Below are 230686 nucleotides of genomic sequence, written 5' to 3'. Positions count from 1 at the left end.
CGATGTGTATACACTGGCATATCTGAGTGAATATTTTTATCAGCAGCATACAGTTAATCAGGAAACTTATGATGCAATATGGGATGTAGAACAGCAGTTAAAAGATGCGGCAGAAGAACGGGAAGTGCAAGGTGTTATAAAAGCAATCGGCGGAATTGTACTGGTTGTAGTTGGTGTAGCATGTATTGCAGCATCGCTTGGAGCAGCAACTCCGGCAGTGGTAGCCGCAGGTACAATGATTGGAAGCGGAACAACCGTTTTTGGAATTACAGATACAGCCGAAGGGGCACAGGATGTTTATTATGGAAGTATTAGTGATCTTGACAGTACGGCTGTGAATCGACTAAAAGAAGTAGTCTTTCAGGGAAATGAAGAGACGTATTATTTTACGGAGGGTGTATTTTCTTTCGCAGCATCAGCCTTTATTCCAATTGGAAAAGCTTCGACAGTAGGAAAACTTACTTTTCGAAGCGGTTCAACGATAATTGCCAAAGAAGGACTTTCAACATTGGCGGGCGAGGGTGTCTCGAAGTTGACAACAGATTTATCGGGAAACCAGACTGTGGGAATGATGGCAGGAATGCTGGCCAGTGGACTTACTTCACATGGGCTTGATAAGCTGGATGTGAAATTTAAGCAGAAATCGTTTACTGATTTGATGAAGCAGGGAATGGTTGTAAGTAGTAATTTCTCTGTAGACGATATAATAAAAGGGGTAGAGAATGGAGAAATTCCATTAAGCAATAATATTCAAAAAGGTAATTATGGAGAAATGAAAATGGATGCATATTTTGAAAGTCAGGGATATGAGAGGATAAGCCTTGATAGAGTGACTGATTTAAATGCACCAAATCATCAGGGAATTGATGGTGTATACTACAATCCAGATGGTCATCCGCCTTATGTAATTGGAGAAGCAAAGTATGGAAACTCAAGATTAGGAAATACATTAGATGGACCACAAATGAGCGATGATTGGATATATGGAAGTAATAGACTTTTAAAAGCAGTAGGGAAGGAAATGTATGATGATATTTTAGTTGAGGGATATGGAAAACAACTAATCCATATTGATAAAAATGGTGTGTTAGATGTGACAGCAATAGATTAAAGGAGACCAAGAGAATGAGAGATAGTATTAAAAGTGAAAAATATTTTGATGAATTCATAGCAGAAGATACAGCTAGAATTTTAAAATTAACAAAAAAAGTAAATGGCGGAGAAGTTAGACCAGAAAGATTAGTGCCAGTAAAACAGGGAATTTTTCGTATTAAACTTGGAATTATAATAGCAAGGTATTCTAAGGGAGATAACATAGCTTGTTTAAGAAGTGATTTTATGGAAATATATGAAGAGTGGATAATGTCCTTCTTTTCACAGGTTGCATATAATGAGAATTTAAAGATGCTATCACTTGCAGTCCTATTTGAAATAGAGCAAAAACTGATTACATTAACAAAAAGAAAACTGAAAGAAAAAGAGGTAAAGGACTGGTTGTTGCTTTTTCTGATGGGGGAAAAACAACCAAATTTACCACTTTTATTTCCAGACAGATTTCAAATAATGAAAGAGTTAGTTAAAGAAAGAGATAAATCAGATTTATTGGAGAAATATTTGAAAGAGGACTGGTATAATAAAGAATACGAGTGTTATGAGGCTCATAAAAGTGACCAGAATATATATTATGGTTACTGGAGTTTTGAAGCAGGAGCTATTGCAAAAATATTAAATTTAGATGATAGTAATTTAAAGAATGTGCCATATTATCCATACGATTTGGTTCATTACAAAAAATAAAATTAGTAAATGATTCGAGGCAATATATTATGAAACCAATATATGCAGAAAATATTATAGTAGCAATAAAATCGTGCGGCTGTATAGAGTGGTATATTTTAGACAAAGATTATTGCTTTTTAGATTATCCTAAGTTAGAAGAAGCATATCGTAAGAAAGGCTATAATGATACTTTTGATGATGATTCCAGATTTGGCATAAAAGTAGTAAATGAATTGTCGAAAACACAATTTTTGGATAATATAAAAGAATATAAAATTACAGCCGAAGAATTAAAGAAAATGTTAATGAAGGAATCTGATTATAATGATAAATTAGCATATAATCCATCTATTTTAATAGATTTTGAAAATCGGGTATTTATATCGTATTATGCTGAACCGGAATCTTTTGAAGCGTTTGTTCCAGATGGCTGGATAGGAAAGTATCAGGATTTTACAGAAGAAATACCAGAAAAACAGAGATATTGGATGGATGAAAACGGTAAAAATTTGATAGGAGAATAGGAATGGATAATAATACAGTTACAATTTTAAATGAAGAATTTGAGAATGATAAAACAGGTGAGAAAGTACAGGGAATAACAATTATTGTAGATGGAAAACTTAAAGAAGTGCTTGATTTGCTTATGAAAAATAATCCTGATTACAAAAATTATACAGAAATTGTTCGGGATGCTTTTTTTGATGGCATTAATTCAATGATAAGAGAGCATAAATAATAAGCACAATGGAAGAAGCTGATTTTGATGTCTTTTTTAAAGAATTAGAAAGGGAACTGAAGTTAAGAATTCCGGATAAATTCTTAAAAGCGCATCGTTGGCGATGATATGAAAGAAGCACTACTAAGGAGAAACAGACATTGCGTGATACAGTAATGAATGAAAAATATTTTAGGGAATATATTTTGGAAGAGACAGGAAGAATAAAAAATTTTCAAAATAAGTTAGAAAATAATGAGGTAAGAGAAGATAGAATTTATTCGGTAAAAAGAAAGATTGATGCGATACAATTTGAATTACTTATTGCAAGATATTCTAGTGGTGAAGATATAGAAAAATTAGAAAATGATTTTATACAGTTATTAAATGATATGCCATTGTATTGGAATGGTAATTCTGGCTATATTGATATGCTGTGGATGATGGCACTTGCAATTTTATTCGATGTAAGTAGAGAAAAGTTTGGTATATTGTCGGATTTGGTAACTCAATATAATCGGAAAGATGCTTTATTGGAATTTTTTGTTAATTACAAAATGCATGGAAGCATAGAACAACTGGAAGGAGACTATTCCTTTGGCTTCCCATATGATAAGTTGACGGATATTGTTGCAAATAGAGAAAAAGCAGTTGAAAAATTAAAAGAATATTAGGAAAAATATTGGTATGTGGGACATAAAAATATGGGATGGTACGATATTCATAAAGCAAAAGAAAAATTGTATTACGGTTACTGGAGTTTTGAAGCAGGAGCTATTGCAAAAATATTAAATTTAGATGACAGCAATTTGAAAGATGTACCGTATTATCCATATGATTTGGTTCACTATAAAAGCAATAGTATGTAATCGGGATTAGAGGATATAAAAGGCGTTTTATATGTTGTGGGATAAATTAACGGAAGAGAATTATATAATATATGTAAACAGAGACATTGATTTAAAGATAAAAGTTTTTGAATTGATGGAGAATGATGAAATATATATCAACTATAAGGGATTTAATTTGACAATACCTATGTTGGTATGGGAGTTTGGAGAAGATTTAAAGTTAGCATCAATAGAAGATGTTCGTATGGAAGGCAACGACCGATTTGATAAACATTTTGTTATTAAAAAAGAGGATAAAGAAAAGTTTTTAGATGAAATATATTTCTTTTTGGTTGATAATCATATGGATTCTGTTTTAAATGAAAAGTATCGAGCAAATTGGTGATAAAGCAAAAAAATATTTTATAGGATGAATATGAAAATAAAAGTAAGAAGAGAAGCTGCTAAATGCACAAATTGTGGGAAAATTAATGAATTTTATTATTTATCAGATTTTTCATATGGTGAGAGATTAGTGCTATTTCATAACGGTATGAGTTATGCATATATTAATTTGTTGAAAGATGATGTTTATAATGATTTTATTGATAAAGTGAAATCTATTTTAAATTTGCATCAAAAAGAATTTTCAGAAGAAAAATTGCAAAATATAATTAATCATATATTTGGCATGACTTGTGACAGGATACAGGAAAGTGAGATTGACTTTGCAATGAACCATAAAAAATGCATCTATTGCGCCGCGGATGATTTTGAAGATTTAATGGCTGAGCCGGAAAAAATTATTTGTGTGGAGATGCCCAATGTGACACATCATGCGTGGAAAACTCTGGATGATGTGAAAAAGGTGCAGCGAATAGAAAAAGCATTAATGGAAAATAAAGTTATCTAATGATACAGTAGTGTATACCAAATGGAGAAAATCAGGGAATGAGAGATTATATTAAAAGTGAACAATATTTCGACGAATTCATAGCAGAAGATACAGCTAGAATTTTAAAATTAACCCAAAAAGTAAATGGCGGAGAAGTAAGACCAGACATATTTCAAATAATGAAAGAGTTAGTTAAAGAAAGAGATAAATCAGATTTATTGGAGAAATATTTGAAAGAGGACTGGTATAATAAAGAATACGAGTGTTATGAGGCTCATAAAAGTGACCAGAATATATATTATGGTTACTGGAGTTTTGAAGCAGGAGCTATTGCAAAAATATTAAATTTAGATGACAGTAATTTAAAGAATATGCCATATTATCCATATGATTTGGTTCGACAGAATGTTATATGAAGAATTTAAATATTAAATAATAGCTGTCCCATTTAAAAGAAACCCACATATGTTCAAGGTTTTCTTGGATTGAACATATGTGGGCTATTCTGTATTGATAATCCTACACCAGCTTCTTTCTTGCAGTCTTTTTCTTTGGTGCCGGCTGGGCAGCGGCTGCTGCGGCAGCCTGATTCTGGCGCTTGCGGAACCGGTCGGCTACATCTTTGATATATTTGTCTGAGGTAAAATGCTTTAAAGTATTTTCATCAATGGCAATCCGGTTATCCATGGTCTTCATAATATCCTGAATCTGGATAATGTCATAGATGTGCGGGTCACGCAAATCAAAGATTTCATTATTAGTAAACTGTAAGATAAGAGGTTTGGAATAATCCTCCGGGTTATCTTCAAGAATCATCGCCTTTTCGCCATTGGATAAATCTACACAGGCACCTCTTGGAAGAATGTGGATGCAAAGAGAAAGTGCACGGACAATCTTTGTATCATATTTTTCCGGAAACTCCTGCAAATATTTCATGGCAACGATTTCGGAAATCGGCTCATTGGTTAGGCTCATGGCGGTCATCCGGTCAAAGGCATCTGCAACCTGTAAAAGCTTTGTGCCGCTGCTGCGGAAAATCTTGGATGGGTCAGCAGCCTCTTCCGGAGCGGAGAGTGTAATAAACTGGGTAATGATTCTTAAAGCATCCGGTGATAACTTTATACTGTGAGTCTGCGGATTCAGATAATCTAAGCTCTTGATACGGCAGGCAAGGATTTTCTTTTCGTCTTCTTCTGTTAAAGGATCCGTTTTTTCAGCAAGCTCGGTCGGAACTAAAAGCCAGCCAAAATCATAGAGCAGAGCAGCCGTTACACAGGTCTGCTGAAAATCATCCGGCATATTTAACTGGTGAGTCAGCATGGCGACCAGAATAGCAACGCTGATGGAATGCTTGTATACATAATCCGCAGAGCTTCTTAAATTCTGCGCAAAGTTCAGCTTGTGGTCAAGACGGCCATACTGGGACAGAATCGAAGAGACCAGCGTTGGAAGCTTGTCCGGCTGTCTGCCTTTACGAATCATATCCATGCAGTCGCGAAGCTGGAACATGGAAATGGTCTGGAACTGTTCGAAAGCAATATCCTCGTCGGATAATGGCGGAACCGGTTCGGCAGGCTCCAGAATATAAATACCAATCAGCTCGAAATTCCGGATACTTTCGATACCCTGCCGGGTCAGTCTGGTGTCGCGGTCATAAAGCATGACGCCCAATTTATTATAGATAGGTTTAGCAAGACGCATGCCGGGTTTTAAGTCATCTGTCCGTATAAATAGCATAGCGGTTACCTCCTTACAAAATATGTTTTTCTCCGTTAAAATTCCTAGTTCAAATATAGCACAAGCAGAGAGGAAAAACAATCTTGGGATTGAAAAAGAAGTGTAGTTTTTCGTTGCATTTTCATAAGAAAGCCGTCTATAATAAAGGAAGAAAACAAGAGGCGTGATAAATCCATAAAAGAGGATAAAGATATGAAGAAAAACAGTAAACAACGTATGTTTTCCGCATTGCTGATACTGTTTCTGCTGATACAGATGACGGTGCAGGCAGATACCGGCACCAGGGAAAGAGTGGATCTGGCATCTAAGGACACCGGAAGCAGCGTGGAAGAACTGGAACGTCAGAGAGAGGAACAGCAGTCGCAGCTTGATTCCTTGAAAGAATATCAGATAAATCTTTCCGATGAACTGACGGAATTAAATAATGGATTGCAGGAAATCAGCAACGAACTGGCGGATACCCAGGATGAAATTGCGGCGAAAAATGTGGAGATTGAAGCAGCAGAAAGCCGGATTGCAGAGCTGACAACACGTTCTGAGAGCCAGTACGAAGCCATGAAGAAAAGAGTACAATATATGTACGAAAATGGTAATCAGTCTTACCTGGAGCTGCTGCTTGGATCAAGCTCCTTTTCGGATTTTTTAAACCGGATGGAATATGCCAAATCTATTTATGATTATGACAGGCAGGAGCTTTCTGATTATCAGGATACACTGGCTGAATTAAAACAGCAGAAGGAAGATTTAGAGACGGCAAAAGAAGAACTGCTTGCGGCAGAACAGACGAAGCAGGAGCAGAAGAGCAAGGCAGACAGTCTGGTGGCAGCCCAGCAGGAAAAATTAAGTGCAGCAAAGTCGGATGTTGCAGATGCAGAGACGGAAATAGCAGACACAGATGCGGAAATCGCAAGACAGAAAGCCTATGAGGAAGAATTAGAGGCACAGAAGGCGAAAGAAGATGCTGCCCGTCAGGAGGAGATTAGGCGTCAGGAAGAGGAACTTATTAACAGTCAGCAGCCAGATGCTTCAGATAATAATGTAAATCCGGATGGGACATCCACCGGGGATAATACCACAGGAAGCGATGCTTCCGGTGGCGGAACAGTGAATACCAGTGATGTTGCCATGCTGGCAGCACTGATCCAGTGCGAAGCAGGCGGCGAAAGCTATGAAGGGAAGCTTGCCGTTGGAAGCGTGGTCATGAACCGTGTGGACAGCAGTTATTTCCCGGATACCGTGGTAGGTGTCATCTATCAGAGCGGGCAGTTCTCACCGGTAGCCAGCGGTCGTTTCGCAGTAGTGCTTTCATCCGGGGCAGATGCGTCCTGTGTGCAGGCTGCAACAGAAGTGTTAGCAGGCACAAGAACCTTAAACTGCTTATATTTCCGCAGAAACAACGGACTGATTAATGGAACTGTAATCGGAAACCATGTATTTTATTAAGGAAAGCTGAAAATCCGGCTCAATAAAGCAAGTTTCACTTGCAAAAATCCCCTTTCTATGATAACATCAGATTGTCGGGAAAGAGCCGGAAAGGCTTTCTTTTATTTTTTTTACAAAAGATTGTTAAAAAAATAACAATAGTAAAAGGCAAATTTAATTCAGAAGGAGACGAGAAAATGGCACAGAAAGTAGTTTTAGCAGGCGCATGTCGTACCGCAATCGGTAAAATGGGAGGAGCTTTAAGCAATACTCCAGCCGCAGATTTAGGCGCAATCGTAATCAAAGAAGCATTAAACAGAGCTGGTGTTAAACCAGAACAGGTTGATGAAGTAATGATGGGATGTGTAATCCAGGCAGCACAGGGACAGAACGTTGCACGTCAGGCTTCTATCAAAGCAGGTTTACCAATCGAGGTTCCTGCATTTACATTAAACGTAGTTTGTGGTTCTGGTTTGAAATGTGTAAACGAAGCTGCAAACATGATTATGGCTGGTCAGGCAGACATCGTTGTTGCAGGTGGTATGGAGAACATGTCTATGGCACCTTACGCTATGACAAAAGCTCGTTTTGGATATCGTATGAACAATGCAACAATTATCGATACCATGGTAAATGATGCATTAACAGACGCATTTAATCATTATCATATGATGATTACAGCAGAGAACGTATGTGACAAATACGGAATTACCCGTGAAGAGTTAGACGAGTTCTCAGCAAACAGCCAGCAGAAATGTGAAAAAGCAATTGCTGAAGGCAGATTCAAAGACGAAATCGTTCCTGTACCTGTTAAGGTTAAGAAAGAAACTGTTATGTTTGACACAGATGAGGGACCACGTCCAGGCACAACTGCTGAGTCATTAAGCAAATTAAGATGCTGCTCTGGTAAAGAGGGCGGACTTGTTACTGCAGGTAACGCTTCCGGTATCAACGATGGCGCAGCAGCAATCGTTGTTATGAGCGAAGAAAAAGCAAAAGAGCTTGGTGTTAAACCAATGGCTACATGGGTTGCAGGAGCACTTGGCGGAGTTGAGCCGGAAATCATGGGTGTTGGACCTGTTGCTTCTACAAAGAAAGTTCTTGCAAGAACCGGAATGTCTATCGATGATTTCGACTTAATCGAGGCAAACGAAGCATTCGCTGCTCAGTCAATTGCAGTTGCAAGAGATCTTGGATTTGATATGTCTAAGGTAAACGTAAACGGTGGTGCAATCGCACTTGGACATCCTGTTGGAGCATCTGGATGCCGTATCTTAGTTACATTGCTTCATGAGATGCAGAAGAGAGACGCTAAGAAAGGTCTTGCTACTCTGTGTATCGGTGGTGGAATGGGCTGCTCAACAATCGTTGAGAGAGACTAATTCACTCTTTCTGAATAAGTAAATATACCCGGGAAGTGCAAAACGCTTCTCGGGTCTTGCGTTGCAAGTTATAACCCAGAAGGCTTTCGTTTTCGGGTAAATATAATACATGAATTTTTAAGGAGGACTAACATGAAAGTTGGCGTTATTGGTGCAGGTACCATGGGACAGGGCATTGCAAAAGCATTTGCTCAGGTAGAAGGATATGAAGTAGCTCTTTGCGACATCAAGCAGGAATGGGCTGATGGCGGAAAAGAGAAAATCGCAAAAGGATATGCAAGACTGGTAGAAAAAGGAAAAATGACACAGGAAACTGTTGACGGAATCCTTGCTAAAATCACACCAGGTTTAAAAGAGAATCTTTGCGCAGACTGCGATTTAATCGTAGAAGCAGCATTTGAAGATATGGGCGTTAAGAAGACAACATTCCAGGAGCTTGATAAGATTGCTAAACCAGAATGTATCTTTGCTTCTAATACATCCAGTCTTTCTATTACAGAAATCGGAAATGGTCTTACCCGTCCAATGGTAGGTATGCATTTCTTCAACCCGGCAGACAGAATGAAATTAATCGAAGTTATCGCTGGTGTAAATACTCCTGCTGAAACAGTAGAAGCTATTAAGAAAATCTCTGTAGAAATCGGAAAAACTCCGGTACAGGTAAATGAAGCTGCAGGTTTCGTAGTAAACCGTATCTTAATCCCAATGATTAACGAAGCTGCATTTATCAAAATGGAAGGTGTATCTGATATCGCAGGTATCGACGCAGCTATGAAGCTTGGCGCAAATCATCCAATGGGACCTCTTGAGTTAGGTGACTTCATTGGTCTTGACATCTGCCTTGCAATCATGGATGTACTTTACAACGAGACAGGCGACAGCAAATATCGTGCATGTCCATTAATCCGTAAAATGGTTCGTGGTGGTAACCTCGGCGCTAAGAGCGGAAAAGGATTCTATGTATACAACGCTGACCGTACAAAGACCCCGGTTGACGCTCAGTAAAATAAAATTTATGGAGGATTTCAGAACATGGATTTCAGTTTAGATAAGAAACATGAAATGGCGAGAACTCTGTTCAGAGATTTCGCAGAAAACGAAGTAAAACCTCTGGCTCAGGAAGTTGATGAGACAGAAGTATTCCCACAGGGAACAGTTGATAAAATGGCAAAATTTGGTTTCATGGGAATTCCGGTACCAAAGGAGTACGGCGGACAGGGATGTGACCCATTAACCTATGTTATGTGTGTAGAAGAGTTATCTAAAGTTTGTGGTACAACAGGTGTTATCGTATCTGCACATACTTCTCTTTGTATCGACCCAATTATGACTTACGGTACAGAAGAGCAGAAACAGAAATATGTAAAACCACTTGCAACAGGTGAGAAGCTTGGCGCATTCGCATTAACAGAGCCTGGTGCTGGTACAGATGCCCAGGGAGCACAGACCAAGGCTGTATTAGATGGTGATGAGTGGGTATTAAACGGATCTAAATGCTTTATTACAAACGGTAAAGTTGCAGACGTTTATATCGTAATCGCAATCACAAGTGTTACCGAAGATAAGAGAGGAAGAAAGAAGAAGAACTTCTCTGCATTCATCGTGGACAAGGGAGCTCCTGGATTCTCCTTCGGAACAAAAGAAAAGAAAATGGGTATCCGTGGATCATCTACATACGAGTTAATCTTCGAAGACTGCAGAATTCCAAAGGAAAATCTGTTAGGACCAGAAGGAAAAGGATTCCCAATCGCTATGCATACTCTGGATGGCGGACGTATCGGTATCGCAGCTCAGGCACTTGGTATTGCAGAAGGTGCATTAGACAGAGCAGTTGCATACACCAAAGAAAGAAAACAGTTTGGTCGTTCTATCGCTCAGCAGCAGAATACCCAGTTCAAGCTTGCTGATATGGCAACCAGAATTGAAGCAGCTCAGATGCTGGTTTACAAAGCTGCTATGGCTAAAGCAACACAGAAGGTATATTCTGTAGAAGCAGCAAAAGCAAAATTATTCGCAGCAGAAACCGCAATGGCAGTTACTACAGAAGTAGTTCAGTTATTCGGTGGATACGGATACATCAGAGAATACGATGTAGAGCGTATGATGCGTGATGCTAAGATTACAGAGATCTACGAAGGAACAAGCGAAGTTCAGAGAATGGTTATTTCTGGCGCATTATTAAAATAGTTTCTGACAGATCGGCGCAAAAGGATTTTAAACGAAAAATCATGGCGCACACAAATTAAAAATATAAGGAGTGAATATACCGTGAAAATAGTTGTATGTGTAAAACAGGTACCAGATACAAAAGGCGGAGTAAAATTTAATCCGGATGGTACTTTGGATAGAGCTGCAATGCTCACTATCATGAACCCAGATGACAAAGCAGGTCTGGAAGCAGCATTAAGATTAAAAGATCAGTACGGTGCAGAAGTTACTGTACTTACCATGGGACTTCCAAAGGCTGATGAAGTTCTTCGTGAAGCAATGGCAATGGGCGCTGACAAGGGAATCCTTGTAACAGACCGTGTATTAGGTGGTGCAGATACCTGGGCTACTTCTACTACAATCGCTGGTGCATTAAGAAACCTTGACTATGATTTAATTATCACAGGTCGTCAGGCTATCGATGGAGATACCGCACAGGTTGGTCCTCAGATCGCAGAGCATCTTGGACTTCCGGTTATTTCCTATGCACAGGATATCAAAGTAGAAGGTGACAGCGTAATCGTTGAGCGTCAGTTTGAAGATGGATATCATGTATTAAAAGCAAAAATGCCTTGCTTAGTGACAGCATTATCTGAATTAAACGAGCCGCGTTACATGACTCCAGGCGGAATCTTCGATGCATTTGACAAAGAAGTAACTGTATGGGGCAGAGCTGACCTTAAAGACGTAGATGATTCTAACCTTGGTCTGAAAGGTTCACCGACCAAAATCGCAAAAGCATCTGACAAAGTTCGTAAAGGTGCAGGCGAGAAGGTTGCTCTCGATACCGACGAAGCAGTATCTTACTTAATTGGCAAATTCAAAGAGAAACATATCATCTAATAAAAATAAGGAAAAGTGGTGAATAAAATGGGTTTAGAAGAGTATAAAGGAGTATTTGTCTTTGCACAGCAGGTAGACAACACATTAAATGGTGTTGCTTTTGAGTTACTTGGAAAGGGCAAAGAACTTGCAAAAGATTTAAATACAGAAGTAACTGCAGTATTAATTGGTTCTGATGTGAAAGGTCTTGCAGATCAGCTTGCTGAGTACGGCGCTGATAAAGTTATCGTAGTAGATGATCCGGAACTGAAGAACTACAGAACAGAGCCATATGCACATGCATTAGCATCTGTAATCAACGAATTCAAACCAGAAGTTATGTTAGTTGGTGCAACAGCAATCGGTCGTGACCTTGGTCCTACTGTATCTGCAAGAGTTGCAACAGGTCTGACAGCTGACTGTACTGTTCTTGAGATTGGTGATTTTCCAATCAATCCGGTTGGAAACCAGGAGCAGAAACACAATCAGTTACTGATGACCCGTCCTGCATTCGGTGGAAATACCATCGCAACAATTGCTTGTCCGGATAACCGTCCTCAGATGGCTACTGTACGTCCGGGCGTTATGCAGAAAATTGCTCCAATCAAAGGTACAAAAGCAGAAGTTATCGAGTTCAATCCAGGATTTACACCAAACAACAGATATGTTGAAATCATGGATATCGTAAAAGAAGTTAAGAATACAGCAAACATCATGGACGCTAAGATCTTAGTATCCGGAGGTCGTGGAGTTGGTTCTAAAGAAAACTTCAAACTGTTAGAGGACTTAGCAGAAGTTCTTGGTGGAACAGTAAGCTGCTCCCGTGCAGTTGTAGAGAATGGATGGCTTCCAGTTGACTTACAGGTAGGTCAGACAGGAAAGACAGTTCGTCCTCAGATTTACTTTGCAATCGGTATTTCCGGAGCAATCCAGCACGTAGCTGGTATGGAAGATTCTGATCTCATCATCGCAATCAACAAAGACGAAGATGCTCCAATCTTCGACGTTGCAGATTACGGTTTAGTAGGAGACTTAAACAAGATCGTTCCAGCTCTTACAAAAGCTTTAAAAGAGGAAATGGCTGCAAAATAATCCGTTTACGGATGTAATATTTCATCTTGGATGAGTCTCATTTGAGATGTGTGATAAAAGGGTGTCATGCAAACCGGAAGATTTGTGTGATGCCCTTTTTATGTGCTTAGAGGGAAATTTGCAAAGTATGTTGCCTGTAGTTAAACCGCAGGTATTTTTTTGGGTACATACATTGTATACAGTGGAAAAAAGTGGTATTCTAAACAAGGTTTGCAGGAAACTGTTTTGGCAGTGTGGCAGACAAATAATATTGTGGCATCGGCAGACAGATGCAGAAAAGAGGAAGAGACTATGAATAGAAGTAGCAGAACAGTGAAACTCGTTGAGATGGCTCTGTTGGTTGCAATCATTCTGATTCTGGCTTTTACCCCACTTGGTTATATTAAGACACTTGGTCTGGAAATTACATTGATTGTAGTTCCAGTTACAATTGGTGCCATTATTTTAGGACCATTGGGTGGAGCAGTATTAGGAGCAGTATTTGGAATCACAAGCTTTATCCAGTGCTTTGGAATGAGTCCTTTTGGAGCAGTACTTCTTGGCATCAATCCATTCGGAACCTTCGTGGTATGTGTAGTATCAAGAATTCTGATGGGCTGGTTGACCGGACTTATCTATAAGGGATTATCCAAATTTCCGAAAATGAAGAACTGGAAGATTTTAATTGCCAACCTGGCAGGTCCAATCTTAAATACCTTTTTCTTCATGTCAACACTGGTAATCTTTTTCTTCAGCTCCGATTACATACAGTCACTGGCAGGCGGCTTAAATCCATTCCGTTTTGTCATTGCCTTTGTAGGTGTAAACGGACTGATTGAAGCAGCAGCCTGTTTCGTGGTAGGAAGTGCAATTACCAAGGCATTACAGGTTGCAATGAAAAATAAATAAAGAATATCTGCTTCAGATAAAAAGAGGAATGCTCTGTTTTCGTAATTAGAAAACAGAGCATTTTGTATGCTGGAAATTTGCTGAATATAAGAATGAAGTTATGAATTGTCATAACAAAAACGGTATTTACTGCCACAGATATATTCATATCCAACATGGATGAGCTCATTGTGAATATCATACATTTCTGTATGAAAAAGAAACAATGGGTCACCGGGTGAAATATGAAGAAGATTGGCTTGTTCCGTTGAGGCTTTTACTGCATCAATATAAGAATTCTGTGAACAACCAATGCAGATATCATATTTTTCACGAAATAGCTGATACAGAGAACTATCTAAAGGTTCTGTCAGCAAAAATGAAAATTTGTGACATGGATAATAATTGTTCTCAATCATAATAGGTGTTGCATCTGCATATCGAATACGTTGGATATAAACAATAGAATCGCCCTCAAAGAGTTCAGCATTATCAAGATGATACTGTTCATATGGTATGACTTCACGTTTGGTTACAATAGTAGATGCCTCCATTTGATTGGCTTTGCATGCATCGGAAAAACTGAGAGTATGTTCCAGTTTACGAAAAATTTTCCGCTCTTTTACAAAGGTTCCTTTTCCCTGTTTCTTAATTAAGACCCCTTCATTACATAATTCAGTAATTGCACGCCTTATGGTAATACGGCTCACATGATATAGTTCAGACAATTCAGTTTCTGTCGGGATTTGCTGACCGGAAATATAAATTCCTTTTTTTATTTGTTCGAGTAAATCATTTTTTAACTGTTCAAACAGTGGTATATCACTGGTTGTGTTCAATTTCATAATAATATCACCTCACAAACATTATAATAACATATAATGTTTTGCATAACAATATGAATTTAAAAAACATCATATTGAAAAGATTATGTGAAAAATTGTATAAAAAGTAATAAAAAGTAAAGGGAAAGTATAAAAAATAGATAATAAAATGTTGAGAATGCTGAAAGTGATTTGAGAAAAAGAAACAATATTGCAATATAACGTTATATGATGATATAATCAATTTAACAAAAGGAGGTGGAAAAATGCAAAAAGAAGCAGACAAGATATTTCAATCAACCTGTATTTTTGATTCTGTTTCAGAAGAGGCATATCCAGGATATGTGGCAATAAAAGGAAAACAGATTCTTGAAGTCGGATGTGGAGATATCCCAAATGAACTGGTGGGTGAATCTACTGAAGTTGTGGACTATGGAGAGGGAACCATTTGCCCGGGATTTGGTGATACCCATACATTTTTCACAGGATATGTAGTGGATTATCTTGGTGTGGATTTATCAGAAGCAGTTAATCTGAAACAAATAGTTGAACGGTTATCAGAAAATCTGGAAATGAATCCGGAGACGGTCGTTTTATTTGGAAATCATTTACAACCGGAGCTGGCAGAAAAAATAAATAAGGGAGGTGAATTGGAACAGGTTAAAAGACCGGTTATTTTATTTACTGCTGGACATGGGTATTGTGCTATGAACAAAGTTGCAGAAGAAGTGTTTGGGTTTACACCAGATACATGCGGAAGTTCAGAGGCAATTTATAAAATTATGAAAATTTATCTGAATGATAGAGATTTTATTATTCCACAGTTTAAGGCATATATGTCTATGTTAAACAGCCATGGGATAACATCTGTAAAAGAAATGGGATTTGATAATTTTTATGGATTTACAGATATATTGGCTGAATTGGAACAGAAAGCAGAATTGAGCCTTCGGATTTCCTTTATGTCACAACCAGTAGGAAAGAAAATGGATTTAGCATATGGAAAAGAAATGAAGAAGAAATATCATTCTGATTTTTTAAGGTTTTCCGGTTATAATCAGATGACAGATGGATTGATTGTCTCAGAAGAGGCAGATCTGATGGAGCCATATGAGGGAAAAGATTATTGTTGCCAAAAGAATATTGATTATGCATTATTAGAAGAAGATGTACTTACAGCAGACCGTGAAGGATTCAGATTTACATTGCATTCTGAAGGGGATGGTTCCTTCCATAAAATTCTTCAGATTTATGATAAATGTGAAAAGGAAAATGGAAGATTAAAGAATCGACATGGAATTACTGATTTGGAATTGACGGGTGCAGTGGACGAAGAAAAAATGGCACAGCTTGGAGTATTTGGTGAGATTTATACACAGGTTTATAAGTTGGATTCCTGTGAAAATTGGAAACAAGACTATGATGAAAAACTTGGTAGCAGGCGGAGCCGTTATATGAATTATCGTTCAATGGCAGATCATGGTGTGATTTTAAGTGGTGCAACGGATCTTCCGATGTTAATACCGGATATACCTGAGGCAATTTATTATGGATGCGGAACCTATGCCGCAGATGGAAAAGAACCGGTTCAGCCGGAAAATGGTCTGACAATACCGGAAATGTTAAAAACCTGGACAATTGGAAGCCAGTATGCCATGGAACAGGAACATATATTAGGAACGCTGGAAAGCGGTAAGCAGGCTGATATAGTAGTTTTTGACAGGAATCTTTTCAAAACAGATATTGAAGAAATTCGAAAGGCACATGTTTTAAGAACCATATGTGCTGGACAGGATGTTTATAAAGAAATGGAGAATAGGTAAAGGAGGTTTTGCGATGAGTGACAAAACAAAAGCACATTTGAGTGCAAAAACGTTATGGGTACTTTTTATTCTGGGACTTGTAAATGCAGTTATGTATTGTTTCCCTTATATCAGATATGTGTTTTATGATCAGCAGATTGCAGCTATGGGAATTACAAATACCCAGTCAGGAATTTTAATGACAATTTATGCGGCAGCAAATACGATTACATTGATTCCCGGTGGAATATTAGCTGATAAGTGGTCTGTGAAAAAATGTCTAGTAGGCTCTATTCTGGGTTCTGTAGTTATCGGAATTATTTATGCACTTACCATGAATTTTGCAGTAGCCTGCGTATTATGGGCTGGACTTGGTGTGTCTACAATTTTTGTATTCTGGGCAGCAATAACCAAAGCAGTAGGTCAGGTTGGCACAGCAGAAGAGCAGGGAATGTGTTATGGAATTTATTATGCTGCATCAGGTATTATTTCTGCAATTTTAAATGCAGTATGTTTACAGGTAAGCCGTTTATCAGATGACCCATCTACTTCCTTTAGTATTGCAGTATGGGCAATGGTAGCATTTACAGCAGTTGCTTTAATTCTGACAATGATATTTTTTAAAGAAAAAAGTATTACACAGACAAAATCTTCTGATGAAGAATTTAAAATTAAATATGTCGGTGAAGCGTTAAAGAATCCGATGACCTGGCTCTTTTCACTGATGGTATTATGTGCATATGGTCTGTATACAAGTGTATCCTATTTTTCACCATATCTGACGGATGTACTTGGTATACCGTTGGTACATTCATCTTTTATCAGTATTGTGAGAAGTAATCTTATGAACCTTTTATGTCCGATTGGTGGAATTATCGTAGATAAGATTTTTAAATCTTCTACAAAATGGTATATTACTGCATTTGGAATTACAATTGTGATTTATGGTGGAGTATTGATAATGCCATCCAACATCAGTCCGGTACTGGCAACAATTGTTTCTTTGTTACCAAGTGCAATTGGTATGATGCTTTACGGAGTAATCTGGTCGGGATTACAGGAATGTAAATTTAAACCGATATATGCAGGAACTGTAATTGGAATTGCATCTATTATCGGATATTTGCCAGATTCTTTTTACTATATAATTTTTGGAAAGTGGATGGATAAATTTGGAAATAATGCTTATCCAATGATTTTTGGCTTCCTGATGGGAACTGCTGTACTTGGTATGGCTATAACAATTTTAATGAGAAAACTGATTAAGAAAAATAACTAAGAAAGAAGGTATTTAAAAATGCATGCATCAGAATTTAACGTAGAAAAATTTGTTGATATAATTGAAAAGGAAAATGGAACAATCAGTGAAGTATATTTTGTGGCCTGTGGAGGCTCTCTGGTTGACCTTTATTCTTCATGTTACTTTATTAACCGAGAATCATCCACCATGACAGCAGAGTGGATTACCAGTAAAGAATTTGTTTTAACCCCTCCAAAGAAACTTGGAAAACACTCTGTTGTCATTATCTGTTCACATGGTGGAAATACAAAAGAAACGGTAGAAGCAGCAGAACTTGGTGTAAAGGAAGGTGCATTTGTAATTACATATACACATACACCGGGCAGTGCCTGCGACAGTGAAAAATTCCATGCAATTGTCTATGATTGGGAGCCGGAAACATTACAGAAGGATAGACCATTAGGATTAAATTACAGTATTATAAATGAGTTGATTCACAGACAGGAGCCGGAGTATAAACTTTATGAAGGAATGAAGGATGGAATCACTAAATGCGATGCAATTATCCGTAATGCAACAAAGAAGTTTCAGAATAAGGCATGGAATTTTGCAGAACATTATTATAATGCACCATTTTTATATATTATGGCATCCGGTTCTGCATATGCACAGGCATACGGATTTGCAATCTGTTCTCTTCAGGAGATGCAGTGGATGGACTGCTGTTATCTTGATTCCGCAGAATATTTCCATGGACCATTTGAGGTAACAGATAAAGACCATATTTATATCCTCTTAAAATCGGTAGGAAAAACAAGAATGATTGATGAAAGAGCAGAAGTATTTTTAAATAAATATGCGGAAAAATATGAGATTATTGATGCAGCAGATTGTGGAATGGATGCAATAGATGATTCCTGCGTAGATTATTTTAATGCTCCATTGTTCTATGAAATGAGCGTGTTATACCGTACTGCAATTCAGAATAAGAGCGGACACCCATTGGATATGCGCCGGTATATGGGAGTTGTAGAGTACTAGACGAAAGGAGAAACAGTATGAAATATGACGTAAGTGTGGTAGGCTTTGGGGATAACGTGGTAGATATTTATACTCACGAGAATGTACAGTATCCAGGTGGAAATTGTGTAAATCTTGCTGTGTATGCCAAAATGTTTGGTGCAAAAAGGTGTGCCTATATGGGCTATTTTGGTACTGATAAAAATGCAGATCATGTTATTTCTGCGTTGAGGGAAGAACAGATTGAACTGGTAAAGTGTAAGAAAATTGAGGGAGAAAATGGTTATTCCAGATGTACCTTAGAAGATGGTGACCGTGTATTCTTAGATTATAATGAAGGTGGAGTCCGGAGCAGACATATTTATGATCTGGATGAATTTGACTTGGAATATCTTGCAGAATTTGATCTGGTACACAGTGGAAATTACTGTTATATGGAGTCACAGCTTCCAAAGATTAAAGCAGCCGAACTTCCATTATCTTTTGATTTCTCGGATGATTCTGAACCGGAATATTATGAAAAAATAGCACCATTAGTAACATATGCATTTTGCTCCTTTGATGGAACGGATGATGAAGTAAAAAAACACCTTAAGAAAGTAGCCTCTTATGGACCGAAAATTGTGTGTGCATCCAGAGGCGCAAAAGGTTGTATGCTTTATGCAAATAATGAGTTTTTTGAGCAACCGGCATATCCGATTGAAAAAGCAATAGATACTATGGGTGCAGGAGACTCACTTATTACAACTTTTATGGTAGGTTATCTTGACCGTAAGAAAAAAGGTATAGATGATAATGTTTCAATCAAAGAGAGTATAAAAGAGGCTGCAAAGTTTGCAGCAAAAGTATGCCAAATGGAGGGTGCTTTTGGACATGGAAAGGAAGTTCAGATAGATGCTTTAAAAACAAAATAAAAGAATAAAAAACGAATCGTAACACATACTATTCCGGAAAATGCAGTAAGCAAGGAGGAATGGCATGAAATATAAAACGTATCGTATCTGCCTCCTTTCACTGGTGATTCTTGCAGTGATAGGAGGCATTCTTTATTATGCGAATGAGAATGGTGATAAAAGTGCAAAAGGAGAAGGAACATTTGTAACCAGATTTATAGAAAGGATGCCATTTTCATGAGCAGTCAGCAGACAAGTCTTTATATTAAAATCGAAAAGAATTCCGTGGTCAGAAACCGCAATGTCAGATTGTCGGATGTTGCAAAGATGACCGGAACAGATACCGCAATGATACGCCAGCTAAAGCAGATGAAGATTTATTCCTTTCCACAGAAGGCGAAAAAGACAGAATATGTTCAGGTGATGACTTCATTAAAAATAATTGAAATGATACAGGCACAGTATCCGAATGTAAATATTACCAATGAAGGAGAAGCGGATTTCGTCATAGAATATGAGCCCAAACTACAGCCGGGCAAAGCATCAGAGGTTATCAAAACCAGCATTTTATGTATCCTGATTTTCTTCGGGGCAGCATTTACGATTATGGCATTTAATAATGATATTTCAGTGACAGAGCTTTTCCAGAAACTCTATTATCAGGTGATGGGGAAGGAGTCATCGGGGATTACAGAACTGGAAATCTGCTACAGTATTGGTCTGCCGATTGGTGTTATCATTTTCTTTAATCACTTTGGCAACAGTAAAATAACCAATGACCCGACACCGATTCAGGTGGAAATGCGTAAGTATGAGAAAGATGTAGATGATACTTATATTGCCAACTGTGGACGTGGAGGTAAGACCATTGATGTGGATTAGACATATTTTCTTAGGCCTGGTTGGACTGACTGCCGGTGCAGCAGTGGCAGGTGGAACCTTTGCATTCCTGATCATGCTTAATATCATCCCGCGGATGATTGGTAAATCCAAGACGGCAGGAAGGATTTATCTATATGAAAATATGATCGTGCTGGGTGGAATCGGAGGCAATCTTTTGTCGGTCTTTCTTACAATGAGAATTCCATTGGGACATATTTTCTTAGGAGTATACGGTATCTGTGCCGGTTTCTTTGTGGGCTGTGTAGCAGTTGCACTGGCTGAAATATTAAAGACTTTTCCGGTTATATTCCGGCGGCTTAAAGTAAAGACCGGATTGCAGGTGATTCTTTTATTTATGGCATTTGGAAAAATGGCTGGGGCACTTTTCTATTTCATAAGACAGCTGTCGGATTCCTGAATCACAGGGCAGGCAATTCCTTAAACGATAGGGGAATCTACAGGAGAAGTCTGTAGGACAATATGCGGCTAGGGTTGATGTTTTTCGTGGAATGTTATAAAATGAAAATATAAAAATCCGTAAGGAAGAAGTGAAAAAATGATACAGTCAATTGCACGTCAGAGTGTTGTAATCAAATGTAATCTGCAGGCATCTATCATGATGGGAAACTATGAATTCTATTATGCGGCAGGTCTTGCATACAAACTGACCGGAAATATGGCAACAGAGATTTTACAACCACAGCAGTTAATTGAAGAGGTCAACCGGATGCTGGCAGACTATTTGACAGATGATGTGCGGGAGCAGCATCTGATTCGGATGTTAAAAGATTACGAACCGGATGATAAACTAGATGAACAAATGCGTGAATTATTTCAGGAGGGACAGACAGAACAGCGTTTGTGGCAGGAATAGGAAGCGATGTTATGGGGAAGAAATTTACAATTGGGGTATTGATTGGAAATGTGCATACAGCACATCCGAAGGACCTGATGAGGGGGATTCGGGCAGCAGCAAGCGGGATGGATGTTAATATGATTTATTTTCTGGGAACGCAGAGTGTGCGTTTCAACCAGAAATTTGCACTGGAGGATTTTGATTATCAGTATAATACCGTCTATGATTATGCAAAATTAGCAAAAGTAGATGTATTGATTATTGCATATGGCTCTCTTTGCATTTTTCAGGAAAATGAAGATAAACAGGCATTTTTGGATAAATTTGCGGGAATACCATATGTACTGTTAGAAGATGCGACGGATGATCCACGGGGTATCTATGTCATGGTGGATAACTATGGTGGTATGCAAAAATGTGTGGAGCATCTTATTATAGAACATCATTTAAAGCATCTGGTTTATCTTGGGGGACCGGAAGACAATCAGGATGCCATAGAGCGGAAAGCAGCATTTTTAAATGTTATGGCAGAACATCATCTGCCCGTGACGCCGGAAATGATGGCGGTGGGAGATTATTCGGAATTCGTGGATAATCTTGTAGAACAGCTGCTAAGGGACAATCCGGATGCCGAAGCAATTATATCAGCTAATGATGAAATGACAGTGGCGTGTTATCGTGTATGCAAAGCCCATGGACTCCGGATAGGAAAAGACATTTTGATTACCGGTTTTGATGATGTGGAGAGGGCGCGTTATAGTAATCCACCATTGACGACTGTCTCCCAGGATGCTTATAAAATGGGGCAGATAGCGGTAGAAAAGGCAGTAGATATCTGTGCAGGCAGACCGGTGGAATCTGTCCGGTTGGATGCAGAACTTATAATCCGGGAATCCTGTGGCTGCAAAGTAACACGAAGAGCGAAAGAAAAGGCAGATGAGAAAACAGAGCTGCTTCATATTATTGATGAATTAAGGCTTTTTCAGCATAAATCGTGGCTTGGACCATTTCTGATCCGGGACCTGATGCAGGAAGCAGAGAATGAGAAATCTTTCTACCGGAAAAGTGGAGAAGTATTTTATCATCTGGGTATACGCAGTTCCCTGCTTTATCTGTTGGAGCAGCCGGTTACCTACGAAAAGGGACAGAAATGGAAGATGCCCCAAAGGATGTATTTAACTATGCACCAATACAGGGAAAATATTCAGGTATTTGAGAAAAAGGAACGTCCATATATAGATGGAAGCTTTGGTGTATCGGATTGTTGCAGCTCCGGTGAAGATCATTTTTCTTATATCAGCTTTCTATTAATTGATGGAAAGCGGCAGTACGGACTATTGATGCTTGAGATTGAACCGGAAGAGATTTCTTTTTATTATATACTGGCATTGCAGCTTGGAACATCTCTCCGTTTTCTGGAAGCAAATATTAAACAGAAAAAATATCGTGACCGGCTGCGGGAAAAGAATGAAGTATTAAATTTTATTGCAATTTATGATGAACTGACAGGAATCTATAACCGCAGGGGACTGATGGAGAGTCTGGTCCGGTTTAATCAGGACAATTTAGGGAAAAAAGCCTGTCTTATGATAGCTGACCTTGACCATTTAAAGGAAATCAATGATAATTTTGGCCATGCGGAAGGAGACTGCGCGATTCGGACAGCAGCAGGAATTGTAAAAGAAGTCTTTGGACAGTATGGAGATGTGGGAAGATTCGGAGGGGACGAATTTGCAGGCATTGTAAGATATAGCGAGATGGAAGAGAAGGAACAGCTCATTTACAATATTCACCAGAAATGTGAACAGTACAATGAACATTCCATGAAACCGTATTATGTTGGAATTTCAGTTGGAGTAGTAGAATTTGTCTGTGAAAAGAAGATTGATTTTATTGAGATGTTTAAGCATGCTGATGAATATCTGTATGAGGAAAAAAAGAAACGGCGCAAGACAGTCTGCCGTAATGTAAATTTCGAGAATTCGTAATAAGCCGGTGTTGAAAAACAAACGAAAATATGCTAGAATAAAGCAAATCATATGGTAACGTTTCCATGCAAATGAAGACGTAAAGAGCGGACAGAAACAGCGGGGAGAAAGATATGCTTACAATTGGAAAAACGGGGTAATACGGATGAAGACAAGAAAGCAGTTGGAAGTAAAGAAAGAGAAGCTTAAGAAAGTAAAGCCAAAAAAGGAAAAGTTAAAGAAAGAAAAGGTAAGAAAACCGAAGAAAGAACGGATTAAGAAGGAAAGACCGGCAAAACAGACGGAAAGAAAGCCACAGCCGAAGAAAACAGGCAACAGTAGAAAGGCTGCGAAGGATAAGGGAATGGGGCTTCGTGGCATTCAGGTGAAATTAATCGGGGCATTTATGATTCCGGTTATCCTGTTTGTTATCATTGGTTTTATGATTTATTCAAAGTGCAGTACTACCTTGAATAGTACATACGAGGCTTCTGCAAATACCAGTGTTGGTACATTGGAAGAGTATCTCGGACTTGGTTTTGAGAATATTGAACTGATGGCAACACGTCTTTCTATTAATTCTGCAATTACAAGTTATTATACAGGTTCAGAGGTAAAGTCAGAGTCTATGCTGATGGATGCAAAAGTTGCATTGAGCAATGAATCTACTGCAGACAAATTCATCGATCACATTATAGTTTGTGCGAAGAGTGGAACAGCATGCAGTGAAAAGGGTGCAATCCGTGGAGATGTATATAATGCGTTTGTTGAGTCGGAAGAAGGAAAGAATGTAGAGTCTGAGATTGGCATGGGAAGTATGTGGATCAGCAGCCACCCAGCCATTGATGAAGTCACCGGATATGACAGTGATGAGTATGCATTATCTCTTGTTACCGTTCTTAAGAATAATAGCAATAAATCTGTTGGATATATCATCATTGATGTTAAGACAAGCTTTATCCAGGATATATTAGACAATGCACAGATTAGTGATAACAGCATCAAGGGCTTTGTATTAGAGGATGGAAGCCAGGTGTTAAGTGGAGATAGTGATATAAAATTTACAGATACGGACTTTTATCAGGAAGCATTAACAGGAGAAAATCTGCAGGGTTCTAAAGAAGTGTCTTATGAGGGCGCAGATTATCTGTTTACATACAGCAGGATTGAAGGTACGAATATGCTGGTATGTGCCATGGTTCCGCAGAAAGAGATTATGGCAGGGGCACAGGCGATTCTCAGATATACGTTAATTGCCGTAGCAATATGTGCAGTTATTGCAATCGTGGTAGGTTCCGTTCTTGCAAGCGGAATTTCCAAAGCAATCCGTAAGGTTAACCGTGTCTTAAAGAAGACCTCCGATGGAGATTTGACCGGACAGATCAGCATGAAGCGTAAGGATGAGTTTAATGTGTTGTCATCCAGCATTACCAATATGATTGGCAGTATGAAGGATCTGATTCTCAAGATGACCAATGTCAGTGGTCATGTTTCTGATTCGGCAGTCCAGGTAGGAACCAACTCCGAAGTTTTATTGGAAGTAACAAAGGATATCACGGAAGCAGTGGATTATATCAACAGTGGTATTTCCCAGCAGGCACAGGATACGGAAAGCTGTCTGGAGCAGATGAATGGTCTGGCAGAAAGAATCAATGTTGTACATGAGAATACTGATGAAATCAGCGAAATTGCCCAGGAAGCCCAGGAAGCAATTGAAAATGGTATGGTTATCGTAGCAAACCTTGGTGAAAAAGTTCAGGGTACAACGGAAGTAACAGAGACTATCATCCGGGAAATCAGAGAACTGAACAAAGAATCTATTGCAATTAACAGCATCATCGGAACTATCAATGAGATTGCAGAACAGACCAATCTTTTGTCATTAAATGCATCAATTGAGGCAGCGAGAGCCGGTGAAGCAGGAAGAGGATTTGCGGTAGTTTCCGAAGAAATCCGTAAACTGGCAGAACAGTCCGGAAATGCGGGTAATCAGATTGGTGAGATTATCAACCATATTCAGGAACGTCTGGCAGCTACCATCGAGACAGCTGGACTTGCAGGCGAGAGCGTTGCATTCCAGACAGAAGCATTGAATAATACCGTTGATGTATTTAAGAATATCAGTCAGCAGGTAAGCAAGCTGGCAGAGGATGTTGAGAAGATTACCCAGAGTGTGGGTGGCATCGAACAGGCAAAAGAAGATACCATGAATGCCATCGAAAGTATTTCAACGACCTCTAACCAGACAGAATCTGCATCTGAAGAACTTGCCCGTAGTACAGAGAAACAGTTACAGGCAGTAGAAGTATTAAATGATGCGGTAAAACGGCTTCAGATGGATGCAGAGGATCTGGATACATCAGTAAGTATCTTCAAGGTACAGTAAGGAATATAATTCGGCAGTCAGGTTTCTGGCTGCCGTTTTTTTCGCAAAGAATCCGTAAGAAGCTGCCAGTGACAGGTTCTGCAGGACGAGCTTGATATTATGGCATAGAATACATATAATAAGAGTCAGAGTATTTCAAAAGTTTGAGAAATCTAAGAAGTTGAGATAGAAAAGAGGAGAAATAAATATGCAGACAGGAAAAGCAATTTCAGTTCCGGCAATTCTGAAAGTCGGAAATGGCACGTTAAATCAACTGGGAAGTTATTTAAAGGGAGAAGGCTTAAAGCAGGTAGTCATTTTTCTTGGAAATGGTTTGATTGATATGTTTGGTGAGACTGTAATGGAATCACTGAAAAAAGAAGAAATTACAGTGTTGGAGTATAGCGAACTGGATACCGTTGATATCGATGATATTATAACGCTTGCATTTTCCATGCCGAATAAAACGCAGGCAGTTATTTCAATTGGTGGCGGAAAAGTAATCGATGCTGGAAAATATGCCGCATTTTTAAGAAACATTCCGTTTATCAGCGTTCCGACCTCCAGTTCCAGTGATGGATTTTCCAGTGCCAGTGCATCCCTTTTGGTGCACGGTAAGAGAACTTCGGTTCCGGCAAAACTGGCTTATGGCATTGTGGTGGATACGCAGATTATCCGCACGGCACCAGAGAAATTTATTTATTCCGGTATCGGAGATATGATTTCAAAAATCACAGCATTATATGACTGGATTTATGAGGAAAAATGTGGTTACTCCACGGTAAATGATTTTGCGGTTATGATAGCGAAGAAAGCGGTGAACAGTTTTGTCCGGACTCCATATCAGAGCATAAAGGATGAATTGTTTTTAAAAGAACTGGTGGATTCTCTAGCCATGAGCGGAATTGCCAATGAAATTGCCGGAAGCAGCGCACCGACCAGTGGAAGCGAGCACCTGATTTCGCATGCACTGGACAAATTATTGGAAGTGCCACAGTTACACGGTATTCAGGTCGGTATTGCAACCTATATCATGAGCAAGGTGCACAATCACAGATATGTGCGGGTACAGACCGTATTGGAAGAGACCGGATTTTTTGATTTTGCAGCAACACTTCAGATGAAAAAGAGCGATTTCCTTGCGGCAATTGATTTGGCACCGTCTATTAAACCATTCCGTCATACTTACCTTCACGAAGAAAAATACCGGGAAGAAGCAAAGCGTCTGGTGAGAGAAGATGAAATCTTAAATCGTATATTGGTTGACTGACATTCATAAGGAACTGCCGGGCATCCGTAAGAAGCTACCGGTGTATGTATAAAAGAAACAATTTTTGCCATACTAAGAGAAAAATATTATATTATTTAGGAAGGTTTTAGCATGGCAAAAAGTGAATCAGAAAAAGATATGCGGCAAAAAAATGAAAATCTGAATAAAACAGTACAGGAGCAGGATGTTGCGGAAAGAAACCAGGCATATAACGAATATGTAAAGCAGGTAACACCAACGCATAATCTTGCCCTGAAAATGTTAAAAGCATTTGTGACCGGCGGAATTATTTGTTGTATTGGCCAGGTGATTTTAAATATTGCACAGAACGCAGGACTGGATAAAGATACTTCCGGCGGCTGGTGCAGTATGATCCTTGTCCTCATGAGCGTAATTCTTACCGGTCTTAATATTTATCCATCAATTGCAAAATTTGGCGGGGCAGGAGCCCTCGTTCCAATTACCGGATTTGCCAATTCAGTGGCGGCTCCTGCCATCGAATTCAAAAAGGAAGGTCAGGTCTTTGGGATTGGTTGCAAAATTTTTACCATTGCAGGGCCGGTAATCCTTTATGGAATCTTTACAAGCTGGCTACTTGGGGTCATATACTGGATATATCAGCTGATAGCGAAGTAGATGGGAAGGGTGTGAGCCACAGTTGAAAATCAGATACAGCAGTGAAACAAAGTTGTGTCAGCGACCCCAGCCGTGCCCGGAGGCAGATTGGGCAAAATCATTGTGAAACAAGAGAATTTTGCCCAAAAGAAGTAGAAAAGAGAGACTTCACCAAGGAAGAGGAGCCGTGTTCGGTGGTAGATTGGGCAAAATCATTGTGAAATAAGAGTGTTTTGCCCAAAAGAAGTAGAAAAGCAAGACTTTATCAAGGAAGAGGAGCCGTGTCCCGCGGTAAATTGGGCAAAATCGTTGAGAAACAAGAGAGTTTTGCCCAAAAGGAGAAGAAAAACAAATTCACAAAGTCAGCTTCCCGCTAATCCCCAAAATAGTAATGAATTAATTGCTCGGCATAAGCAGAATCAAAGGGATGCTCACTTGTTTCATAAGTAGTAATTAATTGAATGGATGGGATAATGTTATGTGCGGTGTAAAGCTGAAGCTTGGAAAAGACATTCTTTCGATAAGAAGGAAAATCCATCAGACCAAAATGCTCCCAGTAATAAAATGCTCCTGTTTTAGGATGACGAAGCGTGAAATCAGGGTGCAGGGTAGTTTCGCCTAAACACAGTGCACATTCATAACGAAAAGGAATACGGTTATGTGAGAGCAGTGTTGCAATCAGTGCTTCTGATTTGGAACGGACCATCAGACCGGAAGCAGATTTGTGAATCCGTTGTTCCGGGTATTTGATATTGTATTCAAAATCAGCATTCATCCATTGATTTAATTCTGTGGAAATGGGTTGGAGGACAGTGTGAAATAATTCACAATAGGGAGAAGATTCTTGAAAAAGAGTTTCAATTTTAGAAGGATGTGAGGCAAGGGTGTCAATACAGGTGCGGATTGTCTGTCGCTCAAAAGAGAGGGACTGCAGTTTTAGTTCTAAATATTTTTTCCGGGCCATGACTTGAGCAAAATTTTTCTCTTTCTTGGGAATATAAAACTGTTGGGATAGAAGTTGATGATACCACTTGGTATAGTTGCCATTGTGGGTACAATAAAGAGTGCCGGGTGGCAGAGTGGAAAGTTCATCCTGAATGGCAGAGATTTGCTCCGTAAGATTCTTATAATGAGATAATAGTTTATTATAGATGTCAGTTTCTCCTTTCTCAAAAAGTTCAATGGAAATATTGAAAAATGTTGAAATTAATTGCTGCCATGGATTTATTACAGCATAACCGTAGATAGAAGTAAAGAAAAGAAACATGAAAAATTTCTGAAAAATACATAAAATGCCAGAACCTGGACATGCTAATCACAAAAAGGAGTGATGACATGTCTGAGGTAAAGGGAAAACAGAGTCTTCGCTTTGCGAAGACTCCTTTTATTTTAAATTCGGCATCAGTGGTCGGAAAGAAAGAAGGAGAAGGACCACTGGGAGAGTATTTTGATGTGATTGGAAATGATGACAAATTTGGATGTGAGTCATGGGAGGAAGCAGAAAGTACCTTGCAGAAGGAAGCAGCAACCCTGGCATTGGGAAAAGCAGGGCTTGTGCCGAAAGAAATCCGTTATATTTTTGCAGGAGACCTGTTGGGTCAGACTATAGCAACATCCTTTGGACTTCTCGACTTTGAAATTCCGCTGTTTGGTGTGTATGGAGCCTGCTCTACGGCAGGGGAATCCATGTCACTTGGAGCAATGTGCGTGGCGGCAGGATTTGCAGAAAATGTCCTGACGATTACATCCAGTCATTTTGCCAGCGCGGAGAAACAGTTCCGATTTCCGTTGGAATATGGGAATCAGCGTCCCATGTCGGCTACCTGGACGGTTACCGGAAGTGGTGCCTATGTATTGTCCACCCAACGGACTCATGTAAAAATCAGTGGAATCACCACCGGAAAAATTGTGGACTATGGAATTCATGATTCCTTAAATATGGGAGCAGCGATGGCTCCGGCAGCAGCAGATACCATAGCAGCACATTTTATGGATTTTGGAAGCAAGCCGGAAGAATATGACCGTATTATAACAGGGGATTTAGGAACTGTCGGACAGGAAATCCTATTTGATTTGCTAAAGAAAAAGGGCTATGACATCGAGAACAATCATTCAGATTGCGGAATCGAAATTTTTGATGCAAAAGAACAGGATACGGATGCTGGCGGAAGTGGCTGTGGCTGCAGTGCTTCTGTTTTATCTGCCTATTATCTTCCGAAGATTATTTCAGGGGAATGGAAAAAGGTGTTATTTGTGCCAACCGGAGCATTGCTTTCCACAGTAAGTTATAACGAAGGGAAAAATGTACCGGGAATTGCCCATGGAGTAATGCTTGAGTATGTGCCGTAACAAAAGCCTGGTAGATAATAAAAAGTAATAATAGTTTTGATAAGAATGATGGAAGAAAGGAAAAGAACACATGGATTATGTGAATGCATTCTGGGTAGGAGGCCTGATATGTGCCCTCTGCCAGATTTTAATGGAAAAGACGAAAATGCAGCCGGGACGGATTATGGTGCTATTGGTATGTTCCGGAGCTGTTTTGGGAGCAATCGGTGTATATCCGCCTTTCGTGGAATTTGCAGGAGCGGGAGCATCGGTGCCATTGTTAGGCTTTGGCAATACGCTGTTTAAGGGAATTAAGGAAGCAGTTGATACCAATGGATTTATCGGAACCTTCATGGGTGGATTTACGGCAACGGCGGTAGGAATCTCTGCTGCATTGGTATTTGCCTATCTGGCATCCCTGATATTTGAACCAAAGATGAGAAAGTAGAAAATCCGCACAGAAGATGCATAGAAAAGGATAGGTTGGAAACAATAAACTTGAAATCAATAAAAAGGAGATATTGAACATGAAGAAATTAAGAAAACTGGTGTTGACCATGATGGTAGTGTGCCTCTTTGGCAGCATGGCAGCCTGTGGTAATAGGAATGGAAATGAAGAAAATACCACGGAAAACGGAGCAGGAAGTAACAATACTACCAATAAGAATGACACAGACAATAAGAATAACACAAATGACAAGAATAATCGTGACAATACCACAAACAATGGAGATAATGGCGACGGTGTGGTAAATGATGTGACAGATGGAGTAGTAGATGGCGCAGAAGATATTGTAGATGGTGTAGATGATGCAGTAGATGATGCCGGAACCGGAATTAAAGATGCTGTGGATGATGCGACAACCGGAACCGATGGAAATGGTAATAATGCAAAAACAGTAAGATAGTTTTGAATAAAGATTTTTAAATGCCAAAAACAGGATTGAAAACTCAATGAAAAGTTTTCAATCCTGTTTTGTATAATATGAGTACCACGATGGCTCATATAAAATTGTTTCTCTTGGTGAAAAATTTATTTGTCATCAATACTGTAGTTTGGTGCTTCTTTTGTAATGTGGATGTCATGTGGATGACTTTCTTTTAAGGAAGCAGCAGTAATCTTAACGAAACGGCCTCTTTCCTGTAATTCAGGAATAGTAGGACATCCGCAGTAACCCATACCGGAACGGATACCACCGATTAACTGGAATACGGTATCTTCAAGACTTCCCTTGTAAGCCACACGTCCTTCAACACCTTCCGGAACAAGCTTCTTAGCACCTTCCTGGAAGTAACGGTCTTTGCTTCCGTTTTCCATAGCTGCAAGAGAACCCATACCACGGTAAACTTTGTATTTTCTTCCCTGATATAATTCGAAGGTTCCAGGAGCTTCGTCACAACCTGCGAACATACTTCCCATCATACATACATTACCACCGGCAGCTAAAGCCTTGGTCATGTCTCCGGAGTACTTGATACCACCATCAGCAATGATTGGAATACCATATTCTTTTGCAACTGCAAAGGCATCCATGACAGCGGTAATCTGTGGAACACCAATACCTGCAACCACACGGGTAGTACAGATAGAACCAGGTCCGATACCAACTTTAACAGCATCAGCACCAGCTTCGATTAAGGCTTTGGTTGCTTCGCCGGTTGCTACATTACCAGCGATAACCTGAAGGTCAGGATAAGCAGCTTTGATTTTCTTAACTGCATTTAAGATATTTAAGGAATGTCCATGTGCGGAATCTACAACGATTACATCGACATGGGATTTTACCAGTGCATCGATACGGTCCATCATGTTAGCAGTAATACCAACAGCAGCGCCACAAAGCAGTCTGCCCTGGTCATCCTTTGCGGATAATGGATATTTAATCTGTTTTTCAATATCTTTGATAGTGATAAGACCTTTTAAGTGAAAATCTTTATCAACAATTGGAAGCTTTTCTTTTCTTGCCTTAGCGAGAATTTTTTTCGCTTCATCTAATGTGATTCCTTCCGGAGCAGTAATAAGACCTTCGGAAGTCATGCTTTCTTTAATTTTCTTTGTATAATCTGTTTCGAATTTTAAATCGCGATTGGTGATGATGCCGACTAATTTTCCGTTTTCTGTAATAGGAACTCCGGAAATGCGGAAGTTGTGCATTAAATCTTCTGCGTCAGCTAATGTATGATCTGGGGATAAGAAAAATGGGTCTGTGATAACTCCATTTTCGGAACGTTTTACCTTGTCCACTTCCTCCGCCTGAGCCTCGATAGACATGTTTTTGTGGATGATTCCGATACCACCCTGTCTTGCCATAGCTATTGCCATGCGATGTTCAGTTACTGTGTCCATTCCAGCACTCATCATTGGAATGTTCAATTTGATTTTCTTAGTCAGGTAAGTGGTAAGATCAATCATATTAGGAGTAACTTCCGAATATGCAGGAACCAGCAAAACATCATCAAATGTAATTCCTTCACCGATAATTTTACCCATTTTCTCGTTTCCTCTCTTTCTTATTAAAAAGTGTGTAATATAATAAAGCCTTTAATTTCTCAATTCTAGCAAAAAAATAATATACTGTCAATTGTTAAAACAACTATTCCATTTTATACAAAAATATGTTATTCTTTTAGACGGACAACGGGGTCAACCAAGGGTGAACGTTGTCCTTTTTTCAAACAGAGGGGGAAAAAGGATGGAATTTCGACCGTGCATAGACATCCATAATGGCAAGGTCAAGCAGATTGTGGGCGGAAGTCTTAAGGATGAAGGAAATCAGGCAAAAGAGAATTTTGTGGCGGAACAGGATGCCGCTTATTTTGCAGAATTTTATAAAAAAGATAAGATTTGTGGCGGACATATCATTCTGCTGAATCCGGCAGACAGTTCTTATTATAAAGAAACGAAACGTCAGGCACTGCTTGCACTTCACACCTATCCGGGCGGTATGCAGGTTGGCGGCGGCATTCATGCAGAGAATGCGAAAGAATTTATTGAGGCAGGAGCCAGTCATGTAATTGTGACATCCTATGTATTTAAGGATGGAAAAGTAAATTATAATAATCTGGAAAAAATTCTTGCAGCAGTAGGAAAAGAGCATCTGGTTCTGGATTTGAGCTGCCGGAAAAAAGATGGCGACTACTATATAGTGACAGACCGCTGGCAGAAATTTACCGAAGAGAAAATCACGCCGGAGTTATTAGATAAATTAAAGGAATATGCGGATGAATTTTTAGTACATGCAGTAGATGTAGAGGGAAAAGCATCCGGCATTGAAGTCCCACTGGTAGAAATATTGGGAGACTGGGGCAGAATTCCAATTACATATGCCGGAGGAGTCGGCAGTTTTGAAGATTTAAAGCAGTTAAAAGAACATGGAAAAGGCAGGCTTAATGTGACGATAGGCAGTGCATTAGACCTGTTTGGCGGCAGAATGGCATATAAAGAGGTTCTGCAGTATATAAATCAAGTATAAGGAAAAGGAGAGCGGCAGTATGAAGTATACAAAACAGGATATTATCCGTATGGCAGATGAAGAAGATGTGGAATTTATCCGGCTTCAGTTTACGGATATGTTTGGAACCTTAAAAAATGTGGCAATCACACGAAGTCAGTTAGAGAAGGCACTGAATAATCAGTGTATGTTTGACGGTTCATCCATAGAAGGCTTTGTCCGGATTGAGGAGTCCGATATGTATCTCTACCCGGATTTAGACACATTTACTATTTTCCCATGGAGACCACAGCAGGGAAAAGTTGCAAGAATTATCTGTGACGTTTATTGTGCAGACGGAACACCTTTCGAAGGCGACCCAAGATACGTATTGCGGAAAGAGATTACGCGTGCAGCAAAGATGGGCTATACCTTTGATGTAGGACCAGAGTGTGAATTTTTCTTATTCCATACCGATGACAATGGTCAGCCCACAACCATTTCCCATGAGAAAGCAGGATACTTTGACTTAGGACCGGTAGACTTAGGTGAAAATGCAAGACGTGATATGGTGCTGACCTTAGAGGATATGGGATTTGAAATCGAGGCATCCCATCATGAAGTAGCACCGGCACAGCATGAAATTGATTTCCGTTATGATGAAGCATTGGCAACAGCCGATAAGATTATGACTTTTAAACTGGCAGTTAAGACCATTGCAAAGCGTCATGGCTTATTTGCAAGCTTTATGCCAAAGCCAAAATATGGAATCAACGGTTCCGGCATGCATATTAATATGTCACTTTCCCGGAATGGAAAAAATATATTTGATGACCCATCCGGTGAACTTGGTTTGAGCAAAGAAGCATATTATTTCATTGGCGGAATAATGAAACATATGAAAGGTATGTCCGCTATCACCAACCCACTGATAAATTCTTATAAGAGACTGGTTCCGGGCTATGAAGCACCGATTTACATTGCATGGTCTGCAACGAACCGTAGTCCGCTGATTCGTATTCCGGCATCCAGAGGAGCAGGAACCAGGGTGGAATTAAGATGTCCGGATCCGGCAGCCAATCCATATCTGGCATTGGCAGTATGCCTTGCAGCAGGCTTAGATGGAATTGAAAATAAGATTATGCCGCCGGAAGAGGTAAGAGAAAATGTATTTGAAATGAGACTTTCCAGGAAAGTGGAAAAGGGTATTGAATCACTTCCGGGAGATTTAATGGAAGCAATCGAAGAGTTCGAACACGATGATTATATCAAAGGGGTTTTAGGACCACATATTACAGAGAAATATGCAGAAGCCAAGAAGGCTGAGTGGGCGGACTACAGAGCCCAGGTGACACAGTGGGAGATTGATGAGTATCTGTATAAGATTTAGTTGATGTAAGAAAATGCTACAGGAGATAAGAACTTGATTAATGTTATTGTTGCATTCCCTAAGATAGAAAACGCCAAAAGTATAAAAAATATACTTGTGCGCAGTGGATTTCATGTAGATGCAGCAGTCACAACAGGGGCTCAGGCATTGCAGTATGCGAATTCGTTAGATGGAGGTATATTGGTCTGCAGTCCAAGATTTGTGGACATGATGTATACTGAACTGCATGAATATATTCCTGCTACATTTCAGATGCTTCTCGTTGCTTCGCCGGATATCTGCAATGAGCACGAAGTTGCTGATATTATGTGCCTTTCCATGCCGCTTAAGGTGCACGAACTGATACAGACGGTAGAGACCATGTCTTATACTATTACCAGAATGCGTAAGAAACGGCGTATGGAACCGAAGGTACGGAGCGAAGAGGAAAAACGCATGTTACAGGATGCCAAAGAACTTCTGATGGTACGGAATAACATGAGTGAAGAAGAAGCACATCGGTATATCCAGAAACGGAGTATGGATAATGGAACCGGACTCATCGAGACGGCACAGATGATTTTGAGCCTTATGCATGCATAAGTATGAAAAATAGGTTAAATATAGTAGATTATTTAGAGAGAAGAAAAGGAGATATTATGTATCAGATTAATGAAAACTACCAGAAATTACCAGGAAGCTATTTATTCAGTACCATTGCCAAAAAGGTAAATGCATTTACCCAGGCAAATCCGGATAAGAACATCATCCGTCTTGGAATCGGGGATGTTACCCAGCCAATCGCTCCGGCAATTATTGAGGCTTTACATAAGGCAGTTGATGAGATGGCAGATCCTGCAACCTTCCATGGATATGCACCGGATTTGGGATATGATTTCCTGCGTAATGCTATTGTAAAAAATGATTATCAGGCAAGAGGATGTGCAATCGAAGCAGATGAAATTTTCGTATCCGATGGAGCAAAGAGTGATTCTGGAAATATTCAGGAATTATTCGGACCGGATGTAAGAATTGCTGTATGTGACCCGGTATACCCGGTATATGTGGATTCCAATGTTATGGCTGGAAGAACCGGTACATATAACCCGGATACCCAGATGTGGAGCAATGTAATTTATATGCCATGTACCAGAGAAAATAATTTCGTGCCGGAATTCCCGAAGGAGACACCGGATGTAATTTATCTGTGCCTGCCAAATAACCCGACAGGAACAACCATCACCAAAGCACAGTTACAGGAATGGGTAGATTATGCCAATAAAGAAGGCGCACTGATTATCTATGATGGTGCTTATGAAGCATACATTTCAGAAGTAGATGTGGCTCATACCATTTACGAATGTGAAGGAGCACAGACCTGTGCCATCGAGATTAAGAGCTTTTCAAAGAATGCAGGATTTACCGGAGTACGTCTTGGATATACTGTAGTACCAAAGGATTTGAAATGCAATGGCGTATCTTTACATGATATGTGGGCAAGACGTCACGGCACCAAATTCAACGGCGCACCTTATATCGTACAGCGTGCCGGTGAAGCAGTATATTCCGAAGCTGGAAAAGCACAGTTAAAAGAACAGGTTGCATATTACATGAAAAATGCAAGCGTAATTAAGAGCGGTCTGAAAGAAGCAGGCTTCGAAGTATTCGGTGGTGTAAATGCACCATATATCTGGTTAAAGACACCGGAGCAGATGACATCCTGGGATTTCTTTGATTACCTCTTAGAAAATGCCAATGTAGTAGGAACACCGGGATCCGGATTCGGACCAAGCGGAGAAGGATACTTCAGACTGACAGCATTCGGAACATATGAGAATTCAGTTGCAGCATTAGAGAGAATTAAGGCATTATAAGTCAGTGTCATAAGGATATACGAAAATATAGAAGGGACAGCGATTTTAATTGCTGTCCCTTTTTGACATCCGATATAACAGGCAATTGGGAAGAAAAATATATTTATTTAAAAAAGTTTGGATATCGAAGGGCATCTGGATGATATGCACTGGAATGCCAGCAGTTCTTAAATATCGGTTTTGCCTGATGGTAAACTGTCTTTCCGTTGCTTTGACGGGGGCACTGCACTGTCCGTCAACTACGGATGCAACATAAAATCTGCAAGGGGCACTAAGAATTTCGTTATAAATAGTATCCATTCCGGCAACCGGCGCAAATTCACATCCATGTTCAAATGCGCCTCGCTGGCACTTCCCTGTGCCAGCGTTGCCGGATAACAGACGAAATTCTAAGTGCCCCTAACAGACCTTATCATGCATCCGTAGTTGACGAACAATACAGTGCCTTTGTCAAACATTGGAAAGACTGTTTTAATAGTCAAAAGCAAAACCGATATTTTAGAATTACGGTATTTCAGTGCAAAATCCAGATGTTCTTCGATATCCAGACATGAAAAAAATTTTCTTATTTCTTTCCCAATTGCCTGTTAATACGACAGCACCACAATATTATGCAAATTATGCCACAACCGGCAATAACGGCGGTGCTTCGTCTTCGGATGATGCAGCAGCCCAGCCACATGAAAGTGCATCCAGCAGTTTTATTGTAAAGAATGCACTAAAATACATAGAATCCAATTATAATCAGAAGCTGACCTTGTGTGAAGTAGCAGAGAAAACCTATGTCAGCCAGTGGCATTTGAGTAAATTATTAAACCGTCATACCGGTCAGAGTTTTTCTGATATTTTAAATCATTGTCGAATTGAACATGCCAAGAAGCTGTTAGAGGATCCGTCCCTTCGCATCGGGGATATTTCTGATGCAGTAGGATTCCTGGATCTGGCACATTTTTCCCGTGTATTTAAGAAGCAGGAAGGAATGTCTGCCAATGAATGGCGGAACCAGAAGCTTGGCAGTTAGAATATGAAAAGCTTTGCGAAGAGAGTTGAAGAATCGAAAGAAGAGGATGAAACAGCAGGAAGGCTCACATGATTGAGAGCCTTCCTGTTGGAAAGTACACGCTCAGAGAGAAATCTGCACTATATGGATATAAGGCAGCAAGTGATGTAACCTTTGAAGTAAAGGAGACAGCAGAAATCCAGAAGGTATCCATCACTTGGAAATACGCTCACATCTTTTTTCTAGATATTTTGATTTATACCTTACAACAACTGCCATTCCGCCACAGGCAGCTGCCAGCAATACTATCCAAACCAATGGATTGCTGTCATCCCCTGTCTTTGGTGCGTTTGTAGCAGTCGTACTTTCCGTTGTAGCTGTAGCCGTGGCCGTGACCGTGACCGTGGCTGCTTCTGAGCTACTCTTTCCGCTTTCAGTAGTTGCCTCTGTGGTCGTACCGCCTGTTGCCCGTTTAATCTCAAAATCCGCACTGCATTCGCCGTCTGTATAAATGACTGTTATCTTATGGGTACCGACAGATAAGTCTTTTAAGTAACTGCTCTTTAATGTAATGATTGTGGAACCGGACTGTGCTGTGTAATTATCAGCCGAAACCAGAGTACCGTCAACCTTTACTCCTGTAAACTTGCTGATTTCTCCGTTTACACGGAATCTTAATGTACCGTTGCCGCCCTGCGACCATGAAACATTTTCTCCCTCCAGGAACTTATAGGTACTTTGTGCTACTGTCGGCTGCATGGTCTTAAGTTCCATAGCATATAAGGAATCACATCCCTCATCGACTGTTATTTTGGATGCATCAACTGTTTCCCCATTTAAGGTCATAGTCAGTCCCGTATCTACATCTGCAAAGAAGTTTCCATCGACCGCCTCCAGATTAATGCAGTACGTATAGTTTTTGCCTTCTTCAAAGGTGGTTATCTTTTGGTCGTCTGCCAGTTTTGCATTTTTTGTTGCATCCGAATACCAGAATTTTACCGGTACCACAGTGCCGTCGCTCTGTTTTTCCATTTCCGCCCAGTATTCATATACAATCTTGTACTTGGTGGCATTTTCACCACTTAAGGCTGCGGTTGCTTTTGGTGCATCTCCTGCATGGTAGGTAAGTGTCGCATTCGTAACGTCAATCGTCTTAATGTCCTCCGGCACTTGTCTGCTCGGTAACGTCATGCTCTTAATATTTGTAGCATAAACAGTCCAATAATCGCCTGATATTGGTTGGGTATTGGTGACCGGAAAGGATTCTCCGTTAATAATTACTGGCATCTTTTCTGTAAAGCTGTCAACTGTCATCATAGAAAGTATAATTCTTACAGAATAATAATAGGTCTTTCCTGCTTCAAAGGTTTTTAACAACTGACTTTCATCCTGCGGATTATCATATTTATTTGAAGAACACCACTTCACCTTATTCCCGTTTTCATCCAACTCACTCCATTGCTCAGAGTCGATAAGATATTTGCCTTCTTCTCCGGCAGCAACCTGTGCCGTAAATACCGGAGCATCTCCGTCATTAAACTGTAACGTTGCTCCGGTAATCTCCGCACGGTCAAACACCCGCGAGCCAACCTTATATTCCATATACATCACCTGACTCGTATCTCCAAGATTAAAGTCGCTGTTTTCATCAGGAAAATATTCTGTCGCATTACCGCCGAGCATATTGGGACTGGTAAGAATAGATGCTGTTGAACCGTTATAAAAAAATTTTCCTTTTCCTTGCTTCAGAGTTTTCGTACTACTTCGCAAGATCACAGAAAAATCCGTATGCTCACAACCCGGATTAAACCAAATTAATCCTGACGAATACAAGGCACATGCCTCCGGAAAATAAGTCCCTATGGAAGCACGATTGTTGTCCCCTGTAATGGTAAGCTTAGCTGCTGTATCAAACGGTGTAATACGAATCTGGTTTACATATACTCCATATCTGGCACCGGTAATGCTGCAGTCTCCGTTAATCCGTAGCTCCAAGAAGGTATTTGGACAGTAAATACCTGAATTAAAACAATCTTCCGATTCACCTCCACTATTGCTGTAAATCTTTACATTTCGCAGGTTCACAACGATTGCCGATGCAGGGTCATGTTTCGTCTCTGCATTTATCACCACGTTTGCCTCTGCCTCGGAACATGCCTTAATTTCGCCGGTCCCCTCATTATACTTCCAATACGATGCTTCATTTGTCTTAACCGTTAATTCATTTCCCCCGATATATATAGTCTGGGTCGTATCATCTGCAAATACGGTAGCCGGTACCATTGCAAATATCATACTAAATGCAAGCACAAAGCTTACAAGTCGTCCGATACTATGTTTTCTATGTATCGTTTTCATTTGAAACACCTCCTGTTTTTTGTCCTCATTTACATGAGACGAAATATAGTCATTATTTATTATAACATATAGTTTCCTGTATTTGCTATAATAAATAATGAAAGCACCTGGATCCTGTGTTAGGATTAATCTGGATTTTTGATTCAGTGGGGACCTCCAGGATGCGGAAGCGTTTTTTACTTTACAGGAAAGCAATTTCCTGTAAAGTAAAAAGAAAGGACATCCAATCGGATGTCCTTTCTTAAAAGTAGAGCGATAGACGGGGCTCGAACCCGCGGTCTCGACCTTGGCAAGGTCGCGCGTTACCAACTACGCCACTATCGCATTTGTGTTGAACACAAAATTTACTATACTATAAGAAAAAGGGTTTGTCAAGTGTAATATTAGAAAAGTTTTCACATAAAATACAATAAGCAAGAAAGCAGGAGGACTCCCTTGAGTGCAAAGACAAAGATTGTAGTGCTTCATATGAAGGAACTGATTTACACAGGAATTTTTGCGGTACTTGGAATATTACTGGTATTATTGTTGGTCTATATGTTTTCTCCGGATAAAGATGAGGAGAGCCGGGAGACCATGAAATATGTGGCAGGGGTATATACGTCTTCCATCATATTTAATGATAAAACCGTGGATGTGGAGGTTGTGGTGGATGAGAATAAAATCAATTCCATTTCGCTGGTAAATCTCGATGAAACTGTAACCGCAATGTATCCGTTGATGCAGCCGGCGCTGGATAATTTGAAAGAACAGATATATGAAAATCAGTCAACGGATAATCTCAGCTATTCCGATGATAACCAGTATACGTCCATGGTGCTGATTCACGCCATTGATGATGCCCTGGAAAAAGCAGCGGCTGCCCCGGAGACAGAGGCGGAGTAACAGTATAAAATGATACGACAGAAATAGCAAAAGGAAAACAAGAAAAAGGCTTGTCAGTGCCGGGACCAAAAAGCTATAATAATGGAATGGAGAATACAATACAATATGAACTGACACCAAAAAAAGTAAAGAATATTATCATCCGGGTAAAAGCCAATGGCGTAGTAGCAGTAACGATGCCCTATCGCATGAGCAAAAAGAAAGTGGATGCATTTGTGCAGAGCAAGGCGGAGTGGATCCGCATGATGCAAAAGAAGCTTGCAAATCAGCAGAGGATAGATGTGGATGCACTGGAGTGGAACCGGCAGAAAGAGCAGTATTTAAGAGATATACTGCTGCAGGAGTATGAACTGTTTCGGGCTTATCATATTTCTATGCCAACGGTCAGATTCCGCAGCATGACCAGCCGCTATGGGAGCTGCTGCAAGGCAAAGGCATCCATTACTTTGAATAAAGTACTGGCAGACCTTCCGTTAGAATGCGCAGAATATGTTGCTGCTCATGAACTGGCACACCTGGTAGAAGCAAATCACAGCAGACGATTTTATCAGGTGCTGGATACTGTGATGTCAGATCATAGAATACGAGAAAAGAGGTTGAGAGAATATGCGTTATTCCATGGAAAACGCGAGCATGAAGGTGGAAGTTGAGTCCCTTGGGGCAGAACTGAAATCTGTGCTTGGAAAGAAAAGTAACATTGAGTATATGTGGTGCAGCAATCCGGAGTATTACAAACGGAGTGCACCAAACCTGTTTCCGATTGTTGGAAGCTTAAAAGACGGAGTCTATCATTATCAGGGAAAGACTTATGAGATGGAATTAATCTATCATATGAGTGGCAACAGACTGGAAATCATATGGAACATTAAGAATACCGGCAAGGAAAAATGTGTATTTCCCGGAAGCTCCGTTATTTGGACTCTGGTCAGCAGAGAAGAAGAATGCACCATATGCAGCCATTGAACCTTGGTTTGGAAGATGCGATAAAGAGGATTTTAACGGAAGTTTGGAAGAAAGGGAATGGGGACATGCGTTAGCACAGGGTGCATGCTTTCAGGCAGCATACACCATAGAAATTGCAGGAGAAGATTAATTTTCATGCATTTTCTTATCTTCCGCTAAGAGTTCTTCATGAAGTGCAATGGAATCCCAGTTGATATTGTGCTCCGTGAGAACGGCTTTCAGACCGATTCTGGTAAGATGAAGCTTTTTAAATTCCATCAGGAAACGGTCTAAAAGAGCATTATCAAAGCCTTTGAATACCAGCATTTCGTCGGTGAAACCATCGCCGGTATAGACATCTTCTTTCAAAGGGAAGCCATCAATCCCTGCGAGGGCACCTAAAGTCTGGTTATATTGTTCTTTGGTGATAATACGGATTTTTATTTTTAACCGGAGGCAGAGCATTTTTAATGTTCTGCCTTTGCTGTTTTCTAAATTGTAAAATAATAAAACTGGATGCATAAGGGAAAACTCCTTTCTTAAAGAGGTAGAAAAAATCTGCCATTCAGCCATAAAGTATAAGGTTTCCGGGGGAAAATGGCAAGTATAAAAGATTGCATTTTTATATATTTTTTATTATAATGAAAAATCATAGTTAAAAGTGGGATAAAACGCAAAAAAGTTGGTGTGAATTATGGCAGATATTACAACAGAAGAATTAGAAGAATTAGAAAATGAAGTGGTGTCTAAGGATGACAACATAAAGACTATGCAGGAATTCGTCAGTCCGGAGAGCCTGTATCAGGAGCTGATTGCCAGCGTGAAGAAATATCACCCGTCGACGGATATTTCTTTGATTGAAAAGGCATATAAGACAGCGGATACGGCACATAAGGGACAGGTACGAAAATCCGGTGAAGCATATATCATTCATCCGTTGTGTGTGGCAATTATTTTAGCGGAACTGGAGCTGGATAAAGAGACTATCGTAGCCGGACTGCTTCATGATGTCGTAGAGGATACCGTCATGACAGTAGAGGAAATTGCTTCCGAGTTCTCAGAAGAGATTGCCCTTTTGGTGGATGGCGTTACGAAGCTGGGTCAGTTATCTTATGATGCGGATAAAGTCGAGGTTCAGGCAGAAAACTTAAGAAAAATGTTCCTTGCCATGGCAAAGGATATCCGTGTTATCTTAATCAAGCTGGCAGACCGGCTGCACAATATGCGTACGTTAAAATATATGACGCCGGAGAAGCAGAAGGAAAAAGCAAGAGAGACCATGGACATCTATGCGCCGATTGCACAGCGTCTTGGTATTTCTAAAATTAAAATCGAATTAGATGACCTTTCCTTAAAGTATCTGGAGCCGGAAGCATATTATGATCTGGTAGAAAAGGTTGCACTTCGTAAGAGTGTCCGTGATGATTATGTGCAGAGCCTTGTAAAAGAAGTGAGTAAACATATTGAAAATGCAGGAATCAAGGCACAGATTGACGGAAGAGCAAAGCATTTCTTTTCCATTTATAAGAAAATGGTCAATCAGCATAAGACCTTAGACCAGATTTATGATTTATTTGCCATAAGAATTATCGTGGATAATGTCAAGGACTGCTATGCAGCACTGGGTGTCATCCATGAGATGTATAAACCAATCCCGGGACGTTTTAAAGATTATATCGCTATGCCAAAGCCGAATATGTATCAGTCCCTCCACACCACACTGATTGGACCGACCGGACAGCCGTTTGAGATTCAGATTCGTACCTTTGAGATGCACCGTACCGCAGAATATGGTATCGCTGCCCACTGGAAATATAAGGAAGCTGCCAATAACGGCGGCACAGTGGCTACCACCAAATCAGAGGAAGAGAAGTTAAGCTGGCTGCGCCAGATTTTGGAATGGCAGAAAGACATGTCAGATAATAAAGAGTTCATGAGCCTGTTAAAGAGTGATTTGAACCTCTTTTCCGATACCGTATTCTGCTTTACTCCGTCCGGAGATGTAAAGAATCTGCCAACGGGTTCCACACCGGTAGACTTTGCGTACAGTATCCACTCGGCAGTTGGAAATAAGATGATTGGAGCCAAGGTAAATGGTAAATTAGTTCCAATTGATTACGAGATTCAGAACGGTGACCGTATTGAGATTATCACGTCCCAGAATTCCAAGGGACCGAGCCGTGACTGGTTAAATATTGTTAAGAGTACACAGGCAAAAAATAAGATTAACCAGTGGTTCCGGAGTGAGTTAAAAGAAGAAAATATCGTAAAGGGCAAGGAACTGATTGCCCAGTATTGTAAGGCAAAATCCATTAATCTTACGGATATTAACAAACCGGAATATCAGAGTAAGGTTATGCGGAAATATGGATTCCATGACTGGGATTCCGCATTGGCAACCTTAGGACACGGCGGACTGAAAGAAGGTCAGGTCGTGAATAAGATGCTGGAGGAGTACCGGAAAGACCACCCAATCCAGCTTACCGATGAGGATGTATTGAACAATGTGTCTTCCGAGAATAAGGATAAGGCAGTTCCACAGAAATCCAAGAGTGGTATCATTGTAAAAGGACTTTATGATGTGGCAGTGCATTTTTCCAAATGCTGCAGCCCGGTGCCGGGAGATGAAATTGTAGGATTTGTCACAAGAGGCCGTGGTGTATCTATTCATCGTACCGATTGCATTAATATCATGAACCTTTCCGAGCTGGAAAAAGTGCGTCTGATTGATGCAGAGTGGCAGCAGGGTGCAGAGCATGGTGACAATGGACTTTATCTTGCTGAGATTAAAATATTTGGTAATAACCGTACCGGACTTTTAGTAGATATTACCAGAATTTTCACCGAACGGGAAATTGATATCAGTTCCATTAATTCCAAGACCAGCAAACAGGGTGTTGCGACCATTTCTATTTCCTTTAATACCAAAGGAAAAGAGGAATTGAGCAGTTTAATAGAAAAAATCCGTCAGGTAGAGAGCGTGATTGATATTGAACGTACTACCGGCTGATAAAATATTAGCAGAATAAATTGCTGATTTATGAAGCATTCAAAGACAGTTATTATAGAAGAGGAAATTATGACAGAACAGACAGAAGTATTACGATATATTGTGGGACCAGTCTGCACCAACTGCTATCTTCTGGTAAATCATAAGACAGGAGAACTTCTTGTGGTAGACCCGGGAGACCAGGCACAGTTGATTGAAAAGCAGATTGAGAAAACCGGAGCAAAACCGGTGGCAATCCTTCTGACCCATGGACATTTTGACCATGCAGGAGCAGCAGAAGAGCTTGCAGATAAATACCAGATTTCCATTTATGCCCATGAGGCAGAGAGGGAGACCTTGGAAGACCCGGGACTTAACCTTTGCGGGATGATAGGAGAGCATAAGGTCTATCGTGCAGATGTTTTCGTAAAAGACGAAGAAGTATTAAATCTTGCAGGATTTTCCATCCGTGTATTTTTTACACCGGGGCATACCATTGGCGGATGCTGCTATTATATTGCAGATGAGAAGATCCTTTTCAGCGGAGATACGCTGTTTCAGGAATCTGTGGGAAGAACCGATTTCCCAAGAGGAAGTGCATCGGATTTAATCCGGGCAATCAGAGAAAAACTGATGCCGCTGCCGGATGATGTGACCGTGTATACCGGACATGACGAAAGCACTTTAATAGGCTATGAGCGGATGCATAATCCGTATTTATAAGGACGAACCATGATAACAGTATTATTAGATAAAGCAGAATTTGAATATGATATCCATTCGCTGGTAAAGGCATTTTATCCGAAGGAAGAGGTATATGTTTCCACGAAGGATAAGGAGAAAAAAGAAGAGCCGGTACATTATCACATGGATGTACAGTTTGCACCGGAAGAAATCATTTTTTCCTGGAAAAAGGTAGAGCCTTCAGAAGAAAATGAAAATCAGACCGGAATTACAAAATGTGTAGCAGTAGATTATACAAACCGCAAGGAGACCAAGAACAGCCTGAAACGGACGTTGTATCAGCTGCTGTCAGAATATACCGGAGTGGAACTTCCGTGGGGAAATCTTACCGGTATCCGCCCGACCAAGATTCCGATGGCACTTTTAGAAGAGGGTAAGAGCGAGGAAGAAATTGCCCGCTATATGAAGGAAACATATTTTGCCTCTGATGAAAAGATAAAACTCAGTATTGAAATTGCAGAGCGTGAGCTGGCACTTTTAAAGAAGCTAGATTATGAAGAGGGATACAGCCTTTATATCGGTATTCCATTCTGCCCGACGACCTGCCTTTACTGTTCCTTTACTTCTTATTCCATGTCAGCCTGGAAAAACCGCATGGATGACTACTTAAGTGCACTGGAAAAGGAACTGGATTATACAGCGGTCAAATTTGCACATAAGAAATTAAACAGCATTTATATCGGTGGTGGAACACCGACCACATTAAATCCGAAACAGTTAGACAGATTGATTCGAAAAATTAAATGTAGTTTTGATTTATCTGATTTAGTGGAATTTACAGTGGAAGCCGGAAGACCGGACAGTATTACAAAAGAGAAGCTTATGGTGCTTCGCAATCATGATATCAGCAGAATTTCCATTAATCCACAGACCATGAAACAGGAGACACTGGATCTGATTGGACGGCATCATACCGTGCAGCAGACAATAGACAGCTTTAATCTGGCAAGAGAACTTGGATTTGATAATATCAATATGGATTTAATCGTAGGACTTCCGGGAGAGAGTCTTTCAGATGTGGCAGATACCATGGAAGTAATCCGGAAGTTAGCACCGGATAATCTGACGGTTCACTCACTTGCCATCAAGCGTGCAGCAAGGCTGAATATACAAAGAGAGCGTTATCAGGATTTTGAAATTGTCAATACCGCAGACCATATCGCACTGACTTCGAAAGTGGCAGAAGAAATGGGCCTTTTCCCATATTATTTATACCGCCAGAAGAATATGGCAGGCAATTTTGAAAACGTAGGCTATGCAGCACCGGGAAAAGCCGGTGTATACAATGTTCTTATTATGGAAGAGAAACAGAGTATTGTAGCCTGTGGTGCTGGTGCATCCACGAAGCGTGTCTGGGTACAGCCAAATCCCGATGGCACACACCGGATTGAACGTGCCGAGAATGTCAAGGATGTGGCACAGTATATCACAAGAATTGATGAGATGATAGAGCGCAAGAGCAGGCTCTTTACGAAGGAATAAAAGCGGTTGACATATCAGAACACGAAAAATATAATAGTTCTGTATGAATACAAATATATAATAAGAAAAATAGATAAAATGCTTATCTCGGAAAATGGAGGAAATTTCATGGCATTGAGTAAGAAGCCGGTTACAGGCATGAAGGATATTTTACCGGAGGAGATGCAGATTCGTGATTATGTGCAGAATGTAATCAAAGAGACCTACCGGAGTTTTGGATTTACACCAATTGAAACTCCTTGTATGGAGAATATTGCAAACCTCACCAGCAAACAGGGTGGAGAAAATGAAAAACTCATTTTCAAAGTATTAAAACGTGGTGAAAAGCTGAACTTAGAGACAGCAGAAAAAGAAGAAGATGTAGTGGATTTTGGTATGCGTTACGACCTTACCGTTCCGCTGGTAAGATTCTATTCCAATAACAGTAACCAGCTCCCATCCCCGTTTAAGGCATTACAGATGGGAAATGTGTGGCGTGCTGACCGTCCTCAGAGAGGGCGTTATCGTCAGTTCATGCAGTGCGATATTGACATTTTAGGAGAGCCGTCCAATCTGGCAGAGATTGAGCTGATTCTTGCAACAACTACAACCCTCGGCAGGATTGGATTTAAGAATTTTGAAATCCGAATCAATGAACGCCGTATTTTAAAAGCAATGGCAGCTTACAGCGGATTTCCGGAAGAAAGCTACGACCTTGTATTTATCATCTTAGACAAGATGGACAAGATTGGGTTGGACGGAGTCGCAGAAGAACTGAAAAAGGAAGGCTTTGCAGAAGAAGCGGTCGATAAGTACTTATCCTTATTTGAAAAAGCAGAAGGTACCGAAAACGGACTGGTTACCTTATGTGATACATTAATTGAAGCAGGATTCTTAGAGGAAGAAGTAAAGCAGAACCTGACAGAGATTATCGACAGCATAGAAGCAACCAAAGCAGCAGACTTTAAAATGGTATTTGACCCGACTTTAGTGCGTGGCATGGGTTATTATACAGGAACTATTTTTGAAATAGCTATGCCGGAGTTCGGCGGAAGCTGTGGCGGAGGTGGTCGTTATGATAAGATGGTTGGAAGATTTACCGGCAACGATGTACCTGCTTGTGGATTTTCCATCGGTTTTGAAAGAATCATTCTTCTGCTCTTAGAGAGCGGATTTAAGATTCCGGGACAGGCAGCGAAGAAGGCATATCTCATCGAAAAGGGATATCCGGCTGATAAGCTGCAGGAGGTAATTGCACAGGCTCAGAAGGAACGTTCCGAAGGAACCCAGGTATTAGTGGTTCGTATGAATAAGAACAAGAAGTTCCAGAAGGAGAAGCTTACGGCAGAGGGTTATGAAGAATTTGTGGAGTTTTTTAACAGATAGTCTGTTTTTCTGCAAGAAGCAGAAAATGGAATGATTTTGATAAGATTTTTAGGAGGATAAGAAAATGTCAGAATCCATGCAGGGATTACACAGAACCCATAGATGTACAGAAGTATCCAATGCCAATATTGGAGAAAAAGTTACCGTCATGGGCTGGGTACAGAAAAGAAGAAATTTAGGAAGTCTTATATTCATAGATTTAAGAGACCGTTCCGGAATTCTGCAGCTTGTATTCGACGAGCCAAAGGTAGGAAGCGAAGGCTTTGCCAAAGCGGGAACACTGCGTAGCGAGTTTGTTATTGCAGTCGAAGGAACCGTGCAGAAGCGTTCTGCAGCAGTTAATGAGAATTTAAAGACCGGTGATATTGAGGTAATTGCTGAGAGTATCCGTATTCTTTCAGAATCACAGACACCGCCATTTCAGATTGAAGAGAACAGCCAGACGAAAGATGAGATTCGTTTAAAATATCGTTATCTTGATTTACGTAGACCGGATATCCAGCGTAACCTGATGCTGCGTAGCAAAGTGGCATATCTGATGCGTGATTTTATGGCAAAGGAGGGTTTCTTAGAAATCGAGACACCGGTTCTTTGTAAATCAACACCAGAAGGTGCAAGAGATTATCTGGTACCAAGCCGTGTGCACCCAGGCAGTTTTTATGCGCTGCCACAGTCACCGCAGCTTTTTAAACAGCTTCTGATGGCGTCCGGATATGACCGTTATTTCCAGATTGCAAAATGTTTCCGTGATGAGGATTTACGTGCAGACCGTCAGCCGGAATTTACCCAGGCAGATATGGAACTTTCATTTGTAGATATTGATGATGTATTAGATGTCAATGAGCGTCTGTTAAAATACATTTTCAAAGAAGCCATCGGTGTAGATGTAGAACTTCCACTTAAGAGAATGCCTTGGCAGGAAGCAATGGATCGTTTTGGTTCTGATAAGCCGGATACCCGTTTTGGAATGGAATTAAAGGATGTATCTGATATTGTAAAAGATTGCGGTTTTGGTGTATTTACCAGTGCGTTAGAGCAGGGTGGTTCTGTCCGTGGTATCAATGCAGAGGGACAGGGCACAATGCCAAGAAAGAAGATTGACAAGCTGGTAGAGTTTGCAAAAGGCTATGGAGCAAAAGGACTTGCTTATCTTTCTGTACAGGAAGATGGCAGCTATAAATCATCCTTTGCAAAATTCATGACAGAAGAGGAATTGAAGAATCTGGTAGCAGCAATGGACGGAAAGCCGGGAGACCTGCTTTTATTTGCAGCAGACAAGAATAAAATTGTATGGAATGTATTAGGTGCACTTCGTCTTGAAATTGCCAAAGAATTAGACCTCTTAGACCCGAACCAGTATAATTTCCTCTGGATTACAGAGTTCCCATTGTTGGAGTGGTCAGACGAAGAGAATCGTTATATGGCAATGCATCATCCGTTTACCATGCCAATGGAAGAGGACTGGGATAAGATTGATACAGATCCGGGTGCAGTACGTGCCAAAGCATATGACATCGTATTAAATGGTACCGAGTTAGGCGGTGGTTCTGTCCGTATCCACCAGAGTGATATTCAGGAGAAAATGTTTGAGGTTCTTGGCTTTACAAAAGAGAGAGCACATGAGCAGTTTGGATTCCTTCTGGATGCATTCTCCTATGGTGTACCACCACACGCAGGACTGGCTTATGGTCTTGACCGTCTGGTTATGCATATGGTACATGCAGATTCCATCCGTGATGTCATCGCATTCCCGAAAGTAAAGGATGCATCCGACCTTATGTCCAATGCCCCGGATATCGTAGATGAGAAGCAGTTAGAGGAACTGTGTATCAAAGTGGATGAGAAAGAAGTAGAAGAAAAAGAGGCAGAAGAAGCTGCAGAAAAATAAGGAAACAGATAAAGCATGTTTCTCACATAAATAAAAGAGTTATTTATCACAGAATTTTAAACCGTGGTACAATAACTCTTTTTTGATTTACGCGAGTAGCGAGAAAAAATCTGAGAGAAAAGAAAGAGCCAGGCTTGCCTGAGCGAATTTCTTTTCTCAGCAGATTTTGGCGAGCACCGCGATAACTCGAGAAACTCGCAAAGCGTGTTTCTCGTAGTTGTCAGATATTTTGCCAGACATCCGTAAGAAGCTGACTTTGACCGGTTTGTATCTGCCGGTGTTTTATCGATATTCACCCATATAGAACAATGCAATCGTTCCAGGACCGGAATGTGCACCGATGGTTGAACCGACATAATTGATTAAGAAGCTGTCGATGCCAAAACGTTCTTTTACAAGATTTGCAACAAACTGTGCATCTTCTAAAGCATCACCATGGCTGATAAATACGATATCATTCTGGTCACGGTAGGAGCCCATCTGCTTTTCCATATTGTCAACCAGGGTAATCAGGGATTTTTTACGTCCACGAACCTTGGAAACCATAATAAGATGACCTTCATCATCTACATGAAGCACCGGCTTTAAGTTAATCATGGTACCAAGAACCGCAGCGGTTTTAGAAACACGTCCGCCTCTGTGAAGGTGGAACAAATCATCTACCGTAAAGTTATGTACCAGATGTAGTTTATTTTCCTCCAGCCATTTTACGGTTTCTTCTAAAGTGGCACCATTTTCTTTCATCTGGACAGCTTTGTGAACCAGAAGTCCCTCGCCCATGGAAGCACAGAGAGAGTCTACGACAACGACTTTATGTGGGAAATTATCTTCTTCCATTTCACTTGCAGCAATTTTCGTACTGGAGTAGCTGCCGCTGAGTCCGCTGGAAAAGGCAATGTGAAGAATATCACAGTCATTTTCCGTGGCAATTTTTGTAAAGATTTCGCGGGCAGTTTCCGGGTTGACCTGAGAGGTGGTAGGCAGAGAGCCGGCACGCATCTTTGCATAGAATTCTTTGACATCCATTGGATGTTCCCAGTCATAGGTTTTGCCGTCTATAGTATAAGTGAGTGACAGCATGCCAAGATTATGTTCTGCTACATAATCTGCCGGCAAATCTGCGGTAGTGTCGGTGGTAATAATAAATTTATTCATGTGTCCTCCTGTAGTTCTTATATAAAATTGTGGCATAAAATCATACCTTTTTTATTATAGCATAATGAAAAATGAAAATGTAAAATTTTTATAAAAATGAAAAAATATATTTACAAAAAAAGAAAAAGCAGGTATGATTAGAGCCATCTTATTTATCTTTTTTTATCCGGGAGTTTCCTCCCAAATATTCCAAACAGTGAAACGAAATTCAGTATGGAAAGGGGTTTTCTTATTTGAAAGAAATTTTTGAACAGTATGGTGGGGTAATTATAACAGTAGTTGCGATTGCAGCATTAGCAGCACTTGTGACAGCAATTATGGGAAATGGAACCAGTGGCCCCGTTTATGATGCATTTAAGAACTTAATTGATAACTTTGGAAATAACATCGGAACACCATAGGAGGGGATGACTTGGACAGACAGGAACTGGGTATCCGGATGGAGCCGGATTATTTTGGCCCCCTTTGGCGTTATGTTCGGAATGATAAGATTACAGATATTGACTATAACGGAAACCAGTTGTGGATTACAGATGTAGAAAATGAACGCTATCTGATTCGAAGTCATGGCATTACAGAGAAGTTTGTAGAGCAGTTTTCCCATCGGATTGCCAATGAAGTGAGCAAGCCTTTTAACAAGAAAAATAATTTGTTGGAGGCGGAGACCAACACGCTGCGTATCAGTATTGTGCATGAATCTGTTGCCATATCCGGCAGGAGTATCTGTATCCGTAAGTCAATGCCAATGTTGCGTATGCAGGTAAAAAGGATGGTGGAGGATGAGTATGTAGCTGTTCCGGTACTGGAATTGCTGACCAATTGTGTGGCTGCAAAAATGAATTTTGTCTTTTGCGGAGAACCGGGGGCGGGAAAGACAGAATGTGCAAAATTTTTTTCGCAGTTTATTCCGGCAGGAGAGCGTGTCATTACGATAGAGGATAATCCAGAATGGCATTACAGTCAGATTAATCCCGGAAAAGATTGTGTGGAACTGCGAATTAATCCGGATTTTGATTATACCAAAGCCATTAAGACATGTCTCAGACAGAACCCATCCTGGATTATGTTATCGGAGGCACGTTCTACGGAAGTAAAGTCTTTACTGGAATGCTGGTCTACCGGAATCCGTGGATTTACCACGCTTCATACGGATGATGTGCGTAAAATTCCGGACCGTATTTTGAATATGATGGAGAGCCGTATGGATGCAGACCGCATGGAAAATGATGTATACAGCTATGTTGATGTTGGAATTCTGCTGCGGAAGAAAATGAGTGCAGAAGGAAAATTGTACCGTTATATAGATCAGGTCTGCTTCTTTGTAAGAGAAGAAGGAAGAAATGAAATACATATGCAGGTGGTGGATGGCAATCTTATGGTGAGAGAACTTCCAAAAGGGCTGATTGCGCGTATGAAGCGGCATGGAATTTCCGAGCCATTTGATAATCCGATGATACAACATCGTCTGGAAGGAGAAGAATATGAAAAAGAATGAGTGTTTCGTTGCCTATGGAGGCTGTTATGGATTATTGCTGCTGGCAGCATTTTTATTACAGCTTAAGTGGCAGGGATATATCTGCTGCAGTATTGTATTTGTTCTTGTTATGTGGCGTATGGATAAAGTGTTGAAGGAAGAAAAGAAGCAACAGACCCGTCTGCAGGAAGCAGAATTGTATATGGAGCAGATGCTGTATGCATTTTTGCAGAATCCGAAAATCTTATCTGCACTGGAGACAGTTTGTGCATTGTTTGAACCGGGAGCCATGCGAAAACAGATAGAAACTGCAATCTTTCATTTACGAAAAGAATATGACAGCAATATGAAAGAAGAGTTAGATGCGATTGAGCAGCAGTATGAAAATCGCATAATGAAAGAGATTCATGCGTATTTTCTGATGGTAGAACAGTATGGCGGAGCATACGAGACAACGGTGGAATTGCTTTTGGAGGATTTGCAGAAGTGGATGGAACGGGTCAGACTGCATCAGCAGGACTGTAAGAAATATCGAAGAAATGTATTCTTAGCGGTGGGTTTATCCATTCTGGTATGTGCAATAACGAATCATTTGCTGCCAAAAGATATTGAATTATCGCAACTTTTGGTTTGCCAGATTGCATCAATTCTTTTTCTGTCCCTGGATATGCTGATTTGCTTCCGGGCAATGAAGCGTACCTGTCGCAACTGGTTGAAGGAAAGGGAATCTTATGGAGAAGGGGATGAAAAGAAATATCGTTATGTGCAGTCCCATAAAGGAGTGCGCAGTAATTTCTACCGGAAGTATCTGAGAAAGAAAATGGAAACGGAATTTCCGCAGTGGTTAATGGACATTTCTTTATTGCTTCAGACTGAAAATGTGCAGGTGGCATTTTATCGTATCCGGCCGCAGACACCGGAGGTTCTAAGACCGGCAGTGGATGATATGCTGGAAGAACTTTCACAGAATCCGGAGAGTCTGGAACCATATCTTAATTTTTTAAAAGATTATGATTTACCGGATGTGCATTCTGCTATGCGGATGTTGTATGCATTATCCAACGGCGGATATGGAAACAGTGAAAAGCAGTTAAGTCAGATTTTAAAACGGAATCAGGAACTTTTAGATAAGGCAGAAAGAGAACAAAATCAGGATTCACTGGCTGGATTATATGCATTGTTTTTAGCCCCGGCATTGACTGGAGCAGGAAAAATGATGATTGATATGACGGCATTTCTGGTGGTATTTTTAGCAAGCGTACATAGATAGGGGATTAGATGGAACAGGTAATAAAAACATATCTTGGAATATTTCTGATGATGCTGCTGTCAACAGTTGGAATAGGTATTGTTGCAGCAGAAGCGCAGATTTGTCAGGCAAGAAATTTTAAATCGGATGTGGTAGTGGAACTGGAAAACAGCAATTATAACCGGGAAGTAATAAATGCCTGTATAAAGCAGGCTGATGAATTGGGCTATCAGCTGCAGGTTAATTTATATGAGGATTCCGGAGCTATAACTGTATGTGAAAATGGAAACGTGCCGCCCGTGGAAAAGGAGGTAACCATGGCGGAAGTGATATTGCATTACGCATACCGGATGGGACCATTTCACAGTAAAACGGAGCATAGTATCCGGGGATTTGGAAGGTAGATTTATGAGAAAAATTATGGAGGATTATGGACAGGCAATCATCTATGCAGTACTTGGAAGTGGTTGTATCGGAGTGTTGTGGTATTTGCTTGGTTATGTCCGGTAAGGGGATAAAAATGCATTTTTTTATGGAAGAATATGGTGGACTTGTGATAGCGGTTCTGGCAGTCATTGTTATGACAGGAATTTTATTTGGACTGTTTTCACAGGGAGGTTATCTTTATGAAATGATAAGCAGGGCACAGGGGGCATTGGGGTAAAACAAATGAAAACATTATGGAAAGAATATGGACAGACAGTAATTACTGTATTAGTGGCGGCAATGTTACTGATATTATGCTTATGGGGATTTCGCATAATTGGAAGTGGGATGGAACGTCCGGCAGCCGGTGCAGATGTTGGAAATAATATGGACGGAAAAATGTTAAAAGATATTCGTAGCCGTCAGGTTCCGGTGATTATTTATGAAGATCATCGCATCTTAACGATTGCAGATAAGATAGCGTTATCAGAACTGTTTCACGCAGTGGATGCAGATGGAAAGGAACTTAAGATTGAGATAACTGATATCAGAAATCAGGCAGGAAAAACAGTAGAAGATATTTATGAAAAGGCAGGAATCTATGAAATAGAGGTGCGGGCAGAAGATGCATATGAAAAGCGGACGGTTTCCCGTTTCCGGATTCCGGTAAATGGAGGCGGTATATGAAACATATGGTATTTGGGGTATTGTCCGGTGGCATTGTCATACTTTTTGTAGTGATGCTGCTGACCATGCAGCATAAGAATGTGCGAAAAGAAGAATTAGAACAGAGTCTTACCGAAGCAATGGAAACAACATTGCAGATGGTACAGGCGGATGCAGACAGAGATTATACTTCCGAAGATATGAGGACATTACTGATTCGAAATCTGGTTCCGCAGATGAATTCCGATTCAGAATTAACTGTTCGGATGATTGCAGCAGATGCAGAAAAAGGATTACTTTCTGTGGAAGTGGAAGAGTATTTTTCGTATCCGGGTGGGAAAATGGGCAGTATAAAGTGCTGCCGTACAATTCTTACAGATGACGATGGGAATGGAGAAGAAACGGAGAAAGGGGAAAAAGAAGTGGCAATGCAGACGGTAATCTTTTATCGCTCCAGGGAAGAAATGGAACAGGGAAAATCTTATTATAAGAAGCTGGAAATACAAAAGGGGGATTACTGTACCTCTCCGGCAGAACCGGTTTGTGATGATTTGAAAAAGAAGTTTTTAGAGTGGCGGGACAGCAAGGATTATCTCGCGGATTTTACACAGTGTGTAGAAGAAAATCAGACATATTATGCAGTATTTGAATAGGGGGGTAAGCATGAAAAAGAAGGTGCGAAAGGGAGTATGCCGTTTCCTTTGCGGATGCATGATTCTTTTTATGAGTCCGTGCAGTATTCAGATGATAAGTGCGGAAACGGTAGAAGAAACTGAGGTGGCAGAATCTGAAAAAGCAGAAGTATTAGAAGCAGAAGTATTAGAAACAGAAGAAACCAAGCAGTTGGAAGAAATGCCGGATGAATTGACTTCATCTGTTTACGGAAGTGCGCAGACCTGGTATCCGGAAACTTCCGGGTATTTCATATTGATAGTTCGTGACAATGCAGGTGGAAGAACAGCTCGTTACCGGATTGACTGTAATATAGGGGAACGTCATTCCAATGGGATTAATTATCGAATCTATTATGAAATGTATCTGATTGGGGGAGACGAGCTTGGCATTACATTAGAAGATAGGGAATATTATACCAGACATGATAATGCAACTTCTGAAATAGGAGCAAGGGAATATCATCTTCCGGTTACGTTTCGTCTGCCGGAGCTGGGGCATCATTTTGAAGGAGTGTCTACCAGCAACTGCTATCAGACATACTTTGAGAGTATGGAAGAGGAAACCTGTAGTTTTGTGGTGGACACCAACGGATGTGGAATGACACCCTGGGGAGATGATGGCGCATGGCATAATGATAATATCGAAGTAAATTATCTCGAAAATCGTTATACCATTCATTATGATGGAAATGGGGCTACCAGCGGAACTGTTGCTTCTCAACCGGATGTGCTGTATGGAAAACCGATTCAATTACAGCAGAATCAGTATAAGAAAGAGTATACAGTAACCTTGGATGGAAATGGTGGAACATCTGAGGCAGAGAAACTTACCGCGGAAAGCACCTTTGCCGGGTGGGAAGATCATAACAGTTTTTATTATAACGGAATAGAATTTCCGTGGTATGCATTTGATGCCCCCTGTTATGCAAAAGCAAATCAGGATTTACTGGAAAGTTTCGGGTTTAATAAGGCAGCATTAGTAAAACATTTCTATCAGTATGTGATACAGGGCAGGGAACGAAGAATATCCAGTCCATATTTTCGATTGACGGATTATATGAAATATGGAGGGGAAGATTTAAAACAGGCATTTGGCAGCCGGCGTGAGTCATATTTATTACATTGGATAAATCATGGATATAATGAGCATAGAGAGGGAATAGGCACAATCGGTGTGCCGGAAGCGTTATCGGAACTTTCTGTATACGAAGATAAGGCACAGGTATTAAATTTATCTTCAAAGCATAAGGGAGAGGTTCTATTAAAGGCACAATGGAAGGATGCAGAAGTAATACTTCCATCTGCAAAGCGCAGTGGGTATGCGTTTGCCGGCTGGGCAGACAGGAAAGATGCTAAAGAGCCGGTATATAATTCAGGAGATAAGGTAGTGGTAACGGAGAATCAGACCTTTTATGCCATCTGGAAGAAATCAAAGCCACCGGTTATAGAGCGGACGATATCGATTCAGAATGGAACGGATGGATTCTATACATATGTCTTTGTGCGGGATGGCGGAGATGGAATTAAAAAGACTGCTTTTGCGGTGTGGAGTGAAAACCAGGGTCAGGATGATTTGACGGCAGAATGGCAGATGTCAGAATTAGGAGAAAAAGGGGACTATTTTATAGAGGGGCAAAACTATAATTACCGTTATTATACCTCTGCTGTAAAACATAAGAATGAATATGGAAGGCATCTGATTTCAATTTATGCATATGATGGTCTGGATGGCTATGCAACAGCAGATACGGATTTTTGTTATTGCTTTCCAATCATTTTTGATGGAAATGGAGGCCTGATCGATGGAGAAGAGACAAAGCAGGAGAGCCGATATTATGGGACACCCTATGGAGAAATGCCAGACGCCGTGCGGGAGAACTTCCTTTTCTTAGGATGGAGCACAGAGCCGGATACAGAACAGGACAAAGAGGAAGATAAAAAGCCGGATGTAATATGGCAGGAAAAAGAACTTATCGGGGAAGAAGATGTTTTTTGCCATGCAGGGGAACAGAGATTATATGCACAGTGGGATGAGAGTCCTGTTATTGAGGCAAAAGATCAGTATTATAGTTTGACGGATGCAAGAAGCGGCAGGATTACAGAGGAAATACTTTTGCAGCAGGCATGTGCAAAGGACAGAGAAAACAGCTCAGAAGATAATCCGGAAGGTATCTTAGAGAGCGGAGTAGATGAAGAGAAGAATACTGTTTTTTGCGTGGAAGATTATACGGAAGAAGAGTGGAAGAACTTTGCGCATGAAGGAACCACCACGATTACTTATTATGCAAAAGATGCAGTTGGCAATGTCGGCAGAAAACAGGTTACCGTTTATCTGGTGGATACTACCTCGCAACAGGTGGAGGACAAAGAAAAAACGTTTCGATTTATCAGTGAAAAATATCTTGATACCATAACACAGGATTCTATTTGGAGGAGAGAAGAAAATTACAGACAGTTAGAAGAGGCATTGCAAAGGAATACGGCTTTAGAAGTCTGGAATTTATCACATCAACAGATGAATGAGATGAAAGAATATGAATTGCAGCATAATACTGGGAAAATGACGGAAATAGAGCGTTTTCGGAACAAATTTATCCATTGTATCGGTGAATATGCCGAAATTTAGAAAGAAAGAAAGAAAGAAAGAAAGAAAGAAAGAAAGAAGAAATTGGTTGCACAATAAAAATGACTTATGGTATAGTTGGAGAAAAGTGAAAGGAGTTATGAAAAATTGAATCCAAAGAAAAAAATATTGATTTTATCAGGCTGTCTGCTTACAGTGGCAGCTGTAGTTGGTGGTACATTTTTCGTACAGAAGAGCAGTAATCATGTTTTAAACAAAACATCCATAGGAAAATTCCACGAAGCAGAGGAGCATACTGCAACAGGAGTTGTGGTATGTAAGACGGAAGCATTGCAGGAGGTATTTCAGCAGAAGAAAGAAGAGGTTCTGTTGGCAAAGCAGGAAGTGCCGGATGAATCCGAGGGAAAGAATGAGAAAACCGATAAAAAGGGAACACAGGAAGTGACACCGGGAAAGGAACCAACAGAGCCGGCATCAACTGCAGGAGGGCCGGCCCCTTCAGCTCAGAAAAACGCAACGACATCCGGGGGACAGGAACCTGTCGGTGGAATTCCAGCAGCACCATCAGATGCACCATCGGAAACTCCGGCAGCACCATCAGAGACACCGTCGGAAACTCCGGCAGCACCATCAGAGACACCGCCAGAAATTCCGGCAACGACACCGACAGAACCGCCGGCAGAGGAAACAAAGCCAGCAAATCCATGCCCGTATCCACTTTGGACTGTGATGAGTTTTGATGATGGAACAATGGGATATTACTGGCCGATGGATTATGATATTGCAGATGCAGTAAGAGTGGACAAGGAATTGTATGAATTACATTATACCAGACTGGTAAGTACAACTTTTGTGGGAAATTATGATGGCGCATATCATGTAAGATTAAGTAAATTCAGTTATCATATTCCGTATGCAGATGACTGATGATAGAAAAAGAAAGGTATATCGAAAACTCCCTAAGGAGTTTTCAGATATACCTTTTCGATTCTGTTCTTATCCATTTTTTCAACCCGGAGCAGGATTCCATTTTCTGTGGTAATGGATTCTCCCTCGTCCGGAAGATGGTCTAAATGTTCTAAGATATAGCCGCCAATGGAATCATAATCTTCTGACTCTAAATGAATCCCCAGTTTTTCGCACATATCATAAAGGTTCATGGAACCATTGACCAGGTATTCTTTTTCACTTAAAGCAGTAATATCAGCTTCTTCATTGGCATCATATTCGTCATGAATTTCGCCTACAATTTCCTCTAATAAATCCTCTAAAGTAACAAGACCGGCAGTTGCACCATATTCATCTAATACGATAGCAATGTTGAGGGAAGAAGCCTGCATTTCTTTTAATAATTCAGCAGTATTCTTATGCTCATATGTAAAGAACGGTTCCCTCATAATAGAACGGATGGAAAAATTCGTCCGGTCATCATAGAGCAATAAATCCTTTACATTTAAAATACCAATGACATTGTCCGTGGTATCTTCATATACCGGTAATCTTGTATATTTGGCTTCCCGGAAAATCTCTAATAATTTTTCGTAGCTGGCATTGACATCTACGAAAGTCATATCTATGCGGGGAACCATAATTTCTTTTGCTTCAGAATCAGTTAAATCGAACACATTATTAATCATATTGCGTTCTTCATTCTCAATAACACCGGATTCGTGACTGACATTTACGATAGTACGAAGCTCGGCTTCTGTCATGGTCTGCTTCTTGGCATCAGGATTAATATGCAGGAGCTTTAAGAAGCCATGGGAAAGCATATTAATAATAAAGATGACAGGAGTAAGAACCTTCATAAGAAAGCTGACAACTCCGGAGTACGCCAATGCCAGTTTTTCGGAATGTATGGTAGCAATTGTTTTTGGAGTGATTTCACCGAAAATCAGAATCAAAACAGTTAAAATTCCAGTTGATATTCCGGCAGCAACACTTCCGAAAATGCGGATGGCAAGTGCTGTAGAAATAGCAGAGGCGGATAAGTTTACAATATTATTCCCGATTAAAATAGCGCTTAACATCTTAGATGAATGATCCGTGATAGCAAGCACGCGCTTTGCCCTTACATTTCCTTCATCTGCCAAGGTCCGCATCTTAATCCGGTTAACGGTTACAAGAGCGGTTTCAGCAGAAGAAAAGAATGCTGATAAAAGAATCAGTATGACAAGACTTACTAATTGGATGATATCTGTTCCACTCAAATTAGTCCACCTGCAGATTGGAATAGTAATCCGTAAGAGCACTTAAATCTACCTCTGTATAGGATACCGGTTTATTTGCTTCATGATTTTTATAAATGGAGAAGCCTGCCCAGCCTATGATAAGTGCAATGACAACAACGGTAGCGGTATAACCCAGATAACGCTTGCATTTCTCCTGTTTCATTATTTTTTTACGATTTTTCTTTTGTTCTTTATAACGGTCAACTTTTTCCTGACTCATAAGAAATCTCCTTGCAATTTTTTTAATAATAATGGTATTATACACCATGTAGGAATAAAATTGAACAAAAAATTCAAAAACTAATAGAAAACTAATAGAAAACAGAAAAATAGAAGAAGGAAAGAAAAATGAAGCAGGGAATAATTTTTGATATGGATGGAACTCTGTGGGATTCTACAGTCGGTGTGGCAGAATCCTGGAATGAAATATTAAAACAGGAAAAAGTGAACCGTACACCTCTGACTGTAGAGGATTTTCGTGGAATCATGGGAAAAACAATGGATGTTATTGCAGCAAAATTTTTCCCGGATATGCCGGAAAAAGAGCGGATGGAACTTTTAGATAAATGTGGCGAATATGAAAATGAATATCTGTCCGGGCATGGTGCGGTGTTATATCCGGGTGTGGAAGAAACCTTTGCAAAGCTGAAGGAAAAATATGAACTTTATATCGTAAGCAATTGTCAGAGCGGATATATCGAGGCTTTTCTTTCTTATTATAACTTAGGAAAATATATTTCGGATATAGAATGCTATGGAAATAATGAAAAACAGAAAGAAGATAATATAGCCCTGGTAGTATCCAGGAATGCACTTACCGATGCAGTGTATGTGGGAGATATCCAGAGCGATTACGAATCCAGCAAAAAGGCAGGAGTCGCTTTTATCCATGCAGCATATGGATTTGGCACAATTGATGATGAAGTACCGGAAATTGAAAATTTGTCACAGCTTCCGGAAGTGGTAGAGAAAGTATTTGCCGGAAAATAATTAAAATAGAAAACAGGAAACGAATGTAGAAATAAGAGAAAAAGAGTCTTGGTTGTTTGAAAAGAACGAAGCAAGGCTCTTTTTTAGTTGCCCGCATTCGTAAAAGGCTGCCAGTGACAGGTTTTATAGGTTGACAAATAATATTATATGATATATAGTATTGAATATAAAATAGTAATGCATTAAAAATAATATTATATTTATGAAATCTGGAGGGAGTGATTGCATGGTATTTAATACAGGCGCGGCACTTCTGGATGCAATTGTTTTAGCTGTAGTATCAAAGGATGAGGAAGGTACTTATGGTTATAAGATTACGCAGGATGTGCGGAAAGCCATTGAAGTGTCAGAATCAACGCTGTATCCGGTGTTGCGAAGATTGCAGAAGGACGGTTGTCTGGAAGTATACGACAGAGAATGTGGGGGCAGAAATCGAAGGTATTATAAGATAACTGGGAATGGAAATGAAAGATTAACATATTATCGGAAGGAATGGGAAAATTATTCTTCGAAAATAACAGAATTATTTTCCGGAGAGGAGAAGATATGAACAGACAGGAGTTTATGAGAAGGCTGGAGCAGTTATTAGAAGGAATTCCGGAAGAGGAAAAACGGGAAGCAATTGCATACTATACCAGCTACTTTGAGGATGCAGGAGAAGAAAATGAAGAGAAGATAATCCGGGAATTAGAATCTCCGGAAAAAGTGGCAGCAACCATCCGGGCAGATTTCCCGGGATGCAATAGCAGTGAGACAGCATCTTCCGGTAATCAGCAGAATTATAACGGTGCAAGCCAGAGTATGGGACAGCAGAATTATAACGGAACGATCCAGAGGGAAGACAATACCACAAGAAATATTCTGCTTATAATCCTGCTGGTGCTTACTTCACCAATCTGGGGCGGTATTTTAGTAGCAATTGGTGGAACGTTAGCAGGAATTATCGGAGGACTATTTGGAATTGCAGTCGGCTGTGTGATCGGCGGAATAGCGGTAGTAGGTGTAGCAATTACAATTTTGGTAACAGGCGCAATTTCTTTAGGTTTTATTTCTATGGCAGCCGGACTTCTGATGCTTGCAATTGGATTATGTGCGGCCGGACTTCTGGTTCTGGTATGTGGAAAGTTTCTTCCATGGTTTGCAAAAGGAATTGCAAAATTATGGCAGTCACTGTTTAAGAAGAAAGGGGGCGCTTGCGCATGAAAAAAGCATTAAAAATTATTTTTGGTATCGCATTAGGCTGCTTTCTTTTAGGCTGCGTGGTATTAGGAATTGGAATTGCAACCGGTGGAACCATGCGGGAATTTGTAGAAGCAGTGCAAAATAATAAATTTGCATTTCATTGGGATATAACTGACTGGGAAGGACAGGATAAAGGAACAGCCAGTACAGAAGAGACTGCATTTGCACCGGAAGATGTGAAATCACTTGATATCGATATGGATGCAGGAATGTTGAAAGTAGTCAAAGGAAAAGGCAAAGAGATTAAGGTAATAACAACTTCTAAAAATGCTGAGGTAGAGACTGCATTGGAAGATGGAACTTTAATAATCAGCGAAAACTTCCATGCAGCATATTGGGGCGATGGAGTGCATCGTTTACAGGTGGTTATTGAAGTGCCGGAACAGCTTGAGTTAGAGGAACTTTCAGTTGAAGTCGGAGCAGGAAATATTGATATAAAAGAAGGACTGTTGACGACAGCATATGCAAGCTTGGATGTGGATGCCGGAAATCTTGATTTTGCCGGTGAAGTAAAAGGTGATTTAGACGCCAATTGTAATGTGGGAAATATGGAATTGAAATTAACCGGAGAGCAGCAGGATTACAATTATAGTTTAAGCTGTGATGTTGGTTCTATAAAAGTAGGAGATATTTCCGTTTCCGGACTTGGCAGAGATGACGAAATCGACAATGGTGCAGATTATGATATGGATATAAACTGTGACGTGGGAAATGTTGATGTAATTTTTGAAAAACGATGAGAAACACGCTTTGCGGGCTGCCAGCATAAAAATGATAGCAGATAATGTGAAAAGACATTGCCTGCTATCATTTTTTATAAAATTATTTACTTGGAAACCCACTCATTTACATCATTGATTTTACTTAAAACCGGGAGCAGAATCAGGCAGAGAATAATGCCGACAACACCCTGGACGATATTGAATGGAATACCTGCAGCAGAAGAAGCAATTCCGGTAGCAAGAGCAGCGGAGGAGAAAGAACCGCTGGCAAATGCAGCAAGACCTGCTTCAAACAGGAAGTAGCCAAGTACCATAAGAGCCTCACCTACGATACCGCCGATAACAACGTGGACACTGCGGTTAGCTTTGGAAGAAATGTTAAGCCGCAGTTTGTGGAACAGAAGTCCGGCGATGCATGCGGTCAGAGCCTTGATGATTAAAGTGGCAGGAGCCCAGGTCATATAGCCGGAGAAAATATCAGCAAACATAGAGCCGATACCAGCGGCAAGTGCACCAATTCCAGGTCCTAAGATAATACCACATAGGAGTACCAGTCCGTCTCCTAAATGAATATATCCAAAAGTTGGTGTAGGAATCTTAATAATCATAGTTGCAATGCAGGTAAATGCAGCAAGCAAGGCCGCAGTAACCATTTTCTTTGTATTTTTCATAATAAAGTAAATCCTTTCTTTGGTATGTGATCTGCAAATCGTTTTCCCTATCATATGTAAAATGTGGTTTGATTAAAATAGCCAGATATAACAAATATGACCATACCAGTTTAAAGGCAAAAGGAGTATACAAATTTTAACGATTGCCGAAATGCTCATTCATTGGTAAAATAGTCACGGAAACATGACTACAAAAAAGGAGATAAAATAATGAAGAAAGAAGTTCGGATTGCATTATATATAGTTTCTATAGTGTGTGTGATTCTGCTGGGTGCAGCAATGATATATGCAGCCCATCACGGTGGAAGCATCCGCCAGAAGGACAGCCGGCAGACTGCCACAACAGCAGGGACAGAAGCTGCAGAAGACAGCAAGGATAAAAATGGAGAATCCGATTTAAAGACTAGTGATAAAACTGACGGTAAAAATGATGCGGAAGCCGGAAAGGATGCTGCTTCTGAAGATGCAGATAAGAAGATTGGGAAAAACACGGAAACAACAGATGTAACAGAAGATACAACACTGATGTTTACCGGAGACGTACTTTTTGCCAATTCTTTTAAAACAAACTATGATGCCGGAGGCATAGACGCTGTCATAGATAATGGCATGAAAGAGCTGCTTGTAAATGCAGATATTACCATGGTAAATGAAGAATTTCCGTTTAGTAACCGGGGCACCCAGATGGAGGATAAGCAGTATACCTTCCGCACAGACCCATCCTATGCAGCCGCATTAAAGGAAATGGGCGTGGACGTGGTCACTCTGGCAAATAATCATATCCTCGATTATGGAAGGGAAGCATTGAGTGATACTTTTACAACATTAGATGGACAGGGCATTTTATATGCCGGAGCAGGGGACAGCGTAGAGCGGGCGCAGGAAGTGCAGGTAATAGAAGTAAATGGGAAAAAGTATGGATTTCTTGCAGCATCCCGTGTACTTCCGGTTGCCGGCTGGAATGTAGAAAGCGCAGTACCGGGAGTCCTTTCTACTTATGATGAAACGCGGTTTGTCAATGCCATTGCCGAAGCACGCAGTCAGTGTGATGTGCTGGTGGTTTATGTCCACTGGGGCTTAGAACATCAGGAAAAACCTGAGGCATATCAGAGAACGCTGGCACAGAAATATATCGAAGCCGGTGCAGATGTAGTGTTTGGTGCACATTCCCATTGTCTGCAGGGCATTGAATATATCGACGGAAAGCCGGTGTTTTACAGCCTTGGCAATTTTGTTTTTGGCAGCAGCATTGAGCGCACCATGGCAGTGGAAATGGTAGTGGATAAGGATGGTGCAATTTCTTATAAGCTGGTGGGAGCAAAGGCAGAAAATGGAAAGACCAGACAGATGAATGAATTAGAACAGCAGCAGTTGAATGACTATATCAACAGCATTTCCTTTGGCGTAACGGTGCAGGATGACGGAACCGTAACACCACAATAAGAGACAGCAGAGTATGAAAAAGTATTGGTACAATAAGCTGAAAAGAAGTGCATAAAAATACAGGATTGCGATAGAGTAGTAATAAAAGAAATTGCCGGGAGATGGAATGAACAGTTCGAAACGGGAAAACTTACTGAATCTGGCACTGGATGCAACGGAAGAGGAAAGACAGCAGTCCTTAAACTTAAATGTAGGATATCAGGAAGAAACGGACACATGGGAAGTCATTGTAAAATATACCGGAAGTCTCAGAAAATTAGAGGAGATATTTCCGAATATTGAAGTTACAGAACTGAGCAATGAATATGCAGTTATCCGGCTGCCGGAGGCTTTGATGGATGCGGTAACAGACCGGACAGAAATTGAATATATGGAAAAACCAAAGAGGCTCTTTTTCTCTGTACAGCAGGGAATCAGAGCCTCCTGCATTACGTCCCTTTATACAAGAAAAATGGGGTTAGGGGGAACGGGATTGAGTGGGAAAGGTGTGATAACGGCATTTTTAGATAGTGGCATCGATTACAGACACCCGGATTTTAGAAAGGAAGATGGAAGCAGCCGGATTCTGGCAATCTGGGATCAGACCATTGCAGGAAATCCACCGGCCGGATTCCGGCTCGGGACAGAATATGACCGGAATATAATTAATGATGCATTGCAGCAGGAGGATATACAGGAGGGGTACCGTATCTGCCCCAGCCGGGATTTATCCGGGCACGGAACCCATGTGGCAGGAATCGCAGCGGGAAATGGAAGATCATCCAATGAAAGAAACCGGGGCGTGGCATATGAAAGTGATTTGCTGGTGGTAAAGCTTGGCACACCGGGAAAAAATTCCTTTCCAAGGACAACAGAGCTGATGCTTGGAATGGATTATATTCTCCGGAAAGCACTGGAACTTAAGCAGCCGGTGGCAGTAAATATAAGCTTTGGCAATACCTATGGTTCCCATGATGGAACCTCTCTTCTTGAAACCTATTTATCTGATATGGCAAATTACTGGAAATCGGTTCTGGTGATTGGCACCGGAAATGAAGGCAGTGCCAGAGGGCATACCTCCGGGCAGCTTGTAATGGGAAGAGAACAGGAAGTGGAATTTGCAGTAGGAGAATATGAGCCTGCGTTAAGCTTACAAATCTGGAAATCCTATGCGGATATTTTTTCCATCCGGATGACACATCCCAGTGGGAAAACGGTGGGGATTATCCGGCAGCAGCAGGGCCCCCAGAGATTTACTATCGAAGGAACGCAGGTTTTATTATATTTTGGAGAACCAAGCCCTTTCAGTCCTTTTCAGGAAATCTATTTTGATTTTCTTCCGGTGGAAAATTATATCGACAGCGGAATCTATAAAATAACGCTGATACCGGAAAAGATTGTAACCGGGGCCTATAATATGTGGCTGCCTTCCCTTGCGGTCATCGGAGAAGCAACCGGATTTTTATATCCCACAGAAGAGACAACGCTTACAATTCCATCCACTGCCTATAAGGTAATTTCGGTGGGGGCCTATGATGCAAGATATAATCAGGTGGCAGCCTTTTCCGGGAGAGGGTTCACCAGAGAGACCAATCAGGTGAAACCGGACATCTGTGCGCCAGGGGTGGACATTGAATCCTGTGCACCGGGCGGCGGTTATACCGTACGAAGCGGAACTTCAATGGCAACGCCATTTGTAACCGGGACGGCAGCACTTTTTATGCAATGGGGAATTGTAGAGAAACATGATGCTTTTTTATATGGGGAAAAAATAAAAGCATATCTCATCCGGGGAGCAAGACCACTGCCGGGATATTCTTTTTTCCCAAATCCAAGGCTGGGCTGGGGTGTATTGTGTGCAGCGGACAGCCTGCCATCGGATGCCGGATGAATACGGTTGTGCTTTTATGACACTTTTCTGAATAAATATTGTAAAAAACGATAATTTGATGTACAATTAAATAATGCAGGAAGGAATGTATAGACAGAAAAATATATATTTTTTGGAGGGGCTATGCAGGAGAAGAATACGCTGGATGAATTGTTTAAAGGGAAAAAAGGATTTGCGGAATGTTACCAGACTCTGCAGTTATTAAGTGAAAGTACCGATGATTATTTATTTCTGGCAGATTTAAAAGAGGGTAAATTTTATTTCGCCAGCAATGATATATCAAAGAGATATGCATTGCGCATGGATGAAAACAACAGCTGCGGCATAGATGACTGGAAAGATATTGTATATGAAAGAGACTTAAACCAGTGGGTTAATGATATGGAATCTATCTGCTCTGGAAAAAGCCTGATACATGATTTGGAATACCGGCTGGTAGACAGAAACAGCAATCTGGTCTGGATCAGCTGTCGTGGGAAAGCTGAACTGGATGAGACCGGGATTCCTTATGTAATGGTGGGAAGAACATCAGATACTGTCCTTTTGGGAAAGACAGATTCACTTACCGGACTTTTTAATAGTACTAAATTAATGGAACATCTGGATGAAATGCTGAACAGCAGAAAAGAAGGTGTTTTACTTGTTCTTGGTGTGGATAATTTTAAAAATATCAATACGAAATATGGAAGAGGCCATGGTAATTTTATTTTAAAGAGGATTGCGGCTCTTCTGGAAAATAGTATTGATGAAAACATAAAAATTTATCGTCTGGATGGTGACCGGTTTGCAGTTAATTTTGTGGGATATGATATGGAGGCTGTGCGTGAGGTATACCAGAATATACAGATGAAGATGATGGAGAACTGTACCTTTTCAGCAGGTGCAGTCTGCTATCCGATGTCCGGAATCAAGGATGCCAATACACTGTTTAACTATGCGGAAAGTTCTCTGGACCGTGCCAAGAAGAGCGGTAAGAACCGGTTGATTCTTTTCTCAGCAGAAGATTATGAGAAACAGTTGTCGGTTATTGACTTAACAGAAGAAATCAGAAAGAGTATCCGCAACCAGTGTGATGGATTTTATCTTCTCTTCCAGCCACAGATTGGGATGAGTAATTATGAAGTAGTGGGAGCAGAGGCACTGCTCCGTTTCCGCTCAAAATATCATGGGGTAGTGTCACCAAATCTTTTTATTGGAATATTAGAGCAGAGCGGAATGATTGTGCAGGTGGGAAAATGGGTATTAAAGGAAGCCATTGCCCAGTGTGCAAAGTGGCGGCGTTATAATCCGGAATTCCGTATGAGTATTAATCTTTCTTATATACAGTTACAGCAGCCGGATTTAAGCCAGTACATTTATGATTTATTAGAACAGGAAGGAATTCCCGGAGAAGCTATTATTCTGGAACTGACAGAAAGCATGCAGTTACAGGATTATACCAAATACAATCAGTTATTTTATCAGTGGGGCAAGCGTGGTATACAGATTTCCATGGATGATTTTGGAACCGGATATTCCAGCTTAAGTTATCTTAAGAGTCTGGCAATTGATGAGATTAAAATTGACCGCTGCTTTGTCAGCCGGATTAATATGAGTGCATACAATTACCGGCTTCTTCGTAATATTTTGGAACTGGCAAGAAGTGCACAGATCCGGGTAGTATGTGAAGGGGTAGAAACACCGGAGGAATTACAGACACTTGCAGAGCTTGCACCTGAAGTTTTACAGGGGTTCTATTTCAGTAAACCGATTGAAGAAGAGCTGTTTGAAAAACAGTATATTTTTGGACATGTAGAGGAAGAACGGTGGCAGGAAGATTGTGGGAATAGCACAGTGATTCTGCCGGAAGCAGGAGATGGTACCGATTATAAAGCAATATTAGACCAGTTAGAAGAGATGGTCTATGTCATAGATGCGGAAAGCTATGAGTTATATTATATGAACTCTGCCGGACAACGAATCAGCGGCGTCAGTGATTATGCCGGCAAGAAATGTTATCAGGTATTAGAGGGCAGGGAAGAACCGTGCCCAGATTGTAATATGGCAAAATTAAAGCATAAGAAGTTTTTGACCAGATATGCAAATAATGAATTCTTAGGAACCCAGATGTTGATGAAGGATAAATTAGTAAACTGGGGCAATAAGGCAGCACGCCTTCAGATAGGTATTGACATGAATACCATCAATATTTCCATGAGCAGGCTGGAAGAACAGTTAGAAGTGGAAAAGGGCATTGTGAAAGCCTTGGAAGAGGCGAAAGAAAAAGAAAATGAAGCTGATATCATCAGTGAACTTCTTCATCATACCGGGGAATTTTATCAGGCAGACCGCTGCTATATCTTTTTATATTCCAAAGAGGCAGATAGCTGGAGCAATGTCTGTGAGTGGTGTGAAAATGAGATTCAGAGCCAGCAGCTTTACCTCGCATCAGTACCGGGTGACCGGGTAAAACTGGTGATTGGCAGTCTGAAGGAAGACAGACCGGTTATTATCAAAGATGTGGATATGTATCGGGAGTCAGCACCGGATTTGTGGAAAATATTAGTGCATCAGGAAATACGCAGGCTGATGCTTCTTCCATTGTTAAATGAAGGTCATTTATTTGGATTTATTGGTGTGGATAATCCGAAATACCGCCCAAATGATAAGACTTTTCTTGCCAGAATACGTCCTTTTATTTCAAATATACTGATTCGTGACGGAATGATGGATGTAAAGAGTGAAATGATAGCCCGTATGACGGGTATGCTGAAGGAAGAAAATATATTACAGTCTGTAAAACTGGGACTGTGGACGCTGGAACTGGATACGGTCAATGGAAAGAACCGTCTGTATGTGGATAAGAGCATGCGCAGCATTCTGGGCATAGACGACATTATGAACAGCGAGGAATATTTCAGGTTCTGGTATGATAACATCAGTGATGGTTATTACGATTATGTACAGAATGCATTACATGATATTATTACAACCGGAAAGATTATTGAGATGGAATATACCTGGAATCATCCGGAACGTGGAAAAGTGACAGTACGCTGTGTTGGAGTGCTTGGTCATCAGGAAAATGGTGTCTATACATTAAAAGGATATCATCGTATCAATAATGATATGATTCGGAAAAAATTTTTAAAGAGTCAGGAATATGAACGTATGGAGTATAATGAGAAGAAACATACCATTTATTTCCATACAAATCGTTCTATGTTAAAGGGAAATCAGCTAAAAGAGGTTGGATTTCCGGAAAGCTGGGAGGATGGAATGGTACATCCCCATTTCCGGGATGTATTTCATGCAGCGTTTACCGGTGTAGAATATAGAAAAGAGGATCAGGTATTAGAAATTCTTTTAAAAAACAAGCAGGATGAGTTTGAATGGTTCCGTCTGGATATCTGTAAAATCGGAGACCAGAAACAGGATGAAAATTTGAGGATAGTTACTATTTATCAGATTGAAGATCATCAGAATATCCAGTTAAAATATTTACAGAGAGAGGACTTTTATCAGGCAATGCTGTCGGAGACCGTGGCATATGCTGAGGTAGACCTGAGTAATGGTAAGATTCAAAGCAGTGGTGGACTCTGGAAAGATTACGTAGCAGAGGGCGAGCGGGAAGCATTAAATTATATGAAGGTTTTCAACCGTCATATTGATGAACTGGTATTAGAGGAAGACCAGTTTGGATGCTATGATGTATTAGAGCAGGAAAAGATGGTTTATAATTATAACAGTGGAACGGCTACTGTGAATTATCAGCTTCGCAGAAGGATGGCAAGAGGAAGTTACCACTGGATGGAGCTTACCGTACATGTATTTCAGGAGCAGGTAACAGAAAATATGTATGCACTGCTGTATCTTAAGGATATAGATGGACAGAAACGCCGTCAGCAGGAACAGGAGCGTGCAGCCAATACCGATCCGTTGACGAACGTACTGAACCGGCGGATATTTGAACAATATACCAGCCATTATGTATTAGAAGAAGCAAAGAAAGGGGAAGTGTGTGCACTTCTTATATTGGATATTGATAATTTTAAACAGATTAACGATACCAAGGGACATCCATATGGAGATAAAGTATTGCGTACTTTTGTGGATACCATTCATGAAAGCTTCCGCTGTACCGATTATATAGGAAGACTTGGTGGGGATGAATTTGTAGTATTGTTTAAAGGATTTGGCTCAAAGAAAACCTTGGATAAGAGACTGGTTCGGATGCAGGAACAGCTGCGGGAGAAGCTTCCGACTCCGGTATCCTGTAGTGTTGGAATCACCCTGATTAGAAAAGACAGCTATAACTATGAAGACAGTATCAGGCAGGCAGATAAAGCTTTGTATACAGCGAAGCATAAAGGAAAGGATACCTGTTGTTACTGGGAAGAGTCAGAAAAATAGGCATTGACGGAGACAAAAGGTATATGTTATGATGATGGCGTATCAGGGAGTAGTTCGCACCGGATAGCCGGTGTTGTATTTTTCGTCATCACGTTATCTGAAGAGGGATAACCGGAATATACACTGCAGAGGAACGAGACTTTTACCGTATTATTTTGATGCGGTAAAAGTGCTCGTTCCTTTTTTGCTTTACAGGAAATTGCTTTCCTGTAAAGTAAAAAACGCTCCGCGAGGATGCACACTGCGGCGTATAAGGTAGATGCCGCAAGCGACCGCCGCAGGCGCGGGAATGTGCCAAGGCACATTCTTTGTTGTGCATAGTTGATACCCGGTAACATAAAAAGCAGGAGGTTAAGCGTATATGAAAGCATATTGGAATTGTACGAAAGAGCAGTTGGAAGAAATGTTTGGCTTTCGGGAAAAAGGATTAACAGAAGAAGAAGTAGAAAGAATACGAAAAGAGACAGGCGAGAACCGGCTGAGCGAGGGCAGACATAAGAGTCTGCTGCAGGTGTTTTTAAGTCAGTTTTGTGACTTGATGGTCATAATCCTGATTATTGCAGCAATTATTTCCATGTTTTCCGGAAATGTTGAGAGCACTATCGTAATTTTTCTGGTATTACTTATGAATGCTGTTCTTGGTACGATACAGTATAGGAAGGCAGAAAAATCACTGGATAGTTTGAAGGATTTGGCGGCACCAGCGGCCCGGGTTATCCGGGATGGAAAACGTCAGGAGATTGCATCCAAAGAGATTGTGCCCGGGGATTATGTAATCTTAGAAGCAGGGGACATGATTGTGGCAGACGGAAGAATTCTTCGCAATTATTCCCTGCAGGTCAATGAAGGCTCACTGACAGGAGAGTCTGTCAATGTAGAAAAGAATGAAGAAGTATTGCCGGAAGAAGTACCGTTGGCAGACCGGAAAAATATGGTATTTTCCGGAAGCTTTGTAACATATGGAAGAGCGGAGGTACTTGTAACAGCAACAGGAATGGATACGGAATTAGGAAAGATTGCCGGGTTGATGAATCAGACGAAGGAGCGGAAGACTCCGCTTCAGATAAGTCTTGATTCTTTCAGCAAAAAGCTGGCAATACTGATTATGGTAATCTGTGCACTGGTCTTTTGCCTTGGCATTTACCGGAAGATGCCGGTCATTGATGCCATGATGTTTGCTGTTGCACTGGCAGTAGCGGCAATACCGGAAGCATTAGGCTCCATTGTTACAATTGTGCAGGCAATGGGAAGCAGGAGAATGGCAAAGGAGCACGCCATTGTCAAAGAATTAAAAGCTGTGGAAAGCTTAGGCTGTGTATCGGTAATCTGCTCCGATAAGACGGGAACACTGACACAGAATAAGATGCATGTGGAAGAGGTTTATCTGAATGGTATGACTTGTAAACCGGATGAGATGACCTTGGAGTCCAGCCTGCAAAGGCTTTTTTTATACAATGCTATTTTAAATAATGATGCCAGCATAACGGATGGAAAAGTACTGGGAGATCCGACAGAATCTGCCCTGTTGGAAATGTTCCACGAAGTCCGCCTGAATCAGGACAGAACGGAAAATGTAGGGCAGCTTACCATACAGGAAGAAACGATTCGAAATATGATTCCGAGATTAGAAGAAATTCCATTTGATTCTGAACGGAAATGCATGAGCAGTAAATACCGGCTGCATGGCGAAGAAGAAATTATTTTTACAAAAGGAGCAGTAGATGTCCTTTTAAACCGTTGCATAAATGTGGCATATGAAGAAGAGATAAGACCGATGGATAATGTAGAAATCGCAAAAATCCAGAAGCAGAATCAGCATTTTTCTGAAAAGGGACTCAGGGTACTGGCATTTGCATGTAAGAAGTCCGGGGGAGAACTGACGGTGGAAAATGAAAATGGACTTACCTTTTTAGGATTAGCTGCCATGGCAGACCCGCCAAGGGAAGAATCCATACAGGCAGTAGCAGATGCGAAGCGGGCGGGAATCCGCACCGTAATGATTACCGGAGATCACAAAATCACAGCCGTTGCGATTGCAAAGCGTATTGGAATCTATGAAGAGGGGGACCTGGCATTAACCGGAACAGAGCTGGATGCCTGCCCGGAAAAAGAACTGGAAGAAAAGATTGATAAAATATCTGTTTATGCGAGAGTGTCACCGGAGCATAAGATACGGATTGTAAAAGCCTGGCAGAAGAGGGGCAATATCGTTTCCATGACCGGAGATGGTGTAAATGATGCACCGGCATTAAAGCAGGCAGACATCGGAGTAGCCATGGGAATAACCGGAACGGAAGTGGCAAAGGATGCGGCAGCCATGATATTAACAGATGATAACTTTGCTACGATTATTAAAGCAGTAACGAACGGAAGAAACATTTACCGTAATATAAAAAATGCTATTTTATTTTTACTTTCCGGCAACATGGCAGGAATTTTATCTGTATTGTATACATCCCTTTTGGGGCTTCCGGTTCCATTTGCTCCGGTGCATTTACTGTTTATTAACCTGCTGACAGATTCCCTTCCGGCAATTGCCATTGGCGTGGAACCGCAGGATGAAAGTTTATTGGAAGAAAAACCAAGGCAGGCATCGGAAGGAATTTTATCTGGAGAGACATTCCGGCGAATTATGTTGCAGGGCTTATGCATTGCGGCATCCACCATGGCAGCATTTTATATTGGCAATGGAAAAGGTGCAGCAATGGCATCCACTATGGCATTTGCAACACTGACATTGGCGCGTCTTTTCCATGGATTTAACTGTCGTGGAAACAAGACCATTTTTGCATTGGGCTTTACCGGAAATCCATACAGTATCCTTGCATTTGTGTCTGGAAGCGTGCTGCTGGGACTGGTGCTTTTTGTACCGCCGCTGCGGGGGTTATTTTCGGTGGAATCATTGTCCTGTCCTGCTGTGATTGAGATTATTCTGCTGGCAGCACTTCCGACCGTTGTCATCCAGATGGTCAGAGGAGTGAGAGAGTTAAAAAAATAAGCCAAATTTGCGCCGGTGTCCGGGAAGAAGTTTTTGATGAAATGCGTTATCGTTCTTGAAAGTGTTTTTTCTGATAATAAATTGTCTTTCCGCTGCTTTGACTGCTCACCCCGTCTGTCCGTCGGAAGCGGATGCGAACTGGAATCTGCAAGGGCACATAAGAATTTCGATATTGTGTTTGATTTCGGCTGGCAACCGGCGCAAATTCACATCCGTGTTCAATTGCGCCTCACTGGCACATCCCTGTGCCAGTGTTGCCGGTTACAGACGAAATTCTAAGAGCCCTTGTGCAGATTCCGATAATGCATCCGTACTCCGACGGACAGACGGGGCGAGATGTCAAACATTGGAAAGACTATTTTAATATAGAAAGAAAAAATACTTTCTTAGAACGGTCGCATTTTAGCAGCTTGCTTCTTCCCGGACACCGGCTGCAAATTTGTGCTTGTATTTTTCTCTCTGTCCTTAGCCTATCTGGCTGCATCAACTCTTGACGGAAGCTGTCCTGCGACATATACTAAGCTTAATCACAGGGTAAGGAATGAGACAGATGTATCGGAAAAAGATAAGCAGGCATTTGGCACTGCTGTGGAGCATCCTGTTTCTGGTAGCCATTGCAGGCGCATCCACCAGAACAGAACAGGTTTCCCCGGCAGAGAAAGAAGCCTTTGCAGTAAATTACATAGAATTAAAGAATGTCCGTCTTTTAGATACTCCGGATAAGATGTTATCCAGAGAGGAGCAGATGCAGAATACAGGCATTGCGGCATTGACACTAGGCTGCAGCGGTAGACTGGCGAACCATAGGAGAAATATTGGAATGCTGTTCTGGCTGCTGTTGGTGGTACTGCCACAGCTTTTTATGGGACGCATTCAGAGAAACCGGAAGAAGCATGGCGATAATGTACTAAGGAGCCTGATGTTAGCAAGGTTTGAGCGGAAGGCGGACGGAAAGAAGGAAGCATTGGCACCCGCATATTAAATACATAAAATAATAATATGCGAGGTGTAAGAAATGAATATTTTTATCTGGATTATGATAATCTTAGGTGGTGGAGTAGGAATTCTTTCCTGTGCTTATCTGGTACTGGCAATGCCGGTACTTCTGGTATGGAAGATTTGCCGGAAGGTAAAATATCACATTGGATTATTTGATTAGAAGATAAAGAAAAGAGGATTCTGGAATCTGGCAGCAGGTCAGAAAACAGAGTCCTCTTTTTACTTTACAGGAAATTGCTTTCCTGTAAAGTAAAAAACACTCCGCGAGGATGCGCACTGCGGCGTATAAGGTAGATGTCGCAAGCGACCGCCGCAGGCGCTAGAATGTGCCAAGGCACATTCTTTGTTATGCACTTACGGGTATTTCTAAAATTTTTATGAAAACCATGATATTTTTCGAAAGTGAGATGTAAAAATGTTCGGAATAAGGTAATATAAAAAACAGAGTGAGAAAGAAAAAGTAAAATAGAAAAATAAAAAATGGAAAACGAGAGAATATCATATGCTTCAGATTCAACACATTTATAAGGAATATAAGACCGGAAGTCTGGTGCAGAAGGCACTGGATGATGTCAGCTTAAATTTAAGGGATAATGAGTTCGTGGCAATCCTCGGGCCGAGTGGTTCGGGAAAGACCACGTTGCTTAATATAATCGGAGGACTCGACCGTTATGATAGCGGAGATTTGATTATCAATGGAATATCCACGAAGAAATACAAGGACAGGGATTGGGATTCTTACCGGAACCATACCATTGGTTTTGTGTTTCAAAGTTATAATCTGATTCCCCATCAGACGGTGCTTGCAAATGTGGAACTGGCATTGACCATTTCCGGTATCGGTAAGGCAGAGCGGAAGAAACGAGCCGTTGCGGCATTAGAGCAGGTGGGACTGGGAAACCAGTTACACAAGAAGCCAAGCCAGATGTCCGGTGGACAGATGCAGCGTGTAGCCATTGCAAGAGCTTTGGTCAATGACCCGGATATTCTGCTGGCGGATGAACCGACGGGAGCATTAGACAGTGACACCAGTGTGCAGGTCATGGATTTGCTGAAGGAAGTGGCAAAAGACCGGCTGGTAGTTATGGTAACCCATAACCCGGAATTAGCAGAGCAGTATGCTACCAGAATTGTTAGATTAAGTGATGGAAAAATTCGTGCTGACTCCAATCCTTATGAAGTGGATGAGGCAATGTTGAAGGAACCGGAGCATAAAAACATGGGAAAATCCTCCATGTCATTTCTTACGGCATTGTCCTTAAGCTTTAATAATTTAAAAACGAAAAAGGCAAGAACCCTGCTGACTTCCTTTGCAGGCTCTATTGGAATTATCGGCATTGCACTGATATTATCTCTTTCTACCGGTGTAAATAAATACATCAAAAATGTAGAGGAAGAGACCTTATCCGAGTATCCGCTACAGATTCAGAGTACGGGATTCAGTCTGGCATCCATGAGTCTTGGAATGGCAGATTCCGAAAGTGATACGGAAAGTGATGACGAAAATGCCGAAACAGATAAAGAAAATTCCGGGGATAAAGTAAAAGTCATTAAGATGGTAACCAATATGTTTTCCACGATGGCATCTAATGACCTGGAGGCTTTGAAAAAGTATCTTGATGAAGGAGACAGTGGAATTGAGCAGTATACTACAGCGGTGGAGTATACTTATAATATCAGTCCGCAGATTTTTAAGGAAAATGAAGACGGGATACGTCAGGTAAATCCGGACAAATCTTTTGATGCAGTAGGTCTTGGATCTTCATCTGGTTCCAATAGTCTGATGTCATCCATGATGAGCACGGATGTTTTTTATGAGATGCCGGAAAACAGTAAGTTATATGAAAAGCAGTATGATATTAAGGAAGGACGCTGGCCGGAAAATTATAATGAGTGTGTGGTGGTGCTTACTTCCAATGGCGGAATTAGTGACTTTTTACTGTATACATTAGGTCTTCGTGACCCGCTGGAATTAGACGAGATGATACAGCAGTTTGCCAGTGAGGAAAATATTGAGACACCATCTGATTTTGGAACTTATACTTATAAGGATCTGGTAGGAATCCAGTTTAAACTGGTGAACAGTGCGGATTATTATACTTATGATGAAGAGTATCAGGTCTGGAAGGATAAGTCGGATAATGAAGACTTTATGAAACAACTGGTGGCAGATGGAGAAGAGCTTACGATTGTAGGTGTGGTGCAGCCGGCAGAAGGAAGTAATGCCGCATCCTTAAATACAGGAATTGCATATCCAAAATCTCTGACAAAGCATGTGGCAGAGGAATCGGCAAAGAGTGAGATAGTAAAACAGCAGCTTGCAAATCCATCCGTAAATGTCTTTACCAATGAAGCGTTTGGTGAGGTAGATAAGGAAAACGGATTTGATATGCAGTCATTGTTTACCGTAGACAGTGAAGCATTGGAAAAAGCATTTTCCTTTGATGAAAGTGCCTTAAGCGGGTTGGAAAATTCTATGGGGGATATGGGAAGTGCCGATTTGTCCGAAGAATTTTCCATGGATGCTTCTTCCATGGGTCAGTCAATTTCTGCGGAAGAAATGCAGGCAATTGCAGGCAGTCTCTTAGAGGGCTACCAGCAGTATGCAAAGGATAATCCGCAGGCAGATTATTCGAATCTGTCCCAGTATTTTATGAACTATTTAAATACGGAAGAAGCCCGGAAAATTTTATCCGATAATATCAAAGAGATTATTACGGCAAATGGCATGGTAACTATTACACCGGAGCAGATACAGAGCCTCATCCAGCAGATTATGGGTGGATATCAGCAATATGTCATAGACCATGGTTATACCGACCCGGAGAAATTTGATGAGTACTTAGCAGAATATTTGCAGACAGAGGAAGCCCAGGGGATCATAACAGCGTGGGCATCTGAGATATTTACAGGTAGTGGAAATATTGAGATTACGCAGGAGCAGATGCAGAAATTGTCTTCTGAATTATTTGCAGGTTATCAGACTTATGCACAGAATAATGGATTACCTGACCCGGCAAAATTGGGAGATTCTTTTGCGGCATATCTGAATACAGCAGATGGTCAGCAGAGAATTGCAGCCGGACTTTCGAATGTTATGAATGTGGACGCAGTACAGCAGCAGATGATGACGGCAATACAGCAGTATATGCAGCAGGCAGTGACACAGATGGGAAACAAGCTGCAAAGTGCCATGGCATCCGGCATGCAGGTGGATGAAGAAGCATTTTTAAATGCATTTCAGATTAATATGAATGAGGATGAGCTGACAGAGCTTTTGATGTCTATGGGTTCTGCAACCGGAACAACCTATGAGAATAACTTAAAGAAATTAGGCTATGTGGATTTTGCAGTGCCAAGCGGAATTAATATTTATCCGAAGGATTTTGAAAGCAAGGAGCATGTGGTAGAAATTTTAGATGCATACAATAACCGCATGGAAAAGGAAGGCAGGGACGAGCAGGTGATAACCTATACCGATATGGTAGGAACGCTGATGTCTTCCGTAACCGATATTGTGGATATTATCACATATGTACTGATTGCATTTGTGGCAATTTCGCTGGTGGTATCTTCAATTATGATTGGTGTCATTACTTATATCAGTGTGTTAGAGCGAAGAAAAGAAATCGGAATCCTAAGAGCCATCGGAGCATCGAAGCGGAATGTTTCCCAGGTATTTAATGCAGAGACCTTTATTATCGGACTGTGTGCCGGACTGATTGGAATCGGATTTACGCTGCTTCTGATTATTCCGGTCAATGCGATTATCCATAATCTTGCAAATACAACCGATGTAAGTGCGGTGCTTCCGGTAGTTCCGGCACTGGTGCTGATTTTACTCAGTATTCTTTTGACACTTCTGGGTGGTCTGATTCCATCAAAGAAAGCATCGAAGAGTGATCCGGTAACAGCACTCCGGACGGAATAATGACAGCATTTCCGGTTGGAACCGTATTATTAGAAGCAGAAAGTGGAAATCCTGTATGAGAATTCCTCTTGTAAAATCCAAACATATGTGCTAATATAAAACAAGAACAAATGTTCTTGAAAGGCATTGATATGAATGGAAATAAAATCTATTTATGTATTGATTTAAAATCTTTTTATGCATCGGTGGAGTGCGTGGAACGGGGATGGGATCCGCTGACTGCCAGGCTGGTGGTCGCAGACCCGGAACGCTCAGAGAAAACCATCTGTCTTGCCGTATCACCGGCGTTAAAGCAGATGGGAGTTCCCAACCGGTGTCGTGTCTTTCAGATTCCCAAAGAAATTCCATATAAGATGGCACCACCCCGTATGCAGCTATATATTGATTATGCAGCGGAAATCTATGGCGTATATCTAAAATATATTGCAAAAGAAGATATTCAGGTCTATTCCATTGATGAAGCATTTTTGGATGTGACGGATTATCTGCATCTCTACCAGATGACAGCAGTGGAACTGGGCAGAAAAATTATGCAGGATATCTTAGACACCACGAAGATTCCGGCTGCCTGTGGTGTAGGAACCAATCTCTATTTAGCGAAGGTTGCTTTAGATATTATGGCAAAGCATGAGACAGACCGGATTGCCTATCTGGATGAAGCGCGCTACCGGGAGAAGCTCTGGAAACATAAACCGCTGACTGATTTCTGGCGGGTAGGGCGTGGAACGGTAGAGCGTCTATCGAATATGGGCATCTGCACAATGGAAGAGATTGCCCATGCCAGAGAGTCTTTACTATATAAGGCTTTTGGCATAGATGCAGAGCTGTTAATTGATCACGCATGGGGAAGAGAACCGGTAACAATCGCGGACATCAAGGCATATCGGCCGAAGAATACATCCTTTTCCAGCGGTCAGGTGCTGCCGCGGGATTATGAGTATGAGGAAGGTGTGCTGGTGGTAAAAGAGATGGCAGATTTATTGTGCCTTGACCTGGTAGACCAGTGCCTTGTAACATCCCATATCAGTCTGGTAATCGGTTACAGCAATCAGAAATGCTTTGAACCGGCGAAGGGAAGCACAACGCTGCGCAGTGCAACCAGCTCCAACCGCCGGCTGCTGTCTTATGTAGAGCAGCTTTATCGGAGAATTGTAAGACCGGGAGCATATATCCGGCGGATTACATTGACTTATACCGGCGTAATGACAGAAGATTATCAGCAATTTGATTTGTTTTCAAATCCGGAAGAGACAGAGAAGGATGTGAAGGCACAGCGTGCAGCAATCTCCATCAAGCAGCGCTACGGCAGGAATGCTATTTTAAAGGGAATGAATTTGGAAGAGAGTGCAACGACAATAGAACGAAACGGTCAGATTGGAGGGCATAAGAGTGGCGTATAGAAGAGACACCATGGGAGCCGGACAGCAGGAAAACGCATCCGGCTGGAATGAGAGAGAGAATCTGAGAAGAGAGAAAATGGACATCGAAGACCGTGCCAAGCAGTTTATGCCCTTCGATGCCCTGAAGGGCTTTAAGGAAGCACTGCGGAAGAAGGAAAAAGAGAAAGGGTATTGATTTTTTTGACAAAATGATATAAATATATATCTGTAGCATTGTATAGATACAGGGAGTAGATTCCACAAAACAGCTAGGAAGCTGAATCGGAATGCTGAGGGAGGAAAAGAAAGAATGATTCGAATCATGCTTGTAGAAAGTGATAAACTTTTGTGCAAGGAATATGCATTAGAAATAGCCCGGGATGAAGAATTTGCATTGGTAGCGGTAACGGGGCGGCAGAGTGATGCAATCAATATTCTGACAGAACAGGAAGTAGATGCAGTAATTGTAAATTTGGAGTTAGAAGAAGGTGACGGAATCCATCTCATTATAGAGATGAAACGGAAGTTAAAGAAACATCCGGAAATTATCGTAACAACAAATTATGGTTCGGAGCATTTTCTGCATAGCATCAATAAGTTAGATATAGATTTGGTTTATAAGAAAAATAACGAATTATTTTCACCAAAGAAAATTATTGAAATAATTAAGCTGACCGCACCAACGACTGCAGATGGAGAAAGCGAATATCATAATGGAAGAAAGGTAATCTATACGGAACAGGAAGAAACCGAAATTCAGTATGTACTGGCATGGGGTGAACTGATAAAAAGCGGTTTTGAGCCGGACCGAAAAGGAACCAAATATCTTGCAAGAGCAATTGGGATTCTGTTGGCTGTTCCCAATGGTACGTCAATCCAGATAACGAATGATGTTTATCCGCAGGTTGCACAAGTATATCAGACATCAGTAAGTGGTGTGGAAAAATCAATTCGAAACGTAATAGAACGGGTATGGTCAAGGCCAGATAAGGGGATATCATACCTCAAGAATCCAGAATGGAGAGGCTCAATACAGAACAAACCATCGAATACAGAGTATATTCAGTGTGTGGTCAGACGATTGAGGAATGTTTTACATTAAATAAATACTTACAAGATAGAAGAAATTTGAATTTCTAAGGAGATTCAGATTTCTTTTTTTACTTTACAGGAAATTGCTTTCCTGTAAAGTAAAAAACGCTCCGCGAGGATGCGCACTGCGGCGTATAAGGTAGATGTCGCAAGCGACCGCCGCAGGCGCGAGAATGTGTCAAGGCACATTCTTTGTTCTTTATGCGAGAAACTCGCAAAGTGTGCTTTTCGTAGTTGCCTTGCATTGTAAGAAATTGTGGTTATAGTTATTGGTAAAAATGCACAACCAATTCGTACTTCGTGCATGAGTGTAACCGGTTTTTATATATAATTCGACTTAAAAAATTTTTGGCTCGACCTTGAATCTGCTGGAAAGCGGTAAAGGAAATTTTGAAAAAACAGCATAAAACAAGGAATTTGGAAGAAAAAATATAATAAAAATAAGGGTGGCACAAAAGTCGAATATAGGGTGCTGAAAAGTCGAATTTCAGACAAAAATAAGTCGAATATTTTTCCTTGAAAGTCGAATGGAAAAGGGGAAAAATAGATAACAGACAGGATAAAAACAGAATAATAAAAGTGGAGAAAGTTATGGGATTTCAGGTAAAGTATGAAGAAATTACCAGCATTCGGGAACTGATTCTGGCACAGCTTGACCGGTGGATAGAGCAGATAGATGCGGTAAGATGCAGTATTGTAGAGATTGCTACCATGCCGGAGATGCACGGAGAGGCAGCAGAGCATGTAAGAAGCTATATGTGGGATTATCATATGAATCTTGCAAATATGATAAAAGATACGATAGAAACCTACCGGAGCAGCTTTATACTCTATACAGACTGGTATTATAACATTGATTCTGACCAGATGGCAGAGATGTCTCAGGATTCCATGGAGGGACTGGAGGAGAACATTCAGGGAGCAAGATCAGACTTTGATGCGGTAGCAGAGGAAGTAGCGGATATTGAGAGAGAACTGTCTGCTTATCTTGATGTGGGCAGATTTTCTACAACCTGTATGGAAAGCTGTTTTGACAATGCGCTTGCCGGAGTGCAGAATGTCCGCACACAGATAGGGGAATATGAAGAGGCACACAGCCATGCAGATATGTATCCCATCGATATGATGGTAGGTTATCTTCGCAGTATTATTGGTGGACAGTTAGGTGGCAGTAGTGCTACAATCAGTGCATATGATGCATCGGTTGTGAATGCAACAGAGTCCTTCCAACTGGCACAGATGATGGATGGAATGTTAAGTACATATCTCGAGCAGGTGAAGGACAGGGTAAACTCCTGTGAGGAGTTCTATGAACTGCAGCAACAGCAGTGGCAGGAATCTATCCGACTGAGAACAGAAGAAGGCATTGTGAAAACACTTGTCGGAGTCGGAACCATGATTCTGGGAGGAATGCTTGTCGTAGCAACCTGTGGTATGGCACTTCCTTTAGTGGCTACAGTAGGAGTAATGGCAATTGGCGCAGGAACAGCAGCATATGGCTTTTCAAATACAGTAGAAGGTGGTCAGGATGTTTATGCAGGAGTAACAGGAGACCCAAGAATGGTATCGGTTAATCCAATCCGTGATACAGTATTTGCCAGTAATCCGGAACTCTATTATTTAATAGGAAATGTTTTGACAATTGCTGCTTCATTGATACTGACAGGAGGAATGGCAGCAAATGCAGCAGTAAGTGCAGGGACATCCATAGGAAGGGCCGTAGTAACAGAGTATGCAAAGCAGGGACTGACGGTGGCAGCGAGCAGCTATATGGACAAGAGAATGACAGAAGCAACCAACAGTCCACTGGCAGGCTTTGTAGTTGGCTCACTAACCGGAATGGCAACATATGGAACGCTCAGTGAGCTAGATTCCATGGCAAATGTAAGTGGATTACACAGTTCTTTTGCAGAAGGAATGTCAAAGGAAGATGCCCAGAAATATCTTGATTTTCTTGAGAATGGAAGTAAGGAAGGGCTCACAGAGGCAGAAATAAGAGGAATCGGAAAGGTAGACGAAGCACTTGCATTAAAGAAAGTAAACCCGGAGGAACTGTTGGAACTTAGAAAACAGCAGCTGGGGAATGTTGGAGAGACCAGCTATGGGAAGTCAACACTTAATTCATTAAAAAATACAGAAAATTTTACAGACTCAGCTATTGAACATATATTTGAAGGGCAGGTAAATGCAAGAGGTAAAGCAGTTGGATATCATTATGAAGGAATAGAAGGCACCTCTGGTAATGTAATACCAGGGACGGAATCATCTACTAATAACTTTGGAATATATAAAGCAAAAGTTGAAGTGAATGGCATACCGAAGACTGCAAATGGAGGATTTTCGACATTTTATTCAAAGAATCTGAGCCCACAACAAGTGGTTGATGCAATTAATGAGGCATATAGTAATTGTGAATTAAAGCTTGGTACAAGAAATACATATCAGGGAGTAGCTAATAATGGTATGAAAATAGATATGTTTTTGGATCAAAGTGGTAAAATTATTTCAGCATTTCCGGAGGAATAGAAATGAAATACAGAATAGAAGAATATAAATTAAAAAATGGTATTGAGGATATAAGTATCATATTTGATGAGAAATATCAGTTGTTGACAACTTTTATGTCATGCGATGTATTGCCCTTTGAAAAATGGATTAAATCAGGTTTTGATAGAGTACTGTCAGGGAAAAGTGAATATGAAGAAGTAAATGGAAATGTATGTTGTGCGGAAATAAGTCCTAAAACGACTAAAGTATATGATAATCTGGCAGAGGATGCTATGGGGAATTGGTGTGAAGTTGATACAAAAGAACTTCGTCAATTAATTGATGAGTGGTGTGATAAAGTTCAAAAATTTAAAATGAGCATCACAACTAAGCCACCCACCGGCAGGCTTAATTCGTAGTCTCACTACCATATATTAACAGAATTTCTTAGGTTCATAAGGCTTACCATCCCGAAATACGGCGTAGATTATGGTGGTAAGCTTTCTTGCCACTGCACCGGTGGCAGTAAGATGGTGTTTGCCCTGTTCACGCTTCTTTTTGTAATAGGCATTTAAAGGACTGTTGTGAAAAGAACAGGTGGTTGCAGCAAGGAAGATTGCATGTCTCAGGTAAGGTGACCCCCGTTTGGACATGTGATTATGAGTGCTGCTAAATTCACCGGATTGTCGTACAGTTGGATCAATACCTGCAAAGGCAACTAAGGCAGATGAACTCTTAAATCTGTTTATATCACCGATTTCAGCAAGAATGGTTGCAGCAGCAATCATGCCTATCCCGGGAATGGTATGAAGATAACAATCAAACTTCTCGTAGTACTCAAGAATCTGGCAGTCAAGAGCTTCAATCTGCTTATCAAGAAAATTCATCCGATCAATGAGCTGTTTTAACTGGAAAGAGAAAGCATCCTGTGCTATCTTAATACCAAAGGTATCAGATGCAGCTTCTCGGATAGAAATCGCTTTTTTCATGGTAAGCTTATTGTGGCTCTTATCTTTTATGATTTCAAAGAGCTCATCTATTGGTGCATTCTCAATGTTCTCAGGGGTGAGGTATTTTTCAAGAATGCCCATGGATGTGCTCAGCCAAAGAGAAGAAAACTGTTTTTCATACTCTGGGAAGATCTGCTCCATAATCGTGCTGATGCGGAGTTTTATTTCGGTTCTGGAAGAAATCACAGAATCACGGTAACGGCATAACTGCCGCATAGCAAGAATGCTTTCGTCTGCCATAGAAGTGGTGGTAAACTGACCGAATCGTATCACTTCTGCAATCAGAAAAGAATCTATGGAATCGTTTTTTGTCTGCCGGATATACATCTTTCTGAGGGAATCAGACTGGATGGGATTGATTACATAGATGGTATATCCTCTGGCTTTGAGGAATGAATAAATCGGATACCAGTAATGCCCAGTGGCTTCCATGCCGAAGATACAAGAGGAATTGCCGATATTATTGAAGATAAAACTCATAAGAGAATCAGCACCTTTGTGTGTAGTTGCAAAACGAAGCGAATGTCCGATTTGTTTCCCTTCAGGAGAAACAATGGAAGCTTCGTGATGATTTTTGCCAATATCAATTCCGATAATGTACATAAGAAAACTCCTTTTGTGTAAATGGTATGTAACAGGTAGAATCCTCACTTCAATGCGGGTTACAATCTGGTTAGATATACGAAGTACAGCACATATGCTGCCAACATCCAGCTAATACGCAAAATCCTGCAAAGCAGAGGGAGCAGTCTCAATGAACGAAGTCACAAGTGCTTCAAGAGTGGTGACGCACACCTCTATCTATTACAGGATAATTGTGGTATAGGAATGAAATAAAAGCAATAGATAGAAAAAGACTGCTTTGATTCCTATGTGTTTAGCATACCAGAGTGGTAGTAAGGCTGATGTATTAGTTCAGAATAGGACAAATGGAAGAGCTTTTGAACAACAAGAATTTGCAAAATTTAGTTCTCAAAATAATAATGCAGTTGAACAGATTACTGTAAAAACATCTTCTGGTGTTAAAACAAGAGTTGACGCAATTGGATTAGATGCAAATGGAAATGTTGTAATAAATGAATATAAATCATCATTGACAGCACCGCTAACAAGTAATCAAAAAATTGCATTTCCTGAGATTTTTGAAAGTGGAGCAACTGTTGTTGGAAAAGGAAAAGGTATATTCTCTGGAGGATACCAGATTCCGCCAGGTACAAAAGTAACAATAATTCGACCAGAGTAGGAGGTATTATGTCGATAGTTGATAATAAAACGGTAGATGGCATAGCGTTAACGGATGATAATAAAGGAATAATTTTACTGATAGCTGACCATATGGACTGGAGAGATGAATATCAGCATTTAGTAATGTTGCAAGAAAAGATTAATGTATATATCACCTTTCTTGAACAGAAGCAGTATGAAGATATCTACAAAGGAGAAAATATAACATATGGAATTATAGAAATTCATTTCTTATATAGTTTAACCGCTAATGCAGAAAAGTTTTTACAGTCAGTTCAAAATCAAGTTGCCGAACTTGGTGTAAAGATACAATATTGTGTTTCACAGGAGGGAGCAGATGAAGCTAGATAAAAACCAACAAAAGCAATTAATTAAAGCAATATATATATCTTCAGATAGAAGAGGATATAAAACAAAAACAAATACCATTTATAGTGTAAAGGATGATACATTTATTCATTGTGATTTTCTTGTTGTAAATTCGCAGAAATTAGTTTATAGAATCTATATTAAAAATTATAACTATGATGACATTTTTTGGAAGGTTATGCAAATGCCAACTAATAGCAAAAAGAGTAATTCATTAAGGGCAAGTGGTGCTTTTAAGGCTCCTTCGATTTTATTAAAAAAAGGGGAAGTAGACCTTACAGATAAATATGATGAGCAAGCGGAATACCTTTTGGGATTAGTAGATGAGTGTAGTCATAATTTTATGGAAAAGTATGATATTGATGAGTATATTATTGATTATGAAGATGGTATGGATAAGGAAGTACTAAAGTGTTTAGCCTACATTAATATGAATAACATTGAGGAGGCTAAAAAAATAGCACAAGAATCAATTAATAATGGTAATAGAGGGAATTATGAGAATGGAGGGAAAGCTTTTTTTGATTGGATATTGATGCTTTAATAAGTATATCTAATTACATCTCTACACCACGAAAATCAAATTAATAACCACAATTGAATTAATGAGAACTGAAAAAAAGGACTACTTATTGAATCAGAATCAAGAAGAAGCTAAAGAATGGTTGAAATTTTTATGTGAGCATACTGATAAAGAGGAATTAAAAACGCTGGAGGATGAAATTGCTAATCGGTTTGTTTTTAAATTTGATGTTGAGATTGATACTGGAGAATTGGATGGTAGAAGAGTTTCTTTAATGAAGGAGTATTTGATAAAATCAAATGAATTCCTAAAATAAAATTTATTATGTCTTCACATAAGGACATCCGAAAATCAAAATCTAATATTTAGTTCCAAAACGCTGATATAAACGTGTTATTTTCAAAACATATTTTTGTTGCAAAAGGGAGGTATTTTTTATGATAACAAGAAATGCGTATAAGAAACAGGAATAGATGCTGATATTTTGCATGGATGACATGGTACCCAAGATTCTCATGCTCCGATTAATGATAAAGCCATGAGCTAGGAGCATGGCCGGAATATTGGGAGCCAGGAGGGTATACAAGTGGTGGAGTAAAAGAAGCAGTTGTCAATCCGGCAGTAGAAGGAACATCCATAGGAAGGGCAGTAGTAACAGAGTATGCAAAGCAGGGACTGACGATGGCAGCCAGCAGCTATGTGGACAAGAGAATGACAGAAGCAACCAACAGTCCACTGGCAGGTTTTGTAGTTGGCTCACTAACCGGAATAGCAACATATGGAACGCTCAGTGAGGCAGAGCTGGAAGTAGTAAATAACGTAAAAAGACCGCAGCAGTTGGGAAATGTAGGGGAGAGTGGGTTTGCTTCTAAAATTGGAAGTGTTAAAGAAATAAAGCAAAGTTTTACTAGAGAAGATATAATTAATTTCTTGGATGGAGTTACAGAAAAGTCAACAGAAATAGCTAATGCAATACAAAATAAAGATATAGGAATAAATGTGTTGGGTGATGAATTATTTGAAAATTATTTAGGATGTTCTTCAGATACGATTGCGATGCAAATTGGTGAACAAATTTATGTAAGAAGCAGTTCAGATTCGTTGCTTAGTGACATTGTACATGAAGGAACACATGCTATGGATTATTATAACGGAATTGATGAGAATATAATAGCATCATGGACGGGTGAAATAACAGCATATAATGCTGAAAGACTATTTCAGATAGAAGCTGGCATGCCAGTTCAGTTTGAGAGCGAAGAAGATATGATGGTTCATATATGGAGTAATTATAATAAGTGATAGGAGAAAATGATGAGTACAATTGACGAATTGCTGAAATATATGAAAAAAAGGGATAAAAGTATATTAATAACAAATAATCAACTAAGTGATTATGAGTTGAATGTAGTGGTTGTTAAGATATTATCGTGGTTAAAATTAGAGCATAAAAGAAGTATTTGGATAGCTCAAGGGAAGAAAACTAGATTTAAATCTTTAGAAGTTGATATAAGATATCCGTGGTGTGCAAATTTATATCAACTTGTTGAAAATGAAAAATTATTTCATGATTATTTTTCAATAAAAGAAGGTGAGTTTGATTTTTCGGATGAGGTATCAGAGGAAGAAAAGGTAATGGCGAGAGAAAAGGCTTATCAAAATTACAATCCTCAAAAGCATATATAATAAAAATAATACAGCTTTTAAAGTAGGAATGAATACAGAATTAATTAAGCATTGCTCTTATGTCAAAATTTTAAAGAAATTAAAATGAGAGGTTCCACCAGTTAAGCTGCTGGTAGAATATTCACCCTTTTATACAGGTTTTCAAATTCGTCAGGCGACATATAGTTGCAGTGATTGTGAATTCTGATAGTGTTATAGAAGATTTCGATATATTCAAGAACAAGTCTGTAGGCATGACTATAGTTTAAGCTGTTGAACCTGTTAAGCCATTCTCTTTTCAACTGGCACAGATGATGGATGGAATGTTAAGTACATATCTCGAACAGGTGAAGGACAGGGTAAACTCCTGTGAGGAGTTCTATGAACTGCAGCAACAGCAGTGGCAGGAATCCATCCGGCTGAGAACAGAAGAAGGCATTGTGAAGACGATTGCCGGAGTCGGAACCATGATTTTAGGCGGCATACTTATTGTGGCAACCTGTGGTATGGCTCTTCCTTTAGTGACTACAGTGGGAGTTGCAGCAATTGGATTAGGCACAGCTGCATATGGATGTGCAAATGCAGTAGAAGGTGGTCAGGATGTTTATGCAGGAGTAACAGGAGACCCAAGAAGAGTATCGGTTAATCCAATCCGTGATACATTATTTGCCAGCAACCCAGACCTTTATTACTTAATAGGAAATACATTGACAATCTCAGCATCCCTGTTATTAACTGGAGAAATGGCGGCAAATGCAGCGATAAGTGCAGGAACATCCATCGGCAGGGCTGTAGTAACAGGGTATGCAAAGCAGGGACTGACAATGGCAGCCAGCAGCTATGTGGAAAAGAGCATGACAGAAGCCACCAACAGTCCACTGGCAGGCTTTTTAACAGGTTCGCTGATTGGAATAGCAACATATGGAATGCTCAGTGAGCTAGATTCCATGGCAAATGTAAGTGGATTACACAGTTCTTTTGCAGAAGGAATGTCAAAGGAAGATGCCCAGAAATATCTTGATTTTCTTGAGAATGGAAGTAAGGAAGGGCTCACAGAGGCAGAAATAAGAGGAATCGGAAAGGTAGACGAAGCACTTGCATTAAAGAAAGTAAACCCGGAGGAGCTGTTGGAACTTAGAAAACAGCAACTGGGGAATGTGGGAGAGAGTGGTAGTTCAACCAAACTATATAGTCCTGTAGAATATAAGGGTAGTGTAAAAGTAAATGGGGAGGTTCGTGATGTGAGTAGAAGGGTTTACCAAAGAAACGATATTGATATAAATTATTATGATGAGGTAACTGGTTTGACAAATTTAGAGAGAATGCAAGCAGGAAACCCCCCAATCGGCTCAGATGGTAAACAAATTCAATTACATCATATTTTGCAGAGAGAAGCAGGACCAATGGTTGAAATTAGAGAGACTACACATCAAGGGTATTATTCACAATTACATGGATTGATAGAAGATGGTGTAAGTTTTAGAAATGATTCGATTTTGAATAAACAGTACAATAATTTTAGACGCTCGTATTGGAAATGGAGAGCAGAACAAATTATAGGAGGACAATAAAGTGTATTCGAATATTGTAGAGACGATTAAAGAATATGAATGTAAGGGTGACTTTACATATACAGATGTTGAAGATAATGCGTTTGCTTTAGCAGAGGAAGAATTGGGTATCAGCATTCCGTCGCAATATTTGTGGTTTTTGAAGACATATGGACATGGCGGACTTAACGGAATTGAAACATTGGGGGTTGGAAAAAATAAAAAATTGATTTTTAAAGACGAAACATTGAAGTATAGGACATATGGTTTGCCACACAATTTGATTGTAATCGAAAATTGTGACGAATGGGTTTATTGCATCGATTCGTTAAATGGGAAAGTCAAGATGTGGTCACGAGATAAAGAAGAAGAAGCTTATGATACATTTGTTGATTATCTAGAGGACAGAATAAAGGATGCGATAGAAAATCTATAATTATTTAATTATGTCTCTATATAAAGACAACTACTACAAAAATCTTCGGTCTTTAAATTAATCGGAATGGCTCTCACCGAAGGTGATGTAATACATAGAGATTAATTTGAAGATCCTATGGTGTAATTTGCCCTCTGGGTGCACATAAGTACATCTGAAATCAAAATTGAATAATAATTTTAAGATTTAAACACATTGATTTATACCTACGACCGTGCCGGAAACCGGACGGGTGTGTAGACGGATGACCGCAGGGAAATCTACAGCTATGACAGAGGAAGGCTGAGAAACCGGATGGTAGAACGTCAGCAGGACCCGGCTGGCAGCCAGACCTAAACATATCGGTATGATGCGGAGGGACTCCGCAGCCAGATGGAAGAGAACGGAAAGCTGGTAAGTTTTATCTATGCGGACCGGGAGGTTATCGCAGAAGAAGATGAAGCTGGTGAGCATATCCGCTATATCCGCAGACACGAACTGCTTGCATCCGACAGTGAGCGGGCAAGGACGTATTATCACTATGCATGTGATGAGATGGGAAGTATCACGGATATCACAGACTGCCATGGAACGGTATTAAACCATTATGCCTATGATGCGTTTGGAAACCGTACAGTGGAAGAAGAGACGGTAGAGAACCGTTTTGGATTCGCCGGGGAGTTGCTGGATGCCGTAACAGGACAGTATTATCTGCGGGCACGGTTTTATAATCCGGTAATTGCACGGTTCCTCAGTGAAGATACCTATTATGGGGACGGACTGAATCTGTATGCATACGGTCATAATAATCCGGTAAGGTACGTGGATCCGAGCGGACACGAGGGACTGATCTGTTCAATGAAATATGGAGAGCTTAAGAAGAAAGAGGCCGAGGGAGGTACACTTTCAGAGAAAGAAAAACGGCAGATCTATGAATATGAGCAGAATCAGAAGAAGTCGAATGGGGCTGGAAGTGATAGTAAGACTATTAAGAATGTAGAAGCTCCTATTTTACCTGAAGGGTCTTCATGGGAAAGGAGAATGATATGATTAGAGATTTCTTGTTGTTTTTTAATGAGAACATCGTGATTGAGTACTCAGAAGATTTGTATAATGATTTTATCATGCAATTAGGTGGAAAAAGATTTGGACAAGGGCTGTTTAATTCATTTTCAAAGGATAATGTAAAGAAATGGACAGAAATTGTCAGTGAAGCATATCCAGAATTCCAGAATTTGTTTAAAATTTTTGGTTATGATTGGCTTGGACGTTGTTTTGGAATTGATTTAAGGAAAAGTACATATGGAAATATTTTGATGTTTGAAATAGGAACTAATGATGTATTAGAAATTCCTTGTACATTTGACAAATTTCTTAATGAGGAAATTCCATTATATGCTGATGCATGTTTAGCGAAATCATTTTTTGATGAATGGATGAATAACTTTGGTAAGTCGATTGTTTATGGAAGATGTGCTGGTTATAAAGTTCCGTTGTTTCTAGGAGGAGAAGATAGCGTAAATAATCTTGAGGATAGTGATATGGAAGTGTATTGGAGCGTACTAACGCAAGTAAAAAGTAGATTATAATTTTTAGTTATGTATCTACTTAAGGACATCTGAAATCAAAACTGAACATTGTATTTTTAGACTTAAAATGCCTTGTTTTCATAGCACTGGTGCTGTGGAGATGATGTGTTTTTGCATTGAATAGCGGTATTTATATTATAAAAATCGGTCAAAAAAGCGGTAATTTAATTGGACATTTTCATCTTTTTTGCGGTAATTGAAAGGGTTGTAGTTCTGTGTATCCTAATCATTTTATCCAGACCAAAATGTCGGACAAAGTTTTCGTACAATGTAGGAAAGCCTTACAGTATCATTATTTCCGTTGATAAAGAAAAATATGCTTTCCGCAGAACTGATGTTTTGATAAAGCTGGGAAATCTCATATTCGATAGATTTGAGAAAAATGTATTAAAAATTGCCCTTCAATTTCGTTACGAGGTTTCCAGCAAAAAAATCCATTTATCTGTATCCATATCATGAACTATAGGCTTCATTGAGTTTGTTTTCCGTAACTGTCAGATGCTCAATGAAATCCGTAAGAATACCAGTATTTTCAAGATTTAATTCGTAATTAAGTTTCACTTTCAGATGATTTATGAGCATTAGAGAAATAAAAACGCATAGGTCTCATAAACACAGACAATTACAAATAATACTGACAGTAGTTTCTATTACTGATAATAAAAACCAAATACTTTTAAGTATAATAAGTATTCCTGCATTCATACTGGTAGTAAGAAGGAAATCTTCCAGATACTTTCCCATAAGTGAAGTACCGTAGCCATAATCGGATAATCACTGCTTTTCACTGGTACGATATAATGGTTATAAGTTTGTTGATGAAGGGGGAATTTGGCATGCGGTTAGATAGTAGTTTTTATAATAAATATGTTGAGCTGTTTGACTCATATATGTGTAAAATATTTGGTACAGATATCGAAAAAACAGAAGCAATATGCAGTTTTGAAAACAGAGGTTTTTTTAGATTAGAATACAAGTATTATCCTCATAATTATAGAATTGTGATAGAAAATGATATAACACTATTTGATATATCAATTTTTGATGATGAACAAGCATCTAATTCTTTGCAGCGAATTTGTAAATTTAAAAATCATCTGAGTACAGAATGTATTGAAGAAGCAATTAATTTGCTAAAGGCTGTTTTGTTAAAAAATGAATTTAATTTTTATTTTTATAAAGATGGTAAGTTATACAGGAAGAATGCTGAGGGTATAAAAAGAGTCAAAGACATAAGGGAGTTATTAAATGGAGGAGAAAAGAGTTGTAAGTAAATATTTGGAATATAGAGAAAATGTACTGAAGTAAATTTGGAGGAGTTGATAAAATGCCATTAGAAGAGCAGTTCATTAAAAGAAATGGTGAGTTGCAACAGAAAGTAAAGGAAGAAATAGAAAAAGTAAAAGAGGGACAAAGTGAGAGAAATATAGTTCAGTTGCAAACTATATTGAGTGAACTTCAAACTAGTAGCAGACAGAAAAATATTATTTTGAGTTATCCTCGAATTATAATTGACTCATGGGATTATTCAGATTATTTAGGTATGGAGTTGGTGGAGTTGGCAGAATTATATAAAAAAATATAATCCTTGATATAGAAATATATTATTTGTATAAAAGGATCCGGATATGGGGAAATATCCCTGCGGAAGTTTCTTTGCACAAGCATATGATAGTCAAGATAGAGAAAATTTATTGAGTGGAGAAGGGGCGGATATATATATCAAAAATTGTCTGCGTATAGTAGCCAAAGGATTAGTTAGTAAATTTAGACGGTAAACAGGTACATGTAGATGTATTAAGAATTGATTTTATTATCGCGCCTCCATTTCATTGGAACGCTAAAAATCAAAAGATATGTTAAGTAGGATAATTTTTAAACGCATTGTTTCTATAGCACTTGGTGCTATGGAGACAATGCGTTTCTTTTATTTACGCGAGTAGCGAGAAAAATCGCATGCTTGCATGCAGATTTGGCGAGCACCGCGATAACTCGAGAAACTCGCAAAGCGTGTTTCTCGTAGTTTATGCGAGTAGCAAGATGGCAGATTACACAAAAAAGGAAAAACTGCTTTGACGTTCAGAGAAAACTGTTTCGACTTTTATTCGACCAGATTAAATTAAGTTTAAAATGATATAGAAATTAATCAACTGCTAATTTTAGAAAAAGTATGCTGAAACGCCCGGAAAATAAGGAAAAATGAAAAATCAGGAGAGAAAAAAAGAGGAGCAGATAGAGGGAAAATGAGGTCGAATATTTTTGGTTGACATTTACGAAAAAAAGAGAAAGAATCTATACGACAAAGACAAAAGAAAAGGGAGAGAGGATATGAAACGGAAGAAAGTAATAACTGTTCTTTTGTGCATTATGCTGCTGGGAACAAGCGGTTTTACCGGATATCGAATCGGTAAGAACAATGGAAAAAGTACATTACAGACAGGTAATACAGCAGTAGAAAGAACGGTGGAGTCACAGGGAGTGGCAGTTGTGAATCTGGATACCGGCATATCGGATGGTAATACACAAGTCTATTATGGGGAGCAGATCATAAATTTTCCAAATGATAATTTCATATATACCTCATTAGAAGATGCCAGAAATGGAATAGAAGAAGGGCGATACGGTGCTTATATTATAATTCCATCAGATTTTTCGGAAAATGTTGAAAGCTTAAATACAGTTCCGGCGGCATCGCAGTTACAGTATGCAGTCAGTGAAGATGTATCAGCGGATGCAAGAGAAGATCTTTTAGGTGATGTCCTTCAGTTTGGGGAACAACTGAACAGTCAGATGTCATATATGTATCTATGTAACATAATGGATGAATTTCATGCGGCGCAGGATGAAGCTGCAATGGTTATGAATAATGACATTACAGATAAAGAAGCAATACAGGGAATACAGGCATCTGATCTGGTAAGCATGGTTCCGGTTCCGGAATTAAAACAGCAGGAAGATACTACAATACCGTTAGATATTTCGGATTATACAGAGGAAAATGCACAGTTGATTCAGGCAGTAGACAGTGCATATCGGGAAAATCTGTCAGAAGCTTCTGCACAGTTAAGTGATTTGCGGACAGCAGGAAATGAACTGGTCAGTTCCTTAAAAGAAATATCAGAAGGCGTAGGAAAAATCAATTTACTTTCGGATGCAGACGGGCAACTTTTATATCGGGATGGGATTCGAAATCTGCAGGATACATTGCTTGCATATAACGGAGAAAAGACTGCTGAACAAAACAGCCGTCTTGCCCAGATTGCACAGATTCAAAATGTGACAGAACAACTGGATACGAATTTGCAGCAATGCATTGAAAACTATAATCAGAGAATTGAAGCAGCAGGAATACAGAACCTGAATTCCTATGGCAGAGAAATGAAGGCTCAGCTGCCGAAACTGCAATGGAAGGAAGCAGAGGCAGAAGATGGAACAGTAGCATATGAACTGACCTGCAGTCAGGTAGAAGGAATGGAAGAACCGCCAGTTATTACCATTGCACTGGAACAGAATGCAATTGAAGAAAATGTAAAGAACAAGAATTATATCGACAAAATATTAAAGGCATTTCTGCTGCCGGAAGATTCAGATGGCGGGGACGGAGAAGAGGATAAAACCGGAGAAGGAGAGAAAACAGAAGAAGACAAAAACGGAGAAGAGAAAACCGGAGAAGACAAAACAGAAGAAGGCAAAACAGAAGAAGGAGAGAAAAACGAACCGGAATCAGGCGAAGGCGAAGATACTGGAGAAGAACCGGAAGCAGCGGTTACGGTAGAAAAAATATTTGAGCAGTGTGATGCAGATACAGAAATCATGGAATTTCTGACAGAACAGGGGTATGCCTCTACAAAGGAATTTTTAAAGGCATATCTGGATGGAGAAGTGCCGGTTGCACAGACAGAGACGCAGCTAAAGGTAACGGGAGATGTGGATGCATTGGGAGAATATCTTAAGGCATCACTGGAACAGATTGCGACAGAAGATTATACATTACCGGTATTTGAGGGAAGCTGGCAGACCGGGGATGGCAGCAGGATGGGATTTCGTGATTTGCTGAGAGACACCGGGCTTTTATGTGATGCGATGCAGACAGATGTGGCGGCACAGAAGAATGTTGATGTGGATGGCATTACGGGTCTGGTTCAGAGTGGTTGTATACAGCCATTGGCAGACCGCACAGATTTCGTGAAAAAGGAGATAGAAAATAGCCAGAAAGAAGAACAGGATGCAGTTAATTCTTATCAAAGAAGCGTAAATGGATTTCATCCAAGACAGGATACCACAGTGATGAATGACAGCGTGAGCAGCATGAGAGAAAATGCTGCACTTATGCAGCAGGAAATCAACACCAGCAATCAGTCTTATGTGGATTATGCAGATAAATTGTATCAGACTACTTCAGAAAATATATTGACATTGCAGCAGCACATTGAAGAAGCGAAAGAAACTTCCAATCAGGCAGTTACAGATGCATTGGCTTCGGCAAAGGAAGTGAAGAATACTACAAGCAGTCAGAATCAGACGGCATTGGCAGATTTTGCAGCAAAGCTTCCATATACAAGAGTAGGAAGCATGGAATATACACAGGTATATGAATTTGTGGCACAACCAACGCAGATGCTGCAGGTCAGCGATTACCAGCGGTTAAAGGATGAGGTGGATCATACCGTATCACAGAAAAGTGTTACCGGCAGCAGGGAACAACAGAAGAGTTCACGTTGGGTGGAATATCTTTTATATGGAATATTAGGAATTCTGGCGGTGGGAATATTAGGAAGCTATGCCAGAAGTTATCACAGAAGAATCAAGGAACAGAGCAACCCGTCGAAAGACGTTGCAATATAAAGTAAAGGAGACAAAAGAAATGGCAGATGTAAACAACATCCGGATTAGTCCGGAGCAGATGGAGACAAAGGCAAATGAATTTGATGCAAGATGTGAGGAATTCCAGCAGGTAGTAAGTACCATGCGTAATATGGTTTCTACACTTTGCGATGAATGGGCAGGACAGAGCAGTCAGGCATTTTATGATCAGTTCAGTTCCTTAGAGCCTAGCTTTTCTGCAACTGCAGAATTAATTACATCCATTGCACAGCAGTTACGTGATGTATCTACATCTATGCAGAACATTGACCGTGAAATTGCCGGAAAGATTGGAGTAATGTAATAGAGAATCGGAAAGCCACATCCTGTGACTTTCCGATTCTTCTATCCCTTAAGACCATACTTTTGTCAGAAACAGGAGAAGTAAAGTGACAGATAATTCTAAGATAGAGATTAATCCTTCGGTACTGCAGAACCGGTCGCAGACCTATCAGTCGCTGACGGATGTAAACGGAGCAGATGTATTTACGGATGATTATGAAGAAAAAGTAAAAGATTACCAGCAGAAGGAACAACGCAGCTATGAGGATACAAAGGAACAGGTATTTATAAAGAAAATGGATGAAAATGCCGGAAAAGAAGAGGCTGTAAAAGAACAATTATTTTTAACAACAGGAAGTCAGCAGCTGCAGCAGCAGGCAGAAGTAACCGCATCATTGGATGTGTATTGGATTCCGGCATGCGGAATTCTGCTGGCAGTGGGAATTCTGCTGTTGCTGCAATATCGGAAGAGAAGACAGGGAAGGTGGAAGAAAAATGTTGCTCACACTTACAATTATGAATCGTGAAGGAAGCTGGCAGGAAGATATACAGGTTAATCCACAGCAGAAAATAATAGATACCATGCTTATTTTAAAGGAAGCGGGAAAACTGCCACAGGAAGAGGTACATGAAATGAAATCTGAACGCAGGGGAAGATTTCTGGACATGAATAAGAACTATGAACAGCAGAGTATTTATGATGGAGATATTCTCTGCATACAGTAGAGGCAGACAGAGGACAGAAGAAAATAAGATACGGGAGAGAAAAGATGGAAGAAAGAATAAAGAAATCAGCATTACAGGCGGAAGGCATATTTGATTATCAGAAATTAATGTATCCGGATACAGGTCTTATTGCAGTGAAAATAGAGGAAGAAGGGGAGGAACTGCTTTTAACCTATAATCTGGAAGCACTGACACCGATGACAGAGATACGAAAAGAAGATATTACCACAAGACTGGCGGTATTGGAAAATATAGAATTACTGGCAGCATGCCGGAAATCATATTACTTTACATTAGAGCCGGAAAATCTTTATTACGACAGGAATCATCTGGTCTATGTAAAACAGAGAGATATCTGCGGGGAAGAAAGAGAATATGATGAACAGAAATGGATGGAAGAATATAAAGCACTCATTGGCTATGCATTACAGAAGCAGTACAGTTATGCGGATTATGTACAGGGAGGAATGCAGCTTTTAAAGGGTGGCATACTGCAAAAGGTACGGCAGGTGGAATTCGTAGAAGAGCTGGTCAGACTGTTGGAACAGCGTAAGCAGGAGATAGAGACAGAACGGTCTGTGAAAATGATTTTTCTGAACCGAAGACGGTATCGTACATTGCAGGCATCGTTTGTTGTGGTATTGCTGTTGGCAATAGTACTGGCGGTCTATGCATTGGTTGATTTCATCCGTACTGAGCCATATAAGGATGCGGTAATTGCGGCGGAAAATGCCTATATTTCAGCTGATTATGTATCCTGTGTGGATGCCATGCAGGAAATATCGGTAAAAGATATGGATATATATCAGAAATATATTCTTGCCAATTCCTATGTGAGAAGTGAGAATCTGACACAGCAGCAGAAAGAGAATATTATAAGCAATCTTTCTTTAAAGGAGACGCCAGCCAGATTGGAGTACTGGATATATCTTGGAAGAAATGACATTTCAGAGGCAATTGATATTGCCATGCAGCAGTCCGATGATGAAATGCTGCTTTATGCTTATATGAAACAGAAATCCATGATAGAGACAGACAGCAGTCTCAGTGGAGAAGAGAAAACACAGGAGCTGGAGAAAATTGCACAGAAGATGCAGCCATTGATGGAAAAATATGATACCGAGGAAGAATAGCATGAAGAGAAGCTTTCAGAGAACAGAGAATTTTACAATAGACGGAAAAAATGGAAATCTTGGAATTGAAGGATTTCCGGCAAGGCTTTGGGTCAGGAATGATGAGGTAACAATAGAAGGTTATGAGAACATATACTGGAACGGAAGGGAAGCCGCCTGTAAAGGAAAAATAAACAATGGAGATGAATTAAGCTTTTCCCGGGGAAAAATTATCTTCCTGGGAAAAAGTATACAGGTGGAATGCGAAGATGCGGTGAATATCAATACCGATGGATTATTGGAACTGGAAGAAAAAGAAATTCCATTTGAAGGATATCCGCAGTATAAACGTTCTCCGCGAATCATTAAAAGAATACCGGATTTGGAAATTAGTCTGACCAGCCCAAAAGAACAGCAGAATGGAAAGAAAGAGAGTCTGGTACAGCTTATTGTGCCGCCTCTTGTGATGCTGTGTGTGACAGTAGGAATCAGTATTTTAATGAAGCGTGGTTTATATGTGCTGATGTCAGCAGCAGGCACAGTGATGACAACAATATTTACGGTGGTTAAATATATAACAGACCGTAAGGAATGGCAGGAGAATAAAAGGCTCCGGGAGAAAACATATCGGGAATATCTGTTAAAGAAAAGAAAGGAAATATATGCAGCATATCAGAATGAAGAAGAGGCAAATCACTATAATTATCCGGAGGTAAAGGAGCTTGCCCGGATGGTTGGGCAGTACAGTCCAAGAATCTATGAGAGAAGCTCTAATGATGATGATTTCCTGAATGTATCTTTGGGACAGGTAATGGCAGATTGCCATTTCCGTATCCGCCTTTCTGCGGATGAATTAAAGGATAAACCGGATGAGCTGGAACTGGAAGCACAGGAATTGAAGCGGGAATTTTCAAAGATGAAACAGCCTGTTGTAGTAGATTTAAAGAAAGCACATCTGGGACTGGTGGGAGAGAAAAGCGTTATTCATGAGCAATTGAAATTACTTGTGGCGCAGCTTACTTTTTTTCAGAGTTATCATGACCTTGAAATCGTAACAATTTATAATAACAGATTTGATGCTGATTTCCAGTGGATGCGTTGGTATCCACATTTACGGATACATGCGGTAAATGTAGTGGGAACTGTAAATTCAGAGCGGAAGAGAGACCAGATTCTTGGAAGCCTGCATCAGATGATTAAGAACCGGAAAAACAAATTAGAAGAAAGTAAGAAGGAAAGCCGTTTTCTGCCGCATCTTATATTTATTATAGATGAGCCAAAGTTAATTATGGACCATTCTATTATGGAATATCTGGATAAAGAAGGGGATAACCTTGGATTTTCTATTATTTACACCACAAATATGAGAGCAAATCTGCCTGAGAATATCGGTACAATAGTTATGCTTCATAATTCCGGTCAGGCAACACTTCTGATGGAAGAGAAGGAAGAGAAAAATCTTTCCTTTGAATTGTCAGATACCAGCGGTATAAATTTGGAATGGATGGCAAGAAATTTAAGTACACTGGAGCATATGCAGGGAATCAGTGCACAGATACCGGAGAGTATTACATTTTTTGAAATGTATCAGGTGGAGCATCCGGAGGAACTGGATATTGCAAAACGATGGAAGAAAAATCATGCAGCAAAGTCCCTGGCTGTTCCGCTTGGGGTAAGAGCCAAGGAAGATTATGTCAATCTTAATCTGCATGAAAAAGCCCATGGTCCCCATGGACTTGTAGCAGGAACGACAGGTTCCGGTAAATCGGAAATTATCCAGTCTTATATACTGTCTCTGGCAGTCAATTATCATCCGTATGAGGTGGCATTTTTACTGATTGATTATAAAGGTGGTGGAATGGCAGGATTATTCCGGAATCTGCCGCATCTGCTGGGAACAATCACCAATCTGGATGGAGCACAGAGTATGCGTGCCATGGCATCAATTAAGAGTGAACTGGCAAGAAGACAGAAAATATTCAGCAGCTATGATGTGAATCATATCAATGCATATCATAAGCTGTTCCAGAATGGAGAGGCAAAGGAACCACTGCCGCATTTATTCATTATCAGTGATGAGTTTGCAGAGCTGAAAAAGGAACAGCCGGATTTTATGACGGAACTGGTATCGGCGGCGCGAATCGGACGAAGCCTTGGTGTGCATCTGATACTGGCAACACAGAAACCAACCGGAGTTGTAGATGACCAGATCTGGACAAACTCCAAGTTTAAACTGGCACTTATGGTACAGAATGAGGCAGACAGTAAAGAAATATTAAAGACACCGGATGCCGCCAATATTACAATCCCCGGAAGAGCTTATCTTCAGGTTGGAAATAATGAAATCTATGAATTATTCCAGTCGGCATGGAGTGGAGCTTCTTATGTAAGTGAAAAGGAAGAGGAAAAAGTAGATGACAGAGTTTATCTGGTGAATGACCTTGGACAGGGTGAACTGATAAATGAAGATTTAAGTGATGAACATGCTTCCGGCGGCAATATGATGACGCAGCTGGATGCTACGGTAGATTATATCCACAGAGTATATGAGGCAATGGATACCGTGGAAGTAAAACGGCCGTGGATGCCACCGTTGCCGGAACAGATTGTATCGGACCAGCAGGCAGAGAAAGGAAATGCATTAAATCTGATTGCACGGATTGGAAAGATAGATATTCCGGAAGAACAGCAGCAGGTGGAGTACCAGCTTGATTTTGCCACAGACGGAAATCTCTTATATATTGCTTCCGCAGGTTATGGAAAAACAGCATTTCTTACAACCGTGTTGTTGTCACTGGCAATGCATAACCGGGTAGAGAATCTGAACTTCTATATATTGGATTTTGGAAACAGTGGATTGATTCCATTGAACCGCCTGCATCATACGGCAGACTATATCAGTTTTGATGATACAGAACGATTCCGTAAATTCTGCAATCTTATACAGGCAGAGATAAAACGGCGTAAAAAATTACTGGCAGAACGGATGGTACAGAATTTTGAAGTATACAATCAGGTGGCAGAAAAGACATTAAAAGCAATAGTAATTGCTATTGACAATTATGATGTAGTCAAAGAACTGGGATATGAAGCGGAAGAATTTTTCCAGAAATTATCCAGAGATGGTACCGGACTTGGCATATATATGGCAGCAACAGCAACACGAAGTAATGCCATGAAGTATTCTACATATAACAATTTTAAGAATAAAGTGGCAGGTTATCTTTTCGATGAATCAGACTTGCATGTAATTGTGGGACGAAGTTCTTATTCACAGTCAGAGATAAAGGGACGGACACTTATAAAATACAATGGACTGGTAAGTGTCATGCAGGTCTATGTCATGACTGCATTTACAGATGAACTGGAGTATAACCAGGGTATAGAAGCTTGTATTGAGCAGATAAATGCATGCTATCCGGATACTGTAGCACCGAGAATCCCGGTATTGCCGGATGAGTTAAATATCAGAACATTTATGGAAATGAGAAAGAAACAGCATACAGCAGAAGAAAACGCTGCAGAGAAGGCAATCTGGCTGGGACTGAATAAAGAGAGTGTATTGCCGGAATGTATTCCGGCAGGTCTTACAACGCCATTTGTAATTCTGGGTGAGACTGCAAGAGGAAAGACGAATGCATTAAAGGTTATTTTAGAACAGATAACAGGAAGAGGAAAAGTATATTTATTAGACTCGAAAGATATGGAACTATATCATTACAGGTCCGGCGATGAGATTCATTATATCGGAGCAGATGGAATAGATGCGTTTCTTATGGAACTGGGAGGACTGGTGACTGTACGAAATCAGCAGCTGCAGCAGAAGATGAAGGAACATCCGGAACAGTTACCACGCCGTCTGGTTCAGGAACTGGATGCATGTTATGTTGTGGTAGATGAGTGGGATGACTTTGTAGAGGCAACGAAATTAAAAGCTGTATTGCTGGCACCGATATTGAGTGGGGCATTGTCCAGTGGAATCCGATTTATTCTTACAGCCAATTCCGGTAAATTAAAAGGATTTGATGAGATTACCAAATTTGCAAAAGCAACTACGGATGGTCTGCTGGTGGGTAACCCTGGTTCTTCAGGAATTTTTGGAACAGTTGCAGCAAAGGAATTGCCGCAGTTAAGTGATGGCCTGCTCTTCCATAATGGAGCATATGTGCGTATCCGCATACCGAAATGTGAAGACAGAGAAGAATAAAGAAAAATAAGCAGGAGGATAAAAAGATGGAACAGGAAAATATGGAGTTTTTGCCGTTAGGAAGTATTGTGCAGCTTAAAGGTGGCGTAAAGAAAATTATGATTATAGCAAGAGGTGCATTTGCAGTAGTCAAAGGTGAAAAAAGATATTTTGATTATGGGGCGTGTACCTATCCGGAAGGGGTTATAGGAGATGCACTGTTATATTTTCAGCATAAGGATATTCAGAAAGTAGTATATTGCGGTTATGAGGATGAAGACGAGAAGCTGATGCAGGAAAATATTAAAAACAATCTGAGTGTGCTGCAGGAGCAGCTGCTGAAGAAAGAACAGGAAGCATAAGAAGGCGTCGGAGAGACGAGGAGGAAAGGATAAATGTCGAAGACGAAGAAAAGCTCTTCCGGCAGTAAAGGAAGTTCAACAACAAAGAAGAGTACAACCAGTACAGCGGAGATTAATCAGGTAAAACAGCAGTTAAACACAGTAAAGAGCAGTTTGCAGTTAGAAAGCAGCAGTCTGGCTCCCATGGAGGGAACACTTAATACATTAAAGGAACTGAAAACGAGACTTGAGACAGCCATAGATACGCTGAGAAACCAGAAGGATGGTATTGAGGATAAATATACATTAGACAGTGGCTGGCGTGGAGATTTATATAATGCATCAATTTCTGCCTCCAGTGCATTGAAAACAGAATACGGAAATGTCTGTACCAATCTGGGATATGATCTGGATGCACTTTGTGATGAGATTACAAGAAGAGAGAATGAAATCTACAATAAGAATGAGTATATCGGCAAGCTGCAGAGCAGTTGGAACAGTCTTTGCAACTGGCTGGAAAAACATACTAATTAGGAGGGCATCATTATGCTGATAAAATTAGATACCAATGTTTATACATCAAAGGTACATTCTTTTTCAACGGTATCCGGTGAGGTAGAAGGAAAACAGCTTACAGTTCCGGATTTAAATGTATCAATGGACGCCATGACAGCGTACCGGGCGGGCTTTTCACAGTTAATTGGTCTGATGAGTTATTATCAGAACCTCCTGACGCAGGATGCCGGGAAGCTTCTCACACTGCGTGATGAACTGGTTGATGCAGAAGCTTCTTTGATGAAAATGATAAAGACAAAATAGGGGGAGTGGAGAAAGTTATGGGATTTCAGGTAAAGTATGAAGAAATTACCAGCATTCGGGAACTGATTCTGGCACAGCTTGACCGGTGGATAGAGCAGATAGATGCGGTAAGAAGCAGTATTGTAGAGATTGCTGCCATGTCGGAGATGCACGGAGAGGCAGCAGAGCATGTAAGAAGCTATATGTGGGATTATCATATGAATCTTGCAAATATGATAAAAGATACGATAGAAACCTACCGGAGCAGCTTTATACTCTATACAGACTGGTATTATAACATTGATTCTGACCAGATGGCAGAGATGTCTCAGGATTCCATGGAGGGACTGGAGGAGAACATTCAGGGAGCAAGATCAGACTTTGATGCGGTAGCAGAGGAAGTAGCGGATATTGAGAGAGAACTGTCTGCTTATCTTGATGTTGGCAGATTTTCTACAACCTGTATGGAAAGCTGTTTTGACAATGCGCTTGCCGGAGTGCAGAATGTCCGCACACAGATAGGGGAATATGAAGAGGCGCACAGCCATGCAGATATGTATCCCATCGATATGATGGCAGGCTATCTTCGCAGTATTATTGGTGGACAGTTAGGTGGCAGTAGTGCTACAATCAGTGCATATGATGCATCGGTTGTGAATGCAACAGAGTCCTTCCAACTGGCACAGATGATGGATGGAATGTTAAGTACATATCTCGAACAGGTGAAGGACAGGGTAAACTCCTGTGAGGAGTTCTATGAACTGCAGCAACAGCAGTGGCAGGAATCCATCCGGCTGAGAACAGAAGAAGGCATTGTGAAGACGATTGCCGGAGTCGGAACCATGATTCTGGGAGGAATGCTTGTCGTAGCAACCTGTGGTATGGCACTTCCACTGGTGACTACCGTTGGAGTTGTAGCAATTGGATTAGGCACAACTGCATATGGTTGTGCGAATGCTATAGAAGGTAGTCAGGATGTTTATGCAGGAGTAACAGGAGACCCAAGAATGGTATCGGTTAATCCAATCCGCGATACACTATTTGCCAGCAACCCAGACCTTTATTACTTAATAGGAAATACATTGACAATCTCAGCATCCCTGTTATTAACCGGAGGAATGGCAGCAAATGCAGCAGTAAGTGCAGGAACATCCATAGGAAGGGCCGTAGTAACAGAGTATGCAAAGCAGGGACTGACGGTGGCAGCCAGCAGCTATGTGGACAAGAGAATGACAGAAGCAACCAACAGTCCACTGGCAGGTTTTGTAGTTGGTTCACTAACCGGAATGGCAACATATGGAACGCTCAGTGAGGCAGAGCTGGAAGTAGTAAATAACGTAAAAAGACCGCAGCAGTTGGGAAATGTAGGAGAGGGTGGAAGTAAGACAGTAAAGTATTCACCAATCAAACCTTGTAATGAAATTAGTCAAGAAGTAGCAGAATCTTTTAATGGTGCAACATTTACAAAAACAACGTTGACAGAAGATACAGTTATGTATAGAGTAAGTGGTGGTAAAGCAGGAGAGGTTGGTTCATATGTATCAAGAACGCCTCAAGGAGGAGGATTGCAATCACAATTGGATTTAGCATTAAATCCTTCGTGGGGAAATACAACAGAAAATATTACCAAGGTTGTTGTTCCAAAAGGAACCACAATTTATGAAGGTATAGCGGCACCACAAAATATATATGATAGTCTTGGAAATGTGATAGGAACATTGCCAGGAGGTGGAAATCAAGTATATATCCCAAAAGTGGAAGCGGGGTGGTTTAAATGATAAAATGTGAATGTAGTGAACGAATAGGAAGTGTTATTAATTCATATAAATTATATGAAGATATTAAATTGTTTTTTGAAGAACAGGTAAAAGAAGATATATTTTCAGAAGTACCAGTAGGAAAGCCATATTGTGATGGATTTGAGTGGAAAGCAGATAAATGGTACAAGTGTAAGTGTTGTGGATGTCTATGGGAAATTAAATATCCTGATTTTCCAGCAAAAGGTTTTGTTCGTAAGTTTGCTGATGGAATATATCACCAGAAGGAGATAGGGAAAAATGAATATTAAAGAACCAATTAGTAATCTTAAATTAGTCGAGGCAATTGAAGGATTAAGTAACAATAATGCAACACAACAGAAATTTTTTACAGAATTTGCACAAGCTAAATTACTATGCCCTGCAGATATTCATTTACAAAACAGTTCGAAAGATGGTAATGAAATAGTTGTAGGTGAAGGGTCTTCAATATCTATAAAGCATTTAGAAGATACAAAAGGTAATAAGTTTTTAATTGCATTTACTGATTGGGAAGAATTATATAAATGGAATTCCTCAAAAGAACAGCAAACAGTTATTTTTGGTTATAAGGATTTTCAAAACATTATGAAAGAATCGAGAGATGTATATACAGGAATGGTAATAAATCCTTTCGGTGCCAATATTGTGATTACGCTTCCAATGCTTGATGGAATGGAAAATGATTGTATAATTAAAAAAGAAGAACAGGTGTTTATAGGCATTCCAGCTGAATACCCAACTGAATTGATAAATGAGCTATGTGTATATTTTGATAAAGAAAAGAGTGTTGATAAGGCGTTTTTATTATGGATGGTAAGGGGTGAAGAAGGAAGCTATTTACTAATATTGGATTCAAAAGAAGAACCTAATAGTCTATACCCAAGAGTTGGAAAATTTTGCATTAGATTTTTAAGAGATAAGATGCTTGATATGGTTTCAGCGGATTCGGATTTTGGAAAGAATGCAATTAGAGAATACAAACCATTTTATGAAAGAGATTAATTTAATTATGGTTATACTTTAGGACTTCAAAAATCCCTAACTCAAAAAGCTACTTTAATCTCTGTCTGTTCACGAAGTGAATGACATACAGAGATTAATAATAGCTTTTTGTCATTTACCTAAAGGGGAAAGGACTCCTTATGGCGAAATTTGCCCTCAGGTATACAAAAGGATTTGTCCGACAATTTATATTGAAGATATTGTGAGGTATTGATTTTACTAACCTGTTGCAAGCTGGGAATTTTCACCCTTCCACAGAACTATTGTTTGCTAAAATGCTTATAGACGCTGTGAGATAGCCAATTTCTGTGAATGATAAAAAATTACAAGAAGAGATTTCGTTACGAGTTTAACAAATATTCATAACATCATATTTTCTTAAAGTGGCATACCAAAATCAAGACAAGCCAACTAATTGTTAAGAAAATGCCTTATTCTGATATCTTGAATAATTTTAAGACCTAGGATAAGAAATTTAATCAGTACACCTATACGAACGATAGAACTACATGAGCAGTTGGATCAGGAATTATTAAATCTTATCACAGAAGTTCAGAACCATGAGAGCAGTACCGTGACAGCACTGGAGAATTCCGTGGAATTGTTACTATCGAGTCTGAATACCTGTATTGCAAAAATCGGATTGAACACAGCTGCAATTGCAAGTTATGAAAGCAACAGCTTTTATACAGATAAGGACGTGTATGCACTTGCCAATATCAGTGAATTGTTTTATCAGCAGCATGAAGACAATAAAGATGTATATGATGCAATCTGTGAAGCGGAACAGAACCTAAAGGATGCAGCGGAAGAACGTGAGACGCAGGGAGTGTGGAAGACCGTTGCCGGAGTGGGTTTGCTTGTAGTAGGCGGAGTATGTATAGTCGCATCATGGGGAACAGCAACACCAATTGTTGCAGCCGCAGAGGGTATTGTTGGAACCGGAACGACTATTTTTGGAGTCGCAGATTCTGCGGAAGGTGCCCAGGATATTTATTATGGAAGCATCGGAGATATTGACAGTACCGCAGTAAATGACTTAAAATATGCGGTATTCCAAGGAAATGAGGAAGCATATTATCTGACAGAAAGTGTCTTTGCATTTGCAGCATCCGCAATGATTCCGATCGGTCAGGCGGCCTCAGCAGGAAACCTGACATTTCGAAGTGGAGCAACAATCGTTGCAAAAGAAGGAATTGCAACAGCAGCAGGTGCAGGAGCCCAGAAGTATACGACGGATTTAACTGGAAACCAGACCGCAGGAATGTTAGCAGGTATGGCAGCAAGTATGGCAACTGCGAAAGGACTGAATGGAATTGAAGCAGGAGCGAAGAAACTGGCGAAACCGAAGCTTGGAGATGTTGGAGACGGCGGAGGTTCAGCGTTTGCAAGAAATAATTTAAAATCTGTGTTAGCTAATGAAAGTTTGACATTAGATGAGTTTAATACACTTCGTTTAGCAGATGTAAATGAATTGTCAGCAGAACAAATTGGAAAATTAAAAAATATAAGAGAAGCAGTGCCTAAGATTGATAGTAATACAGTGATTCAAAAAACTATTCCCTTTGAGGATATAGGAAAATACATAGGAGATGACGGATATAGTACTATCAGAGGCTATATAGCAAGATATGATGATGTTTCACATATTCATGGTTATGATAATGTTGTAGAATCATCAAGATTAGACTATACAATAAATAGTGATATTAGACCATATCCAGAAGGTGGAAATGCATATGGTTATATTAAATTTATGACGGATGATGTGGATAGGATTGGAATACCGTATGGAACAGAATTTGGTGGGGGAAATACAGACCCTGCCCCATGTACACGTAATGGATTTACAGGTGCAAGGAATGGAGAAGTTATTCCAGAATGGACAGTTGATGGTAACCTGGAACCAATAGAAGGTGCTGAATTGCATAGGGTAATTGATTCAGAAGATTCTATCGTAGCTATTTTTGATGGCGAACATTTCAGAGAGGTGAAAAAATGATAAAAAATGGAAAATATGCTTATTATAAAGGAAATGAATATAAATTTTCAAGAGATGCTGATGGTAATTATATTATTATAACATCAGATCTAAAGAAAACTGATTGTACATTTAAAGATAAATATAATACAGGAGTATACAGTAAATTAGTGAATATATCAGATGTAGATGAAATTTACAAAATTGCAACTTATGGAAAGGTGAATGAAGAGAGGGTTTCAATTATAAAGGAAAAAAACGGAGAATATTTGGTTAGTACAAATGACTGTAAGATAGGGGAAAAGCTGAAGTTGGATCGAGTTGACAAATATGCATATGAGGGATGGTTAAATTCAAATATAGTAAAGCTTGATGAGGAAAAACAAGTTATAAAATAATTGGTTTACATGAGCAGTTGGATCAGGAGCTATTGAATTTTATTACAACAATCCAAAATCAGGAAAGTAGTACCGTAACAGCGCTGGAGAATTCTGTAGACTTATTAATTTCGAGCCTGAACAGCTGTATTGCAAAAGTAGGGTTGAACCAGGGAACAATTGCAAATTATGAAAGCAACAGCTTTTATACAGATAAGGACGTGTATGCACTTGCCAATATCAGTGAATTGTTTTATCAGCAGCATGAAGACAATAAAGATGTATATGATGCAATCTGTGAAGCGGAACAGAACCTAAAGGATGCAGCGGAAGAACGTGAGACGCAGGGAGTGTGGAAGACCGTTGCCGGAGTCGTATTGGTTGGTGTTGGGGTGGCATGTATTATTGCAACTGCAGGTGCAGGAGCCCAGAAGTATACGACGGATTTAACCGGAAACCAGACCGCAGGAATGATAGCAGGTATGGCAGCAAGTATGGCAACTGCGAAAGGACTGAATGGAATTGAAGCAGGAGCGAAGAAACTGGCGAAACCGAAGCTTGGAGATGTGGGAACTGACGGTGGCGCAGTATTAAATGATGCGGATGTGGGTTCGGCTGTAAATGGTGGAACATCAAGTAAAATAGGATATGAATATTTAGATGACCAATTAGGTAACTTAAAAGATAAAGTTAAAATAAATCAGTATCAATCAGCAGAAAGTGTTAATGCTTGGTGGGAAGCAAGAGGTTATAAATCACCTTACAAAGAGAAAACTGTTGTACAAGATATAACACTGACAGAAGATACAAAATTTGTTCGAGTATATGACGGTGTGAATTCAAATTTAGAGGGTGGATGGGTTATGAGAGCCGAGGATATCAAAGGACTTACACCTAAAGAAATTCAAGCTAAATTTGCATTAGAGTATGAACCTAAATTTATTGGAGAAGTAGAGCTGAAAGCAGGAGATACAGTACGTTTAGGTGAGGTTGGACCTAATTTTGGATTTGATGGTGGTGGAATACAAATAGATTTACAACAGCAATGGATTGGTGATTTTACTGAACTTGGAAAGATTGAAGACTGGAGGTAAATATGAGAGAAGTATCTATTGATGGTAATATTTTAAATATTGGTGGTACTAAAATCACTGTAAAATATCCAATTAAACAAGTTGAAAGCATCAGTGGAAAGTATGTTGTATTGTTAAAGATTCCACGAGTAGAACTAGGAGCAGAGGAACTTAATAATATTTTGTGTTATAATGAAAATGGCGAAATGTGTTGGCGAATAAGTGACAAATTACCGTCTAATATTGTCAGCAAAGAGCAAATTCCATATGTTGCAATTCAAATTATGAATGGGAAATTATATGCTACTGATTTCTGGGGGAGAAAGTTTAATGTTGATGTAGAAAATGGAAATTTAATGGATGTAAAAATAGTACGTTGACAGAATAAAGCAGAGAATGTCATAGATATAACAAGGTTGTAACATTTTCTTTGACGATTCTCAAACACCCATGTTACAATGGCACGCAACAGGGGGTATAAGGGGGATGAAACGCCCTCATAATACCTAAACAAAAACACAGAATCGGAGATGTTCTATTGGTGATAACCGTCGTTTTATCAGCAGCATGAAGACAATAAAGATGTATATGATGCAATCTGTGAAGCGGAACAGAACCTAAAGGATGCAGCGGAAGAACGTGAGACGCAGGGAGTGTGGAAGACCGTTGCCGGAGTCGTATTGGTTGGTGTTGGGGTGGCATGTATTATTGCAACTGCAGGTGCAGCGTCGCCCATTGTTGCAGCGGTTGGAGTAGCTATGGAAACCGGAATGACTATTTATGGAGTCGCAGATTCTGCGGAAGGTGCCCAGGATATTTATTATGGAAGCATCGGAGATATTGACAGTACCGCAGTAAATGACTTAAAATATGCGGTATTCCAAGGAAATGAGGAAGCATATTATCTGACAGAAAGTGTCTTTGCATTTGCAGCATCCGCAATGATTCCGATCGGTCAGGCGGCCTCAGCAGGAAACCTGACATTTCGAAGTGGAGCAACAATCGTTGCAAAAGAAGGAATTGCAACAGCAGCAGGTGCAGGAGCCCAGAAGTATACGACGGATTTAACTGGAAACCAGACCGCAGGAATGTTAGCAGGTATGGCAGCAAGTATGGCAACTGCGAAAGGACTGAATGGAATTGAAGCAGGAGCGAAGAAACTGGCGAAACCGAAGCTTGGAGATGTGGGAACTGACGGTGGCGCAGTATTAAATGATGCGGATGTGGGTTCGGCTGTAAAGGGTGGTAGATATTCGAACTTAGGTAATATGTCATTTGAGGATGGAAAGCAATATTCATCGTGGAGTAAACTTAGAGAAGAGGGATTGTCACTTGAACAAGTAGAAAAAATAAAAGGCACACCAAAGGGACAGAAACCATTACCAGAAACTTATTTGAGTGAGGAATATATTAATAATCATCTAAATTCATTCAAGAAAAGTGGTGCGGTAAAAATAATGCCAAGTGAGCCATCAGGAACAATTGGTGGTAAAGGTGGTACATTTGTAATGTCTGGGGATGAACTAAGTGAAATAATTCGAAACGCAGATGGGGATGTGGCTAAAATAGAAAGTGTTTTGGGATTAGACAAAGGATATTTAGGAAGTAATCCTGTTATAGTGACAATTCAGGACACATCTAGTTTAAGACTTCCATCTGGCAATGAATTAGGTGCATGGCCGGAATACTGGGAACCAGGCGGCTATACAAGTGGTGGAATAAAAGAAGCAGTTATTAATCCGGCGAAAGAAGGAACATATACATATAAACATTTATTTGAATAGAGGTGCTTTAAAATGAAGTTAATTATAGAAGATGAGGGTATTAGTCTACTGGAAAACAAAGGGCAATATTATCTTCAGTATGATGCAGGAGCGCATATGATAAAGAAAAAAAGAATTGAAATTACAAATGAAGAGGCGGAGTTATGCCAATTAGATGTTGAAGAAATGTATAATCTTATTTTGCAATATCAAAATGATGGTGTATATGGTGAAGATGTAGTTGAATAAAATATATAAATTTAATTATGGTTATACTTTAGGACTCCAAAACCCTTAACTCAAAAAGCTATTTTACTCTCTGTCTGTTCACGAAGTGAATGACATACAGAGATTAATAATAGCTTTTTGTCATTTACCTAAAGGGGAAAGGACTCCTTATGGCGAAATTTGCCCTCAGGTATACAAAAGGATTTGTCTGACATTTTATTTCTAAGGTACTGTAAAACATTGATTTTACTGACTTGTTTCAAGTTGGTGTTTTCATTCTTACACAGAACTATTGTTTGATGAAATCAAAATGACACACAGAATATGGACTCTATGCTGGAGTTTATAAGGTCTATTTTGATAGCAAGAACAGGAAGTCCTGCTATATCAGTAACTAATTATCAGGCTGATAAAATTAGATACCAATGTTTATGCATCCAAGGTACATTCTTTTTCAACGGTATCCGGTGAGGTAGAAGGAAAACAGCTTACAGTTCCGGATTTAAATGTATCAATGGATGCTATGACAGCGTACCGGGCAGGCTTTTCACAGTTAATTGGTCTGATGAGTTATTATCAGAGCCTCCTGACGCAGGATGCCGGGAAGCTTCTCACACTGCGTGATGAACTGGTTGATGCAGAAGCTTCTTTGATGAAAATGATAAAGACAAAATAGGGGGAGTGGAGAAAGTTATGGGATTTCAGGTAAAGTATGAAGAAATTACCAGCATTCGGGAACTGATTCTGGCACAGCTTGACCGGTGGATAGAACAGATAGATGTGGTAAGAAGCAGTATTGTAGAGATTGCTGCCATGTCGGAGATGCATGGAGAGGCAGCAGAGCATGTAAGAAGCTATATGTGGGATTATCATATGAATCTTGCAAATATGATAAAAGATACGATAGAAACCTACCGGAGCAGCTTTATACTCTACACAGACTGGTATTATAATATTGATTCTGACCAGATGGCAGAGATGTCCCAGGATTCCATGGAGGGACTGGAGGAGAACATCCAGGGAGCCAGGTCAGACTTTGATGCGGTAGCAGAGGAAGTGGCGGATATTGAGAGAGAACTGTCTGCTTATCTTGATGTGGGCAGATTTTCTACAACCTGTATGGAAAGTTGCTTTGATAATGCACTTGCCGGAGTGCAGAATGTCCGCACACAGATAGGGGAATATGAAGAGGCACACAGTCATGCAGATATGTATCCCATCGATATGATGGTAGGCTATCTTCGTAGTATTATTGGTGGACAGTTAGGTGGCAGTAGTGCTACAATCAGTGCATATGATGCATCGGTTGTGAATGCAACAGAGTCCTTCCAACTGGCACAGATGATGGATGGAATGTTAAGTACATATCTCGAGCAGGTGAAGGACAGGGTAAACTCCTGTGAGGAGTTCTATGAACTGCAGCAACAGCAGTGGCAGGAATCTATCCGACTGAGAACAGAAGAAGGCATTGTGAAAACACTTGTCGGAGTCGGAACCATGATTCTGGGAGGAATGCTTGTCGTAGCAACCTGTGGTATGGCACTTCCTTTAGTGGCTACCGTAGGAGTAATGGCAATTGGCGCAGGAACAGCAGCATATGGCTTTTCAAATACAGTAGAAGGTGGTCAGGATGTTTATGCAGGAGTAACAGGAGACCCAAGAATGGTATCGGTTAATCCAATCCGTGATACATTATTTGCCAGCAATCCGGAACTCTATTATTTAATAGGAAATGCGTTGACAATCTCAGCTTCTATGATACTGACCGGAGGAATGGCAGCAAATGCAGCAGTAAGTGCAGGAACATCCATAGGAAGGGCTGTAGTAACAGAGTATGCAAAGCAGGGACTGACGGTGGCAGCCAGCAGCTATGTGGAAAAGAGCATGACAGAAGCAACCAACAGTCCACTGGCAGGCTTTGTAGTTGGTTCACTAACTGGAATAGCAACATATGGAACGCTCAGTGAGGCAGAGCTGGAAGTAGTAAATAATCTAAAAAGACCGCAGCAGTTGGGAAATGTAGGGGAGAGTGGTAGTACAACTGTTATATATGGGTCAGATGATATAGCTAATTATCAATATAATATGATTGAAAATCCAGGACCATTAGCGGAAATCCAAGGAAATCCTGCTAAGAATTTTTATGGTGGAAGATATAATGTAGAGGTTCTTACAGAAGATAGGATATATTATAGGGGTGGAAATTCAGATAAAGCATTAGGACAATGGTTTACAACAGAACCACCAGAATCCGTTGCAAAAGTGAGAATTGATACGGCAGTTAAGCCACAGTGGATTGATACAATTACTGGTGAATTAACAGGAGAATCAGTTGTAGATACTGTTTATGCAATTAAAATACCCAAAGGAACAACTGTTTATACTGGCCCAGTTGGTTCACAGGGAGGAGCCTATTGTGGGGGATATAATATAATGCAGACATTTATAAAAGAACCATGGAAATTGGATTATCAAGTTATTAGTAAGAGTTCATTAAAATAGTAGAGGAGGAAAAAATGACAGAGAAAGAATTATATGAACTAAGAGATATTTTTTTACAACTAGGAAAATTGGTGCAAAAATATGGCGAAAATTATTATACCATTCAAATAAAAGCTATTTCTGATATTATAAAATGTATAGATTCGGAGGAAAATGAGAAAGAAAAGACAGAATATATATTGGATAGATACAAAATATTGTATCCTTCAAAAGGTGGATTAAGCGATTTTTATATTTATGACGATGATTTTCAGACACGTTTAAAATTGAATGAGCCATTAGATGAGTTAAAAGATAAGTTATGGATGATTATGAAACAATATATTTAATTATGGTTATACTTTCGGACTCCAACAACCTATAACTCATGCATGTCTATTAATTAATCATCATGGCTGTTGTGAAGCAATTAAGAATCCATGATGTTAATTAATAGACACTAGCGAAAATTTGTCGAGTCGGGTATACGAAAGGACATTGCAAAATCAAAATAGAATATTTAGTTCCAATACGCTGATATAAACGTGCTCTTAGCAACAATGTAAAGTACGAGAAGATTACCAGCATCCGTGAATTAATCCAGGCACAGCTTGACCGATGGATAGAAGAGATTGATGCGGTGAGGAGTAGTATCGTAGAAATTGCTACTATGCCGGAGATATCCCAGGATTCCATGGAGTGACAGGAGACTCAAGGCTGGTATCGGTTAATCCAATCCGTGATACATTATTTGCCAGTAATCCGGACCTCTATTATTTAATAGGAAATGTTTTGACAATTGCTGCTTCTCTGATACTGACAGGAGGAATGGCGGCTAATGCAGCAGTAAGTGCAGGAACATCCATAGGAAGGGCCGTAGTAACAGAGTATGCAAAGCAGGGACTGACGGTGGCAGCGAGCAGCTATATGGACAAGAGAATGACAGAAGCAACCAACAGTCCACTGGCAGGCTTTGTAGTTGGCTCACTAACCGGAATGGCAACATATGGAACGCTCAGTGAGCTAGATTCCATGGCAAATGTAAGTGGATTACACAGTTCTTTTGCAGAAGGAATGTCAAAGGAAGATGCCCAGAAATATCTTGATTTTCTTGAGAATGGAAGCAAGGAAGGGCTCACAGAGGCAGAAATAAGAGGAATCGGAAAGGTAGACGAAGCACTTGCATTAAAGAAAGTAAACCCGGAGGAGCTGTTGGAACTTAGAAAACAGCAACTGGGGAATGTTGGAGAGAGTGGTAGTAATACTGGTACTGTATGGGATAATATTACTGGTACAGCTGACAATATGCCTGCTACTGAAATACCTGCCACCTTTAAAATTGATTTGGATGGAAAAATTAATTATGTGAATACTGAAACAGGAACGAACACATTATGGACAAATTCAAATGCAACCAAACATATGGGTGAGTATGTAAGTAGATTTGGAGATGAGAGTTGGAGCATTGGGACTAGAAGTCAAGCAATGTTAGAAAGTTATTCTGCATCACTTAATAAAGCGATGGAAACGATAGGTACAGAGGCATCTGGAAGATATTTTGGTACATATGGTAATTGGGAACTTGGTATTAATACTGAGACTGGTGTAGTATATCATGCAAGGATGCTTAATTAGAAAGGTGAAAAAAGTGAAGTTTGAAAAAGTATTTAATAACAAAAAATATATTCGAAAAATAGAAGGTATGGGAGAGGGGCTTGTTTTATTTGAAATATCAGCTGCTGATAAAAGAATAGGACAAAATTACCATTTGTTTTATGAGGATAAGCGCAAGCCTCCGTTGGACATAGCAATTAATCCAGAAGATGGAATGATAGAGTATATTAGCTATTTTGTTCAAGATGAAATGATTAATAATATTAGTGATATTCCCGCAATTATAAATGAGGGTATTGGAATTAGTATAAGTAATGAGAATTTCAATGAGAATAGTATGAATGTTACCGTAGATGGGAGATTTAAATTTTGGAAGTTAGAAAATGCAATTTTAATATTAAAAGATGATATTAAAGAGCGTGTTTTAAATGCATATAGGATTAATGATTTAAATAATTTATTGTTTCTAGGAGATGATTTCGTTGGAATAGAATTAAAAAATTTGAATCAAGAGGAAATGATAGAAATTATGAATTCAAAATGTTTACTATAAGAATATTGTTTTTAAATTAGGTTTATACTTTCGGACATCCAATAACCTACAACTCATGCACGCCTATTAATTAATCATCAGGGTCGTCCATATAGCAATTAAGAATGATAGGGGAATATGAAGAGGTGCACAGCCATGCAGATATGTATCCCATCGATATGATGGTAGGTTATCTTCGCAGTACCATGATTCTGGGAGGAATGCTTGTCGTAGCAACCTGTGGTATGGCACTTCCTTTAGTGGCTACAGTAGGAGTAATGGCAATTGGCGCAGGAACAGCAGCATATGGCTTTTCAAATACAGTAGAAGGTGGTCAGGATGTTTATGCAGGAGTAACAGGAGACCCAAGAATGGTATCGGTTAATTAGTGAGGCAGAGCTGGAAGTAGTAAATAACGTAAAAAGACCGCAGCAGTTGGGGAATGTTGGAGAGAGTGGTAGTAAGACGGGTACTGTATGGGATAATATTACCCCAACTCAAGAAAAGTATCCGTATACTAATATTCCAAAATCATTTGAGATAGAGGTTTATGGAGAAAAGATTACGGAAGGTAATTGGGAATTTATATTTGCTCAGTCAAGACAAGCAGGACAGTTGCCAGTAATAAAACATGCACAGTTTAATGGATGGCATTAGGAGGTACAAGAATATGCAAGATATAATAGATATGGAATTGGAAGAATATATTCCTTTGAAGATTATATTTAATAAGGATAAGGAAGCGGTTGAATATATTTCGTATTCAAAAGATAAAACTTCTTCATTGGAATTTACAGTGGGTATAAAGAGTAAGTTATTAAAAAGAATAACGCTACTGCTTTGCAAGGAGTATTCAGAAACTACGGATAAGCTAGTGGTGGAAAATTTTGAAGATGGAAAGATAATTTTTCATAGTGATGATATAGAATGCCCTGTTTTTAAAACTATTTTGTATTCTAATGGTAGCAGAATAATATTATCAGACAAAAAAAGTTCACATTATATAAAAATGGACAAAGTGTATTTTGGATTGTCAGAAACAGATGATATTATTGAAATATGTGTATGTGATATGAGAGATTCTGAATTGGAACACTTAAAAAAAGAATTAGAGTTGCAGTGAGTGATGCCATGGCAGCCAGCAGCTACATGGAAAAGAGCATGACAGAAGAAATTTACCAGTCCACTGGCAGGCTTTGTAGTTGGTTCACTAACCGGAATGGCAACATATGGAACGCTCAACGAGATAGATTCCATGGCAAATGTAAGTGGATTACACGGTTCTTTTGCAGAAGGAATGTCAAAGGAAGATGTCCAGAAATATCTTGATTTTCTTGAGAATGGAAGCAAGGAAGGGCTCACAGAGGCAGAAATAAGAGGAATCGGAAAGGTAGACGAAGCACTTGCATTAAAGAAAGTAAACCCGGAGGAGCTGTTGGAACTTAGAAAACAGCAACTGGGGAATGTTGGGGAGAGTGGTAGAAACACAGCACAAAAAGTCTTTACAGATAATCCTTTTGATGAAGCTGGAAATTTAAAACCCAATATTAGCTATCAGACAGGTGAATTTAAGTATAATTACGAAACAGATGCTAATGGAAGAATATCCAATTGGAATACTGATAATCTACAATTAACGAAACGAAATGGTCGGCTAAAACATAACCCAAACACTCCAGGAAAAATTGCAGGAGATTATGCGGGACACTTAGCAGGAGATAGGTTTGGCGGTTCACCAAATTTGGATAATATAGTATCTCCATCAAAAGATGTTAATTTGAGTCAATATAAGAAAATAGAAAATCAATGGGCAAAAGCTATAAGCGAGGGAAAAAAGTAAAGGTAGATGTTAATGTTAAAACGCATTGTTTTCAGGAAAGATTGATGTTATGAGAATGATGCGTTTTGCTTATCTGGAATTATATTGTAATTTTTGTCTCCTTGATAGTGAGTGGTGTGATAAAGTTCGAGAATTAAAAAATGAACATTACAATAGATTGGAAAATAGAAGAATGATAGGAAATGAAGAGTTTTTGCAGTTGCGAGAGGCGTATATAGAGATTGGCAAAATGGTACAAAAATATGGATATGGACAATATAACGGGATATTAAGAATTCTTATGGGACAAGTTAATTGTATTGACTCGGATGAGAGCGATGGTGAAAAAATGAAATACTTGATAGAAAGCTATAGTAAACTGTTTGCTTCGAGAGGCGGGTTAAGCGATTTCATTATTTATGATGCGGATGTTCAATTAAGAAATCAGTTGAATGAGAAATATAATGACGAAGTAAAAAGGGTTTGGAACATTATGAAAGACTATATTTAATAATGACTTCGTATAAGAACATCTGAAATCGCAACGCAACATAGTTTCTTTAAAGATGCAAACGTATTGTTTTCATAGAACTAGATGCTGTGGAGATGATTGAAAAATTATTTTCGAGAGGTAGAAAAACATGAAAATAACAGGTAGTATGAATTATGTAAAATTTGATTTGGAGAATGGATATGTTGTAAGAGCAGAAGGAGAAATGCTTGTAGGCAAAAAGTTTGTGGCATATAGAGATACAATGAAATTTTGGGAGCCACCACATGAGCATGAAGAACTTCTAGAAGAGCAAATTGAGAGTATAATACAGAAAGTTCAGAGAAACATGAATGAAAATACGGTTCAAATTGTTTTTGAATAATAGGTATTATGTCTCCACATGAGGTATTTCAGATATAAAAATCGGTTTCAAAAGCGGAAGGTGAGACTGGCTAGTAGTGGGAGGTACTGGGAAAAAGTAGTAGAAATAATGGAAAATATGTAGTCAACTTTTAAACAGATAAAAGGGGAAGGGTACCATTACAATATTTGATTAACATGAAATATACAGATGAGGAACTAGATCCTTTATATCAGATTTGGTTTGCACAGAAAAATATTTTAGTTAATCATAAGAATGTATGGGGAAAATCACCATTGGAACTGGCAGCACTATTGCCATATAGAGCAAGTTTATTAGGGAGGATGAAAAAGTATGAGTAAAGTAGTGACTTTTATTGCTGATGCAGGTGGATGTATTGTTTCAAAAAATATCTTAGATCATAAAGGAAAATTAAAATGGTGTGTTAGAGAAGAATCGCTAAATAATATTGATAATGGTTGGAGATTTTTTTCGGATATTGATACCGATGAGTATTTGAGTAAAGCAGATAATATGTGCATATGTGATTTTAATACAGTTGCCAATATCGAACCGGCAATTATCGCAATATACAATTGCGAAGTGGGGACAGACATAGAATTGGTAGAAGAGAATGGAAAGAAATTCTTTTTAGATAATAATACCGGGAAAATATTTAAAATATAGTATTTTTTATATAAGGTTAAAACGCATTGTTTTCAGGAAAGATTGATATTATGAGAACGATGCGTTTTGCTTATCCGGAATTATATTGTAATTTTGGTCAAATATAGAAAAACCAATCCTCGAAGAAAATGATATTATTATTCAGGAGGTAATTATAGATGCAAAATAGTAAAGCTTATGATTGTTTAATAAAACAATTGAATGCAAACGGCTCAGAAAAAATGGATGGATATTATCCAGAAGTGATGGAAGAAATATATGATTGGGAGCGAGAAGAAGTAGAAGATATTATTTGGGATGCTTTTTTTAATAAAAATGAAATAGAATTAGCACAATTTTTTCCTAAGTTAAAAAAATATGATGGTATCAAGGCTTTAAAAGAAAGTCCTTATTTATTACAAATACCAAGTGAAGCAAGTGTTGAAATTGGTAAAATATTGTATGAGGCTACGGGAGATGAGGGATATTTAGATATAATTAAAAAAAATATTGATGCATCTCCGGAAACGATATCATTTGTTTCAATTTTGTCATATTGTAAGCCTTGTCAGCGATTATATAACATTCTTGTAGACATTTATATTAATAATAGTAATAAGGTTAACAGGAGTACTGCTGTTATGGGAATTTTATATAATAAAGGGATAATTAAAGACAGAAGCAGCATTAAAGAATCAAATGATGTAATAAGTTTGCGGAAGAAATTCAAATCTGAAGATAGTATAGAGCGTCAAAAAATTATTGAAAAATTTGAAAACGGAGAATTAAACAATGGTTACATTTGATGACAATATATCAAACAGTATTGAATAGAAAGCAGGTTTGTTTATGAATCATGACATTAATGAATTTTTTCCTGTTCAACAAGGAGAGTGCAAAAAAACGCATGGGAAGAAATAGAGAAAAAAATAGGAATTATTTTTCCAGAGGACTATAAGCGGTTTATCGATTTTCATGGAGAAGGAGGGATTAATGAGTTTTTGTGGATAGTATCCTCATTTTCCGAAAATGAAAATTTAAATTCTATAGAGAAGTTTAACGTTATGAAAGATGCGTATATAAGTATGCAAAGTGAATTTCCAGAACAGTTTTCTTTTGATTTTTATAACGGCAAAACAGGTTTGTTTCCCTGGGGTATTACAGATAATGGGGATGAATTATTTTGGAATTATAGAGGAGATAGTATGTCCTGTTTTTCCCGATGATTTCATTTTAGAGAAAAATTATTATGAAACAATATAATTTTAATTATGTGAGAGTAATAATTTTATGATATTTTTCTTAAAGCTTCAAACCCCCCCATGTTACAATGGCATAAAGAGGAAGTGTTTATGAAATGGTATGATGAAATAGCACACCGGAATTAAAAAATATTTTGATAGAGAGTATTTGTTAAACCAAAATGGTGAATACAGATACTCTTTTTTGTGCTGGAAATAAGGAGTCTATCCATTTATTTAATTATATTTTCTCTAATTGACAATTGCTCAAATCATGTTATACTAAATATATGATACGGAAATTACTAAAACATAAAAAACGTATCAATATGAGTTACGAAAGAGAGGTTGCTATATGGCAGAAGAAAAGTTAGGGCATTTGACCAAACTTCCAATTGAAGCAATATCGGAAGAAGTATTAGCTGAGCCTAAAGTCAAATGCCCAAGTTCAGAAGTCCTTTCGGTGTTAAAGGATTTGAGAGTGGCGGTTGAAAACAGAGATTATCAGCCACAAACACCAACTGAGGAGAATCCATCGTTATCAGATGATTATATATTTGATACAGATGATCAAAATTATATTTTGATGGATTTGACAGAAATTAATTTTGTTGGGAAGATCAAGGATGTTGGAAAAGGGGCAAAAAAGAGATTAGAAAAAGGATTACCACAAGAGTATTTGTATGTATTTAAATATCCGTGTAAGTTGAAAAGAAGAGATGCTGATTACAGTGGCATTACGAATGATAATGTGCTAATTTATATCAAGATTAATGACAGAAAGATTCCGTATAAGAAAGTTTTTATAATATCATTTCATAAGAATAGAATTAAAGTAGACTAGGAATATTAACAGCATATGGTTGGTTCCATATGCTGTATATCACAATACATAGTAAGAGAATAGGGAAAGAAACAAGAAGAGAACAGAGACAAAGAGAAGAAAGTAGGTGGAATTATGGATAAGATGAATTTGGCTTACTGTAACGAATGTGAGGATTTGGTAGAATTTACAGAGCAAGAGGAGATAGTTGAGGAATATTATAGGGGAGAATTGGTTCGGTTTAGATTTAAAGTTGGGCGTTGCAAAGAGTGCGGGCATGAAGTCGCAACAGATATAGACTATAATACAAGAAGGTCTGAAGAAAAAATAGAAGCATATAAGAGACTAAAGGGAATCATTTTACAGGATGATATAGTTGAAATATTAGAGAAATATGATGTGGGAAAAGAGGCGTTAGCAGATATAGCCGGATTTGGAAAAGCAACCATAAAGAGATATTTTGAGGGATATATTCCTACAAAAAAATATTCCGATATTTTAAGCAAATTTTTAAATGATGAAAGATTTTTCTATAGTAAAGTTGAGGAAAACAGGCATAAATTAAAAAACAGTGCATACAAGAGACTTATTGCCAGATATTCGAAATTAAAAGACATTTCAGAATCGAAAATTGAACAGGTTGCCAATTATATTATTACAAATTTGGGGGAGGTTACCCCTCTTGCATTAGAAAAATTATTAGCATTTTCGAATGGCGTTAATTATGCGTTAAATGGAAAGAGATTATTATTAGAGGAGTGTCAGGCATGGCAACATGGCTATGTGTATCCGGAGATATATAATAAGTACAAAAAATATAAATTTAATCCGATTGATAATGGAATAAATAGTACGCATGGATGCATGTTATCGAAGCTTACTGCTGATGAAATAAAAGCAATAGATTTAGTAATTAAAACATTTGGAGTTTATTCACCAAAAACACTTGAATTAATCAGTCATTCGCAAACCCCCTGGATTGAAAAAAGAATTGCATATAAAGATGATGAGCCGGGGAATGAAGTAATAGATGAAACATCTTTAAAAAAATATTTTGTAGATAAGCAACTGAATACAGAAGAAAAAATAGTTTCGTATATTATGGCTACGTTAAAGATATAGTTTGACCCTCCCCCTTGACATCCATAGTATAATAAGAAGAAAACCAAGGATGAGAGGATGATAATTATGAGGCGTTCCAGACAGATGTCGGAATCAATAGAACTTGGAATCGTGCTGGCGTTGGCTGGAGGATTTATGGATGCATATTCCTATATGTGCAGGGATGGAGTATTTGCTAATGCGCAGACGGGAAATATGTTATTGCTCGGAATCAATTTATCGGAGAGAAATTGGGGAATGGCATTGCATTATCTGTTCCCGGTGCTGGCTTTTGCAATCGGAATAGCATTGGCAGATGTAGTACGGGTACATGCAAAAGATAAGAGCCTGTTTCATTGGCGGCAGCTTTCTGTATTGTGTGAAGCACTGGTGCTATTTGTGGTATGCTTTTTTCCACAGAGCATGAATCTGGCAGCCAACAGTCTGACTTCACTGGCATGTGGCATACAGGTGGAGAGCTTCCGGAAGATTCATGGAAACGGAATTGCAACCACGATGTGCATCGGAAATTTAAGAAGTGGGACACAGAACTGGTGTGATTTCCATTATACGAAGAATAAAGAATCCGCGTTTAAGGGAATGCTGTATTATGGCATTATCCTGATGTTTATAATAGGGGCGATTATTGGAAATGCTTTTGTGAAATTATTGGCAGAGAAAGCAATTTTGATATGTGCAGCCGTGTTGTTCATGGCATTCATTATGATGTTTGTAGACAAAGAAAAAGCTTTGGAGCAGTAGTATTACTGCTTCAAAGCTTTTTTGATTGCGGTAAAGCTTTCTTTACTGATAACATGTTCCATTTTGCATGCATCTTCTGTTGCGATTTCCTTTGGTACACCAAGACTTTCTAACCAGGTAGAAAGAAATTCATGACGTTCATAAATCATTTCTGCAATTTCACGACCGGAGTCGGTAAGATAGATGAAGCCGGAATCGGTTACCGTAATATGATTCTTTTCTCTTAAATTCTTCATTGCAATGCTGACACTGGATTTCTTAAAGCCAAGTTCATTGGCAATATCTACAGAACGAACCACAGGAAGCTTTTTGCTCAGCATAAGAATAGTCTCAAGATAATTTTCTGCTGATTCATTTGTTGCCATATAACAACACCCCCATTAACGTTTTTTTCTATAATAATACATGAATTTAGGTAAGTATAACATATTAAGCCGAACATATCAAATCATAAAGTGAATCTAAAAAATGCTTCTTAATGAGAAAAAATTCTCAAAAACGTTCTTGACAACTAATGATGGTTAGAATATACTAACCAATGAAATGAGAAAAAATTAACAATAGCACAATAGAAAAGAGGAGAGTATGATGCCTTTATCTATGGTAAAAGAAGGAGAGCCGAACGTAATTAAGAAGGTCGGCGGTAAAGAAGAAACAAGAAGATTTCTTGAGAACCTTGGCTTTGTTGCCGGTGGTACAGTAACAGTAGTATCTGAGGTAAATGGAAATATGATTGTAAATGTCAAAGAATCCAGAGTAGCAATTGGAAAAGACATGGCAAATAAGATTATGGTGTAACAGCCAGAAGGAGGAAATTATGAAGACATTAAAAGAAGTAGCCTGCGGTCAGACCGTAAAGGTGAAAAAGCTGTCCGGAGAGGGACCGGTAAAGAGACGTATCATGGACATGGGTATTACCAAGGGCGTGGACGTTTATGTAAGAAAGGTTGCTCCACTCGGTGATCCGGTAGAGGTGACAGTTCGTGGCTATGAGCTTTCTCTTCGTAAAGCAGATGCAGAAATGATTGAAGTAGAATAAATTTTTTTGCATATAGGTTAGTAAATGCTAACATAAGGAATGCTAAGCTAACATTGAAACAGCCCGACTAACAAAAGAAATATCGGACTAACAGCATAGAAAGGCTCTATGCAGGAAATTTAAAAATGATAAAAGAAAGAAGAAAAGAGGAGTAAAAAAGATGGCGATTAAAATTGCATTAGCAGGAAATCCCAACAGTGGAAAAACCACATTATTTAATGCTCTGACAGGTTCTAACCAGTTCGTAGGTAACTGGCCGGGCGTAACTGTAGAGAAAAAAGAAGGAAAGTTAAAAGGTCATAAGGATGTAACAATCATGGACTTACCAGGTATCTATTCCTTATCACCATATACACTGGAAGAAGTTGTTGCAAGAAACTACCTGATTAACGAACGTCCGGATGCAATCTTAAATATTGTAGATGGAACAAATATTGAAAGAAACCTTTATCTTTCTACACAGTTAATGGAACTGGGAATTCCGGTTATCATGGCTGTAAACATGATGGACTTGGTAAAGAAATCCGGAGACCAGATACATATCGACAAGCTTTCTAAAAAATTAGGATGCGAAGTAGTTGAGATTTCTGCATTAAAAGGAACCGGAATCATGGCTGCAGCAGAGAAGGCAATCGAAGCTGCAAAACAGAAAGCCGGAGCTCCGGTACATGAGTTCTCGAAAGAAGCGGAGGACATCATCCGCAAAGCAGAAGAAAAATTAGGAAGTGACATTCCGGAAGAACAGAAACGTTTCTTCGCAATCAAACTTCTTGAGAAAGATGATAAGATTGCAGAGCAGATGAAACAGAAAGCAGATGTATCTGCAGAAATCAAAGAAATGGAAGATGCATTTGATGATGATACCGAAAGTATTATCACAAATGAAAGATATGTATATATTTCAAGCATTATTGGTGAGTGTATTACCAAGAATGGCAAGAAAAAACTTTCTACTTCCGATAAGATTGACCGTATCGTAACAAACCGCTGGCTGGCACTGCCAATCTTCGCAGTAGTTATGTGGATTGTATATTATGTATCTGTAACAACAGTAGGTTCCATTTTAACAGACTGGACCAATGATACTCTCTTTGGTGAGTGGATTATCCCGGCAGCACAGAACTTCTTTGAAAATATCGGATGTGCAGACTGGCTGACAGGTCTTATCGTAGATGGTATTATCTCCGGTGTTGGTGCGGTTCTCGGATTCGTACCGCAGATGCTGGTATTATTCATCTTCTTAGCATTCTTAGAGTCCTGCGGTTATATGGCTCGTGTCGCATTTATCATGGACCGTATCTTCCGTAAATTCGGTCTTTCCGGAAAATCATTTATCCCGATGTTAATCGGTAGTGGTTGTGGTGTTCCTGGAGTTATGGCATCAAGAACCATTGAAAATGACAGAGACCGTAAGATGACAATTATGACAACAACATTTATCCCATGTGGAGCAAAACTTCCAATCATCGCATTAATCGCTGGTGCATTGTTTGACGGAGCTTCATGGGTTGCACCAAGTGCATATTTCGTTGGTATCGCAGCAATCATCTGCTCCGGTATTATCTTAAAGAAAACAAAGATGTTTGCTGGAGATCCGGCACCATTCGTTATGGAGTTACCGGCATATCACTGGCCAACAGTTGGAAACGTATTAAGAAGCATGTGGGAGAGAGGCTGGTCCTTTATTAAGAAGGCTGGTACCATCATCCTCTTATCAACTATCGTAGTCTGGTTCTTAATGAACTTTGGATGGACAGACGGAAGCTTCGGAATGTTAAGCTTTGACGGACTGGAAGGAACCGCGCTGGAAGCTGCTCAGGCAGAATGTATCTTAGCTAAGATTGGTAATGCAGTTGCCTGGATTTTCGCACCTCTTGGATGGGGTAACTGGAAGATGACAGTTGCAGCTATTACCGGATTAATCGCAAAAGAGAACGTAGTAGGAACAATCGGACAGTTATTCGGATTTGCAGAAGTTGCAGAAGACGGCGCAGAAATCTGGGGTAACCTTGCAAGCAGCATGACTGCACTTGCAGCATATTCTTACTTAGTATTCAACTTACTGTGTGCACCATGTTTCGCAGCTATGGGTGCAATCAAACGTGAGATGAACAATACAAAATGGTTCTGGTTCGCAATCGGATATCAGTGTATCCTTGCATATGTTGTATCCTTATGTATCTTCCAGATTGGTTCCTTAATTACAGCAGGAACATTTGGAATTGGAACAGTAGTCGCATTCCTTTTAATCATCGGATTCATTTATCTTTTGTTCCGTCCTTATAAGGAAAGCCAGACATTAAATGTAACAGTAAAAGCAAAATAATCCGCCATAACAGAAAGGAGTGATTACGATGGGTACAGTTATTGTTGGAACTGTAGTTGTAGCAGTCGTTGCACTTATAATTCGAAGCATGGTAAAAGACAAAAAGGCAGGAAAATCACTGCAGTGTGGTGTGAACTGCAAGCACTGTGATGGACATTGCCATTGATCTAGATTGGAGGCAGGCATGACGCAGACGACACAGACCAGAGACAAGATAATCAAGATGCTGAAAGACCGGGGATGCCGGATGACAAAGCAGCGTCGTATTCTTTTGGATATTATCTTAGAGGATAACTGCTCCAGTTGTAAGGAAATTTATTACAGAGCGTCCAAGAAGGACAAAAGCATTGGAACAGCAACCGTATACCGTATGCTCAATGCACTGGAGGAAATTGGCGCAGTTACAAGAAAAAATATAATCGTAGTAAATCTGGATGACAAGGCAGAAGAAGCATAGCCCTCATATCCGAAAAAAATTTAAACAATGTAGACAATGTAGAAGAAAAGCCCGGAGCAATCCGGGCTTTTCATGTTGAACTTTTACATAAACTGCGCCATCATATCACTGGAATAGACCACACTGAGAAGAACCACAGCAATGGCAGAAAGGATAATTCCTATGATGGAAGTAATCATTCCGGCAGTAGCCATAGAGTTATTATATGGCTTGGCTTTCTTGGAAAGAATTGCTGCAAAAATGCCCACAATACCAAGCCCAATCAGATAGCCGATGCAGGAAAGTACCAGACTGATAATGCCAAGAACAAGAGATACAATGGAAAGCATCTTAGCTTCGTGTTCATCATCATAAATCGGAACGTTGTTGTAGAGCATCTCTAAGCGGATGCGTCTGGATTTACGCAGCATGACAAACATCGGAATCGCCAGCATGATAAATGACAGGGAATTAATTGCGGAGAAAGTATTGATCTGGGACACAATATTTCCAGCATCGAAAATTCCGGTGGAAAGCAGGCTGGCAAAATCAACAAGGGCATGGAAAATGACAAGCATCCAGAAATTGCGGGTAGATGCATATATCGTACAGAATAAAATACCCATCAGAGCAGCAGAGATAACCTGAATCAGTGCACTTGTAAATTTCACTCCGGAAAGGATATTTACAAAATGCATCAGACCAAAGAGGACGCCGCCTAAAACAATGGCACCGGTAATGCCTTTTCTTGTTTTTGGAAAACTGTTCAGTAACAGATTAAAAATGACACCTCGAAAAACCAGTTCTTCTACCAGTCCAACCAGAAAAATAGCAACTATATAGAATATAATTTCCAAAGCAGGTCTTACATTTCCCGCTTTTGATATACTGCAAAGATAAATCTGTGCAATAAGGCTGAACAGACAGTAAACCACAAAGAAGCCGCCGGTATATAAACTTCTGAGCCAGCCGGCAACATTTTCCGTAAAGATACGGGTATAACCAATCACAAAGGTTATAATCAGGAAAACAATCAGAATGATAAATTCCGCGATTGCCTGAAGCAGGTAGTCGTTTTGTTCATTTAATCCCGGAATTTTTCCTAAAACAAAGCCAAGCCCCAACAATAACCCGGTAAAAAGAATAACCGCTACAATAGACAGCACAATTCCAACGGGTGCTGACAGATTTTTAAATTTTTCTTTCATTGTAAAATACCTCTCCTTAGTAAATGAATCAAATATGCGTCCATTATAGCATATATTTCCGGAAGTACATAATGAAATGTAAAAGTTATATAATTCGCTTTTGTGAAAATTATACAAATATGATGAGATGTTTTATACAAAATGCTTATTGACAGAAAAAGTTAAAATGATTAAGCTATTAAGTGGTTGTTGAAGAAACAGCGGGAGTATGAGCTATGAAAATAATATTTATCTTATTTTAGAGTAAGAAAGTTCATATATGTCGGAATTCTCCGGCAGATATCCCAAACAATTTATAAAACAATTTAATATAGGACAATGAGAGAAAGTATTTATTTGTCTGTTTCTGGAAGGACTGAAGGATGAATACATATATTACAGCTTACGGAACTGATATTGGAACGAAGAAAAAGGTCAATCAGGACAGTTTATGCGTGAAGATAGCAGTGGTAAAGGATAAGACAGTCTGCATGGCAGTGCTGTGTGATGGCATGGGAGGCTTAAGCAAGGGAGAACTTGCCAGTGCAACTGTAGTGCAGGGGTTTTCTGACTGGTTCATGAAAACATTGCCATATACAGATGGGAAGGTATCTTTGATAAAAGAACAGTGGGAAAATCTGATTGTAAATTTGAATGGAAAAATATGGAATTACGGGAAAAAACATGAGGTAGAATTGGGGACAACCCTGACCGTAATTCTGTTAATTGATTATAAACAGTATATAATTGCGCAGGTGGGAGATTCCCGGACATACAGAATAGATTCGGCACTTGTGCAGCTGACAGAGGATCAGTCCTTTGTGGCAAGAGAGATAAAACGAGGAAACATGACAGAAGAGGAAGCATTAACAGACCCACGGAGAAATGTGCTGTTACAGTGTATCGGAGCATCGCAAAATGTGAAACCGGAGTTTGTGGAAGGCAAAGTGGAAAATGAAAGCAGCTTCTTATTATGCTCAGATGGTTTTTGGCATAAGATAACGGAACTAGAAATATATCAGGCGCTGAGTAATTCGAAATGGAATTCTAAAGGTCAGATAGAAGAAAAACTTCATCAGTTAATTCAATTAAATATGAAGCGTGGAGAAACGGATAATATCACGGTTATTTATATAGGTAAAAGTACAGAAGATTAAAGAGGAAAAATTATTGTGGCAATAATAGGTACATTGATTGAGGGGAAGTATGAAATATTAAAGCTGATTGGAAAAGGCGGTATGTCAGAGGTTTATCTTGCAATGGATAAGAATCTGAATAAGCAATGGGCGGTAAAAGAAATTAAAAAACGAGCACGGGATAAGAATAATGAAGTAGTCGTACAGTCAGCCATTGCGGAAGCTAATATGATGAAAAAACTGGATCATCCCTGCCTGCCTAGAATTGTAGATATCATAGATAAAGAGGATGTTATCTATGTTGTAATGGACTATATAGAAGGCGAACCACTGAATAAGGTGCTGGAGAGAGATGGTGCTCAGCCACAGGAAACTGTAATTGAGTGGGCAGAAGAATTGTGCGGAGTATTGGATTACTTACATATGCAGAATCCGCCAATTATATATAGAGACATGAAACCGGCAAATATCATGCTGCAGCCAAACGGAAATATAAAGCTGATTGATTTTGGGATTGCAAGAGAATATAAGGAACACAATCTGGAGGATACCGTCAGCCTTGGAACAAAAGGATATGCAGCTCCGGAGCAGTTCGGAGGAAAGGGACAGACAGACCAGAGAACCGACATTTATTGTCTGGGAGTGACATTGTATCATCTGGTGACCGGAAAGAATCCCTGTGAGCCGCCTTATGAGATTTATCCGATTCGTTATTGGAATCCGAATCTGTCATCAGGACTGGAAAGTATTATTTTAAAATGTACCAGAATTAACCCGGAAGAAAGATATCAGTCATGTGCAGAACTTCTATATGCAATTTTGCATTATGAGGAAGCGGATGAGACATATCAGAAGAAGCAGAAGAAAAAGTTATATACATTCTATGGAATGCTGCTGGCTGCAGTAGTGAGTCTGGGAATTGGTATTACCGGGCAGCTTCTACAAAGACATGTAAAAAATAATGATTACGATAATTTGCTGTTACAGGCAGAAAAATCAGCAACAGATGAAGAAAAAATAGAAATATATTTAGAAGCGGTTGATATCAAACCGACAGATACAAAGGCCTATTTAGGTCTTATTGCTGCGTTTAAAGATGATGCGGTTTTTACGGTAGAAGAAGAGAATGAATTTAAAAAGAAAATCAATAATAATTTGAGCGGACTTCGGGAACAGGATGATTATGCAGATTTAGCCTATGAAATAGGAAGATTGTACTGGTATTACTATGATTATGGGAAAACAGATACCAGTGATAACCAGATAACAAGAATAAAGAGTTCTGTTCAGTGGTTTTCAGATGCGTATGATTATGGAAGCGAAGAATCGGATTATCATCTGATTACACAGGTATATAAAGAAATTGGTCAGTTTACAAGAGATGTGACATTGAATGTTGAGGAAGCATCGGATAAGGGAACCTATGCACCGTACTTTCAGAATTTGGAAGATTTACTGGAGATTGTAGATGGTGAAGACAGCGAGATTGTAAATCTTGAAGTATACAAACTGTGTTTGAATTCAATCGAAAATTATGCCAGAAAGTTTAAATCAGATGGAATCGAAGAGAGCCGGATACAAGCGTTTTATCAGGATGTCCTTGACAGAACCGATGCCGTGGATACAACAACGGATAAGACCGATGAAATAAAGCAGCAGATATTAGAACGTAAAGATGCGGCGCAGGATGCAATAAAAAATGCATATAGTGAACAATAGGAGCATGAATACAATGATATACCAGATTATTTCATGGATAGGATTTGGACTGGCAGCGATTTTTTTGCTGATTGCAATTATTTTGTTTTTCAGTTTTGACATTATTTCTCTGCATGGTGAAGTAAGTGGAAAAACAGCAGCAAAGCAGATGAAAGAAATTCGTGAGCAGAATCGGAAGGAAGCAAACAGAAGAAGAGTGCCGATAAAAAATGAATATCCGGTAAAAGAGGAAGCGGTATCTAGAACAATTCCGGCAGCAGAGGATGAGAAAACAACAGTACTGGAAGATGAGACAACTCTGTTGGAAGAAGGTACAGTATTGCTGAGTAACGAAGAACAGAATATATCGGAGGATGATGGACTGATTTTGTTAGAGGATGTTATGGAAATTCATACGAATGAGACAATATAAGTAAATGAAAAACTTATAGGAAAGAGAACGAAAGAGGGAAGACTTATGAAGAAATGGAAGCAGATATTAGCATTGACACTTGCGGTTGTAGTCACATTGAGTGTAGTACCGGTGGGAGATGCAAGAGCAGCAGTGGAAGAACCGACAGAGTATGCAATTGTAGGTGAGATTGTAAATGCAGATGGAGCTGAAATTACAGTAAGGGAAGTATCTAAGGATGGCACAGAGAATGTTGAACTGCCATGGGAAGAGTTAGAGGAAGATACACAGAACAGTGATACAGAGAAGGATACAAAGATTTTTTATACCGATGAACTGGAAGCTGGAAAGGATTATTTGATTGAGGTACAGCCGAAGGAAGATTATAAAATTGTTTTAGATGAAGAAAATGATTTTGAAGAAAAAGGGGAAGGATATCAGTATGCTTTTTCCTGCACGGAAGATAATAATTTTTTCAGATTTAAAGCAGAAGCACAGAAAACAACAGGGGAAATGACTTTGAATATAGTTACGGATGGAAAGAGTGATTTTTCCGGTGGAAGCGTAACCGTATATAAAATCAAAGAGGATGGGGAAGAAGAATGTACACCATCTGAGTCGGCACAGGGTGTAAAAAAATATAATGTAAATGCAGAAAATGATTACCGCATAGAGGTTAAACCGGACAGAGATGCCGGATATGAATTTCAAAATAACCAGAAACCGGATGATTATACCTATGATGAAGAAAATGATATTTATTATAAAACATTTTCCTGCACCACGGAAAAATTATCTTATTCCGAGCAGATTTCTTTTGTGCTTAAGAAAGTGAAAATAAAGTTGGAACTTTCAGAAGGCGGCGGGATTCAGATTGGTGATACAGCTTATAACAAATCAGAAGAAATAGACTGCAAATATGGAGATACCTTTGAAAATGTAAAAATTATTCCAAAACCAGGATATATTATAAAATCAGCAACATGGAATGACGGTGAACTGACAATTTTACAGGATGAAGATACAGTAGGAAAAGTATCACTTCCGGCATTAAAAGAGGATGCAGCACTGACAGTAAGTTTTGAACAGGCAGAAGTGGAACAGGAAGCGCAATTTCCGGATGATATAGAGATTGTCTTTTCTAATGCGCAGGATGAAAATACCAGAGAAGTATCAGAGGATGGGATAACCTACAGCATCTCAAAAGGACAGACAGTTACGATAAAAAGCAAAAGCGGAAAATCAATTTCTTTTAATAACGAGAAGAAGTCAGTATTGGGAGCTTTCTGGGTAAGAGATTATGAGCAGAATAAGATACTGGATTCAGAAAAGACTATAAACAATATCTGGGAATTGGAGAGTCCGTGGAATATTTTTGCCAACCAGATAGGCTATGAACTAAAGAAACCGGTTACATTTATTTTTGATACAGTTCCGCCGACAGTAACTGTTACAGAGAATGGAAAAGCAGTAGAGAACGGATATAAAACATGGATTACAGGCAAGGAAGATAATATTGTTATTACCGGAAATGTAACAGATGCAGGAACGGAAGGCTCCAATTATCTTTCGGGAGCAGACCGGGTGGTATGGTCAACAGAACCACTGACAGAAGATAAAATACTGGCAGAGGAAGAACATGTGGCAGCCGTAACAGAGGATGGAACATTTTCCATTCAGATAGATGTGGTGCCGCAGGAAGATACGGAGGTTTATCTCTATGGTGTAGATAAGGCATCCAATGTAAATGTGGACGAGCCGGTAATTAGAGGATATCAGGTGGACAAAAGTGCACCTGTTATTACAGACATTCAGGCACCGTCATTGATTGAAAAGAGAAATGTATATTATACGAGAGATGCAAAAGTCACATTTACAGTAAAGACAGCGGATGAACAATCCGGCGTAAAGTCGATTACCATATATCAGGATGGCGTAGCAAAAGCAACTAAGAATGTGGACAGCAGTAACAGTGCCACATTTACAATAACACTTTCCGATACGGCAGAAAATAAGATAACAGCATCTGCAACGGATAAGGTTGGAAATACAATGGCACCGGAAAATTATGGCAGCTTCGCAAATGGTGCGAAGATTGTGCATGATATTACAGTGCCGGAAATAAAGGCAGACCTTGCACATTTTTATGTGGATACCAATATGGAAGGAGTTACTATATATTACGAGAAGCAGGACGAAACCATAAATTTTTCGATAGAACAGAAAAAATCAGGATTGAATTCAGTAAATATTACCATCAATGGAACGCCGTTGACCGAAGATAAGAATGGAAAAAGCTTAACAGATGCCAATAGAATCTATAAAGATGTTCAGCAGGAAATGACAACAAAGGATACATTTGCAATTTCCACGTCTCAGGCTTCTGCCATTGGAGATGGTGATTATGAAATTAAAATTGCAGTAACCGCAAATGTAGATGAGAAAGATGTCTATACGAAAACAATTCATGTGCATAAAGAAAATCAGGCACCGGTTGTTACGGATTTTCAGGTGATTGGTGCATCAAAGGAAACAGTAAGTGATACCGGAAATTATGGATATTATGCCAATACAGATGTTACTGCGGAAATAACAGTAAGTGATGGAAATACCGGTGCAGGAATCCAAAGTATTTCATATCATCTGACAGATGCGGATGGAACGGAAGAGAAAGAAGTAACGGTAGAATGCAGAAAAAGACCCGGAGAAGATGCTGCTATCAGAATTCCAATTCAGGCTGAATTTAAGGGATACATTTATTTAAAGGCAACGGACAATGTGGGAAATGTGTCTTTGGATTATTATAAATCAGTGGGTATTTTACTGGAACGGTCGGAAGCACATGAAAGCAATCGTAATGTAGTAATAGAGTCGGAAAAGACAGATACAACAGATGGAAAAGGGAATCCATTGTATGCATCTGATACATCAGTTGCAGTAAGTATAGAAGATCCTTATGCTGGAATTCGATCCATAGAATGGTCAGTAAATGCATCATATGATACAGGAAACAACAGAAATGGCATAGTGACAGTTGATAATAACGGAGCAATATCGGATGAAGCATGGAAGATTACATCAGCAGACAGAAATCTAATTACAGGTGTGAGCGGACAGATTCCGGTATTTCATAACAGCAATGATATTGTTGTAAATGTAAAGGTGACAGACTGTGCGGGAAATGTGACGGAAAAAGCAGTAACTATAAGTATTGATAAAACAGCTCCGGAGATAAGTATATCCTACAATGATATTGCACCGGACAGCATATATACATCGGTATATAAGGATGTAAGAGTTGCAACAGTTACCGTGAGAGAAAGAAATTTTGATGAGAATGATATTGCATGGAATCTTATAAGCACCCATGGCGCAGAGGCACAGATTTCAGGGTGGACAGAATATACAGAGGAAGGAAATCCGGATAACAGTGTGCATATGGCAACGGTAACATTTGCAGCAGATGATGATTACAGATTTTCGATGAGTGGCAGGGACCGGGCAGGAAATAATGCAACAACTTTCCCGGAGCAGACATTTACCATTGACCGGACGAATCCTGTAATTGAAGTGACAATGGATGGGCAAGCAGCCAATGGAAATTATTATGCACAGGATAGAACGGCTACGATTAAAGTAACGGAGCATAATTTTGATGCAGGACGAATTGAAGTGCATGGAACAGCTGCCGATAATGGACAGACAACAGTTTTCCCGGCATTGTCCGGTTGGACAACGGATGGTGATGTGCATATGGCAACCATATCCTTTGCAGTAGATGGAAATTACGCATTTACAGTTGATGCAATGGATGAAGCCGGAAATGCAGCGGTTCAAAGCAGTACATCAGAGTTTGTCATTGATAAGACAGAGCCTGTAATTGAAATCTCCGGTATCGAAAATGATTCTGCGAATAATGACGTAGTCATGCCGGTCGTTCAATTTTCAGATACAAATTATAATGAAGGCGCTGCAACCATAGAATTATCAGGTGCAAATCATGGAATTGTTCATTATGATGGCGCCTTTGCTCAGACAGAAAATGGACAGACCTTTACTTTCTCTGATTTTGCACATGAACAGGATGTAGACGATATTTATACGTTGACCGCAAGAGAAATTGATTTTGCAGGAAATGAGACAGAACAGAGTATTACATTTTCGGTAAACAGATTTGGCTCGGTTTATGTATTGGATGATTCTTTGAAAGAAATAGAAGGTACTTATATTAAGGAACCAATCGATATTGTGCTGACAGAGACAAATGTGGACAGTCTTTCCATGGATACCATTAAAATTACGGTTTCTGCAAATGGAGAGCCGAAAAATCTGGAAGAAGGAACGGATTATACCATTACTTCAGTGGGTGGAAACGGAAGCTGGAGCCAGTATACCTATAAAATAGACAAATCAGTTTTTCAGGGAGACGGTTCCTACCTGGTTACGGTTTACTCAGAGGATAATGCCGGTAATATCAACGAGAATATTAATGAATCCAAGCAGGCAGAGATTGGATTTGGCGTGGATGGAACAGCACCGGTGATTGTGCCAATTAATATAGAAGAGGGACAGAGTTACAATACGCAGAATTATGAAGCAACAGTATCGGTTATCGATAATCTGGTATTGCAGGATATTAAGGTTACATTAAACGGACAGACATTTTCCTATACACAGGATGGGGATGATATTAGTTTTTCGATTCCGGAATCCGATAAGCGGCAGACAGTAGCCATAAGTGCAAAGGATGCAGCAGGCAATGAGGTGGACTGTGAGATAGCCGATTTGCTGGTATCAACCAATTCCCTGATAAGGTTATTGAATAATACACCGGCGGTTATCGCTATTGTATGCGGAGTTGCCGTTGTTGGTGTTGGAACCGGAGTATTTGCAGGACTTCGCAGAAAGCGGACAGTTCATATTAAACGTAAAAACTGAAACAGAATAGAGGGATAGATAGTGGCAAAGTATAGCATTTCAGCACACAAGAATTTGATAAAAATAACACAAAAGAGCATGAAAAAGCTTCCGGTAAATGAAAGAGAACTGGCGGTTTTTCAGGAGAATTTATTACCGGGGCTATTCCGTCCCGCAATGGAGGGAAAGCATCGAATTATATATACTGCGCCACAGTCTGTTTCATTGAGCCGCTATATCAGAAAAGGATTAAATGTTCATCGTTTTTACAGTATTGTTGCCCAGGTTGTAGAAATGATAAGGAAGGTAGAATTATATAAATTTTATCTGCCTAATCTTGTCCTGGATACAGAAATTATTTTTGTAAAAGAAACAACAGGAGAACTGTTTTTCCTATATGAGCCATTATTAAGCAGAGAGAGCAACATTAATGTATATAATTTTCTGGAAAAAATGGTGAAAGAAATAAAATCAGATGACCTGGAACTGGGAAAGGAATCCCGGGCATTTTTAGACTTTATTGCTGATACTGCAAATTATCGGATAGAAGATATTGAGCAGTATATATTAAGAAGATATCCGCAGATATATCAGGAGATAAAGCGGACAGAGAGTGGGAAAAGCGGATTTATTGCAAGTTCACAGCTTGCAAATCGGCAGCATTATGCGCCTTCCGCACAAATAGAACCTGCTTATGAACCGGAAACTACAGTTTTAACAGAAGAAGATGGAACCACACTTTTAGATGAGGAGGATGGAACGGTTCTCTTAAATGAAGGAAGTATAGCGGCAGGAATTATCCGGCTGAAAACGGGAGAATATTTTTCGATTCCCGGAACGATATTTTCCATTGGAAAGTCAGCAGAGAATGACTTGGCATTGAGTGACAATAAAGCAATCAGCCGGAAACATGCAGTTATCTATAAACAAAATGGAAACTTTGTAATAGTAGATCAGAGGTCTACAAATCACAGCTTCTTAAAAGGAGAAATGTTAGAACCGGATTGCAAAGTGGAACTGTGTGACGGAGATATCATACGGCTTGCAGATGAAGAATTTGAATTTAAGTTAGAAGATTAGGAAAGGCAAGAAAGAATAAAGTGAAAGAATTTTTAGGAAAACAGGTAACAGAAGAAGAACATGGAATGGGAATTGCGTACCTGTTGGAGAATAATGAATTATTCTACGATATCGGCTATAAAGTAATGCAGAATCTGGAAGAGACATATCTGTTAAAATGCCATCGGTTGAAATATAACGGAAAAATAAAACTGGTATATTTTACGAAAGAATATGTGACAGCAGAAACGGTACTTGCAAATGCAATGCCGGAAGTGAAGGAACGTATGATAGCACGGATTCTGGATGCGTTTACACAGATTATTAATTTAGGTTTTTTGGATATTGCTTATGTAGATAACCGGCTGGATAACATTTACGTGGATCCGGCTACAGAAGAAGTAAAGATTATTTATTTGCCGATTCAGATTCCGGGAGTGACCAAAAATAAAAATACTTTTGAGAATGAACTGAAAGCACAATTTGAAATGCCAAATTTGACTATAACAAAAGCAGCAATACAGAATCCGGTGGTAATAGAAAATACCGAAACACCAAAGCAGCTCACCATTCAGTCCTTAGATGGTAGATTTGTTTTTCATATAACAGATAAGGATTTTGTACTGGGTAAAAGCAGGGATAAAGTGGATGGTGAAATAACCGGAAATCCTGCAGTCAGCCGGGTACACTGCAAGATTCTGGTTCGAAATAGAAGTTATTATATTCAGGATTTGGGAAGCTCAAATGGAACATTTTTGAATGGAAAGAAAGTTACGATGACAGAGCCTCTTGAAATTCAGGATGGAAGCAGAATTCGAATAGCAAATCTGGAATTTGTGGCGCGAGGATAAAAAGATGAGTAAACCATTGATTGTAATTGCAGATATGGATACAGCATATCTGGCAGAATTAGAAAATAAGTTTCTGGTGGAACTGGGAGACAGAGCAGAGCTTGAGATAATTTCTGACCCGGAATATTTTGAACAGTTTTTTTCAAACCCTGTCACAGCAGAAATTGTAGCGGTAAATGAAAATTTATATACCAATGCGCTGCAAAGACAGGATATTCAGAATCTGTTTATTTTATCAGAACATCAGGAACAGGGCAGAACCGAAGAATTATCGGTATCAAGAGTTTATAAGTATTATGGCATCAAAGAGTTATACAATGAACTGACTTATAAGAGTCAGGAGCGGTTAGAAGGAAAAGAGTCCGGAAAAAGAGAGACTACAATTATCGCGCTGTATTCGGCAATCGGAGGAACGGGAAAGACAAGTCTTTCCGTCGGATTAGCGGAGTGCCTGGCAAAGAAGCATAAAAGAATTTTATATGTAAATACAGAAGCAATACAGGCATTTTTCTTTTACCTGAGTGATAAGAGCGGAATGCCGAATGAAGGATATCGTGCAATAAAAGAAGATGCGGGACACATATACCAGAATATCCGTTCCTTTATCAGAAAAGAAGGATTTTCTTATATACCGCCATTTTTATCAACATTGGATGCCAGAAATTTATCATACGATATATATCTGAATTTAATTCGTGGAGCCAGGGAAAGTAAAGAATACGATTTTATTATTGTGGATATTGAGGCAGGATATGAAGCAAACAGAGTGCAATTGCTTCAGGAAGCAGATAAAGTATTGCTGATTACCATGCAGGATGCAATTTCAACCTGCAAAATGGAATATATTATGCAAAATCTCGATTTCCGGGATCATGAAAAGTATCTGGTTATCATGAACCGCTATCGTGGAGATGAGATGAATTGTTATATGCAGTCAGAACTGCAGGCACAGTTTCCGGTTAAGGAAAAGATATATGAGGCAGAAACACCGCTTGGTACAGCGGAACAATTGGCAGCATTGGAAGGAATAAAAAAACTTTCCTATATGTTTATTTAGGGGTAGTGAAATATGGACGAGAAGGCAGTTGTTGAATTTATTAGTCAGGATAAAAAGATACATGTTGATTTGGAAATTCCACTGGGAATCACAGCAAATGATCTGGTGCTTGCATTAAATGAAGCATATGATCTGGGAATTGATACAGATGATATTTTTAACTGTTATCTGGCAGCAGAGAATCCAATTGTATTCTTACGTGGAAATAAAACACTGAAAGAATTTGGAATTCGAAACGGTTCACATATTATTTATCGGAGAGACTAAAGATGGAATATCAATACAAAGTAATTATCAGCAACAGAACAGTGTATAAGGAATTTGAGATTCAGCCGGATATGGACCGGGTTAAATTGGGAACAGGTTCATCCTGTGAATTTCGATTGAATCCGGAAGCGTTTTTTACCGGAATCGAAATGGAGTTTAGAAAAAATGGAAAAAGCTGGAACTTAGAGTGCTCAGATGATGTTTATTTTAGCAGGGGTGATATGCGAAAGCTTCTGTCAACAGAGGTAAGGCATGGGGATGTGCTTTCTGTCTGTTATGCATCAACGGGAAATGAAGCATTTGAATTACGCTTTTTAATTGATTTTGAAGCCAGAGTGCCGGACTATAACTATTATCTGGAAATTACCGGAACGATAGATATTGCGACTGATGCGACAGCGGATATTATTTTAAATAGCAAATTCAGCAACGACAGCAAGATAAGACTTACCTTAAATGGTACACAGTGTCAATTGGAAGAGATTGTTTCAGAATATGGTGTATATCTGAATGGCAGAAAGCTGATGAACAAGACAGAATTGAAAGACAGTGATTTCTTTTCCGTTGCAGAATTTCATTTTTATTATAAGGACAGAAAGATATTTTTTGACCGGGAAAATCTGAAGGTCGCAAATGGTGAGATGAAGGAAGTCAGTACACACACGAATAATTTCCATTATCCGCTGTTTAATCGGAATACCAGAATAAAAAAGCAGTTATCCGATGAAAAGATTGAAATCCTAGATGCACCGGCAATTCCGAAAAAACCTGAGAATAATATTGTTTTGACATTAATGCCAACAGTGGCAATGCTGGCGCTGATGATTGTTGTTCGCGGAGTTATGAATACTTCCGGAGGTTCTTATATTATTTTCAGTATATGTTCTATGGGACTTGGTATTGTAACTTCAATTCTGGGATTTGTTTCAGGAAGAAAACAATATAAACGGGAATGCGCAGAACGTATTCGTAAATATACCAATTATATTGAAAAGAAAAAGTTAGAAGTAGCAACAGAAAGACAGGAAGAACTGGATAGCTTAAATGAAATGTATTGTAATGTGCAGCAGGATATAGATACGGCAATGCATTTTGACAGAAGGCTGTTTGAAAAGACCAGGGAGGATGAAGACTTTTTACATATATATCTGGGACAGGGAACCATTGCATCCAGCCGTCCGATTGACTATAAGAAACAGGAGCGGTTGGAGGTTGGAGATGAGCTGACGGAAATGCCTGAAAAAATCTATCAGCTTTTTGAACATATTGACGGAGCACCGATTTGCTCAGATATGAAAGATTCTAATGCAATTGGTATTGTTGGCACGAAAGAAGCTTTGTATGGAATGTTTAAGAATATCGTAATAGATATTGCGGTTCGTCATTACTATGGAGATGTCCGGCTCTATATGCTGGTGGATGATGAAAAAAGGTATCAGTGGGCACGCTTCCTGCCACATCTTATGAATGCCGGTGGAATAAGAAATATTGTTTTCGATAATGAAAGTAAAAATAATATTTTTGAGAGTCTGTTCCGGGAACTGACTTATCGGGAGCAGACAGAAGAAATCCCATACTATGGAATTGTACTTGTGGAAAATGAATTCGGCATAAAGAATCATCCAATATCCCGCTACATCGAGCAGGCATCAGAGCTTGGAATGACTTTTGTATTTTTTGAAAACAGTGCAGAGGAACTGCCGCTGCATTGTGATGAAATTATAGAATTACATTCAGAAAGTGAAGGAGTCATCTGCAAGGCAGAGGATGGAAATCAGATAAAACAATTTGAATATCATACCATAACCGATAAGCAGGCAGCAGATGTGGTAGAAAAGCTTGCCCCGGTTTATTGCGAAGAAATAAGCCTTGAGAATTCACTTAGAAAAAATATTACATTATATGAATTGCTGCATATATTTACGGTTGAAGATTTAAATCTGGCACAGCGCTGGCAGGAGTCACAGATATTTAAATCTATGGCAGCCCCATTAGGTGTAAATGCCAAGGATGAAATCGTTACACTTAATTTGCATGAGAAAGCTCATGGACCGCATGGTCTGGTGGCAGGAACAACAGGTTCCGGAAAGAGTGAGATTTTACAAAGTTATATTTTGTCGGCAGCAACAATTTTTCATCCCTATGAAATTGGCTTCGTCATAATTGATTTTAAAGGTGGTGGAATGGTAAATCAGTTCCGAGACCTGCCTCATTTAATTGGCGCAATTACCAATATTGATGGAAATGAGGTACAGCGTTCCTTAAAATCCATCAAGGCAGAATTGATGAAAAGACAGAACCTCTTTGCAGAAGCAGGCGTAAATCATATTGATAAATACATAGAACTGTATAAAGAAAAGAGAGTTACCGTTGCTTTACCACATCTTGTAATAATCGTGGATGAGTTTGCAGAATTAAAGGCTGAAGAGCCGGATTTTATGAAGGAATTAATCAGTGCGGCACGAATCGGACGAAGTCTTGGTGTCCATTTGATTCTTGCAACACAGAAACCGAGTGGAGTAGTGGACGGACAGATTTGGTCAAACTCTAAATTCAAGCTGTGCCTGAAAGTGCAGTCGAAAGAAGATAGTAATGAGGTTTTAAAGACACCGCTGGCAGCAGAGATTAAGGAGCCAGGACGGGCATATCTTCAGGTTGGAAACAATGAAATTTTTGAATTGTTTCAATCTGCCTATAGTGGGGCACCGGCTACGATGGAAGATACAGAGGGAAGCAAAGAGTTTCAAATCAGTCAGCTTAATTTTGCCGGAATGCGTAAAGTGGTATATCAGAAGAAAAAAGAGAAACGGAAGGATGCACATAATAAGAATCAGTTAGAAGCAATTGTAGAATATATTGCCGCTTATTGTGAAAAAGAACATATTACAAAGCTGCCGGATATCTGTATGCCGCCATTGCCGGAAATTCTGTATTATACAGATTCTGCAAGAAGAGATACCGGGGAAATTTATGCGACAGTCGGTCTGCTGGATGACCCGGACAGACAGTTGCAGGAGGCATTGAATCTGAATGTTACATCACAGAATTATATGATTATCGGTTCAGCACAATGTGGAAAGACCAATGTATTGCAGACTATTATTCGAAGTATAGCAGATAATTACGCACCATCAGAAGTAAATATGTACATGATTGATTTTGGCTCTATGATTCTTAAAAATTTTGCAGAATTAAATCATTGCGGTGGTGTGGTATGTGTTTCCGATGATGAGAAGTTAAAAAATCTTTTTAAGTTGTTAAATACAGAAGTAAAGAGCAGAAAAGAGAGATTTGCAGAGGCAGGAGTCAGCTCCTTTGTTGCATATAAGGAAACTGGAAAAACAGATTTACCGCAGATTATTGTTTTCATAGATAATCTGACCGCTTTAAAGGAAATGTATCTTCAGGATCAGGATTATCTGCTTCCATTGTGCAGAGATGGTATTGCAGTAGGAATTTCATTTGTTGTTGCGAACGCACAGACTTCGGGCATAGGATATCGCTATTTAAATAACTTTGAAGGAAGAATTACGCTGTTCTGTAATGAGACATCCGAATATGGAATGATGTTTGAGGGCTGCAGAATGAAACTTCCGGATATACCGGGACGCAGTCTGGTTCAGATAAATAAAAATATATTTGAATGTCAGATGTACTTATCCTTTGAAGGAGAGAAAGAATTTGAACGAGTACAGGAAATCCGGAAATTTGTAGAAATGCAGAATGGAAAATATGCCGGTCAGAAGGCACGGGTGATTCCGGAGATACCAAAGGAACTGAATGCCGAATATATACAGAAGGTATATCCATCCTATCAGAAGCAGGGCAGTGTGGTATTGGGATTGGATTATAACACGGTATTACCGGATGCAATCGATTTTACCTCCGGTGGAATGTTAACCCTTTCCGGTAAAAAAGAAAAGGGCAAGGACATTTTTGCAAAATATTTTATAGAGTCTGTATTACAAAATGGCTTTGGCGAGGCAGAATTATATATCTTAGATGATATGACCCGTAAATGGGGTGAGTATGAGTTTCATCCTAAGACGGCACTGTATGTGAATACATCAGAAACATTGCAGACAGTAATTGATGAGATTGATCAGAGAGTACAGATGCGCTATGAGCAGTTCTCGGAAGGACAACTTGATGTACTGGAGGATGAGCCATGGATTGTACTTATCATTGAGAGTGCAGATGCCATTGCAGATATAAGCGGAAATAAGCAGGAAATTGCCGCTATCAGAAGCTGGTTAGGAAAATACCGCACCATGAAAATATTTATTTTGATGACAAATGTAGAAAATGCCAATATTGCATTTAATGCACCGGAGCTGTTAAAAGTAGTGAAAGATAATCGAAGATATCTTATATTTGAAGATGCAGCGAATATTAAAATGTGTGATATTTCAATCAGTGTGGCAAAGAAATACGCAAAACCAATTGAACCATGTGATGCATTCTATATTTGTGAGAATGAACTGACAAAATTAAAAACCGTAAAACTAAGTTGATGGATACTGCAAAGCAGTTAACCATAAAAAATTTAAGGAGGAAAAGAAAAATGGCAGTAAACAAAGTGGATTATGAGGTACTTACATCAGGAGTTAGTGTTTATGCGAATCAGGCAGAAGCACTGGATGAGGTAATTCAGGCTTTGGTAAAGATGAATGGGGAATTACAGGGTGGCTGGACAAACCAGACAGCAGATGCATTTATCGAAAGATTCGAAGATGAGTACAAACCGGCACTTGAAAATGCAAGAGATGCTATCCAGAGCATTTCTGATTTCATCCAGAGTTACATGCAGAACAGACAGGATGATGATGCACAGGGTGCAGCAGCAGTTAGAGGATAATTGCAAAAATAAGTTGGGAGGATTGCCTGTAAAAAACAGGCAGTTCTTCTGATAAAAGAGGAGCTTAACATGAAGAAAAGGAATGTGGCAGGGGTAATTATTATAGCATTATTTGTAATCGGAATAGCTGCAGCACTGATGCAGTATAAAAGAGAGCAGACAGCATTGGAACAGCCAGAGGTCGGGGAAGAACCGGAGACAGTAGTATTAAGTACGGATGAGAATCCGTTCGGAGTAGAAATAAAAAAGATAAATGAAAATTATGACCTGACAAGGGATTATTATAAAAATTACGATGATACAGGATTGGAAGAATTTAAAATAACAGGGATTTTTACAAATGAAAGAGAATATATCGTAGAATTGCGGAAATCAGGATATTGCAAGTATGCCTGGCTAGATGAAGAAGAGCAAGTAGTATATATTGAGATGACTCAAAAGCAAAAAGAAGAATGGATTGACAGAGCCATAGATGAAATTGATAAAGAGTTGAATTCACTGGAAAGCGAAGAGTTATATAAATTTACAGTTGAAGATGATTATACAGTTATCAAGTTGGATATTGACCAAAGTGCATTGATTGATGAAATGGGAGAAACACTTATAGTATTAATTTATGATTCTGAACTATATCAAATTTTTAATGGTAATGAGAATTGGTCTATACAGATTATTGTGAATGACATGAAAACACAGAAAGAGATGATGAATATTCAATTTCCAAAAGAAAAATTTCAGCTATCACCAGATATGTGGGAAAAAGTAAAAACAAGTGAATAAATAAGAAATAAACATTATGAAAATTTAGAAGGAAAAGAAGAATGAAAAAGAAAAATATAGTGGGAACAATAGTAATAGTATTGTTTGCAATCGGGATAGCGGCAGCAATGATGCAGTATACAAAAGAACAGATGGTAGTAGAAAAGCCAGAGGTGGGGGAAGAACCGGAGACAGTAGTATTAAGTGCAGATGAGAACCCGTTTGGAGTAGAAATAAAAAAGATAAATGAAGATTATGACCTGACAAAAAATTATTATAAAAATTATGATAATAAGGGATTGGAGAAATTTGTTATACCTAATATTACCACAGATGAAAGGCCATACATTATAGCATTAAGGGAATCGGGATATTGTAAATATGGTTATATAGATGAGGAAGATAATATAATAGCAGAAATGACGGAACAGCAGAAAGAAGATTGGATTGGCAATACAGAGGCGGTTATTCATAAAACAGTATTATCAGCTGATGGAGAAGATTTGTATAAATTTGCTGTATCAGAGAATTATACGATGATTGAAGCTGATGTATCAATTAATGCACATGCTACGAAAGTTATGGATAATATAATGCGTTTGCTGGAGGAGATTGAAATATATCAGATACTTAATGGAAACGATAGTTGGTCAGTTAATATAGTGACAAAAGATTTTGAAACGGGGCGAGAACTTTCTAATATCAATTTTCCGAAGGAAGAATGGAATTTGTCAGCAGAAATGTGGGATGAATAAAATGCAGTAACAGAATAATCTTAGTTCATTAAAGATAGGCGAAAGAATTGAAATATAACAATTATATACTTTAGAAGGAAAAGAAGAATGAAAAAGAAAAATATAGTAGGGATAATTATTATAGCATTATTTGTAATCGGAATAGCTGCAGCACTGATGCAGTATAAAAGAGAGCAGACAGCATTGGAACAGCCAGAGGTCGGGGAAGAACCGGAGACAGTAGTATTAAGTGCGGATGAGAATCCGTTCGGAGTAGAAATAAAAAAGATAAATGAAGACTATGATTTGACAAGAAATTATTATAAAGATTATGACAATACAGGACTACAAAGGTATATCATTCCAGTTATTTTTACGGATAAAAGGTCGTATATTGCTGAGATGAGAGAATCCGGATATTGCCAATATGGATATGAAAGTAAAGAAAAGGGACTGGTTGCAGAGGTAACAGAACAGCAGCGAAAAAATTGGTTGGAATTGACGGAAAAAGATATGAAAAGGGTAATAGAGCAAAGTCAGGACGAAGAGTTATATCGTTTTAATATTAGTGATGATTGTAAAACGCTATATATGGAAGTGTCAAAAGAAATATTAAACCATCAAAATATCGCCACGATACATTCGGGTTTACTTATGACATTAACATATGATTCAGAAATATATCAGGTGCTGAATGGAAACAAAGACTGGTCATTACAGATTATCGTAACTGATATGGAAACAGGAAAGGAATTGGAAAATATAAAATTCCCAGATGAGGATTATAACTTATCAATTGAAACATGGGACAACTTGTAAAAAATGAAATTGAACGGGAGAGAAAAATATGATGAGAGATTTTTCGCCGGGAGCAAAAGAACTCTTAATGCAATATGTTGATGACGTTATTGCTTCTGGCGTATGGGAAACAATTGGAAATGGAAAAGGAGAGTTTAATCAGTCGGGACAGGACTGGTTGAACAAACTTGGTATTTCGGGTTATCTGGATAATATGGAAGGATATTATCAGAATATTATAAGCAAGCATTCTACAACGAAAGAAGAGATTGGGCAAATTTTTTCAGATGTGCAGCAAGTCGATACCAGATATATCGGAACAGTTGCCGGACTGGTAACGGCAGGAAATGCAATAATTACATATTTTACAGACTTAGCAGATAATATTAATCCGAATGGTGGAAATCTTGATATAGAAAAATTAAGAACAACACTGGAGGCTGACAGGGAACGATTAGACCAAATGCAGCAGAGTGTTGTAAGAAATTTAATTAAAGATGGAAAGGCAGAAGAAGCAGCAGAGTATATTATTTCCGTTTCAAAATTAAATCTGACGTATGATGAATTTGAAGCACTTTCAGAAAAGGAACAATTGGAGTATATAAATCGAGTTGCTGCATGGGTATTATCAATCATTCCGGATGTAGAATTAGAGGCAGGACTATATGAGGTTACAGTTCCATTAGGGGTAGATATGACTGCAACCTATTGTGTTAATGTGAAGGGAATAACAAATTTTGGAAACCAATCAACGATTGGGCTAACAATTGAACAGCAGAAAATAGTATTACAATCTTTTAAGGTGTCAAGTGATGCACTATTTGAAAATGATAAGTATTCTGTTTCGGGAAATATGTCAGTACAGCTAGATGGAAAAATAGGATTAGGTGAGACAGTAACAATGGGAGATACGGAAGTATCTTTAGAGCATGGTATATCATTAGAAAAAACAAGTGTAAAGTATGAAGTGGAAACGGCACTTAATGATAGCTTAAAAGTGGCATCATCCATTGAAATTGAAAAATCCAATAACACAGATATGCCGGAATGGGAAGCGGTAGATATACCGGTAGAAGAAGTGACTTATTCTTATGAATCATCATATAATGAGTCGTGGATGCCTGATTGGGAAATGGTTAACGAATTTATGGAGGGTGTGACTGTGGTACTTAAGGCTGTGGGAGAAGCACTTATATGCGTAGTTTTGGTAATGATGATGTTTGCGCTTATATAGAGAAGTGGAGAAAATAAAATGAAAAAGAAAAGTATAACAGGAATTATAGTAGTGGCATTATTTATCATAGGAATTATAGCTGCACTGATAGTATATAAAAAGATGCAGATGGTGCCGGAAAAATCACAGGTCGGGGAAGAACCTGAGACAGTAGTATTAAGTGCAGATGAGAATCCGTTCGGAATAGAGATAAAAAAGATAAATGAAGACTATGATTTGACAAGAAATTATTATAAAGATTATGACAATACAGGACTACAAAAGTATATCATTCCAGTTATTTTTACGGATAAAAGGTCGTATATTGCCGAGATGAGAGAATCCGGATATTGCCAATATGGATATGAAAGTAAAGAAGAGGGACTGGTTGCAGAGATAACAGAGCAGCAGCGAAAAAATTGGCTGGAGTTAACAGAAAAGGATATAAAAAGAGTAATAGAACAAAATAAGGATGAAGAATTATATCATTTTAGAATTAGTGATGATTACAAAATACTTTATCTGGATGTATCAAAAGAAATATTAAACAGTCAAAGTACCTTTACGGCAAAGATGAGCTCACTTATGACTTTGACATATGATTCAGAAATATATCATGTATTGAATGGAACCAAAAACTGGTCATTACAGATTATCGTAACTGATATGGAAACAGGGAAGGAACTGGAAAATATAAAGTTCCCAGAGGAAGATTATAACTTATCTATTGAAACCTGGGACAACCTGTAGATACAGAAGGGAGCATAGAAGATGAAGATATGGGAAGAAAAAGCAGAGATTCAATTACCGGAGGGCTTTGAAGAAGCTACTGTAGGGGAAAAGAGAAAAACATATGGAATGGGAAAAAAGCTGCCGGATAAGATGTACATAGTAAGAGACAAGCATGTTATCATCAGCGCATTTTCACAGGAGTTAACGGAGCAGAAAGAAAGCAATATAGAACTGGTAAAAACTTTAAATTACCTCTATACCAGAACCGTTCCGGGATATAAGAATATTGGGACTTACAGAAAGAATATAGATGGACAGGAAATATATGTAATTCAGTATACATCATATGCACAGGAAGATGATATTTATACGATTGTAGCAATTTGGAGAACAGAAGAGGAGATTCATTTATTAAGTGGTGTTTGCAGATATGAAGAGATACCACAGTGGCATCCTGTTTTTAGAAGTGTAATAGAAGGCATAAAAATTGGATAGAGTGGGAAAGGAAGATGCAAATGACGAAATCACAGTGTAGTAATGAAATTGTACGGAATCAGACATTAATCGCACAATATGAGAGTGAGATACGTGGATATCAGCAACAAATAAGTGAATTGCAGGAAACAAAAACAAAGCTGGGAGTGTTGCAGGCAAGGTTGTCTGACAGCAAGACAGCGAGCAATACAAAATTGGCGGAAACAGAGTCGCTGAACAAAATTAACAGTAAGATAGTAGCCGGTTTTTATGCTGGAATGTCAGATATATTCACCGGGCAGCAATATCAGAATGTATATGGTGGTCTGGATAATGCAAAAGTGCGGGTTGATGTGGAAATATCAAATATAGCAAATAAAATAGTGGAATGCCAGAATAAGATTGCAACTTGCAGTAATAACATTCAGGAGATGAACAATAATATAGCAAGACTGGATGCAGAAGAGGCAGCGAGGGCAGAAGCAGCAAGAGCTGCCAGCACAAACACAGCAAAAGGAACGACAACGAAAAAAGTGAAAAAGTGATATAGAGGATACAGAGGAGAAGCAGAATGGCAGGAATAGAATTAAAAATTGATGATGAGTATATAAATGGAATGGCAAGTCTTTTTGAAACCCGCAGTCAGGATTTACAGGAAGGCGTAGACAGCTATTTGACGATATTATCAACAATCAGAGAAGAGGCAATACAGGAAGGTGATACAGCGGACGCATTAGATGCCTTTATAGAATATGCTTCCAGTTTAAAAGGGATTATAAGTGAACTTGGAAAAACAGCGAAAGATACCTGCAATAATTTTCTTGCAGAAATAGATGAGAAGGATCAGTACTTATTTTAAGGGGGATTTATCATGGCAACAACAGTAACGAATACAGAAGCACTAGAAAATAAAATCAGTGAATTACAGACTTTGCATGATACATGGGCAGATAAGACATATACAGCGGTGGATATAGGAGAGTGTGGGGGCAGCACGATTATACAGATAGAAGAAATGGGAAATATGTTTCAGCGGATGCAGGATGCATATGTGACATTACTGGCACAGACAATTTCTTATATGACGAATCGAAAAGAATCATTAGATACCAAAGAAAGCAATGCAACAGCAACAGTAAGTGAATAAGCGTGCATGGGGGAAAAGAAGAAATGTTAAGAGATTTTTCAGATGAAGCGAAGCAGAAGCTACTACAATATGTAAAAGATGTAACATCAACAACGACCTGGGATACGATAACCGATTTTTTTGGAGATATTGGATTAACGGTACAGGGATGGTTTGGAAAACTTGACATTCAAAATTATGTGAATGATGTAGATGCATATCATAAGAAAATATTAGATAAAAATGATACGACAACACAGCAGATAGAGACTATTTTCACGGATGTACAGGCAGTTGATACAAAATATATCAGCGTAGTAAGTCAGCAGATTTCCTGTGGCAACAATATCATAAAATTGATAAATGATCTTGCGGATACGATAAATCCGAATGGCGGAAATATGGATATGAGCAGGATGAAAGGTGTCTTAGAGGCAGACGTAGAGGATATTCGAAATTCCAAAGCAACGGTAGAGAAGACCATAGAGGAAAAGATGCTTGGAACGGATGCAGAAGGCTGTATGAACAGCGAAGATCCGGTTAATTTAAGCACAGGAAATTTCATTTATGAACATGAAGATTTAAAGATAGGCGGAGAGATACCGCTTTCTTTTCATCGCTATTATAATTCAAAAGACAGCCGTAGGGGAGTTCTGGGAAATTGCTTTTTACATAATTACCAGATTTCATTGGAAAAAGAAAAAAATGGAACCGTCGGAGTGCGTCTTGCGGATGGACAGATAAATTACTATGATAAAAATGAGCAGGGAGAGTATGTTGGAAGAAATACTGCATTGGAATTCCTGAAAGAAACAGAAGAGGGATATATCCTTATACATCCGGGGCAGGAGAGAATATCTTTTGACCGGGAGGGAAAGATGTTTCGAAAAGAAAATATGAACGGAAGGGGCATTTCTTTTTCCTACCTTGAGGATGGAAAGCTGGAAAAAGCAGAAGCAGACAATGGCAGCAGTCTGACATATAATTATAATAAAGAGGAACAGCTTGAAAAAGTAACTGACCACACCGGAAGAACAGTTTTGCTGCAGTATCAGGGGAAAGAACTGAAAAAAGTGATAACGGCATCAGGGGCAGAGTATGCATATCGCTATGGAGAGAACGGAAGAATTACTGAGGTGGAAAATGCCCGTCAGGTTACATCTGTTAAGAATCTCTATGACAGAAGATTCCGAATCATTCAACAGGAATTCCCGGATGGTGGAACAATGACTTTTGCCTATGATGATAAAAATCGTCGTGTGACATTGACAGAACGAAATGGAAGCAAAATTATCCATGTGCATGATGATCGTTACCGGAACATAGAGACAATTTATGAAGATGGTACAAAAGAGAAATATCTTTATAATGATAAAAACCAGTGTATCAGTAAAACTGACCGGTTAGGAAGAACCACCAGGATGGCATATGATAACCGTGGCAATCTTACCCAGACAGTAGATGCCATGAAGCGCAGAGTGAATTATACTTATGATGCAGATTGTCATTTGCTTAGTGTAAGTATCAATGGAAAAGAACGTCTGAAAAATCATTATGATGCAAAAGGAAATCTGACAGGGATGGAAAACCTGTATGGAAACAGAGTTGCAGTCAAAAATGATGAAGCAGGAAGACCACAGGCAGTTACTTATGCGGATGGCAGTTTTTTAGAAATCAGTTACGATGAAAGAGGAAACATTGTAAAGTTAAAGGATGTCAGCGGAAGTGTAACGACTTATGGCTATGATGCATTAAACCGGGTGACAGAAACAGTAGATGCCAACAGCAACGTGACACGTTATGCTTATGATGCGGCAAATCGTATCACAGCAGTAACAGATGCTCTGGGAAATCAGAGGGCATATACCTATAATCCGGGTGGAAAGATTATGGCAATCCGGGATTTTGATGGAAATGAAGCAGGATTTACTTATAATCCACTTGGAAAAGTAGAGACATATACAGACAAAGAAGGACAGACAGTACATTTTACCTATGATAAGATGTGGAATATCAGTAGTGTTACAGCTCCGGATCAGGGCAGACAGGAATATATCTATGACAGCAATAACCGGCTTGTAAAACAGACACTTCCGATGGGCGGAGTGGTGACGTATGCTTATGATGCAGCAGGAAACCGGACAGAAATGACAGATCCTGCGGGAAATACAACCCGTTATTGTTATGATGACGTAAACCGCCTGACAGAGGTTTTAGAGGCAGACGGCGCAAGGACTGCATATGAATATGACAGAGAGGGAAATCTTATCAAAGAAACCAATGCAGCCGGTCAGGTAACAAGCTACACTTATGACGATTTGGGAAGGCGAACCAGCGTCACTAATCCAGCCGGGGCAACTACAAGTGTGTTCTATAACGAACTTGGAAAAGCAGAACGCATCTGTTATCCAAATGGAAGCAGTACTGTTTATGAATATGAAAAGGGTGGCAGATTAAAAAGTGTACGTTACCCGGATGGTGCCGGAGAGCATTATGGCTATGATGCAAAGGGAAATCTTACAGAGCGTACTACTACGGCAGGAGAAAGTTATCGTTATAACTATGACAGCCTTGATCGTATGATATCTGTTCAAAATCCGGCAGGAGGTATATCCTATTTTACATATGATGCATTGGGACGAGTAATAAAGGCAGAAAATGAAAATGGAAATCAGACCTGCTATGAATACACTCCAAACGGTAATCTTGCAAAAGTTACGGATGCCATGGGAAATGAGACTTTCTACCAGTATGATGCAATGGGACATCTGACACAGAGCAGTTGCACCGGAGCAGAGGGGGAAGAACCACAGAACACGGTATATACCTGGGATAAGGAAGGACATGTCACAGCAGTGACAGACCCGCTGGGAGATGTGGAGTGCTATACCTATGATCCGGCTGGAAGAATGAAAGCAAAGATAGATAAAGATGGTTATGAGACATCCTTCCACTACGGGAAAGATGGACAGGTAGAGGAAATCTGTTATGCGGATGGACGAACAGTATCTTTGACCTATAATGCAATCCGCCAGTTAGAAGAAGTAAGAGATTGGCTTGGCACAACTAAGATTGCCATGGATGAGGCAGGACGCATTGCTTCTGTTACAGACCCATATGGAAAAACCGTAGGCTATGAATGGGGCAGTATGGGCGAGAGAACGGCAATTTGTTATCCGGATGGAAGAAGGACAGCATACGAATATAACGAAGCCATGCAGTTGTCGGCTTTAAAACTCCTTTCAGATGATGCACAGGAGAAAACAATTCTCTATAGCTACGATGAAGCTGGAAGACTGACTGGAAAGCAATTCCCGGGAGGAAATCGTACAGACTATAGCTACAATGGGGCAGGAAAAATCAAAGAGATTTTACATACCGGAGCAGACTTTACAGAGCGTTATCACTATGATTATGATGTTATGGGAAATAAGGTCTTGGCTGAAAAAGAGAGACCGGGACTGCCGGAAGACAGTGGAAACTTTTCCTATGATTATGATGCATTGAATCGACTGACCAGCGTAGCATGTAACGGAAAGACCCTTCGTACCTATGGATATGATGCCTTTGGAAACAGAAATACCAGGACAGAGTACCAGGCTGCAGGGGAACTTGTAACAACCTATCATTACAATACAAAGAACCAGTTGATGCAGGAGACAAATGCAGGCGGAACCAGGAATTATAATTATGACCACAGAGGAAACCTGTTATCCGTATCAAGCGGAGAAGAGGTTTTAAAAGCATACGGATTTGATGCGGCGAACCGGATGAGCAGTTCTGTTGACCGGACAGCCGGAGAAATCACAAAGGCATACTATCAGTACAATGGTCTGGGGCATCGTGTGGGTCAAACCATTGCATCAGGAAATGCAGATGTAACTCAGACCATCCGCTATACACTCGATCTTACCCGTCAGTATCATAACCTCTTACAGAAAACCGGAAATGGATTAGACCAGACTTATTTCTGGGATGGTAATGTCGTTGGAATGGAAGAGGATGGAAGAGACCATTTCTATTTCCAGGATGATTTGGGAAGTCCGATGCGTCTTACAGATGAAGATGGAAGAAGCGAGGAGGTCTACGGATTTGACGAATTTGGTAATGATATTCGGACTGCAAAAGATATCTTTAAAGATTCTTTACAAAGCTTCGGATTTACCGGTTATCAGATGGACAGCGTTGGTGCACTATACTTTGCACAGGCAAGACGATATGATGCTGGAGTTGGCAGGTTTATCAGTGAAGACTTTATAAAGGGGTATATTGCTGCACCATATACAATGAACCATTATGGCTATTGCTGGAACAGACCGTTGGATTTGGTTGATTTGAATGGCATGTGGCCAAAATGGATTGAAACTGTTGCCAAGGTTGCGACAGTTACAGTTGCAGTTGTAGCGGTTGGAGCAGTTCTTGTAGGAACAGGTGGAATTGCAGCTGGAATTATAGCAGGAGCAGCAGTTGGAGGAGTATTGAGTGGAGTTGCAAATGAAAAAAATGGAGGAAGTTATATTAATGGATGGGTAGGAGGAGCTATAGCAGGTGGAATACAGGCTATAGCAGGTAGAAATAGTCCAATAGGTACAATAATAGGTGGTGCAGCTAATGGTTTGGGATCTGTAGTTACAGATATGATGGATAATTTTGATCCATGGAGCAAAAAGAAAAAAAGTGCAGAAGAAATTGGCGGTGATGCAGTAAAAGCATCTTTAAAAGGCATGGCATATAGTATTCCTGGAGGTTATATGCAGGCAGCAACCCAAAATAGTACTGTTGCAGAAACGTTAATGGTAGGATATACAGAAGGCTTTAAAGAGGGCATAAATCAGTTTTATGGAGCAATAGATAATGGGTTAATGGCATTGGATAGCACAAACAACTTATGGTCATGGCAGAAGGAAAAAGGTAAGGAAGATGTTAAAGAGTAAACAAAAATATCATATCTCGATGGAAAAGTACAATATAAAAAAGGGGTTAATTGTGTATACATGTATTGTTCTTGTTTTTGGTGGATGTATACAGGCAATTAATGATAAATATATAAAAGAGCAACTAACATTGTTATTTGTGGATTTGCTTTTAATAGAAGCGTTTTTGGCAGTAACATTTTCCGTTCAGTTTTTTCGAGATGGATATATTATTCGACATGATGAAATAGTATTTTTTCATAAATTTAAAAAGAACAGAAAAAAATTGAAGGAAATAGAAGCTGTTGTGATATCGAATGCATACATATATTTTCATGGAACAAATCCAATTAATATGTGGAAAAATGGAAAAATAATTCCTTGTCCATGGTTTACTTTATTTTTTGAAAAAATAGATCCAATGGAGGTGGGGTTATATCCAGATAAAGTGACTTCCATTGAAATAGAGAATAAAATATTTAAATCTAAGCAAAAAGTGGGCTTTATCTACCAGAAAGATGTAATTGCTGAAATAATGGAAAAATACACAGGAAATATATATATTACAAAGTCGCTATATCTAAATTTTAAAAATGAAATAGATGAAAGAGCAGCAACAAAGTCAATACATATTATTTGAATTATGATATATGGAGATATGCATGGCAGATGCGAAGTATGCTCTATCAGAAAAATAAAAAGAACATATGGCATTATTTCATCGCTGATGTAAAAAGGTGACTTGGTCAGTTGCAGACTTCAATATGGAGATGAGGCTATGGTGAAAAAGAGTAAAGCAATTTTAAAACAAACAGGGGCAGGAATTTTTGTATATAGTGTGTTGGGGTTACTGGGAGCATTTGATAGCTATTATCGTGGAGCCAATATGGGCTTTACAGCATGTATAGCAGTGTGTGTAATAGCTTTTATTATTTTGGGGGCAGTAGTTTCATTTATAAGAAAAGAATATGATTATAGAAAATACAATGCACATATATGTTTATTTATTTCGCTGGGACTTTTGATACAAATAATGGTGCAGGGAAATTTGCCGCCTGAAAAAAGCACAGCAATTTGTATTATAAGTTATGTGATTTCTATAATATTGGGAATTTGGGGGGCATTATTAACAACTGGAAAAATAGTAATAAAAAATAAAAATGTAAGAAGTACGTTAAAAATTATAGAAACAATGAGTTTATTTTTATTAACGTGTTTGTGTGTGGTAGGAAGACGATTTTTTGGACGCAGAGGAGCAGTATTATTCAATGCATTAGGAAAACAAAAAAGTTCAGTATTTTTTTGGTGTTGTATTATGATTGTAATGATGGTTGCAGCATTTATAAGTGCATTTGTAAAAGTAGATATAATTGTGAGACCAGACTTTTATAAATCCAGAAATGAAAATAGTAATTAAAACATTACTTTTATAGAATGGGGGAAAAAGATGGTAAAGAGTAAAAGAAGAGCAAAGGTAGTTATAGGTATTATTATTCTTATTTTTATAGTATTAGTTATATTTCTTAAAATGAAATACGGTACATATGGATTACACGATTTTAATTGTTTTTTCCGTCAAAGCAAACAGGAAATTTTAGAAAAAGATGGGGAGCCTGTTAGCAGAGAAAAACTATATGGAAACTGCGAGGATATTAAATTTGAAGATATAGAATATACCTTTATTGGAAATTATATGGAAAGTGTTAGAATTACGGATCCTGATATTCGATTTGGAATACTGCAAATTGGGGTAGGCTCATCAAAAAAAGAAGTTATGCTGGCATATGGATTAAAGGAAACTTTAAGTAATGAGGAAGAAAATGAATATGCGGTTCAAAATGGTATTTATTCAACATCATTCTATTTTGATGAAAATGACAGAGTATATAAAATTGCATGTGGAACAGGAGTATAGTTCATTTTAAAGTTAAGGAATGGAAAAGATGATATACATATACACATTATTTCTTATTTTGCTATTTACATATGGAATCCGAATATTATTTAGAGAGTGTTTTGCAAATTTATTTGGGGTTAGAACAAATTTTAACCAAGGCGTGGGAGTAGTAGGTGGTTGGGCATTAATATATGTAAGGCTACTAAGTATATGCGCTTTGTTTAGTATCATGATAGGTTTGTGGGCATGGAAAGATGATATATTTAATCTTTGGAAACTATTTGATAATTCGGAAAAATTGGTGTGGGGCAAATGTCTGTGCAGAATAGTCATTATTGGTATTTTAATAATTAATGTAGGGTGCAATATAAAAAGAATTTTGATACATCTGAAAACAGAAGTAATAAAAAACGAATTTGCCCAAAGTATATTAACAAATGGTCGTGGTGTAGTATTAACTTTAACGATAAGCACGGTCTTTGATATATATTTACTACAGGCAGTATTGTGTGTTATGACAGGAAATATACATCCGGCTGTCTTAAATGCATGGAAAGCCGGAATTGTAGGGAAGGTAATATTGATTGCATTTGAAAAATTGTTTTACAGTGAGAAAATTTGTATATACCAGAATGGAACGGTAACATATTCTACATTATTAAAACGGGGATACGGCAATAAATTGTATTTTGAAAAAGAATATAAGAAAGCGAATAAAGCAAGATTATATGTAGATGGTGAAGAAGTATTAGAGACGGCATTTTTTAATATTGATCAGTTACTGAAAAACTATGGAAAAAAGAATGATGAGGAAGTGAAATCAGATGCAAAAGTGACTGGAAAGAAAATTCATTATATGAAAAGTACTAAGAGAAATGAACGGACATGCAGAACAATCGCAATTTCAGTAGGAGCAGCACTTGTTTTACTTGGAGTTTTATTTTATGTTTTTTTTGCAAGTAAAGTTGTAATGATTGTGATGTGGCTTTTGGCATTATTATATTATCCGGCACTTCTGGTGATAAAAAGAACATATGATAAATCCTTTTATATCATTTTTAACAGGGATTATATGCTGGTAATGGGATATAAAGGGACAGCATTTGTTAGTGAAAAAATAGAATATTCAAAGATAGGATACATAATGACTGGAGATAATTGCCCTCATAGGACTATTTTTGGAAAGACACCTGAAAAGTTACGCAGAGATTATGGCACATTTACAGATGTTTTTGATAGAAAGAAGGAGTATTTATTTTCATATGCAATGAATGATGATATAACACAGGAAATAATGGCAAGATGTAAAAATGTGAAAGAGATATTGGAATTGGATTAGAGCTGGTGAAAACAGATGATGAATAAACAAAAATATTATATTTCAGTAGTATATCACAATGTAATGAGAGGGCTGGCAATATATTGTGGTCTAATTTTAGGAATAATTGTTATATTAAAACTTACTGGTGACAGATATGGAATTGTGTCAATTCTTGTCCTGCTTGAATATGTAGGGATTGCGTTCTTATTAGTTTATGGAATCGGGTTCTTCATAGATGGATATTACATTCAGGATGAGAAAATAGTTTATTATCATAATTTTAAAAGACGAAAGAAAGATTTATCTGAAGTGAAGTCAGTTATAATATCCAATACCTATCTTTATTGACGAAATTTAAGAGTAAATATATATAAAAATGGCAAATTCGTTCATTGTCCGTGGATAACACTCTTTTTTGAAGAAATTGATGCGGGATTATTGGTTAAAGATAGAAAAGAACTAAATACACTGAAGGTTGAACATCAATTATACAAGAATTGTTCTAAATATGGTTTCATTTATAAAAATAATATGGACAAGTTTTTAATGAATTTTACCGGAGAGGTATATATAGCTAAAACCGTATATTTAAATTTTGAAGAAGAAATGAAGAAATTATTTGGAGCAAAGGTGATATATATTATTTCGGATATGGGAGGAGAGAATTAGAAGAGGAAAAGTTGTTTGGTATTTTTACAAATCAGATAAACATAGTTAAAAGAAATGGAACAGAATATCGATTCTTTTTAGAAAAAAGGAATAAGGTAGTAGAGTTTTTACAGACGAGGTGATAAAGAAAATGCACTTATTCATAAAATGTATTATGTTTTCTGTCTGGATGTGGTTTATAGTTAGGTTTTCAGAAAAACCGTCAGGCAGAAGAAAAATTTGGATAGATAATCGATTCTTATATGTATTTACCTGGTTGTGGCATTCTTATGGAGAAATTTCGATTATGGGGTTGATGTATGCGATAGGTGTACAGGTAGTTGATATTATTGGAGTCGTTTTTTATTTATTGATGCCATTAAATAGAGAAATAATATGCATTTATTGGTTAAAGTTTCTTTTGGGAGTTCTGTTTTGGGCTGCTGGAATTGGAATATTTGATATGGCAAAAAATGCGGAAGAGAAAAGAGAAAAAATTCTACTGTATTTTAGTTGTTTTTCAGTTTTAGCTTTTGGAATATGGTATGCATTATATTTAATACTGGCGGATTTTATAGGATTATTTTAGACGAGGTGATAGCATGAAATATTTTTTAATTATATTAATAATTTTAGCATTTGTGATAGGAATTTTTGATTTAAAGTTTATGCTTGAATGTAAGAAAGAGCAGAAAAATAATAAAGCAGAAGCATTTATCTATGTAGGGGATAAAAAAATAATATGGATATTTGGAATTCTGTTTTATATAATTAGCGTTTTGGAATGGGTGATTCTGTTATTTTCAATAGAAATAGCGTCACTATTTCTATTTCTTTTTTGTTGCTGTATGGTTCAACTTGGTTTTGCAACATTTTTGTGTCAGCATTTTACATATTCGGCAGTATTTATAAAGAAAAATGAAGTATTTTACTATGCAGAAAGAAAACTAAAAAATATCCCAATCGGGCAAATCACCGGGGTTAGTGCAATGCCGGGAAATGTGGCATATCTGTTTTTTAATGAAAAAAAGGAAAGACTGTTTGAACTTCAAATGAAAAAAGCTAATGCGAGAAAAATGCTGGAATATATCATAGATAGACAGCAGAACAATTAGAACAACGAAAAGGAGCCGGTTGCAATGGGAATCAGGGAAAAGTTACATCTTTTTAAGAATAAAGATAATGCAGTGGAAAATAGTTCCAAAGAAGCAGCAAGAAAGTGTGTATTAAAAGTACAGGATAAGTTCCGCCTTAGAAATACAGATGATATCGTGGTTGTAGGTGAACTGAAGGGAAAAATACAGGTGGGTGATGCTGTCTACATGAGTAATTTTTCGGATGATGATGGAGAAATACTGGTGACAGTAGTGCTCGGAATAGAAGTTGGACAGGGAAAAACTGTGCGTGAAGCAGAAAACTGTCGGGTAGGATTGAAATTGGAGCAGACTGGAACTTATCCGATAAAATGCGGAACAATGATATATTCAAGAGCGACAACTGTAGAAGAAGTACATGATGCCTATATTTCTGGTCTGGGAGATACTTATGTATCGTCAAAACAACTGGTACTTTCACAGAAAGAACTTGATGAGTTAAGCATTACGGATTGTTCAGAAATCTGGCGTTTGTATGCGTGGTATAAAACGAAAGTAATTCCGGCAAAGGATGATGCTGAAAAAGAAGAAGTCCGAAAGAGGATTGGTGTAATTGCAAAAGCCCTTGTTCAAAAGGTATTGGAAGCACCTGCTATTTATTGCGTATACAGTAAAATCACAGGAGAGCCGGCACTTTTTTCCCAGACAGTAGACCGACAGGATGGCACATATATGTGTACACCACCTGATATCTGGATTCTGACTAAGGCATATAAGGATATATTTAAAGTCAGATTTCCAGAAGAACGGTATGAAATCAGAGAGATTAAAAACGATGATTCCCATAAGGCAATTTACAATTTCCTTGGATACTGTTTTTATATGAACGGTGCCTGTGGAGTCAAAGTGGTAAATGAAAATACGGCAATAGCAGCGCCGGAATTTGTTCCGGAGCCGGACTACAGCAATATACCGGAAATTAGCGTTCCGGTTACTAATCCTGACCTGGTAAGATGGATGCTTCTGATTGCTCAGCTTGGGCAGCCGGTAACAGACGAGCAGAAACTTATTTACAAATTATATTTTAGATTTCTGTCCATAGAAATGACAAAAGCCAGATTTATTATTCCAACTAAAACGTCAGCAGATTTTCCGGAGCCGGATGAAAATGGCAAAACTGTACTGAAAAGGGATATGCAGATTTCACTTCCGACCATAGAAGGAAAGCATAATAATGCAGCGGTCAGAATGTATACGGACTGGAAGCGGCTGCAGGATGCTATGGGGGATGGCTGGAAAGGAATGGTACAGCCGATAGAAGGAATCATTGACCAGTTTGACTGTGCCATCAATCTGACCGAGCATGAGAAAGCCGGCTGCTATGTAGACAAGGAAATGTTCCGGGAAATGCAGTCCTTTGAAAAAGATTTCCAACAAAATAATTGACAAGAAATGACAAAGAGAGTAATCTATTAACAGAAAAAGTAATTTGATGAATGGGAGTATGAGTTATAAGTGATAGCTAGTACAAATATCACATAATTCAGATATGTTGGAATTCTCCAACAGTAATCCCCATTTGAGTTTAAACTAGAATATATAGATAGTGTAACTGATACTGTGAAATATAATACAGTGTTTATTTGTGTATTTGAAAAAATGACTATGGAAAATTTGTATTAGAGAATAGCCAGATGAGTGGAGAGAAATCTTTGAGGAGTCTGGATGATATGAAAATGATGGATAATCCGGTATTATCTGTTGAATTTCATAGAGCTGCTAGATAATAAGAATTTTTTCTTTGTGTTGTTTTAGATGTGGGTGTTATGCCGAGCAATAAGGATGTAAACAATTGTAAATTATCCAAATATGTAGGATGTGTGTCTTTGCTTTAGAAGGTAGAGGAATTGAAAATGATAACAGTTGATAAAGGAACTGAATTTGAAAGTAATGTATGTCAAATATTGTATACCACAAATCCTTATTCCATTTCTCATTATGATGGGGGACCAGATCGCGGAAGGGATATATTATTACAATATAAAATCGGGACAATGATTTATGATGTTATTGTCGAATGTAAATGTTATGCTCAGTCTGTAAATAAAGAAAATATAATGTCAAGTCTAGACTGGGCAAAAATCCACCGACCTGCATTATTATATTTATGGATTAAACCTTACTTAACGCCTTCCACTAAAGATTATATTAATTTATTTTGCAAAGAATATGGCATTTCAGTTTTATTTGAAGAAGAATTAAATATAGAAAAATATAATGAAGAATTAGAAAAAGAAAAATCAGATATTTTAGTTAATTTAAAGGAACGTATTATAGATTCGTTAAAAAATTCAAACCATACGAATTTAGTAGAATTAGAATACGATAATCAAATTGTATATACAGATCACTATCTTGCGGATCGTGAATGGGAAAGAAATATTTTAATGGGGAACGACTATTTAGCTTATTATATTCAAGGAGTTTCTGCATGTGGAAAGACACAATTATTAAAAAATATAGCTTATGTATATAACCAAAATGGAGAAAATATTTTTTGGCATACTATTTATGATGAAGAAAGTGAACGGCAAATCAGTTCCTTTTTCTTTTCTTTATCTCACTTTTTTGAAATACATTACAATGATTGCAATCTAAAAAATTATTTACAGAACCATGGTTTTTATTTATCAAATGAATTAATAAGCATATTAATGTATTTGTTAAAGCTTTTTCGTCCGATTATTATAATAGATAATGTTCATAAATGTTCTTTTGAGAATATGATTTTAAAAAATACATTTGAAACTATTATAACGGCTAAAACAAATAGAATTTATTTTATTGGTTGGTTTAATATTTTTCCTAAAACAGTTAACATTAAAAACAATCTAAGAATATTGGTACTAGAGGGCTTAGAAGAGAAGGATCTTGATTCAATAATTATTCATCATATTGGGATATCAAGGAAAGATATTGCGGCTTTAATCAAAAATCAGTATAATGGTCTGCCTGGTTATGCCATATTGGTAGATAGTCAAACAAACCAAAACAATCTTGAATCAAATGATACATACTTGCATGGCTTTATAGATTATTTAAGCCCAAGTGAGAAAAGGGTATTGTTTATTTTGACTTATGCATCATTGCCAATTGAAAAAAAATACTTTTCTAAATTGAATTTACTTGAAAACTTATCACAGTTAGTGGAAAAAAGATTAGTTGAGAATAGAGGGAATAGTTATCATGTTCACGACAAATATAAACCATTTTTTAAAAGTTATACTTTGAATAATGAAGATTTTCAAGAAATTATAAATGATCTTACAATAATATCTGAAACCGAGATTGATATTGTATTGGACATTATTAGCATATACAATGAGCATAAGCTACTACAAAATGCATACTGTTTTTTGGAAAAATCATTTCCTAGACTTTTACATCATCAGCTGATTAAGAAAACATTAAAACTTGTTCAACAAATGGAAGAAATTTCGACTGACAATGAGTATTTAATAGAATTATGTAAAATGAAAATAATTTTATTAGAGCGGCTGTCGCAATATGATTTATGTGTTCAATATCTGACAATAATAGAAAAGGATATTGATTTTTGTTCTTTACAATGGGAAAGCATATATTATGTTCAATTAAGGTGCTTCTATTTTTGTGATTTATATGACAAATTATTACTCTCATTTTATGATAACAGAAAATATATTTTTGAACAGATGAAAGAAGAACTTCGAATACAAATTCTGCTTCTTATAGGAAGAGTTTACTATATTAGAGGAGATTTGGAAACTTCTCTCACGATATATTTGCTTAGTTATCAATTTGCGATTTCTAATAATAATACTTCTTTAGCAGTAAAAACAATACATAGAATTGCGATGATAGAATGTTGCAAAGGATTATATCCAGAAAGTAAAAACACCTTTTTAAAAATAGCGGAATTGGAAACACTAATAACCCCAAAGCGAAAATCGTTTGCATATTATCGTATTGCTAAATGTTGCTTTGCATTGGATGAGTTAGATGAGAGTATAGACTATTTACAAAAAAGTATTTCGATTAAAGAGTCTTATAACGATAAACGAGGAATTATGTATGCGTATAAATTAATGGCTAACGTATATTTTAAAAGACATGAATTTGTGGATGCGATATTTTATATAGAACAGGCACAGAATATTGCAAAAGAACTTGGATTAGCTAAAGAAGTAGTAGCTGTCAATTTGACTTTAGTTAAAAATATAATGAAATATGAGATAAATTATAAAGAAATCAATATCGAAGAATTATTATATGATTGTTTATGTATTGCATCAAATGAAAAGTTGCTTTTTCGAATTGATACCATTGTTCGCCTATCAGAAGGAACCTATACTGATTTACATAATGAATCAAAAAAGCAGTATGAATTGACTAAACAATTCTTAGAACGTAGTGTATTAGAACAATGTGATATATACAGCAAATATTTATCTAAGCACATAAAAAATTTATTTGAGCGGTTACATAATAATAATAAAGCTATTACATCTACCTTGCTAATAGAAGCAGGCATCATAACTTCGGAGCTAAAAAATTTGAGAATAAATGTAGATGATTTATAATAATTTCTGAACTAATCCATTAGGATATTTAGGAATATCTTCGAACTGCTTATCCTTTATAATAGCAGTTAACATTCTTAATGCTTGATTATGTGAACAAATTATAATATTATTTTTTAAAAGCATTTTTTCTATAGAATGTGAGAAAGAGGTAATTCTAAATTTGAATTCATCAAAACTTTCTCCCATAGGAGGTGTCATATATTCTTTAAAATGCCCATTAAAAAAGTAATCTGGATATTCTTTAAATAATTCGCATCGTTTTTTACCTTCCAGAATCCCCATATTTCTTTCAATAATACGCGAATCTGTAGAAGAAGAGATTTGAAGCCCGGATTGCGTTTGTAGTATTTTTCCTGTTAAGACACATCGATTTAATGGTGAAGAGATCAGTATATATGATTCCAACTGACTTTCTTTGCTTAAAATGGAGTAGTTAACAGAGTACTCTAGTAGCGGGCAATCCGTTTGTCCGCTAACAATATTTTTTTCATTAAATAACGTCTTACAATGTCTAAGAACATATAATTTCTTTTTCATGTTAAATTTTTAAGTTGAACACAGGTGTTAGCTTGTCAACAATAACTCCTTTTTTATATTCGTTGCACCATTTATAGGCAGAATCGCCTCTATAATAAAAAGGCATATCAATAATATTATTGGTCAACATCTTTGATTTGTTGGTATATGTCACTATATAATTATTAGCAGACCCATTACATTTTTCGGAACTGATAACAGAAGATAATGCATATCCCCCGCCATGAGGAGCACAAAACAATATTTTATTAGGGGATATTTCAACTGGTTCATTTATATTAGTTATAGGTAAATCTTCTTCTGGCGATAACATAATTGGGCACATAAAAGGAAGATTATCTGCATATGCTCCTAGGAGGATTGTTCCCATATCCATAAAGCCTTCATGCGTACGATGAAATAAGATTTGTGCTTCAGGAAACAATTCTTTTAAAATTAGTTCACGGTAATACATAGACTTTTTTTCAAAATACAAATATTTATTATAATATAAAGAGGCGTCATCATTTTTTAAAAAATGAAAAGGTGTGCCTAAGATATCAATGCTGCAAACCCTTGCCATTAAATCGTCATTTTTTTCGCTATATAAGGACTTTTTTGCAAAAGAGAAAGAACCATGTATTAAGAAGTAATATGTATTTTTCTTTGCGTTATAATAAAGTCCAAAGAAATGATTACGCTTATTAAAATCATTTGGATTAATATCATCATATGAATTTATAATCTCTAAATATTTTTTTTGGATTTGTTCAATATCGTAATCCTGATTTGGGACTTCTGCAAAAATAATACCACAACAATTTGGTCGAAAATCAATTGGTATAAATGGTATAGTCTGCCCTATATTGATAATACATCCATACGGGAACCCTGCATTCCAGCGTAGAGCGTTTCTTGTATAAGTGAAATCAGGCAATGCAATGAAAAAATTGTTTGAAATATCTAAGTCCAATTTTTCCATACAGATATTTAAACGCGTAAGCCCTATAATCCCATGTTCTTTTGCTATATTAGCAGTAGCATCTTTAGTACTTAAGTCTATAAAATGTTTTATAGATTCATTATAATATTTAATATTTTGTTTAATAGTTTATCCCTCTTTTCTATTAGCAATTAGTAACTTAAATTTTAATTTTCGGTACATGTTATAGATAATTTACAATTGTTTACATCCTTATTGCTCGGCATAACACCCACATCTAAAACAACACAAAGAAAAAAATCTTATTATCTAGCAGCTCTATGAAATTCAACAGATAATACCGGATTATCCATCATTTCAAGCCATAACAATCCATAATTAATAATTCCAAACAGCGCTCGTTTAAATTCTGCTATCCTCATCTGTCATTTCGTGTTACAATAATTTCGCACAGAAAAATCCACATGAGAGGATGTGAACATCATGTGTAATTTGAGTCAGGGAATAAAAGAAGATGGGATGGCAGAAATCTTTGCACGCATGAGCAGAAAAGGTTATTCACCAGAGCAGATTGCAGAGATGACAGATACAGACGTAAGAGAAGTAAAAGCACTCCTGCAAAGAATAAAATAGAAATATAATATAGAATAAATATACCCCCTAAAAGGACTGTTAGAAAGGCAAAAACACCGTAAAAATACTGCCAATTCTAACAGTCCTTTTTATCTTTTACCCCACCCTGAAATCCTTCCTTGGATGTTTGTTCATCAGAATGTCCCGCTGCTTTGCTGTGGAAACATGGGTGTAGATTTCCGTGATGTGGATGGAACTGTGACCAAGCATTTCCTGGATGTAGCGGATATCCACATCGGCTTCTAAGAGGCTGGTGGCGAAGGTGTGGCGGAACATGTGCGGAGTGATGTGCATATCAATGGAAGCAAGGCTGCAGTATTTCCGGATGGTTCGGCGGACGTACTGGTCGGAGAGAGGACGTCCTGCCTGGTTGACGAAGAAGCGGTTGGTACGCTTAATATCAGGAAGGTAATATTTCCGGTATTCCAGCAGGGTGTGGACAACATCGTCATTGCCAATCTGGAGGAGCCGCTCTTTGGAACCTTTGCCGAAGATAAGCAGAGTCCGGTTGGAAAGGTTGATGTCATCCGGTGTGATGGAACACAGCTCAGAGATTCGGATGCCGGTGGCGAAGAGCAGTTCGATAACAGCAGCATCCCGGAGCGCATTTTTACGCTGGAAATCGGTAGCGGCGTAGGAGTATTGGTGATAGATAGAAGATAAAAGCAGTTCAATCGTAGGAAGCGGAATGGTTTTAGGAAGAATCACCGGTTCCCGGAATTTGATATGCAATTTGTTAAAAGGGTTGGAGACAATGCGGTCGCGGTAGTCGAGGTAGTGGAAAAAGGCTTTGAGGGAGGCAAGCTTTCGCTTTACGGTTTTGGGCTTGAATTGTTCATGAAGGGAGGCAACATAGGACTCTAATATGGCAGGAGAGATGTCAGATATACTGTAAGCAGAAGGAAAAGCAGCCGCAAGGCTGGTACCAAACTGTGTAAGGTCGATGCGGTATGCTTTTAAGGTTTTGCCATCAAGGCGTTTCTGGGTGCGGCAGTAGGTTAAATACTGGTTCATTTCAAAGTTAAAATCATGCATAATAAATACTCCTTTGTATGTGGCAGGAGGCTGTCCTGCCTGAATATAGATATAAGAGTATATCATAGAAAAATTTTTTATAAAAATTTCCAACTTCATATTGACAATTTGAAATCCCAAGCGTATTATGAACATATGAACAAATGCTCATATGTTAAAACGACCTGGAGGTGAGAAGATGGCAATGAACGATGTAGAATGCTGCGAAGAAAACTGCATTCATGCAGAGCTTCTTAAGAAGGCACGGGAGAAGATGCCGGATGAAGATGAATTATATGATCTGGCAGAGCTTTTTAAAGTATTTGGTGATTCTACCAGAATCCGGATCCTGTTTGTATTATTTGGCTCGGAAGTATGTGTGTGTGATCTGGCAGAGACGTTGAACATGACGCAGTCAGCAGTATCCCATCAGCTTAAGATTTTAAAACAGGCGAAGCTGGTAAGCAGCAGGCGGGAAGGAAAATCCGTATTTTATTCACTGGCAGATGAACATGTAAGAACCATTATCGACCAGGGCAGAGAACATATTGAAGAATGAGGAGGATATTATAATGAAGAAAAAATTTAAATTGGAAGACTTAGACTGTGCAAACTGTGCAGCAAAAATGGAAGATGCAATCAAGAAAATCCCAGGAGTCAATGATGCTGTAGTAAGCTTCATGACACAGAAGATGACCATCGATGCAGAAGATGAGCGTTTTGAAGAAATTATGGATGAAGTAGCCAAAGTATGTGCAAAGGTAGAACCGGACTGCCGGATTCTGCGATAGGAGATAGCTTATGACAAAGAATCAGAAAAAAATGCTGGAACGTATTCTGGTTACTGCAGTGCTGTTTGTAGCACTTCTGGTATTGGAACACGTTGGTGTCTTAGAACAGATTACACAGCCAGTCCTGATTTTTATTATTTATCTAGTACCATACCTTTTGATTGGCTATGATATTATATTTAAAGCATTCCGGAATATCAGTCATGGACAGGTATTTGATGAGAACTTTCTGATGATGATTGCAACGTTTGGAGCATTTGGAGTACGGGAGTATTCCGAGGGTGTTGCAGTTATGCTGTTCTATCAGATTGGAGAACTTTTCCAGGGCTATGCCGTTGGAAAATCCAGACAGTCCATTGCAGATATGATGGACATTTGTCCGGAATATGCCAATGTGGAAGAGGATGGCAAATTAGTCCAGGCAGATCCGGATGATGTGGAAATCGGCACTGTCATTGTGGTAAAACCGGGCGAGCGTATTCCGCTGGATGGAATTGTAGTAGAAGGTGAGTCCATGGTCGATACCGCGGCACTGACCGGAGAATCTGTTCCAAGAAGAGCAGCAGAAGGTGATGAAATCATCAGCGGCTGTGTCAATGGAAGCGGTACTTTAAAGGTAAAAGTAACAAAAGCATTCGAAGATTCCACAGTATCCAAGATTCTGGAACTGGTGGAGAATGCAAGCAGCAAGAAAGCAAGAGTGGAGAACTTTATCACCAGATTTGCAAAATATTACACTCCGGTTGTTACCATTGGAGCAGTAATTCTTGCAATCCTGCCACCGATTATTTTGGGCGGCGGCTGGGCTGAGTGGATTCAGAGAGCCTGTATTTTCCTTGTTATTTCCTGCCCGTGTGCCCTTGTAATCTCCGTCCCATTGGGATTCTTCGGCGGTATCGGAGCATCTTCTAACTTAGGTGTTCTTGTAAAAGGAAGTAACTATTTAGAGGCAGTGGCTGAGATGACCACTATCGTATTTGACAAAACCGGTACACTGACCAAAGGCGAGTTCAAGGTATCTGAGGTACTTCCGGTAAATGGAAGCAAAGAGGAACTCTTAGAGCTTTCAGCCCATGTAGAAGGATATTCCAATCATCCAATTGCTAATTCCGTGCGTGAAGCCTATGGCAAAGAACTGGATATGAACCGGGTAAATGGAACAGAAGAAATTGCCGGACATGGAATTCATACATTTGTAGATGGAAAAGAAGTATGGCTTGGAAATGCCAAAATGATGGCAGCCCGGAATATTTCCTATACCGAAAACAGTAGTGCTGGAACCGTGATTTATGTTGCGGTAGATGGAGCATTTGCCGGAACCATTGTAATTTCCGATTCCATTAAGGAGGGCGTAAAAGAAGCTATCCATAGCATGAAGAAGGTAGGCGTGAAGAAATGCGTTATGCTGACCGGAGACCGTAAGGCAGCAGCACAGGCAGTAGCAGATGAACTGGGACTGGATGAAGTGCATGCAGAATTACTGCCGGGTGACAAGGTAAGTCAGGTTGAGGCACTTCTGAAAGAACAGCATGAGAAAGAAAAACTTGCATTTGTGGGTGATGGCATCAACGATGCACCAGTACTGACCAGAGCAGACATTGGAATTGCAATGGGAAGTATGGGTTCCGATGCAGCCATTGAAGCTGCAGATGTAGTTCTTATGGATGATGATGTGCGAAAGATTGCATCTCTTGTGAAGATTGCAAGAAAGACACTTTCCATCGTGCACCAGAATATCGTATTTGCACTTGGCGTAAAAGCAATTGTACTGATACTCGGTGCATTTGGTATTGCCAATATGTGGGAAGCAGTATTTGCAGATGTAGGTGTATCTGTCATTGCAATTTTAAATTCCATGCGGACACTGCACATTGCAAAGAAATAGTATAAAGGCGTTTATTGAGAAAAAGAATCAGTAAACGCCTTTCTTTTACCAAACAGATAGGCTATACTAACAAAAGTTGCAAAAAGCTAACAGGAAGTCGGAAATAGTACAGCATTGGGAAAGAGGGAAGCAGGAGTAACAAAATAAAAGAACTGAAAAAAGAGTCAGAAAAGAAAAAGGAGGATGAATATGTTTCTGGAGATTCAGAATTTGAAAAAAAGTTTTGGACAGGGAGAGGCAAAAACAGAAGTTTTGAAGGGAATTAATTTCTCTGTTGAAAAAGGTGAGATTTGCGTATTGTTAGGACCGTCCGGTTCCGGTAAATCAACACTTTTGAATATTATCGGAGGAATTGACAGTGCAGACAGCGGCTATATTTCCATCAATGGAGAGAAAACAGCAGATATGAACGAAAAGGCACTGACGAATTACCGCCGCCGCCATTTAGGATATGTATTTCAGATGTATAATCTGATCCCAAACCTCAATGTGAAGGAAAATATCGAGGTAGGAGCATATCTGAGTGATAAATCATTAGACATTGACGAATTGCTTAAGACACTGGGACTTTATGAGCATCGTCATAAGCTGCCAAACCAGTTATCCGGTGGACAGCAGCAGCGTACAGCCATTGGCCGTGCCATTGTAAAGAACCCGGATATTCTGCTCTGTGATGAGCCGACCGGAGCACTGGATTACAATACATCCAAAGAGATTTTGAAGCTGATTGAGGATGTAAATCAGAAATATGGAAATACCGTTATTATGGTTACCCATAATGATGCCATCAAAAACATGGCAGACCGTGTCATTAAGCTGCGTGATGGACAGATTCGAAAGGATTACACCAATGAAGTGAAGATTCCTGCACAGGAACTTGACTGGTAAAGGCGGTGATGAAAGTGAAGAGTCCATTAAGAAAACGAATTCCAAGGGAATTGAAAACAGATTTTGGAAAATATCTTGTGATTTTCCTGTTCCTGACGGCTACTATCGGATTTGTATCGGGATTTCTGGTGGCAGGAAGCAGTATGATAACTGCCTATAATGAGAGTTTTGAAAAGTACAATATTGAAGACGGTAATTTCGAACTGATGGAAGAAGCTGACGATACGCTGCTTACAGAACTGGAAAAAGAAGGCGTAACAATTTATGAGAATTACTATCTGGAAGAAGCGGTGGTAAATGGCAAGTCAGACAGTACCCTCCGTATTTTTAAACCGAGAAACGAAGTGGATAAAGTATGTCTGATGGATGGAGAAATGCCGCAGCAGGAAGATGAAATTGCAATTGACCGGATGTATGCGGACAATAATTCCCTGAAAGTAGGAGACACCATTAAAGTAGGCGGCGAGAAAAAGACCATCAGTGGTCTTGTGGCATTATCGGATTACAGTGCGCTGTTTTCCGATAGCAAGGATCTGATGTTTGATGCCATAAAATTTGGCGTTGCCATTGCCACAGAGGATGCTTTTGATGCTTATGGCACCGGCAATCTCCATTACAGCTATTCCTGGAAATATGAAAAAACTCCGGCTGATGATACGGAAGCAAAAGAGAAAGCAGAAGATTTTATGAAAGTGCTGGGCAGTAAGGCGGCAATAGCAGCATACATACCGGCATTTTCCAATCAGGCAATTCATTTTACGGGAGATGATATGGGTGGAGACAAAACAATGGTAATGACGCTGTTATATATCCTGATAGCGATTATGGCATTTGTCTTTGCAGTTACCACCAATAATACGATTACAAAAGAAGCAGCAGTCATCGGAACGCTGCGTGCATCCGGCTATACCAGAGGAGAACTGCTGCGGCATTATCTGCATCTTCCGGTACTGGTGACAATCGTAGCAGCAATTATTGGAAATATACTTGGCTATACCGTATTTAAAAATATGGTAGCAGATTTGTACTATGGAAGCTATAGTCTGCCGACCTACCATACCATCTGGAATGGGGATGCGTTTATCCTGACAACGGTGATTCCGGCAATCATAATGATTGTTATAAATCTGCTTTTGATTTCTTCCAAACTGCGTATTTTACCACTGAATTTCCTGCGCAGGGATTTGAGCAGAAGAAAGCGGAAAAAAGCAGTAAAACTGCCGCATTTCAAATTCTTTAACCGGTTCCGTATCCGTATTATTTTACAGAACCGTGCGGGCTACCTGACTTTATTTATCGGTATTGCTTTTGCAGAAATTCTGCTGGTTTTCGGCATGATGATGTCACCACTTTTAGACCATTATCAGGATGAAGTGCTGTCCCACATGCTTGCAGATTATCAGTATGTATTAAAAGCACCGGTTCCAACGGAAACAGATGGCGCAGAGACTTATCTTGCCGGTAGTTTAAAGACAATGCCGACAGAATTCAACAGCGAAGAGGTCAGCGTCTATGGCGTTGAAAAAGACAGTGCTTATGTTGATATTGATTTCCCAAAAGAAGGTGTCTACATTTCGGATAGTTATGCAGAAAAATACCGGCTCGCAGAAGGCGATACCATTGAGTTAAAGGAAACTTATGGAGATAAGAAATACAAGTTTAAGGTGGCTGGAATCTATGAGTATCCGGCAGCGGTGGCAATTTTTATGCCGGAAGAGGAATATCGGGATGTATTTGACAAAGAGGAGGGTTATTTCAATGGATATTTCTCCGATAAGAAGATTACCGATATTGAGGATGCCTATATCATGACGACCATTACAGAAGATGACCTTACCAAGGTATCAAGACAGCTTGATGTATCTATGGGCGGCATGTTCTATCTGATGAATGTATTTTCTGTTGCATTGGCAGCAATCCTTATTTACCTGATGACAAAGCTGATTATCGAGCGGAATGCTTCATCCATATCCATGGTTAAGATATTGGGTTACAACATCCGAGAAATCGGGAAACTGTATCTGACAGCCACCACCTGGATTGTGGTGATATCCGTTATCCTGGGTGAAGCAATTGCTACCGAGACCATCAATGTCATCTACCGGGCAATGATGAGTGATTACTCCGGCTGGCTGAGCATCTACTATGACCCGAACATCTACTGGAAAATACTGCTTATGGTACTGGCAGCATACTTCGTAGTGGCATTGTTCTGCCTTCGGAAGATTCGGAAGATACCGATGGACGAAGCACTGAAGAATGTAGAGTAGAACTTGAAAATGTAATATTGCAGCGAAACTGCTGGTATTTTTATACAAGTATATTTTCATCCCACCCAGCCAAACTAAAACCATATCAAACTAACTGAAATTCTTAATATGATAAAGAATTCTCACCACGCACATTTTATGTTGACAACAGAAATGTAATTAGTTATGATAAACACAAGTTAGGAATAGCTAACTAGAGCGAAAGGAAAAGAAGATATGAGTACAGAAATTCTGGAAATTGTACAACAGATGGATTTACACAATGCAGAGACGCAGTTAGCGTTACAATGTGCCCCATTGATCGCAGGAGTAAAGATATCCAATCTCTTAGTCGTTTCAACAGGCATGGAGGATGCGGTAAAACAGTGCCTGAGAAAATCCGGAATTTCATTCCTGCTACTGCTCAGGACCAGGGAAAAAGCTCGTTACCTTCTTTTCCGGAAGAAACCGTTGGAGGCGTATCTGATGCGTAAAGAGATACGGGAGCTGCTGCAGGAGTCCGGTTATCAGGACTTTACGCTCGGAAATATTCTCAGCACGTTTCAGAAACGTTACCAGGGTTATATGTGCGGCGAGCCGGGCTTCCCTCATGAGATGGGAGTACTGCTTGGCTATCCGGTAGAAGATGTAAGAGGATTTATGGAACAGAATGGACAGAATGCACTCTATCAGGGTTACTGGAAAGTGTATGCACATGTTCCGGAAAAGAAACGTCTTTTCGCACGCTATGATATGGAAAAAGAGACCATCATCCAGCTTCTCTCCAATGGAGTGGGAATGCGGGACATCATTGGTATTTATAATGACAGCATGCCGCAGAAAGCGGCTGTTTAGGAGGTAGAAAAAATGAGTAAGATTCAGGTAGTTTATTGGACACAGTCAGGAAACACACAGGCAATGGCTGAGGCTGTTGGAAGAGGAATTGAAGCAGCTGGCAAAGAAGCAGAGGTTGTTGATGTAAGTACAGCTGATATGGATGCATTAAAAGCTTCTTCCGTATTTGCAATGGGATGTCCTGCAATGGGTGCAGAAGTCTTAGAAGAAGGCGAGATGGAGCCATTCGTTGAAGAAGTAGAAGGCTTTGCAGCAGGAAAGAAAATCGCATTATTCGGTTCTTACGGATGGGGCGATGGACAGTGGATGCGTGACTGGGTAGACCGTATGACAAGCGCAGGAGCAACCGTTGTAAATGGTGAAGGTGTGATTTGTCAGGAAGCACCGGATGACGATGCAGTCGCTGCATGCGAAAGCTTAGGCAAACAGTTAGCAGGAATGTAAATTCCAAAAACAAAATCATTTCCGTAGGGTACAAACAAATTGTATTATATATCATAACCAGAAGAAGTCTTGCAGAGTATGCAAGGCTTTTTCACTTTACAGGAAATTGCTTTCCTGTAAAGTGAAAAACGCTCCGCGAGGATGCGCACTGCGGCGTATAAGGTAGATGTCGCAAGCGACCGCCGCAGGCGCGAGAATGTGCCAGGGCACATTCTTTGTTACGTTTTGAAAACAGCTGCATATACTGATAAGAAGGACTGGAAACAGGTGAAAGAATGAAAGTATTGAATCCGGGAGAACGCTCCGTGCTGGTACAGTATGTGCAGCTGGCATTAAACCGTGCGGGATATGATATAAGGAAAGATGAAATTTTGGGAGAGAATACCTGCAGGGCATTGCGGCAGTTTTTAAGGAAAAAGGGCGGGGAAGAATTTAACTGTAAAATAGATGATGTAGTGTGGGGAAAGCTTTTCCCTTATTTAAAAGGATATACGATGCATGAAATAAAATCCGGTGATACATTATGGGGTATTGCGGCAAATTATGACACCAGTGTATCAGCGATTATGACAGCCAATCCAACAGTAAATCCGCTGGCACTGCGGACCGGAAGTATTCTTGCAATTCCATTCTCTTTTTCGCTTGTAGCAGAAGATGTGGCTTACACTTCTTATCTCAATGACTGGATATTGGAAGGGCTTACGGTACGCTATCCTTTCTTGGTTCAGGGAAATATTGGAAAAAGTGCGATGGGAAAGGAAATTCCCTATCTTCGGATTGGAACAGGAGAGCGGGAAGTCTTTTACAGTGGAGCATATCATGCCAACGAATGGATTACCACACCGGTCCTGCTTAAATTTGCGGAAGAATATGCCCATGCATTTGCAGCGGGACGCATGCTTTATACTGTGCAGGCGGCATGGCTTTTTTATGGATTTTCCCTGTATCTTGTTCCCCTGGTAAACCCGGATGGCGTGGATTTAGTGAATGGAGTATTAGAAGAGGGTGCATCCTTAGAAGAGGCAGAGCGCATTGCAGCTGATTATCCGAAGATTCCATTTCCGAATGGATGGAAAGCCAATATAGAAGGAATTGATTTGAATCTGCAATTTCCGGCGGGCTGGGAAAATGCCAGAAACATTAAATTTGCCATGGGATTTACAACACCGGCACCAAGAGATTATGTGGGAGAGGCTCCCCTTGTGGCACCGGAAAGCCGCAGTGTCTATGAATTTACAAGAGCCCATAATTTTTCGTTAATTCTGGCATATCATGCACAGGGAGAAGTGATTTACTGGCGGTATCTTGACTATGAACCGGCAGATTCCAGAAGAATTGCAGAATACTTTGGCGAGGTCAGCGGATACCGGGTGGAAGAGACACCATCTGCGTCGGGTTATGCTGGTTTCAAAGACTGGTTTATTCAGGAATACAATCGTCCCGGCTATACCATTGAGGTGGGAATGGGTGTAAGCCCGCTTCCAATGAGCCAGTTTGCCGGAATCTATGAAGATAACCGTCTGATTTTAGAAGGCGGAATGACGGAACTTGTGCGATAACCGGGGATGTGTTATATTGTAGCAGAGAAAAGTTGAGGAAACTGGAGCGTAAGATGAACACAGCATACAGCTATGAGATACAGCCGCTGGATGAACATTCCATAAGCATAGAGCGTGTATATGGGACGACACCGGTTGTTGTAATTCCAGAACAGATAGATGGATTCACAGTAAAGAGAATAGGCGCATATTGTTTTTCGGAAAGCAAACATGTTCCGGCAGATGCCGTTACCATCGGCGAAGTGGACAGTTTTATGAAGGCATTATGTGGAAATGATATCGAAGAAATTTCTTTGCCGGATTCCGTGGAACAAATCGGGAATCTGGCATTTTATAATTGCCGCAAATTACGAACACTTACCTTGGGGCGTTTCTTAAAAGAATTAGGAAGCGATGCCTTTATGAACTGCCGGAGCTTAAAGCGGCTGGTGCTTCGTTCTTCCATGGAAGAAGCCAGTGGCGCACAGCTTATCTTAAATCAGGTTCGGGCTGATTTGGAAGTGGAATTTAAGGAAGCCTTATTTTTCTATCCGGAATATTACGATTCCTATGAAGAAATCGGACCGGCACATATATTTGCACTGAATATTGCGGGGGAAGGTTTCCGGGCAAGACAGTGTTTTCATGAGCGGATGGTAGATGCCGCCGCATACGATATGATATTTGAGCGGATCTGCATTGAGGAGAAGATGTGGACTGCAGCCAGAATGGCACTTTGCAGACTGGCATATCCGGTGGAATTAAAGGAAGAAGCCCGTGAACGTTATTTTTCTTATTTAAAAGAACATGCCAGTGAGGTATGTGATGTTTTGATTCAGAAAAAAGATTTAGCATTATTAGAGCTGATATGCCGGCTTCAGGTGGTGGAGCGGAGTGGAATCACTGCATTAATCGAGCAGGCGGCAGAAGCCGGCTGGGCAGAAGGCAGTGTCAGCTTAAGCAGCTGGCAGCAGAAATATTATAAGGAAGAAGCAGCTTCTTCCTGTTATGATATTGAGTGGTAAAAACAGCAGAAAATTAAGAAAATATGCAGTGGCAGAAAGGAGTAGAAGATGGCACATATTAAGACCCAGACCGAATGGGAAAATGATATGTCTGTAAAAATCTTGCAGCATGCAAGAAGTGAAATCTATCTGGATTTGCGATATCTTGATGTGGCACTTTCTGCATTGAAGCCTCAGGCAATGGAAGGCTTAGAGACAATGGCTACGGACGGAGAGAGTCTCTTTTTCTCAGCAGGACAGGTAATACGCGTATTCCGGAATAATCCGGCATTTATGAACCGGGCGTACCTGCACACGATATTGCACTGTATTTTTTCACACTTATTTTTAAAAGGAAACAGAGATACGAAGCTTTGGAATCTTGCCTGCGATATTGTAGTGGAGCAGACCATTGACGGCATGGACAAGCCCTGTACCAGGCGCGCATTAAGCTTTCTGCGGCAGCAGACCTATGAAGCGTTGAAGGGTGAGGGGCGGATTTCAGCAGCAGTGGTATACCGCTGGCTGCGGGGAAAATCCATGGAAGAGCTTCTTACCTTAAATCATGAATTTTATACGGATGACCACCGTTTCTGGAAAGAGGAAACCGGCAATGGCGCGGCATCTGCGGCCAGAAATAAATGGAATAAGATAGCAAGGCAGACCAGTATGGCGAAGAAGCGGCATGGAGATGAGCCGGAAAAGGGAGAAGAACTTCTGATGACACAGATCAGTGCTGCGAAAAGCCGCCGGAGTTATAAGGAATTTTTACAGAAATTTTCCATACTACAGGAAGAATTAAAATGCAATCCCGATGAGTATGATTTGAATTATTATACCTATGGGCTGCGGCTTTATAAGAATATGCCCCTGATAGAACCGGTGGAGAGCCGGGAAGTAAAGAAAATCCGGGAATTTGTAGTGGTGGTAGACACCAGTTATTCCACCAGCGGCAGTTTAATCAAAGGCTTTTTAAATGAGACATTTGGCATTTTATCCCAGCAGAACAGCTTCTTTCGAAGATGCAGAATCCGGATTATCCAGTGCGATGATAAAGTGGAAATGGATGAGGTAATCAGCAGTCAGGAAGAAATGGAGCGGCTGCTAAAAAGCTTTCAGGTAGTGGGCGGCGGAAATACAGATTTTCGACCGGCGTTTACTTATGTAAACCAACTAATCAAAGAAGGAAGTATCCGGCATCTGGATGGACTCTTGTACTTTACCGATGGCAAGGGCATTTATCCGGTAAAGAAGCCGGAATATAAGACCGCATTTTTATTCTTGGGAGCCTATGATGAGACGGCAGTACCACCATGGGCAATGCGGCTGCAACTGGAGCCGGGAGAGCTGGAACAGAATGCATGAGAGAAATAATATAGATTGGAAGAAAACAGATGAATATCAAACAGGCAAAGGAAGAAATCAAACATACCGTAACAGCATATTTGAAAAAGGATGATGAGGGCAGATATAAGATTCCTCTGATTCGTCAGAGACCGGTCTTATTAATGGGACCGCCGGGAATCGGCAAGACCCAGATTATGGAGCAGATTGCAGAGGAGTGCAAAATCGGACTGGTAGCATATACGATTACCCATCATACCAGACAGAGTGCAGTGGGACTTCCTTTTATCAAAGAAATGGAATTTGCAGGCAAAGAGTATTCCATAACGGAATATACCATGAGTGAGATTATTGCCAGCGTATACCGGAAAATCGAGGAAGGCTGTCCGGAAGGAATCCTTTTCATTGATGAGATTAACTGTGTGTCAGAGACACTGGCACCGACCATGTTACAGTTTTTGCAGTGCAAGACCTTTGGTAATCAGGCAGTGCCGGAGGGCTGGATTATTGTTGCAGCAGGCAATCCGCCGGAATACAATAAATCGGTGCGGGAATTTGATATGGTAACCTTGGACCGTGTCCGCTGTATGCAGGTAGAGGCAGACCTTGGTGTTTGGAAAGCTTATGCCAGATCAAGACATATCCATGGTGCAATTTTAAGCTATCTTGAGCTTCGTCCAAAGAATTTCTACCGGGTGGAAGCAGATGTAGACGGCTTGCAGTTTGTCACAGCAAGAGGCTGGGAGGACTTAAGCATTTTGATGCAGACCTATGAAGAAATGGGGCTTCCGGTAGATGAAACCGTTGTAGGAGAATTTTTACACCATAAGGATGTGGCAGAGGATGCGGCAGCATATTTTGATTTATACCAGAAATATAAGGATGACTATGGAATTCCGTTAATATTGGAAGGAAAGATTCGGCCGGAAGTATTTGCCCGGATTTATGATGCAGCTTTTGATGAAAGACTCAGCGTGGTCAATCTTTTGTTGGACGGATTACAGAATCTGTTCCGAAGCTATGGAAAAGAAAAGGCTAAGACAGACCGCGACTTTGCAGCCTTGAAAGAGTACCGTAATTCCGAAGGGGCAAAGAAAGAAGTTTTTGAGGAAAAAAAGGCAGCCTTTGATATCCAGAGAAAGACATTAGAAACAATCGAAGAAAAGACCGCAGCAGCCTTAGAGCATGCGTTTGATTTTATGGAGCAGGCATTTGAGGGCGGCCAGGAAATGGTGGTATTTGTAACAGATCTTGCTACCGTGGCAGAATCCGCAAGATTCTTAGCCGAGCACAACTGCGACCGCTATTTACAGTATAATCAGGAACTGCTGATTGGAAGCAAGCGGGCAGAGCTTTTAGCCGAGCTGAACCGGGACTAGTTGTACAGCGTAAAAAAATGTCAGAAAGGATACCTTTAAATATGAAGAAGCTGGTAATCGGAATTCTTGCACATGTAGATGCAGGAAAGACAACATTATCGGAAAGTATGTTGTATACAAGCGGAAGCATACGCCATCTGGGAAGAGTGGATAATAAGGATGCATATCTTGACAATAATGCCATGGAGCGGGAGCGTGGAATTACGATTTTCTCAAAGCAGGCAGAATTTTCCTGGAAAGATATGGCAATCACTTTATTGGATACACCGGGGCATGTGGACTTTTCTGCGGAGATGGAGCGGACCCTTAAAGTGCTTGATTATGCAGTGCTGGTCATCAGCGGAGCCGATGGTGTGCAGGGACATACCAGAACGCTGTGGCGTCTGTTAAAACTTTATCAGGTTCCGGTATTCTTATTTATCAATAAAATGGATCAGCCGGGAGCGGATAAAGAGGCTCTTTTATGGGAAATCAAGGAGCATTTGGACAGCAACTGCATTGACTTTACACAGGAGCAGAACGAAGGCTTCTATGAAGAGGCGGCTATGTGCGAAGAAGCAGCCATGGAGAAATTCTTATCGGAAGGAAGTCTTGCATCCAATGACCTTGCACAAATGATTGCAAAGAGGGAACTTTTCCCCTGCTATTTTGGCTCTGCATTAAAGGTGCAGGGTGTGGAAGAACTGTTAGACGGGCTTTACGAATATGGCAGGACACCTCAGTATCCGGATAAATTTGGTGCTAAAATCTTTAAGATTGCAAGAGAAGAACAGGGAAACCGGCTGACTTATCTTAAAGTGACCGGAGGAACTCTTCGTGTAAAGGACATGCTTAATGGCAAAGCCGGAGAAGAAGAGTGGGCGGAAAAGGTCAATCAGATCCGTATTTATTCCGGAGAAAAATATGAGGCAGTATCCGAGGCGGCAGCAGGTACAGTCTGTGCAGTTACGGGGCTTACGAAGACTTATCCGGGTGAAGGGCTTGGTATAGAAGAAGAATCAATTCTTCCGGTCTTAGAACCGGTACGCAGCGTGAAAATGGTTCTGCCGGGGGAAGTTCCGGTGGCGGTCATGCTGCCAAAATTAAAGCAGTTAGAGGAAGAAAATCCGGAATTGCATATTGTATACCGGGAAGAAACCGGAGAGATTATCGTAAAGCTGATGGGTGAAGTGCAGCTTGAAATCCTGCAGAAATTAATCAAAGAACGTTACGGAGTTGTGGCGGAATTTGGAGAAGAGAAGATTATCTATAAAGAAACCATCCGCAATACCGTAGAAGGAGTCGGACATTTTGAACCACTGCGCCATTATGCGGAAGTACATCTTCTGTTAGAGCCGGGTGAGCGCGGAAGCGGACTGTGTTTTCAGACAGACTGCAGTGAAGATATTTTAGATAAGAACTGGCAGCGGCTGATACTGACCCATCTTGCAGAGCGGGAACATAAGGGCGTATTAACCGGTTCTGCCATTACTGATATGAAGATTACCGTAGTGTCCGGCCGGGCACATCCAAAGCATACCGAAGGCGGCGATTTCAGGCAGGCAACTTACCGGGCGGTAAGGCAGGGGCTGATGGAAGCAGATTCTGTATTGTTAGAGCCATATTATGCATTCCGTCTGGAAATACCGGAAGAATGTCTGGGTCGTGCAATGCATGATATGGAGCAGCGTAACAGCAGAATGGACGCTCCGCAGATAGAAAATGGAATGGCACTGCTCACCGGAAGCGGTCCGGTATCGAAGCTTTCGGATTATCAGAAGGAATTAAATACCTATGCCAAAGGGCGTGGCAAATTCTTCTGCACATTGCAGGGCTACGAGGTGTGCCAGAATCAGGATGAGGTGGTAGAAGCTATCGGTTATCAGCCGGAGGCAGATTTATATAATACATCAGATTCTGTATTCTGTGCCCACGGAGCGGGCTATCTGGTGCCGTGGTATGAAGTAAAAGAGCACATGCATATGCCATCTGTTTTAGAAGAAGATGGCGGCACAAAAGAAGAACGGATAAAAGTCCACCGTCCCGGCGTAGTAGAGGATTGGGTAGATACCGATGAAATCGATGCTATTTTAGAAAAGACCTTCTATGCCAACCGGCAGGAAGGAAAACGCAAAAACGGTGTTGTGCGAAAACGCAAAGCAGAAAACAATGCACCAACCGTCCGTACTTACCACAAGCCGGAAAAACTGGAACGCTATCTACTGGTGGATGGCTACAATGTAATTTATGCCTGGAAGGATTTACATGAACTGGCAGAAGTGAATCTGGATGGAGCCAGAGGCAAATTGCAGGACATTCTCTGCAACTATCAGGGCATCTTTGGTGGCGAAGTCATTGTGGTGTTTGATGCATACCGCCTGACCGGACATAAGACAGAACAGTTGGACTATCACAATATCCATATTGTCTTTACCAAAGAGGCAGAGACAGCAGACCAGTATATCGAACGATTTGCCCACGAACATCACAATCATTATGATGTAACGGTTGCAACCTCCGATGGCTTAGAGCAGATGATTATCCGCGGCCAGGACTGCAAGCTGATATCTGCCCGGGAGTTTGAACAGGAAGTAAAACGGGCGAATAGCACCATGTGGGATAATTACCGGAATGGACAGAATATTTTCTGATAAATATTGCCATGGCATGGAAAAAAAGCTATGATAGAAAAAGAGTTTTACTCGGGTGATTACGATAGAGGAAAACAGGATGCAACCATTGTATCTGCCATTTGACAGATGTTTCTTTTGTAACAGGAAATGCCATCGTTCTAAGACACTGCATTTTGCTTTTGTGATTTAGCCGGTCTTTCCAATGTTTGACAAGATATCTGTACGGTGCGCCGGAATGCGGATGCATGAAGCAGGCTGTTAGGGGCACTTGGAATTTCGTCGGCAAACCGGCAACACTGGCACAGGGATGTGCCAGTGAGGCGCATCTTAAGCATGGATGCGAATATGCGCCGGTTGCCGGACGAATTCGTAACTTTATCGAAATTCTTAGTGCCCCTTGCAGGCTTGCTGTGGCATCCGCCTCCGGCGGACAGTGCAGATATCCCGTCAAAGCAGGCGGAAAGACAGTCTACTACAAGCAAAATGCGTATCTAAGAACGATAGGACATTTCCTGTTCATCAAAAGAAAACATCGTTAAATAGCAGTAACAATTGTTTGGTCGTTGTTTTGCATTATCGTAATCACCCGAACAGAATCATTTCGAACAGAAGGAGAGAAGACATGGAAGGAAAAGGAAGAATAACAGGACATACAGGATTATTGGCATTGATCGGTTCCCCGGTAGGACACTCAGGCTCCCCGGCAATGTATAACTATAGCTTTGAAAAATTAGGATTAGACTATGCATACGTAGCATTCGATATAAAAGTAGAAGAAGTAAAGGCAGCCTTGGATGCCATGCGCCTTTTCCACATGCGTGGCTGCAATGTAACGATGCCATGTAAGACAGAAACTGCAAAATATATGGATGAGCTTTCACCGGCAGCCCGGATTATCGGAGCAGTCAATACCATAGTAAATGAAGATGGAAAATTAATCGGACATATGACAGACGGTGAAGGATTTGTAGGCAATTTAAGAGACCATGGAATTGAGATAAAAGGAAAGAAAATCACAGTAGCAGGAGGCGGCGGAGCAGCCACTGCCATTCAGGTACAGTGTGCGCTGGACGGGGCAAGAGAAATCAGCATTTTCAATATCAAAGATGACTTCTTCGAAAGAACACTGGAAACAGCAGAGAAGATTAGAAAAGAAGTGCCGGGCATTGTGGTAAATGTGTATGACATTGCAGATACTGCAAAGATGACAGAAGAGATTCAAAGCTCTGACATTTTTGCCAATGCAACAATCGTTGGAATGAAACCGATGGAAAAAGAAAGCGTTGTGAAAGATACATCCGCATTCCGTCCGGGACTGGTGGTTGCAGATGCCGTTTATAATCCGGAAGAGACAAGATTACTCCGGGAAGCAAAAGAAGCAGGCTGCACCTGCCTCAATGGAAAAGGAATGTTACTGTGGCAGGGTGTTGCTGCATTCCGCCTGTACACCGGAGAAGAGATGCCGGTACGGGAAGTAAAAGAGAAGTTTTTCCAGTAGGATAAGGAGTAAGAAATGGAGCAGACGGTAGTCAGAATCAGGACATTGGAAATCGGAAGCGGAATGCCAAAGATTTGTGTTCCGGTTGTAGGAAAGACGGAAAAAGAAATATTAGAGGGCGCAGAGCGGGCGAAGGCTGCAAAACCGGATCTGGTGGAATTTCGTGTGGACTGGTATGAAGAAGCTGCAGACAGTAAAAAAGTAGTCGCACTGTTAGAAAAGCTTCGCAAATGTTTGGGAGAACTGCCGGTTTTATTTACCTTCCGAAGCAGCAGGGAAGGCGGAGAAGCTGCCTTAAGCGACGGAGCATATCAAAGCTTAAATGAAGCTGCAATTGCATCCGGGTTTGTGGACTGCGTGGATGTGGAATTATTTTCCGGGGATGCTGTTGTAAAGGCAGTAGTAGCGGCAGCACATAGCAATAATGTAAAAGTCATTGCATCCAATCATGATTTTGAAAAAACACCGGCAGCAGAAGAACTCCTTGCCAGACTTCAGAAAATGGAAGCACTTGGCGCAGATATTCCAAAGATTGCCGTTATGCCACAAAGCAGCAAGGATGTTTTAACACTGCTTACGGTAACGGAAAGCTGGAGGGAAACAGGGAAGACACCTGTTATTACCATGTCTATGGCAGGAAAGGGCTTAATCAGCCGTCTTTGCGGAGAAATCTTTGGCTCGGCAGTTACCTTTGGCGCAGCCGGAAAGAGCAGCGCACCGGGACAGATAGATGCAGAAGAACTGCGGCGGATATTGGAAATCATACATCAGAATAGCAATAGACAGTAAAAATAATAGAGAAGAATTTTAATCGATATTTGGAATCATACATATGGAAAGGAATTAGAAAATGGCAGAGAATATTTTTCTGATTGGATTTATGGGAGCCGGGAAAAGCACCATAGCAAAAGTATTAAAAGAGAAATTAAATGTTCCTCTTTGCGAAATGGATGAAATGATTGCAGAGCAGCAGAAAATGGCTATCTCTGACATTTTTGCACAGTATGGTGAAATACATTTCAGAGATTTGGAGACACAGCTTGTAAAAGATATTTCAGAAAAAGACGGTGTCATCGTATCCTGCGGTGGCGGTGCAGTGCTGCGGGAAGAAAATGTATCTTTTATGAAAGAAAATGGCAGAATCGTTCTTTTGTCTGCTACACCGGAAACCATTTATGAGAGAGTCCGCTACAGCAAGGACCGCCCGATTTTAAATGGCCATATGAATGTGGAGTACATCCGTGAACTGATGGAAAAACGCCGTAGCCGTTATGAAAGTGTTGCAGACCTTGCGGTGGCAACAGACGGCAGGAGTGCAGAGACAATCGCAGATGAGATTATTGCAAAGTTAAGAGAAGCATAATGGAAATGAGAGAGTATATAGAAGCAATCGCAGAAAGCTGCAGGAAGCTGATTATCAGTAAGCCTGCCACAAAGCAGGAAGAGTATCGTAAAATTATCGTGCAGAAAAAGGAAGCCTTTTTCCAGATGGAAAAATATACGGACAAGCAGGTATTTCATGAGAATCTGTCCGTAGAAGAATTAGAGGCAGCATTGGAAGAACTGATGCAGAATCATTTTCGCCAGCTCAATGGATTTGATACAGAAGCAGAGCATATTCTTCTGGTATCCAAAAAGGGAGTGCCATCTTATAAAAGGAAAAAGCTGCAGAATGCAGTAAATGAGACTGCAACCCATAACCGGAAGAAAAATTATCTCTTAGAAGAAGGTAAGGTCATTCCGCCGTTGGTGGATATGGGAATTTTTACCACAGAGGGTAAAATTGTCCGTACCATGTATGATAAGTTTAAGCAGATTAACCGTTTTATTGAAATCATCGATGATTATGTGAAGGACTGTAAAAAAGAGAAACTTCATATCATTGATTTCGGCTGCGGTAAGTCCTATCTTACTTTTATTATGTACTACTACTTTACGGAAGTGCGCAAGATTCCGGTAGAGATTGTGGGATTGGATTTAAAGAAAGATGTCATAGAAAAATGTAATCAGGCAGCAAAAAAATACGGATATGACACCCTGCATTTTGAACTGGGAGATATCAATGGCTACAAAGCACCGTTCCCGGTGGATATTGTAGTATCTTTGCATGCCTGCGATACCGCAACGGATTTTGCCTTATACAATGCCATCAGCTGGGATGCGGAAATGATTTTCTCCGTGCCATGCTGCCAGCATGAATTAAATGAGCAGATGGAGAGCGAAAAGCTGCATCTGATGACCCGTTATGGCATTATCAAAGAGCGTTTTGCAGCACTGACAACGGATGCAATCCGTGCCAACCTCTTAGAGTGCTGCGGATACAAGAGCCAGGTCTTAGAATTTGTGGATTTGTCCCATACGCCAAAGAATCTTCTGATCCGGGCGAGAAAGGCAAAGATTTCAAAGGAGCATAAGCAGAAGCTTTTAAAAGAAGTGGATGCCATGTGCGAAGAATTCCAGCTAAAACCGTTACTCTACGGATTACTGCAAGTGGATGAAGGGAGAAATACGGATGCATTCAGAACAGGAAAATAATAGTTTCCCGGCAGAGTTTTTAGAGAGAATGAAAGAAATGTTAGGGGAAGAGTACCCGGCATTTTTCGAAAGCTTAGGGCAGGAGCGGCAGCAGTCGTTCCGGATTAATACAGGGAAAACCAGTGTATCAGAATTTTTACAACAGACAGATTGGAAGCTAAAACCGGTTCCATGGTGTGAGACCGGTTTTTATTATGGAAAAGAGATTCGTCCGGGAAAACATCCTTATCACAATGCCGGTGTGTATTATATTCAGGAGCCATCGGCAATGGTACCGGCAGAATGTCTTAAGGCACAGCCGGGGGATATCATCTTAGATCTCTGTGCAGCTCCCGGTGGAAAGAGTACCCAGATTGCGGCAGCTATGAAGGGGGAAGGAATCTTAATCTGTAATGAGATTCATCCGGCGAGAGCGAAGATTTTATCTGAAAATATAGAGCGGATGGGAATCAAAAACGCACTGGTATTAAATGAGACACCGGAGCATCTGTCAGAGCGTTTTCCAGGCTGCTTTGATAAAATCATGGTGGATGCACCATGTTCCGGGGAAGGCATGTTCCGGAAGAATGAAGAGGCCGGAAATGAGTGGAGCCTTGACAATGTGAAGCTGTGTGCCGACCGGCAGGACGGTATCTTAGACTGTGCGTATGAGATGTTAAGACCCGGCGGCAGGATGGTATATTCCACCTGCACCTTTGCACCGGAAGAGGATGAAGGGAGCGTGCACCGTTTCTTAGAACGTCATCCGGACTGCAAGATTGCAGAAGGAATTGACAGTGAAGGCTTCATTCATGACAAAGAAGGCTGCATCCGTCTGTTTCCGCATAAAATCGAAGGTGAAGGACATTTTGCAGCAGTGATAACGAAAGCAGGCGAAGGTTATGGCGGCTTTGGACTGACGGAAAAGGGCATAAAGGAAAAAGACTGCCCGGAATATCTTTCTTTTGTAAAAGAGAGTTTAAAAGAAAAACCTCAGGGAGCATTGCTTAAATTTGGAGAGCAGCTCTATCTGATGCCGGAAGGATTTCCTGCTTTAAAGGGGCTGAAGGTATTACGGCCGGGACTGCATCTTGGCACCTTAAAAAAGAACCGTTTTGAACCATCCCATGCACTGGCACTTGCCATGCAGCCACAAGAGGCATTTCATGTTGCCATGCTTTCTTCTGGCAGCCAGGAAATCAGACAGTATCTGATGGGACAGACTTTTTCATGGGGAGGAGAAAAGGGCTGGTATTTAATCTGCGTAGATGGCTACAGCATCGGCTGGGGCAAGCTGGCAGGTGGAATCATGAAGAATCATTATCCGAAAGGGCTTCGTATGGTGGATATTATCTGAAAAGAGAGAATCTGAAAAAAGCTGCTTAAAATAAAACAAAATTAAGGAAATATTAATAAACACCGGGAATATCTGCTTGTGATTTAAAGGAAAATCGAATATGATTATTAAGTCGGAAAAAATAGAAAGTTAGAAAATTATGTGTGAAGAGACAAAGTTGGGAAAATTTTATCAAAAATACATAGCAAAATGGATACCATCATACGGACCACTGCCATTGGCATGGTGTGCCATTTTTAATACCATTATTTATTGGGGCACCCAGAGGCTGATGGCAAATGCAAAGCATTATGACCTGACCAGCAATCTGGACAGGAGTATTCCTTTTGTAAAAGAGTGGATTATTCTGTATGTTTTATTTTTTGCGTTCAGTTTAATCAATTATATTCTGGTATCAAGAGAAGATAAGGAAACATTTTTCCGTTTTGCAACAGCGGATATGTTGTCAAGAGTAATCTGCTGTATCTTCTTTATATTGCTTCCAACCACGAATATTAGACCGGAAGTGACAGGGCATGATTTCTGCAGCTGGCTGGTGCGTTTTATCTATGCATCGGATGCACCGACGAATCTCTTTCCATCCATCCATTGTCTGGTAAGCTGGTTCTGCTTCATCGGGGTAAGAAAGAGCTGTAAGCTGCCAGGCTGGTACAAAGGATGTTCTTTTGTGATGGCAGCATTGATTTGTGCATCCACCCAGTTTACCAAACAGCATTATATGATTGACCTGGTAGCAGGCATTTTTCTGGCAGAATTCTGCTGGTTTGTATCAAAGCATACCGGAATGTACCGTCCGGTAATGAAAGTTTTTGATAAAATTGGAAGAAAGATATTTGGGGTGAAGCATTATGATGAGTAAGAAAAAAGGAATACTGAATGCAGTTTTTCTTATTACCGTATTTGCAATTACCATATATGCAATCTTTCATGGACAGGATTTAGGTGAATTGTTCGGCTATATCCGGAATACGGATTACCGGTACTGGCTTGTTGCGGTGGTCTGCGTGGTATTCTTTATCTGCAGTGAATCTGTTATCATATATTATATGATGCGAAGCATCCGGCAGAAGATAAAACTTATGCATTGTTTCCTGTATTCCTTTGTTGGATTCTTTTTCAGCTGTATTACACCATCGGCAACCGGAGGACAGCCGGCACAGATTTATTATATGAAAAAGGATAAGCTGTCCATACCGGTATCGACACTGGTTTTAATGATTGTAACCATTACTTATAAACTGGTGCTTGTGGTGATTGGCGCATTGGTTGTAATCATTCGTCCGGCACAGATTATGCATTATCTTGAGCCGGTGCTGGGATGGTGTTATCTGGGACTTTTATTAAATGTCTTTTGTGTGGCATTTATGATGTTTCTGGTTTTCCATCCGACACTGGCAGCTAATATGATGGATGCCATCATAAGAGGACTTGGCAAAATTCATCTGATGAAGCGTACTGAATATTACCGGGAAAAAATGGCGAATGCCATGAAGCAGTATCAGGATGTGGCAGGATATTTCCGTACCCATAAATTGGTCGTAACCAATGTATTTTTGATTACCGTAGTACAAAGACTGTTACTCTTTTTTGTAACATATCTGACCTGCCGTTCCTTCGGAATCGATGGAACTGGTATGGTAACCATTGTTGTATTACAGGGAATGATTTCCGTTGCGGTGGATATGCTTCCGTTACCGGGAGGAATGGGAATCAGTGAATCACTGTTTTTATCTATTTTTGCACCAATCTGCGGCACACTGACATTGCCGGCGATGGTGGTAAGCAGGGGACTCAGTTATTACACAGAATTAATTTTAAGCGCAGTTATGACAGTCGTAGCACATTTTACGATAGGAAGACCGCATAAACAGAAGAGGGAAGAAAGGTAGAGGGAAAAATGATAGGTTTTTATGATTATACAGTAGTACTTACATATATTAGTCTGATGTGTTCTGTTTTTGGAATTACTCAGGCAATTGGAGGACATTACAGAACAGCAATTATCTGTCTGGCATTATCCGGATTATTTGATATGTTTGATGGAAAGATTGCAAGAACCAAAAAGAACCGTACTGATGATGAAAAGTTATTTGGCGTTCAGATTGATTCCCTTTGCGATGTAGTCTGCTTTGGTGCGTTCCCGGCAGTAATCTGTTATGTGCTTGGTGTAAGAGGTATTCTTGGAACCATTGTTCTGGCATATTATTGTGTCTGCTCCGTGATTCGACTCGGATTCTTCAATGTGTTGGAAACCAACCGCCAGAGAGTAGAAGAGGGTGCCAATAAATATTATCACGGACTGCCGATTACAACGATGGCAATCGTACTGCCACTGGCATTTATGCTGAACTTTGTAATTGCAGAGCGTGAATTCAGTGTGTTACTACTCTTTGTTTTGGCAGTAGTTGGCACATTATTTATTGTAGATTTTAAATTGAAAAAGCCATCCAATGCATTTCTTGCAGTTTTGGTTATCCTTGTGGCATGTGCAGTAATTGCAATCTTCCTATTCTCAAAATATCATATTTCACTGTGCTTTCCGGGACTGGAGAATTCCATTTTAGATCGTCTGATGAGGTAGAAATTGTGTCAGATGAGACCAGCATTATGTTCAATGAGCCGGAAATGGGATGTAACGTGACAGAAAATGCGTAACATTTCCTGCAATGAGGAAAAATGAGGAGGAAACGAAGATGCGTTGTGTAGACCGGAAGGGAAATGAAATTGGTGAGAATGCAGCACAGGGCAGAGTGTTAAAGGCATTGTATGAGACGGCTGCCGGAAGAATTTTACTTGGAATTCTGGTGAAACCCTTTGTTTCCAAAGCAGGTGGATTCCTTTTGAACCAGCCGGTATCAAAGGCTGCAATTGCACCATTTATAAAAAAGAATCATATAAATATGACAGATTATGAGGAACGGGAATACCGTTCCTATAATGATTTTTTTACCAGAAAAATCAAGCCGGGACACCGGAAATTTGACCGTGTTAAGGAGAATTTCTGTGCACCCTGCGATAGCAGGCTCAGTATATATCCCATTACAGCAGAGGGAAAAGTCTGCGTCAAGGATACGGAATATACCATGGAGAGTCTTTTCCGTAGCAGGAAAATCGCCCGTCATTATGAGGGCGGAACCCTTTGCATTTTCCGCCTGACGGTAGATGATTATCATCATTACAGCTTTGTGGATGATGGCAGAATGGGGTACATCTATAGGATTCCGGGTGTTTTTCATACGGTAAATCCGCTGGCGGGAGAAATATATCCGATTTATAAGGAAAATACCAGAGAATTTTCTGTGCTGAAAAGTCAGCATTTTGGCAATATTTTAATGATGGAAGTGGGCGCACTTATGGTAGGCAGAATCTGTAATGAGAAAGAAAACTGCCCGGTGCACCGTGGAGAAGAAAAAGGTAAATTTGAATTTGGCGGTTCTACGGTAATTTTGTGTCTGGAAAAAGACAGGGTAGAACTGGACGCAGATATTGTGTATAATTCCAATAAAGGAGTCGAGACGAAAGTCCGGCAGGGGGAAAAGATTGGAAGGATGTCAGAATGGAAGCGCATGAAGTATTAGAACAGGTGAAAAGCGGAAAGATGACCGTAGAAGAAGCGGAGCAGTTTTTTAAAAGGGAACCGTTTGAAGAGATGGGCTATGCAAAGATAGACAGCCATCGGAAAATGCGTTCCGGTTTTGCAGAAGTGGTATTCTGTCAGGGAAAACGGGATGAGTTTCTTCTTGAAATCTTTCAGAGAATATACAAGGATGAAGGCGAGGTCATGGGAACCAGGGCGTCTTTGGCACAGTATGAGCTGTTGCACAAGGAATTACCGCAGGTTACCTATGACCCTGTTTCTCGTGTATTAAAAATTGAAAAAAAGGATAAAAAACGCAGTGGACTGATAGCAGTATGTACGGCTGGAACGGCAGATATTGCAGTGGCAGAAGAGGCTGCGCAGACGGCAGAGTTTTTCGGAGCCAATGTGGAACGTATTTATGATGTGGGAGTCAGTGGAATTCACCGTCTCCTTTCAAGGCTTGAGGTAATCCAGAAAGCCAACTGTGTTGTTGCAGTGGCTGGCATGGAAGGAGCACTGGCAAGTGTTTTAGGCGGACTGGTAAGCAGGCCGGTAATCGGTGTACCAACCTCCGTAGGCTATGGAGCGAATATGGGAGGCATTTCTGCATTGCTTACCATGATTAATTCCTGTGCCAATGGTGTTGCAGTGGTAAATATTGATAATGGTTATGGTGCAGGCTATCTTGCAACACAGATAAACAGACTGGGGGTACATGATGAAGAAGCGTAGTTTATATCTGGACTGCCATACCGGAATCAGTGGTGATATGGTAGTGGCAGCTTTACTGGATGCAGGAGCAGACAGAGAAGTCTTAGAAACTGTTTTAAGGAGCATTCCGGTATCCGGCTTTGAAATTGCAATCAGCAGAGTACAAAAGGCAGCCCTGTCGGCATGTGATTTTAGGGTCATCTTAGATGCCGCCCATGAGAATCATGATCATGATATGAAGTATCTTTTTGGACAGGAAGAATCCCATACCCATGGGGAACATCATCATCACGAACACCGCGGTCTGACGGAAATTTATTCCATAATCGATGGCACGAATATGCTTGATAGTGCCAGGACACTTGCTAAGAAAATATTTAGGATTTTAGCAGAAGCGGAAGCAAAAGCCCATGGTGTTCCGGTGGAAGAAGTACATTTTCATGAAGTGGGAGCCTTGGATTCAATCGTAGATATTATTGCAGCGGCAGTTTGTGTTGATAATCTTGGAGTAGATGAGGTCATTATTCCTGCCCTGTGGGAAGGGGAAGGAACGGTGCGCTGTCAGCATGGAATCCTGCCGGTTCCGGTTCCGGCAGTGACTAACATAGTGATGGAATATGGAATCCTGCTTGGAAAAATCGGTGAACCGAGAGAATATGTGACTCCGACAGGGGCAGCAATTGCAGCGGCTATCTGTACGTCAAGAGAGCTGCCGGAATGTTACCGGATTGTGGGAAACGGACTGGGCGCCGGAAAGCGGGACTATAAGCGGCCGGGACTGCTCCGGGCATTGTTGCTGGAAACAGAAGAACCGGTCTATGAAAGTGATTCTATTTTAAAACTGGAATGTAATATCGATGACTGTACCGGGGAAGCACTGGGCTATGCCATGGAGCTTTTACTGGAAAATGGCGCAAGAGATGTCCATTATATACCGGTCTATATGAAGAAAAACCGCCCGGCATATCAGTTGACAGTAATCTGCAGGAAAGAAGACCGGGAAAAATTAGAAGCAATTATATTTCGTGAGACAACAACCATTGGAATCCGCTATGTAGAAATGGTGCGGACGATTCTGCCAAGAAGGACAGAAAAGCGGCAGACCTCCTATGGTGAGGTGGCGGTTAAAATATGTGAGGGTGAAGGAGAAGTGCGTATTACTCCGGAGTATGAATCCATCCGGGAGGTATGCAGAGAGAGAGGACTTCCTTTTCAGAAGGTATATGATGATGTATTGCAGGAGTTGAAATAAGGATATGAAAAGGATGAGGTTAAAAGGATGCATACAAAAACAGATTTATTAGAGGGTAATATTTTAAAATCTTTGATTTTATTTGCAATTCCACTTATTATTTCCAATTTATTTCAGCAGCTCTATAATGCGGCAGATACCATGATAGTAGGCCATTTTCTGGGTGATGAATCGCTGGCAGCAATCGGTGCATGTGCAGCGGTTTATGAACTGCTGGTAGGATTTGCACTGGGGTTTGGAAATGGACTTAGCATGGTAGTGGCAAGAAGCTTTGGTGTAGGAGATAAAGACTTGTTAAAGCGTGCAGTTGCAGGCTCTTTGGTAATTGGAGCAGCGGTGACGGTTGGTGTAATGCTGATTGCACAGATTGGACTTCGTCCGCTTCTGGTCTTGTTACATACACCATCAGAAATCATTGAGGAATCCTATTCTTATATTTATATTGTAACAATCTGTGTTGGAGTAATGTTTGCATATAATCTGTTGTCCGGATTGCTTCGTGCAATTGGAAACAGTTTTATGCCGCTGGCATTTCTGATTATTTCGTCCGTTATCAATATTGTACTGGATGTTCTTTTTATTACACAGTTTCAGATGGGAATCCGCGGTGCAGCAGTGGCAACGGTGGTAGCACAGGGAATTTCTGCAGTATTATGTGCCATTTATATTATGAAAAAATGTAAGATTTTAATACCGGCACGGGAGCATTTTAAAGTAGATGGACCACTTTACCTGGAACTGACAGGCCAGGGGCTTTCCATGGGCTTTATGTTAGCTATTGTATCTGCAGGAACAGTAATCCTGCAATATGCTATCAATCAGCTGGGTTATCTGATTATTGCGGGACATACAGCAGCACGAAAATTAAACAGTTTTTGTTCGTTGCCATTAATGCCACTGGCAATGGCAACAGCAACCTTTGTATCCCAGAACCGGGGAGCAGACCAGCGTGACCGTATCCTTAAGGTAGTACGGTATGCCATGATACTGTCTGTTGGCTGGGCAGTATTTATTACCGTTATTGTTGCATTTGCCGCACCTTCCCTGATTGCATTGCTCTCCGGCTCATCCGAAAGTGTAGTTCTTGAAAATGGTGCCAGATATATCCGCTGGAATACACCGTTTTATTCGGTTCTTGGAATTCTTATGGTACTTAGAAATGTGTTACAGGGACTTGGTAAAAAGGTAGTGCCACTGGTTTCAAGCATGATAGAACTGGTAGGAAAAATTGCATTTGTTTTATTGTTTATCCCAATCTTGAAATATTTTGGTGTAATTATCTGTGAGCCGGTTATCTGGTGCCTGATGTGTATCCAGCTTGTCATATCCTATTACAGAGACCCTTATATCCGTGGAAAGGAAGAAAAGAAATGAAGCTTGGAATCGTAGGAACAGGAACTATCGTAGAAGAAGTACTTCCGGTATTGCAGCAGGTAAAAGGGCTTTCCTGCTATGGAATTTGTGGAACAAAGCGCAGTGAAGCAAAAGCAGAAAAATTAAAAGAACAGTATCAGATGCAGCTTGCTGTAAGTGATTATGAAAAGCTTCTGGATTCGGAAATTGATACTGTCTATATTGCTGTGCCAAATCTTTTACATTTTGAAATGGCAAAAGAAGCAGTTCTTCGTGGAAAACATGTTATTGTAGAAAAACCCATGACAGCCAATGAAAGACAGGCAGAGGAGCTTTGTGCCCTTGCAAAGAAGCAGGGAGTATTTTTATTTGAAGCTATTACCACACGGTATCAGTCGAACTATCAGTTTATCAAAGAGCAGTTACCGACGATTGGCAAAATTAAAATGGCAGTCTGCAATTTCAGCCAATATTCCAGAAAATATGACCGTTTCCAGAATGGAGAAAACATTCCTGTTTTTGATGCAAAGCAGGCAGGTGGAGCTTTGATGGATTTAAACTTATATAATATCCAGTATTTAGAAGGCTTGTTTGGAGAACCGCAGTCTGTGCATTATACCGCAAACATGGAAAAAGGAATTGACACCAGCGGTGTTGCAATTTTATCTTATCCCGGCTTTCAGGCAGTTGCAATAGGCGCAAAGGACTGTCAGGGACAGCCGGAATATCGCATTGAAGGAAGCGAAGGCTACATTGCCCAGAACAGCCCGTGTAATGTCTGCGGCGCAGTGACCATCCATTACCGGGATGGAAGAGAGGTATCCTATGATGGAAATGGAGATGCACACCGGATGTATGCAGAGTTTGTTTCCTTTGTAAATGAGATAGCATCAAAGGACACTGCAACCTGCTACGAAATGCTCGACCACAGCCTTGCGGTCAGCCGGATACTGACCCGGGCAAGAGCGGATGCCGGAATTGTATTTCCGTGTGATGAAAATTAGTCAAGTATGATTTAGTCAATCGTACTTGACTAAATTGTATTTGACGAAGGTAATCCTTCCATCTCCACACTATCTCCATATCTATGTAATAAGATGTAACAAGTTCGTAACAACTTGCGAATGATTACATAGGAAATTGCGAGAAGAGAAAATTATTTGAATTTATTTTAGAAAATGAACAATAGCCAGACAATCCGAAATTCTTAGTGCCCCTTGCAGTTATGATGCGGTCTTTGCATTTGCCGGGCTGCCCGGCTATTTCTTACTTAGTAAAAATAAATAGAATATCTCTTCTGCAATACCTGATGATTACATAGGTAAGGAGACAGATATGAAATACAAAACAGTAAAAAAATTATGGTTTGCAGCCGCAATCCTGACAACTACAACTTCATTATGGACCAATGTCAATGCCATGGAGGCACCAGCTGTATCTGGTGCAGGTGTAATCCGTGCACTGAATGAGCAGCGTATTTTATCAGAACAGTATGCGATTCAGCAGATACAGACAGAAGCAGGTGAATTGGCAGAGCATGAAGCAGCAGGCGAAGCAGAAATAAATGGTGTGGCAGAACTTTCACTTGGAAATGCAGAAGAGGAAATGCCGGCAGCAGACCAGCCGGAACTTGCGGTTGCAATCGCACCGAATTATGTGAATATTCGAAAAGAACCGTCTACAGAAGGAGAAGTGCTTGGAAAACTTTACCGTAATACGGTAGGTGTGATAGAGGCGGCAGAAGAGGGCTGGTATTATATTACTTCCGGTTCAGTCAGCGGATATGTCAGTGCAGAATATGTCTGTGTGGGAGAAGAAGCAAGAGCACTTGCGGAAGAAATTGGCACACAGCTTGCCCGGGTAACTACAACAACTTTAAAAGTGCGTACGGAAGCATCCACGGAGGCTGCCGTATTAGGACTGGTACCGGGAGGCGATATACTAACGGTAACAGAGACACTGGATGGCTGGTTAAAAGTTGATGCAGAGGAAGGGGAGGGCTATGTAGCGGCAGATTATGTAGAAACCTATACGGAATATCCCCATGCAGAATCTGTTCAGGAAGAAGCAGAACGGTTAGCAAGAGAAGAAGCCGCAAGAAGAGCGGCACAGGAAGCAGAAGCCAGAAGAAAAGCGGCAGAGCAGCAGGCAGCAGCACAAAAGAAGGCAGCAGTGAAGCAGAGCACCAATCATACAACAGCAGGGAATGCAACATCTAAAGCTTCAACATCTGGAAATGCTGCATCCGGAAACAGCGGAACAGGGGCGTCTGCATCTGATGCCAGTTTAGGCAGGCAGATTGCAGATTATGGATTGCAGTTTGTAGGAAATCCATATGTATATGGTGGAACCAGTCTTACAAATGGGGCGGATTGTTCCGGCTTCGTGCAGAGTGTATATAGGAATTTTGGAATTAATCTGCCAAGAACCTCCGGTGAGCAGGGAGCCTGCGGAAGCGCAGTGTCATCTTTGGCAGAGGCACAGCCGGGAGATTTAATCTGGTATTCCGGTCATATCGGAATCTATATCGGAAACGGACAGATTGTGCATGCAAGTTCAGCAAAGACCGGAATTAAAGTATCAAATGCAGGCTACCGGACGATTCTTTCTATCCGAAGAATTGTATAAAGAGAATAAAAATTTTTATCCGTGGAGATACTGACTACAATAGAAAAGATTATAAATTAGTAGAAAAGATTGTAGCAGGAAGGATAGAAGATATATGGGAACAAAGGGAACCATTATCATTCAGGAGTCAGAAGGAAGGATGCCCCAGGAACTCTGCCAGCAGCTTTTAGAAGAGGGCTACCGCATTGTATACGAAGAAGACAGGCGGGCAGGAAGTCAGATTGAAATTGGAACGGCCTGTATCTTAGAAGTAGACAATCATTGTATCAGAAGAGGCAGGAAAAAGATTCATCTGACACCTAATGAATATAAAATTTTATATACCATGGTGAAATCTCCCCACCGGGTATATAGCAGAAACCAGTTGATTACTTATGCGTTAGAGGATGCCTTTGATGGCTATGACAGAACCATAGATTCCTATATTAAGAGTATCCGGAAGAAAATTGAAAAGAATCCCAGACGGCCGCGTTATATCATAACGGTGCACGGAGTCGGATATAAATATGTTCCATCAGACAGTGAGGGCACTCATGGAGAATAAGAGCCTGGAACAGAGGATGGAAACAGAACCGGTGCATCGTGTGATTTTGTCACTGGCGGCACCTACGGTACTTAGTATGCTGGTAATTTCTGCTTACAGTATCGTGGATACCTTCTTTGTAACAAGACTTGGCAGCAGGGCAACCGGAGCGGTCGGAATTACATTTGCACTGGTGGCATGGATACAGGCAGTGGGCTATACTGTTGGCATGGGAGCGGGAAGCCTTGTTTCAAGGCTCCTTGGAAAGAAAGAAAAAGAGCAGGCAGAGCAGATTGCAAATTCGGCAATTATGTCAGGGCTGCTGCTTGGACTTATAAGTCTGGGGGCAGGTCTGATTTTTTTGACACCTTTGCTGAAGCTTTCCGGTGCAACAACAGAGCTGCTTCCATATGCAAGGGAATATGCCCTCTTTGTATTGCTGTCGGCACCCTTTACCATAGAGACACTGGTACTTGGTACGCTTCTTCGGGCGCAAGGCAGGGCGAAAGCATCTATGGCAGGAATGGTAACCGGTGGAATTCTTGATATTATACTGACACCGGTGTTTCTGTTTGTCTTAAATCTTGGAGTAAAAGGAGCCGCATTAGCGGCATTTATCGGACAGACAGTGGCAGCGATGGTACTGGGAGGCTGTTTCTGGCATGGCAGAATGAAACTGAATAGAAAGAAACAAAGTAAAAATTTTTTCAAAATAAAGGACTATGGTAGCATTATAAAAAATGGTCTGCCGTCGCTTTGCAGGCAGGGATTTGCCAGCGCGGCAGCCGTATTGTTAAACCGGCAGGCGGTAGGATATGGAGATGCGGCAGTAGCAGCAATGTCTGTAGACGGACGGTTATTTATGGTATTTTTCAGCCTTTTTATCGGATATGGTCAGGGTTTTCAGCCGGTGGCAGGGTATCAGTTTGGAGCTGAAAATAAAAAAAAGTTAAAGCAGGCATTTATTTTTACTTTATGGAGCAGCATCATAGCGGCGGCAGGAATCGGTCTGGCAGGATTCCTTTTCGCACCGATGACCATGAGCTTCTTTTTAAAAGAAGATATGGCAGCACGAATCGGCATTTTTACTTTTCGAAGCCAGTGCCTGATTTTTCCGCTGATTCCCATAGGAATTTTAAGTAATATGCTGTTTCAGGGAATCGGGCAGCAGGGGAAGGCGGCATTTCTATCAGCGTGCCGTCAGGGAATTGTATTTCTTCCGTTGATTTTCCTTCTACCGGAATGGATCGGGCTGGCGGGAGTGGAGATTGTGCAGGCGTTGTCAGATGGGCTGACTGCAATCATCAGCATTCCATTTGTGTTTTGTTATTTCCAAAAGAGTGAGAAAAAAAGAACAAAAAAAAAGACCAGTGACGGAAAGCGGCGGCTATGAAGCGCCGTTTGGTCAACTGGTCTACTGAACCATTTCTACCAGATAAGCTAACATGGTAACAGGTTCTTTCTTCTGTGCTTTCATCTCTCTTACATATGCTTCGTATTTTGCTACGAACCTGGAAAGACCCAGCACTGCATCCTGCTCTAAGAACATACAAATCCCTCCTTATGCAATTTATTATCTGAACAAACCTCTTTGTTCGTTTAGTATTATATACTTACCTTTGGTAAATGTCAACAAAAAAGATGTGAAAAAATTGTGTAAAATTACCATAAAAGAAAATTAAGTTTTTGTTAATAAAATGTAAGGAACATTTGGTGTATGATGATAAGGAATGAAATAACAGATAACCCATATAGGAGCAGATAAAAATAAATGAGACAGACCGGAAGAGGAAAGAGAAAAACAGGAAGAAAAAAATATACATATGAGAAACCACATACAGCAGCAGAATACCGGCGCAGAAGAAGACAGCAGCAGGTGCGGATTCAGAGAATGCTGCTGCTTTTAGGAATTGTTCTTGTAGTAATTTTCATATTTGTATTAGGTGGGAAATTGCTCCGATGGATAAGGGGAAAACATTTGGCAGCAGCAGATGTGCCGGCAGCCATTACCAAAGTGGTAGAAAATCCGCCGGATTATGATGTGCAGCTTCTTACGATAAATGATTATTCCAGACCGGGACTTGCAATTGATCAGGTAAATGGCATTGTGGTGCATTATACTGCAAATCCGGGAACCACAGCACAGCAGAACCGTGATTATTTTGAAGGCTTAAAGGACAGCCATGAAACACATGCCAGCAGTCATTTTGTCATCGGACTGGATGGTGAACTGATTCAATGCATCCCATGCAAAGAGATTTCCTATGCATCCAATGACAGGAACAATGATACTATTTCCATCGAATGCTGTATCCCGGACGATACCGGAAGATTCAACGATGCCACCTACCAGACATTAGTGCATCTGGTGGCATGGCTTTGTGGCAGATATGATCTGACCATGGATGATGTCATCCGTCATTATGACGTAACCGGAAAAAACTGTCCGAAATATTATGTGGAACATGAGGATGCCTGGAAACAGTTTAAGGTGGATGTGGCAGATTATATAGAAAAGAATGGAGTTGCCCCGGAAAATCTAAAAAATGACAAGGAGTAAGTCTTGCCAAATCTTCTGATTTCAAGTAATATTAAATCATTGATAGTGGAGAGACGAAAAGTCCACTGGTTGTAAGAAGGAAAAACATGTTAGAAGAGATTTGTAAGGCACTGACCGAAGAGACGAATATACGTGAAAATCTGATAGAATTAAAGAAAAGCATAAAAAATCAGGATGCATTGAAGGAATGGAAAGAATACCATGCAACGCATCCGGTTTTGTATGCTTTTTTGAGCTCCGAAGATGCTAAAATCCGGAAAAATGCAGCACTTATTCTGGGTGAGACAAATGAATCAGGGGCGGCAAAAGCACTGTTTGAGGCATACCAGAGGGAGAATACACGCTTTGTGAAAAGTTCTTATCTTACTGCAATGAATGGACTTGATATAGAGACTTATCAGGACGCATTCGGGAAGCGTTACAAGGAATTGTTAGCAGAAGTTCCGGCAGAAAGCGAAAAGAAGCACAGAACGGAAGAACTGCATGCTCTGGATAAATTGTTAGGTGGGCTGAACCAGAATAAGAAGCATCGTTTTACTGGATATGAAGAAGAGGTAGAAGTGCTTCTGACAACCAATCCTGCATATCGTGAGATTACGGCAGAACAGATAAAAAAAGATCGCCCGGTGCTGGTTCCGGCAGGTGTAAAAGTAAAGACAACACATCTCAGGGATGTGATAAAGATTCGTACTTTCCGGGAGATGCTGTTGCTATTGTCCGGGGGACACCGGATTGCTGCAGAACCGGAAGCGGTAGCAGAGGCATATGCAAAATCAAATCTTATGGAGTTATTAAACAGGCTGCATGAGGGCAATCCACCATTTCGCTTCCGCATGGAAGTAAGGGGCATTGCACCGGAAGAAAAAGGCAGCTTTATCCGGAAAGCGGCAGCAACATTAGAAGATTTAACCGGACATCAGCTGTTAAATACGGTAGATGGCTATGAAATAGAATTGCGGCTTACGAAGAATACGGATGGCACATTATATCCATCCTGTAAATTATTTACGATTCCAATGCGGAGATTTTCTTACCGGAAGGAAGCAGTTGCAGCATCCATTCATCCGGTAAATGCAGCATTATTTATGAAGCTGGCAGAACCTTATCTGAAAAAGGGTGCACAGGTATTGGATCCGTGCTGCGGAGTTGGTACCATGTTAATAGAACGTGACCTTCTGGTGCCGGCGGGAGATATGTACGGACTGGATATTTTTGGAGAGGCTGTGATAAAGGCAAGAGAGAATGCCAAAGCGGCAGGAAGGCAGATTAATTATATTAATCGTGATTTTTTTGATTTTACACATAAATACCTTTTTGATGAAATCATTTCCAATATGCCATTGAGAGGGAAGAAAACAAGAGAAGAACAGGATGCCTTTTACAGTCAGTTCTTTGATTGTGCAGGAAAATTCCTGAAAAATGGTGGTCATATGATTTTATATTCCAATGAGGGCGGCTTTGTAAAGAAACAGCTGCGGAGACATATGGAATATCGTCTATTAGACGAGTTCTGTATACGGGAAAAAGAAGGTTTTTATTTATTTATAGTCGGTAAAAAGGGGTAACAAAAATGAAGCAGAAGTTGGACATGCAAAGGAGTAATGAGTTAATGTTTGGAGCGGAATTACTCGACGGAAGAGTGCTTCAGGGATTACAGGACCGTTTCTGTGCCTGTAATAATTTATATTGTGTATGCTTAAGCCAGATGCAGGGGGTTGTGACCAAGGCATATGGTTCCAAGGAAGAACTGAATTATCTTCATGAAAAAGTCGGTATGGCACGCCATATTGTGCTGCTGAACAGACTGATTACCTCTGAGATGGAAGATGTAGTGGAAGAACCATTGGAAGAGGATTATTTGAAAATGAACGGTGTTGCAATCCGTGTAGGCGGTAAGATTGCAGCAATCTGGATTGTCATTGGTGTGCTTTCTGATATAGCCGCACCAGAACAGGAGATTCCGGAGAATATCCAGAAGACTACGACAAAGCAGTATTACAATTCACTTGATTTTTTAACCTATATATCCAAACAGTATTTTGCTACAAAGTTGGATGAGCTTCTGGCACAGGAAGCATTTGCCAAAAACAGGGAAAGCCAGGAGCAGATTAAGACAGAATTACAGCGTACAGAGGTCATGACTTCTATCGTGAAAATGCTGGAGAGTGAAAATGGCTTTTCCAAAATTGCAGACGAAATTCTGACAGATGTATGCAATTATCTGAAAATCAGTAATGCAGCATTGCTCCGTATTAACCGGGATGGCGAGACTGCGGATATGATAAGTGAATGCTGTCTGGAGGAAGAGGATGCATTGATTGCAAAATGCCAGGGCATTTCCACATCAGAATTTCCTTTTACCAATGGCAAGCCTTATATGATTTCAGCAGATTCCATACTGCCGCCCGCATTTGCACAGTTTTTTGAAAAATGGAATATTCAGGCGGCAATCAGCCTGCCGGTAGAGATTAACGGGGAAGCTGCCATGTATTTATGCTTCTTTGAACTGCGGAAACGCCGTATCTGGGATGTTTCCGATATTAAATTTTTAAATGAAGTAAAACAGATTGTGCAGAGTATTTTGATTAAGCGGATTACAAAGAATTCGCTGGCAAGTTCTTATGCATCCTTAGAGGCAATCCTTGAAAATGTAGGCTGTGGAATCTGTGTAAGGGATATGCTTTCGGAGAAGATTCTTTATACGAACCAGCAGTTTCACAGGTTATTTGCAGATGACCGGTTTGAAAAGCAGCAGGATGAGATTTTCCGTTCCGGTAATAAGCGTTATGGAACCGGCAATTTTGTAGAATATTATTCCAAAGAGGATAACCGGTATTTTGACATTTATCATACCCAGATTAACTGGGTGGATGGCAGAATGGTTATGCTGCTGACGGTTTATGATGTGACGGATAAAAAGCTTTATCAGCAGAAGATTGAACGCCAGGCGAATAATGATTTCCTGACGGGACTTTATAACAGAATGCGTTGTGAGCATGATGTGGAAATCTATATCCAGAGAGCCAGGGAACAAGGTGGCAAGGGAGCACTCTGCTATATTGACCTGGATGACTTTAAGCATATTAATGATGGTCTGGGACATCAGTATGGGGATATTCTGCTGCAGACGATTTCAAGAAGCCTGCGGGGAGTGACCGGACTGGAATCTACCTGCTACCGCATGGGTGGTGATGAGTTTATCATCATTGTTAATCAGGAAAAATATCAGCGTCTGGATGAGATTTTAACAGAGATTAGGAATATTTTCTCCAAGCCATGGTTCTTAAAAGGTGGAGATTACTACTGTACCATGAGTATGGGGGTGGTATGTTTCCCGGATGACGGAGACAATGTACAGGAATTAATCAAAAAAGCAGATATTGCTTTATACGAAGCCAAAAAGGGTGGTAAAAACCGTATAGAATTCTATGATGAAAATGTAGAAGCGACATCCTTTAAGCGGCTTGATTTAGAGAAGAATATGCGTTATGCCACTACAAATTCCTGCCAGGAATTTGAGGTGTATTATCAGCCGATTGTGGATATTTCCAGACCGGGAGACCCATGTAGTGGAGCCGAGGCACTTATCCGCTGGAATTCTGAGGCAATGGGGATGATTTCCCCGTCTGAATTTATTCCACTGGCAGAATATTTAGGACTTATCAATCCAATCGGAAGCTTTGTATTGAAAGAAGCCTGCCGCCGTTGTAAATACTGGAATGACATGGGACATCCGGAGTATCATGTCAATGTAAATCTTTCGGTGGTACAGCTATTGCAGAATGATATGAAAGAAAAAGTCAGGGAAGTGTTGGAAGAGACAAAGATGGATCCGGCAAACCTTACCCTTGAAGTAACAGAGAGCCTTGCAATTAACGATATGAAGCGTATGAAGAGGATTCTTTCGGATATCAAGAGCCTTGGCGTAAAGGTTGCACTGGACGATTTTGGAACAGGCTATTCTTCCTTGAACCATATCCGTGAGCTGCCGATTGACATTATCAAGATAGACCGCTGCTTTATCATTGACATTGGAAAAGATGAGTATTCAGAGGCCTTTGTAAAGATGGTATCAGAACTGGCAGAGACCATCGGAGTACGGATTTGTGTAGAGGGGGTAGAGGAAACGGAACAGGTGGAGAAGCTCCGCAGCATGAAGGTGCAGTATATTCAGGGTTATTATTATGGTAAGCCAATGCGTGCAGAGGACTTTGAAAAGAAGTATCTGTAGAAATAAAAGAATGAGTAAAAAGCTGATGGAAGGAAAGCTTTTTACCCATTTTAAGTTTAGCAGTCTATCTCCAGTTCTACCGGACAATGGTCGGAACCAGGAACTTCCGTATGAATGGCAGCTCCCTTTAACTTCTCTTTTAAGGACTGGGAAACCAGAAAATAATCAATACGCCATCCGGCATTCTTTTCTCTTGCGTGAAAACGGTAGGACCACCAGGAGTAGATGCCTTCCTGTTCCGGGTAGAAATAACGGAAGGTATCGATAAAACCATTCTCTAAAAGAACAGAGAATTTTTCCCGTTCTTCATCTGTAAATCCGGCATTTTTACGGTTGGTTTTCGGATTCTTCAAATCAATTTCTTTGTGGGCAACATTCAGGTCACCGCAGAAAATAACCGGTTTCTTTTCTTCTAATCCCTTTAAATACTGTAAAAAAGCATCTTCCCATTCCATACGGTAGGAAAGCCTTGCCAGTTCGCTCTGGGAGTTTGGCGTGTAGCAGGTGATGAGATAGTAGTTTTCATATTCTAATGTGATAACACGTCCTTCTTCATCATGCTCCGGGATGCCAATGCCATAGCTTACAGAAAGAGGTTCCTTTTTGGTAAAGATGGCAGTGCCGGAATAGCCTTTTTTCTTCGCATAATTCCAGTACTGGTAATAGCCCGGAAGGGAAAGGTCAATCTGTCCTTCCTGCAGTTTAGTCTCCTGAATACAGAATGCATCTGCATTGATTTCATGGAAGAAATCTAAAAATCCTTTATTGACACAGGCACGTAAGCCATTTACATTCCAGGAAATAAATTTCATAGTGAGTCTCCTTTTTATTGATACATATCGGTGATTGCGAAAAAGCGGTGTTTTATTTGAAAAGGCCTGTATTTGAAGCACTGGTGGCTTATGTGAAGTGAAATGCCAGCAATTCTTAGCTGCATATTTTTCTTGATGGTAAACTGTCTTTCCGTTGCTTTGACCGGATGCCGTCACTGTCCGCCGGGTGCGGATGCCACATAATAACTGCAAGGGGCACTAAGAATTTCGGGGCATATTTTGTCAGGTCCGGCAACCGGCACAAATTCACATCCATGTTTATATGTGCCTCGCTGGCACTTCCCTGTGCCAGCGTTGCCGGGTGCCGGACGAAATTCCAAGTGCCCCTAACAGCCATTAAAAGGCATCCGTACTCCGGCGGACAGTACCGGCATCTTGTCAAACATTGGAAAGACTGCTTTCTATCACAAAAGAAAAATATGCAGCTTAGAACTGCGGTATTTCATGTCAAAGCCACTGGTACTTCGAATACAACCTTTTGAAATAATAATTTCTTTTCGCAATCACATATTTGTTTCATTATACCCATTAGACTGGATATTCTTCAAGAAAAATATTATACTATTTTTATATATAAAAATGCAACGTATTATGGAGTTATAAGCAAAGGAGGACATGCGATGTTAGAGAAGGTAGATTTAAACCGGAAGATGGGGAAAAAGGAATATAAGGAGTGGATGGACGATTTGCAGCCAAAGTTATCCTATCTGCAGAGAGCCTGTAAGGAACAGAAGATTCCGGTCATGATTGTATTTGAGGGATTTGGTGCAGCAGGAAAAGGAACATTGATTAATAAAATCATTGAGCCTTTAGACCCGAGGGGATTTTCCGTTTATGCTACTGCAGTGGAGACCAAGGAAGAGAAAATGCATCCGTTCCTGTGGCGTTTCTGGACGAAGATTCCATCCCAGGGAAGAATTGCAATTTTTGACAGAAGCTGGTACCGGAGAGTGTTGGTGGACCGCTTTGACGGTGTGACCACAAAGGAGCAGCTTGATTATGCATTTGGAGAAATCTGTTCCTTTGAAAAACAATTAACGGATGATGGTATGGTAATTATCAAATTGTTTGCAGATGTGTCAAAGAAGGAGCAGAAGAAGCGTTTTGATAAGCTTCTGGAAGATAAGAAGACTGCATGGCGGGTAACAAAGGACGATTTGGCGAGAAATAAGCATTATGAAGAATATCTTGCCATGAATGAAGAAATGCTGGAAAAGACGGATTCTGAATATGCACCGTGGCATATTTTAGAATGTACCGACCGGGAATATGCAGCAGCAAAGATGACGGAAATCGTAGTTTCTGTGTTGGAGCAGGCAATCGCAGATAAGAAAGCCGAACAGGAGAAGAGGGAGCAGGAGAAAACAAAGGCGCAGGAAATAAAACAGGAAAAGGATACTTTGCAGGAAGCAGGAGCCGCATCACAAAAGGAGCAGGTACTTAAGAGCTCCGTACTGGCTGGAGTTGACCTTTCAAAGAAGATGGAAAAAGAGGAGTACAAAAAAGAACTTGCACGTCTTCAGGCAAGACTTTCCGAGCTTCATAATGAACTTTATAAATACCGGATTCCGGTGGTGCTGGCATTTGAAGGCTGGGATGCTGGTGGAAAAGGCGGAGCCATCAAACGGCTGACCCAGGCATTGGATCCAAGGGGGTATCAGGTAAATCCGGTGGCAGCACCCAATGATGCAGAAAAAACACATCATTATCTGTGGCGTTTCTGGAAACAGTTTCCAAAGGATGGTCATGTGGCAATATTTGACCGTTCCTGGTATGGCCGCGTTATGGTTGAGAGAATCGAAGGCTTCTGTCAGGAAGAGGAATGGAAGCGTGCTTACCATGAGATGAACGAAATGGAAGAGCAGCTGGCGCATCATGGAACCATTGTTTTAAAATTCTGGATGCACATTGATAAGGATGAGCAGGAGCGTCGTTTTAAGGAACGTATGGAAAATCCGGCAAAGCAGTGGAAGATTACCGATGAGGACTGGCGCAACCGTGAGAAATGGGATGCTTATGAAAAGGCAGTGGATGAAATGCTGATTCGTACCTCTACCACTTATGCACCATGGATTTTAGTAGAGGCAGACTGCAAGTATTATGCCAGAATTAAAGTACTTCGTACGGTGGTAGAAGCAATTGAGAAGCGTCTGAAAGAAGAAAAAGAACGGAAATAATTACCACTTGGTTCGTATTTCTTACCACTTATTCCAAAGGCATTTACAGAAAAATGTGTTTGTGTATAATGAGTGACATACACCATGGCCGATACTTGGCGCAGCACTGCTTTTGTCCATAGGCTTTGATAGCATGAAAGTGTATTTTGATAATGCGATGATGCAGCAGCCACAGGCAACGATTTATCTGGATGCATCCTTTTCCGGCGTAACAATTATATATGTATAAGAAATAGCATAGAGAAAGCTGTCAGCAAAATTTTGCTGGCAGCTTTCTCTAATGTATTTTATGCCTGTGTGCCCGGAAGCCGGAGGCTTGATTTCATCAGCAGGGCTGCAATTGCGGCAGTGAGAATTTCCGTAATCCAGAAAGCATGGAATACGCACTGTGGACCAAAGGCTTTACAGAGAACAAATGCAAGCGGAATGATAAAAAGGATATAACGGAGCAGTGAAATAATTAAGGATTGTCCGCCCTTTGAAAGCCCTTCCAAAGCACCGGAGGCAGTAATGGATACGGTGGAAATCAGGAAACCACAGCAGATAATCCGAAGGGCATTGCTTCCCACGGAAATTGTGGTGGCATTGTCTGTAAACATTCCGATAAGGTAAGGTGATGCAGTAAAGCAGATAATCATACCAAGAAGCATAATGACACCGTTCATACAGAGGGTAAGATGATAGATTTTCTTCACACGCTTGATTTCACCGGCACCATAATTGAAGCCCACCAGCGGACGCATCCCCTGGATAATTCCGTTGGCAGGAAGGTAGAGGAAGGTCTGCAGTTTGTAATAGATTCCGACGACTACCACATAACACTGGTCATATGCGGCAAGGAGTCCGTTTAAAAATGAGATCAGTAAGGACGGCAGAGCCAGATTTAAGATGGCAGGAATGCCGATACCATATAATTTCAAATCAAGATGTTTGTCCCGGATAAGATATTTTCGACTAATCCGTACACTGATTGGGCGCAGAAAATAGGCAAAGAGATAAAAAATAAGAGTCAGCAGCTGTCCGATACCGGTGGCAAGGGCAGCTCCGCGCATTCCCATTTTCGGGAAGAAGCCAATTCCGAAAATCAAAAGCGGGTCTAAAATGATATTGGCAATACAGCCTAGCATCAGTCCAATCATGGAGACATTCATTCTGCCGACAGACTGAAAGACCTTTTCAAAGGTTAAATTCATCATAATAATGATACTGAATACAAATACAATATTTGCATATTCTACACCTGACTTAAGAACATTACTGTCGGTGGTAAAGCGGCTTAAAAACGTAGGAATCAGGGCAATGCTTCCAATCGTTAAAATGACACCATGCAAAATAGAAAAGAAGAACCCATGGGTTGCAGCAATATTGGCTTTTTCCCCTTCTTTTGCACCAAGGTGAAAAGAAATTAAAGCATTAATTCCGACACCAAATCCAATTGCCACAGCATTGATAAAATTCTGCACCGGATAGACCAGGGAAAGGGCAGTCATGGCATCTTCACTGATTTTAGCCACAAACAGACTGTCTATAATATTATAAAGAGAATTTACCAGCATGGAGATAACCATAGGAAGTGCCATGGTAGTCAGCAGTGGTAAAATCGGTTTTTCTTTCATAAAATCTTCATTCATAATAATTGCTCCTTCTTTTTCTTATTTTCTCACTAATCCAAAGTGTGAGAAATAACAAAGAATGTGCCTTGGCACATTCTCGCACCTGCGGCGGTCGCTTGCGACATCTACCTTATACGCCGCAGTGTGCATCCTCGCGGAGCGTTTTTTACTTTACAGGAAAGCAATTTCCTGTAAAGTAAAAAACGCCACACAATTATCACAAGGATAATTGTGTGGCGAAAAGTAGTCAGACTAGAAAAATCCACACCAGTTTTAGCGTTATGAAAATAGCATAAATCATAGGAAAAGTCAAGATAATATCATAGAGCGGAAGAAGATGGCTTGAATATGAATTGGAACATTCAATAGAAAAATGATTGACAAATACCCTATGGGGGTATAATATGAGCATACCGGTAGGGGGTATATGACTATCGGGAAATGTGTATTGGAATGTGAAGATAGAAGGGAGACTGACTATGGCAGAAGAAAAAGAGATGTGTCCATCCTGCTGCGAACGGAAGAAGCACAGACAGGAAGCAGAATATCAGGATTTATTAAAACGCTTGAACCGGATTGAAGGACAGGTGCGGGGTGTAAAGAAAATGTTGGAAGAAGACCGTTACTGTGTGGATATTTTAACACAGGTGTCTGCAATTAATTCTGCACTGAACTCCTTTAATAAAGTGTTGTTAGCGGAGCATATCAAATCCTGTGTGGTGGATGACATCCGTGCCGGAAAGGAAGAAGCGGTGGATGAGCTTTGTGCGACCCTTCAGAAACTGATGAAATAGAGGAGGACAAAAGTGTGAAACAGGAACGTTATGAAGTCACAGGTATGACGTGTTCTGCATGCTCTTCCCGTGTGGAAAAGTGTGTGTCAAAGATTGACGGAGTGGAAAATGTATCCGTAAATCTGCTGACCAACAGTATGCAGGTGTCCTATGACGAGAATAAGGTCAATGAAGATATCATTGTATCAGAAGTAGAGAAGGCAGGTTATGGTGCTGCACTGGCAAATGCCGGAAATGAGAAACGTACCGGCAAAGGGAAAAAGATAAATAAGGCAGAGCAGGAAATTCATGAGATGAAAATCCGTCTGATCTGGTCTGTTATTTTTCTGATTCCGATGATGTATATTTCCATGCACCATATGCTTTATGAATGGTTTGGAATTCCGGTACCGGGATTTATCAAGGCTGCATTTCACGGAGATGAGAATGCACTGGCATTTTCTTTTTCCCAGTTTTTATTGCTGCTTCCGATTATGTATCTGAACCGGAAATATTTTATTGTAGGATTTAAGAATCTTTTTGTACACAGAAGCCCGAATATGGATTCGCTGATTGCACTTGGGGCATCGGCTTCCGTTATCTATGGTGTATTTGCCATTTTCCGGATTGGTTATGGCCTGGGACATCAGGATATTGCACTGGTAAGCCGGTACAGCATGGATATTTATTTTGAGTCTGCAGGAATGATTCTGACTTTGATTACTGTTGGAAAATATTTAGAGAGCCGTTCCAAAGGAAAGACCAGTGAAGCTATTGAGAAGCTGATGGACTTGGCTCCGAAGCAGGCAAAGGTCTTAAGAGATGGCAAAGAAGTTACGGTTCCGGCAGAGGAACTGGTAAAAGGTGATTTGGTGCTGGTTCGTCCCGGTGAAACCGTTCCGGTGGACGGAGTGATTGAAGAGGGACAGTCAAGCCTCGATGAATCTGCCATTACAGGGGAGAGCATTCCGGTATATAAGGAAGTGGGAGATACTGCAATTTCCGCAACGATTAACCAGAATGGTTTCTTGAAAATCCGTGCATCCAAGGTCGGGGAAGATACCACCATCAGCCAGATTATTCATCTGGTGGAAGAAGCTGGCTCCAGTAAAGCACCGATTGCCAAGATGGCAGATAAGATTGCAGGAGTATTTGTGCCGGTGGTTATTACAATTGCCGTGATTGCTGCAATCATCTGGCTCATCAGTGGGGCAACCTTTGAATTTGCACTTTCTATTGGAATTGCAGTGCTGGTTATTTCCTGTCCGTGTGCCCTTGGACTTGCGACACCGGTAGCTATTATGGTAGGAACCGGAAAAGGTGCAGAAAACGGAATCCTGATTAAGTCCGGCGAAGCGCTGGAAACGGCACACAGTATCGACACCGTAGTTATGGATAAGACCGGAACCATAACAGAAGGTAAGCCAAGAGTTACAGATGTGAGTGTTGGAACCACAGAATTAAACGAAAAAGAATTTGTGGCAATTGCAGCAGGCATTGAGCAGGGAAGCGGGCATCCGCTGGCACAGGCAATTCTGCAGTATGCGAAAGAGCAGGAGATTATGCCCCTTGCCATGAAAAATTTTAAGACAATTCTGGGCAGAGGAATTGAGGCAGAAGACGAAAATGCATCTTATTATGCGGGAAACGAAGCCTTTATGAAAGAAAAGGGAGTGTCATTGGATGACCTTGGAGATACTCTGGACAAGCTGGCAGAAGAAGGAAAGACTCCATTAATCTTTGCGAAAAATAACAGCCTTCTGGGTATCATTGCAGCAGCAGATGTGGAAAAGAAAACCAGCCGCTATGCCATTGAAGCATTCCGTAAGATGCACATTGAGGTAGTAATGCTGACCGGAGATCATAAACGTACCGCCGAAGCCATTCGTAAGAAGCTTGGAATTCCAAAAGTAATTGCAGAAGTATTGCCGGAGGATAAGGAACGGCATATTGCCAAACTGCAGCAGCAGGGACATAAGGTTGCCATGATTGGAGACGGAATCAATGATGCACCGGCACTGGCAAGAGCCGATGTAGGAATTGCCATTGGAGCAGGAACAGATGTGGCAATCGAAAGTGCAGATGCGGTACTGATGCGGAATGATCTGATGGATGCCGTAACAGCCATCCGGTTAAGTAAAGCGGTTATCCGCAATATCAAGGAGAACCTGTTCTGGGCATTCTTCTATAACAGCATTGGAATTCCACTGGCAGCAGGCGCTTTATACCCGGCATTTCATATTAAATTAAATCCGATGTTCGGTGCAGCAGCAATGAGCTTAAGCAGCGTCTGTGTAGTATGCAATGCTCTCCGGTTAAAGCTTTTTAAACCGCAGCGATTAGAGCAGACAGCAGGAAATGTGGCAGAACAGATAGTGGAAAAAGCAGCAGGAAGTCAGATAGAACAGTCAGCAGAAAAAGTGACAGATAATAATGAAAATGATAAGGAGGATAATAAAATGAAAGAAACACTTAAAATTGAAGGAATGATGTGTGAACACTGTAAGAAACATGTGGAAGAAGCATTAAATGCCATGGAAGGAGTAAAGGCAGCTGTCAACCTTGAGACAAAGAGTGCTGAAGTAACCATGGACAAAGAGATTCCGGATGCAGCATTTGCAGAAGTGATTGAAAAAGCAGGATATCAGCTTACCGGTGTTGAAAAATAACAAAATAACGTTATAAAAATCAAAAAAAATTAGGAAAAATGCAAGAAAAAAATTCCCTTATGCTATAAAATTATGTTATAATAAGTGTAATTGAAACAACATGGGCGAAGGCAGAGGGAAGAAGTTAGGAGGACGGTTCCCGCAAAAGGAACCGTCCTCTTTTACTTTACAGGAAATTGCTTTCCTGTAAAGTAAAAAACGCTCCGCGAGGATGCGCACTGCGGCGTATAAGGTAGATGTCGCAAGCGACCGCCGCAGGCGCGAGAATGTGCCAAGGCACATTCTTTATTCTGCGAGTAGCGGAAAAACCACAGCACATGATGGACAGACAGGAGGAACAGTTTTTATGTGGTCATATGACAGTGTATTTTATCAGATTTCAACATTGGGATTTTGCGGGGCACCAACAGAAAATGATGGTGTTCTGGCTCATCGGATAAAGAAAGTGGAAGACTGGATTCCGCATATGGTAAAGCTTGGAGTGGATGCAATATATTTCTGTCCGGTTTTTGAATCAGACCGTCACGGTTATGATACCAGGGATTATACAAAGTTAGATGTAAGACTTGGAACCAATGAGGACTTTAAAGAAGTATGTGGAAAATTACATGACAACAATATCAAAGTAGTGTTGGACGGAGTGTTTAACCATGTGGGAAGAGGCTTCTTTGCATTTCAGGATTTACTGAAAAACAGAGAGAATTCTCCATATAAGGACTGGTTCACAAATGTGAATTTTGGCTGGAATAATAATTATAACGACGGACTTTCCTATGAAGGCTGGGAAGGACATAATGAGCTGGTAAAACTGAATTTGCGGAATGAAGAAGTAATCCGGCATATCTTTTCAGCAGTAGAAGGATGGATAAAAGAATTTGATATTGACGGACTGCGTCTGGATGTTGCGTACAGTCTGGATATGGATTTTGTAAGAAGATTACGTCAGTTCGTAGATTCGAAAAAGGATGATTTTTATCTCCTGGGCGAGATGATTCATGGTGATTATAACCGTCTTTTGGATGAACAGAATATGTTGCATAGTGTAACAAATTATCAGGCATATAAGGGAATGTGGTCCAGCTTTAATGACCGCAACCTCTTTGAAATCAATTATACCCTGGAGCAGCATTTCTGCGGAATGTATCAGGGCAGGCATCTTTTGAATTTCCTGGATAATCATGATGTGAACCGTCTGGCAAGCACTTTAAAGGAAAAAGAACATCTTCCACTGGTATATGCAATGCTGTTTGCAATTCCTGGCATCCCATGTGTCTACTATGGAAGTGAATGGGCTGCAGAAGGAAAGAAAGAAAATGGTGGGGATGAAGCACTCCGTCCGTCTTTTGAAGCACCGGAATGGAATGAACTTACCGATTATATTTCCAGACTGGCGAAGGTTCATAAATCGGAAAAAACACTTTGCTATGGCAGCTACCGCAAGGTATTCTTAACAAACCGGCAGATTGTATTTGAGAGAAGCTTTGATGGTGAGCGGATTCTTGTAGCGATCAATCTGGAAGAGAATCCCTTCCATGCATCCTTTGATGCAGGAGCAGCAGAAGCAGTTGACCTGCTGACCGGAGAAAAAGCGGTATTTCAGGGTGGTCTCGATATGCCGGCATTTTCCGCAGCTTATTTAAAGATAACCGGATAAAAAGACAATGCATAAGAATAAGAGATAAGAGCTATAAGGAGGAAGAGCAGTAATGGCAGAGAAACGTAAATCTTCAAAAAAAAATAATATAGGAAAGAAACTGGCGCTTGGATTAATTGCAGTAATTTCACTTCCGATTCTTCTGGTTGGACTTGCCGGAATTATCATAATGCATCTGGTACAGAATACAGCATTAAATGCAGGTGTGGGAACGATTATTTTAATTGTGGTTTTAGCGGTATTTGTGGCAGGTTCCCTGTGGCTTGCAGTAGCAATTGCTGGAAAACTGAAAGCTGTAATTGGCAGTATGGATAAGATTGCGGATGGAAGCCTTCAGTTAGAAGAACCAAAACACAATGAAAAAAATGATGAAATCAGCAAATTATTAGGCTCTGCCAATGATATGGTAAGAAGTTTTGCACAGATTGTGACCGGAATCCGTAGAGCCAGCAGGGAATTAAGCGAACTGTCTACGACATTCAGCCAGTCCTTTGACACTATGAATGAAGCGTTGGATCAGGTGAGCGGTGAAGTTGCTTCCATTACAGATAATACCGTTTCACAGGCAGAGAAAACACAGCATGTACAGCAGAAAGTAGCAGAAATCGGCAATGCTATTGAAGTAATTGCCAGCAATATTACACTTCTTTCAGACAGTGCATTAAAAATGAAAGACTGCAATGAATCAGCAGAGGTGATTATGCAGCAGCTGGTGGAAATCAGCAGACAGAACAGGCAGTCTATTGATGAAGTGCAGAGCCAGACAGACAGAACCAATCAGTCTGCCTTACAGATTCGTACTGCAACAGAGATTATTGCAGGAATTGCAAGCCAGACAAATCTGCTTGCTTTAAATGCAAGTATTGAAGCTGCACGGGCAGGAGAACAGGGAAAAGGATTTGCCGTAGTTGCAGAAGAAATCCGTACCTTGGCAGACCAGTCCAGAGAGTCTTCAGAGCAGATTAATAAAATTGTTAATGAACTGATTGATAATTCTAATGTCAGTGTAGAGATTACCGGAAAAGTATCAGAAGCATTTGAACAGCAGAATACAAAGATTCGTGAGACAGAGACAATCTTTACTGCCTTGAATCATGAAATTGAAAGTGTCAGCACTTCTATTCAGGGAATCAATTCAGAAGTCGGTGGCTTGAATGAACATAAGAGTGCCATTGAAGAGAAAATGGATTCGCTTGCTGCAGTAGCAGAGACAAATACAACAAGTGCCAGAGATACATCTGAGGCAATGAACGAGTTTGAAGCTTTGGTAGAAGAATGTAAGAATGCAACTGCCAGAATTACTTCTGTAGTAGCAGAACTGGATGAAAATATCCGTAAGTTTAACGTTTCTTCCATGAAAGAAGAAGTAGAGAAAAACATGATGTAATAAACGGTATACAATTGCAAAGAGAAGGGTATTCCACAGGCCGAAGGAGTGCGTATGGAATACCCTTTTGTGTATCTTTAAGGAGATTAAAATGAAAACAGAGATTTATACGATACCAATACAGGATGCATTTGCAGAGGAAAGCGAATGTCCGATCTGCAGAATGTATCAGAAATTAGAAGAAAATGCTATCAATTATACCATTGGACCGGGTGCAAGTTACATGGAGGGAGATATCCGGGAGCAGAGCGATGAACAGGGCTTCTGTCAGAAACATTTGGAAATGTTATATGAATATCCGAATAAATTAGGACTTGCCATGATGTTAAAGACCCATATGGATAAGACAGCTAAGGAGTTAAAAAAAGCAATGAAAGCACCACTGCCTCAGGCGGCCGTACTTTTCAGGAAAAAGAGCCAGCCAGTCCATCCGGTGATTACCTTTGTGGAAGAAAAAGAGAAAAAGTGTTTTGTGTGTGATTACATTAATCACAGCTTTACAAATTATATCAATACCATTTACTATTTATATGAAAAAGAAGAAGACTTCCGCAAACAGTTTGCAGCATCCAAAGGCTTTTGTGTAAATCATTATAAAGTTCTGTTTTCCGGTGCCCCGGAATATATGGATAAGAAATACCTGAATGAATTTCTGATGACTTTAAATGAGACTTTTATTAACGGATATGAGAGGGTGCGGGATGATTTAGAATGGTTCATCTGTAAGAATGATTACCGTTATAAGGAGCAGCCTTGGAAGAATGCAAGGGATGCACTGCAGAGAGGACTGGTAAAGGCAGGAAGTATCATGGAGGCAGAAGAAAAGAAGGAATAGGTAGAGGTAATAAAAGAAAAGGGGATAGAAGAAGACGTAAGAGCAACAGGTAAATAAAAACAGGAAAGAGAGGTATTTATGACAAGTTATATTTTACTGGTAGCAGCAGTGATTTTATTGTGCCTGTCATTGAATAAAATGTCCAACAAACTGGGAATTCCAATGCTGTTGGCATATATTCTTCTTGGCATGATGTTTGGAACAGATGGAATTTTAAAGATTCCTTTTGATAATTTTACGATTGCCGAACAGATTTGTACGGTGTCCTTAATCTTTATCATGTTTTACGGTGGATTTGGAACCAACTGGAAACAGGCAAAGCCGGTGGCTGGTAAAGCAGTATTATTATCAACAGTGGGTGTTATACTGACCGCGGTAACAACCGGAGCATTCTGTCATTTTATATTGAAAATGGATTTCTGGGAAAGTATGCTGATTGGCTCTGTAATCAGTTCTACGGATGCGGCATCGGTCTTTTCAATCCTTCGTTCCAGACGGCTGAATCTTAAGAACAATACTGCATCCATGTTGGAGGTGGAAAGTGGTAGTAATGACCCATGTTCTTATATGCTGACCGTAATTATATTAACAATAATGAGCGGAGAATTAAGTGGTTCTTCGCTGGTTGTCATGATATTCTCGCAGATTATTTTTGGCATATTAGTGGGGGTAGTTGTGGCACTGGCAGCAGCATTCATTTTAAAAAAAGTGAATTTTGCAACGGATGGATTTGATACGATATTTGTATTCAGTATGGCACTGGTATCCTACGCCGGAGCATCCATGATAAATGGAAATGGTTATCTGGCAGCATACATTGCCGGAATTATCCTTGGCAACACTCCACTTCATCACAAAAAATCACTGGTGCATTTCTTTGATGGAATCACCGGATTGATGCAGATGCTGATTTTCTTCCTGCTTGGTCTGCTGGCATATCCATCCCAGCTGCCGAAGATACTGCCGATTGCACTGGCAATTGCGGTATTTTTAACATTTGTGGCAAGACCGGTTTCTGTATTTGCTATCTTGATGCCATTCCGCTGCCCGGTAAAGCAGCAGCTTCTGGTGTCCTGGGCGGGGCTTCGTGGAGCGGCATCCATAGTATTTGCAATTATGGCAACAGTAAGCCCGGCATATACGAAAAATGATTTGTTCCACATAGTTATTTTCATTGTCCTGTTCTCTATCAGTATTCAGGGTACACTGCTTGGACTGGTGGCAAAGAAGCTTGACATGATAGACGAAAATGGCAACGTCATGAAGACCTTCAGTGACTACTCCGATGAAATGCCGGTGGAGTTTGTTAAAATCAGCATCAAGGCGGGACATCCATGGGAGAACCGCAAGATAAAAGACCTTACTTCCCTGCCGGATTTATTACTGGTGCTGATTCTAAGAGGCGAGGAGCGTATCATTCCAAATGGCAACACGGTAGTGCTTGCCGGAGACAAGATTGTCTTAAGTGCTTTATCTCCGGAAGAAAATCTTGGCATCTGTCTGACAGAAATCCCAATCGAAAAAGACAGCAAGTGGATTGGAAAGCCATTATCCAGAATAAAACTGGGAGAAGAGAAGCTGGTTCTTGTTCTAAAGCGGAATGAGAAGGTTGTGATACCGAACGGAAATACTGTGATTCGTGAAAATGATGTGCTGGTAATCAGCCAGTTATAAATATGTTTTTTTGAATTTTGAAGAATAGCAGGAGTGTTCGCCGAAGTGCAGATGCATTTTAAGGGCTGTTAAGGGCACTTGGAATTTCGTTAGATATTAGGCAATGCCGGCACAAGGATGTGCCGGCAAGGTGCATAGGAACATGGATGTGACTTTGCACCGGTTGCCGGATATAAAAATGATTTTTCGAAATTCTTAGTGCCCTTTACAGCACTTAGACAGCATCTGTATTCGGTGAAGAGTACTGCTATTTTTAAAAATTTAAAAATATATGCAACAGAATGGAATTCAGCGACACTATATATATGAGACCGGTCAAAGGAAAGGACATAGGAAGGTATAGGGTGAGCATATGGAGCAGGAACTGCAGCTGGTGCGCAGGGCACAAAGTGGGGATACTGGTGCATTTGCACAATTATATGAAAGCGTTTATCAGGACTTGTATCGCTTTGCGTTATATGTGCTGAAGCATCCGCAGGATGCACAGGATGTGGTCAGCGATACCGTGACAGATGCATTTGCACAAATCGGGGAGCTTCGAAAGACAGAAGCGTTCCGGGCGTGGATATTCCGTATTTTAAGTAATAAGTGCAAACGTAAATTAAAAGAGTATGCGACCCGTCCGGAAGAGCTGACACCGGAGCTTTTAGAGCATCTGGGAAAATCCGGAATGGATGAGCATGCAGCAGTCCGGAGCCTGTTCTTTGAGCTGCCTTCCGAGGAACGAATGATTATCGCCATGCATTTATTCTGTGGGTATAGCAGCAAGGAAATCGGAAAACTGTTAGACCTTAACGAAAATACCGTCCGCTCAAAAGAGAGCCGGGGAATAAAGAAAATGGTGGAGAAATATTGGAAGTGAGAAACGGAAGATATGCAAAAAGTCTGAAAAACAACAGAAATTCAGATGAGATGGAGGTGCCGGTATGAATGAACAGGAGATTTTAACCCAGTTAAGAAAAGCGGCGGAAGAGATAGAGATACCAGAGACTCTGAAACCGGAACAGATAGAAAAACAATTACAGGAACAGAAAGCAAAACAGCAGCAGGAAAATCAGCACTTGGAACCGAAAAAATCGAAGAAAATAATTCCATGGCGCAGACTTGGAAGTATGGTGGCAGTGCTGGCACTGGTAGTATGCAGCGGAGTTTATATAACAGTGACCCGTTTCGATAAGAATTCCGGTACAGGGCAGACGGATTCCGTAGCAATGACAGATACGCAGCAGACTGTGGGAGAAGCAGATGAAACAGGGTATGTGGATGTGGCAGCTCTTGGAACAATGTATCATCCTGCATCGGATTATAAGGAGGTATATCAGACCCTTCTTAAGGGGTATCAGCAGAATTGGATAGAAGATCTGGAAACAAGTGCGGAGACAAGCGAAACTGCATTGGGAGCAATGAATTCCGGCAGTGACGAATATTACTACAGTGATGAAGCTAAGTACGGAAGTGCCGATGCCGATTTGCCGGAGAGCAGCAAGGAAGGCGGAAAAGATTATTCTACGACAAATCTGCAGATGGAAGGTGTAGACGAGAGTGATATTGCTAAAATTGATGGCAGTTACATTTATACGGTAGAGGATAAATACATTGTTATAACGGATATCCGGGATGGAAAATTAGAAGAAGTAACACGATTTCTCCCGAAAGACTGTGGCGCAGCAGACCGGGTGATGGAAATTTATGTGGATGGAGACCAGCTGATTCTGGTTGTGCAGGGTTATGAGACATCCTTGGGCGAAAGCAGCAAAGCTGGCTCTGATAAGGAAAACTCAGATAAAGAAAGCTCAGATGAAGAAATTGCTGTATCAGATGCTTCTGAAGACAGTGCATTCTGCTATAAAATGAATGGAAAAAGCACCACACAGATTCAGGTATACAGTATCGTAGACCGCAGGAATCCGGAATTTGAAGGAAGATTAATCCAGGATGGTTATTATAATACTTCCCGGAAAATCGGAGATGTAGTCTATCTTTTTACACAGTATCATATGACATCCGATGTGGTGGGATATGTAGAAAAGGAATATACCTCAGTGATTCCGAAGGTAAATGGAGAGAAGGTTGCCGCCGGTGAAATTTATCTGCCGGAGTCATCAGGAGAAAGTGGTATACTGGTTTCTTCACTGGATGTAAATAAGCCGGATAAAGTGCTGGACAGTAAGCTTGTAATCTCTGGATATGCCCAGACTTATATCAGCAAAGATGCCCTGTATTTATATGAGGAAGATTATGATGGAGCAATGATTACCAATATTGCAAAATTTGCACTGGATGAGGGCAGAATCAGTGGTGTGGCGGCAACGGCAGTAAGGGGTTATGTCAGAGATACCTTTGCAATCAATGCCAGTGATGGATATCTCAGGGTATTGACCACCGATTATAGTACAGAGGATGAGGTGAATGCACTTTATATTCTGGATGAGAACTTGAAATTAACCGGACAGTTGACGGGCATTGCACCGGGAGAAGAAATCTATGCTGCCCGTTTTATGGGAAACACTGGTTACTTTGTAACCTACCGGAATACCGACCCGCTGTTTACCGTGGATTTATCAGACCCGGCAAAACCGGAAATTATCGGCGAACTCAAGGTGACCGGCTTCTCCGAATATCTGCATTTCTGGGATGATACACACTTACTGGGAATCGGCTACGAATCTGATGAGAAGACCGGAAATATAGAAAACATTAAGATTTCCATGTTTAATATAGAAAATCCGGGAGAAGTAACCGAAGAGGCAAAGCTGGTATTAAAGGATGTAGATTATAGCGAAGCATTATATGATTATAAGTGTGTCATCATTTCAAAGGATAAGAATTTAATCGGTCTGGTTTGTGAGGATTATAGCGGCAGCGGAATAAAACAGACCTATCAGATATATTCCTATGAAAACGGAGCCTTTAAGAAACAGGCAGAAATTCCGGGTATTAACGGAGCAAATTACGAGAATGTCCGTGGAATGTATAGTGGCAATGTATTTTACCTCTGGATTAATGATAACATTACATCCTATGACATGACCGATGGATTTAAAATGTTAAAGGAGCGGGAGTGATTCTTGCAAAACTTTCCCGATAGCTTTATAATGACAGTATATGTGCCGGGTGGTGGTATGAAAATATCATCACCCGGCAACTTATGCAGAATCGGTAACTGCGAACTGGAGAAATGATAATAAGGATGTCTTACCGCTGCTTTGACTGGATACGCCTTTTGTACGCCTGTAGCGAATACTGCTCCAGCTGCAAGGGGCTCTAAGAATTTTGAAAAAGCTATTTTATATATGGCAAACGGTGCAAAGTCACATCCATGTTCCTCTGCACCTCGCTGGTACATCCTTGTACCAGCGTTGCCGGGTTTTGCCAAAATTCTAAGAGCCCCTAACAGTCTGCACAAATGTATTCGCCTACAGGCGAACAGAAGGCAGTATCTTGTCAAACATTGGGAAGACAGACGCTCATAAACAAAGACACACACGCGTCATTAGAATTACAACATTCTGTAGTATAAAGCAAATATTTGCGTCTTAGGATGAATGCGTATATTTATCATTAAGCATTTCACAGCAGCCATAACAACAAGTGCAAGGGAGAATAAACATGCAATATAGAGAAAATCCGGGAAACAAAGACCAGCTGTCCATCTTAGGCTACGGCTGCCTGCGTTATTCAAAGAAGGGAACCACAATCGACCAGGAAAAGGCAGAGCGGGAGATGGCAGCAGCAGTGGAAGCCGGGGTCAATTATTTTGATACCGCATATACTTACGGTGGAAGTGAAGCCTGTCTGGGAAAATTTTTGGCAAAAGGCTATCGGGATAAAGTGAAGATTGCGACCAAACTGCCGCATTATTACATAAAAGCAGAAGGGGATATGGAACGGTATTTTAAGGAGCAGTTAGAACGCCTTCAGACGGATCATGTGGAATATTATCTGATGCATATGTTAAATGATATTGCAGCATGGGAGCGTCTTACAGAACTTGGTATACAGGACTGGATTGCAGAGAAGAAACAATCAGGACAGATTGGAAATATCGGTTTTTCTTTCCATGGAGGAGCAAATCAGTTTAAGAAGATTATAGATGCTTATGACTGGGATTTCTGCCAGATACAGTATAACTATATGGATGAGCATACCCAGGCAGGAACAGAAGGCTTAAAATATGCAGCAGCAAAGGGAATTCCGGTGATTATCATGGAACCGCTGCGGGGAGGCAGACTGGTCAACGCACTGCCAAAGGATGCCAGAGCCATATTTGCATCCGCAGAACCACATCGTTCCCCGGCAGAATGGGGACTCCGCTGGATATGGAATCATCCGGAAGTAACTGTGGTACTTTCCGGAATGAATGATATTGCACAGGTAGAAGAAAATGTGCGGATAGCATCAGATGCCACAGCAAATGCACTGACAGAAGAAGAACTGGAAATTTTTGAAAAAGTGAAGAAGTCAATTAACCAGCATATGAAAGTGCCATGTACCGGCTGCGGCTACTGTATGCCATGCCCTCATGGAGTAGATATTCCGACCTGTTTTGCAGCATATAATACACGCTATACCGACAGCTTTTATTCCGGTATGAAGGCATATATTATGTGTACCACTTTAAAGACAAATCCGACCAATGCTTCAAAATGCCGTCAGTGCGGAAAATGTGAGAAACACTGCCCGCAGTCCATTGCCATCCGACAGGAATTAAAACAGGTGGCAAAGAAGATGGAGAATCCGGTTTATAAGGTAGCAAGGGCGATTTCGAAGCGCATTGGAAAGTATTAGAAAAAATATTATGAAATTTTGTAAAAAATAAAGGAAATTTGAAGGTGGACACAGAATTATAATAGCAGAGGTCGAATGACGTCCTCATAATGGTAAAGATGATGGCAGTGCATTTACATCATGAAATGGTGATGTGACAGGAAGGGAGAAGATAAGGATATGACAATTCGGGAACGGATGGAGCGCATGGAGCATGAGATGTTAAGCCCTTATGCAGCATTAAGCGAGAATTCCAAAGGACGGGATTATCCGGAGGCACCTTGTGATATACGTCCCGTATACCAGAGAGACAGAGACCGTATTCTCCACTGTAAGGCATTCCGCCGTCTGAAGAATAAGACGCAGGTGTTCTTAACACCGAAGGGTGACCATTATCGTACCCGTATGTCGCATACCTTAGAGGTATCACAGAATGCCAGAACCATTGCAAAGGCACTGCGGCTGAATGAAGATCTGGTGGAAGCCATTGCATTAGGGCATGATTTGGGACATACGCCATTTGGTCATGCCGGAGAGCGGGTGTTAAATGAACTTTGCTCCGGTGGTTTTAAACATAATAAACAGAGCGTACGTATCGTAGAAAAATTGGAAAAAGGCGGACAGGGACTGAATCTGACCTGGGAAGTGCGGGATGGCATTTTAAATCATCAGACCAGTACGATGCCGCATACACTGGAAGGCAAAATCGTCCGTTTCTCCGATAAAATCGCCTATATTCATCATGATATCGATGATGCGGTGCGTGGAAAGATAATGGTGGAAGAAGATATTCCAATTGAGATACGGAAGGTATTGGGAAAGAATTCGGCAGACCGGCTGGATACACTGATTCATGATATTATTACCAACAGCATGGATAAGCCGGATATCATTATGTCCGATGAAATTTTCCAGGCAATGCAGGATTTACGGAAGTTCATGTTTGTAAGCGTATATACCAATTCCATTGCCAAAGGAGAAGAGACAAAGGCAGAAGGATTACTCAGCAAACTGTTTACATATTATATGGAACATCCGATGACGATGCCGGCACAGTATACCGATATGATCGCGGAAGGCGAAGAGGAAGAACGGGTAGTATGTGATTATATCGCAGGAATGACCGATCAGTATGCAATTGCCAAATTCTCAGAATATTTTGTACCGAAGGCTTGGCAGGTGAATTAAGGAATGGCATATTATTCAGATGAATTAATAGAAGAAGTACGTTCCAGAAATGATATTGTAGATGTGATTTCCGGATATGTACGGTTGACAAAAAAAGGCAGCACGTATTTTGGACTGTGCCCCTTCCATAATGAAAAGACAGGTTCTTTTTCCGTATCACCGAATAAGCAGATGTATTACTGCTTTGGATGCGGAGCAGGCGGAAATGTATTTACTTTTCTGATGCAGTATGAGAACTTTTCATTCCCGGAAGCGATGGAGGCATTGGCAGAGCGTGCCGGAATCGAACTGCCGAAGCAGGAAATGAGTGCCCAGGCAAAGAAAGAAGCAGACAAACGCCAGATTCTGTTAGAGATTAACAAGGCAGCTGGCAAATATTATTATATGCTGCTGAGGAGTGGACACGGAAAACAGGCGTATGAATATTTTAAAAAGAGAGAATTATCGGATGCCACCATGCAGAAGTTTGGGCTTGGCTATTCGGATAAATACAGTGATGATTTGTACCGCTATTTAAGAAAGCTTGGATATGATGATGCAATCTTAAAGGAATCCGGTCTTGTGTCCATTGACGAAGTCCGGGGTGGACATGATAAATTCTGGAATCGTGCCATGTTTCCGATTATGGATGTGCATAATAAAGTAATCGGATTTGGTGGACGAGTCATGGGAGACGGCGAACCGAAGTATCTGAATTCGCCGGAGACCAAAGTCTTTGATAAGAGCCGGAATCTGTATGCATTGAATTTTGCAAGACAGACCAAGAAACCGCAGATGCTCTTATGTGAAGGCTATATGGATGTGATTGCGCTGCATCAGGCAGGCTTTGACAATGCAGTGGCATCCTTAGGAACCGCGTTTACCAGTGGACATGCCAGTCTGCTGAAGCGATATACGAAGGAGGTTTATCTTACCTTCGACAGCGATGGCGCCGGAATTAAGGCGGCACTTCGTGCAATCCCGATTTTAAAAGAAGTAGGGCTGACTGCCAAAGTCATCAACATGAAGCCGTACAAAGACCCGGATGAATTCATCAAGGCACTTGGAGCGGAAGAATATCAGAAGCGGATTGATGCGGCAGAAAACAGCTTTATGTTTGAAATCAGGATTTTAGAGCAGAAATATGATATGAAGGACCCGGAAGGAAAGACCGCATTCCAGACAGAAGTGGCAAAGAAACTACTTGATTTTACCACGGAACTGGAGCGGAACAATTATATGGAAGCCGTGGCGGATAAATATCATATGAGCTTTGAAGCACTCCGGAATCTGGTAAACCAGCTGGGCACCCAGGGAGGACTTGTAAAAGAGCGGACACCGCTTAAGAGTGGGCTGAATGAGAAGAAGCATAAGAAAGAGGACGGCATGAAGCAGTCCCAGAAATTGCTTTTGACCTGGCTCATAGAATATGATAATCTGTACGATAAAATCAAAGATATCATTACACCGGAGGATTTTACGGAAGACATTTTCCGTAAGGTAGCAGAGCTTCTCTATGAGCAGAAGAAGTCGGGTACTGTCAATCCGGCACAGATTATCAGTTTATTTGCAGAAGAAGAGGAACAGCGGGAAGTAGCAGAGCTCTTCCATGCGAGAATCCACGAAGTAGATTCTGCTGCAGAGCGGGATAAGGCGTTAAAAGAGACGATTCTGCGGGTGAAGGATAACAGCATCTCCTATCGTTCGGCGCACTTAGAACCTATGGATATACAGGGCACGCAACAGATTGTGGCAGATAAGAGAACCTTGCAGAATATGGAGAAAATGCATATTTCTATAGATTGAGGACAAAATACTATTTAGTCCCGTTTATATGACGAATCATGAGAGGATGAACAAGAAAATGGATGAAAAGATGGAAAAGACTACGAAAAAGACAACAAAAGCTGCAAAAAGTGCTCCGGCAGCAAAAGACGAAAAGATGAGCATTGAGGAGAAAAAAGCAAAATTGCAGGAAAAACTCCAGGAACTCCTTGCACTGGCAAAGAAGAAAAAGAACAGCCTTGAGTATCAGGAAATCAGCGAGTTCTTCAAGGACATGGAACTGGATGCAGATGAGTTTGAGAAAATCTTAGACTTCCTTGAGACCAATAACATTGATGTGCTTCGAATCATGGATGATGACGATATCGATGACGATATCATCTTAGATGACGAAGACGAGGTAGAGGTAGAAAAGATTGATTTATCGGTACCGGACGGCGTATCCATTGAGGACCCGGTTCGTATGTATTTAAAGGAAATCGGTAAAGTGCCTCTTTTAAGTGCAGAGGAAGAAATCGAACTGGCAAAGAGGATGGAATTAGGTGATCAGGAAGCAAAGAAACGTCTGGCAGAAGCCAACCTCCGTCTGGTGGTAAGTATTGCAAAACGTTATGTAGGACGTGGCATGTTATTCTTAGACCTGATTCAGGAAGGTAACTTAGGTCTGATTAAAGCCGTTGAGAAATTCGATTACCGGAAAGGCTATAAGTTCTCTACCTATGCAACATGGTGGATTCGTCAGGCAATCACAAGAGCCATCGCAGACCAGGCAAGAACCATCCGTATCCCGGTTCATATGGTTGAGACCATCAACAAGCTGATCCGCGTTTCCAGACAGTTACTGCAGGAGTTGGGACGTGAACCGACCCCGGAAGAGATTGCGGCAGAAATGAATATGCCGGTAGACCGTGTACGCGAAATCTTAAAGATTTCCCAGGAGCCGGTTTCTTTAGAGACTCCAATCGGTGAAGAGGAAGATTCCCATTTAGGAGACTTCATTCAGGATGATAATGTACCGGTACCTGCTGATGCAGCAGCATTTACCCTGTTAAAAGAGCAGTTAGAGGAAGTGCTTGGAACACTGACCGAGCGGGAGCAGAAGGTATTAACCCTTCGTTTTGGTCTGGAAGATGGACGTGCCCGTACACTGGAAGAAGTTGGAAAAGAATTCAATGTAACCAGGGAGCGTATCCGTCAGATTGAAGCAAAGGCACTCCGTAAACTGCGTCATCCAAGCAGAAGCCGCAAATTAAAGGACTATCTGGAGTAATATATGAATAAACTTTCAAAAAGAATGCAGGCAGTTGCAGCATTGGTTCAGAATACCACCTGCCTTGCAGATGTAGGATGTGACCATGGTTATGTTCCGATTTATCTGATTCAGTCAGAATGTATTGGGCATGCCATTGCAATGGATGTGAACCGGGGGCCGCTTCTTCGGGCAGAGGAGCATATCCGGGAAGTTCATTTAGAAGATTACATAGAAACCAGATTGTCCGATGGACTTACAGCACTGGCTCCATCTGAAGCCGATGGCGTGGTAATCGCCGGAATGGGTGGAGCGTTGACGAAACGGATTCTTGCAGAGCATCCGGAAGTTTGGAAGAAGATGAATAATCTTGTGTTACAGCCACAGTCTGAAATAGAAGAGGTACGCCGTTATATTTATGCGGAAGGCTTTCACATTGAAGAAGAAGATATGGTGGAAGAAGAAGGTAAATATTATGTAATGTTAAGATGCGTACCGGGAAAAGCAGCACCGTTGACGGATGTTGCTTTTCGTTATGGTGGATATTTATTACAGACAAAAAATGAAATATTAAAACAATATTTAATAAAACAGAGACAGCAGTTCTCGGAAATCTTA

Annotated in this window: 219 protein-coding genes, 1 tRNA gene and 1 pseudogene (2 of these 221 cut by a window edge); 199 read left to right on the top strand and 22 right to left on the bottom strand. The window is 40.0% G+C overall.

The features are described from left to right. The 9 genes from DV740_RS06530 to DV740_RS06490 all read left to right on the top strand — a co-directional run. On the top strand, positions 1-1111 hold the 3' portion of the coding sequence (locus tag DV740_RS06530; RefSeq protein WP_118087695.1) for a T7SS effector LXG polymorphic toxin. The gene continues 629 nt to the left of window position 1, outside the view; only the last 1111 of its 1740 coding nucleotides appear in the window; its start codon lies beyond the left edge, outside the window; its stop codon occupies positions 1109-1111. Positions 1112-1125: 14 nt separating this feature from the next. Continuing rightward, entirely contained in the window at positions 1126-1797 is a 672-nt protein-coding gene (locus tag DV740_RS06525; RefSeq protein WP_118087694.1) for a PoNi-like cognate immunity protein, read from the top strand. A gap of 29 nt (positions 1798-1826) precedes the next feature. Beyond that, the gene (locus DV740_RS06520; protein ID WP_118087693.1) at positions 1827-2303 is read left to right on the top strand and encodes a hypothetical protein; all 477 of its coding nucleotides are present in this window, start codon (positions 1827-1829) and stop codon (positions 2301-2303) included. Positions 2304-2305: 2 nt separating this feature from the next. Then, positions 2306-2518 carry a hypothetical protein gene (locus tag DV740_RS06515; protein WP_022243000.1) on the top strand — a complete coding sequence of 71 codons (213 nt, stop codon included), beginning with the start codon at positions 2306-2308 and terminating at the stop codon, positions 2516-2518. 140 nt (positions 2519-2658) lie between these two features. Next, a complete protein-coding gene (locus DV740_RS06510; RefSeq protein WP_118087692.1) occupies positions 2659-3171 on the top strand; it encodes a DUF1910 domain-containing protein in 513 nt (170 codons plus the stop codon). 15 nt (positions 3172-3186) lie between these two features. Next, positions 3187-3366 carry a PoNe immunity protein domain-containing protein gene (locus tag DV740_RS06505; RefSeq protein WP_278336388.1) on the top strand — a complete coding sequence of 60 codons (180 nt, stop codon included), beginning with the start codon at positions 3187-3189 and terminating at the stop codon, positions 3364-3366. A 31-nt stretch (positions 3367-3397) separates the two neighbouring features. Further along, the gene (locus DV740_RS06500; protein WP_117841795.1) at positions 3398-3733 is read left to right on the top strand and encodes a hypothetical protein; all 336 of its coding nucleotides are present in this window, start codon (positions 3398-3400) and stop codon (positions 3731-3733) included. A 30-nt stretch (positions 3734-3763) separates the two neighbouring features. Continuing rightward, complete coding sequence (locus tag DV740_RS06495) at positions 3764-4240, top strand: hypothetical protein (RefSeq protein ID WP_118087691.1); 477 nt, start codon at positions 3764-3766, stop codon at positions 4238-4240. Positions 4241-4278: 38 nt separating this feature from the next. Next, on the top strand, positions 4279-4638 hold the full coding sequence (locus DV740_RS06490) for a PoNe immunity protein domain-containing protein (RefSeq protein WP_118087690.1): 360 nt from the start codon (positions 4279-4281) through the stop codon (positions 4636-4638). A gap of 103 nt (positions 4639-4741) precedes the next feature. Here DV740_RS06490 and DV740_RS06485 read toward each other — a convergent pair whose 3' ends face one another. Beyond that, a complete protein-coding gene (locus DV740_RS06485; RefSeq protein WP_117947692.1) occupies positions 4742-5959 on the bottom strand; it encodes an HD-GYP domain-containing protein in 1218 nt (405 codons plus the stop codon). Between the two features lie 192 nt (positions 5960-6151). Between DV740_RS06485 and DV740_RS06480 the strand changes: the two genes are divergently transcribed. The 7 genes from DV740_RS06480 to DV740_RS06450 all read left to right on the top strand — a co-directional run bounded on the left by DV740_RS06480 (position 6152) and on the right by DV740_RS06450 (position 13773). Continuing rightward, a complete protein-coding gene (locus DV740_RS06480) occupies positions 6152-7402 on the top strand; it encodes a cell wall hydrolase (RefSeq protein WP_118087689.1) in 1251 nt (416 codons plus the stop codon). 176 nt (positions 7403-7578) lie between these two features. Further along, positions 7579-8763 carry an acetyl-CoA C-acetyltransferase gene (locus tag DV740_RS06475; protein ID WP_117841801.1) on the top strand — a complete coding sequence of 395 codons (1185 nt, stop codon included), beginning with the start codon at positions 7579-7581 and terminating at the stop codon, positions 8761-8763. Between the two features lie 132 nt (positions 8764-8895). Further along, positions 8896-9768, top strand: a complete 873-nt coding sequence (locus DV740_RS06470; RefSeq protein ID WP_022244335.1) for a 3-hydroxyacyl-CoA dehydrogenase family protein — start codon at positions 8896-8898, stop codon at positions 9766-9768. Between the two features lie 27 nt (positions 9769-9795). Further along, on the top strand, positions 9796-10950 hold the full coding sequence (locus tag DV740_RS06465) for an acyl-CoA dehydrogenase (RefSeq protein WP_022244336.1): 1155 nt from the start codon (positions 9796-9798) through the stop codon (positions 10948-10950). Positions 10951-11031: 81 nt separating this feature from the next. Continuing rightward, a complete protein-coding gene (locus DV740_RS06460; protein ID WP_022244337.1) occupies positions 11032-11814 on the top strand; it encodes an electron transfer flavoprotein subunit beta/FixA family protein in 783 nt (260 codons plus the stop codon). Positions 11815-11841: 27 nt separating this feature from the next. After that, entirely contained in the window at positions 11842-12885 is a 1044-nt protein-coding gene (locus tag DV740_RS06455) for an electron transfer flavoprotein subunit alpha/FixB family protein (RefSeq protein ID WP_118087688.1), read from the top strand. Positions 12886-13176: 291 nt separating this feature from the next. Next, positions 13177-13773, top strand: coding sequence for an ECF transporter S component (locus DV740_RS06450; protein WP_118057245.1), 597 nt, complete (start codon positions 13177-13179; stop codon positions 13771-13773). A gap of 98 nt (positions 13774-13871) precedes the next feature. On the opposite strand, the gene DV740_RS06445 is transcribed toward DV740_RS06450, so the two are convergent. Further along, positions 13872-14597: a GntR family transcriptional regulator gene (locus DV740_RS06445; protein ID WP_117699199.1), complete on the bottom strand. Its 726-nt coding sequence runs from the start codon at positions 14595-14597 to the stop codon at positions 13872-13874. 245 nt (positions 14598-14842) lie between these two features. Here DV740_RS06445 and DV740_RS06440 point away from each other — a divergent pair, with 245 nt between their 5' ends. From DV740_RS06440 to DV740_RS06390, 12 genes are all read left to right on the top strand, one after another. Further along, positions 14843-16399, top strand: a complete 1557-nt coding sequence (locus DV740_RS06440; RefSeq protein WP_117698961.1) for an amidohydrolase — start codon at positions 14843-14845, stop codon at positions 16397-16399. 13 nt (positions 16400-16412) lie between these two features. Continuing rightward, positions 16413-17657, top strand: coding sequence for an MFS transporter (locus DV740_RS06435; RefSeq protein WP_158561532.1), 1245 nt, complete (start codon positions 16413-16415; stop codon positions 17655-17657). A gap of 18 nt (positions 17658-17675) precedes the next feature. Further along, complete coding sequence (locus DV740_RS06430; protein ID WP_227700321.1) at positions 17676-18659, top strand: SIS domain-containing protein; 984 nt, start codon at positions 17676-17678, stop codon at positions 18657-18659. 17 nt (positions 18660-18676) lie between these two features. Then, positions 18677-19552 carry a PfkB family carbohydrate kinase gene (locus tag DV740_RS06425; RefSeq protein ID WP_117698959.1) on the top strand — a complete coding sequence of 292 codons (876 nt, stop codon included), beginning with the start codon at positions 18677-18679 and terminating at the stop codon, positions 19550-19552. A gap of 64 nt (positions 19553-19616) precedes the next feature. Next, positions 19617-19772, top strand: coding sequence for a hypothetical protein (locus DV740_RS14775; RefSeq protein ID WP_156454679.1), 156 nt, complete (start codon positions 19617-19619; stop codon positions 19770-19772). Next, a complete protein-coding gene (locus tag DV740_RS06420) occupies positions 19769-20413 on the top strand; it encodes a stage V sporulation protein AA (protein ID WP_118087687.1) in 645 nt (214 codons plus the stop codon). Before DV740_RS14775 ends, DV740_RS06420 begins: the two co-directional genes overlap by 4 nt. Then, complete coding sequence (locus DV740_RS06415) at positions 20403-20831, top strand: stage V sporulation protein AB (RefSeq protein ID WP_118087686.1); 429 nt, start codon at positions 20403-20405, stop codon at positions 20829-20831. Before DV740_RS06420 ends, DV740_RS06415 begins: the two co-directional genes overlap by 11 nt. Before the next feature lie 138 nt (positions 20832-20969). Next, positions 20970-21287: a DUF3837 domain-containing protein gene (locus DV740_RS06410; RefSeq protein ID WP_117698956.1), complete on the top strand. Its 318-nt coding sequence runs from the start codon at positions 20970-20972 to the stop codon at positions 21285-21287. Between the two features lie 11 nt (positions 21288-21298). Then, positions 21299-23257, top strand: coding sequence for a GGDEF domain-containing protein (locus DV740_RS06405; RefSeq protein WP_147342274.1), 1959 nt, complete (start codon positions 21299-21301; stop codon positions 23255-23257). Between the two features lie 145 nt (positions 23258-23402). Continuing rightward, a complete protein-coding gene (locus tag DV740_RS06400) occupies positions 23403-25622 on the top strand; it encodes a methyl-accepting chemotaxis protein (protein WP_118087684.1) in 2220 nt (739 codons plus the stop codon). 187 nt (positions 25623-25809) lie between these two features. Next, positions 25810-26871, top strand: coding sequence for an iron-containing alcohol dehydrogenase family protein (locus DV740_RS06395; protein WP_117841808.1), 1062 nt, complete (start codon positions 25810-25812; stop codon positions 26869-26871). Positions 26872-26982: 111 nt separating this feature from the next. After that, positions 26983-27507, top strand: a complete 525-nt coding sequence (locus DV740_RS06390; protein WP_022244352.1) for a SpoVA/SpoVAEb family sporulation membrane protein — start codon at positions 26983-26985, stop codon at positions 27505-27507. A 352-nt stretch (positions 27508-27859) separates the two neighbouring features. Here DV740_RS06390 and DV740_RS06385 read toward each other — a convergent pair whose 3' ends face one another. Further along, the gene (locus DV740_RS06385) at positions 27860-28753 is read right to left on the bottom strand and encodes a hypothetical protein (protein WP_022244353.1); all 894 of its coding nucleotides are present in this window, start codon (positions 28751-28753) and stop codon (positions 27860-27862) included. 68 nt (positions 28754-28821) lie between these two features. Between DV740_RS06385 and spoVAD the strand changes: the two genes are divergently transcribed. From spoVAD to DV740_RS06370, 3 genes are all read left to right on the top strand, one after another. Beyond that, positions 28822-29835 carry a stage V sporulation protein AD gene (spoVAD, locus tag DV740_RS06380; RefSeq protein ID WP_118087683.1) on the top strand — a complete coding sequence of 338 codons (1014 nt, stop codon included), beginning with the start codon at positions 28822-28824 and terminating at the stop codon, positions 29833-29835. Positions 29836-29905: 70 nt separating this feature from the next. Further along, a complete protein-coding gene (locus DV740_RS06375; protein WP_118087682.1) occupies positions 29906-30262 on the top strand; it encodes a SpoVA/SpoVAEb family sporulation membrane protein in 357 nt (118 codons plus the stop codon). 79 nt (positions 30263-30341) lie between these two features. Next, positions 30342-30722 (top strand): hypothetical protein, encoded by a 381-nt coding sequence (locus DV740_RS06370; RefSeq protein ID WP_199534351.1) that lies wholly within the window; start codon positions 30342-30344, stop codon positions 30720-30722. Positions 30723-30847: 125 nt separating this feature from the next. Here DV740_RS06370 and guaB read toward each other — a convergent pair whose 3' ends face one another. Continuing rightward, a complete protein-coding gene (guaB, locus tag DV740_RS06365) occupies positions 30848-32305 on the bottom strand; it encodes an IMP dehydrogenase (RefSeq protein ID WP_117947682.1) in 1458 nt (485 codons plus the stop codon). Between the two features lie 202 nt (positions 32306-32507). Between guaB and hisA the strand changes: the two genes are divergently transcribed. The 6 genes and pseudogenes from hisA to DV740_RS15340 form a co-directional block, all read left to right on the top strand. Beyond that, positions 32508-33287 (top strand): phosphoribosylformimino-5-aminoimidazole carboxamide ribotide isomerase, encoded by a 780-nt coding sequence (gene hisA, locus DV740_RS06360; RefSeq protein ID WP_118087681.1) that lies wholly within the window; start codon positions 32508-32510, stop codon positions 33285-33287. Between the two features lie 19 nt (positions 33288-33306). Next, the gene (gene glnA / locus DV740_RS06355) at positions 33307-34635 is read left to right on the top strand and encodes a type I glutamate--ammonia ligase (protein WP_117841814.1); all 1329 of its coding nucleotides are present in this window, start codon (positions 33307-33309) and stop codon (positions 34633-34635) included. A 33-nt stretch (positions 34636-34668) separates the two neighbouring features. Continuing rightward, complete coding sequence (locus tag DV740_RS06350; RefSeq protein ID WP_117698948.1) at positions 34669-35217, top strand: ANTAR domain-containing response regulator; 549 nt, start codon at positions 34669-34671, stop codon at positions 35215-35217. A gap of 56 nt (positions 35218-35273) precedes the next feature. Further along, a complete protein-coding gene (locus tag DV740_RS06345) occupies positions 35274-36488 on the top strand; it encodes an LL-diaminopimelate aminotransferase (protein ID WP_118087680.1) in 1215 nt (404 codons plus the stop codon). 550 nt (positions 36489-37038) lie between these two features. Then, positions 37039-37509: a helix-turn-helix transcriptional regulator gene (locus tag DV740_RS06340; RefSeq protein ID WP_330415594.1), complete on the top strand. Its 471-nt coding sequence runs from the start codon at positions 37039-37041 to the stop codon at positions 37507-37509. A gap of 68 nt (positions 37510-37577) precedes the next feature. Beyond that, a pseudogene (locus DV740_RS15340) lies at positions 37578-37646 on the top strand (hypothetical protein); the annotation flags it as partial. Positions 37647-37701: 55 nt separating this feature from the next. Here DV740_RS15340 and DV740_RS06335 read toward each other — a convergent pair. Both DV740_RS06335 and DV740_RS06330 read right to left on the bottom strand, forming a co-directional pair. Further along, a complete protein-coding gene (locus DV740_RS06335; RefSeq protein WP_118087679.1) occupies positions 37702-39846 on the bottom strand; it encodes a hypothetical protein in 2145 nt (714 codons plus the stop codon). Between the two features lie 251 nt (positions 39847-40097). Next, positions 40098-40170, bottom strand: a tRNA-Gly gene (locus tag DV740_RS06330). 111 nt (positions 40171-40281) lie between these two features. On the opposite strand from DV740_RS06330, the gene DV740_RS06325 reads away from it, so the two are divergent. From DV740_RS06325 to DV740_RS06315, 3 genes are read left to right on the top strand one after another with little or no spacing between them, the layout of a single operon-like run. After that, positions 40282-40731, top strand: a complete 450-nt coding sequence (locus tag DV740_RS06325) for a hypothetical protein (RefSeq protein WP_022244363.1) — start codon at positions 40282-40284, stop codon at positions 40729-40731. Positions 40732-40787: 56 nt separating this feature from the next. Then, on the top strand, positions 40788-41381 hold the full coding sequence (locus DV740_RS06320) for a M48 family metallopeptidase (RefSeq protein ID WP_118087678.1): 594 nt from the start codon (positions 40788-40790) through the stop codon (positions 41379-41381). Next, entirely contained in the window at positions 41365-41694 is a 330-nt protein-coding gene (locus tag DV740_RS06315) for a hypothetical protein (protein WP_242994230.1), read from the top strand. The genes DV740_RS06320 and DV740_RS06315 overlap by 17 nt, the downstream gene beginning before the upstream one ends. 126 nt (positions 41695-41820) lie before the next feature. Here DV740_RS06315 and DV740_RS06310 read toward each other — a convergent pair whose 3' ends face one another. Then, complete coding sequence (locus tag DV740_RS06310; protein WP_158561531.1) at positions 41821-42195, bottom strand: DUF3783 domain-containing protein; 375 nt, start codon at positions 42193-42195, stop codon at positions 41821-41823. A 172-nt stretch (positions 42196-42367) separates the two neighbouring features. On the opposite strand from DV740_RS06310, the gene DV740_RS06305 reads away from it, so the two are divergent. The 5 genes from DV740_RS06305 (at position 42368) to aspS (ending at position 50141) form a co-directional block, all read left to right on the top strand. Further along, on the top strand, positions 42368-44683 hold the full coding sequence (locus DV740_RS06305; RefSeq protein WP_117699158.1) for a RelA/SpoT family protein: 2316 nt from the start codon (positions 42368-42370) through the stop codon (positions 44681-44683). A 69-nt stretch (positions 44684-44752) separates the two neighbouring features. Beyond that, positions 44753-45385, top strand: a complete 633-nt coding sequence (locus DV740_RS06300; protein WP_118087965.1) for an MBL fold metallo-hydrolase — start codon at positions 44753-44755, stop codon at positions 45383-45385. Positions 45386-45394: 9 nt separating this feature from the next. Then, complete coding sequence (gene hemZ, locus DV740_RS06295; RefSeq protein WP_118087676.1) at positions 45395-46888, top strand: coproporphyrinogen dehydrogenase HemZ; 1494 nt, start codon at positions 45395-45397, stop codon at positions 46886-46888. 108 nt (positions 46889-46996) lie between these two features. Beyond that, on the top strand, positions 46997-48253 hold the full coding sequence (gene hisS / locus DV740_RS06290; protein ID WP_118087675.1) for a histidine--tRNA ligase: 1257 nt from the start codon (positions 46997-46999) through the stop codon (positions 48251-48253). A gap of 64 nt (positions 48254-48317) precedes the next feature. Continuing rightward, the gene (aspS, locus tag DV740_RS06285; RefSeq protein WP_118087674.1) at positions 48318-50141 is read left to right on the top strand and encodes an aspartate--tRNA ligase; all 1824 of its coding nucleotides are present in this window, start codon (positions 48318-48320) and stop codon (positions 50139-50141) included. 282 nt (positions 50142-50423) lie between these two features. On the opposite strand, the gene DV740_RS06280 is transcribed toward aspS, so the two are convergent. Then, positions 50424-51296, bottom strand: coding sequence for a DegV family protein (locus tag DV740_RS06280; RefSeq protein ID WP_022244372.1), 873 nt, complete (start codon positions 51294-51296; stop codon positions 50424-50426). A gap of 233 nt (positions 51297-51529) precedes the next feature. On the opposite strand from DV740_RS06280, the gene DV740_RS14945 reads away from it, so the two are divergent. From DV740_RS14945 to DV740_RS06245, 9 genes are all read left to right on the top strand, one after another. Further along, positions 51530-51697 (top strand): hypothetical protein, encoded by a 168-nt coding sequence (locus DV740_RS14945; protein ID WP_022244373.1) that lies wholly within the window; start codon positions 51530-51532, stop codon positions 51695-51697. Between the two features lie 11 nt (positions 51698-51708). Beyond that, complete coding sequence (locus tag DV740_RS06275; protein ID WP_330408398.1) at positions 51709-52791, top strand: ATPase, T2SS/T4P/T4SS family; 1083 nt, start codon at positions 51709-51711, stop codon at positions 52789-52791. After that, positions 52778-54040: a hypothetical protein gene (locus DV740_RS06270; RefSeq protein WP_118087673.1), complete on the top strand. Its 1263-nt coding sequence runs from the start codon at positions 52778-52780 to the stop codon at positions 54038-54040. The genes DV740_RS06275 and DV740_RS06270 overlap by 14 nt, the downstream gene beginning before the upstream one ends. An 8-nt stretch (positions 54041-54048) precedes the next feature. Continuing rightward, positions 54049-54423, top strand: coding sequence for a hypothetical protein (locus tag DV740_RS06265; RefSeq protein ID WP_117698834.1), 375 nt, complete (start codon positions 54049-54051; stop codon positions 54421-54423). A gap of 116 nt (positions 54424-54539) precedes the next feature. Next, positions 54540-54683: a hypothetical protein gene (locus DV740_RS14770; protein WP_156454680.1), complete on the top strand. Its 144-nt coding sequence runs from the start codon at positions 54540-54542 to the stop codon at positions 54681-54683. A gap of 5 nt (positions 54684-54688) precedes the next feature. After that, positions 54689-55132 carry a hypothetical protein gene (locus tag DV740_RS06260; protein ID WP_118087672.1) on the top strand — a complete coding sequence of 148 codons (444 nt, stop codon included), beginning with the start codon at positions 54689-54691 and terminating at the stop codon, positions 55130-55132. Beyond that, on the top strand, positions 55129-55764 hold the full coding sequence (locus DV740_RS06255) for a hypothetical protein (RefSeq protein ID WP_118087671.1): 636 nt from the start codon (positions 55129-55131) through the stop codon (positions 55762-55764). The genes DV740_RS06260 and DV740_RS06255 overlap by 4 nt, the downstream gene beginning before the upstream one ends. Positions 55765-55774: 10 nt before the next feature. Further along, complete coding sequence (locus tag DV740_RS06250; protein ID WP_158561530.1) at positions 55775-58411, top strand: InlB B-repeat-containing protein; 2637 nt, start codon at positions 55775-55777, stop codon at positions 58409-58411. Positions 58412-58516: 105 nt separating this feature from the next. Next, positions 58517-59296 (top strand): hypothetical protein, encoded by a 780-nt coding sequence (locus DV740_RS06245; protein ID WP_118087669.1) that lies wholly within the window; start codon positions 58517-58519, stop codon positions 59294-59296. Between the two features lie 32 nt (positions 59297-59328). Here the strand turns inward: DV740_RS06245 and DV740_RS06240 are convergent, their stop codons facing one another. Then, positions 59329-60579: an HlyC/CorC family transporter gene (locus DV740_RS06240; RefSeq protein ID WP_117698829.1), complete on the bottom strand. Its 1251-nt coding sequence runs from the start codon at positions 60577-60579 to the stop codon at positions 59329-59331. Between the two features lies 1 nt (position 60580). Beyond that, the gene (locus tag DV740_RS06235; protein ID WP_022244383.1) at positions 60581-60820 is read right to left on the bottom strand and encodes a hypothetical protein; all 240 of its coding nucleotides are present in this window, start codon (positions 60818-60820) and stop codon (positions 60581-60583) included. 128 nt (positions 60821-60948) lie between these two features. Here DV740_RS06235 and DV740_RS06230 point away from each other — a divergent pair, with 128 nt between their 5' ends. The 4 genes from DV740_RS06230 (at position 60949) to DV740_RS06215 (ending at position 63572) form a co-directional block, all read left to right on the top strand. After that, a complete protein-coding gene (locus DV740_RS06230; RefSeq protein WP_117698828.1) occupies positions 60949-61590 on the top strand; it encodes an HAD family hydrolase in 642 nt (213 codons plus the stop codon). A 226-nt stretch (positions 61591-61816) separates the two neighbouring features. Continuing rightward, complete coding sequence (locus DV740_RS06225) at positions 61817-62140, top strand: PadR family transcriptional regulator (RefSeq protein WP_022244385.1); 324 nt, start codon at positions 61817-61819, stop codon at positions 62138-62140. Beyond that, positions 62137-62793 carry a DUF1700 domain-containing protein gene (locus DV740_RS06220; protein ID WP_158561529.1) on the top strand — a complete coding sequence of 219 codons (657 nt, stop codon included), beginning with the start codon at positions 62137-62139 and terminating at the stop codon, positions 62791-62793. Before DV740_RS06225 ends, DV740_RS06220 begins: the two co-directional genes overlap by 4 nt. Continuing rightward, positions 62790-63572 (top strand): DUF4097 family beta strand repeat-containing protein, encoded by a 783-nt coding sequence (locus DV740_RS06215; RefSeq protein ID WP_118087667.1) that lies wholly within the window; start codon positions 62790-62792, stop codon positions 63570-63572. Before DV740_RS06220 ends, DV740_RS06215 begins: the two co-directional genes overlap by 4 nt. A gap of 86 nt (positions 63573-63658) precedes the next feature. Here the strand turns inward: DV740_RS06215 and DV740_RS06210 are convergent, their stop codons facing one another. After that, positions 63659-64225: an ECF transporter S component gene (locus tag DV740_RS06210; protein WP_118087666.1), complete on the bottom strand. Its 567-nt coding sequence runs from the start codon at positions 64223-64225 to the stop codon at positions 63659-63661. 210 nt (positions 64226-64435) lie between these two features. On the opposite strand from DV740_RS06210, the gene DV740_RS06205 reads away from it, so the two are divergent. The 12 genes from DV740_RS06205 to DV740_RS06160 all read left to right on the top strand — a co-directional run bounded on the left by DV740_RS06205 (position 64436) and on the right by DV740_RS06160 (position 85235). Next, on the top strand, positions 64436-65668 hold the full coding sequence (locus tag DV740_RS06205; RefSeq protein WP_118087665.1) for a CapA family protein: 1233 nt from the start codon (positions 64436-64438) through the stop codon (positions 65666-65668). A gap of 106 nt (positions 65669-65774) precedes the next feature. Further along, entirely contained in the window at positions 65775-67538 is a 1764-nt protein-coding gene (locus DV740_RS06200) for a S8 family peptidase (protein ID WP_118087664.1), read from the top strand. Between the two features lie 123 nt (positions 67539-67661). Continuing rightward, a complete protein-coding gene (locus tag DV740_RS06195) occupies positions 67662-71930 on the top strand; it encodes an EAL domain-containing protein (protein ID WP_117698822.1) in 4269 nt (1422 codons plus the stop codon). Between the two features lie 361 nt (positions 71931-72291). Continuing rightward, positions 72292-74928, top strand: a complete 2637-nt coding sequence (locus tag DV740_RS06190; RefSeq protein ID WP_118087663.1) for a cation-translocating P-type ATPase — start codon at positions 72292-72294, stop codon at positions 74926-74928. A gap of 550 nt (positions 74929-75478) precedes the next feature. Next, positions 75479-75910 (top strand): hypothetical protein, encoded by a 432-nt coding sequence (locus DV740_RS06185; protein ID WP_118087662.1) that lies wholly within the window; start codon positions 75479-75481, stop codon positions 75908-75910. Positions 75911-75943: 33 nt separating this feature from the next. Then, a complete protein-coding gene (locus DV740_RS14940) occupies positions 75944-76087 on the top strand; it encodes a hypothetical protein (RefSeq protein ID WP_197420839.1) in 144 nt (47 codons plus the stop codon). Positions 76088-76429: 342 nt separating this feature from the next. Next, the gene (locus DV740_RS06180) at positions 76430-79858 is read left to right on the top strand and encodes an ABC transporter ATP-binding protein/permease (RefSeq protein ID WP_118087661.1); all 3429 of its coding nucleotides are present in this window, start codon (positions 76430-76432) and stop codon (positions 79856-79858) included. Positions 79859-79989: 131 nt separating this feature from the next. Next, positions 79990-81258, top strand: coding sequence for a Y-family DNA polymerase (locus tag DV740_RS06175; RefSeq protein WP_118087964.1), 1269 nt, complete (start codon positions 79990-79992; stop codon positions 81256-81258). Then, a complete protein-coding gene (locus DV740_RS14670) occupies positions 81248-81433 on the top strand; it encodes a hypothetical protein (RefSeq protein ID WP_147326048.1) in 186 nt (61 codons plus the stop codon). Before DV740_RS06175 ends, DV740_RS14670 begins: the two co-directional genes overlap by 11 nt. A 114-nt stretch (positions 81434-81547) precedes the next feature. Then, the gene (locus DV740_RS06170; protein ID WP_118087660.1) at positions 81548-82339 is read left to right on the top strand and encodes a sporulation initiation factor Spo0A C-terminal domain-containing protein; all 792 of its coding nucleotides are present in this window, start codon (positions 81548-81550) and stop codon (positions 82337-82339) included. A 581-nt stretch (positions 82340-82920) separates the two neighbouring features. Continuing rightward, complete coding sequence (locus DV740_RS06165; RefSeq protein WP_199534935.1) at positions 82921-84855, top strand: EndoU domain-containing protein; 1935 nt, start codon at positions 82921-82923, stop codon at positions 84853-84855. Positions 84856-84857: 2 nt separating this feature from the next. Continuing rightward, positions 84858-85235 carry a hypothetical protein gene (locus DV740_RS06160; RefSeq protein WP_012741738.1) on the top strand — a complete coding sequence of 126 codons (378 nt, stop codon included), beginning with the start codon at positions 84858-84860 and terminating at the stop codon, positions 85233-85235. A gap of 15 nt (positions 85236-85250) precedes the next feature. On the opposite strand, the gene DV740_RS06155 is transcribed toward DV740_RS06160, so the two are convergent. Further along, the gene (locus DV740_RS06155; protein ID WP_118087659.1) at positions 85251-86429 is read right to left on the bottom strand and encodes an IS110 family transposase; all 1179 of its coding nucleotides are present in this window, start codon (positions 86427-86429) and stop codon (positions 85251-85253) included. A 259-nt stretch (positions 86430-86688) separates the two neighbouring features. On the opposite strand from DV740_RS06155, the gene DV740_RS06150 reads away from it, so the two are divergent. From DV740_RS06150 to DV740_RS06125, 6 genes are all read left to right on the top strand, one after another. Continuing rightward, a complete protein-coding gene (locus DV740_RS06150) occupies positions 86689-87069 on the top strand; it encodes a hypothetical protein (protein ID WP_147340223.1) in 381 nt (126 codons plus the stop codon). Positions 87070-87077: 8 nt separating this feature from the next. Beyond that, complete coding sequence (locus DV740_RS06145) at positions 87078-87422, top strand: DUF6572 domain-containing protein (RefSeq protein WP_117699332.1); 345 nt, start codon at positions 87078-87080, stop codon at positions 87420-87422. Next, positions 87409-87984: a hypothetical protein gene (locus tag DV740_RS06140; RefSeq protein WP_118087657.1), complete on the top strand. Its 576-nt coding sequence runs from the start codon at positions 87409-87411 to the stop codon at positions 87982-87984. The genes DV740_RS06145 and DV740_RS06140 overlap by 14 nt, the downstream gene beginning before the upstream one ends. A gap of 88 nt (positions 87985-88072) precedes the next feature. Then, entirely contained in the window at positions 88073-88279 is a 207-nt protein-coding gene (locus DV740_RS06135; RefSeq protein WP_118087656.1) for a hypothetical protein, read from the top strand. Between the two features lie 365 nt (positions 88280-88644). Continuing rightward, positions 88645-89265 carry a hypothetical protein gene (locus DV740_RS06130; protein WP_118087655.1) on the top strand — a complete coding sequence of 207 codons (621 nt, stop codon included), beginning with the start codon at positions 88645-88647 and terminating at the stop codon, positions 89263-89265. A 12-nt stretch (positions 89266-89277) separates the two neighbouring features. Further along, positions 89278-89649, top strand: a complete 372-nt coding sequence (locus DV740_RS06125) for a hypothetical protein (RefSeq protein WP_118087654.1) — start codon at positions 89278-89280, stop codon at positions 89647-89649. 101 nt (positions 89650-89750) lie between these two features. Here the strand turns inward: DV740_RS06125 and DV740_RS15335 are convergent, their stop codons facing one another. Continuing rightward, complete coding sequence (locus tag DV740_RS15335) at positions 89751-89930, bottom strand: IS3 family transposase (protein ID WP_199534934.1); 180 nt, start codon at positions 89928-89930, stop codon at positions 89751-89753. Between the two features lie 9 nt (positions 89931-89939). Between DV740_RS15335 and DV740_RS14935 the strand changes: the two genes are divergently transcribed. The 41 genes from DV740_RS14935 to DV740_RS05910 all read left to right on the top strand — a co-directional run bounded on the left by DV740_RS14935 (position 89940) and on the right by DV740_RS05910 (position 125606). Next, positions 89940-91199, top strand: a complete 1260-nt coding sequence (locus tag DV740_RS14935) for an HNH/ENDO VII family nuclease (RefSeq protein WP_199534933.1) — start codon at positions 89940-89942, stop codon at positions 91197-91199. 1 nt (position 91200) lies between these two features. After that, complete coding sequence (locus tag DV740_RS06110) at positions 91201-91614, top strand: SMI1/KNR4 family protein (RefSeq protein WP_118087653.1); 414 nt, start codon at positions 91201-91203, stop codon at positions 91612-91614. 372 nt (positions 91615-91986) lie between these two features. After that, entirely contained in the window at positions 91987-92643 is a 657-nt protein-coding gene (locus tag DV740_RS06105; protein WP_118087652.1) for an RHS repeat-associated core domain-containing protein, read from the top strand. Next, complete coding sequence (locus DV740_RS06100) at positions 92622-93182, top strand: T6SS immunity protein Tdi1 domain-containing protein (RefSeq protein ID WP_199534932.1); 561 nt, start codon at positions 92622-92624, stop codon at positions 93180-93182. The genes DV740_RS06105 and DV740_RS06100 overlap by 22 nt, the downstream gene beginning before the upstream one ends. Positions 93183-94018: 836 nt before the next feature. After that, positions 94019-94456, top strand: coding sequence for a hypothetical protein (locus DV740_RS06090; protein WP_117842355.1), 438 nt, complete (start codon positions 94019-94021; stop codon positions 94454-94456). 53 nt (positions 94457-94509) lie between these two features. Beyond that, positions 94510-94767, top strand: coding sequence for a hypothetical protein (locus DV740_RS06085; protein WP_117699196.1), 258 nt, complete (start codon positions 94510-94512; stop codon positions 94765-94767). Positions 94768-95510: 743 nt separating this feature from the next. Further along, positions 95511-98027 (top strand): hypothetical protein, encoded by a 2517-nt coding sequence (locus tag DV740_RS06080; protein ID WP_118087651.1) that lies wholly within the window; start codon positions 95511-95513, stop codon positions 98025-98027. Between the two features lie 19 nt (positions 98028-98046). Further along, positions 98047-98349 (top strand): WXG100 family type VII secretion target, encoded by a 303-nt coding sequence (locus DV740_RS06075; RefSeq protein WP_158552129.1) that lies wholly within the window; start codon positions 98047-98049, stop codon positions 98347-98349. 85 nt (positions 98350-98434) lie between these two features. Further along, positions 98435-98854 carry a type VII secretion EssA family protein gene (locus tag DV740_RS06070; protein WP_118087650.1) on the top strand — a complete coding sequence of 140 codons (420 nt, stop codon included), beginning with the start codon at positions 98435-98437 and terminating at the stop codon, positions 98852-98854. Further along, complete coding sequence (locus DV740_RS06065; protein WP_147340222.1) at positions 98823-99053, top strand: hypothetical protein; 231 nt, start codon at positions 98823-98825, stop codon at positions 99051-99053. Before DV740_RS06070 ends, DV740_RS06065 begins: the two co-directional genes overlap by 32 nt. 44 nt (positions 99054-99097) lie before the next feature. After that, positions 99098-100186, top strand: a complete 1089-nt coding sequence (locus DV740_RS06060; RefSeq protein WP_118087648.1) for a type VII secretion protein EssB/YukC — start codon at positions 99098-99100, stop codon at positions 100184-100186. Position 100187: 1 nt separating this feature from the next. Further along, a complete protein-coding gene (gene essC / locus DV740_RS06055; RefSeq protein WP_242994228.1) occupies positions 100188-104372 on the top strand; it encodes a type VII secretion protein EssC in 4185 nt (1394 codons plus the stop codon). A gap of 26 nt (positions 104373-104398) precedes the next feature. After that, positions 104399-104713, top strand: a complete 315-nt coding sequence (locus tag DV740_RS06050; RefSeq protein WP_118087646.1) for a DUF4176 domain-containing protein — start codon at positions 104399-104401, stop codon at positions 104711-104713. Between the two features lie 33 nt (positions 104714-104746). After that, on the top strand, positions 104747-105226 hold the full coding sequence (locus DV740_RS06045) for a YwqH-like family protein (RefSeq protein WP_117699188.1): 480 nt from the start codon (positions 104747-104749) through the stop codon (positions 105224-105226). A 12-nt stretch (positions 105227-105238) separates the two neighbouring features. Beyond that, entirely contained in the window at positions 105239-105511 is a 273-nt protein-coding gene (locus DV740_RS06040; RefSeq protein ID WP_118087645.1) for a hypothetical protein, read from the top strand. A gap of 17 nt (positions 105512-105528) precedes the next feature. Further along, positions 105529-107268, top strand: coding sequence for a T7SS effector LXG polymorphic toxin (locus DV740_RS06035; protein WP_118087644.1), 1740 nt, complete (start codon positions 105529-105531; stop codon positions 107266-107268). Continuing rightward, positions 107265-107558: a hypothetical protein gene (locus tag DV740_RS06030; RefSeq protein ID WP_117699323.1), complete on the top strand. Its 294-nt coding sequence runs from the start codon at positions 107265-107267 to the stop codon at positions 107556-107558. Before DV740_RS06035 ends, DV740_RS06030 begins: the two co-directional genes overlap by 4 nt. Next, the gene (locus tag DV740_RS06025) at positions 107548-108291 is read left to right on the top strand and encodes an enhanced serine sensitivity protein SseB (protein WP_117699322.1); all 744 of its coding nucleotides are present in this window, start codon (positions 107548-107550) and stop codon (positions 108289-108291) included. The genes DV740_RS06030 and DV740_RS06025 overlap by 11 nt, the downstream gene beginning before the upstream one ends. A 517-nt stretch (positions 108292-108808) precedes the next feature. Then, positions 108809-110293: a hypothetical protein gene (locus DV740_RS06020; RefSeq protein ID WP_117842367.1), complete on the top strand. Its 1485-nt coding sequence runs from the start codon at positions 108809-108811 to the stop codon at positions 110291-110293. Continuing rightward, complete coding sequence (locus DV740_RS06015) at positions 110290-110670, top strand: hypothetical protein (RefSeq protein ID WP_117690461.1); 381 nt, start codon at positions 110290-110292, stop codon at positions 110668-110670. Before DV740_RS06020 ends, DV740_RS06015 begins: the two co-directional genes overlap by 4 nt. A gap of 32 nt (positions 110671-110702) precedes the next feature. Next, positions 110703-111743 (top strand): hypothetical protein, encoded by a 1041-nt coding sequence (locus DV740_RS06010; protein ID WP_117997919.1) that lies wholly within the window; start codon positions 110703-110705, stop codon positions 111741-111743. 2 nt (positions 111744-111745) lie between these two features. Next, complete coding sequence (locus tag DV740_RS06005; RefSeq protein WP_117842365.1) at positions 111746-112102, top strand: hypothetical protein; 357 nt, start codon at positions 111746-111748, stop codon at positions 112100-112102. A gap of 273 nt (positions 112103-112375) precedes the next feature. After that, the gene (locus DV740_RS06000; RefSeq protein WP_118087643.1) at positions 112376-113506 is read left to right on the top strand and encodes a hypothetical protein; all 1131 of its coding nucleotides are present in this window, start codon (positions 112376-112378) and stop codon (positions 113504-113506) included. Positions 113507-113518: 12 nt separating this feature from the next. Continuing rightward, positions 113519-113734, top strand: a complete 216-nt coding sequence (locus DV740_RS05995; protein ID WP_055147993.1) for a hypothetical protein — start codon at positions 113519-113521, stop codon at positions 113732-113734. A gap of 502 nt (positions 113735-114236) precedes the next feature. Further along, a complete protein-coding gene (locus DV740_RS14765) occupies positions 114237-114389 on the top strand; it encodes a hypothetical protein (protein ID WP_158552152.1) in 153 nt (50 codons plus the stop codon). Between the two features lie 17 nt (positions 114390-114406). After that, positions 114407-116215, top strand: a complete 1809-nt coding sequence (locus tag DV740_RS05990) for a T7SS effector LXG polymorphic toxin (protein WP_118087642.1) — start codon at positions 114407-114409, stop codon at positions 116213-116215. Between the two features lie 14 nt (positions 116216-116229). Next, complete coding sequence (locus DV740_RS05985; RefSeq protein WP_118087641.1) at positions 116230-116544, top strand: hypothetical protein; 315 nt, start codon at positions 116230-116232, stop codon at positions 116542-116544. 349 nt (positions 116545-116893) lie between these two features. Beyond that, positions 116894-117829 carry a hypothetical protein gene (locus DV740_RS05980; protein ID WP_118087640.1) on the top strand — a complete coding sequence of 312 codons (936 nt, stop codon included), beginning with the start codon at positions 116894-116896 and terminating at the stop codon, positions 117827-117829. 4 nt (positions 117830-117833) lie between these two features. Beyond that, a complete protein-coding gene (locus DV740_RS05975) occupies positions 117834-118361 on the top strand; it encodes a hypothetical protein (protein ID WP_242994227.1) in 528 nt (175 codons plus the stop codon). A gap of 104 nt (positions 118362-118465) precedes the next feature. Next, entirely contained in the window at positions 118466-118729 is a 264-nt protein-coding gene (locus DV740_RS05970) for a hypothetical protein (protein ID WP_118087639.1), read from the top strand. Between the two features lie 46 nt (positions 118730-118775). Next, positions 118776-118997: a hypothetical protein gene (locus DV740_RS05965; protein WP_118087638.1), complete on the top strand. Its 222-nt coding sequence runs from the start codon at positions 118776-118778 to the stop codon at positions 118995-118997. A 13-nt stretch (positions 118998-119010) separates the two neighbouring features. Beyond that, positions 119011-119463 carry a hypothetical protein gene (locus DV740_RS05960; RefSeq protein ID WP_117842380.1) on the top strand — a complete coding sequence of 151 codons (453 nt, stop codon included), beginning with the start codon at positions 119011-119013 and terminating at the stop codon, positions 119461-119463. A 132-nt stretch (positions 119464-119595) separates the two neighbouring features. Next, complete coding sequence (locus DV740_RS05955; RefSeq protein ID WP_158561528.1) at positions 119596-120180, top strand: DNA/RNA non-specific endonuclease; 585 nt, start codon at positions 119596-119598, stop codon at positions 120178-120180. A gap of 49 nt (positions 120181-120229) precedes the next feature. Continuing rightward, the gene (locus DV740_RS05950) at positions 120230-120670 is read left to right on the top strand and encodes a hypothetical protein (protein ID WP_242994226.1); all 441 of its coding nucleotides are present in this window, start codon (positions 120230-120232) and stop codon (positions 120668-120670) included. Between the two features lie 130 nt (positions 120671-120800). Then, positions 120801-121034, top strand: coding sequence for an Imm74 family immunity protein (locus DV740_RS05945; protein ID WP_118087637.1), 234 nt, complete (start codon positions 120801-120803; stop codon positions 121032-121034). A gap of 333 nt (positions 121035-121367) precedes the next feature. Then, positions 121368-121700, top strand: coding sequence for a DUF2185 domain-containing protein (locus tag DV740_RS05935; RefSeq protein WP_118087636.1), 333 nt, complete (start codon positions 121368-121370; stop codon positions 121698-121700). Positions 121701-121858: 158 nt separating this feature from the next. Beyond that, positions 121859-122485 carry a hypothetical protein gene (locus DV740_RS05930; RefSeq protein ID WP_118087635.1) on the top strand — a complete coding sequence of 209 codons (627 nt, stop codon included), beginning with the start codon at positions 121859-121861 and terminating at the stop codon, positions 122483-122485. A gap of 87 nt (positions 122486-122572) precedes the next feature. Beyond that, positions 122573-122905: an SMI1/KNR4 family protein gene (locus DV740_RS05925; protein ID WP_158561527.1), complete on the top strand. Its 333-nt coding sequence runs from the start codon at positions 122573-122575 to the stop codon at positions 122903-122905. Positions 122906-123275: 370 nt separating this feature from the next. Next, positions 123276-123764, top strand: coding sequence for a hypothetical protein (locus DV740_RS05920; RefSeq protein WP_118087633.1), 489 nt, complete (start codon positions 123276-123278; stop codon positions 123762-123764). Positions 123765-123878: 114 nt separating this feature from the next. Then, positions 123879-124865: a Panacea domain-containing protein gene (locus tag DV740_RS05915; RefSeq protein ID WP_118087632.1), complete on the top strand. Its 987-nt coding sequence runs from the start codon at positions 123879-123881 to the stop codon at positions 124863-124865. Positions 124866-124931: 66 nt separating this feature from the next. Then, positions 124932-125606: a YoaK family protein gene (locus DV740_RS05910; RefSeq protein WP_118087631.1), complete on the top strand. Its 675-nt coding sequence runs from the start codon at positions 124932-124934 to the stop codon at positions 125604-125606. A 2-nt stretch (positions 125607-125608) separates the two neighbouring features. Here DV740_RS05910 and DV740_RS05905 read toward each other — a convergent pair whose 3' ends face one another. Continuing rightward, on the bottom strand, positions 125609-125971 hold the full coding sequence (locus tag DV740_RS05905) for a metal-dependent transcriptional regulator (protein ID WP_117699268.1): 363 nt from the start codon (positions 125969-125971) through the stop codon (positions 125609-125611). 220 nt (positions 125972-126191) lie between these two features. On the opposite strand from DV740_RS05905, the gene DV740_RS05900 reads away from it, so the two are divergent. The 5 genes from DV740_RS05900 to DV740_RS05880 all read left to right on the top strand — a co-directional run bounded on the left by DV740_RS05900 (position 126192) and on the right by DV740_RS05880 (position 129428). Further along, a complete protein-coding gene (locus tag DV740_RS05900; protein WP_117699278.1) occupies positions 126192-126404 on the top strand; it encodes a FeoA family protein in 213 nt (70 codons plus the stop codon). 19 nt (positions 126405-126423) lie between these two features. Continuing rightward, positions 126424-126645: a FeoA family protein gene (locus DV740_RS05895; protein ID WP_022242378.1), complete on the top strand. Its 222-nt coding sequence runs from the start codon at positions 126424-126426 to the stop codon at positions 126643-126645. Between the two features lie 160 nt (positions 126646-126805). After that, the gene (gene feoB / locus DV740_RS05890; RefSeq protein ID WP_118087630.1) at positions 126806-128971 is read left to right on the top strand and encodes a ferrous iron transport protein B; all 2166 of its coding nucleotides are present in this window, start codon (positions 126806-126808) and stop codon (positions 128969-128971) included. A 28-nt stretch (positions 128972-128999) separates the two neighbouring features. After that, positions 129000-129137 (top strand): FeoB-associated Cys-rich membrane protein, encoded by a 138-nt coding sequence (locus DV740_RS05885; RefSeq protein WP_117699280.1) that lies wholly within the window; start codon positions 129000-129002, stop codon positions 129135-129137. An 18-nt stretch (positions 129138-129155) separates the two neighbouring features. Then, complete coding sequence (locus DV740_RS05880) at positions 129156-129428, top strand: Fur family transcriptional regulator (protein ID WP_117842055.1); 273 nt, start codon at positions 129156-129158, stop codon at positions 129426-129428. An 83-nt stretch (positions 129429-129511) separates the two neighbouring features. On the opposite strand, the gene DV740_RS05875 is transcribed toward DV740_RS05880, so the two are convergent. Beyond that, entirely contained in the window at positions 129512-130615 is a 1104-nt protein-coding gene (locus DV740_RS05875; RefSeq protein WP_117699282.1) for a CPBP family glutamic-type intramembrane protease, read from the bottom strand. A 362-nt stretch (positions 130616-130977) separates the two neighbouring features. Here DV740_RS05875 and DV740_RS05870 point away from each other — a divergent pair, with 362 nt between their 5' ends. The 30 genes from DV740_RS05870 to DV740_RS05725 all read left to right on the top strand — a co-directional run bounded on the left by DV740_RS05870 (position 130978) and on the right by DV740_RS05725 (position 167180). After that, entirely contained in the window at positions 130978-131751 is a 774-nt protein-coding gene (locus tag DV740_RS05870; protein ID WP_118087629.1) for a PP2C family protein-serine/threonine phosphatase, read from the top strand. A 15-nt stretch (positions 131752-131766) separates the two neighbouring features. Continuing rightward, positions 131767-133449 carry a serine/threonine-protein kinase gene (locus DV740_RS05865; RefSeq protein WP_118087628.1) on the top strand — a complete coding sequence of 561 codons (1683 nt, stop codon included), beginning with the start codon at positions 131767-131769 and terminating at the stop codon, positions 133447-133449. A gap of 13 nt (positions 133450-133462) precedes the next feature. Beyond that, the gene (locus DV740_RS05860) at positions 133463-133861 is read left to right on the top strand and encodes a hypothetical protein (protein WP_118087627.1); all 399 of its coding nucleotides are present in this window, start codon (positions 133463-133465) and stop codon (positions 133859-133861) included. Between the two features lie 45 nt (positions 133862-133906). After that, entirely contained in the window at positions 133907-138778 is a 4872-nt protein-coding gene (locus DV740_RS05855; RefSeq protein WP_118087626.1) for an Ig-like domain-containing protein, read from the top strand. Between the two features lie 21 nt (positions 138779-138799). Beyond that, positions 138800-139837, top strand: coding sequence for an FHA domain-containing protein (locus tag DV740_RS05850; protein WP_118087625.1), 1038 nt, complete (start codon positions 138800-138802; stop codon positions 139835-139837). A 20-nt stretch (positions 139838-139857) separates the two neighbouring features. Continuing rightward, positions 139858-140667, top strand: coding sequence for an FHA domain-containing protein (locus tag DV740_RS05845; RefSeq protein ID WP_118087624.1), 810 nt, complete (start codon positions 139858-139860; stop codon positions 140665-140667). A gap of 4 nt (positions 140668-140671) precedes the next feature. Further along, positions 140672-141724: an AAA family ATPase gene (locus DV740_RS05840; protein WP_022242276.1), complete on the top strand. Its 1053-nt coding sequence runs from the start codon at positions 140672-140674 to the stop codon at positions 141722-141724. A 12-nt stretch (positions 141725-141736) separates the two neighbouring features. Beyond that, positions 141737-141991, top strand: coding sequence for an EsaB/YukD family protein (locus DV740_RS05835; protein ID WP_022242275.1), 255 nt, complete (start codon positions 141737-141739; stop codon positions 141989-141991). Positions 141992-141993: 2 nt separating this feature from the next. Continuing rightward, positions 141994-146505, top strand: coding sequence for a type VII secretion protein EssC (gene essC, locus DV740_RS05830; protein WP_242994225.1), 4512 nt, complete (start codon positions 141994-141996; stop codon positions 146503-146505). Positions 146506-146555: 50 nt separating this feature from the next. Next, entirely contained in the window at positions 146556-146849 is a 294-nt protein-coding gene (locus DV740_RS05825) for a WXG100 family type VII secretion target (RefSeq protein WP_022242273.1), read from the top strand. A gap of 69 nt (positions 146850-146918) precedes the next feature. Continuing rightward, entirely contained in the window at positions 146919-147629 is a 711-nt protein-coding gene (locus DV740_RS05820; protein WP_118087622.1) for a hypothetical protein, read from the top strand. A gap of 41 nt (positions 147630-147670) precedes the next feature. Further along, positions 147671-148363 carry a hypothetical protein gene (locus tag DV740_RS05815; RefSeq protein WP_118087621.1) on the top strand — a complete coding sequence of 231 codons (693 nt, stop codon included), beginning with the start codon at positions 147671-147673 and terminating at the stop codon, positions 148361-148363. A gap of 87 nt (positions 148364-148450) precedes the next feature. Further along, positions 148451-149161 (top strand): hypothetical protein, encoded by a 711-nt coding sequence (locus tag DV740_RS05810; RefSeq protein WP_118087620.1) that lies wholly within the window; start codon positions 148451-148453, stop codon positions 149159-149161. Positions 149162-149189: 28 nt separating this feature from the next. After that, a complete protein-coding gene (locus DV740_RS05805; protein ID WP_118087619.1) occupies positions 149190-150374 on the top strand; it encodes a hypothetical protein in 1185 nt (394 codons plus the stop codon). Positions 150375-150392: 18 nt separating this feature from the next. Continuing rightward, complete coding sequence (locus DV740_RS05800; RefSeq protein WP_118087618.1) at positions 150393-151103, top strand: hypothetical protein; 711 nt, start codon at positions 150393-150395, stop codon at positions 151101-151103. 21 nt (positions 151104-151124) lie between these two features. Then, the gene (locus DV740_RS05795) at positions 151125-151580 is read left to right on the top strand and encodes a hypothetical protein (protein WP_118087617.1); all 456 of its coding nucleotides are present in this window, start codon (positions 151125-151127) and stop codon (positions 151578-151580) included. A gap of 20 nt (positions 151581-151600) precedes the next feature. After that, positions 151601-152104, top strand: coding sequence for a DUF5082 domain-containing protein (locus tag DV740_RS05790; RefSeq protein ID WP_158561526.1), 504 nt, complete (start codon positions 151601-151603; stop codon positions 152102-152104). 26 nt (positions 152105-152130) lie between these two features. Further along, positions 152131-152418, top strand: coding sequence for a hypothetical protein (locus tag DV740_RS05785; protein WP_118087615.1), 288 nt, complete (start codon positions 152131-152133; stop codon positions 152416-152418). Between the two features lie 12 nt (positions 152419-152430). Further along, positions 152431-152706: a hypothetical protein gene (locus DV740_RS05780; RefSeq protein ID WP_022242323.1), complete on the top strand. Its 276-nt coding sequence runs from the start codon at positions 152431-152433 to the stop codon at positions 152704-152706. A gap of 23 nt (positions 152707-152729) precedes the next feature. Continuing rightward, entirely contained in the window at positions 152730-157619 is a 4890-nt protein-coding gene (locus DV740_RS05775) for a DUF6531 domain-containing protein (protein ID WP_147340196.1), read from the top strand. After that, positions 157606-158238, top strand: a complete 633-nt coding sequence (locus DV740_RS05770; protein WP_118087613.1) for a hypothetical protein — start codon at positions 157606-157608, stop codon at positions 158236-158238. The genes DV740_RS05775 and DV740_RS05770 overlap by 14 nt, the downstream gene beginning before the upstream one ends. 138 nt (positions 158239-158376) lie before the next feature. After that, positions 158377-159015 (top strand): hypothetical protein, encoded by a 639-nt coding sequence (locus DV740_RS05765; RefSeq protein WP_118087612.1) that lies wholly within the window; start codon positions 158377-158379, stop codon positions 159013-159015. A 30-nt stretch (positions 159016-159045) separates the two neighbouring features. Then, entirely contained in the window at positions 159046-159513 is a 468-nt protein-coding gene (locus tag DV740_RS05760; protein ID WP_118087611.1) for a hypothetical protein, read from the top strand. Positions 159514-159532: 19 nt separating this feature from the next. Continuing rightward, entirely contained in the window at positions 159533-160834 is a 1302-nt protein-coding gene (locus DV740_RS14665) for a hypothetical protein (protein ID WP_147340197.1), read from the top strand. Positions 160835-160849: 15 nt separating this feature from the next. Then, entirely contained in the window at positions 160850-161164 is a 315-nt protein-coding gene (locus DV740_RS05750; protein WP_118087609.1) for a hypothetical protein, read from the top strand. 90 nt (positions 161165-161254) lie between these two features. Beyond that, complete coding sequence (locus DV740_RS05745; RefSeq protein WP_118087608.1) at positions 161255-161485, top strand: hypothetical protein; 231 nt, start codon at positions 161255-161257, stop codon at positions 161483-161485. Between the two features lie 286 nt (positions 161486-161771). Then, positions 161772-162053: a hypothetical protein gene (locus tag DV740_RS14660; RefSeq protein ID WP_147340198.1), complete on the top strand. Its 282-nt coding sequence runs from the start codon at positions 161772-161774 to the stop codon at positions 162051-162053. 13 nt (positions 162054-162066) lie between these two features. Further along, a complete protein-coding gene (locus tag DV740_RS05735) occupies positions 162067-162579 on the top strand; it encodes a hypothetical protein (RefSeq protein WP_118087607.1) in 513 nt (170 codons plus the stop codon). Between the two features lie 24 nt (positions 162580-162603). Further along, positions 162604-164004, top strand: a complete 1401-nt coding sequence (locus tag DV740_RS05730) for a hypothetical protein (RefSeq protein ID WP_118087606.1) — start codon at positions 162604-162606, stop codon at positions 164002-164004. Positions 164005-164471: 467 nt separating this feature from the next. Then, positions 164472-167180, top strand: a complete 2709-nt coding sequence (locus DV740_RS05725; RefSeq protein WP_117842036.1) for a tetratricopeptide repeat protein — start codon at positions 164472-164474, stop codon at positions 167178-167180. Here the strand turns inward: DV740_RS05725 and DV740_RS05720 are convergent. Both DV740_RS05720 and DV740_RS05715 read right to left on the bottom strand, forming a co-directional pair. Next, positions 167175-167720, bottom strand: a complete 546-nt coding sequence (locus tag DV740_RS05720) for a histidine phosphatase family protein (RefSeq protein WP_117842035.1) — start codon at positions 167718-167720, stop codon at positions 167175-167177. The genes DV740_RS05725 and DV740_RS05720 overlap by 6 nt on opposite strands. A gap of 1 nt (position 167721) precedes the next feature. Beyond that, the gene (locus DV740_RS05715) at positions 167722-168681 is read right to left on the bottom strand and encodes a hypothetical protein (RefSeq protein WP_118087605.1); all 960 of its coding nucleotides are present in this window, start codon (positions 168679-168681) and stop codon (positions 167722-167724) included. Between the two features lie 444 nt (positions 168682-169125). Between DV740_RS05715 and DV740_RS14930 the strand changes: the two genes are divergently transcribed. Further along, entirely contained in the window at positions 169126-169275 is a 150-nt protein-coding gene (locus DV740_RS14930; protein ID WP_022243978.1) for a hypothetical protein, read from the top strand. Between the two features lie 96 nt (positions 169276-169371). On the opposite strand, the gene DV740_RS05710 is transcribed toward DV740_RS14930, so the two are convergent. Next, positions 169372-170310 carry a tyrosine-type recombinase/integrase gene (locus tag DV740_RS05710; protein WP_117698029.1) on the bottom strand — a complete coding sequence of 313 codons (939 nt, stop codon included), beginning with the start codon at positions 170308-170310 and terminating at the stop codon, positions 169372-169374. A gap of 178 nt (positions 170311-170488) precedes the next feature. Between DV740_RS05710 and DV740_RS05705 the strand changes: the two genes are divergently transcribed. From DV740_RS05705 to DV740_RS05565, 29 genes are all read left to right on the top strand, one after another. Next, entirely contained in the window at positions 170489-170848 is a 360-nt protein-coding gene (locus tag DV740_RS05705) for an ArsR/SmtB family transcription factor (RefSeq protein ID WP_117698030.1), read from the top strand. Between the two features lie 13 nt (positions 170849-170861). Further along, a complete protein-coding gene (locus DV740_RS05700; protein WP_117698031.1) occupies positions 170862-171080 on the top strand; it encodes a cation transporter in 219 nt (72 codons plus the stop codon). A 10-nt stretch (positions 171081-171090) separates the two neighbouring features. Next, positions 171091-172965 carry a heavy metal translocating P-type ATPase gene (locus DV740_RS05695; protein WP_118087604.1) on the top strand — a complete coding sequence of 625 codons (1875 nt, stop codon included), beginning with the start codon at positions 171091-171093 and terminating at the stop codon, positions 172963-172965. A gap of 189 nt (positions 172966-173154) precedes the next feature. Then, positions 173155-173853 (top strand): ABC transporter ATP-binding protein, encoded by a 699-nt coding sequence (locus tag DV740_RS05690; protein WP_118087603.1) that lies wholly within the window; start codon positions 173155-173157, stop codon positions 173851-173853. Positions 173854-173867: 14 nt separating this feature from the next. Then, positions 173868-176123, top strand: a complete 2256-nt coding sequence (locus DV740_RS05685) for an ABC transporter permease (protein WP_118087957.1) — start codon at positions 173868-173870, stop codon at positions 176121-176123. Positions 176124-176339: 216 nt separating this feature from the next. After that, positions 176340-176957: a DUF3793 family protein gene (locus DV740_RS05680; protein ID WP_117842031.1), complete on the top strand. Its 618-nt coding sequence runs from the start codon at positions 176340-176342 to the stop codon at positions 176955-176957. Between the two features lie 12 nt (positions 176958-176969). Continuing rightward, a complete protein-coding gene (locus tag DV740_RS05675; protein ID WP_022243985.1) occupies positions 176970-177401 on the top strand; it encodes a flavodoxin in 432 nt (143 codons plus the stop codon). Between the two features lie 275 nt (positions 177402-177676). After that, positions 177677-178960: a M14 family metallopeptidase gene (locus tag DV740_RS05670; RefSeq protein WP_118087602.1), complete on the top strand. Its 1284-nt coding sequence runs from the start codon at positions 177677-177679 to the stop codon at positions 178958-178960. Between the two features lie 53 nt (positions 178961-179013). Then, a complete protein-coding gene (locus DV740_RS05665) occupies positions 179014-179964 on the top strand; it encodes a leucine-rich repeat domain-containing protein (RefSeq protein ID WP_118087601.1) in 951 nt (316 codons plus the stop codon). A gap of 48 nt (positions 179965-180012) precedes the next feature. Then, entirely contained in the window at positions 180013-181308 is a 1296-nt protein-coding gene (locus DV740_RS05660; protein ID WP_118087600.1) for a vWA domain-containing protein, read from the top strand. 29 nt (positions 181309-181337) lie between these two features. Then, the gene (locus DV740_RS05655) at positions 181338-182666 is read left to right on the top strand and encodes an AAA family ATPase (protein WP_118087599.1); all 1329 of its coding nucleotides are present in this window, start codon (positions 181338-181340) and stop codon (positions 182664-182666) included. A 41-nt stretch (positions 182667-182707) separates the two neighbouring features. Next, positions 182708-185296, top strand: a complete 2589-nt coding sequence (locus DV740_RS05650; RefSeq protein WP_118087598.1) for a translation factor GTPase family protein — start codon at positions 182708-182710, stop codon at positions 185294-185296. 227 nt (positions 185297-185523) lie between these two features. Then, a complete protein-coding gene (locus DV740_RS05645; RefSeq protein WP_118087597.1) occupies positions 185524-185817 on the top strand; it encodes a hypothetical protein in 294 nt (97 codons plus the stop codon). 83 nt (positions 185818-185900) lie between these two features. Next, positions 185901-186776 carry a shikimate dehydrogenase gene (gene aroE, locus DV740_RS05640; protein ID WP_118087596.1) on the top strand — a complete coding sequence of 292 codons (876 nt, stop codon included), beginning with the start codon at positions 185901-185903 and terminating at the stop codon, positions 186774-186776. Positions 186777-186791: 15 nt separating this feature from the next. Then, positions 186792-187565 (top strand): type I 3-dehydroquinate dehydratase, encoded by a 774-nt coding sequence (gene aroD / locus DV740_RS05635; protein ID WP_118087595.1) that lies wholly within the window; start codon positions 186792-186794, stop codon positions 187563-187565. 61 nt (positions 187566-187626) lie between these two features. Further along, complete coding sequence (locus DV740_RS05630; RefSeq protein WP_118087594.1) at positions 187627-188139, top strand: shikimate kinase; 513 nt, start codon at positions 187627-187629, stop codon at positions 188137-188139. After that, positions 188139-189311: a class I SAM-dependent methyltransferase gene (locus DV740_RS05625; RefSeq protein WP_330415592.1), complete on the top strand. Its 1173-nt coding sequence runs from the start codon at positions 188139-188141 to the stop codon at positions 189309-189311. The genes DV740_RS05630 and DV740_RS05625 overlap by 1 nt, the downstream gene beginning before the upstream one ends. After that, on the top strand, positions 189289-190647 hold the full coding sequence (locus DV740_RS05620) for an RsmF rRNA methyltransferase first C-terminal domain-containing protein (RefSeq protein WP_118087593.1): 1359 nt from the start codon (positions 189289-189291) through the stop codon (positions 190645-190647). The genes DV740_RS05625 and DV740_RS05620 overlap by 23 nt, the downstream gene beginning before the upstream one ends. A 157-nt stretch (positions 190648-190804) precedes the next feature. Continuing rightward, entirely contained in the window at positions 190805-191506 is a 702-nt protein-coding gene (locus DV740_RS05615; protein ID WP_158561523.1) for a phosphatase PAP2 family protein, read from the top strand. Next, positions 191496-192536 (top strand): lysylphosphatidylglycerol synthase transmembrane domain-containing protein, encoded by a 1041-nt coding sequence (locus DV740_RS05610; RefSeq protein WP_118087591.1) that lies wholly within the window; start codon positions 191496-191498, stop codon positions 192534-192536. The genes DV740_RS05615 and DV740_RS05610 overlap by 11 nt, the downstream gene beginning before the upstream one ends. Positions 192537-192544: 8 nt before the next feature. Next, positions 192545-193228: a CDP-alcohol phosphatidyltransferase family protein gene (locus tag DV740_RS05605; RefSeq protein WP_117842020.1), complete on the top strand. Its 684-nt coding sequence runs from the start codon at positions 192545-192547 to the stop codon at positions 193226-193228. Between the two features lie 112 nt (positions 193229-193340). Further along, a complete protein-coding gene (locus DV740_RS05600) occupies positions 193341-194225 on the top strand; it encodes a phosphatidylserine decarboxylase (protein WP_118087590.1) in 885 nt (294 codons plus the stop codon). Continuing rightward, positions 194204-194959 (top strand): nickel pincer cofactor biosynthesis protein LarB, encoded by a 756-nt coding sequence (larB, locus tag DV740_RS05595; RefSeq protein WP_118087589.1) that lies wholly within the window; start codon positions 194204-194206, stop codon positions 194957-194959. The genes DV740_RS05600 and larB overlap by 22 nt, the downstream gene beginning before the upstream one ends. Beyond that, positions 194946-196190, top strand: a complete 1245-nt coding sequence (gene larC / locus DV740_RS05590) for a nickel pincer cofactor biosynthesis protein LarC (RefSeq protein WP_118087588.1) — start codon at positions 194946-194948, stop codon at positions 196188-196190. The genes larB and larC overlap by 14 nt, the downstream gene beginning before the upstream one ends. A 27-nt stretch (positions 196191-196217) precedes the next feature. Next, positions 196218-197564, top strand: coding sequence for an MATE family efflux transporter (locus tag DV740_RS05585; RefSeq protein WP_118087587.1), 1347 nt, complete (start codon positions 196218-196220; stop codon positions 197562-197564). Beyond that, positions 197561-198547, top strand: coding sequence for a Gfo/Idh/MocA family protein (locus DV740_RS05580; protein ID WP_022244003.1), 987 nt, complete (start codon positions 197561-197563; stop codon positions 198545-198547). Before DV740_RS05585 ends, DV740_RS05580 begins: the two co-directional genes overlap by 4 nt. A 331-nt stretch (positions 198548-198878) precedes the next feature. Further along, the gene (locus DV740_RS05575; protein WP_118087586.1) at positions 198879-200171 is read left to right on the top strand and encodes a C40 family peptidase; all 1293 of its coding nucleotides are present in this window, start codon (positions 198879-198881) and stop codon (positions 200169-200171) included. 94 nt (positions 200172-200265) lie between these two features. Next, positions 200266-200715 (top strand): winged helix-turn-helix domain-containing protein, encoded by a 450-nt coding sequence (locus tag DV740_RS05570; RefSeq protein WP_117842012.1) that lies wholly within the window; start codon positions 200266-200268, stop codon positions 200713-200715. Then, the gene (locus tag DV740_RS05565) at positions 200705-202087 is read left to right on the top strand and encodes an MATE family efflux transporter (protein ID WP_158561521.1); all 1383 of its coding nucleotides are present in this window, start codon (positions 200705-200707) and stop codon (positions 202085-202087) included. Before DV740_RS05570 ends, DV740_RS05565 begins: the two co-directional genes overlap by 11 nt. Before the next feature lie 21 nt (positions 202088-202108). On the opposite strand, the gene DV740_RS15185 is transcribed toward DV740_RS05565, so the two are convergent. Beyond that, the gene (locus DV740_RS15185) at positions 202109-202243 is read right to left on the bottom strand and encodes a hypothetical protein (protein ID WP_022244007.1); all 135 of its coding nucleotides are present in this window, start codon (positions 202241-202243) and stop codon (positions 202109-202111) included. 222 nt (positions 202244-202465) lie between these two features. Here DV740_RS15185 and DV740_RS05560 point away from each other — a divergent pair, with 222 nt between their 5' ends. The 3 genes from DV740_RS05560 to DV740_RS05550 all read left to right on the top strand — a co-directional run bounded on the left by DV740_RS05560 (position 202466) and on the right by DV740_RS05550 (position 207485). Beyond that, on the top strand, positions 202466-203254 hold the full coding sequence (locus DV740_RS05560) for a peptidoglycan recognition protein family protein (RefSeq protein WP_118087584.1): 789 nt from the start codon (positions 202466-202468) through the stop codon (positions 203252-203254). An 86-nt stretch (positions 203255-203340) separates the two neighbouring features. Continuing rightward, positions 203341-204819: a methyltransferase gene (locus DV740_RS05555; RefSeq protein ID WP_118087583.1), complete on the top strand. Its 1479-nt coding sequence runs from the start codon at positions 203341-203343 to the stop codon at positions 204817-204819. A gap of 5 nt (positions 204820-204824) precedes the next feature. Continuing rightward, positions 204825-207485: a sensor domain-containing phosphodiesterase gene (locus DV740_RS05550; RefSeq protein ID WP_118087582.1), complete on the top strand. Its 2661-nt coding sequence runs from the start codon at positions 204825-204827 to the stop codon at positions 207483-207485. Between the two features lie 56 nt (positions 207486-207541). Here the strand turns inward: DV740_RS05550 and DV740_RS05545 are convergent, their stop codons facing one another. Both DV740_RS05545 and DV740_RS05540 read right to left on the bottom strand, forming a co-directional pair. Beyond that, positions 207542-208297: an exodeoxyribonuclease III gene (locus tag DV740_RS05545; protein WP_022244011.1), complete on the bottom strand. Its 756-nt coding sequence runs from the start codon at positions 208295-208297 to the stop codon at positions 207542-207544. Positions 208298-208412: 115 nt separating this feature from the next. Next, a complete protein-coding gene (locus tag DV740_RS05540; RefSeq protein WP_118087581.1) occupies positions 208413-208655 on the bottom strand; it encodes a hypothetical protein in 243 nt (80 codons plus the stop codon). A 283-nt stretch (positions 208656-208938) separates the two neighbouring features. Between DV740_RS05540 and DV740_RS05535 the strand changes: the two genes are divergently transcribed. Next, positions 208939-210495: a phosphate--AMP phosphotransferase gene (locus DV740_RS05535; RefSeq protein WP_117842007.1), complete on the top strand. Its 1557-nt coding sequence runs from the start codon at positions 208939-208941 to the stop codon at positions 210493-210495. A gap of 287 nt (positions 210496-210782) precedes the next feature. Here DV740_RS05535 and DV740_RS05530 read toward each other — a convergent pair whose 3' ends face one another. After that, on the bottom strand, positions 210783-212126 hold the full coding sequence (locus tag DV740_RS05530) for an MATE family efflux transporter (RefSeq protein ID WP_022244013.1): 1344 nt from the start codon (positions 212124-212126) through the stop codon (positions 210783-210785). 461 nt (positions 212127-212587) lie between these two features. On the opposite strand from DV740_RS05530, the gene DV740_RS05525 reads away from it, so the two are divergent. The 13 genes from DV740_RS05525 to DV740_RS05465 form a co-directional block, all read left to right on the top strand. Next, positions 212588-212902: a metal-sensing transcriptional repressor gene (locus tag DV740_RS05525; protein WP_117842003.1), complete on the top strand. Its 315-nt coding sequence runs from the start codon at positions 212588-212590 to the stop codon at positions 212900-212902. Positions 212903-212916: 14 nt separating this feature from the next. Beyond that, a complete protein-coding gene (locus DV740_RS05520) occupies positions 212917-215550 on the top strand; it encodes a heavy metal translocating P-type ATPase (protein ID WP_118087580.1) in 2634 nt (877 codons plus the stop codon). Between the two features lie 346 nt (positions 215551-215896). Beyond that, the gene (locus tag DV740_RS05515; RefSeq protein ID WP_118087579.1) at positions 215897-217204 is read left to right on the top strand and encodes an alpha-amylase family glycosyl hydrolase; all 1308 of its coding nucleotides are present in this window, start codon (positions 215897-215899) and stop codon (positions 217202-217204) included. Positions 217205-217256: 52 nt separating this feature from the next. Continuing rightward, a complete protein-coding gene (locus DV740_RS05510; protein ID WP_118087578.1) occupies positions 217257-218591 on the top strand; it encodes a methyl-accepting chemotaxis protein in 1335 nt (444 codons plus the stop codon). Positions 218592-218682: 91 nt separating this feature from the next. Then, positions 218683-219426 (top strand): DUF6062 family protein, encoded by a 744-nt coding sequence (locus DV740_RS05505; protein ID WP_118087577.1) that lies wholly within the window; start codon positions 218683-218685, stop codon positions 219424-219426. Positions 219427-219504: 78 nt separating this feature from the next. Then, a complete protein-coding gene (locus tag DV740_RS05500) occupies positions 219505-221100 on the top strand; it encodes a potassium/proton antiporter (protein ID WP_117698065.1) in 1596 nt (531 codons plus the stop codon). Positions 221101-221452: 352 nt separating this feature from the next. Beyond that, positions 221453-221962, top strand: a complete 510-nt coding sequence (locus tag DV740_RS05495) for an RNA polymerase sigma factor (protein WP_118087576.1) — start codon at positions 221453-221455, stop codon at positions 221960-221962. Between the two features lie 64 nt (positions 221963-222026). Beyond that, on the top strand, positions 222027-224165 hold the full coding sequence (locus tag DV740_RS05490) for a beta-propeller domain-containing protein (protein ID WP_118087575.1): 2139 nt from the start codon (positions 222027-222029) through the stop codon (positions 224163-224165). Between the two features lie 544 nt (positions 224166-224709). Then, positions 224710-225888, top strand: a complete 1179-nt coding sequence (locus tag DV740_RS05485) for an aldo/keto reductase (RefSeq protein WP_118057217.1) — start codon at positions 224710-224712, stop codon at positions 225886-225888. Positions 225889-226047: 159 nt separating this feature from the next. Further along, positions 226048-227055, top strand: coding sequence for a deoxyguanosinetriphosphate triphosphohydrolase (locus DV740_RS05480; RefSeq protein ID WP_022244023.1), 1008 nt, complete (start codon positions 226048-226050; stop codon positions 227053-227055). 3 nt (positions 227056-227058) lie between these two features. Further along, on the top strand, positions 227059-228840 hold the full coding sequence (gene dnaG, locus DV740_RS05475) for a DNA primase (RefSeq protein ID WP_118087574.1): 1782 nt from the start codon (positions 227059-227061) through the stop codon (positions 228838-228840). A gap of 136 nt (positions 228841-228976) precedes the next feature. Next, positions 228977-230089 (top strand): RNA polymerase sigma factor RpoD, encoded by a 1113-nt coding sequence (rpoD, locus tag DV740_RS05470; protein ID WP_117698098.1) that lies wholly within the window; start codon positions 228977-228979, stop codon positions 230087-230089. Between the two features lie 3 nt (positions 230090-230092). After that, on the top strand, positions 230093-230686 hold the 5' portion of the coding sequence (locus DV740_RS05465) for a tRNA (adenine(22)-N(1))-methyltransferase (RefSeq protein WP_118087573.1). The gene runs 201 nt beyond the window's last position; 594 of the gene's 795 nt are visible here — the first part of the coding sequence; its start codon is at positions 230093-230095; its stop codon lies beyond the right edge, outside the window.

It is taken from the genome of Roseburia sp. AF02-12, assembly GCF_003461765.1.
Lineage (GTDB): Bacteria > Bacillota > Clostridia > Lachnospirales > Lachnospiraceae > Roseburia_C > Roseburia_C amylophila.
The sequence above is the reverse complement of the archived record's forward strand: the minus strand, read 5'-3'. Positions and strand labels throughout refer to the sequence as shown.

Excerpts from the sequence above, each read along its gene's own strand:
- DV740_RS05550 (WP_118087582.1), top strand. The coding sequence starts at position 204,825 with ATGAAGCAGAAGTTGGACATGCAAAGGAGTAATGAGTTAATGTTTGGA.
- guaB (WP_117947682.1), bottom strand. The coding sequence starts at position 32,305 with ATGGGTAAAATTATCGGTGAAGGAATTACATTTGATGATGTTTTGCTG.
- DV740_RS05655 (WP_118087599.1), top strand. The coding sequence starts at position 181,338 with ATGAATATCAAACAGGCAAAGGAAGAAATCAAACATACCGTAACAGCA.
- DV740_RS06485 (WP_117947692.1), bottom strand. The coding sequence starts at position 5,959 with ATGCTATTTATACGGACAGATGACTTAAAACCCGGCATGCGTCTTGCT.
- DV740_RS05720 (WP_117842035.1), bottom strand. The coding sequence starts at position 167,720 with ATGAAAAAGAAATTATATGTTCTTAGACATTGTAAGACGTTATTTAAT.
- DV740_RS05710 (WP_117698029.1), bottom strand. The coding sequence starts at position 170,310 with ATGCATGATTTTAACTTTGAAATGAACCAGTATTTAACCTACTGCCGC.
- DV740_RS06280 (WP_022244372.1), bottom strand. The coding sequence starts at position 51,296 with ATGAATAAATTTATTATTACCACCGACACTACCGCAGATTTGCCGGCA.
- DV740_RS05545 (WP_022244011.1), bottom strand. The coding sequence starts at position 208,297 with ATGAAATTTATTTCCTGGAATGTAAATGGCTTACGTGCCTGTGTCAAT.
- DV740_RS14660 (WP_147340198.1), top strand. The coding sequence starts at position 161,772 with ATGGGGTTGATGTATGCGATAGGTGTACAGGTAGTTGATATTATTGGA.
- DV740_RS06190 (WP_118087663.1), top strand. The coding sequence starts at position 72,292 with ATGAAAGCATATTGGAATTGTACGAAAGAGCAGTTGGAAGAAATGTTT.
- DV740_RS06195 (WP_117698822.1), top strand. The coding sequence starts at position 67,662 with ATGCAGGAGAAGAATACGCTGGATGAATTGTTTAAAGGGAAAAAAGGA.
- DV740_RS06265 (WP_117698834.1), top strand. The coding sequence starts at position 54,049 with ATGGAACAGGTAATAAAAACATATCTTGGAATATTTCTGATGATGCTG.
- DV740_RS06180 (WP_118087661.1), top strand. The coding sequence starts at position 76,430 with ATGCTTCAGATTCAACACATTTATAAGGAATATAAGACCGGAAGTCTG.
- DV740_RS06490 (WP_118087690.1), top strand. The coding sequence starts at position 4,279 with ATGAGAGATTATATTAAAAGTGAACAATATTTCGACGAATTCATAGCA.
- DV740_RS05670 (WP_118087602.1), top strand. The coding sequence starts at position 177,677 with ATGAAAGTATTGAATCCGGGAGAACGCTCCGTGCTGGTACAGTATGTG.
- DV740_RS06335 (WP_118087679.1), bottom strand. The coding sequence starts at position 39,846 with ATGAAAACGATACATAGAAAACATAGTATCGGACGACTTGTAAGCTTT.
- DV740_RS05855 (WP_118087626.1), top strand. The coding sequence starts at position 133,907 with ATGAAGAAATGGAAGCAGATATTAGCATTGACACTTGCGGTTGTAGTC.
- DV740_RS06525 (WP_118087694.1), top strand. The coding sequence starts at position 1,126 with ATGAGAGATAGTATTAAAAGTGAAAAATATTTTGATGAATTCATAGCA.
- DV740_RS06425 (WP_117698959.1), top strand. The coding sequence starts at position 18,677 with ATGAAATATGACGTAAGTGTGGTAGGCTTTGGGGATAACGTGGTAGAT.
- DV740_RS05660 (WP_118087600.1), top strand. The coding sequence starts at position 180,013 with ATGGCACATATTAAGACCCAGACCGAATGGGAAAATGATATGTCTGTA.
- aroE (WP_118087596.1), top strand. The coding sequence starts at position 185,901 with ATGGAAGGAAAAGGAAGAATAACAGGACATACAGGATTATTGGCATTG.
- feoB (WP_118087630.1), top strand. The coding sequence starts at position 126,806 with ATGGCGATTAAAATTGCATTAGCAGGAAATCCCAACAGTGGAAAAACC.
- DV740_RS05820 (WP_118087622.1), top strand. The coding sequence starts at position 146,919 with ATGAAGAAAAGGAATGTGGCAGGGGTAATTATTATAGCATTATTTGTA.
- DV740_RS06015 (WP_117690461.1), top strand. The coding sequence starts at position 110,290 with ATGATAAAAAATGGAAAATATGCTTATTATAAAGGAAATGAATATAAA.
- DV740_RS05705 (WP_117698030.1), top strand. The coding sequence starts at position 170,489 with ATGGCAATGAACGATGTAGAATGCTGCGAAGAAAACTGCATTCATGCA.
- DV740_RS14765 (WP_158552152.1), top strand. The coding sequence starts at position 114,237 with ATGACAGCGTACCGGGCAGGCTTTTCACAGTTAATTGGTCTGATGAGT.
- DV740_RS05895 (WP_022242378.1), top strand. The coding sequence starts at position 126,424 with ATGAAGACATTAAAAGAAGTAGCCTGCGGTCAGACCGTAAAGGTGAAA.
- DV740_RS05510 (WP_118087578.1), top strand. The coding sequence starts at position 217,257 with ATGGCAGAGAAACGTAAATCTTCAAAAAAAAATAATATAGGAAAGAAA.
- DV740_RS06250 (WP_158561530.1), top strand. The coding sequence starts at position 55,775 with ATGAAAAAGAAGGTGCGAAAGGGAGTATGCCGTTTCCTTTGCGGATGC.
- essC (WP_242994228.1), top strand. The coding sequence starts at position 100,188 with ATGAAGAGAAGCTTTCAGAGAACAGAGAATTTTACAATAGACGGAAAA.
- DV740_RS06390 (WP_022244352.1), top strand. The coding sequence starts at position 26,983 with ATGGCAAAAAGTGAATCAGAAAAAGATATGCGGCAAAAAAATGAAAAT.
- hemZ (WP_118087676.1), top strand. The coding sequence starts at position 45,395 with ATGATAACAGTATTATTAGATAAAGCAGAATTTGAATATGATATCCAT.
- DV740_RS05960 (WP_117842380.1), top strand. The coding sequence starts at position 119,011 with ATGCAAGATATAATAGATATGGAATTGGAAGAATATATTCCTTTGAAG.
- DV740_RS06370 (WP_199534351.1), top strand. The coding sequence starts at position 30,342 with ATGAAGAAATTAAGAAAACTGGTGTTGACCATGATGGTAGTGTGCCTC.
- DV740_RS05770 (WP_118087613.1), top strand. The coding sequence starts at position 157,606 with ATGTTAAAGAGTAAACAAAAATATCATATCTCGATGGAAAAGTACAAT.
- DV740_RS06185 (WP_118087662.1), top strand. The coding sequence starts at position 75,479 with ATGTATCGGAAAAAGATAAGCAGGCATTTGGCACTGCTGTGGAGCATC.
- DV740_RS14935 (WP_199534933.1), top strand. The coding sequence starts at position 89,940 with ATGATGGATGGAATGTTAAGTACATATCTCGAACAGGTGAAGGACAGG.
- DV740_RS05575 (WP_118087586.1), top strand. The coding sequence starts at position 198,879 with ATGAAATACAAAACAGTAAAAAAATTATGGTTTGCAGCCGCAATCCTG.
- DV740_RS05905 (WP_117699268.1), bottom strand. The coding sequence starts at position 125,971 with ATGGCAACAAATGAATCAGCAGAAAATTATCTTGAGACTATTCTTATG.
- DV740_RS06220 (WP_158561529.1), top strand. The coding sequence starts at position 62,137 with ATGAACAGACAGGAGTTTATGAGAAGGCTGGAGCAGTTATTAGAAGGA.
- DV740_RS05735 (WP_118087607.1), top strand. The coding sequence starts at position 162,067 with ATGAAATATTTTTTAATTATATTAATAATTTTAGCATTTGTGATAGGA.
- DV740_RS05605 (WP_117842020.1), top strand. The coding sequence starts at position 192,545 with ATGATAGGTTTTTATGATTATACAGTAGTACTTACATATATTAGTCTG.
- DV740_RS05875 (WP_117699282.1), bottom strand. The coding sequence starts at position 130,615 with ATGAAAGAAAAATTTAAAAATCTGTCAGCACCCGTTGGAATTGTGCTG.
- DV740_RS05600 (WP_118087590.1), top strand. The coding sequence starts at position 193,341 with ATGCGTTGTGTAGACCGGAAGGGAAATGAAATTGGTGAGAATGCAGCA.
- DV740_RS06475 (WP_117841801.1), top strand. The coding sequence starts at position 7,579 with ATGGCACAGAAAGTAGTTTTAGCAGGCGCATGTCGTACCGCAATCGGT.
- DV740_RS05650 (WP_118087598.1), top strand. The coding sequence starts at position 182,708 with ATGAAGAAGCTGGTAATCGGAATTCTTGCACATGTAGATGCAGGAAAG.
- DV740_RS06315 (WP_242994230.1), top strand. The coding sequence starts at position 41,365 with ATGAAGGTGGAAGTTGAGTCCCTTGGGGCAGAACTGAAATCTGTGCTT.
- DV740_RS05750 (WP_118087609.1), top strand. The coding sequence starts at position 160,850 with ATGATGAATAAACAAAAATATTATATTTCAGTAGTATATCACAATGTA.
- DV740_RS05885 (WP_117699280.1), top strand. The coding sequence starts at position 129,000 with ATGGGTACAGTTATTGTTGGAACTGTAGTTGTAGCAGTCGTTGCACTT.
- DV740_RS05505 (WP_118087577.1), top strand. The coding sequence starts at position 218,683 with ATGAAAACAGAGATTTATACGATACCAATACAGGATGCATTTGCAGAG.
- DV740_RS06175 (WP_118087964.1), top strand. The coding sequence starts at position 79,990 with ATGAATGGAAATAAAATCTATTTATGTATTGATTTAAAATCTTTTTAT.
- DV740_RS05675 (WP_022243985.1), top strand. The coding sequence starts at position 176,970 with ATGAGTAAGATTCAGGTAGTTTATTGGACACAGTCAGGAAACACACAG.
- DV740_RS06045 (WP_117699188.1), top strand. The coding sequence starts at position 104,747 with ATGTCGAAGACGAAGAAAAGCTCTTCCGGCAGTAAAGGAAGTTCAACA.
- DV740_RS05485 (WP_118057217.1), top strand. The coding sequence starts at position 224,710 with ATGCAATATAGAGAAAATCCGGGAAACAAAGACCAGCTGTCCATCTTA.
- DV740_RS06310 (WP_158561531.1), bottom strand. The coding sequence starts at position 42,195 with ATGCATCCAGTTTTATTATTTTACAATTTAGAAAACAGCAAAGGCAGA.
- DV740_RS06105 (WP_118087652.1), top strand. The coding sequence starts at position 91,987 with ATGGAAGAGAACGGAAAGCTGGTAAGTTTTATCTATGCGGACCGGGAG.
- DV740_RS05790 (WP_158561526.1), top strand. The coding sequence starts at position 151,601 with ATGACGAAATCACAGTGTAGTAATGAAATTGTACGGAATCAGACATTA.
- DV740_RS06125 (WP_118087654.1), top strand. The coding sequence starts at position 89,278 with ATGAGTACAATTGACGAATTGCTGAAATATATGAAAAAAAGGGATAAA.
- hisA (WP_118087681.1), top strand. The coding sequence starts at position 32,508 with ATGGAATTTCGACCGTGCATAGACATCCATAATGGCAAGGTCAAGCAG.
- DV740_RS06405 (WP_147342274.1), top strand. The coding sequence starts at position 21,299 with ATGGGGAAGAAATTTACAATTGGGGTATTGATTGGAAATGTGCATACA.
- DV740_RS05995 (WP_055147993.1), top strand. The coding sequence starts at position 113,519 with ATGAAGTTAATTATAGAAGATGAGGGTATTAGTCTACTGGAAAACAAA.
- DV740_RS05690 (WP_118087603.1), top strand. The coding sequence starts at position 173,155 with ATGTTTCTGGAGATTCAGAATTTGAAAAAAAGTTTTGGACAGGGAGAG.
- DV740_RS06090 (WP_117842355.1), top strand. The coding sequence starts at position 94,019 with ATGCGGTTAGATAGTAGTTTTTATAATAAATATGTTGAGCTGTTTGAC.
- glnA (WP_117841814.1), top strand. The coding sequence starts at position 33,307 with ATGAAGTATACAAAACAGGATATTATCCGTATGGCAGATGAAGAAGAT.
- DV740_RS05515 (WP_118087579.1), top strand. The coding sequence starts at position 215,897 with ATGTGGTCATATGACAGTGTATTTTATCAGATTTCAACATTGGGATTT.
- DV740_RS06145 (WP_117699332.1), top strand. The coding sequence starts at position 87,078 with ATGTCGATAGTTGATAATAAAACGGTAGATGGCATAGCGTTAACGGAT.
- DV740_RS05730 (WP_118087606.1), top strand. The coding sequence starts at position 162,604 with ATGGGAATCAGGGAAAAGTTACATCTTTTTAAGAATAAAGATAATGCA.
- larB (WP_118087589.1), top strand. The coding sequence starts at position 194,204 with ATGGAAGCGCATGAAGTATTAGAACAGGTGAAAAGCGGAAAGATGACC.
- DV740_RS06100 (WP_199534932.1), top strand. The coding sequence starts at position 92,622 with ATGGGAAAGGAGAATGATATGATTAGAGATTTCTTGTTGTTTTTTAAT.
- DV740_RS05860 (WP_118087627.1), top strand. The coding sequence starts at position 133,463 with ATGATATACCAGATTATTTCATGGATAGGATTTGGACTGGCAGCGATT.
- DV740_RS05585 (WP_118087587.1), top strand. The coding sequence starts at position 196,218 with ATGCATACAAAAACAGATTTATTAGAGGGTAATATTTTAAAATCTTTG.
- DV740_RS05715 (WP_118087605.1), bottom strand. The coding sequence starts at position 168,681 with ATGGAAAAATTGGACTTAGATATTTCAAACAATTTTTTCATTGCATTG.
- DV740_RS05490 (WP_118087575.1), top strand. The coding sequence starts at position 222,027 with ATGAATGAACAGGAGATTTTAACCCAGTTAAGAAAAGCGGCGGAAGAG.
- DV740_RS06030 (WP_117699323.1), top strand. The coding sequence starts at position 107,265 with ATGATAAAATGTGAATGTAGTGAACGAATAGGAAGTGTTATTAATTCA.
- DV740_RS05915 (WP_118087632.1), top strand. The coding sequence starts at position 123,879 with ATGGATAAGATGAATTTGGCTTACTGTAACGAATGTGAGGATTTGGTA.
- DV740_RS06165 (WP_199534935.1), top strand. The coding sequence starts at position 82,921 with ATGGGATTTCAGGTAAAGTATGAAGAAATTACCAGCATTCGGGAACTG.
- DV740_RS05825 (WP_022242273.1), top strand. The coding sequence starts at position 146,556 with ATGGCAGTAAACAAAGTGGATTATGAGGTACTTACATCAGGAGTTAGT.
- aspS (WP_118087674.1), top strand. The coding sequence starts at position 48,318 with ATGTCAGAATCCATGCAGGGATTACACAGAACCCATAGATGTACAGAA.
- DV740_RS06345 (WP_118087680.1), top strand. The coding sequence starts at position 35,274 with ATGTATCAGATTAATGAAAACTACCAGAAATTACCAGGAAGCTATTTA.
- DV740_RS06035 (WP_118087644.1), top strand. The coding sequence starts at position 105,529 with ATGGGATTTCAGGTAAAGTATGAAGAAATTACCAGCATTCGGGAACTG.
- DV740_RS05880 (WP_117842055.1), top strand. The coding sequence starts at position 129,156 with ATGACGCAGACGACACAGACCAGAGACAAGATAATCAAGATGCTGAAA.
- DV740_RS06515 (WP_022243000.1), top strand. The coding sequence starts at position 2,306 with ATGGATAATAATACAGTTACAATTTTAAATGAAGAATTTGAGAATGAT.
- DV740_RS06520 (WP_118087693.1), top strand. The coding sequence starts at position 1,827 with ATGAAACCAATATATGCAGAAAATATTATAGTAGCAATAAAATCGTGC.
- DV740_RS05530 (WP_022244013.1), bottom strand. The coding sequence starts at position 212,126 with ATGAATGAAGATTTTATGAAAGAAAAACCGATTTTACCACTGCTGACT.
- DV740_RS05645 (WP_118087597.1), top strand. The coding sequence starts at position 185,524 with ATGAAGCAGGCTGTTAGGGGCACTTGGAATTTCGTCGGCAAACCGGCA.
- DV740_RS15185 (WP_022244007.1), bottom strand. The coding sequence starts at position 202,243 with ATGTTCTTAGAGCAGGATGCAGTGCTGGGTCTTTCCAGGTTCGTAGCA.
- DV740_RS06450 (WP_118057245.1), top strand. The coding sequence starts at position 13,177 with ATGAATAGAAGTAGCAGAACAGTGAAACTCGTTGAGATGGCTCTGTTG.
- DV740_RS05935 (WP_118087636.1), top strand. The coding sequence starts at position 121,368 with ATGAGTAAAGTAGTGACTTTTATTGCTGATGCAGGTGGATGTATTGTT.
- DV740_RS14665 (WP_147340197.1), top strand. The coding sequence starts at position 159,533 with ATGGAAAAGATGATATACATATACACATTATTTCTTATTTTGCTATTT.
- DV740_RS06025 (WP_117699322.1), top strand. The coding sequence starts at position 107,548 with ATGAATATTAAAGAACCAATTAGTAATCTTAAATTAGTCGAGGCAATT.
- DV740_RS14770 (WP_156454680.1), top strand. The coding sequence starts at position 54,540 with ATGCATTTTTTTATGGAAGAATATGGTGGACTTGTGATAGCGGTTCTG.
- DV740_RS06085 (WP_117699196.1), top strand. The coding sequence starts at position 94,510 with ATGCCATTAGAAGAGCAGTTCATTAAAAGAAATGGTGAGTTGCAACAG.
- DV740_RS05950 (WP_242994226.1), top strand. The coding sequence starts at position 120,230 with ATGAGAATGATGCGTTTTGCTTATCTGGAATTATATTGTAATTTTTGT.
- DV740_RS06210 (WP_118087666.1), bottom strand. The coding sequence starts at position 64,225 with ATGAAAAATACAAAGAAAATGGTTACTGCGGCCTTGCTTGCTGCATTT.
- DV740_RS06130 (WP_118087655.1), top strand. The coding sequence starts at position 88,645 with ATGGCAGCCAGCAGCTATGTGGACAAGAGAATGACAGAAGCAACCAAC.
- DV740_RS05525 (WP_117842003.1), top strand. The coding sequence starts at position 212,588 with ATGGCAGAAGAAAAAGAGATGTGTCCATCCTGCTGCGAACGGAAGAAG.
- DV740_RS06480 (WP_118087689.1), top strand. The coding sequence starts at position 6,152 with ATGAAGAAAAACAGTAAACAACGTATGTTTTCCGCATTGCTGATACTG.
- DV740_RS05795 (WP_118087617.1), top strand. The coding sequence starts at position 151,125 with ATGAAGATATGGGAAGAAAAAGCAGAGATTCAATTACCGGAGGGCTTT.
- DV740_RS05665 (WP_118087601.1), top strand. The coding sequence starts at position 179,014 with ATGAACACAGCATACAGCTATGAGATACAGCCGCTGGATGAACATTCC.
- DV740_RS05835 (WP_022242275.1), top strand. The coding sequence starts at position 141,737 with ATGGACGAGAAGGCAGTTGTTGAATTTATTAGTCAGGATAAAAAGATA.
- DV740_RS05535 (WP_117842007.1), top strand. The coding sequence starts at position 208,939 with ATGTTAGAGAAGGTAGATTTAAACCGGAAGATGGGGAAAAAGGAATAT.
- DV740_RS05560 (WP_118087584.1), top strand. The coding sequence starts at position 202,466 with ATGAGACAGACCGGAAGAGGAAAGAGAAAAACAGGAAGAAAAAAATAT.
- DV740_RS06375 (WP_118087682.1), top strand. The coding sequence starts at position 29,906 with ATGGATTATGTGAATGCATTCTGGGTAGGAGGCCTGATATGTGCCCTC.
- DV740_RS05610 (WP_118087591.1), top strand. The coding sequence starts at position 191,496 with ATGATGAGTAAGAAAAAAGGAATACTGAATGCAGTTTTTCTTATTACC.
- DV740_RS06040 (WP_118087645.1), top strand. The coding sequence starts at position 105,239 with ATGCTGATAAAATTAGATACCAATGTTTATACATCAAAGGTACATTCT.
- DV740_RS06305 (WP_117699158.1), top strand. The coding sequence starts at position 42,368 with ATGGCAGATATTACAACAGAAGAATTAGAAGAATTAGAAAATGAAGTG.
- DV740_RS06270 (WP_118087673.1), top strand. The coding sequence starts at position 52,778 with ATGAAAAAGAATGAGTGTTTCGTTGCCTATGGAGGCTGTTATGGATTA.
- DV740_RS05630 (WP_118087594.1), top strand. The coding sequence starts at position 187,627 with ATGGCAGAGAATATTTTTCTGATTGGATTTATGGGAGCCGGGAAAAGC.
- DV740_RS05570 (WP_117842012.1), top strand. The coding sequence starts at position 200,266 with ATGGGAACAAAGGGAACCATTATCATTCAGGAGTCAGAAGGAAGGATG.
- DV740_RS05625 (WP_330415592.1), top strand. The coding sequence starts at position 188,139 with ATGGAAATGAGAGAGTATATAGAAGCAATCGCAGAAAGCTGCAGGAAG.
- DV740_RS05930 (WP_118087635.1), top strand. The coding sequence starts at position 121,859 with ATGCAAAATAGTAAAGCTTATGATTGTTTAATAAAACAATTGAATGCA.
- DV740_RS06430 (WP_227700321.1), top strand. The coding sequence starts at position 17,676 with ATGCATGCATCAGAATTTAACGTAGAAAAATTTGTTGATATAATTGAA.
- DV740_RS05480 (WP_022244023.1), top strand. The coding sequence starts at position 226,048 with ATGACAATTCGGGAACGGATGGAGCGCATGGAGCATGAGATGTTAAGC.
- DV740_RS06170 (WP_118087660.1), top strand. The coding sequence starts at position 81,548 with ATGATTCGAATCATGCTTGTAGAAAGTGATAAACTTTTGTGCAAGGAA.
- DV740_RS05805 (WP_118087619.1), top strand. The coding sequence starts at position 149,190 with ATGATGAGAGATTTTTCGCCGGGAGCAAAAGAACTCTTAATGCAATAT.
- DV740_RS06435 (WP_158561532.1), top strand. The coding sequence starts at position 16,413 with ATGAGTGACAAAACAAAAGCACATTTGAGTGCAAAAACGTTATGGGTA.
- DV740_RS05765 (WP_118087612.1), top strand. The coding sequence starts at position 158,377 with ATGGTGAAAAAGAGTAAAGCAATTTTAAAACAAACAGGGGCAGGAATT.
- DV740_RS06500 (WP_117841795.1), top strand. The coding sequence starts at position 3,398 with ATGTTGTGGGATAAATTAACGGAAGAGAATTATATAATATATGTAAAC.
- DV740_RS05990 (WP_118087642.1), top strand. The coding sequence starts at position 114,407 with ATGGGATTTCAGGTAAAGTATGAAGAAATTACCAGCATTCGGGAACTG.
- DV740_RS05780 (WP_022242323.1), top strand. The coding sequence starts at position 152,431 with ATGGCAACAACAGTAACGAATACAGAAGCACTAGAAAATAAAATCAGT.
- DV740_RS05800 (WP_118087618.1), top strand. The coding sequence starts at position 150,393 with ATGAAAAAGAAAAGTATAACAGGAATTATAGTAGTGGCATTATTTATC.
- DV740_RS06445 (WP_117699199.1), bottom strand. The coding sequence starts at position 14,597 with ATGAAATTGAACACAACCAGTGATATACCACTGTTTGAACAGTTAAAA.
- DV740_RS06075 (WP_158552129.1), top strand. The coding sequence starts at position 98,047 with ATGGCAGATGTAAACAACATCCGGATTAGTCCGGAGCAGATGGAGACA.
- DV740_RS06410 (WP_117698956.1), top strand. The coding sequence starts at position 20,970 with ATGATACAGTCAATTGCACGTCAGAGTGTTGTAATCAAATGTAATCTG.
- DV740_RS05910 (WP_118087631.1), top strand. The coding sequence starts at position 124,932 with ATGAGGCGTTCCAGACAGATGTCGGAATCAATAGAACTTGGAATCGTG.
- DV740_RS05580 (WP_022244003.1), top strand. The coding sequence starts at position 197,561 with ATGAAGCTTGGAATCGTAGGAACAGGAACTATCGTAGAAGAAGTACTT.
- dnaG (WP_118087574.1), top strand. The coding sequence starts at position 227,059 with ATGGCATATTATTCAGATGAATTAATAGAAGAAGTACGTTCCAGAAAT.
- DV740_RS05500 (WP_117698065.1), top strand. The coding sequence starts at position 219,505 with ATGACAAGTTATATTTTACTGGTAGCAGCAGTGATTTTATTGTGCCTG.
- DV740_RS05840 (WP_022242276.1), top strand. The coding sequence starts at position 140,672 with ATGAGTAAACCATTGATTGTAATTGCAGATATGGATACAGCATATCTG.
- DV740_RS05555 (WP_118087583.1), top strand. The coding sequence starts at position 203,341 with ATGTTAGAAGAGATTTGTAAGGCACTGACCGAAGAGACGAATATACGT.
- DV740_RS05700 (WP_117698031.1), top strand. The coding sequence starts at position 170,862 with ATGAAGAAAAAATTTAAATTGGAAGACTTAGACTGTGCAAACTGTGCA.
- DV740_RS05970 (WP_118087639.1), top strand. The coding sequence starts at position 118,466 with ATGATAGGGGAATATGAAGAGGTGCACAGCCATGCAGATATGTATCCC.
- DV740_RS05540 (WP_118087581.1), bottom strand. The coding sequence starts at position 208,655 with ATGGCTGTTAGGGGCACTTGGAATTTCGTCCGGCACCCGGCAACGCTG.
- spoVAD (WP_118087683.1), top strand. The coding sequence starts at position 28,822 with ATGTCTGAGGTAAAGGGAAAACAGAGTCTTCGCTTTGCGAAGACTCCT.
- DV740_RS06400 (WP_118087684.1), top strand. The coding sequence starts at position 23,403 with ATGAAGACAAGAAAGCAGTTGGAAGTAAAGAAAGAGAAGCTTAAGAAA.
- DV740_RS06415 (WP_118087686.1), top strand. The coding sequence starts at position 20,403 with ATGTGGATTAGACATATTTTCTTAGGCCTGGTTGGACTGACTGCCGGT.
- DV740_RS05810 (WP_118087620.1), top strand. The coding sequence starts at position 148,451 with ATGAAAAAGAAAAATATAGTAGGGATAATTATTATAGCATTATTTGTA.
- rpoD (WP_117698098.1), top strand. The coding sequence starts at position 228,977 with ATGAGCATTGAGGAGAAAAAAGCAAAATTGCAGGAAAAACTCCAGGAA.
- DV740_RS14775 (WP_156454679.1), top strand. The coding sequence starts at position 19,617 with ATGAAATATAAAACGTATCGTATCTGCCTCCTTTCACTGGTGATTCTT.
- DV740_RS05985 (WP_118087641.1), top strand. The coding sequence starts at position 116,230 with ATGACAGAGAAAGAATTATATGAACTAAGAGATATTTTTTTACAACTA.
- DV740_RS06340 (WP_330415594.1), top strand. The coding sequence starts at position 37,039 with ATGAAAAAAATTTTCTTATTTCTTTCCCAATTGCCTGTTAATACGACA.
- DV740_RS05620 (WP_118087593.1), top strand. The coding sequence starts at position 189,289 with ATGCATTCAGAACAGGAAAATAATAGTTTCCCGGCAGAGTTTTTAGAG.
- DV740_RS06205 (WP_118087665.1), top strand. The coding sequence starts at position 64,436 with ATGAAGAAAGAAGTTCGGATTGCATTATATATAGTTTCTATAGTGTGT.
- DV740_RS06395 (WP_117841808.1), top strand. The coding sequence starts at position 25,810 with ATGCAGACAGGAAAAGCAATTTCAGTTCCGGCAATTCTGAAAGTCGGA.
- essC (WP_242994225.1), top strand. The coding sequence starts at position 141,994 with ATGGAATATCAATACAAAGTAATTATCAGCAACAGAACAGTGTATAAG.
- DV740_RS06495 (WP_118087691.1), top strand. The coding sequence starts at position 3,764 with ATGAAAATAAAAGTAAGAAGAGAAGCTGCTAAATGCACAAATTGTGGG.
- DV740_RS06005 (WP_117842365.1), top strand. The coding sequence starts at position 111,746 with ATGAGAGAAGTATCTATTGATGGTAATATTTTAAATATTGGTGGTACT.
- DV740_RS06465 (WP_022244336.1), top strand. The coding sequence starts at position 9,796 with ATGGATTTCAGTTTAGATAAGAAACATGAAATGGCGAGAACTCTGTTC.
- DV740_RS05815 (WP_118087621.1), top strand. The coding sequence starts at position 147,671 with ATGAAAAAGAAAAATATAGTGGGAACAATAGTAATAGTATTGTTTGCA.
- DV740_RS05955 (WP_158561528.1), top strand. The coding sequence starts at position 119,596 with ATGGCAAATGTAAGTGGATTACACGGTTCTTTTGCAGAAGGAATGTCA.
- DV740_RS06440 (WP_117698961.1), top strand. The coding sequence starts at position 14,843 with ATGCAAAAAGAAGCAGACAAGATATTTCAATCAACCTGTATTTTTGAT.
- DV740_RS06060 (WP_118087648.1), top strand. The coding sequence starts at position 99,098 with ATGGAAGAAAGAATAAAGAAATCAGCATTACAGGCGGAAGGCATATTT.
- DV740_RS06155 (WP_118087659.1), bottom strand. The coding sequence starts at position 86,429 with ATGTACATTATCGGAATTGATATTGGCAAAAATCATCACGAAGCTTCC.
- hisS (WP_118087675.1), top strand. The coding sequence starts at position 46,997 with ATGGCATTGAGTAAGAAGCCGGTTACAGGCATGAAGGATATTTTACCG.
- DV740_RS06420 (WP_118087687.1), top strand. The coding sequence starts at position 19,769 with ATGAGCAGTCAGCAGACAAGTCTTTATATTAAAATCGAAAAGAATTCC.
- DV740_RS05565 (WP_158561521.1), top strand. The coding sequence starts at position 200,705 with ATGGAGAATAAGAGCCTGGAACAGAGGATGGAAACAGAACCGGTGCAT.
- DV740_RS06455 (WP_118087688.1), top strand. The coding sequence starts at position 11,842 with ATGGGTTTAGAAGAGTATAAAGGAGTATTTGTCTTTGCACAGCAGGTA.
- DV740_RS06065 (WP_147340222.1), top strand. The coding sequence starts at position 98,823 with ATGTTGCTCACACTTACAATTATGAATCGTGAAGGAAGCTGGCAGGAA.
- DV740_RS06255 (WP_118087671.1), top strand. The coding sequence starts at position 55,129 with ATGAAACATATGGTATTTGGGGTATTGTCCGGTGGCATTGTCATACTT.
- DV740_RS05495 (WP_118087576.1), top strand. The coding sequence starts at position 221,453 with ATGGAGCAGGAACTGCAGCTGGTGCGCAGGGCACAAAGTGGGGATACT.
- DV740_RS05775 (WP_147340196.1), top strand. The coding sequence starts at position 152,730 with ATGTTAAGAGATTTTTCAGATGAAGCGAAGCAGAAGCTACTACAATAT.
- DV740_RS05945 (WP_118087637.1), top strand. The coding sequence starts at position 120,801 with ATGAAAATAACAGGTAGTATGAATTATGTAAAATTTGATTTGGAGAAT.
- DV740_RS05680 (WP_117842031.1), top strand. The coding sequence starts at position 176,340 with ATGAGTACAGAAATTCTGGAAATTGTACAACAGATGGATTTACACAAT.
- DV740_RS05870 (WP_118087629.1), top strand. The coding sequence starts at position 130,978 with ATGAATACATATATTACAGCTTACGGAACTGATATTGGAACGAAGAAA.
- DV740_RS05785 (WP_118087615.1), top strand. The coding sequence starts at position 152,131 with ATGGCAGGAATAGAATTAAAAATTGATGATGAGTATATAAATGGAATG.
- DV740_RS06230 (WP_117698828.1), top strand. The coding sequence starts at position 60,949 with ATGAAGCAGGGAATAATTTTTGATATGGATGGAACTCTGTGGGATTCT.
- DV740_RS05900 (WP_117699278.1), top strand. The coding sequence starts at position 126,192 with ATGATGCCTTTATCTATGGTAAAAGAAGGAGAGCCGAACGTAATTAAG.
- DV740_RS06385 (WP_022244353.1), bottom strand. The coding sequence starts at position 28,753 with ATGTTTCTTTTCTTTACTTCTATCTACGGTTATGCTGTAATAAATCCA.
- DV740_RS05725 (WP_117842036.1), top strand. The coding sequence starts at position 164,472 with ATGATAACAGTTGATAAAGGAACTGAATTTGAAAGTAATGTATGTCAA.
- DV740_RS14940 (WP_197420839.1), top strand. The coding sequence starts at position 75,944 with ATGAATATTTTTATCTGGATTATGATAATCTTAGGTGGTGGAGTAGGA.
- DV740_RS06235 (WP_022244383.1), bottom strand. The coding sequence starts at position 60,820 with ATGAGTCAGGAAAAAGTTGACCGTTATAAAGAACAAAAGAAAAATCGT.
- DV740_RS06300 (WP_118087965.1), top strand. The coding sequence starts at position 44,753 with ATGACAGAACAGACAGAAGTATTACGATATATTGTGGGACCAGTCTGC.
- DV740_RS06470 (WP_022244335.1), top strand. The coding sequence starts at position 8,896 with ATGAAAGTTGGCGTTATTGGTGCAGGTACCATGGGACAGGGCATTGCA.
- DV740_RS06140 (WP_118087657.1), top strand. The coding sequence starts at position 87,409 with ATGAAGCTAGATAAAAACCAACAAAAGCAATTAATTAAAGCAATATAT.
- DV740_RS06200 (WP_118087664.1), top strand. The coding sequence starts at position 65,775 with ATGAACAGTTCGAAACGGGAAAACTTACTGAATCTGGCACTGGATGCA.
- DV740_RS06080 (WP_118087651.1), top strand. The coding sequence starts at position 95,511 with ATGAAACGGAAGAAAGTAATAACTGTTCTTTTGTGCATTATGCTGCTG.
- DV740_RS05760 (WP_118087611.1), top strand. The coding sequence starts at position 159,046 with ATGGTAAAGAGTAAAAGAAGAGCAAAGGTAGTTATAGGTATTATTATT.
- aroD (WP_118087595.1), top strand. The coding sequence starts at position 186,792 with ATGGAGCAGACGGTAGTCAGAATCAGGACATTGGAAATCGGAAGCGGA.
- DV740_RS05695 (WP_118087604.1), top strand. The coding sequence starts at position 171,091 with ATGACAAAGAATCAGAAAAAAATGCTGGAACGTATTCTGGTTACTGCA.
- DV740_RS06260 (WP_118087672.1), top strand. The coding sequence starts at position 54,689 with ATGAAAACATTATGGAAAGAATATGGACAGACAGTAATTACTGTATTA.
- DV740_RS06215 (WP_118087667.1), top strand. The coding sequence starts at position 62,790 with ATGAAAAAAGCATTAAAAATTATTTTTGGTATCGCATTAGGCTGCTTT.
- DV740_RS06225 (WP_022244385.1), top strand. The coding sequence starts at position 61,817 with ATGGTATTTAATACAGGCGCGGCACTTCTGGATGCAATTGTTTTAGCT.
- DV740_RS05920 (WP_118087633.1), top strand. The coding sequence starts at position 123,276 with ATGGCAGAAGAAAAGTTAGGGCATTTGACCAAACTTCCAATTGAAGCA.
- DV740_RS06050 (WP_118087646.1), top strand. The coding sequence starts at position 104,399 with ATGGAACAGGAAAATATGGAGTTTTTGCCGTTAGGAAGTATTGTGCAG.
- DV740_RS06160 (WP_012741738.1), top strand. The coding sequence starts at position 84,858 with ATGAAATACAGAATAGAAGAATATAAATTAAAAAATGGTATTGAGGAT.
- DV740_RS14930 (WP_022243978.1), top strand. The coding sequence starts at position 169,126 with ATGTGTAATTTGAGTCAGGGAATAAAAGAAGATGGGATGGCAGAAATC.
- larC (WP_118087588.1), top strand. The coding sequence starts at position 194,946 with ATGAAGAAGCGTAGTTTATATCTGGACTGCCATACCGGAATCAGTGGT.